We start from the raw sequence: 175,020 nt of genomic DNA on the forward strand, positions 1-175,020 counted from the left end.
CTGCGCAGTTTCTCCCCGGCGACGGCATCGAGGTTGGCGCGCACATCGAGGCGGCCATCATCGGTTTTGTGGTAGCCGAGTTCGTTGATGGCTTTGTCTTCGGCGGCAGGTTTGCCGTCGTCGGTGTCGGCGGCGAGTTCGTTGGCGATGGTGCGGGCGTGATCAGTGATCTGGGCCGGTGCCATCCCTGCCGAAGACCACGACATCAGTGACATCAGTTGCGCCGACCGCATGTCAGGGTCGACGGGTTCGTCGGATCGGGTTTCGATGTGCGACAGCCCCCGCACGATCGCGTCGGCGTGTTCGGACGAGATCGAACCGTCGGCCGCGTGCCGCAACAGCGGGTCGATGTCGGTGGCGGTGCCGATCCGTACGAACCGCGCGGCGACGGCGGGCGCGCACCCCATCACGACGAGTAGTTCCCGCAGGCGGCGGCCCTTGCCGTCGGCGACGCCGAGGCGGTCGAGGTCACCGGTGAACGTGGTTGCGTGGTGGTCGGCGAGATTGCGGATCAGCAGGATCTGTTGCATCGCGGCGTGTGCCTGCGGCCCGGTCATGTCGGGGCGGGTGCGGAGTTCGGTGAGCTGGTCGACAACGCCGGCCAAAACTGCTGCAGTATCCGTGCTTTCGATGGTGACGTCGGCGATCATGGTGCCCCCCTATGTGATCGATGCGATGTCTCCATCCTACCCGCATGCGCCGACAATGACATCCGGATAGGCGGCATCTGTGTATCGAATATGGTTTGTGGACAACGTCTTTCGCTTCCCCTGCGACTGCGCATTTCTGTCGGTGGCATGTGGTAGCGCAGGGGCCCCGCATAGCCAAAACGATACGAAGAACGCGGCGGCCGACAAAAGAAATCGCATCACCATGCAGGGTTCGTGAATAATGGTTCAGTCCGCGTGTCAGCCGATGACGAACCATCTGCATATAGGTTCCTGGTCGGGTGCCAGATCACACAGAACGGGAGTTAGCCGGTATCGGGAACTGGTTGCGAACCGGGCCGCACGGATGTGGGCAACTCCCACCGACGATCAGCGCCGGCGCATTGCCGTGTTGCTCGTCGACGCCCCCATCGACAGCCGTCGTGTCGCCGTGGTCGCCTTCCATGCCGGAATCGGCTGACCGCCGAACGCTCCCCGCTTGGTGCGACCATCTCACCACACACTTCTGCCCGACCGACAAACATGTGGGTCGGGCAGAAGCGTAGGTGTTCGCGGAACTACATCTGCTCGGGGATCAGCGACTGCGCGTCCGCGTCCCTGACGACCTCTCCCTTGGCTTTTCGCGCAACCTTTCCGTCGACGGAATGGTTGGAACGGAATGGACGCCAACGTGTCTCGGGAATGAACCGGAGCAGGATCAAACTCAGCACATACATCGCGACAACCAGGATGACGAGGGCCCAGTTCGCTCCGGTCAACGTGAACAGTCCGGCCGCGACGAATGGCGCGGTGCCTCCGGCGAGCAGATTGTTCAGGGTGTACACCGAGGCGTGGCCCGCGTAGCGAATGGACGTCGGGAAGGGCTCGGCAAAGAGTGCAGGCATCACGCCGCAGGCCGTCAGCTGCGCTCCCTGAGCGATCAACATGGCCAAGAACATCAACGGAAGGGACTTCGTGTCCAACAGCGGGAAGAGCAGTATCACACCGATCATCGACGTCGTCAGACATACGCCGAGGACCGGCTTGCGACCGAAGCGGTCCGAGAGAATACCCCCCAGCGGAAGTACTGCCATGCCGATGACGTTCAGCACCAGAAGCAGACCGAAGGTGACCGTCGAGGACATGTTGAGCTGATCGGTGATGTACGACAGCGAATAGGTCACGATGACGTAGCTGCATGCGGTGTTCGGGGCCCAGATCAGCACCAGCGTCACCACCCGACGCCAGTCCCGGGCCAGGACGGTGCGCAGCGGCGACGCGGTTTCGGCCCCGATTCGCTTGGCCTCGATGAAGGCCGGCGACTCGTTGAGTTGCCGGCGAATCCAGTAGCCGACGATTGCCATCGCAGCACCGGCGACAAATGGCAGACGCCAAGCCCATTCGTTGAGGGCATGTTCGCCGATGGTCACACCGACGAGAAGCATCATCGACCCGACCAGAACCTGACCGACCGGGTTGCCGATGTTGACCAATGCGCCATAAAGTCCGCGCCGGTTACTCGGAGCGAACTCCATGGCCATGATCTGGCCCGCGCTCGCCTCCCCACCGACACTGAAACCCTGCAGGAAGCGAAGCAGCACCAGCAGCGTGGGCGCAGCCACGCCGATCACGGCATACCCTGGCAGACAGGCGATACCGAGCGACGCGGTTCCCATCATGATCAGGGTGACGACCATCGTGTGCTTTCGTCCGACGCGATCGGCGAGCCGGGAAAACGCCGCCGCACCCACCGGTCGTGCGAGGAAGCCGACACCGAAGGTGGCGAACGACTGGAGTAGCGCGGCGCTCGGTGAGGACTCCGGAAAGAAGACGTGCGGAAAGACGATGCCGGCCAACGCGCCGTACAGGAAGAAGTCGAACCACTCGAGTGACGTGCCGATGGACGCTCCCAGCAGAGCGCGCCGGTAGCCCGCTGCGGGAACTGTCGGCTCCTCGTCCGCGGAGTGGGTGTGCGGTTCCGATATCAAGACAGTGCGCCTTTCGCCAGTAAAACTTTGGTGATTGCTTGCGTGACAACAGCGTTGCCGCAATTCGCTAACTCACTATGAATCACGCCACAGTCGGCGTCAAGAGGTGATGTAGGTAATTTTCGTCGGAGTTCCACAATCGACCGGCACGTTGAACAATTCCGTATCCGTTACGTCGCATATCGCGGCGTCTTTGCCTGCCGCGGTGCAGATTTCCGGCAACACCGAATGCCGCAGATGCGGCGATGATCGACCGCTTGCCACGAACCCATACCGTCACGCCCAGATTCTTTTTTCTAAAGCGTTGCCGGATCGGCAACTGTCTGTAGACTGCATAACCATGACTACTGGGGAAGATCGCGGTGGGGTCCTGTTGTCCGGTCTCGCCATGCTGGAATGTTTGGGCGAGAGTGGGCCACAGGGGGTGACGCAATTGGCCAACGCAATAGGCATCGACAAAGGCAATGCGCATCGGATCGCCAAAGTGCTGATCAATCAAGGCTTCATGGATCAAGACGTTGCGACGAAGCACTACCGGCTGGCACCACGCACGATCCAGCTCGCCGGACAAGCGTTGCGGCAGCTCGATGTTCGCCAGGCCGCCGACGATGTACTCGCCCGCTTGGCTGCCGAGACCGGCGAATCCACTCACCTGGCCGTGCGTACCCCCGATGGCGGTGTGTATGTCGCACAGGTGAAGGCGGGAAACCGGCTGAGCGTGGAAACCGAGATCGGCAGCTCGCCCATCATCCACGCCACCGCCACCGGAAAGGCACTCTACGCCGGCGCCGAGCCGGGTGAACTGGAACTCGTTGCCCCAGAACCACTCGCCAAATTCACCTCGACGACGATCACCGATCGGTCTGTCCTCGATGCCGACCTGGCCACGGTACGCAGCCGCGGATATGCCGTCGATGATGAGGAACTCAATCCTGATATCCGTTGTGCTGCAGCACCTGTCACCGGCGCCGGCGGCAAGACGGTCGCCGCGATCGGGATATCGGGTCCGGTGAGCAGGGTCGATCAGCAGCGGCTTCACGACCTGGGTGTGCGACTGCGCATCGCGGCCGCGGAGATCTCCGCCCGCCTGTCCTGGCATCAGCCCGCCTGAGGCGTCGACACCCGCGTCCACGCCTCGAACGACCAGTGGCGCAGCCATTCCGGATCTCGTGGATCCGGAATGGCCCACCACCGCGCACCGGCGCAGGCACCGAGCCCGCCCCTTCATGGGGGTCCCGCGGTACCGGCGCGCCGACCTGTTCGATCGGCTACGCGTCGTAGCTCGTCCCGCGCTCATCCAGCTCGACCTTGCGCTGCTTGAACGACGGCCCGAGCAACTGCTGGGAGAGCGCGGTCAGGGGCATCGACAGACCCTCATCGCGAGCGGCAAGGGCCAGGCACATCAGGTCCTTGTCGTAGAAGCGGTACAGATCTTCGGTTCCGGCGAGCGTGTGGGTGAACAGCTGCCGATCGAAGTGCCCCCAGTTCCTGGTCATGAAGGACTCCCCCGTCGTCGCCGAGGCGATGTCCATCAGGGCGGTCTCGTCGACGTCGTGCAGGGCGGCAAAGCGCACCGACTCCAACAATTGCAGCTGGTTGGTGAAAGTCATTCCCTGCAGTGCGAGTTTGGTGGCAGCACCGGCTCCGACCGGTCCCATGTGACGGATCTTGGAGCCGAGCGCATCGAAGTACTCGGTGCAGCGGGCGACGTCTGCTTCGGCACCGCCGACCATGACTGCCAGCGTGCCATCGGCCGCGCGGAGGTCGCCGCCGCTGACCTGGGCGTCGACGATGTGCACGCCTGCCGGAGCCACGCGCTCGGCAATCGATTTCACCGTCGCCGGCAGGATCGTCGAGTGGATGATGAACAGGTGCGCGTCGGTGACCGGGCTCGCGAGGAGCTCGTCGATCACACCGTTGACCTGGGCATCGTTGACCACGCAGATGCCGATGATCTTGGCATCGGCCACCACCGACGCCACCGAGCCGCCGGCACGGCCGCCGAGTTGCACAACCTTGTCGACCGCTTCGTCACGCCGGTCGTAGGCGATGACCTTCAATCCGCCGCGGACGAGGGTCTGTGCCATCGGCAGACCGATGTTGCCCAGACCGATGAAACCTACGGTGTCTTCACTCATTTCTCACTCTTCCTGTTGCGGGACCGGCAGCCGTATTCCGCAGCTGCATCGTCCCGGTGAATTTCGCGTTCGGTCATTCCTGTGCGCGCACGCGCCGTTCCACCTGACGTGTGGCTCGGCAACGTGTCGCGTCCGTTCAGGTTCTAGAGAAAATCCATATCTGCGCCGAGGTCCGCGCCGGTCACGTGATCGGCGTAGAGCTTGCGCCAGCCACGCGATGGTGCGTTCTCGACTCCCGGTGCGTGCTCCTGGGCACGGCGGGTGAGCTCGTCGGGCTCCACGCACAGATCCAGGCGCCCCTCGCCCACGTTGAGCTCGATGATGTCGCCGTCGCGGACCAAGGCGAGCGGGCCACCACGAGATGCCTCCGGCGTTCCGTGCAAAACCACTGTGCCATACGCTGTTCCACTCATCCGGCCATCGGAGATACGGACGATGTCGCGCACTCCGCGCTGCGCCAGGTACCGGGGAATCGGGATGGCACCGGCCTCGGGCATCCCCGACGCGGCGGGCCCGATGTTACGCAGCACGAGCACGTGGTCTTCGGTGATGCCGACTGCTGGATCATCGACCCGGGCGGCGAGATCGTCGAGCGAGTCGAACACCACCGCAGGCCCCCGATGATTCATCAACTCCGGTGATGCCGCCGCCGCCTTGATGATCGCGCCGTCGGGGAACAGCGAACCATGAAGCGCCACCAGCGCTCCGGCGGGTTTGACCGGATCGTCGATCGTACGGATCACGTCCTGGTACGGCTGTGGACCCGACCAGGTGTCGAGAAGCTCACCCAGCGTCTGCCCGCCGATCGTGCGGACATCACGAGCCAGATACGGCTCGAGTTCCTTGAGCAGCGCCGGCATGCCACCGGCGGAATGCATGTCGGGCAGATACCGCGTACCCGCCGGTTTGCAGTCGGCGAGGACCGGGATCTTCTGTGCCGCTTCATGGAAGTCGTCGATGGTCAAGGTGATGCCCAACCGCCGCGCGATCGCCGTCAGATGGATGATCGCATTGGTCGAACCCGAGATCGCCGCGAGAACAACCATCGCGTTCGCGAAGGCGTCGGCGGTCAGGATCGACGACGGCCGAAGATCTTCGGTGACGAGTTCGACGGCACGGCGTCCGGTCGCCACACCCAGGCGCAACCGTTCTGAGGAGACCGCGGGTGCGGTTCCGGCGCGGGGCAGTGTCATGCCCAACGCCTCGAGCACGCATCCCATGGTCGAGGCGGTGCCCATCACCATGCAGGTGCCGGCCGTCGGACACAGTTCGGTGTTGACCTCGGCGATCTCGTCGTCGTCGAGTACGCCACCGCGGTAGTCGGTCCACATCCGCCGGCAGTCGGTGCATGCACCGAGGCGTTCGCCCCGCCAGGTGCCCGTCATCATCGGACCGACTACCAGCGAGATCGACGGGATGTCGGCCGACGCGACGGCCATCAGCTCGGCGGGCACCGTCTTGTCGCAACCACCCAGCAGCACAACGGCATCCATCGGCTGCGCGGTGACCTGCTCCTCGACCTCCATCGCCATGAGGTTGCGGAACATCATCGACGTGGGGTTGATGAGGATCTCCGGCAACGACATCGCCGTGAACTGGAAAGGCAGACCGCCGGCCTGGAGTACGCCGCGCTTGACCGCGTCGATCAGGGCGGGCATATCGCGGTGGCAGGTCGTGTAGTCCGAACCCGTGTTGACGATCCCGATGACCGGCTTGGACAGGTCTTCGGCATCGAGTCCCGCGGACGAGAGAAACGCCCGCCGCAGGAACTTCGCCAGACCGTCGTCGCCGTAGCTGGTGAGCTTGCGGTCGAATCCGCCCGCGGCGTCGGGCCGTACGATGTCGTTGGTCATCCCGCCACGCTCACGTACTTGACGGTCGTGTAGTCGGCGACGCCCTCGGCACCGCCCTCGCGACCGAACCCGGACTTCTTGACACCGCCGAACGGCGCCTCCGCGGTGGCCAGCGCCATGTGGTTCACCGCGACCATGCCGGCCTCGATGGATCGGCTCGCCGACATCGCAGTGTTGAGGTCGGAGGTGAACACGTAGCTGGCCAAACCGAATTCGGTCGAATTCGCGAGTTCGATCGCTTCCTCGAAGGTGCGGAACGACGTCAACGGGGCCACCGGGGCGAACGGCTCGTCCCGCATGATGGCCGCCGTGTGCGGCACATCGGCCAGCACGGTCGGCGAGAAGAAGTGCCCCTTCTCGAAGCCCGGTGCCCGGTGGCCGCCGACGGCGACGGATGCGCCCGCGCGGGTGGCGTCGGCGATGAGCGCCTCCGCGGCATCGATCCGGCGGCTGTTGGTCAACGGACCGACATTCGTCCGCGGATCGCGGCCGTCTCCGACCACCAATGCCCGTGTTGCGGTGACGAAGTGATCGATGAACTCGGCAAACGCGTCCTCCTGCACGAAGAACCGGCTCGGCGATGCGCACACCTGACCCGCGTTGCGGAACTTCGCGGCCACGCACGCCGTTGCCGCCTGCTCGATGTCGGCGTCGGCGAAGACGAGGACCGGCGCGTGTCCGCCCAGTTCCAGTACGACGTCGGTGATGTTCTCCGCGGCCGCACGCAGCACGGCCCGGCCGACGGGCACCGAGCCGGTCAGACTGACCTTGCGGATCACCGGCGATGCGACGAGTTGCTCACTGATCTGGGCGCCGTCACCGGTCAGCGTCTGCACCACGCCCGCGGGCACGCCCGCGTCGACGAGCGCACCGACGACGGCCAGGGTGGTGAGTGGGGTTTCCTCCGCCGGCACCACGATCACCGCACAGCCGGCCGCGAGCGCCGGGGCGATCTTCCGAGAAGCCAACAGCGCCGGGAAGTTCCACGTGCTGAACGCGGCGACGACGCCGACGGGCTCCCGGCGTACGTAGATGTTCTTGCCGGGACCGTGTCCGTCGACGATCCGGCCGTAGATGCGGCGCGCCTCGTCGGCGTACCAGTCGTACTGGTCCGCGGCGGCGAGAGTCTCGCCGCGCGCCTCGCCGAGCGGCTTGCCCTGCTCGGCGGTCATCAGGGCGGCGATCTCCTCGACGCGCTCCCGGATGAGTCCGGCAGCCCGCCGCAGCACGGCCGAACGCTCCCAGGCATCGGTGTCGCGCCAGCGGTCGAAACCCTTGCGGGCACCGGCGATTGCGGCTTCCACATCGTCGGGGGTCGCACGCGCCACGTCGGCGACGAGCGTCTCGGTGGCCGGGTCGACGACGGCGAACGTGCCGTTGTCGGAAGCGGCCACCCACTGGCCGTCACGCAGCAGGTCCGTCGTCTGCACAACACTGTTGGCGGTGGTCAAATCTTCATCTCCTTACGCAGAGCCTGCGTGTCAGTAACCCATGGTCCGACGTTCCATCGACCGAACGTCCCGAATCCGCCGAGCTCGTCGTCGCCGAAGTAGATCGGGACGTGAATGAGGGAAAGTCCCTTGTGTGCAAGCGATTCGTCGAGCGCTACCCGCAGTTCGGCAACACTGTGTCCACCATGGAGGGCGTTGATGCCGCCGACGGCCGACGCCCAGGCGACATAGTCGACCGCCACCTGGTCGTTGGTGGCGAAGTCCGTGCCGTACTGCGCACGCTGCAACGAGGAGATCGCGCCCTGGCGGCGGTTGTCGAACAGCACGATCACCCCGGTGGCGCCGTGCTGCACACCATCGATGAGCGCCTGCGGATTCATGGTGAACGACCCGTCGCCGGTCATCGACACCGCGAAGTAGGGGGCATCGGTCATCGCGGTGGCCAGTACCGCCGAGGTGGCAAATCCCATGTAACTGGCGCCCGACTCGGTGAACGTGAGGCCCAGTCGATCGTCTTCGTTGGCCTGAAAACCGTTGGCCTGCACATCTCCTGCGTCGAAGTACGACACCGCCCCGGCGTTGCGCGCCCAATCGCCGACGGTCTTGATGGCGGCCGGCTGGGTGAGCACTTCGCGCTGCCATACCGGGTCGAACAGGGTCGGTGCCCGGTATCGCTTGTCCTTGAATTCCTGCCATTGCGCTTTTGCGGCCACATTGGCGCGGGCCCACTCGGAACCGAGATCGTGCGGCTGCGCACCGAGGCGCACCAGGGTCGCGATCAGTTCCTGCAGCGTACTCGTCGCATCACCGACGAACGGGATCGTATTCGCGTAATGCAGTGCGGCATCGATGTCGCCGTTGATATTGATGACATGGTGGACGTTCGGGTAGCCGGTCCGCGACATATCGGCCTGGCACACCGCGCGGGACCCGATGGCGAGCAGCACGTCGGCGTTCTCCATCGCGTGGTTGCCGCTGATGGAGCCCTTCGACCCTCCCACCCCTTGATTGCGAGGCAGGCCGGCCGGAATCGTCCCGGTGGCCAGCGGAGATACGACGGCGAATCCGTCGACGAGGTCGAGCAGGCGAGTGACCTCCTCGCCGGCACCACGAGCCCCGCCCCCGACTCGGACCACGACCCGCTCGGCGTCGAGCAGCAATCGCGCGGCGGCTTCGTACCGTTCGGGACCGGCCGCCGCTCCCAGCGACGGCGGCGCTCCGGTCGGCAGCGAGTCGAGCGGGAAGTTCTCGAGGAACTGCGGCTGCGTGTTCATCGGCAGCAGCAGATAGAAGGGACGCGCCCGGTGCGGATGCTCGACGGTGTTGAGTCCGCGCCGGAGCGCCTCGGGCAACGCCTCGGGGGTGTGCAGGGTGAAAGCCGGTCCCATCTGGGCACACAGCGCCAAGAAGCTCTCCTGCCGATCGCTGGGGATCTGCTGCATGTTCGGACCTTCGGCCTGAGTGGTCTCATCTGCGTACAGATGCCATACGCCGATCCCGTCGCTGGCGGCGGCCAGGCTGCCTGCCATGGCCTGCAGCGCACCCGGGCCGATCGAGGTGATGACCGCCGCCTTCTCGCCCGTCGTCCAGCGCAGCGCGGTGGCCGCGTGTGCGGCCTCGACCTCGTTGCGGACGGCATAGGTCTGCACTACGCCTTCTGCCTCGTAGATGCGCAGCACCTCGGCGACATCGGTGGATCCGTGGCCGAAGATGCCGACGAATCGTCGGACGTCTTGCCGCAGGAGGCCGAGCACCACGGCCTCGGACGTGGACAGTGTCGCCACCGCGCCGAGAGACCTGTTGGCCAGCGCCTTGTCAAAGCTCCCTGCCGCAGCGATGGCCCTCGCTCGCGAGGCACGCTCGTCAGTTAGTGATGTCATGAGGATGGACTGTACAACGCCGTTGTCCTCACATCAACTGGCGATAGTGGTGGGGCACACATATTCCCACTTCCCGTTCGGATTGTCGCGAGTATGTGGCAGCGACCAGTTTGGTTCCACGCCCAGTACGGGTGTGTCCTGACCGACACATCGTTCCCAACGTGTGCGTTGACACCATCACAGTCCATGGTCCAACATCGTTGTTGTTGTTTCGACAACAGAGCCGATGTGCTCTCGTCGATGTGGCAACGCCCGGAGCGGCGACCTATCGGATAAAGCCCATGACGAAATCACCCCGGGGAATCGCCCTCGGAGGAAAGGAAGCGAAACGAAATGAAACTGTCCCGCACCAAGGCATCCATCACGCTGGAGGCCGCGCGAGCACTCGTCGACGCCGCACTGACGCACGCCGAGTCGATCGGCAAGGACGTCAGCATCGCCGTCGTCGACGAGTCCGGCCGCGAGGTCGCCACCGCGCGCATGGACACCGCCAACCCGTCGAGCATGAAGATCGCAATCGACAAGGCATACACCGCCGCGACGACGCGGATCTCCACTCATGACTGGTTCAAGATCGTCACCACCGACGAGCAATTGTCGGTCGGCGCCCTGACCGGCATGGAGCGACTGATCACCTACGGCGGTGGCCAGATCATCGAGGTCGACGGCCAGGTCATCGGTGGCATCGGCTCCAGCGGCGGACACTGGACCGGCGACACCGAGATCACCTCTGCTGCACTGACCGCGGTGGCACAAGCATGATGCGCACCGGTTTTCACACGGCCTTCCTCCATGAGTACCCCGTACTCGACGCCGTCCGGCTCGTCGCCGACCACGGATACGACTACGTCGAACTCAATGCCGAGACGATGCCGTGGTGCACGCCGCACATCACCCCGCAGACCGATGCCCGCGTTCGCCGCGAGATCGCGGAGATCCTGCCGGTCTCGTCCATCAGCGCACACCACGCCGACTACGGCAACGCCGATCCCGACCTGCGCGCCAAGGCGGTGCAGTTCACGCAGGACATGATGGATTTCGCCGTGGACGTGGGTACCGACATCGTGCACGTCATCCCCGGCGAGCACTCGACATCGATTCCGCTGCTGGTGGATTCGCTACGACGCGGCGTCGATGCGGCGGCGCAACGCGGTGTCACGCTGGCTCTCGAACCCATCGTCAACCAGGTGATCGGAACCGCCGATCAGACCGCCGCGGTCCTCGCGCAGGTTCCCGGACTCGCCGTCAGCTTCGACGCCTCACATCTGCAGGTGATGGACGGCGAGGTCGCCCGCGGGGCGCAACTCCTCGGCAAGCACGTGGCGCACGTCGCGCTCAAGGACGCCTCCGGCGATCCGCTGGCGTGGCGATTCGACCCACTCGGTGACGGCGTCATCGACTTCGTCGCCATGCTGCAGACACTGCAGCGCGCGGGATTCGACGGTGTGGTGTCGGTCGAGCACGAAAGCCATGTGTTCGCCGACGACAAGCGCGGCCCGGAGCAGGTACTCGCCGAGAGCAAGACCTTCCTCGACGACGTGCTCCGGCAGGTCGCGCAGGTACCGGCCGAAACGCACTGACGGACAAGCACAACCACAGACGCCGCCGTAGATCGGTAGACATTGGCTCGCGGAAACCGCCTGATATATAGGTGATCGGCGAGGTATGTCTACCGATCGATCGTGGGCCGATTACGATTCCGACATGACCTCTGAGGTAGCGTGCCGCTGCTCGCGATAGTCCTGTCCCTGGTCGCGGCGATGTTGTTCGCCGTCGCGTCGGTACTTCAGGCAGCGGGCACCCGCGGTGTGCCCGACGACGACGCCGTCGGCGCGGGATTCTTTGTCACGCTGGCACAACGCAAGACGTGGGTGGCGGGGATCGTCGCCGACATCGTGGGCTTCGTCGTGCAGGCCTGGGCCCTGACCGTCGGCAGCCTGATGCTCGTGCAACCGCTGCTGGTCACCACGCTCCTGTTCGCATTACCTCTCGCCGCGTTCTCCGAGCGGCGACTGTTGACGGTTCGCGAATGGGTGTGGGCCGGCGCGCTGATCGCGTCGCTGGTGGTGTTCATGGTCCTCGGTCGGTCGACGGACGGCATCGAGGATCCAGGGTTCGGCCGGTGGATCATCCCGCTGTGCGTCATGATCCCGATCGTCGTCGTGTGCGTCATCGGCGGGGCGCGGTTGCCGCACGGCAGTTTGCGATCGCTCACGCTCGCCATCGCGGCCGGACTCCTGCTGGGACTGTCGGCGCCGTTCACGAAGACCGGCATCGGGGCCTTCGACGACGGCATCCTCGCCGGACTGTCGGCGTGGGAATTCTGGGCGATGGCGGTCACCGCCACACTCGGAACGCTGTGGCAGCAATCGAGCTACCAGGCCGGCGACGTGCAGACCAGTCTGCCCGCGGTGACGGTTCTCCGACCCATCATCGCGATGTCGCTGGGCCTGACCATCTACGAAGAGTCGTTACAGGTCAGAAACGCCGGCGGGTTCATGATCGTCGTCGCGCTCGGTGTGATGCTGGTGTCGACGATCATGCTCGGACGACTCGGAGCACCGCCGGACGCCCGCGCCGGGAACCGATCGATGTCGGTGCCCGGCGCGTAGCGTTGCCCGCCTCAGGCGGCGAAGACGTCCAGCCGTCTTGACCGCTCCACCGACGAGTAGTGCGACGCATCGCCGGAGAGGACCTGACTGGACTGACCGTGGATGTCGACGGGCACATCACCGGCGAGGGTGACACGGTGCAGCTGCCGCTTCTGGCTGCCGAAGTCGGCGATCCCGTAATGCTGCGTCGCGCGGTTGTCCCAGATCACCAGGTCGCCGTAGCTCCAGTTCCAGCGGAAGGTGTTTTCCAGCTTGATGATCCGTGCCTGCAGCAGCTGATACAGGTCGGCGAACTCGGCGGCCTTCAGTCCGCGGAACTCCTTGGCGAAGTGCCCGAGCAGCAAGCTGCGCTCACCGGTCTCCGGATGGACGCGCACGACGGGGTGCAACGTCTCGTATTCGGTGCTGGTGAACTCGGCGTAGTGATCTTCCTTCTGCGCCACGTCGATGCCGCCGGAGGGCTCCTTCTGGCTGACGTAGTCGTAGAGGTTGGAGTGGGTGGCCCACAGGTCGTCGACGAGTGACCGCAATGGCGTCGGCAGCTGCTCGTAGGCGGCGACCGTCGAGGCCCAGGTGGTCGCGCCGCCGTAGGTCGGCAAGACGATGGGCCGCAGCAGCGACGCCTTGGGGATTCGATCGACGAAGGTGACATCGGAGTGCCAGCTGTTGGCGGCGCCCTCGATGGTGAGCAGCTGATCACCGCGCGAGGTCACTGTCGGATGCGGCGCCGTCGGCTCGCCGAGCAGCGACGCGAACGCGTACTGACTCGCGTCGTCGAGATGTTCCTGTCCGGAGAAGACGACCACCTTGTTGACGGCGAGGGCGGTGCGGATCGCCTCGATCTGTTCGGTCGCCACGTCTCCGCCGAGCCGCACGCCGTCGATGCCTGCACCGATGTGCTCACCGAGCTTCGTGACGGTGATGCCGCCGTCGGCATAGACTTTCCGAGCCGACTCCTCGCGCTCGCCGCGAATGTCGCTGTCTACCACAGTCATTGCAATTCCTTTCGTTTGGTACTGGCCTGCTTTGGTACTGCCCTGCTTGTTACAACCCTGTTTGTTGCAACCCTGTTTGTTACAACCCCGTTTGTCACTGCCGCCACCTCAGTCGGCGTGGTATTCGGCACTCTCCTCGATCTCGCGCCGAACGCTCTCCGGCACACGCACCGCCCCCGGCCGATAGGTGACCGCCCGCAGAGCCCGGCCGAACCGAAAGGTCCCGCGGCGGGCCCGCAGCTGCGCATCGACGGGTCCGCGTGCGTCGACGCCGACGGAGATACCGGTCCACGGCGCCATCCCGATGAGCTGGAACTGGTTGTCCAGCTTGGCGATGACCTCCGACTGGCCGTCGTCGGTACGTGCCTCGAGAGTGAGATCCCACCGAACCTGCGGGGTGGCCACCGCACGAAGCGTCAGCCGGTCGGTACCACGCGGAACCTCGGCCGAGGTCCGCACGATGCGCCCATAGCTGTTGAAGACGACGTGCGCAACCCCGTCTTCGATGTAGAGCACGTACCCGCCCTGCTGATCACCGTGGGCGACCAGCACACCCGCGTCGTCGGGGGTCCACTCATCGAGTTCTATCTCGATGTCGAAGTCGCGGTAGGCGATCAGCTTGCTCGACCGGTAGCGTTCCAGCGTCGACGTACCGGCGAGGATACGGACGGGATCGCCGTAGCGCGCCTCCTCCGGGCGTCGCCGGATCTGGTCGGCCGGTGAATCGAACAGCGGGAACACGGTGTTGCGCCAGGCCGCCGCGTCCCAGGCGGCGGCGAGTTCGGCGACGAGCGCCGGGTGCCGAGCGGCGAGATCATCGGTCTCGGCCGGGTCGGCGGTGACGTCGTAGAGTTCCCAGATCGGATTGTCGACATCGGCCGGATCACGGTGCAGGGACACCAGTTTCCACCCGTCGCGATAGAAGCCGCGGTGGCCGCCGAACTCGGCGTACTGCTCGGTGTGGGCCGAGTTCGCGGTGCCGTCGCGGAGCACCTCGGCGGCACTGACGCCGTCGCGTTCCTGAGCGGGCTTGCCTCGACGGTGGGTTGGTGTGCTCAATCCGGCGAGATCGAGCAGCGTCGGCACGATGTCGGTGACGTAGGAGTACTGGCGGCGCACGCCGTTGTCGTCGGCGGCGCGGGGCAGCCCCTTCGGCCAGGACAGTACGAACGGCACCCGCACCCCACCGGCGAAGGTCTGACCCTTGTAGAACCGGAACGGGGTGTTCGACGCCTGGCCCCACCCGCGCGGGTAGTGCACGCCGAGCGCCGCCGAACCGATCAGCTCCTCGTCGTGCGGCACGTCGCGCTCCCAGTCCGGCGGGACAGGTCCGTGCACGAATTGGCTGAAGTACGAGCGGGTTCCGGCCGGACCGCCCTCGGCGGTGCCACCGTTGTCGGAGGTGAACACGATGATGGTGTTGTCGAGTTCGCCGAGTTCGGTCAGGGTGTCGACGATCCGTCCGACGCTCTGGTCGACGGAGTCGACCATGGCCGCGTACACCTCCTGATACCGCGCGAAGCGCTGCTTCTCCTCCTGGCTCAGCTCGTCCCAGGGCGGGGCGTCATATCCCGGCTCGGTATTCCGCTCGGCGATCGGAGTCCCCGGGTCGAACAGCCCGGAGGCGACCTGCCGATCGAAACGCTTGCGCCGCACCTCGTCCCAGCCCTGCGAGTACCGCCCGCGGTACTTGTCCAGATCGGTCTGCTTGACCTGATGCGGTCCATGCATCGCGATGTGGGAGAAGTAGAGAAAGAACGGCTTGTCGGCGTCGTGTGCACGCAACGAGGTGATCTGGCCGATGGCCCGATCGGTCAGATCGTCGGTCACGTAATAGTCGTCGGGGTATTCTTCGATGTCGACGACCGAATTGTCGGCGATCAGTTGATTCGGGTAGAAGAACGAATTCAGGCCCTCGAGAGATCCGTAATACGAATCGAATCCGCGTTGTACCGGCCACGAGTCACGCGACCGGCCCGGACTCATGTTCGCATCGCGCACCAGATGCCACTTGCCCACCGCGAATGTCGCGTAACCGTTCTCGCGCAGGATCTCCGGGAGCGACAGCACGTCGTCGGCGAGCTCGAGCCGCAGGCCGGGGAATCCGGGGTCGGAGTTGGCGACGCTGCCGTAGCCGGCCCGGTGCGGGTTGAGCCCGGTGAGCAGTGCGGCGCGAGCGGGCGAACACACCGGAGTGGTGTGATAATTCGACAGCCGGAGCCCCCGATCGGCCAGCGCGGCGATGTGCGGGGTATCGATCTCCGCGCCGAACGGCGAGATGTCGGAGTACCCCATGTCGTCGATGAGCACGACGACGATGTTGGGGGCACCGGCTGGCGCGGTGGGTTCCGGGCGCCACCACGGCACCGACTCCGACGACGTCCGGCCGATCACACCGTCGAAGTCGTCGTAACCCCTTGCGTCCTCGGGTATTCGGGATTGTTGCTGCGGCACCATGACCTCCGGGAAGAGCTGTTCGGGCGTCCGGACTGAACACTTGCGCCCCCACCTTCCAGACAGACCGATGAAGTGTCAACCCTTTGTCCGAGCCGACTCAGAAACCCCCGGCCGGGGTTGGCAAGGCGCCATGTTGCCCTGACAGTGGTCGCAACCGAACTCACCGCAGTTTCCCGTCCGCCCACACCGAAAGATCACCGACTGACATGTCCGTACCCCGATTACGCTCGGCTGCACTGTCTTTGCTCGCCATGACCGTGGTGATCGCCGTTGCCGGATGCAGTTCGGCCGTCGCAGCGCAACAGAACTCGTCGGCGGCCTCCCTCGCGGCCGGCCAGCCCGCCCCCCGGGGCGGCGATCTGCGGGTCGGTGTGCTCACCGACCTGTCACCGAAGTCCTTCCTGCAGATCGGAACCGGTGCCCTCAACGGCCAGATCGTCGCCAACGTCTACGACACCCTGATCCGCTACTCCCGCGATGACCTCACCGTGAAACCGGCGCTCGCCACGCGCTGGCAGCTCGCACCCGACGGCAAGTCGCTGGCCCTCGATCTGCGTCCCGACGTGCACTATCACGACGGCCGGCCATTCGTGTCCGGCGATGTCGAGGCGTCGATCAAGGCATATCTGAGCGGCCCCTGGACACCGCAGTTCAAACGCACCGCGGCGGCGATCACCGGGTTCGACACCACCGATCCCCACCGCGTCGTGCTGAGTTTCGCCCATCCGCTGAGCAACATCTTCGACCTGCTGGACTCCGCACCCATCATCGACGGCAATACCTTGCCGCAACTGAAGGCCGGCACCGAGTTCAACGGCACCGGGCCATTCAGATTCTCGTCGTGGCAACCGAATTCGTCGGTACGTGTGGTCCGCAACGACAAGTACTGGGGCGGCCCGGCCAACCTCGACGCCATCACCTTCGACGTGATTGCCGACCAACAGGCGCTCTACACGCGGCTGCGCACCGGGCAGGTCGACGCCGCACTGGGCCTGAATTATCACGATCAGCAGCTCGCGACGAGCCGCTACGGGTTCCGTGAGGTGACCTTCACCGGCGGTGAGGCACAGGAATACGTGGGCGTCAACGTCACCAATCCGGTGTTGTCGGATGTGCGGCTGCGCCAGGCGATCGCCTACGCCATCGACCGGTCACGCATCATCGACGACGTGTTCCGCGGCAGCGGCTATGTGGTGAACCTGCCGTGGCCCAAGTGGTCACCGGCCTACGACGCGGCGGCCAACCAGACCTATCGCCGCGACCTGGACAAGGCCCGCCGACTGGTCGCCGAGCACGGACCGATCACCGAGCCGATCCCGCTGGACTACTCCACGCAGGGGGTCGACGACATCGTCGCCCAGATCGTGCAGTCCAACCTCAAGGATGTCGGGATCCCGGTGGTGTTGCATCCCAACGATCAGACGCAGCAGTCGAGCAAACTCATCGGCGGCAAATTCGAAGGACTCTGGTTGCTGCAGCACGCCTTCGCCCAGTTCACGCCTTCCACGCTGGCGGTCTCGGCCTACCCGTTCAACGCCTCCAAGAACTCGTCGAACTACTCCGGTCCCGCCTACACCGCCGCCTCCACCGCGGCCTGGGACACCCCGGACCCGGCCTCGCCGGCCGCACGGGCCGCCTACCGGCAACTTGACGACGTGTGGCTCAAGGACCTGTTCCTGGTGGAGATCGGTGTCATCTTCACGAAGGTCGCCGCGTCACCGTCGGTGGGCAACATCGACTGGGACCGGCGCGGCCAACTCCACCTCGGCACGACTTATCTTGCGAACCAAGGACGGAACGACTGATGGCCGGCTATCTCGCCCGACGCATACCGACCGCGATCGGTGTCCTGCTGATCGCGTCCCTCCTCATCTTCTCCATCCTGCGGCTGATCCCGGGCGGACCCGAGGCGGCACTCGCCGGTCCCGACGCCGGCCCCGAACAGCTCGCGGCCATCCGCCACGACCTCGGACTCGATCGCAGCTTCGTCACCCAGTACGTGACGTGGATCGGTGCGCTGTTCACCCTCAACCTCGGACAGAGCTATCAGGTCGGTGGCGACATCAGTTCGCTGGTGGGATTCGGGCTGGTACACACGGTGGTACTGACGGTCACGGCCCTGGTGATCGCGGTGCTCCTGGCGCTCGTCTTGAGCCTGCTCAGCACCATCTATCCCAACCGATATGTCCAGTGGCTGGTCACTGCGGTCAATGCGTTCGCGATCGCGATGCCCACGTTCGTGGTCGGAACGGTGCTGATCCTGCTCCTCGGGGTCCGGTGGCGCATTCTCCCCGCGGGCGGCACGCCGCCGGACGGACTGTGGTCGGACCCGGGCATCACCGCGCAATACCTGCTGTTGCCCGCGCTCACCCTGGCATTGCCGGCCGGCGCGATGCTGGCCCGCTTCCTCACCGAGGCACTGCGTACCGAACTACGACAGCCCTACGCGACGACGGCCCGCGCCCTCGGCGTTCCCCAACACCGGATAGTGCTACGGAATGCGCTCCGAAACGCGTTGCCGCCCAGTCTCACCGCGCTCGGTCTGGTGACCGGCGGGTTGCTCGGCGGAGCGATCCTCGTAGAAGCAATTTTCGGGTGGCCGGGTCTCGGATTGCTCACCGAGCAAGGCATCTTCGCCCGCGACTATCCCCTCGTACAGGTCCTGGTGCTGCTCTCGGTCGCCGTCTTCGTGGTGATCCAGTTGTTCGCCGACATCCTGCACGCCTGGCTCGATCCCCGAATCCGATTGGCAGGACAGTAGATGCCCACCACCCCAGCTTCTGACACCACCCACCTCACCGATACCATCGACACCCATACCGATACCGATACCACCGACACCGCAGGCACTGCGGGTACTGGGGTCGAGGTCGGTCCGGGCCTGATCCCGGAGTCCGCCGCCGACCGTGAGTACCGCACGACGCGGCAGCCGCTGTGGCGGTCGCTGATCACCGGCCCGGGTCTGGTCGGCACGATCCTGGTGGCAGTGGTCATCGTTCTCGGCGTCGCGGCTCCCCTGCTCACGTCGTACGGTCCCGACCAGCAGATCGACGGCGCCTTTCTCCTCGGGCCGAGCGGCGACCACTGGTTCGGCACCGACGACCTCAACCGTGATGTGCTGACCCGTGTACTCTACGGAATCCGCATCGACCTGCTGATCATCTTCATCGCGGTGCCGATCGGCGCCCTGGTGGGTACCCTCATCGGACTCGTCACCGTTTCGAATGCGGTCAGTGATGTTGTCGCCCAGCGCGTTTTCGACGTCATCCTGGCCTTCCCCGCGCTGGTCCTCGGTATCGCGCTGACCGCCGTGCTCTCCCCGGGAGCCACCACCATCGGCATCGTGATCGTCATAGCCGAGATCCCCATCTTCGGTCGGCTGACGCGCACGTCGGTGCTCCGAGTCCGCGAACTGCCCTATGTGGAGGCCGCACGGGTCAGCGGGGCGAGCGCCGCCTACGTGCTGCGCCGGCATGTGCTGCCCAACTCGGTCGAATCGTTGAGTGTGCAGTTCGCGCTGTCGCTGTCGCTCGCGGTGTTCGTCGAAGGCGCACTGAGCTTCCTGGGTATCGGCGTCACCCCGCCCGCGCCGTCGCTGGGCGCGATCCTCGCCGCAGGCAACGGATACCTGGAGACCAACCCGTGGTTCTCGGCGGGTCCCCTCGTCGTCATCTCGGTGCTCGTCCTCGGATTCGCCATCATCTCCCAGTCGATCTCACACAGCCGGAGGCAGTGACATGACCACACAGACGACCGCGCAGCCCGCCCTCGAGGTCGATTCGCTGCGCATCACCTTCGACTTTCCGCGGCCCGCCGTGTCCGACATCAGTCTTCGAGTCGACCGCGGCGAAATCGTCGCGCTCGTCGGCGAATCGGGCTCCGGCAAGACGATGACGGCACGCGCCGCGATCGGCCTGCTGCCGGAGTCCGCACGCGCCACCGGATCGGTCAAGGTCGACGGCGCCGAGGTGCTGAACCAGGACGAGAAGGTGCTCAACACCATTCGCGGCGCCCGCGTCGCCATGATCTTTCAGGAGCCGCAGACCGCGCTCAACCCGGTCCAGACCGTGGGATGGCAACTGCGGCAGGCGTTGCGCACCCACCGTAAGATCTCCCGGCGCGACGCAGCCCGTCGAGCGGTGGAATTGCTGACGCTCGTGGAGATCCCCCAGCCGGAGCGTCGTGTCGACCACTACCCGCATCAACTCTCGGGTGGGCAGAAGCAGCGTGTGGTCATCGCGCTGGCCCTGGCCAATGACCCGGCGCTGCTGCTCGCCGACGAACCCACCACCGCACTCGATGTGTCCGTGCAGCGCGAGATCCTCGACCTGCTGGTACGTCTGCGGGATCGGACCGATGCGGCAATCCTGCTGATCACACACAATCTCGGCGTCGTCGCCGACATCGCCGACCGCGTCGTGGTCGTCCAGTTCGGCGAGGTGGTCGAGCGTGGTGACGTCTTCGACATCTTCGCCCGGCCCACCCAGCCCTATACCCGGGCGCTGCTCGATGCCGTGCCGCGGCTCCCGTCCCCCGGGTCCGCGGCCCCGGGCGCACACGCCGCCGCCACCAGCACCGCCCGCGACACCGCCGATGCCACTCCGGCGGTCTCGGTCGAACATCTCACCGTCACCCATCGCGGACAGTTCGGGCAGGCTCCGCACACCGCGCTCGACGACGTGTCGTTGACGGTCGAGACCGGCACGGTCCTCGGCCTGGTCGGCGAATCCGGTTCGGGCAAAACGACTCTCGGACGCACGATCGGCGGGCTCATCACACCTCGGGCCGGCCGGGTGATCGTCGACGGCCACGACCTCGCCGGGGTGAGTTCGGCGCGGCTGCGTCAGCTGCGCCGCACCATCGCCTTCGTGCCACAGGATCCAACGGCCTCCCTCGACCCCAGATTCACTGTGTCGGAATCGATCCGGGAACCGCTTGACATCCAGGGCGTCGGCACCCGGGACGAGCAGGCACGTCGCGTCGACGAGCTCCTCGACGCGGTCCACCTGCCGCGCTCGTTCGCCCATCGGCTCCCGCACGAACTTTCCGGCGGGCAGCGTCAGCGGGTAGCACTGGCCCGCGCACTGGCGTTGCGGCCCATGCTGCTGATCGCCGACGAGCCGACCAGTGCACTCGACGTCTCGGTGCAGGCGCGCGTCCTGGAACTGTTCGGCGAGTTGCAGCGCGACCTCGGCTTCGCGGCGCTGTTCATCAGCCATGATCTCGCCGTCGTGGAGCAGGTCGCCGACCGCGTCGCCGTGCTCCGCGACGGCCGGCTGGTCGAGGAGGGCGCGGCCGGCACGGTCCTCACCGCACCGCGCGCGGACTACACCCGGGCACTGCTCGAGGCCGTCCCCTACCCCGACCCGGTGCGGCAACGGTCCCGCGCCCGTGCAGGTACCCCCAGTTGACGTGGACCCTCACCCGCGCGGCGTCAGCTCCACGATCGCGATCGGCCGACTCGTCTTGCGCTGATATTCGGTGTACCGGCCCTTGTTGACGCCGTCGACCAGTGGCCAGCGGCGCGCGTACTCGGTGTCGTCGGGATAGGTGGCCCGCGCGGTGACCGGGATGCGCCGGCGTCCGACCTGGATCTCTACGTCGGGGATGGCCTTGAGGTTGGCCAGCCATGCCGGTGGTCGGGGCGAACCCCCGTTGGATGCGACGACGAGGTAGGCGTCGCCGTCGCGGGCGTAGGTGAGCGCGGTGGTTCGAGGTTGCCCGCTCTTACGGCCGGTCATGTGCAGGAGCAGGGTCGGGTTGCCGAACAGCAGCCGGTGCCCGATCAGCCCGTTGGTGCGCTGATAGATCCATTGGTGCGCCTTCAGGGCGACGACGAACAGTTCGGTCGAGCGCGACACGCGGTCCTACGACCCTTCGACCGGCGTGCCGCCGCCCTCGGTGTCGTCGTTGGGTGGGGCAGCGCCGCCCTTGTCCGCATCGGTGGCGTCTTTGTCCGTGGGGGCGTCGCCCGTCTCGTCCTGGTCTTCCTCGGAGAGCGGGTCGTAGCCGCCGGGGGCGCCCTCGAGCACGGTGAGTTCGTTGTCGATCGCAGCCTCGACCGCCTTGGCCTCTTCCTTGATCTTCCTGATGAATCCAGGCATATGCCTCACTCCTCGTCACGGTTCGCCCGCGCAGCGATGCGCCGGGCAGATCTTCAGCGTATCGGAGATGGTCCCGGCGACGACGAGCTCCGCTCAGGTGCGCTTGAGCCCGGGATTCTCGGCGTAGACCTCCTTGATGAGCGACATGTCGAAGATCTGGTCGGCGGTGAGCCGGTACCCGGCCTTGGCCAGCGCCTCGATGTTCTCGGCGATCAGCGCGTCGGTCATCGTCAGCAGCCCGTTGGCCTTGGTGTCCGCGGACACCACCAGCGCATTCTGGGCCGTCGCCTCCTTGACCTGTTCGGCCTCGTCGAGGCCGAGGTCCTTGCCGTAGGTGGAGACCGCGAGCCGGGCCGAGCCGGCGGGATCGGCGACCGCGTCGTACCAGCCGGCGATGTCGGCCTTGAGGAAGGCCTTGAGCTTGTCCCGCTCGTTGTCGATCGTCTCCTGCCGCACCACGAGCGTCTCGGCCACCAGCGGCAGGTTGAAGTCGGCGAAGAGGAACGCCTTGTTCGGGAACCCGGCCTCCGCCAGCGTGATCGGCTCGTTGGTGATGTAGGCCACCCAGCCGTCGACCTCACCCTTGGTCAGCGGAGTCGGGTCGTATTGCACGGTGATCTTCTGCACGTCGGATTCGGTCAGCCCGTTCGCCGTGAGCAACGCCTTGAAGACATTCTCGTTGGAGGCCTGCACGCCGATCTTCTTGCCCTTCATCTCCTGCGGGGTGTTGATCGGCTTCGCCGCCGACGACACGATGCAGAACGGATTCTTCTGGAACGTCGCCCCAACTGTTTTCAGTTTCGCGCCCTGCAGGATGACCGGCGCGGTCAGCTGCGGCGCGGTCATGCCGATCCACACCTTGTTCGATGTCAGGCCGGTCTCCACGCCGGTACCGGCACCGCCGCCGGTCTGCAACTGAGGACTGCCCATGCCCGCGTCCTTGAAATAGCCCTTCTCCAAAGCCCAGTATTCACCGGCGAATTCGACGTTCTTCTGCCACGACAGCTGCACCTTGGGATCGGTCGACGACGCGCCGCCGCCACCCGAACCACCACCGCTGCTGCATGCCGACAACGCACCCGCGACGCCGAGCGCGCCGGCCGCGCCGCCGGCCATCATGGTGTAGCGGAGGAAGGAGCGTCGATCGAATCCGGCGCCGCGAGTTCCGTCGTCGAGGCTGTGGTGCTGATTCATGGTGTGGTGTCCCCTCTTTCCGGGCGGTTCCCGGGTGTCTGTTCTCGGTCGGTCACGAAAGGTCACCGGGGCCACGCCGACCCGGATCGGATTGCGCTAGTTCTCACTCATGCCCATCTGGTGCAACACCACCGTCTCGACCACGCCGACGATGGCGTAGAGCACGATCGACGACACGGTGATCACCACGACCGACGCCCACAGCTGGTCGTAGGCGGCGGCCGGAAGCGCTTGCTGCAGTGTCGCTCCCAGTCCCCGGTTGGTACCCAGCCACTCGGCGACGGTGGCGCCGATGATCGCACCCGGCACCGAGACCTTGGCGGCCCCGAACAGCGACGGCACCGCCGACGGGATCGCCGAGCGGCGCAACGCCGTCCACCGGCTGCCGCCGTACACCTCGATCACGTCGCCGAGATGTGTGGGGGCATTGGACAGTCCGGTCATGATCAGGACCAGGGCCGGGAAGAACACCACGATTCCGCCCATCACCGCGACCACCGCGACACCCCGTCCGACGACGAGCGTGATCAGTGGGGTCATCGCCACCAGCGGCACCGATCGCAGCAGCGTCGCGACCGGCATGAATGTCTGTGCGGCCGGACGGTATACGACGAACAGGGCGGCGGCACACAGCGCCGCGGCCATACCGGTGACGAATCCGATGGCCGAATCCTCGAGGGTGATCCACAGGTCGTCGAGTATCTGGCTCCGGGACTGCGCTGCGTCGGGCGCGGTGAACAGGTATGCGTACACATCGGCCGGCGTGCGGCCGATGATCGGCCCGATGTCGGGGAACGCCAGCAGGAACAACCACCAGATCACCAGGATCAACACCAGCGACAACAGCAGAGAGGAAAGGAATCTCGTTGCTGCCCATAGGCTTTGCGCTCCGGCGTTCATCCGAATACCGCCCGTCCCGACGACCATCGGGTCATCAGTCGTGCGAGGACCGCGACGATCGCGTATCCGATCCCGGCGGCGATGCCCGACAGCAACGCGATCGCCCACACCTGCGGGATGTCACCGGCCTGCTGGGCGATGATCATCGCCGGCCCGGCGCCACGCTCGGGCATGGCCAGGAACTCGCCGAGTACCGCGCCGAGCACCGCGGCCGGTGCGGCGATCTTCACCGCGGCCAGGGTGTTCGGCAGGGCGGCGACCGAGCGCACCCGCCACAGCTGCACGAACCGTCCGCCACCGTAGACCTTGACGAGGTCGAGGCTGCCCTTGTGCGGTGAGCGCAGACCCGACAGCGTGCCGATCATCGTCGTGAAGAACACCGAGATCGCCGCGAGGAACACGATCATCGTCTGCACCTGGGCGAAGGCCACCTGGATGATCGGGGCGACGGCGATGATCGGGGTGCAATAGGAGATGATCGCCAACTGGGTGGCGAGCGCCTCGACCGGCGGCAAGAGGATCACCAGCACGGCGAGCACGATCGCCAGCACGTTGCCCCAGAGGAAGCCGCGCAACGCCAGCGTCAGCGTCGCCGAGAAGTTGTCGACGTAGAACTGAAGTCCTTTGTCCCCGATTGCTTCACAGACGGCCCATGGGGTCGGGATGGTGCCGTGGAACCACTCGAGTGCGCCGGCGATCCACCACAGCACGATCAGCCCGAGAAGGCCGATCACGCCGGCGGCCCTATCCACGCACCGCTCCGGCGACCCCGGCGCCACCGGTCCCCCGGGCGCCGAACAACAGCCCCGACAGGTGATCGGTGAGGGCGTGGAACTCGGGCGTGCGCAACATCTCCGGTGTGCGCGGACGCGGCAGATCGATGGGCACCAGCTCGATGACGCGACCGGGGCGTGGACTCATCACCGCCACCACATCGGAGAGGAAGACCGCCTCGGCGATGCCGTGGGTGACCATCAGCGTGGTCGCCGGTTTCTCCGTCCAGATCCGCAGCAACTCGATGTTGAGGCGTTGGCGCGTCATGTCGTCGAGTGCGCCGAACGGTTCGTCGAGCAGCAATGCGGTCGGCCGCACGACGAGCGCCCGTGCGATCGAGACACGTTGGCGCATACCGCCGGACAGCGTTGCCGGCTTGGACTTCTCGAATCCGGTCAGTCCGACCAGTTCGATCAGGTCGGCGACGAGGTCGTCGTCGGCGGGGAGCCGGCCGACCTGCAGCGGCAACTTGATGTTGGTCTCGACCGATCGCCACGGCAACAACGCGGAGTCCTGGAATGCGATGCCGAGCTCGTGGTTGCGCTGCAACTCTTTTGGCGATTGCCCATTCATCAGTACGGTGCCCGACGACGGCGATTCGAGTCCGGCGAGGATGCGCAGCACCGTCGATTTGCCGCATCCGGAGGGCCCGAGCAGTGCCAGGAAGCTACCTTCGGAGGTCCGCAGGTCGACGTCGGTGAGCGCGGTCACCGACGACGCCCCACGGAGCCCGCGGGTGGTGAAAACCTTGGTCAGACCGGTGATGTCGAGGCCGGTGCCGGGTGGCCGCGGCGTGGTGGGGACCATGCGACGCCACGTTAGGAGTCCGGTATTTCCCTCCGATTACCGACCTGTAACCCTCGGGGGCGGCCGCATCGCCAGACCGATCTGCGCGACCATCGCATCGACCGCGAACTTGGGCTTGACGTTGACGTCGAGGGCGGTACGGCAGTCGAGTACCGCCTCGACGCAGCGCAACAACTGCTCGGGCGCGGCATAGGAGGCCATCGGCCAGGTGGTGTCGTCGGTCTTGTCCGGGTGCATCGGCGTCACTCGTGCACCCATCGACAGCACCAGCGCATCGCGGTAGAGCGCCGCGAGGTCGACGAGGGCGCGGTCGAGGACGTCGCGGCCCACCCGGGTGGCGCGCGACTTCTGCCGTTTCTCGAGTTCCTTCAACGCCCCGGCGCTGCCGCGTGGCGCGCGGGCCGTGCCCTTCCCGGTGCCACCGGCGCCGAGTGCGGTCTTGAGTTCGTCGGTTTCGGACCCGTCGAGTTCGGCGCTGATCGCCTTCGCGGCCGTATCCGCCGAACGCACCAGATCCTCGGCGGCCTTGTAGGCGGTCGAGTCGCGGGTGGCCGCCCGGGCGATTCCCAGGGCGGACTCGCGCTGGGCGCGGGCGTCGGCGTCGGTGGCCAGCCGCCGGGCCCGGCCGATATGCCCGCCGCAGACCGACGCCGCCCAGCGGGCCGCGTCGGCGTCGATGCCGTCGCGCGTGACGAGCACCCGTTCGATGTCGGCGACCGACGGGGTCGTCAGCGCGACGTGGCGGCACCGCGACCGCAGCGTCACCGAGATGTCCTCGGGATCGACCGACGGTGCGCACAACAGGAACACCGTGCGCGACGGTGGTTCCTCGACCACCTTCAGCAATGCGTTCGCGGCCTGTTCGGTCAGCCGGTCGGCGTCCTCCACGATGACGATCTGCCACCGGCCCGTCCCCGGCCTGCGCGAGGCGACCTGCACGATCTCGCGCATCGAGTCCACCGACAGACTCAATCCCTGCGGGACGATGTTGCGGACGTCGGCGTGGGTGTGCGCCAGCACCGTCTCGCAGGCACGGCATTCGCCGCACCCGACGACGTGGGGGTCCTGGCATTGCAGTGCCGCGGCGAAGCACGTCGCGGCGACCGACCGGCCGCTGCCCGGCGGACCGGTGAACAACCAGGCGTGGGTCATCGACGAGCGGCCCTGGTCACCGAGCTCCTCGTCGGCGGCGCCCGGCCCGAACATCGACACCGCACCTGCGGCGTTCTCGTCGAGACGGTTCGCGAGCCCGCGGGCGCCGGCCGCGGCCGCCCGCAGGTCGGCGACCACCCCGGCCTGCCCGATCATGCGGTCGAAGACATTTGTCACAACTTCACCCTAAACTGCACGTCGGACACGTCCGATTGGTCCACTCGCGTTTAGCACTTGCAAGCAGCCAGCTACCGTAGTTGACGTGATTGAGCGTCGGTCGTGGCTGTCAAAAGCCCTGTACACGGGGAAGTGGCTGGTCCGTACGCCCTGGCCGATCCTCGCACTCGACATGCTGCGGGCAAACCTCGTCGGCGCGCTGTTCACGTTTGCCTTCCTGCGGTTCGGGATGCCGGCCTCCGACTCGTTCCGGTTCAACGAGATCACCACCCTCAATCAAGTCATCTTTGTCGGCTATCTCGTGGTCGCGATGATCGTCGGTGCCTACCTGAGCATCCAGGTGTCGCTGCCGGTCCTGGTCTGGCACCGCCGCCGCACCCGACTGGACAACAAAGGCGCCCGACGCCGCGCACTACAGCTGCCGATGATCCTCTCGGCGATCAATGTCGGTATGTGGCTGGTCGGCGGCATCCTGTTCACCTGCGTGAATCTGACGGTGTCACGGCGCGACGCGTTCATCGTCGCGATGGCCAGCTTCATCGGCGCACTGGTGACGTGTGTGCTCAGCTTCCTGCAGTTCGAAAAGGTGTTGCGCCCCATCACCGTTGCGGCGATGGCCAACAACCCCGACAACGCGATAGCCCCCGGGGTCACCACCCGCATCACCGTGTTCTGGGTGATCAGCGTGGTTGCGCCGATGCTGGTGATCGTCGGCCTGATCACCATGCAGCGACTCGATTTCATCGAGACCGACGCGCCCGGTCTGCAGCGGCCGATCCTGTGGATGGCGCTCGCGTCGCTGGCGTTCAGCCTGCTGGCGATCGCGCGTGTGGTGGCCGCGATCAACGATCCGATCAAACAGCTGCGCCGCGCCCAGGCGAAGGTGTCCGAAGGCGACCTGAACGCCGCGGTGAAGATCTATGACGGCTCCGACATCGGGCTGCTGCAGGCCGGCTTCAACGACATGGTCGCCGATCTGCGGGAACGCCAGTTGCTGCGCAACCTATTCGGCCGGTACGTGGGTGAGGATGTGGCCCGCCGGGCCATCGAGACCGGTACCGAACTCGGCGGCGAGGAACGCTACGTCGGCGTGCTGTTCGTCGACATCGTCGGCTCGACACGCCTGGCGGTGAACCGGCCGCCGCGGGAGGTCGTCGACATGCTCAACGAGTTCTTCCGCGTGGTGGTCACCGTGGTCGGTCGCCACGGTGGCTTCGTGAACAAGTTCCAGGGTGACGCGGCACTCGCCATCTTCGGCGCGCCGCTGGATCTCGACGACTTCGCCGGGCGGGCGCTGGCCTCGGCCCGCGAACTACGCACGGAGCTCTACGCCACCCTCGGCGACACCGACATCGGCATCGGGGTGTCGGCGGGCAAGGCGATCGCCGGGCACATCGGTTCCGAGCAACGGCTGGAGTACACCGTCATCGGCGACCCGGTCAACGAGGCGGCCCGGCTCACCGAACTGGCCAAGGACGAGCCGACGCGCGTTCTCGGGTCGGCCCGGGCGGTGTTCCTGGCCGCCGAGGCCGAGGCCGAGAACTGGGACATCGGCGAGGGCGTCGAACTACGTGGCCGGGGCATCGAGACCCTGCTCGCGCGCCCGCACGCCGACCCGATGAACACCAGCCCCATCCCGGTCACCCACAGCTGACGCGCGGCCGGTGGCCGGCCCCTCAGGAGTCGTCGCCCGGTGCACTCTTCTCGGCTGCGGTCTTCCTGGCTGCGGTCTTCTTGGCTGCGGCCTTCTTCGCCGGTGTTTTCTTGGCCGGTGTCTTCTTGGCTGCGGCTTTCTTCGTCGGCGCCTTCTTGGCCGGCGCCTTCTTCTTCGCTGCCGCCTTCTTGGCGGTCTTCTTGGCCGGCCCACGGGCGCGACGGTCGGCGAGCAGTTCCATCGCCCGCTCCGGGGTGATGGTGGCCACCTCGTCGCCCTTGCGCAGACTCGCATTGGTCTCACCGTCGGTGACGTACGGACCGAAACGGCCGTCCTTGATCACCATCGGCGCACCGCTGACCTCGTCGTCCTTACCGAGCTCCCGCAGCGGCGGGGCCGCGGCCTGACGGCCACGACGTTTGGGCTCGGCGTAGATCTTGAGCGCCTCGTCGAGGGTGATCTCGAAGAGCTGCTCCTCACCGGTCAGCGACCGGGAGTCGGTGCCCTTCTTGAGATAGGGGCCGTACCGGCCGTTCTGGGCGGTGATCTCCTCACCGGACTCGGGGTCGGCGCCGACCACCCGCGGCAACGACAGCAGCTTGAGCGCATCGGCGAGCGTGACCGTCGAGACATCCATCGTCTTGAACAGCGAACCGGTCCGCGGCTTGGGCCCGGCAGCCTTCTTGGCCGTCTTCTTCGCGGTCTTCTTCGCCGCCGTCTTCTTCGCGGTCTTCGTCGCCGCGCCCCCACCGCCCGACGGTGTCTCGTCCAGCGGCACCACATCGCCGCCTGCCCCGCCGTCACGCGGCGTCGGCCCGGCCGGGATGGTGGCCGGCGCATTACCGCCACCCTCACCCTCGTCGTCGTCGGCGGGCAGCACCTCGGTCACATACGGACCGAAACGCCCCTCCTTCACCACGATCTCGTGTCCGCTCACCGGATCGGTACCGAGCGAACGACCCTCCTGCGGGGTGGAGAACAACTTCTCCGCCACCGCGAGAGTCAGCTCGTCGGGCGTCATGTCGGTGGGCAGGTTCGCGCGCTGCAGATCCGGCTCGGCCCCGCTCGCTGCGCTCCCGGCGGCCGTCACATCGGCCCCGCTCGCTGCGCTCCCGGCGGCCGTCACATCGGCCCCGCTCGCTGCGCTCCCGGCGGCCAGATCCCGTTCGAGGTACGGCCCGAAGCGTCCGACGCGGACATACACCGGGCGACCCTGCTCGTCGTCGAAGAGCCGGATCGAGTTCACGGCGCGGGCGTCGATCTCCTCGAGGTTCACCCCGACCAGCTTCTTCAGTCCCCCGTGCTTGGCGATATCGGCGCCGGCTACATTCGGCCCGCTCGCTTCGCTCCCGGCGCCGGCTACATTCGGCCCGCTCGCTTCGCTCCCGGCGCCGGCTATCTCCGCGTCGTGTTCGGCGCCGTTCGCGGCGTCGCCGAAATAGAACTCGGTGAGCCAGCGCGTGCGGTTCTCCTGGCCGTTGGCGATCTGGTCGAGATCGTCCTCGAGCGACGCGGTGAAGTCGTAGTCGACAAGGCTCTCGAAGTAGGCCTCGAGCAGCCCGACGACGGCGAATGCGACCCACGACGGGACGAGCGCATTGCCCTTCTTGATCACATACCCGCGGTCCTGGATGGTGCCGATGATGGAGGCATAGGTCGAGGGCCGGCCGATCCCCAGCTCCTCGAGCACCTTGACCAGCGACGCCTCGGTGAAGCGGGCCGGCGGGTTGGTGGAGTGTCCGTCGGCGTCGAGCGCGGTCGCGGTGAGCGACTGCCCCTGCGTCAGCTGCGGCAACCGATTCTCGGCGTCGTCGGCCTGGCCGCCGGCCTGATCGTCGACGGTCTCGACGTAAGCCGACAGAAAGCCCGGAAAAGTGATGGTGCGGCCCGACGCGGCGAATGTGCATTCCTCACCGCTGGAAGCGGTTCCGGTGATGCGCAAACTCAAGGTGGTGCCCTTGGCGTCGGCCATCTGGCTGGCGACGGTGCGCTGCCAGATCAATTCGTACAGGCGGAATTCGTCGGCCTGGAGCTGACCGGCGAGCTGACCCGGCGTACGGAACGTCTCGCCCGAGGGACGGATCGCCTCGTGAGCTTCCTGGGCGTTCTTGACCTTTCGCGTGTACTGACGCGGTGTCGGGTGAACGAAGTTGTCGCCGTACAGTTCTCGCGCCTGGGCGCGGGCGGCGTTGACGGCCGACTCACTCAGCGTGGTGGAGTCGGTACGCATGTAGGTGATGAAGCCGTTCTCATACAGGCGCTGCGCGATCCGCATCGTGCGGTCCGACGAGAACCGCAACTTGCGCCCCGCCTCCTGCTGCAGCGTCGAGGTCATGAACGGCGCATACGGACGACGCGTGTACGGCTTCTCCTCGACCGAGGTGACCGTCATGTCGGCGCGCTCGAGCGCGGTGGCGAGGGCGGTGGCGCGGGACCGATCGAGAACGACCACCCCGTCGGACTTCTTCAAGCCGCCCTTCGAGGTGAAGTCACGGCCGGTCGCCACCCGGACGTCGTCGACCGACACGAGCCGGGAAGTGAACGTCCGCGGGGTCGTCGAAGCGTCGGCGCCGATGTCCATGGTGGCGTCGATGTCCCAGTACTCGGCCGAGACGAACGCCATCCGTTCACGTTCGCGCTCGACGATGATGCGGGTGGCCACCGACTGCACGCGGCCCGCCGACAGCTTCGGCATGACCTTCTTCCACAGCACCGGCGACACCTCGTAGCCGTAGAGGCGGTCGAGGATGCGGCGGGTCTCCTGCGCGTCGACGAGGTCGATGTCGAGGTCACGCGGGTTCTCGGCGGCCGCCCGGATAGCCGGTTCGGTGATCTCGTGGAACACCATGCGCTTGACCGGGATCTTCGGCTTGAGCGTCTCCAGCAGATGCCACGCGATCGCCTCACCCTCGCGGTCACCGTCGGTGGCGAGATAGAGCTCGTCGACGTCACGCATCAACGACTTCAGCTCGGTGACCGTGGACTTCTTGTCCGGCGAGACGACGTAGAGCGGCTCGAAGTTCTCGTCGACGTTGACACCGAGACGCGCCCAGGGTTGCCCCTTGTACTTGGCCGGTACGTCGGCGGCGCCGCGCGGGAGATCGCGGATATGCCCCCGCGACGACTCCACCACATAGTTGGACCCGAGGTATCCGGCGATCTTGCGCGCCTTGGTGGGCGACTCGACGATTACGAGTCGCCGGATCGCTTTGCCGCTCGTGGAGCTCGTCGTGCTGGTCTCGGCCAACGGGGGTCCTTCGCTATGGAGTCGGTCCCTCGGCGCAGGAGGTTGTGCCGGAGGTGGAACCGCTCTGTGTCCGTCAGTGGGTTTGTACCTTATACATAGCGGCAATTGCACATCTGAATTCCCGGCAAGGTATACCCCAACCGGCCCCGAACCCGAATTCTCGTGACAAAACGCCTGGTCACACCGGTCGTGAAGGGTGCATCACATTTCTTCGACGCCACTGTCCCCCGTTCTGGCGACCGAGCCGGGAAATGCGACACGTTCACTGTGCGACCGGCCATTCACTTGCGGGTGCACCGGTCGGGGGCACCCCGATGTACTCGGCCAGACGCGAGAGCCGACGTCGCCCCGACACCCGCAAGGCGGGCGCCACGCTCCGGGTCCCGACCAGAGTGGGGGCGATCCCGGCCCGCATCAGCGCGGTGGCCAGTGGGGCATGCGATTGCGGGCAATGCGGGTCGAGTCCGAGGAGGTATTGGCCCCGCACGTCCTCGCGGCCGGCCGCGAGCACCCAGAACCGCAGGGCGCGCGGGGTGGGGACCCAGCCGGCGGGCATCGTCTTCACCGCGCCCGTGGACCAGCGGCGGTGGAGATCGTCGAGCCCTGATATCGATGCCGTTCGCGCGAGCGGGCTGCCCTCGTCGGAGCGGGTGACCTCGGCGTCGAGGCCGGTGGCCCGCATCTCGGCGGCGATGGCCTGCGCCCGCCAGACGTCGGCGACGACCACCGACACCCGCGTACCGCTCTTCGTGGACGCAGACTGGCCCGGACCGGCGAGCAGACCTGCCAGGTCGGCGACCCCTGGTTCGTCGGTCTCCGCCGAGAAGAACGCCAACTGACCCACGCCATGACACTACTGCGCAGCGACACTACTGGGACCGCGACACTACTGGGCAGCGACACTACTGGGCAGCGACACTTGGGCAGCGGCCACTGCTCCGGGCGGCACCGTACACAAAAGACCGCTCCCGGCCTGGATGATCCAGACCGGGAGCGGTGCGACAAACCTCTTCGCGTTACCGCGAGTTCATCTCAGACGGCGCGGACGCCCGTCGCCTGCGGGCCCTTGGTGCCCTGCCCGACCTCGAACTCGACACGCTGGTTCTCTTCGAGGGTGCGGAAACCGGATCCCTGGATCTCGGAGTAGTGGACGAACACGTCGTCAGACCCCTCGTCAGGGGCGATGAAGCCGAAGCCCTTCTCCGCGTTGAACCACTTCACAGTTCCCTGTGCCATTACTGCATTCCTTCACATTCGATCTGAACTCGGTACGACATTGACTCGCACCGTGGCCGGTTCTCACCGCCATACCTCGAAGATGCCCCGATGAACCGTGAACGCGGTTCGCTGAGGTAAAACTCAGTACCACGGCTGCAACCAGATTCCCCCGAACACCGCAGTGGCGATGTATCGGAAGAAGCTGCGGCCGCTGACAGTCAATCACGTTCGCCATCGATGCGATAGTCGCAGCAACCACCCTGAACGAAAATGTGGATGATTTCGGCAGTCCGACAATCAGCGCTAACATCTGCGTGGACGTCGCGCCAGGGCCGTACATACCGATCCGGTCTCGAATCACCCTCGCGGAGCACGAGAACCACTGCGAAGCACGAGAACCACTGCGGAGCAAGAACCACTGCGAAGCAAGAACCACTGCGGCGTCCGCGCGACACATGGGACGACAGACAACGATGACCATGCACACCTTTGGAACCGAGTTGCTGCGCCGATCACTCGCCGGCACCGAAGCGGACTCCGGTCCCCTCACCCATCTCTCTGTCATACCGTCGCGCACACCGACTTTCGGGCAGTGGCCGGAGTGGGTCGACGGTGCGGTGCGCGCCGCGTTCATCGACAACGGGATTCCGCGACCGTGGTCACATCAGGCCGCGGCGGCCGAGCATGCGCACGCCGGCCGGCACGTGTCCATCTCCACCGGCACCGCATCGGGGAAGTCGCTCGCATACCAGTTGCCGATTCTGAATACGCTGCTCACCGAACCACATTCGACCGCACTGTATTTGGCGCCCACCAAGGCTCTGGGCGCCGATCAGATCCGGGCGCTCTCGGATCTGACCGCGGGTCGCAGCGCATTCGCCCACCTCGCGCCATGTACCTATGACGGTGACACCGATCCGGAGATCCGGCATTGGGCGCGCGCCCATTCGCGGTGGATCTTCACCAACCCGGATATGCTGCACCTCGGCATCCTCACCGGGGTGCTGGCCGGCGGCTCCGGGTCGTCGGCGGGTCCGGTACGCGGGCAGTGGCGACAATTCTTGCGACACCTGCGCTACATCGTCATCGACGAATGCCACCACTACCGTGGCGTGTTCGGATCACATACGGCACTGGTACTGCGCCGACTGCTCCGGCTGGCACGGGCGTGCGGGTCGAATCCGACGGTGATCGCCGCCAGCGCGACCGTCGCCGATCCGGCAGCGGCACTGACCCGGCTGATCGGTGAGCCCGCGGTCGGCGTCACCGACGACGGTTCACCACGGGGCGAGCGCACCATCGCGCTCTGGGAACCGGACTTCATCCCGGGCATCACCGGTGAGCAGGATGCCCCCGTGCGCCGATCTGCCGGTGCCGAATCATCGCGACTGCTGGCCGATTTCGTCATCGAGGGCGCCCGCACCCTGTTGTTCGGCCGCAGCCGGCGCGGTGTCGAGATCGCCGCCCTGGGAGCCCGGAACCTCTTGGCGCACAGTGCACCCGAGCTGGTCGACAGGGTCGCGGCCTACCGGGCCGGATACCTCGCCGACGATCGGCGCAAGCTCGAGCAGGCGATCTCCGACGGCGAGCTCCTCGGCGTGGCGACGACCAACGCACTCGAGCTCGGCGTCGACATCAGCGGTCTGGACGCGGTCATCATCGCCGGCTATCCCGGCACGGTCGCCTCGTTCTGGCAGCAGGCCGGACGCGCCGGACGCCAACGCACCTCCGGTGATGCGCTCGTCGTCCTCGTCGCCCGCGACGATCCCCTCGACACCTATCTGGTGCATCATCCGCAGGCGCTGCTCGCCACCCCGGTCGAGGCACCGGTCATCGACCCCACCAATCGCTACATCCTCGGCCCGCACCTGCTGTGTGCGGCTACCGAATACCCGTTGCAGGACGACGAGATCGAGCGATGGCAGGCCGGCGAGATGGTGGCCGACCTCGCCGCGCAGGGATTGCTGCGCCGACGCCGGGCCGGCTGGTATGCCGCGCCCGGGGTGGACCCGCACGGCGACATCGACATTCGTGGTGGCATCGGCGGACAGATACTCATCGTCGATTCCACCACCGCCGAGTTGCTCGGCACCGTCGATGCCGGGCGCGCACCGGCCACCGTCCACCCCGGGGCCGTGCACATCCATCAGGGCCGCACCTACGTCGTCGACGAACTCGACCTCGACGACGGCCTGGCGCCGGCGCATCCGGACGAGCCGGACTGGACGACCACGGCGCGCGAGACCACCGAGATCACCATCACCGACGTCGTCGCACAGGCCCGCCACGGGGTGCTCACCACGGCGCTGGTGGACGTCGACGTCACCCATCAGGTGGTCGGATATCTGCGGACGCTGCCCTCGGGAGAAGTGCTCGACTCGATCGAACTCGACATGCCGCGTCAGACCCTGCACACCCGGGCGGTCATGTATACGCTGCCGCCCGAGGTACTCGCCGACGAGGGCATCGACGCCACCCGCCTGCCCGGATCGCTGCACGCCGCCGAGCACGCGGCGATCGGACTGCTGCCCCTCATCGCCACCTGCGACCGGTCCGACATCGGTGGGCTGTCGACGAATCTGCATCCCGACACCGGCCTGCCGACGGTCTTCGTCTATGACGGCTACCTCGGCGGCGCGGGCTTCGCCGAACGCGGCTTCACCCAACTGCAGACTTGGATCGCGGCCACCCGCGATGCCGTCGCAGGCTGCGGCTGCGAGAACGGGTGCCCGTCCTGCGTGCAGTCCCCCAAGTGCGGCAACGGCAACGATCCGCTCGACAAGGCCGGAGCGATCACCACGCTGTCGCTGATCTCACGGCTTCTCGTAGGCTGAGCGTCGGGTCGGGAGCCCTGGAACGAAAGTGCAGCATGCCCACATCGTCGGCCGCCGGCCTGCTCGCCGGTCAGATCGCGGCCGACCTGAGCGCCCCCGGCCCACACACGGGTCTGCTGATCGCGTCCGGGAGTACCGGCCGACCGGTACTCGACGCCCTCGCCGCGCATGCCGGTGCCACCGGACGTGGCGTCCTGCGGCCGGCGCCCCACGCCCGGGATTCCCGTGCCGAGGATTCCCGTCCCTACTCGGCGCTACGCCGCCTCGTCGACCAGCTGCTCACAGCCGCCTCGGCGATCACCGACGACCAGCGCACCGCACTGCGCGTGGCCTTCGGCGTCGAGCTCGGTGCCGAACCGACCCGGCTGATGCTCTGCACGACGATCCTGACGTTGCTGCGCGGATGGGGTGCTGACCATCCCGGCGGGCTGCTCCTCGTCGACGAGGCCACCAAGTTGGAGAAGGCCAGCGCACAGATCCTGGCGTTCGTTCTCCGCCGCATCGGGCACACCGGAGTCGGTGCGCTCGTCAGCGCGGCGCCGGGCGACGAACTGTTCGACGATCGCATCGCCGAATACGTATGGGTGCTCGAGAACACCGGCAGCGCCGACACTTTGGGCGTCGACGAGATCGGGACCGACCGTCCGGCCGCCGACGCCGACGGTCTCGCACGGATCGTGGCCGATTCATTTCGTGCCTTCGCCGGCGGCGCGCCGTCCGACCAACTGCACGCCGACCTGCGAGCGGCACTCACCGGCGCCCCGGGCCGAGCAGGCGCCGAGGCCATCGATGACGCCATGTGGCTGCTGTGCGTGACCGAGCAGCTGGCCGGCGATACCACGCCATCGGATCTACGAGCGGTCGCCGATGCACTGCCCGTCCGCCCGCACTGGGCACGACTCGCAGGACGGGTCAACGGCGATGCCGCGCTGGGTCATTCGGCGCTGGCGGCCGAGGCCGACCGGATGGTTGACGATCTCGCCGTGGCCTCGGATCCGACGATGATGGTGCGAACGGCATTCGTGACGCAGGCCCGCTATCACCGATTCTGGTGGCGTGACGCGCTGGTCCGGGTGCTCTCGGACGCAAACGCATCACCGGACGATACGCTCGCCGCGGCGGCACTGCTGGCGGCCGAACGTCTCACCGCAGGCGACTGGGATGCCGCGGGCACCCTGTCCGCCCGGGTGCGGGCGATCGCGGATGCGCAGGGCCACCGCATGATCGGGACCGAGTGGGCCGACTACACGGCGGCCCTGCTCACGGCATATCGCGGCGAGCACGACGTCCTCGAGGCGGCGATCTCACGGATGCTGCGCCGGGACGGCACGCGGGGCATCTTCCTGACGCGGCGGGCCGCACACGCGCGCGCCGCGCTCGCTCTCGGTTCCGGTGCGCCACGTCGTGCATACCGGCTGCTCGGCGACGTCACACCCGAAAGTGGTTATGCCGCACTCGTCGACGTGGACTCACGGATGGTGCTCGACCTCGCGCAGGCAGCGGTCGGTGCAAACGCCGGCGATGACGTCGCAGCCCTGACCGAGGTCTTGTCCAGAGACGAGTCCGAGGCACCGCTGGGTGTGCTGGAACCATTGCTCACCGCGGGCGCACTTGCCGTCGTCACCGGTGAACGTGTGCACTACGAGCGCGCGCTCGCCCTGCCCGATGCCGACCGGCAGCCGTTCGCACTCGCCCGTATCCGGCTGTCATACGGTGCGGCGCTGCGCAGTCGCGGGGACCGGGTACCGGCCCGTCATCAACTCCGTAGTGCCGCATCGATATTCCGCGGACTGAAAGCGACACCCTGGCTCGAGCGGACACACGAGGAACTGCGTCGGCTCGGCGATCCGTCGGCCGCGAAACCAGTACGGGGGCGGCTCACCCCGATCGGCCATCGGGTGGCCGAGCTCGCCGCGTCCGGTCTGAGCAACCGGCAGATCGGCGAGCTGCTGCACCTGTCGGCGAGCACCGTGGGCACCCACCTGTCGTCGGTGTACGCGACACTCGGGGTGACTTCCCGTGCGGCGCTGCGTGACTCATTGAGCCGTCTCCGGCTCTGACGATGCGGAGGACCGGCGTGCCAGTGCCGTAGATTGCTGCCACCAGGTGACACCGATCTACGGCGTAGGGGTGTTCTGCGTGTCGTCGGCGTCGGCCCGCAGTTCCCGCAGTGCGTCTCGCAGACCGCCACGCGATCCGATCCCGAGTTTGACGTACACGTGGTGGAGGTGATTGCCCACCGTCCGTGCCGAGATACCCGTCTGCACGCCGATCGCCTTGTTGCTCAATCCCGATGCCGCCGCCTCGGCGATCCGCAGTTCCCGGTGGGTCAGTCCGCCGGCGGCCGGACCACCGAACACCTGGCGCGCCACCACCGCGGTATCGAGTTCGGCCCGCACCAGCTCGGCCCAGTGCCGGCACTCCATCCCGGCGAACAGTTGTAGCGCGGTGGACAGCGGCTCACGTGATTCGGCAACCGCATGCATCCGTCGCAGATGCGCGCCGAAATAGTAGTGGACCCGCGCCAGATCGAACGGCCACTGCTGCGCACCCGGCACCGCAAGGGCCGCGCGGAACAACGTCCGAGCCGCTTCGTCGGGCAGCACGCATGCCTGTGCGGCCAAGTGAATCATGCTGCAACGCGGCGAGATCAGACCGAATCCGGCCCGGGTCATCGCATCCACATGTGCGCGGGCCACATCGAGGCGGCCCACCTGTCGGGCGGCGACGACGATGTCGAGCGCGACGGCCCGGGCGGGCAGGAAATCGTCGGCGAACTCGCCGATCGGTCCGACGGCTGCGGCCCGCTCCAGAACACCGATGGCGTCGGAACGTGCTGCCGCCGACATCAACTCGGCGCGTGCAGTCTCGGTCAGCACGGTACGCGCGCGTCGGGGGATAGCCCACGACACCGGCCGCGCCACCCGATCCGCCACGTCCGCCGGGTCGCCGCGCACCGCGGCCAGACGAGCCTGCTGCGCATCGGCGCCCCAGGACAGCAAATTGAAACCCGCAGCGCCCCACCGACTCCGGGCGTGATCGAGTCGGGACTGGGCACGCGTGAAGGCGCCACGTTCCAGGTCACCATCTGCCAACAGGAGGGTCGCCCAGACCGCAGGCATGACCGGGCCGCGGTCATCGGCGCCGGCGATGAGCCGTTCGAGATGTGGCGCCATCACCGCCACCCGATCCACCGCGGCGGCGGCTTCGGCGACGAGGATGATCGCGGTCGAATCGGTATGCCGGTCGACCGCGACGGCCGCGCGCTCGATCTCGGCCACGCTCAGCCGGTCGGCGAGCAGGACTGAGAGCGCCGTCCGGTGCGCGATATCGGTGACGGCGTGATGCGCGGTCACCTCGGCGGCCACTCGCTGATATGCCTGCCACAGGTCGTTGCGTCCGGAAAGCCAGCACACCCACCGGAGTTCGCCGATCGCCTCGATCAGCATCGGATCGGGTGCGTCACGGCGCCGGCGGTGACCGATGGCCTCGTCGAGGAGTCGATGGGCCATGTCCAGTTCCGTGGCATCACCGCGTGAGGTCACTGCCGCGATGGCCAGCGCACCACCGAGAGTGCTCGCCGCGGTTCGATCGTGCTCCCGCATCTCGCCGACGAGCCGCGCGGCGAGGGTCAGGTCGACCGACGACGCCAGGTAGGCGGCGCGGGCGAGGCGGCGGGCGCACTCGGATGCCGTGGTGTCGACGCGGGCGGCGGCCTCCAGCGATGCGACGGCGCTGCGCCAATCCCCTTGCCTGCAGGCCGCTTCGGCTGCGGCCTCCATCAGTGACGCGCGGCGCCGGACGGAACTCACCTGGGCCACCGCCGCCGGATCGGGCGCGCCGTCGGCGACGAAGACCGCACCGAGCACGCGATGGACGAGATCACGCTCGGCGGAAACCGCGCTCGTCTCGATCATGTGCAGCGCCACCGGATGCAGGCTGTGGATACCGATCTGGGCGCCATCGGTGAGCTCCACGAGCCCGGCGCCGACCGCAGGCAGCGAGGCCACCAGCGCGTCACCGCCGCCGAGCACGGCGTCGAACGCACGTAGTTCCCGGCCCGGATCGATCGCATGCATGAGCAACAGCAGCCGGGTATCGGGCGGCAGTTCGGTGATCGTCGCCGACATCTGGCGTCGCAGGCGTGCGGTCAGGGCCGGGCGATCCGGCACCGGCTCGGCGCCGGTGCGTTGCGCCGACGTGAGGCTGCGCGGAATCTCGGTGATCGCCAACGGATTTCCGAGCGACGCCGCGAGCACGCCGCGTCGCAATCGTGGCTCGAGGTCGGGGTACTCGGCGGACAGGACACGATCGGACTCCGCCTCGGTCAACGGCCCGAGCATCAGCCTGGACCCCGACGCCAGTGCCGCACGTCCGGCGCGGGTCGTGGCGATCAGGGACAGGCCGGGCAGTTGCCGGTCGGCGATGGCCTCGACGACGGTGATCGACTCGCGGTCGAGCTGACGGAGATCGTCGATCAGCAGCAGCATCGGGCCGCGCGCCAGCTGTGCGGCGATCACCACGACCACCGCGTCGGCGACCCGGCGCACATCGGGGGACGGTCCGGAGGCGAGGCCGACGGCGACACCCAGTTCCGCAGGCACGTCGTCGGCCGGCACATCGCACAGCAGCGGTAGCAGGAATTCGTGGAGCCCGGCGAAGGGTTCGGTGGACTCGGCCTCGAAGCCGCGGGCGGACAGGGTCCGCATTCCCAAGGCGGCGCCGTGCCGGGCGGCCACCGCGAGCATCGTCGACCTGCCGGAGCCCGGGTTCCCCGCGATCGTGAGGGTATGGACGGCGTCCGGGATGCCCGACGACGCCGCGTGCAACACGTCGTCGATCCGGTCGATGATCCCTCGGCGTCCGACGACGCCGTCGTCCGCGGACTTCGGCACGGCGCGGACGCTACTCACCGATCATGTGTAACACGACACACTCCCCACCCTGGTGTCCGGGATGGGGAGTGCGCCGATGCGGCGAGGGGCGGTCAGGAGTCCGATGAACCCTGTGAACCACTCGATCCGCCCGTGGACGACGACGCCGAAGATGACGAGGATGCGGTCGACGAGTCGGTGCTCGTCGCTCCGGCCCCTGCCGAACTCGTACCTGCCGAACTCGTACCTGCCGATCCGGTGTCGCTCGATCCCGCGCTTCCTGAGCCGGTCGCATCCGAGCCGTTGGCGGACTCCGCGGAGGTCGCCGAGTCGCCGCCGGTCGCCTCGGGTGCAGACGACGGTGCGGTCGGCGCCTCGGAGGACCCGGTGGTCGGCGTGCTGGTGGACGGCGTGCTGGTGGACGGCGTGCTGGTGGACGGCGTGCTGGTGGACGGCGTGCTGGTGGTCGGCGTGCTGGTGGTCGGCTCGGCCGTGGCGGGTGCCGACGCGGTGGCACTCGACTCGGTCGCGCTCGCCGAACCGGCCGTCGACGTCGTCGCACCGACGGTGACCGAGGTGGCCCGCGGGCTGGTCACGGCGCTGATGTCGGTGGGCGAGATCGACTTGACCGCGACCGACGACGTGGCCGACGTGGTCTTGGGCGGCGTGATGATCTTGAGGATCCCCTTCTGCAAGGACTGCCACGACGACACACTGCCGGGCAGGGTCAGGACTCCGTCATCGCCGAACTCGGTGTTGCCGAATATTCCGCCCGCGACGACCTTGAGCCCAATGCCGCCGAGACCGGCGACCGGTGCGAGGTCGATCCCGTAACCGCCGTTGAGGAGTCCGTCGAGCATCACCGCGGGCGCCGCCACCAGCGCGTTCAGCGTCGCGGCCGGGTCACCTGTCTTCGCCGCGTCGATCACGTTCTGGATGCCCTGCACCAACCCGCCCATGCCCCCGAGCAGCGGGCTGACCGGCACGAGGACTGCGGACAGGATGAGCTGGTTCTGGGTTTCATTGATGACGTTGGCGAGATTTTCCAACGGACCGGCCAGCACCTTCTGGAGCGCCGGCAGGATGGGACCGGGCAGCATATCGAGACCGGCGGTGACCGGCAGGATGGCCGCGAGGACCACCGAGTTGATCGCCGTGGCCAGGTCACCGTCCGCGAGTGCGGCGGCGGCCTCTTCCAGCAGCGGTGGGACCTCCGTCTGAAGCGCGTCGAGCGCCTTCGGTCCGAAGGTTCCCAGCGCCGAACCCAGACCGGACAGATTCGCCTGCTGGTTGCTCAGGATCTGGTTGAGGATCGGTAGCGTGCCGTCCGGCGCGGACTTCTGCAGCTTCTGGATGTTGGCAATCGTGTCGGCGATGACCTGCTGGTACATCCCGATCCCGGTCGTGGCGGCCGCGCTGGTCGCGTGGTTCACGTCGGCAGCGAGTGCGGGTGCGCCGGTCATGGCGAGCGGGGTGATCGCAATGGCCGCGGCCCCGGCAAGGGCAAGGCCGGTGGTGACTCGCGGGCGTCGGGTGCGCGTCGCCGTGACTTCGGGACTGGTGAGTGCGTGCACTTTCTTCTCCTATGGAAACAGGTGAATCGAAACGTGGTCTGTCACGCCGACCCAGCTGCACTGGTCGCACCCATGGCCGTCTGACTTACCGGTGAGTAGCTTGCGCCGCAACCGGTCCGTTATGAAAGCCAGATCACATCTTTATGGACATATGACTCATGCCGCACAATCAGTGGTCGGTGCGACGGAGAAGTCGGCATCGGCCGAGGTCGGGCCGTCGGTCCGCGGGCGTGTCAGCGCACCTGAGGCCCACTCACGCGTCGCCGAACGGCAGCCATATCCGGACAAAAGACTCATACCGGCGTGATGGCACATCGCCGGAGAACCTCGGGTGTATGGGCGCGAATGGCACAAATGCACGGCGAATTCCGCGGTCCGGCAGGTCGATCTGCCCGATGTCGGCGATAATCAGCCAATGCACGACAGGGATGCCCGGCGCGCCGCGGCGCCGAGGATGATCCTGCGGGCGTGTGCGGTCTACTACCTGCTGGCACGCCCGACTCAGGAGGCAGATCAGCTGCCTTCGACCATCGGCGAGAACGACGTGTTCTACTCCGAGGAACAGGCCCTCGACGCCCTCGACATCCACTTCGCGTGGGCGGCGGCACGCCACGACGATGCCGGCATGGTCGACTCCGCGCAGTGGTATCTGCAGAGCGCGATGGTCGGACCCCGGATCAGTCCGTCGCTCGGTGACGTGTACCTGGCCATCTCCGATGACGAGCACGGCGACACCTGGGCCGCGGCAGGCGGTTTCCTGACCGAGGGCGAGGTGGTGCACTGGGCGCCGTTCGTCACCGCGGTGCGCCCGCGCATCCCGATCGCGCGGGGCAACGGCGTCTTGGAACTCGCCTACCGCGGTGATGCCACGGTGTACTTCAACCAGGTGTGGTTCGCACCCATGCATTCGGTACGGGTGTACCCCAAACGGATCGTCGTCGGCGACGACGCGATCGGTTAGACGTCGCGCCAGTTCACGTACAAATGGCTGCTCCCCAACAGGTTTCACCGCCCACGCACATCACTGCACCGGACCGGCCCGGGCCGACGCGACCGCGTCCCGGGAACCGAAGACGCCCAGCTCGATCGGAACGACGACCTCGACGATCACGTCCTCGCCACCGACCCGGCAGTGACGCAACCGCGCACCGGTCCGCTGCTGGGCCACCACCGTGGTGGCGGTGGGACACGCGTCGCCGCCGGAGATCTGGTCGACGGCGGCGGCTAGGGCGGCGATGTCGGCAGCCGACTGCGCCCGGTGACGCGCGACGACGGCAGCGCCGACGTAGACGAGCATGATGAGCACCGACACGAGCCCCACGATCAGCCCCGCCGCCGCCACGGTGGCGTAGCCGCGCTCGTCCCGGATCAGGCCCGCACCGGATCTCACGGTTGCACGCCGGGCGCGAAGTCGACCTGATCGGAGCCGTCGGGCTCCCGGATCGCCACCGCCCGGGCCGACATCGTCAGCCCCGGCAGCGACAGCACCCGATCGGTGACCGAGACGATGATCTGCTCGCCTTCTTCGGTCACGGTGATCGTCGCATCCGTCCCCGCCAGGCGGGCCCCGGCGGCGCGCGCACCGGCATCGCCGGCCGCGGTCAGGCGGGCCACCTCACGAGCCGCGTCGGTGCACCGGATCTCGGTGACCACGGCACCGATCGCACCGACCCCGACAATCAGCACCGCCACGATCGCCGCGATCGCGTACGCCGCCTCGACCGTGACCATCCCCTCGTCGTCACTCCACAGACGGCATACCCGCGATACCCATACCTCGCGGGATGTCCAGTGTGGCAACATCATCAGTTGACCGACGTGTTGAGGGCCTTGTTGATGATCCCGGTCAGCGCGGAGACGATGTCGTTGCCGGTGACCACCGTGTACAGAATGGCACCGAAGGCCGCGGCGGCGATGGTCCCGATGGCGTATTCGGCAGTGCTCATCCCTTCGTCGTCGGTCACCAGCCGCACCGACTGAACGGTCAGCCAGTCACGGACCGAACGGAAATTCTTCTTGGGTGACATGAGATTCTTGGGTGACATGAGTTTTCCCTTCTGTTGACATCGATGGAGAGTGTGGCTCTCATGTAGTTGGACGCAGCACGCGGCGATTGCGCTCCACATCGAGGGGAGTTTCTTGTCACAATCCGCCCAAGGTCTGTGCGGCCAGGCCGATCACCACCGGCACGATGCCCAGGCAGATGAACGCAGGCAGAAAACACAGTCCCAGTGGGCCACTGACCATGACCCCGGCACGTTCGGCGCGGGCGAGGGCGTCGTCGTGGGCACTGCGCCGGACGTGTTCGGCAAGCTCATCGACACCACCGGCCAACGCCGAGCCGGCCCGCGCCGACCGACGGGCGAGCATCGCGAGGTCGGCGAAGCAGCCGGTGTCCGGGCGGGCCTTTCCGAACCTACGACGGCTACCGAGATCCGAAGACGCACTGGCCCAGGCCCGTTCGGCGTCGGCACCGAGTTCGAGGAGTTCGGCGGCGGCCGTCATCGGCCGCGCCAGCGAGGGCGGGGCGCTCGGCGCCGCAACGCGGATCGCGGCGACCACCGGCAATCCGGCGCGCAGACATACCGCCAGCAGATCGAGCGCGGCAGCGACCGCGAACGGGTCATCTGGCCGATCGCCGGTCCGGAGGAAGCGCGGTTCGCGCCCACGCGGCGCCGGCGCATCGATCACCCGGTACAACCGCCATCGCGCCGCCGGCCACAACCAACAGGCACCGGCCACCAGGAGCAGACCCGCGGCCGTCACGAGGAGAGCACCTTTCCGGCGATGCGTTCGGACCAGACCACTCCGGCAGCCACCAGAACGGTGCCGACCACCAGGAGAATGCCGCCGATCCCCCCGCCGAGCAGGGTCGATAGCGGCCGCGCTCCAGTGGCCTGTCCCAGGGCGACGCCGAGCAGCGGGAGTCCGGCCAGCACAGCGGCGGTGGCCCGCGGGCCGGCCATGCCTGCTCGGGTCCGCTCGGTGAAGGTCTTGCGCGCCACCATGTCCGCGCGGACCGACCCGAGCAGCTCGGCCAGCGGTAGCCCGTAGGTCTCGGACGTCTGCCACGCGATCGCGATGCGATGCCACGATTGCTCACCCCCGCCGGTGAGCCCGCTCCCTCCGATCACCTCACCGGCGATCACGCTGCCGCCGAGTTCGGCACGGCCGGCCAGCATGGCCAGTGCCGCTGCGACCGAGTCGGCGCGGCCGGACGTGCCGCCGTCCGACATCTCGGCCGCGGCGGCCGCGCAGGCCCGCGCCGGCGGAGCGCCCACCGACAACTCGGCGATCATCAACGACAATGCGGTCAGCAGATCATCCCGATGCGAATCCGCGTCCTCGGTACGTCGGCGGCGGCGGATACGCCAGAGGTAGAGGCTGACGAGAACTCCCGCCGCGCACAGCGCCGCCACCCCGCCGACGAGCAACGCACCGCCCAGAGCTGCCGGCACGACGAGCATTCGTGGCACGGTGGTCCGGGCCGGACCGGCTGCACTGCCGGCGAATGCACGGAGGCGATGTCCGGCGCGGGATCGTCCCGAACACAGCACCGCGCATGCGGCGGCGAGCAGGATGGCGGTCATCGGGCCGCCACCATCTCGTCGAGAAGTGCGCGGTGCGGAGTGAAACCGGTGCTGCGCAGCCACACCGGCACCGTGGTGACCAGTCCGTCCGAGCCGCGCCGGAGTACACCGATCTCGGACAGCCCGCGGGTACCGTCGGCTGTGCGCGCCAACCCGAGCACCACCTGCACCGCGGCCGAGAGCTGACTGTGCAGGGCGTCGCGGCCCATCCCGCCGAGCGCGGCGAGCGCCTCCATCCGGGCCGGCACCTCCGCGGTGGAGTTCGCGTGCAGCGTCCCGCCGCTGCCGTCGTGACCGGTGTTGAGCGCGGTCAGCAGGTCGATGACCTCGGCACCGCGCACCTCACCGACGATGATGCGGTCCGGGCGCATCCGCAGCGCCTGGCGCACCAGCATCCGGACCGGAACCTCGCCCGCGCCTTCGACATTGGCGGTGCGCGCCACCAGTCGCACGACGTGCGGGTGCGTCGGGGTCAACTCGGGTGCATCCTCCACGCAGAGCACACGTTCGGCCGGGCCCATCTGGCCGATCAGCGCCCCGAGGAGCGTCGTCTTGCCCGTCCCCGTCCCGCCGATGATGAGGAACGACAACCGGGCGCGCAGAATCGTCTGCAACATTTCGGCGGCCGGCGCGGGTACCGCCCCGGTGGCCACCAGCGCATCGAAACCCATACCGGCGCTGCGTAACACGCGGAGCGACAAGCACGTCCCGTCGGCGGCCAGCGGCGGGATCACCGCGTGCAGACGCACCGTGTAGCCGCGCCGGCCCAGATTCGACAGCTGCGCGTCGACCCAGGGCTGCGCATCGTCGAGGCGCCGGCCGGCGGCGAGCGCCAACCGCCCGGCGAGACGGCGCACCGCGGCGTCATCGTCGAAGCGGATCGGTGTGAGCTCGAGTCCTGCACCGCGATCGACCCACACGCGGTCGGGTCCGACGACGAGGAGATCGGCGATACCCGGCTCGGCGAGCAGCTCTTCGAGGCGACCCGCACCGGTCAGTTCGGTCTGCAGATAGCGCAGCGCCGCAAGGAGATCGGTGTCACCGAGCACTCCGCCCGACTCGGCCCGGATGGCATCGGCGATGACGGCGGCGGTGGGCTCGACGGCGTCGGCGGCCAGCCGCGACCGCACCCGCTCGAGCAGGGCCTCGTCGGTCCGCGCATTCATGCGCCCCGCCCCGTACCGACCGCCCCGTAGACCGCCTGTGCCGCACGGCCGAGCGGACCGCGCGCCGCGATGTGCGGGCGACCGTCCTCCAGGCGCGCGGGCAGACGCGGGTCCGGACGATATGAGGCGACCAGGCGCATATCGACTGCGTCGGCGATCTGGGCAGCGCGCAATCCGCCCGGCGACGGACCACGAACGGCCAGTGCGAGATCCGCGGCCCGGGTGAGCAGGCGCTCGGCCACCTGTGTGGCGGCGGCACATCCGGCGACGGTCGCCGATGTCACCAACAGCACCAGATCCACCGATTCGACGACGCCGCGCACCACGTCGGTGTCGGCGCGCGGCAGGTCGACGACGACCAGATCCCCGTGCCCCCGCCCGGCGTCGAGCGTGGCCAGCACGGCATCGGCGTGAATGGGTTGCGAATCGTCGCGACGCGAGGTCAGCACCGCGACCCGGTCGTCGACGCGTGGCAGCGCGCTGTGCAGCGCCTGACCGTTGACGGCACCGCCTTCCAGAGTGAGGTCCTGCCAGCGCAATCCGGCCCGGTCCTCGATGCCGAGGATCAGATCGAGCCCGCCGCCGAGGTCGTCGGCGTCGAGCAGCAAGACCTGTTCACCGGCGTCGCCGGCAGCCAGGGCGGTGGCCGCCGACAACACCGACGCACCCGCGCCGCCATGGGCGCTCAGCACCGCGAGACCGCCACCGGCGGACCGCCGTGGTGCGCGCAGCTCGGTCAGGGTGCGCACGAGATGGCCCTCGTCGGCGGGCAGCAGCGCGGCATCGCCGGCACCGAGGTCCATCGCCGCCCGCCACACCCCGGCCGGCGGTGCGGCGGTGGCGACGAGCAGCACCCCGGTACGTCGCGGCACCGCGGTGGCCGCGAGCGCCGCGACCGCCGACGGATCGACGACGACCGCACACGCGCGCAGCCAGTCCGCTCGGCAGGCGGCGGGCTCGCCGACGACCAGCCGGTACCCGGCGGCCGCGGCGCAGCGCGCGACATCATCACGCAACTCGGCATCGACTAGGGCGAGCAGGACTTCGGACATGCCGTCATCCTGACGCGCACCGGCGCATCGACTGCGGATCTGCCGGCCCAGCGGCAGCGATCTGTGGAGACAGACCGGAATGGGGACAAACGGTGGAGATCTGGGTCAGAGGCCCAGCAACGGAAAAGTGCCCACCAGAAGAAAAAGACCCCAGACAGAGGACAACCCCGGCCAAGGGGGGGAGGAGGCCGGGGTCGTCGCGTTTCAGCCCCGGGGGGTCGGGCTGAAAGGCACCGGTCCGAAGACCGGGTACCCACGACTATACACGTTGCGCCCGCCGCCGCAAATACCTATCGCAAACGCGCCGTCCGGCCGTGCAGCGACCCTCCTACCTGCAGGTTTGTTTCGCTGTACAAATGACTCACTCTGGCCGACCCGCTCATGACGCCGCGGCATCGCGCGACATACCCCAAGTCGACTTACAGTGAGCTGAGAAGCCCCGCTAGCAGCGGCAACGCCTCCGCCGGCGCTCGGTCGAGACGCGAATTGCGCCCCCGCACACATCGGCAACCACTCACCGGCCGGAGCCTTGATGTGATCGACGTCACGGTGTACAAAGGTGTTACGGAACCTCGGAAGGCAACGTCCGATTCGGAAGAGAAGAAGCGGACCCCCATTTCGGGCACTTCCCAGCACGGGCGGCAAGTACCCACGCGGAGTGAGCCGCATAAAGGCACAAGTGTTGTGCGCCTGCGAAATCCCGGCCTTTTGGGCGATACCGCACATGGCAGCGCCTCGACCCCGGACAGCGCCGACGTCGTCATCGATGGCGTCGTGTGGGACGAGATCGGCAGCGCCGGAACGGTTTTCGTGACAGATGAGCGGGACTCATCGCCGAGGCGGTAACCACAACCCACCAAGCACGCTTGGTAACCTGGGTCCGTGCTTTGCGGGCGGCGACCCGGTTCTTCGGACCGGATCGCCGCCCGCAATGCTGTGCGCTCCTCTGGTCAGCCGGCTCGCGCGGCGTCGGCGATCGACTTCGCCTCGGCCGCGCCGGCGGTGAGCGCCTCGCAGCAGAACACGATCCAATCCTGCAGGGCCTGCGGACGGCCGCTGCCGAACGCCTCGGAGAGCACACGGTAGTCGGCGACCCGTCGGAACCACGTCACCTCCGGCACTCCCAGGTTGTGCGGGTCGAGTCCCGACGACGTGCACACCAGCCGGGACGCCGCGCGTGCCACGATCCCGTTGGCGCTGCCAAAGGCGTTCAGGCCGAGCAGTTCTCCGTGTACGACGGCCGCGAGGACCGGCGCGCCCACGCGCGTACCGCCGGTGATCAGCTGCGACAGCAGGTCCAGTCTCGTCGCGACCTCGGCCCCGTCGCGCGGACGGCCGAGTTCGTCGGGGTCGTCGACGAGGTCGGCGGCCGCGAGCATGTGTAACCGGGCAAACGCCTGGGCAGGGGCGCGACGGAATACCGTCGTCAGCCCGTCGAGCGACTCACCGTCGAGGGCCTGGGCCACGCGCATCGCCCCGGCGAGGATCGGGTCGTCGAAGTCGCCGTCACGACGCAACTCGACGCTGCCGCCGTCGATGGCCGCCGACGAGCGCCCGGCCCGCCACGAGGCCTCGGTGGCGGCCTTGTCCCAGCCGCGCAGGTTGGCCGGATGCCGGTGCACCGCACCGAGCGCGTCCCGCGCGGTGTCGGCGGCAGCGGCCACCCCGGGCAGTTCGGCCAGCGGCGCAAGCGGATCGGTGCTCATCGGATCACCATAAACCGGCCTCGATGCACGCCTGCCCGCACCCGGTACGGCCGCGTCACGCCCCGGTACGGCCGAGCGGGATCGATCGGCCGGGGATCGCCTCGAGCAGTTTACGGGTGTAGTCCTGCTCGGGAGCGGCGAAGATCTCGTCGGCCGAACGGTGTTCGACGACCCGGCCTTTTTCCATCACCAGCACGTCGTCGGCGATCTGGCGGACCACCGCGAGATCGTGGGTGATGAACAGGTACGTCAGCCCCATCTCGGTCTGCAGTTCGTCGAGCAGGCGCAGGATCTGGTCCTGCACGAGCACGTCGAGTGCCGACACCGCCTCGTCGCACACCACCACCTCGGGGTCCAGTGCCAGTGCCCGGGCTATCGCCACCCGCTGCCGCTGTCCGCCGGAGAGTTCGTTGGGGTAACGCCGCATCACCGACGCGGGCAGCGCCACGCGGTCGAGCAGCTCACGGACCCGCTTCTCGCGGCCGGCCTTGTCACCGATCTTGTGGACCCGCAGCGGCTCCTCGACGACCCGGAAGATCGAGAACATCGGATCGATGGACCCGTAGGGGTTCTGGAACACCGGCTGTACCCGGCGCCGCAGCCCAAGGGCGGCCCGGCCCCGGACCGAGCTGACATCGGTGCCGTCGAATTCGACACGACCCGCGGTGGGCGGCAACAGCCCGAGGACCATCTGGGCGACCGTCGACTTACCCGATCCCGACTCCCCGACGATGACGGTGGTGGTGCCGCGGCGCACCGTGAACGAGACGTCGTCGACTGCCCGGAACGGCGTCGAACGCCACGGCACCTTGCCGCGCACCGTGAACTCCTTCACGAGTTGGTCGGCGACGATCAGTGCGGCCGACGCCGGTGCATCCGGGCCGGTTTCGCGGTCGCGTGGGGCCACCTCGCCCGGGGCCGGCGTGGCCCGCATCGTGCGCCGGGCCGCCAGGGACGGCGCCGCCTGCACCAGCCGCCGGGTGTAGGCGTGCTGTGGGTGTTGCAGGATCTCGACTGCAGACCCGGATTCGACCACCTTGCCGCGGTACATGACGACGATGTGGTCGGCCCGTTCGGCGGCCAGCCCCAGATCGTGGGTGATCAGCAGCACCGCGGTCCCCAGCTCCTCGGTCAGGCCGTCGAGGTGATCGAGGATCTGGCGCTGCACCGTGACATCGAGCGCCGAGGTGGGCTCGTCGGCGACGAGCAGTTTGGGCCGGCACGCCAGCCCGATGGCGATCAGCGCGCGCTGGCGCATGCCACCGGAGAACTCGTGCGGATACTGATTCATCCGGGCGGCCGCATCGGACATGCCCGCCTCTTCGAGCACCTCCGCCGCCCGCTTCTTGGCCGCCGATCCCTTCGCGACCTTGTTGACCTCGATCGCCTCACGGACCTGAAAGCCGATTTTCCACAACGGGTTCAGATTCGACATCGGATCCTGGGGCACCAAACCGATTCCGGTGCCACGCAACTGGTCGATCTGCTTGGCCGACGCCTTGGTCAGGTCGAGGCCGTCGAACATGATGGTGCCGCCGGTGATACGGCCGGAACCGGGCAGCAGGTTGAGTACGGCATTGGCGGTGGTGGTCTTGCCCGATCCGGATTCGCCGACCACGGCGACGGTCTGACCGGGATAGACCCGCAGGTTGACCCCGGAGACGGCCCGTACCGAATCCTTGTCACTGCCGAACGCGACCTCGAGATCCTTGATGTCCAGCAACGGTGCGACGTCGCCGTGGGTGCCTGCGGTGCCGGCGGGGTCTTCGGTGTGGTGCTCGGTCATCGCGTCCTCGATTTCGGGTCGAGCGAGTCCCGCAGCGCATCACCCATCAACATGAAGCTCAACACGGTGAGGGCAAGTGCGCCTGCGGGATACAGCAGAATCGGATTGCCCGCTCGCAGCAGGTCCTGGCCGGCGGCGATGTCGATGCCCCACGAGACCGCCGTCGAGGGCAGTCCGATGCCGAGGTAGGACAGCGTCGCCTCGGTCACGATGAACACTCCCAGCGAGATCGTGCAGGTGACGATCACCGGGCCGAGCGCGTTGGGGACCACGTGGGAGAACACGATCCGCGCCCGCGACGACCCCAGGGAGGTTGCTGCGGTGATGAATTCGTTGTTCTTGACGGCGATCGTCGAGCCGCGGGAGATGCGCGCGATCTGTGGCCAGCCGAAGACGGCCAGGATCGCCACCACCGTCCACACCGTGCGATGGGTGAACATCTGCATGATCACGATCGCCGCCAGGATCAGCGGCAGCGCGAAGAAGATGTCGGTGACCCGCGAGAGCAGAACGTCGAACCAGCCGCCGAGGTACCCGGCGAGCACGCCGATGAGACCGCCCACGATGAACACCAGCAGCGTGGTGCAGATGCCGACGATCACCGAGTCGCGGGCGCCGTAGATGGTGCGCGCGTATATGTCACAGCCCTGTAGGTCGGTGCCGAACCAGTGGGCGGAGCTCGGTGAGAGCAGGCTGTTCGCGCCGACGCAGTGGCGCGGGTCCTGGTGGGCGAACAGGGACGGGAACAGACAGATCAGGATCACCAGGATGATCATGACCGAGGCGATGAGGAAGGTCGGGCTCGTCCGCAGCTGCAGCCAGGCCCCCTTCCAGAAGCCGGCCGAGGCACCGCTGTCGCGGACCGGGTCGGCGTCGAGCACCTCGACCTCGTCGGCGGGCGCGACGAATCGTTGCTGGCCCGGACGTGTTGTCTCACCGAGCGTCTCGGCGTCCGAGCGCAGGACCTCGGCCTCGGATTCGGGCGGGAAGAAACTTTCAGGCATATCGGATCCTCGGATCGATCACGGCGTACAGCAGGTCCACGACCAGATTCGCCACCAGGTAGATGATCACGAGCACGGTGACGATCGACACCACGGTCGGCGCCTCACCGAGACTCACACTGCGGAAGATGGTCTGACCGATCCCGTTGATGTTGAAGATGCCCTCGGTGACCACCGCGCCGGCCATCAGGGCCCCGAGGTCGACACCCAGGAAGGTGACCACCGGGATCAGCGAGTTGCGCAGGATGTGCACGATCACCACGCGCGGGCGTGATGCACCTTTGGCGGTCGCGGTACGTACGAAGTCGGCAGTCGAGTTCTCGGCCACCGAGTTCCGGGTCAGTCGCAGGACGTAGGCGAATGATGCCGACGCCAGGACGAAGGCCGGTAGCCATAGATGTGCCAGGTCGTCGTTGGCGCCGACCGTGACCGGCGCGATCCCCCACTTCACCCCGAAGAGGAACTGGGCGATGAAGCCGATCACGAAGATCGGGATCGCGATGACCACGAGACTCGCGAACAAGACGGTCGCGTCGAACACCCCGCCGCGGCGGAGTCCGGCGATCACACCGAACACGATGCCGAACACGGCCTCGATGATCAGCGCGAAGATCGCCAGCCGGATCGTCACCGGAAAGGTCTGCGCCATCACGTCGGCCACCGGGCGGCCGGAGAACGACATCCCGAAATCGCCGGTGAAGATGCCACTCAGATAGTGCCAATACTGTTGGAAGAAGCCGTCATTGAGGTGGTATTGGTTGCGGATCTGCTCGCGGACCGCGGGAGTAAGCGGTTTACCGCCGCCCATCGCCGCGGTCGGATCACCCGGCAGGCTGAACACCATGAAATAGAGCAGCAGGGTGGCGCCGAAGAAGACCGGGATCAGCTGCAGAATGCGTCGAATTGTGTACCAGAGCATGTCAATTCATCTCTCGCGCACGGAATCGGACCCCCTCGGCCGCACCGGCCGCCGAACGGCGACCGGTGCGGGCCGAGCGGGTGGGCCCGAGACCTCAGCTCTTGGTCAGATTGGGATAGTCGGGCAGGTTGTTCCAGGTGACGGTGCCCTTGACACCCTGGGCCAGACCCAGCGTCGAGACGTAGTCGAACAGCGGGATCGCCGGCAGATCCTGCAACAGGATCTGCTGAGACCCGTTGGCCGCCTTGTAGGCCGCATCGTCGGTCGGCTGCGTCAGCGCACTGTGGATCGCCGCGTCGAACTGCGGGTTGGAGTAGTCGCCGTCGTTGGAGCCGGCCCCGGTCACATACAGCGGGTACAGGAACTCCAGAATCGACGGGTAGTCACCCTGCCAGCCGGTACGGAACGCGGTCCGGATGGTGCGGGCGTTGACCTCCGAACGCAACTGCTTGAAGGTCGGGACGGATTCACCGTGCGCATCGATGCCCAACGTGTTCTTGATGTCGTTGGATGCGGCATCGATCCAGTCCTTGTGTCCGCCATCGTAGTTCGAGGCGATCACGAAGCTTCCCGACCACGGGGCGATCGCATTGGCCTGCGCCCAGAGATCCTTGGCCTTGGCCGCGTTGTAGGTGAGCACGTCCGAACCCGGGATGTGGGCGTCATGGCCCGGCAGCGACGCGGAGGTGAAGTCCGTGGACGGCGTCCGGGTGCCGGAGAAGATGTTCTGCGCGATCTGCGGCCTGTTGATGGCCATCGAGATCGCCTGGCGCCGTAGACGTCCCTCCTGACCGGAGAAGTGCGGCAGGTTCTCCGGGATGGTGATCGTCAGGTTGGCGGCGACCGGCTTGTTCACGACCTGCGACTCGCCGAGGTCTTTCTTGTAGGTGCGCAGCGCCGAGGTCGGGATGACCTCGAGGGCATCGAGATTGCCCGATTGCAGGTCACTGTAGGCCGCACCGGGATCCTGATAGGCGACGAAGGTGATGCCCTTGTTCTTCGCCTTGTCCGGACCGGGGTAGTCGGACTTGGCCTCGACATCGATCTTCTGGTTGTGCTGCCAGTCGACGAACTTGTACGGGCCGTTGCCGATCGGCTTCTGCCCGAACGCATTGATGTCTTTGAACGCGACGTCGGGCAGCGGCTTGAACGGGGTGAACCCGAGTCCGAGCTTGAAGTCGATGTTCGGGTCCTTGAGGGCGACGGTGAAGGTGTAGTCGTCGACGACCTTCAGCCCCGACATGGTCTTGACGGTCGGATGCTCCGAGGCGACCTCGTCGTAGCCCTGGATCGGCTCGAAGAAGCTCTGCTGCTTCTGGGCGTTGGGCGTGTAGGCCCCGAAGTTCCAGGCATCGACGAAGTTGTGCGCCTTGACCTCGGTGCCGTCGTCGAACTTCCAGCCCTTCTTGATGGTGATGGTGTAGTTCTTGTTGTCCGTGGTCTCGAGCTTGTCGACCATCGCAGGCCTCGGGTTGCCCTGTGCGTCATAGGCATACAGGCCGGTGAACAGGGAGTCGACGACGCGTCCCCCGATGTTCTCGTTGGTCGTGGTGGTGATCAGCCCGGTCTCCGGCTCCCCGCCGTACACCCGGATGTACCCGTTGGAGTCGTCCGACGAACTCCCACATGCCGAGAGGACTCCGGCGGCCACCACGGCCGCACCCATCGCCACCCAGATTTTTCTCAACTTCACTCGCTATCGCCCTCCGAGGCACACCGGCGGTAACCGGATTCGATTCGACGCCAGAAGCTGCGGTCTGCGCCCCTGGCCGGAACTTGTCCATACGCTGCGCGGCAATTCGTGAATCACGCACGAAGGTTGGATGGGACGATCCTTAACGGATCCTGGCCGCAGGCTGTAAACCACTTGACCGGAAGGTAACAATACCGACCGGTACCCACCCCGTCGCGCCGAAGGGGAAACTTTCTTCTCTTTGCGAAAGACAATTTCGGACGTATCCCACAACTCCGACACGGCGCGATCGGCGACCCGCGCCTGCAACCAACATCCAACGTGACTACCCTCACAATGAGGACCTGGTGGCAGCCGGCGCACGCCCGGCTGTCCCTGCGCGAAGACGTTGCCGATCAGCGAAAGGCCAACCCAGATGACCACATCCGCATCCGAAACCGTTCCCGGTTATCCCCCGTCGGCGGAGTTCACGGCACAGGCCAACGGCACCGCCGAACTCTACGGTCAGGCGCAGGCCGATCGGCTCGAGTTCTGGGCGACCCAGGCCCGCCGCCTGGACTGGGACACCGACTTCGGCGAGGTCCTCGACTGGTCGGATGCCCCGTTCGCCAAGTGGTTCGTCGGCGGCAAGCTCAACGTGGCGGTCAACTGCGTCGACCGCCACGTCGCCGCAGGCAAGGGCGCGCGCGTCGCGATCCACTGGATCGGTGAGCCCGGCGATTCGCGCGACATCACCTACGCCCAGCTCAAGGACGAGGTCAGCAGGGCCGCCAACTACTTCACCGCGATCGGCTTGCAGGCCGGCGACCGGGTGGCCATCTACATGCCGATGGTGCCCGAGGCGCTGATCTCCATGCTCGCCTGCGCCCGCCTGGGCCTGACCCATTCGGTCGTCTTCGCCGGCTTCTCCGCCGGCGCGCTGCGCTCACGTGTGGACGATGCGCAGGCCAAACTCGTCATCACCACCGACGGCCAGTACCGCCGCGGCCAACCCACCCCGCTCAAGACTGCGGTCGACGACGCGCTGGGCACCGGCGCCGACGCCGCACCCTCGGTCGAGAAGGTCCTCGTCGTACGCCGCACCAACCACGACCCCGACCTCAACTGGGTGTCCGGCCGCGACGTGTGGTGGGACGACACCGTCGCCGAACAATCCCCCGAACACACCCCCGAGGCCTTCGACTCCGAACACCCGCTGTTTCTGCTCTACACCTCGGGCACCACCGGCAAACCCAAGGGCATCGTGCACACCTCGGGTGGCTACCTCACCCAGACGTCCTACACCTTCCATTACGTCTTCGACCACAAGGAAGGCCGCGACGTCTTCTGGTGCGGCGCCGACATCGGCTGGGTGACCGGACACTCCTATCTGGTCTACGGACCGCTGTCCAACGGCGCGACCGAGGTCGTCTACGAGGGCACCCCCAACTCCCCCAACGAACACCGACACTTCGAGATCATCGAAAAATACGGCGTCACAACCTATTACATCGCCCCGACGCTGATCCGCACCTTCATGAAATGGGGCCGCGAGATCCCCGACGCCCACGACCTCAGTTCCCTGCGGCTGCTCGGCTCGGTCGGCGAACCGATCAACCCCGAGGCCTGGAAGTGGTACCGCGAGGTCATCGGCGCCGGGCAGACACCCATCGTCGACACCTGGTGGCAGACCGAGACCGGCGCCATCATGATCTCCCCGCTGCCGGGCGTCACCGCCACCAAACCCGGCTCGGCGATGACCCCGCTGCCCGGCATCTCCGCGAATATCGTCGGCGACGACGCCAAGCCGGTCGGCGCGGGCGAGCAGGGCTTCCTCGTCCTCGACCAGCCATGGCCGGCGATGCTGCGCGGCATCTGGGGCGACGAGGACCGCTTCCGCGAGACCTACTGGTCCCGCTTCGCCGAAGCGGGCTGGTACTTCGCCGGTGACGGCGCCCGCTACGACGCCGACGGCGCCCTGTGGGTGCTCGGCCGCGTCGACGACGTCATGAACGTCTCCGGTCACCGCATCTCCACCGCCGAGGTCGAGTCCGCACTCGTCGGCCACTCCGGGGTCGCCGAGGCCGCGGTCATCGGCGCCGCCGACGCCACCACCGGCCAGGGCATCGTCGCCTTCGTCATCCTGCGCGAAGGCGTCGCCGACAGCGGCGACCAGCTCATCAAGGAGTTGCGCGACCAGGTGGCCACCGAGATCTCCCCGATCGCCAAACCCCGCGAGATCAACGTCGTCCCCGAACTCCCGAAGACCCGCTCGGGCAAGATCATGCGCCGCCTGCTCAAAGACGTCGCCGAGGGACGCGAACTCGGCGACACCTCCACCCTCGTCGACCCCTCGGTCTTCGAATCCATCCGCAGGCGCAAGGCCTGACCCCAGCTTCCCGTGGGCCACTCCGGTGGCACGCGGGTCGACGGTGCGCCACCGGGTACCCCCCACCCGGTGGCGCATCCGTGTGCGGCGTTCGGTGAGGTCGCACGGCACCGCCGGCGGGCCCGCATGGCAACATAAGCCCCACACCCCAGATACGGAGGATGCTGTGAGCCGAAACGAGAACGGCCGGTCTGCACCCGGAGAACGTCCGGTCCCCTCGATCCCCCTGTCCGATGCCGACCTCGGCCCCAAGGGCGAACCGAGCATCGGCAACCTGGTCAAGGATGCGACCGCGAGCGTGTCGACGCTCGTCCGTTCCGAGGTCGCGCTGGCCAAGTCCGAGCTGATCACCGAGGCCAAAAAGGCCGGCGCGGGCACCGGCGCCCTGGTGGTGGCCGGGGTGACCGCACTCTATGCGAGTTTCTTCTTCTTCTTCTTTCTCGCCGAGCTGCTCAGCGAGTGGCTGCCCCGATGGGCGGCCTTCCTCATCGTGTTCGGACTGCTCGTGATCATCACCGTCGGCGTGGCGTTCGCCGGCTACCTCTTCTTCAAGAAGGTCCGCGGGCCGAAGAAGACGATCGAGACCGTCAAGGAGATCCCGACGGTACTGCCCAAGAGCGACCCGCCGGCCAAGAGCGGACGGCCGTCGGACCGGTCCAAGACGGCGGCACCCGACCCCGCGCTCGCGGTGACCACCGAGGACCATCCGCAGATCCCGCCCGCCCGCGAAGGCTGAGCGGTGGCCGCACCCGACCCGTCGAGTGTCCGGCTACCCGGCGTCTGGCGCCACCTCGACGTGCGGGCGAACGGCTTGCGCTTTCATGCCGTCGAGGTCGACGAGCCGGTCGCGGACCGGCCGCTGGTGCTGTTGCTGCACGGCTTCGGTGAATTCTGGTGGAGCTGGCGACACCAGCTCGCCGCACTCACCGAGGCCGGCCACCGCGCGGTCGCCGTCGATCTGCGCGGTTATGGTGACACCGACAAACCGCCCCGCGGCTACGACGGTTGGACCCTCGCCGGCGATACCAACGCGCTGATCCGGGCACTCGGATACACCGAGGCCACCCTCGTCGGACATGCCGACGGCGGCCTGGTCTGCTGGGCGACGGCAACCCTGCATCCGCGTGCGGTGTCACGGATCGCGGTGCTCGCCTCACCCCATCCGCGGGCGCTGCGCCATGACGTGCTGGTGCGCCGGCACCAGCGCGCGGCGTTCCTGCCGAACTTTCTGGAGAATCAGCTCCCGCGGTATGCGGAATCACGGCTGACCCGCCGCGACGCCGCCTTCATCGCCCGGTACTTCGACCATCGCGGCGGCCCGTCGTGGCGCGCCACCGGTGACTATGCCGAGACCATCCGGCTCAATCGCTCGGCGATGCAGATCCCTTATGTGGCCCACTCGAGCCTGGAGTATCAGCGGTGGGCGTTCCGGTCCCAGTTCCGGCCCGACGGCTTCCGGTTCATGCGTCTGATGCATCGCCGCCTGCACATCCCGGCGCTGGCCGTGCGCGGCGCCGACGATCCGTTCATCACCGACCACGCGGTGCGCGCGAGCAGCCAATGGGCCGAGGCGCTCGATGTCCGCACGATCGAGGGCAGCGGTCACTTCGTGCATCAGGAGCAGCCCGACGCGGTCAACGCAGCACTCCTGGAGTTGTTGAAGACCTGAGCGGCCGGTCACTCCCGGACGCACGCCCCCGTCGACACGGGCGCGTAGCGGCCCTGCGCGCGGGTCAGATCCTGTTGGACGAGCGACGCGGTCAGCACATAGCCGGTCTCGTCGGCGGCGTTCTCCGACGTCGCGAACACCACTCCGAGAACCTCGCCGGCCGAATTGATCATCGGCCCACCCGAATTGCCCTGCCGGATGATGCCACGCACGGTGTACACCTCGCGGGTGACCTGCTGGTCGCGATAGATGTTGGCGGTCGGCAGCTCTCTCATGTCGCGCACCCGCACGGCGGTCGCCCGGAACGGTCCGGCCTGCGGGTAGCCGAGGACGATGGCGTCGGCGCCGGTCGTCGCGGCATGCGGGGCGAATCGCAGCGGCGTCGCGGCCATGCCGTCGACCCGCAAGATGGCGATGTCGTTGACACTGTCGAAGAGCACGACGTCGGCGTCGTAGGGGGTGCCGTCGGACTGCTCTGCCTGCAGCCGCGAGGTACCGGCCACGACGTGGGCGTTGGTCATGATCAGATCCGGCCCGACGACGAATCCGCTGCCCTCGAGCGCCTGCTGGCATCGGCGGGCCTCGCCCTCGATCTTGACCACGCTGGGCCGCGTCTGGGACACCACCGGCAGATTCAGCAGCGCCGGATCCGGGGGCGCGACCGGACCAGGGGTGGTGCTCGGGATGACACCGTCGAGTCGGGAATGCTCGAGCAGACGCCGGAATTCGTCGGCCGGCTTGGCGGCCAGCCAGTTCGGCGCGGCGCCGTCGACGGCACCGAGCACCGTGGAATCGTCGATCGCCTTGGTCAGCGCCGGCGAGTGGGAATTGGCCAGCAGCGTGCCGACCAGCCACATCGCGATCAGCGCGGCCACGGCCTGCAGGACCAGTCCTACGCCACTGTCGACCGCGCGCAGCTCCGGCGAGCGGATGCCGCCACGCGCGGCATGCCCCAGGATCATGCCCGCGATCTCACCGACCACGACCAGCCCGATCAGCACCCCGACGGCCGCGACGAGCTGCATCGACGAATCATCGATGTGCGAGATGACATGTGGCACAAGAAGAATCCCGGCAAACGCGCCGAGCAGAACGCCGAGTACCGCCAGCGCGGAGGCCACCGCACCCTGCCGGAAGCCACTGATCGCCGCGATCACGGTGACCACGACGACCACGAGGTCGACCCACGCCGAGCCGCTCACCGCGTCTCCGGCCCGTCGGCACCGGTCCGGCCGCCGGGTCGCTCGCCGGGCGGTCTCGCGTCGGCCGGCCGCTCATCGAGCGGTCTGTCGTCGAGGGTGGCCTGAGCGGGATCGGGGGCCGCCAAGCCGGACTCCTGCGGGCTGCCTGCCCGCCGGATCATCTCGTCGAGGGGCCGCACGTCGTCGGTGTCCCACGGCACATCCCACCCGGATGCCGCACTGATCGCCGAGATCAGTCCGCCGGTGAAACCCCACACCAGCAAGCCGTCGACAAAAAATGCCGGGCCCTGGTAGGCGCGCGCACCGAGCACCGAACGCCGCACCTGGAACCGATTCTGCGGGGCGAGCAGTTCACGCATGTTGACGCGGGCGACCCGTGCCGTCTCCCCCTCGTCGACGACCCGCACCGGGCCGGGTTCGCGCCAATGCGCGATCACCGGCACCACGTCGAATCCGGACGGCGGGACGGGGAAGCTGGGCAGGGCCGCGACGACGTCGACACCGTTCGCGGCGAGTCCGGTCTCCTCGTCCGCCTCGCGCAATGCGGTGCCGACCGGATAGTCGTCGCCGGGATCGAAGCCGCCGCCGGGGAAGGCGACCTGCCCGCTGTGCTGACGCAGCGTCGATGCGCGTTCGGTGAGCAGCACCTCGGCGTCGGCGGGCAACCCGCCCGGGTAGTCCGGGTCGGGGTCCCATGAGCCAGACACGAGTATCAGCACCGCCGCCGCCCGGCGGTCCCGGTTGAGCATGGCCATCCAGCGCGTCCGGTCGCCGCCGCGGTTGGCGACGATGTCGCTGACCGCTGCGACGTTGTCGGTGAGTCGACGCATCCACGGCGGGATCTGCTCGCGGGCGAGCAACGGCCCGACGTGCGGTTCGGTGGTCGGCGACCCATCGGAGTCGCGGACGCTCACGTGGCGACCCCCGTCGCCGCGCGCACCTGGTCGGCGATCTGTTGCGGATCATCGAACACCATCGGCGCCACCTTCGCGACACTCCCGTCGGCCCGCACGATGATCGTCGACGGGAACACCCGCGGCGCCTTCAACGCCGCCGCCACCTGCCCGTCGGTGTCGAGCACCACCGGCAGATGCACGCCCAGCTCAGACAGGAACCGCAGCACCAGATAGGGATTGCCCGCACCCTCACGCGCGTGGACGGTCAGCACCGTGACGGCCGGCCCGGCCCGCTGCGCGTACTCGGCGAGAACCGGCAGCTCGTTGCGGCACGGCTGACACCACACCGCCCACATGTTGATCACCAGGGGCTTGCCTGCGGTCCCGGCGCCCACGTCGTAGGGGGCTCCCGTCGCGAGACAGGGCGCACTCACCCCGGCAAGCACCGCGGCCGGGCCCGGGGTCGCGCCGCCGACCTGCGGGCACCGGTCGATCGCCGCGTCCCGGCGCGCCTGGCTCAGTTGCGCGTCGTCGACCTGCGCGTCGGTCGCCGACAACGCCCCCGACGGCCGGACCTGTTCGGCTGCCCCGCCGGTCGTCGAGTCGCCACGCGGCCAGATCGCGACGACCAGGGCGATGACGACGACGAAGAACACCAGCGTCCAGCGCGCGGCCGGCGGAAAACGCGAACCACGTCGGCGCGACGGGCGAGGCGACGGCTCGCCTGGTTCGGGGTTGTGATCGTCATCCACCTCGCCGGATTCGGCGGTGCCGTGATCGGTGGGCATCACGCGGTGATCCCCGCCAACGCGAGCAGATGGTCGGTCTCGGGGCCCTTGACGAGTGCGGCGGCGGCCGCCTTGTCCATCGGTCCGGTACCGACCGCGGGACAGTCCCTGGCCAGGATGCACACCCCGCATGCCGGTTTGCGGGAATGGCAGACCCGGCGGCCGTGGAAGATGACGCGGTGTGACAGGTCGGTCCACTCTTTGCGTTCGATCAGTTCACCGACCGCATGTTCGACCTTCACCGGATCGGTTTCGGCCGTCCATTCCCACCGCCGCACGAGGCGGCCGAAATGGGTGTCGACGGTGATGCCCGGCACGCCGAAAGCGTTGCCCAGCACCACATTTGCAGTCTTGCGGCCGAATCCGGGGAGGGAGACCAACTCTTTGAGGGTGTGCGGTACCTCGCCGTCGAATCGTTCGACGAGTGCCTGGCCGAGCCCGATGATGGAGCTCGTCTTGTTCCGGTAGAAGCCGGTGGTCCGGATCAACTCCTCGAGTTCGGTCCGGTCGGCCTGCGCGTAATCCAGCGCGGTGCGGTACCGCGCGAACACCGCCGGGCTTACCTGGTTGACCCGTACATCGGTGCATTGTGCGGACAAGATGGTGGCCACCGACAGTTCGAGCGGCGTGGTGAAGTCGAGTTCGCAGTAGACGTGCGGAAAGGCAACCTCGAGCGTCCGGTTCATCCGGCGTGCGCGACGGACGAGTCCGAGGTGGGTTTCGGTCTTCGCCGGCACCACCACCGGGGCCCCGTTCTGGGCCGACACCGCTGTCTTGCGCACGCTCACCCGACCAGGTTAGCGATGCGCCGCCCGTATCCGCGCCGCACGGCCGAAGTCGACGGCCCGCCCGCTTTGGTCACAAGTGGGTCACCGCGGCCGTTCCGGTTGGGAAGTCGGGTCCCCCATTGTGTTTACTGGTGGCCATGCAAGGACTCGCCGTGCTGCTGTTCCCAGCTGTGCTGATGCTCTTCGCCCTCGGTATGGAGAAGGTCCAGTCCTGGACCGATCGGGTTACCGTCAACCGCGACAACGTCGAGGAATTCCTCCAGTCCGCCGACCAGCAGCACGTCGACACGCTGGCGCGCGAGGGCATGCCCGCCGCGTTGGACGAGTTGCGCAACCGCCGGGCCGGCTGACCGAGGCGAAGACACTCCACGCTTTGCGGAGCCCGTGACCCATTCAACACTTATGCTGAGTGCGAGAGTAGCGTTGCACAGGGTGTGCCGAACCGGCGCGCCACTGGTTTTTGAGTGAGAAGGGACTCCTTGGTGGAGGAAGTACTGGCGCGGGCAGGCATATTTCAGGGCGTCGAGCCCTCTGCCGTCGCGGCACTGACCAAGCAGCTTCAGCCCGTCGACTTTCCGCGCGGACATGTCATCTTCCACGAAGGCGAACCCGGCGACCGGCTGTACATCATCCTGTCGGGCAAGGTGAAGGTCGGCCGTCGCTCACCCGACGGTCGGGAGAACCTGCTGACGATCATGGGTCCGTCGGACATGTTCGGCGAGCTGTCCATCTTCGACCCGGGGCCACGGACCAGCTCGGCGACGACGGTGACCGAGGTCCGCGCGGTGTCGATGGACCGTGACGCGCTGCGCGCCTGGATCAAGGACCGCCCGGAGATCGCCGAGCAGCTCCTGCGCGTACTGGCCCGCCGCCTGCGTCGCACCAACAACAACCTGGCCGACCTGATCTTCACCGACGTGCCCGGTCGCGTGGCCAAGCAGCTGTTGCAGCTGGCCCAGCGGTTCGGCACGCAGGAAGGCGGCTCGCTGCGCGTCACCCACGACCTCACGCAGGAGGAGATCGCCCAGCTCGTCGGCGCCTCGCGCGAGACCGTGAACAAGGCGCTGGCCGACTTCGCCCAGCGCGGCTGGCTGCGCCTGGAGGGCAAGAGCGTGCTGATCGCCGATTCCGAGCGACTGGCCCGCCGCGCGCGCTGACGCCTCGTCGTCGAAGTTCGTCCGTGGGTTTTGGGTTCGTTCCCCGGAAGTTTCTGGGGAGCGAACCGAGAAGTGGGGGAAGAAACATTCTTCCCCCACTTTTTGCGTCCCCACGTATTCCGGGCTAGAGCTGCCGCAGGTACTCCAACTGCGCCTTGACCGACATCCGCGCGGCCGGCCACAGCTTCTTGTCGACGTCGGCGTAGACCCGTTTGACAACCTTCATCGGCTTGGCCTGCTTTGCCGACACACCCATCTCGTCGAGGGCCGCCTGGATCTGGTCGATGCGCTCCTCGCGGTGCGCCTTGTAGTAGCGCGCAACGGGCTCGAGCACCGGATGATCGGGACCGTGCGCGGGCAGCAGCATCGCGTCGGCGCCGTCGACGATCAGCCGGTTGAGTGAGCCCAGGTAGTCGCGCAGGCTGCCGTCGGACGGGTCGATGACGGTGGTGCCGCGGCCGAGGATGGTGTCGCCGGTCAGCATGGCGCGCTGCCCATCGTGGTCGACGAGGAAGCTGACCGAATCGCCGCTGTGTCCAGGGGTGAACAGCACGGTGATGCTCAGCCCGGCGACCTCGATGACCTCACGATCGCGCAGCGGCTCGGCGTCCCGGCAGTGTGCGGACAACCGGGCCCGCGTCGGCGCGCCGGTCCGCTTGGCCAGCGCGTCGATGGCCCCGGTGTGATCGAAGTGCCGGTGCGTGATCAGGGTCAGCACGATACCGGGTTGGCGCGCAACCCTTTTCACGTGCTTCTTGTGCCGTGGCGGTCCCGGGTCGACGACGACGCACTCGGCGCTGCCGGGGGCACGCAGAATCCAGGTATTGGTGCCGTCGAGTTCCATCACCCCCGGGTTGTCGCACAGCAACACCGACGCGAACGGGGTCACCGCACGCAACTGTCCATAGGCCGGATGGCTCGGGCCGGGCTCCGAACCGGTTGCGGTATCGGGGGTGTCGTCGGCGGGGTCCGTCATGAGGCCAGGGTAATCCCGGGGCCGATCGGCCCGTGATCAGGCTCACCCGGTGACCGAGTCGCTCACGCAGTGATCAGGTCATATGACAGTTTCGCCACCATCACGACGACGACCACCAGCAACACCCACCGCACGAAGGCGCTGCCACGGCCCAGTGCCATGTGCGCACCGATCTGCGCGCCGATGACGTTACCGAGCGCCAGCATCAGCGCGAGTGGCCAGAGCACGTGCCCTTGCGCGGCGAAGACCACCAGCGCACCGAGATTGGTGCCGGTGTTGATCACCTTGGCCATCGCCGAACTCGTCAGGAAGTCGGTGCCCACGAGGGCGGTCAGCGTGATGATGAGGAAGGTGCCGGTGCCCGGACCCATCACCCCGTCGTAGAAGGCGACCACGACGCCGGCGATCCCGAGTCCACACAGCATCGACGCCCGTGATCGTGGTTGCGCCGCACCGGATCCGAATCCGGGTCTCAGCGCCACGAAGAGCCCGACGGCCACCAGCATGGCCAGCACGATCGGCGTGAAGACCTCGGTGGGCAATCGGCTCGCGACGAATGCCCCCGCGCCGGAAAACGCCATGGCGCAAGCGAATACCGGCACCAGCCGACGCCACGGCAAGGGCACCGAACGGGAGTAACGCCACGCCGCCGATGCTGTCCCCACCACGGCGGCGACCTTGTTGGTGGCCAGCGCCGAGGCGGGCAGGATGCCGGGCTGCCCGATCAGCAATGCCGGGATGAGGATCAGTCCCCCACCGCCGACGACGGCGTCGACCCAGCCCGCGGCCGCCGCCGCGGCAAAGAGCGCCGCGACGACCCCGGCGTTCACCGATCGGCGACCTCGACGATGACCTCGACCTCTACCGGGGCGCCCATCGGGAGTTCGGCGACGCCGACCGCGGAGCGGGCGTGCACCCCCGCCTCGCCGAAGACCTCACCGAGCAGATCCGAGGCGCCGTTGAGCACACCGGGCTGTCCGGTGAAGCCGGGTGCCGACGCAACGAATCCGGTCACCTTCACCACGCGCACAATCGAATCCAGCCCGACGAGACCGTGAATGGCCGCCAGCGCGTTGAGCGTGCATTGCCGTGCCGCCGCGGTGGCCTGCTCAGGCTTCACGACGCCCTCGGCACCAGGTGCGACCTTGCCATGGACCTGCAATACGCCCGCGACGAAGGGCAGTTGCCCCGAGGTGTACACCAGGTTCCCCGAGCGCACGGCCGGCGCATAGTTGGCCACTGGTGTGGGCGCCGGCGGAAGTTCGACGCCGAGTTCGGCGAGCCGTTGGGTCCAGGTGGTCACTGTCGATCAGCCCTTCGGTCGCTTCAGGTAGGCGACGTGCTGTTCGCCGGTGGGTCCGGGCAGCACACTCACCAGCTCCCAACCGTCGGCACCCCACTGGTCGAGGATCTGTTTGGTGGCGTGGGTCAACAACGGAACCGTCACATACTCCCAGGCGGTGGCTTCACTCATGGGCCAAGCCTAAGCCATCGCACCGACCGGGCCCCAGGAGGGAATCGGAAGAAGTCCTATCCGGTCCGACCCCACCGATGGGGTCAGTCGATATGGTGAACCGGTGGTGCACGACACGCCCGCGGGCGAGAAGACGCCCGGTGACCGGCAGAGCCGAACCGGACCAGACGGATCCGCAGCGCGCGACGCGGATTCGACGGCGGCGCGAGCCGCCCTCGATGACCCCGCGGCGCGAGCCCTCCTCGATGACCCTGCGGCGCGCGCCGCCCTCGATGACCCTGCGGCGCGCGCCGCCCTCGATGACACCGAGGCGGTGACCGCACCCGACGTCTGGCCGGACGCGGCCGCCAAGGCGCGGCTGCACTTCGTCTCCGGCAAGGGCGGCACCGGCAAGACGACCGTCGCCGCCGCACTGTCGCTGGCCCTGGCGGCCTCGGGCAAGCGGGTACTGCTGGTCGAATGTGAAGGGCGTCAGGGCATCGCCCAACTCTTCGACCGGCCCCCGTTACCGCCGACCGACACCCGCGTCGCGACCGCCGAGGGCGGCGGCGAGGTGTCGGCGCTGGCGATGGACATCGAACACGCGCTGCTGGAATACCTCGACATGTTCTACAACCTCGGATTCGCGGGGCGCGCGATGAAGCGCATCGGCGCCATCGACTTCGTCACGACCGTCGCCCCGGGCCTGCGCGATGTGCTGATCACCGGAAAGATCAAGGAACGCATCATCGCGACCGACAAGAAGGGCGTGCGGCGCTACGACGCCGTCGTCGTCGACTCGCCACCGACCGGCCGTATCGGCAGTTTCCTCGACGTCACCAAGGCCATGGCCGATCTCGCCAAGACCGGTCCGATCCGCAATCAGAGCGAGGGAGTGGCCCGGCTGCTGCATTCGGAGGAGACCACGATCCACCTCGTCACCTTGCTCGAGGCGATGCCGATCACCGAGACCATCGAGGCGGTCGAGGAGTTGCGCGGCAAGAACCTGCGCGTCGGCAGTCTCGTCATCAACCGGGTGAATCCGCTACATCTGCCGGCCGATCAGATCGATCGCATCGCCGAGGGCGACGTCGACGCACAGCGGGTGGCGGCCGGCCTGGCCGATGCGGGGATCGAGGCGAGCGAGTCCGAATTCGCCGGCCTGCTCACCGAGACCATCGAGCACGCTTCGCGGCTGCAGGCGCAGCAGGTGGCCAAAGCCCAACTCGACGAGGTCGAGGTGCCGACACTCGAATTGCCCACTCTCGGCGAGGGGATCGATCTGGGCGGTCTCTACGAACTCGCCGATCTGCTGCAGAAAGCGGGCGTGTGATGCCTCTCGACCTCAAGATGGGCTCGGTGCTGGCCGACCCGCAGACGCGGGTGGTCATCTGTTGCGGTTCCGGTGGCGTCGGCAAGACGACGACGGCCGCGGCGATGGCGCTGCATGCCGCCGAGCACGGCCGCACCGTCGCGGTACTCACCATCGATCCGGCGAAGCGACTGGCGCAGTCACTGGGCATGAGTGAGCTGACCAATGACCCGCAGCCGGTCGAGATCGAGGGCAGCGGATCGCTCGACGCGATGATGCTCGACATGCGCCGCACCTTTGACGAGATGGTGCTGGAGTATTCGACGCCCGAGCGGGCCGCCTCCGTCATGGAGAATTCCTTCTACCAGACAATCGCCGAATCCTTCTCCGGCACACAGGAATACATGGCGATGGAAAAACTCGGCAAATTGCTGGAGACCAACCGCTGGGACCTGATCGTCGTCGACACCCCGCCGTCGCGCAACGCACTGGACTTCCTCGACGCACCTCAACGCCTCGGCTCGTTCCTGTCCGGACGGCTGATGAAGGTGCTCGTCGGCGGCGGCCGCGGGGTGGGCCGGATGGTGACCGGCGCGATGAGCCTGGCGATGCGTGGCGTCTCCACGATCATCGGCGGCGACATGCTGCGCGATGTCGCGACCTTCGTACAATCCCTGGACTCGATGTTCGGCGGTTTCCAGGATCGCGCCCTCAAGACCTACGAACTCCTCAAACAGCCCGGCACGCTGTTCGCGGTGGTCGCGGCCGCCGAGCCGGATGCGCTGCGCGAGGCCGCGTTCTTCGTCGACCGGCTCTCCACCGAATCGATGCCGCTGGCCGGGCTGATCCTCAATCGCACGCACCCCAACCTCGCGGGGATCTCCGAGGAGGCCGCGCGAGTGGCGCTGGACAAGACCGACGACGACCTCACACGCGGTGTGCTGCTGGTACACGCCGAGCGGGCGGCGACAGCCAAACGCGAGGTGCATCTGCTGGGCCGGTTCACCTCCGCGCATCCGCGGGTGCCCATCGTCGGCGTCCCGTCCCTGCCGTTCGAAGTGGCCGACCGTACCGCCCTGCGCGCGGTGGCCGAACAGATCACCGGACGCGGCTAGGCCGCAACACACGACATCACCGGCCAGGGACTCCCGGCCGGTGATGTGGGCCCCACGCTCCGCTCAGCCCGCAGCGCGCTGCCGACGGCGCTGGGCCTCGAAAAACGATGACCACGAAGTGACTTCGGGATGCTGCCGCAGCAGCGCCCGGCGTTGACGTTCGGTCATCCCGCCCCAGACCCCGAATTCCACCCGGTTGTCGAGCGCGTCGGCGCCGCACTGCAGCTGCACCGGGCAATGACGGCAAATGGTCGCCGCCTTGCGCTGCGCGGCGCCCCGCACGAACAGGTCATCGGGGTTCTCGCCGCGGCACCTGGCCTGCGACACCCAGGTCAACCGCGCCTCATCTACCGATACTGCCGCTGTCGCCATCGCTTTCGCCCCTGTCTGTCGTGGTCCGCGGTGACCGCGTCACCGCCTCGACTGCAACCCGCCTACCCAGCCCGCCACCGGTACAAGCGTGATAACTCCGGCACTCTGCTGAACTGCTGTTAGGTGAGTCACATTCTGCCCTCAATCTAGGGATCTGTGCATGCGAAGGCAAGTGCTGAGCGCGAAAAACTGGCACAACCGTGCAGACTTTTCACAAAGTGCCTGGTGGCACCGTCCGCCGACTCGTGTCCGCCGCCGCAAGGGCGGGGTGCGGGGTTGTCGAGGAAATCACACGTATCCTGTCGGGGTGCCGATCTCGAAGAAGCTTGGGCCGCTCGCTGCCGCCTGTGTGTTGGCCGGCGTTCTCGTCGCCGGACTCCTCTATCCGGTGGCCAGCGGAGTGGGACTCGCATCCAACCGCGCGGCCTCGACGGTCGAGAACGTCTCCTCCGAGTTGCTGAACGGAACCCTGCCGCAGGTCTCGACGATGACCGACGCGGACGGCAATCCGATCGCGCTGCTGTTCGATCAGTACCGCTATCAGGTCGGCTACAACGACATCTCCCCCGACATGATCGCCGCGATCATCTCGATCGAGGACCGACGCTTCCTCGAGCACGACGGCGTCGACTGGAAGGGCACCATCCGCGCGGCCCTCAAGAACTCGTCGTCCGGCGAGGTCCAGCAGGGCGCATCGACGCTGGATCAGCAGTACATCAAGAACTACCAACTGCTCGTCCTCGCCCGCACCGAGGCCGAGCGGCAGGCCGCGACCGAGACCACCCCCGCCCGCAAGCTGCGCGAGGTCCGGATGGCGCTGACGATGGAACAGTCGCTGACCGAACAGGCCAAGCGCAAAGGTTTCTCCGACGCCGCAGCCAAGCAGGAGGCCAAGAAGCAGATCGTCACGCGGTATCTCAACGTCGTACCGTTCGGCAACAACGCCTACGGCATCGAGGCCGCGTCGCAGGTCTATTTCAACAAGCACGCCAAGGATCTCGCCGTCGAGCAGGCGGCGTTGCTGGCCGGCATGGTGCAGTCGAGCAGCGCGCTCAACCCTTACACCAATCCGGAGGCCGCACTCACCCGGCGCAACACCGTGCTCGACACGATGATCCAGAACTTTCCCAATCGGCGCGACGAGTTGGTCGCGGCCAAGGCCCGGCCGCTCGGGATCGTCCCGAATCCCAACATTCCCACCCAGGGATGCATCGGAGCCGGCAACAACGGATTCTTCTGCGATTACGCGCTGCAGTTCCTCGCCGAGAACGGGGTCTCGCGCGACTCGGTGATGCGTGGCGGCTACATCATCAAGACATCCCTTGACCCCGACGTGCAGCGTTCGGTGCAGCATGCGGTGCAGACCCAGGCCGATCCGCACGCCGACGGGGTCGCCAGCATCATGAGCGCGATCCGGCCCGGCAACACCGCCCATCCCGTCCTCGCGATGGCCTCGAGCCGCAACTACGGTCTCGATCAGAGAGCCGACGAGACCGTACAGCCACAGCCGTTCTCACTGGTCGGCGACGGCGCGGGCTCGGTGTTCAAGATCTTTACCACGGCCGCGGCGATGGAACAGGGCCTCGGCACCGGTTCGTCCATCCCGGTGCCACCCTTCCTCGCCGTCCAGGGGATGGGCAGCAGTGGCGGCTCCAACGGCTGCCCGGCGACCAGTTATTGCGTCAAGAACGACGGCCGCTATCCGGCGACCCTGCCGATCACCGAGGCGCTCGCGCAATCCCCGAACACCGCGTTCGTGGGTCTGCTGCAGCAGACCGGAGTGAAACCGACGGTCGACATGGCCGTTCGGCTCGGCTTGCGCTCCTACAACACACCTGGCACCTCCGGTGACGGCAACAAGTCCATCGCGCAGTACGTCAAGGACGGCAATTTCGGGTCGTTCACCCTCGGCCCGTTCCCGGTCAACGGGCTGGAACTGTCGAATGTGGCCGCCACCTTGGCTTCCGGCGGGGTCTGGTGCCCGCCGAACCCCATCGGGTCGATCAGCACGATCAAACGCGACGAGAACAGCAACGCCATCCCGGGCCCGGACGGCAAGCCGGTGTTGACCGCCGTTCCGTTCAATGCGACGGGGTGTCAGCGTGTCGTCGAAGAGGGTCTGGCCAACACGTTGGCCAACGCCATGAGTCACGACGATCGGGGTGGCGGCACCTCGGCGGCCGCGGCCGGCTCCACCGGCTGGAATCTGCCGGTCTCGGCGAAGACCGGTACCACCGAGGCCCACCGTTCGGCAGCCTTCCTCGGTTTCACGAACAACATCGCCGGCTCGGTGTACTCCTACAGCGACGGCCCCAATCCGGAGGGCATCTGCACCAGCCCGCTGCGTTCCTGCTACGACGGCAACCTCTATGGCGGAATGGAACCCGCCCGCACCTTCTATTCGGCGGTTCTCCCGGTCGCCAACAAGTTCGGTCCCACGGCGCTGCCCCCACAGGATCCGAGATACGTGGCGGGCAACAGCCGTGGCCGAATCCCGAATGTCACCGGCCTGACGGCCAGTGACGCCACCTCGCGGCTTCAGGGCGCAGGTTTCAAGGTCTCCACGCTCGAGATCGACTCACCGCGTCCGCAGGGCACCGTGGTGTTCACCGCACCGTCGGACTCGGCGCTGCCCGGCAGCACCATCACCATCTATGTGAGCAACGGCCGTCACGACCAGGGTCAGGGCAACGGTCCGACGCAGACCACGGTGCAGGTCCCCGGCGTCGGGCCGGTCGTGATCGATCTCCCCGGCTGATCGCCGGAACCGCCGGTGGGCGTCCACGGGTATTCTGAGGCAATGTCCATCCTCGATTCGACCCTGTCCCAGCGTCTCGCAGGTCACCTCCCCACGTCGACGACTGCACGGACACTGGCCGCCGGCGCGGGGCTGGCCACAGCCGGTCTGCTCTATTCGACGGTGATCGAACGTAACGCGTTCACGTTGCGTCACGCCACGATGGCGGTTCTCGAGCCGGGCGCCACCCCGTTGCGGGTGCTGCACATCAGCGACCTGCACATGATGCCCGATCAGCGGCTGAAGCAGGCGTGGGTATCCGAACTCGAGGCGCTCGAACCGGATCTGGTGATCAACACCGGCGACAATCTCGCAGACCCGCGTGCCGTGCCCGCCGTCATCCAATCCCTCGGCGGACTCCTCTCACGCCCAGGGATCTTCGTCTTCGGATCCAACGACTACTTCGGCCCGAAGCCCAAGAACCCGTTCACGTACTTCCAGACCGAACACAAGCGGACGCATGGGGAGCCACTGCCCTGGCAGGATCTGCGGGCCGCCTTCGTCGAACGCGGCTGGCTCGACGCAACCCACACCGTGCGTGAACTCGAGGTCGGCGGAGTGCGGGTGGTGGCCGCCGGCGTCGACGACCCCCACATCGAACGCGATCGGTATGACACCATCGCCGGCCGTCCCAATCCATTGGCGCAGCTGCGTCTGGGTCTGACCCACTCGCCCGAGCCGCGGGTACTCGATCGGTTCGCCGACGACGGCTACGACCTCGTGCTGGCCGGACACACCCACGGCGGACAGTTGTGCCTGCCGTTCGTGGGTGCACTGGTCACCAACTGTCATCTCGACCGATCTCGCGTGAAGGGCCCCTCCAACTGGGGTTCGACGATGAAGCTGCACGTCAGTGCCGGACTGGGGACGTCGCCCTACGCCCCTGCCCGATTCTGCTGCCGCCCGGAGGCGAACCTGCTCACCCTCACGCCGGTCTCACACGGTGACGCCGAGTTCGACGAGGATCACTCGCTCCCGGAGTTGGCCACCGAGGCTCGTTGAGTGCGCTGGTAGTCGGCTCCGAGACCCTTGCGCGGGTCACACCAGCCCGAGCTTGTGCGCCCGGCGCACCGCGTCACGCCGGGACTTGACGTTGAGCTTGCGATAGATGGCCTTGAGTTGGGTACGGATCGTGTTCTCCGAAACCATTCGTGCACTGGCAATTTCGGCGACCGTCAGATCCGACGGGAGATCACGGAGAATCGCCCGCTCGCGGGGCGTCAACTGTTGGATGACGGGGCCCTCGGCATCATCGACCGGTCCCAGTGCGTCGGCGATCGGTGCGGCGAATGCCTCAGAGGTCCCCAGTCGGCCACCCATGGACGTCAACAACGCGCTCACCTCGACGGGCGCCTGGAGAAAAGGACGTCGTGCGTCGATACGCTCGCCGAGTTCGAGTGCGGCGAGCAACTGTTCGACGGCGGCCGGGGTCCTTCTCATCCGTTGCAATGCCACCACGGCCAGCAGATGGGCCCACAGCTGCAGGTAGTCCTGCGAGGTCGACGAATTCTGCACGATGGTCAAGGTGCCCGCCGCATCCCCGCTGATGAGCCGGTGCGCGGCAGCCACGACCTCGACGTCCCCGGCGGTGAGGATGTGTCGTGATCGATCGGCGATCTCGGCCAACCACTCGGCGTCACACGCGTACACGGCCTCGGCGAGTTCGGAGACGACGAACACGACATAGGCCTGCGGAGCAACCATATCGAGGTCGAATTCGTCCCAGACGCGGGCGGTGGCCGCCCGCATCACGCGGTGATCGCCGGTACCGAGATGTGTACGGTAGGCCGCGAGCAATCCCCGGCCGAGCGCCGCGTGGGGCGCAACATCACCACTGATCCGACGTTCCAAGGCCAGGTAGACGTCGAGTTCGGTGTCGTCGGCTGCGCGCCACGCGGCCCACGCGCCGACGCCGTACGTGGCCGCCATCAGGGGTAGCCGCGTCCATCCGCACGTGGCCGCACTTTCCCTGGCGGCGCGCGCATACTCGCGCAGCCGCACGAAGTCTCCACGGCCGCCCGCCGTCAGCACGAGATGCGAGAGACAGTCGAGGGCGAGCAGCCGGTAGCCGCCGGCCTCCGCGAGTCCACGGGCTCGGGTCAGCACCGCATCGGCCCGGTCGTAATGGTCGTTGAACGCCAGGGCCTTTCCGGCGGCGGCGAGCGCGTAGGTGTGTACCGCGAGGCTCACCTCGTGGGAGGCGACCACGACGTCGAGGAGGCGGTCGATGTCCTGCCGGGGACCATGCCCCAGCACCGAACGCATGAGAAGCACGGTCGCGTGCAGGACCCGATGTGTGGAAGTGGACTCGCGCATCGGGTCGTCGCCGATGACCGCGAGCGCGCCGTCGAGAGTGCGGGCCCTTCCCGCGACGGCGGCGAGGGCGGCCGTCAGCAATACGACGTCGCGTCGGGCACCGAAATCGTCCGGCAACTTGGCCATCGCCTGGTCGACGAGATGCCCACTACCCTGCAAGGCCACCTCGAGACCGTGGTCGGTGATCGCACCGACGAGTCCTTCCCAGTCCTGCGCGCGCACCAGGTACTCGATCGCGGACTCAGGATGCTGGTTCTCTTCGGCCCACCGGGCCGCGGTGACAAAGTGGCGGCGCTGGGCGCTGAGGTCGCGGCGTGCGCCATCGGCGAGCAGATAGCCGCGCAGCAGGGCATGGTATCGGTAGGTCAGCGGGTCCGAACTCTCTTGCATGATGAGCAGATTCATCGCGACGAGCTCGTCGAGCACCCGTCCCGCGTCGTCGCGGCCGGCCAGCCGCACTGCCAGGTCGACGGTCACGTGGCCGGCGACAGCCGTCGCCCGCATGACGTCGAGGACATCGGTGGGCACACACGCGAGGATCTCGGCCACCAGATAGTCCGCGACGGGGCGGGCGTCTCCGGCGAACGACGTGAGGTACTCCCCGTAGCTCGTCGGGTCGTCGATACTCCGCAAAGCGATGGTGGCGAGCTGTAGCCCCGCCGCCCAGCCCTCGGTCCGGGTCAGCAGCACCCTCAGCCCGTCGTCGTCGATATCTAACTCGTTGCGTCCCAGCATTTCCCGTGCTTCGTCCGCGTTCAGCGACAGCGCGTCCGCCCGGAGCTGTGTCGCGGCACCCGCGATCACGAGCCGGCTCCAGCGGATCGGCGGATCCCACCGGCCCGCCAGGACCAGCTGCGCTCCCGGTACCGACTCCGTCATCCGGACGAGCGCCTCGGACTCCGGGCCGGACCGCAATTCATGGGCGTCGTCGATCATCAGCGTGAATTCGGACCCCGACGCGACGAGCATCTCCACGACGTCGTCGACCGCCGTCAGGCTTGCGTCGACCTGTATCTTCCCGAGACGCTCGGCCAGCTCCGGTTGGCCGGCCGATCCATAACCGGTCGACAGCGCCGTGACCACCTGCGTCCACAGACCCATCGCGACCCCGTCATGTGCGGCAAGGGTCATCCATGCCACCGGGCGATGACGGGTCACCAGCAGTCGGTGGCGTTGGGCGAGCAGAACGGTCTTCCCGTAGCCCGCCGGAGCCGACACCAACAGGATCTCTCGGCTCCACGCCGCATCGTCGACGAGGCGTGGACGGTCCACCACCGAGGCCGGAACAGTCGGTGGTGCATAGGTGGACATGAATTCGGCACGTCCGGTCGGCACGTAGATCATCGTGGCACATCTGGTGCGGATTCGCCCCGCTCTGGAAACTCGCGGCCAAAAACGCATTCACCCTCGGCGGGTGACGCCGACCCGGGACCGGTCGGGGATTCTGGAAATATCAGGAAAGGCAGGCGAGTACCGGTGTCCGATTATCGAATCACTCTGTGCGGCCGACTTTCCGGTCTCACTCTCGACGCGTTGACGAATGCCGACTACGTCGGTGTCGACGGCCCGAACACCATCGTCCACGCCGATCTGGGCGACAATGACCAGCTGCGCGAATTCCTCGCCACCCTCAATGATCTCGGCCTGACAATGGTCGAGATGCATGCCGGCGAGTGAATACAGTTCGTCGGCGAAGGTCATTCCCCGAAAACGAGGAAGGGACTGCGAACGATCGCAGTCCCTTCTCGCACCTCGTTTGCCGGGGCGATCAGTCGGCGAAGACCTCGCGCAGTTTCGCCTCCTCCTCATGCGAGAGGTTGGTCGACAGCAGCTCGGGTTTCTGCCCCGCGAATTCTTCGTGAACCCGGTCGAGCGTGGCGTCGGAGGTGAGCACGAACAACGCCGAGGTTCCCGGTGTCACCTTTTCGCGCACCGATCGGATGAAGTCGTCGTCGATCCCGACGTCGGTCAACGAGCCGGTGAGCGCACCGAGTCCAGCACCGACGGCGGCACCGAGGAGTGGAACGAAGAAGATCAGACCGAACAACAGTCCCCAGAACGCGCCGCCGAGCGCACCGGCGCCGGTCACGTTGTTCAGCTGAGTGGTCTTCGGCTTCTTCGCTCCCTCCGGCCAACTGATGACCGCCCCGTCGCGGACGGTGATCAGCTGCTGCTTCTGCAGGCTTTCCAACGTCGTGAGCGCTGTCTGCGCCCCGCTTTCGGAGGGAAACTTCCACACTGACAATGTCGCTGCGGTCACGAGATGAGTGTCCTTTCGTTGAGAGGTCCTGGCTCTGACCAGAATTGGCGGCGCACGATCAGGCGGTGCGCCAGGTGGCGACGGCCCAGATGACCACGAGATCCAAGGCGATCACGAGGATCGACCACCAGGGGTAATACGGCAGCCACAGAAAGTTCACGATGATGCTCAGCGCCGCGATGACGATGGCGAGCACCCGGGCCCAGGCGGCACCGGTGAACAGTCCGAGTGCGATCACGATGCCGATGATCGACACGATGATGTGGATCCATCCCCACGCGGTGAGATCCAGTTGGTAGGTGTACTGCGGCCCGGCGACGAACAACTTGTCGGTGGCCACCGCGGAAATGCCTTGAAGCAAGCCAAGTATGGCAGCGGTCAAGAGAAGAATCGCAGCGGCAAAGGAGGTTCCGAACGCAAAGCTGTTCCGTACCGGATGCTCGTCCGGGAGGTTGTGGGTGGTCATCATTCTCCGATCATCAAGGGTTCGGTCGTTGACAGATGCCGGCGGCCAACCGATACCGCCGTCAATGGGTGACTCCGAGAACAGAACGTCACGGCATCACCACGTTGAAGTCGACGTCGGGCGAGTCGGTGACGTCGATGATTCGTTGTCTGGCCGACATCTCGAGGTGGGCACAGCGACCTCCAACAGGTTGTGGCAACAGTTCTCTGCGTTATCGACTCTCCGCAATCGTTCCTCCGTGCGCATCACCCACCGTGGGTGATGATCACCGGATCACCTGCCGCGGGTGACGACAGCACCGCGCGGCCGATCCCAGACTGTGCATCAGTGGTGCAGGTCCATGGGGGTACCGGCCATGGGTCACAGGGTGTCGACGCAACCGGGAGATGTGGTGCATTGCGAGATCGTGGTCGAGGGACCGGCACCGGAGTCGGCCGCCGCGTCCCCGACCGCGCTGACGATCACCACGCACGGTGATCGCACCATGCTCACGGGCGAGGTACGAGACCACTCCCAGCTGTACGGGGTGCTCGTCCAACTGGCCGAGCTCGGGATGCGGGTACTCGAGGTCACCACCGACCCACAGCGGTGACATCACCACGCCACCAGGACAATCCACGAAGACGAGGAGACACACATGGGTGCAACGATCGGCAGTCTGCTCCCGTTGGCGGTCGGGGTCGCGATCTCACCGATTCCCATCATCGCGGTCATCCTGATGCTGTTGAGCACACACGCGCGGGTCACGAGTATCGGATTCGCCGTCGGCTGGGTCGCCGGGATCGCCGTGGCCACGGTCATCTTCGTGTTCGTCGGCGGCGCGGTGAACGGTTCCACGGGCTCGGCCGCCGGATGGATCACGCTGGCCCTGGGAGTGCTGCTGCTCGCCGAGGGGATCCGCGAATGGCGCCACCGGGAATCCGACGGTTCGGTGCCGAAATGGATGTCGGCGATCGACGAGATGCGCACGGTCAGCGCGGTCGGCATCGGTTTCGCGCTCGCCGCGATCAACCCGAAGAACCTGATGATGTGTGCGGCGGCCGGGGTGGCGGTCGGCTCGGCGTCCCTGTCGGTCACCGACGAGGTGATCGCGGTGGTCGTATTCGTGGTGATCGCCGCGGTCTCCGTCGTGATCCCGGTGGTCGGTTACCAGATCGCCGCGGCGCGCCTCGCCGGACCGCTCGCCGCACTGAAGGCGTGGCTCCAGACCAACAACAAGTCCGTGATGGCCGTGCTGATCCTCGTCATCGGCGTGGTCCTGATCGGCAAGGGAATCGGTGCGGTGAGTTGACCCGTCACCTCGCCCGCCGGCGACCACGATATCGGCGGCCGACCGCCATCTCGCGGCCGACGCCGCGAGATGCGTTGTCGGGCTTCGTGACTGCGCTCTTCTCCATCCCCGAGGGTATGGCGTATGCCGCCATCGGGGGGTTCAACCCGGTCAACGGACTGTATTCGGGCATGGTCTCGACCCTCGTCGGCTCCGTATTCGCCCGCACCGTACTCATGGTCACCACCCTGACCAGTGCCATCGCCTTGTCGTCACAGAGTGTGCTGGCCGGGGCCGGACTCGATCCCCACGATGCCGGGAACATCGCGATGCTCACGATCACCGTCGGGGTCATCATGGCCGTTCTCGGCCTGCTCCGCGTCGGGGCGGCGATGAACTTCGTCTCCGGGGCGGTGATGACGGGTTTCACCGTCGGTATCGCCGTACAGATCGTCAGCGGCGTCCTCAAGGACGTCACCGGGTACTCGCCGCACGCCCACAACACCCTCGTGAAGTTCGTCGACGTATTCGCCCACATCGGCAGTTGGTCGTGGTCCGCGGTAGGGGTGGCTGCCGCCACCGTGGCCGCCTGGGCGGTGTTCCGCGTCATCAAACCGGTGGCGTCGCTGGCGACGCTGCTCGCTCTCGCGGCGGTGACCACGGTCGTGGCGGCCACCGGCATCGACGTCGAGACCGTCGGCGACATCTCCCGGATTCAGCGTCAACTCCCGCCGGTGACGCTGCCCGACGTCTCGCGGCTTCCCGATCTCGCGGTGGGCGCGTTCGCCATCGCGCTCGTCGCGCTGGCCCAGGCCGCCGGGATCTCCGGCTCGGTACCCAATCCGGGCGGATCGCGCCCGAACGCCTCGGGCGACTTCACCGCTCAGGGCATCGCGAACGTGGCCGGTGGATTCTTCGGCTCGTTGCCGACCGGTGGGTCTCTCTCGCGTACCGGTGTGGCCGTCTCGGCCGGTGCCCAGACCCGTTGGGCCGGCATCTTCGCCGGGATCTGGCTGGTCGTCCTCATCCTGATCGCCGGAAGCGCCGCCCAGATCATCCCGATGCCGGTCATCGGTGGGCTCCTCGTTGTCATCGGGGCCGAACTCATCACCGGGCGTGTCGCCGACATCATCCTGATCAGCAGCACCGCACCACTCAGTGCCGTCGCCATGGTGCTCACCTTCGCCGCCACCACCGCGCTCCCTCTGCAGGACGCGATCCTCGGCGGGGCGGCAATCTCGCTGGTGCTCTACTGCGTCCAAGCCGCCCGGGCGTCGCGGCTCGTGGCACTCGACCGCACCGACGACGGCCACTGGCACGTGGTCGATGTCCCGACAACCCTTGCGCCGGAACAGATCACGGTCCTGCACGACTTCGGGGTCGCGTTGTTCGCCGAGGTGCCCCGCATCGAGGAGCAGTGGCCGTCGATCCCGGCCGACGCCCACCGATGCGTACTCATCCTCAGCATGCGCACCCTCCCCGACGTCCCGTCCTCGACACTGCAGAAGATGCTGCGCCGCAAGACCGATCTGCTCCACGAACGGGGCGGGCGCCTCATGATCGCCGGTATCGGGCCGCAATTCCGGCGTGGACTCACCCGCGCCGGGATCGTCGAGACGATCGGCGCGCAGAACCTGTATCCCGCCGGCGGCGAGGTGTTCGACGCACTCGACACCGCGTATGCCGACGCGCAGCGGTGGCTGCGCGAAACCCACGCCCCTTGATCAGCATCATCCCCGGTACCGGGGCGAGAAAAGGAGAAGAACAGATGTGTACCCAACCCAAACCCCCCCACCGACATCACCGCCGAGATCAACCGTGACGCCGTGGCCCATTACGCGATGGACGACACCCGCGACTTCACCGACGCGAGCCGTGGGCTCATCGCCGAACTGCCCGGCGCCGTGCTCGCCGACGCCGACGGTTCGGTGGTGTTCGACCCGCACGACTTCGATTTCATCGACGACCGGGAATCGGCGCCCGACTCGGTCGATCCGAGCCTGTGGCGGCAGTCCCGGTTGATCACGCGCGGTGGCCTGTTCAAGGTCGCCGAGGGCCTGTATCAGGTCCGCAACAACGACATCGCCGATCTCACCATCGTCGAGGGCACGGACGGCCTGATCGCCATCGACTGCATGGCCGGTGTCGAATCGGCAAGGCAGGGCATGGCTCTCATCCGCGAGCACGTCAGCGACAAACCCGTCGTCGCGGTCATCTACACCCATACCCATATCGATCATTACGGCGGCGTGAAAGGCGTTGTCGACGAGGCCGATGTGGCCTCGGGCAAGGTTCCGATCATCGCACCGGGCCACCAGTTCGACAAATACGCCATCGGCGAGAACGTCGTGGCCGGCAACGCGATGACGCGCCGCGCCAGTTACGCATTCGGCAGCCACCTCCCCCACGACCCGCGCGGCCTCATCAGCTGCGGTATCGGCGTCGCCAGCACCAAAGGACCTGCGGTGTCGTATATCTCGCCGACCGACCTCGTCACCGAGACCGGTCAGCGCCGCGAGATCGCGGGCATCGAGTTTTGAGTTCCTCTACGCCCCGGACACCGAGGCACCCGAGGAGATGCACATCTGGATGCCTCACATCAAAACACTGAGCTGCGCGGAGAATGCGAATCATTCGCTGCACAACATCCAGACGCTGCGGGGCGCGCGGACGCGGGACGCACGGAACTTCGCCCGCTACCTCGACGAGACGCTCGAACGGTGGGGCGACGAGGCCGAAATACATTGGGGCCCACACACCTGGCCGGTCTTGGGGCAACGACAACATCGTCGGATTCCTCGAATCGCAGCGTGACGTGTACAAATACATCCACGATCAATCACTTCGGCTCGCCAACAAGGGTTACACCCCGCTGGAGGCGGCCGAGGTCATCGAACTGCCCGAGGAACTGCGCCGGAACTGGGCCAATCGCGGCTATCACGGCACCCTGCATCATGACGTCCGTGCCGTGTTCACCAAGGAACTGGGTATGTGGGACGGCGATCCGGTATCCCTCCACCCGCATCCACCGGTCGAGGCCGCCAAGCGCTACGTCGAACTCCTCGGCGCCGAGAAGATCCTCGCCGAAGGGCGACGGGCCGTCGCCGCCGGCGACTACCGGTGGGCGACCGAGATCCTGCACAAACTGGTCTTCGCCGATCCCGACAACACCGACGCGCGGGAACTACAGGCCGACGCCTATGAGCAGATGGGGTATCAGTCCGAGGGCCCACAGTGGCGCGGTATATTCCTCACCGCCGCAAAAGAACTGCGTGAAGGGCCACTGCCCGCTCCGTTCACCACGGCCAGCCGCGACACGATCCTCGGGATGCCCATCGACATCCTCTTCGACTTCGTCTCGGTGCAGATCGACGGAACCAAGGCCGCCGACGCGGACATCCGCATCGAGTTGTCGTTCACCGACACCGATCAACGATGGACGATGTGGGTGGCCCGCGGTGTCCTCAATGCCCGGCGCGGACCCGCGGCGAATGCCAGGGTCACCGCAACCGGGCCGAAAATCGCACTCACCGGGCTCCTGCTGAAGCCGGCATCGGCGCGTCAGATCGCCGAGTCCGGTGCCGTCGAGATCGACGGGGACGCTGCGGAATTCGATTCCCTGGCCGCTGTCCCCGACACCGCCGATCCGAGCTTCCCCATCGTGACGCCGTGAAGGGATTCGCCCGGGCACCAGCCGCATTCACCCGCCGCGGGTGATGCTGCGGCGGCCCGGGTCGGTAATGATCCATGATGCCCCGCTTTCACCAGGTCACCGTCCGGCACCAGCGCCGCACAGCGCCTGCCGCAGATGCTTCGCCGAGGAGTGTTCATGGCCAACGACAATGAGACCCGCGACGTCGCGCAGGCAACCACGGGGCCGGCAACCACGGGGCACGCACCCACGACGCCCCCGACTCCACGCCCGGCGGGCGGCTACATCACCTGGACCGCACTGGCATTGATGACGGTGTCGTCGGTCGCCAGCCTGCGGCCCGCTCCGACCATGGCAGTGTACGGACTCGCCTGCGTCTTCTTATACGTCCTGCCGGCGATCGTGTTCCTGATCCCGACGGCCCTCGTCTCCGCCGAGTTGGCATCAGGGTGGTCTGGTGGCGTCTATCGCTGGGTCACCGAGGGCATCTCACCCAACATGGGCTTCGCGGCGGCCTGGCATCAGTTCGCGATGACGATCTTCTACTACCCGACGCTCCTTTCGTTCGTGGCGAGCACCCTCGCCTACGTCATCAATCCGGCACTCGCCTCCAACGGCGTATTCACCGCGGTCGTCATCATCGTCGTCTACTGGTCCGGAGTCCTGTTGGCGTTGCGCGGCGGCATCGGGGTGATCGCCAAACTCGCATCGAGCGGGGTGCTCGTGGGCACGCTGATCCCCGGGGCGCTACTCGTCATCCTCGGGATCGTCTATCTGCTGCAAGGCAATCCGTCGGCCGCGCCGATGACCGGCAGCCACCTCTTCCCCGCCTGGACCGGCATCGCGAGCATCGTCCTGATCGTCAGCAACTTCGGTGCATACTCCGGGATGGAGATGAACGCGGTCCACGTGACCGAGCTCAAGGACCCAGGGCGGCAGTTCCCGCGGTCGATGTTGCTGTCCGTGGTGCTCGTCCTCGTCATCTTGATCCTTCCGCCGCTGGCGATCTCGTGGGTCGTCCCGTCCGAGCAGATCAGTCTCACCGCCGGTGTCATGCAGGCGTTCTCCGTGGTGTTCGCCCACTTCGGCCTCGGCTGGCTGGTCCCGATCGTCGGGCTCGCCATCGTGATCGCGTCCCTGGCCGGCTTCATGACGTGGTTGTCCGGCCCGTCCAAGAGCCTGCTGCTGGTGGCCAAGGACGGCGGGTATCTGCCGCCCTATTTCCAGAAGACCAACAAGGTCGGGGTGCAGCAGAACATCCTCGTCGTCCAGGGCTGGGTGACCACCGTTCTCGCGCTGCTGTTCGCGCTCGTGCCTGCGGTGTCCAACGCCTACTGGATCTTCATGACGATCACCACCTCCGTGTACCTCCTGGTGTACCTGTGGTTGTTCATCGCGGCCTACCGGCTGCGCAAGATCGCCCCGGACCACCCCCGCGGCTACCGGGCACCGGCGCTGCCGCTGTTGTGCGCCGTCGGATTCATCGCGTCGGTGGCCGCGATCGTCATCGGTTTCGTGCCCCCGTCACAATTCGGCAGCGGAAGTCCCTGGATCTTCGTCGGCATCGTCGGCGGCGGGATCCTGCTCCTCGGAGCCATCGTGCCCCTGCTGTTGATCTACCTGCGAAAACCCACCTGGCAGATCGCGAACCGCCCGGAGGAGCAGAAGGCATGAGCACCAAGACCATCTACTGGATCGTCGGCGGTGTCATCGCCGTACTGCTCGTGGTGATGGTGGCGAGCTACGACTACAGCCGCGACAACGACCAAGCGCTCGACAAGGCACAAGAACTCATCGACTCCTATCACCGCGCCGGTCTACGGACGGCGATGTCCGCACCGCGGGTGGCACAGGTACTCGGCGATGACGGCGGGATCATCTGCACGGCCACCTCCAGCGAAGCACAGCTCGGCTACCTCAAGACCCAGATCGGCGTCGGCGGCGAGTTCTACGTCCGACCGATCCTGCTGCAGGAGAATGTCTTCCAAGGTCTGCGGCTGATCGTCGACACCTACTGCCCGGAGCACGCCGACACCGTAGAGCGCTTCATCAGCGATCAAACCTACGCATCATGACCGAGCCGGGCGCTCCGGCGGCCGGGAATCGGCGCTGGTTCTCATTGGCTGCGACCTGTACCGCCACCGGATTGGTGTGGTTGGCATTCGCCGACTTCGGCGTGGCCACCCCCACCATCGCCGACGACATGCATGCCGATCTCGACGGGCTGCAGTGGGCGAACAACGCGTTCAGCCTGACGGCGGGTGCGCTCGTCGTGGCGTCGGGCAAGTTCGGCGACCTGTTCGGTCAACGCCGGGTCCTGCAGACCGGCATCGTGGTCTTCGCCTGCTCCTCCGTAGTATCTGCGCTCGCGTCGTCGGTGGGTGTGTTGATCACCGGTCGCGCGCTGATGGGAATCGGTGCGGCACTGATCCTTCCGGCCACCCTCGCTCTCATCCCCGCCCAGTTCTCCGGCCGCACCCAGCTGAGCGCCTTCGGCATCTGGCAGGCGGTGGCATGGGGTGGCCAGGCTTTGGCGCCGGCCATCGGCGGGGTCATCACCGATGGGCTGGGGTGGCCCTGGCTCTTCTGGATCAATATTCCTCTCGCGGCCGCCGCGTTGTTCACGATCCGGGCGGTGACACCGGAGATCGGCGATTCGTCCGCAAGCCGCCGCGTCGACTGGTTCGGCCTGGCAACGATCGGGCTGGCCGTGTTCGCGTTGCTCTATGCCCTGACCGACGGGCCCACCGCCGGATGGTCCGATCCGCTCGTCATCGGCCTGTTCGTGGCGGCGGTGCTGCTCGCCGGCATCTGGGTGATCATCGAGAACCGCATCACCGCACCACTGGTCGATCTCTCGTTGTTCCGGATCCGTTCCTACGACGGCGCCCTGATCGCGAATTCGATGATGAATCTCGGGTATGCCGGGCTGAGTTATCTGCTGGTGCTGTGGTTGCAGAACGCGCGTGGCTTCAGTGCGGTCACCGCGGGCCTGTTGATGCTGCCCGCCATCGTCGGGATCTTTGCGCTGATCCCGCTCGGCGGCCGCCTGGACAGCGGGCGCGGTGGCCGGCTGCCGGTGGTGCTCGGCATGCTCGTCCTCGCCGTCGGATTCGCGATCATCTCTCCGCTGCACGCCGATTCGTCGTTGTGGCTCCCGATCGCCGCGCTCGTGGTGATCGGCTGCGGACTGGGCCTGCTGTCCACACCGGTCTCCAACACGGCCGTCGGTGAGGTTCCGGAGAGTTTGGCGGGGACCGCCGCCGGGGTCTTCAAGATGTCGAGCATGGTCGGTGGCGCCCTGGGGGTGGCATTGCTGACCGCGATCACCCGGGGGCTGACGATCGCCGACTCCCACCACGCGGTCGCAACGTCGGGTATGACGCCCGACGAGGTGGACCAAGCCCATGCGGCGCTGGTGAACTCGAGTTCGTTCACCGATGCCCTCGCACGCCTGCCCGCGGCGTTGCAGAAGACGGTGTCCGACACCGCCGTCGACGCCTTCTCCCGCGGTCTGGGGCTCGCCATGCTGACGACGACCCTCGTACTCGCGGCGGCCACGGTCGTCGTGGCGTTCGTCTGGCCCCGCCCCCACCGCTCCGGCGTCGACGGCCACGCCACGCCATCCGACGACACGCCACGCCATCCGACGACACGGCAACCAGCGACGCAACAGCCGATGACACCACAAGCGAGGAGCGACGATGAGTGAACAGACGTTGGCGGACCGGGTTCGGTCCCAGATGCCCCAAGCCGAGAGCGACCTCCGGGAGATGGTCGCATTTCGATCGGTGCACGATCCGGCGCAGTCACCGCCCGAGGAGTGCGAGAAGATGGTCGACTGGCTACAAGAGTCCTTCTCGGCGTTGGGCTTCGACGACGTCGCCGCCCACGAGACCGCCGACGGGAGCAAGGCTGTCATCGGGCACCTGGCCGGCCCGGACGACGCGCCGACGGTCCTCCTGTACTTCCACCATGATGTCCAGCCCCCGCTCGGCGACGACGAATGGAACTCTCCGGTCTGGGAACTCACCGAGCGCGGCGGTCGCTGGTATGGCCGCGGTGCCGCAGACTGCAAGGGCAACATCGCGATGCACCTCACCGCGCTGCGCGCCCTGGACGGCCGAATCCCCGTGAACGTCACGATCATCGGCGAGGGCTCGGAGGAACAGGGCACCGGCGGACTCGAGGACTTCGTCCCCAAGAACCCCGATCTCCTGCGCGCCGATGCGATACTCGTCTGCGACGCAGGCAATTTCGCGGTCGGGACGCCGGCGCTCACCACCAGCCTGCGCGGACTCGCGAACGTCGTGGTGACGGTCGAGACACTCGGATCGGCCATGCACTCGGGAATGTTCGGCGGTGCCGCACCCGACGCGCTCGCCGCACTGATCGCCATGCTCGCCAGCCTCCGGGACGCCGACGGCAACACCACGATCACCGGGTTGGAATCCTCGGCGCAGTGGCCGGGCGTGGACTATCCGGTCGATGCGTTTCGTGCCGACGCCATGGTCCTCGACGGTGTCGACCTGCTGGGCTCCGGGCGCGTGTCGGACATGGTGTGGGCCCGGCCCGCCGCCACGGTTCTCGGTATCGACTGCCCACCGGTGGTCGGGTCGTCGGCCGCGATCCAACCCCGTGCGCGTGCCCGGATCAATCTGCGCGTACCTCCGGGCATGGACGCCGCACACGCCCGACAGGCCCTCACCGACCACCTACTCGCCGTTGCGCCGTGGCACGCGCGCGTATCGGTCGAACCCGAGGCCGACGGCGCCCCGTTCACCGGCGCCACCACGGGAACGGCCTACGACACCCTCGTCGACGCCATGCAGCAGTCGTACGGCACCGATGTCGTGCTGATGGGGCAAGGTGGTTCGATCCCGCTCTGCACGGTGTTCGCCGACACATTTCCCGACGCCGAGATCATGCTGCTGGGTGTCGAGGAACCGCGGTGCCTGATCCACGCTCCCAACGAGAGCGTCGACCCGACGGAGATCGAAAACATGGCGACCGCCGAAGCCCTGTTCCTCCAGAACTACGGCAAGCGACGCCGCTGAGGCCTACAACGCCGAACTGGGCCGGCGGATGGAAGTCGAGCACGACGGGCAGTGGTCGTTCGTCGACGACAGGGAGGGTACCGCCGACTCGTGATGCCTACGTGACCGCGAGATGAACCACCGAGACGAGGTGGATCAGCGCGCAGATGCCTGCGCCGGCAACCATTCCCGCCGTCTTCGTCGCGATTCCGATCACGACGTCACCGACCTGTGAGACTCCGGCAACGGCCAGGATCACGATCACCGCAGCCGTGTTCGGGTTCACGGCCATCGCGACGACGACCGCCGCCGCAATCGGCAGCGACCGAGCGGCGAACATCTGCGAGTAGTACCGAACCGACGCGGTCACCTCGCCGCCGGTGAGCCGCGCAGGCGCAGTCAGGGCGACCATGGCGAATCCGGCGGAGGCCAACGCGGCGAGCACGTTGCCGAAAACGATCAAGGCTGGCATGACAGACTCCGTATCGTTCAGTTCTGAATGATTCAGTCTTGATGCTATCGTGGGATCATGGATGACACCAGAGGTGTTCTCGATTCGCTCAGTTTTCGACTGGGCCTCGTCGGCGCACAGGTGACCCAGGCGTTCGCCGGCCGGGTCGAAGAAGTAGGGGTGGGCCACAAACATGTCGGCACGCTCTCCGTGATCGCCGCGCGCGGGACGTGCTCTCAGCGCGAGATCGCCGATTCGCTCGGTGTTGCCCCCAGCCTCGTCGTCGGACTGATCGACCGACTCATCGAGATGGAAGCAGTCACCCGGACGCGCGACGGGGATGACCGTCGCGTCCACCAGGTGGCCCTGACCGAGACCGGGCGGGCCGTCCTCGAAGAATGCGTTCAGCGCGTGCATGCCCTCGACGCAGGCCTGCTGTCCCTCATCGGTGGCGCTGCACATGAGTCGTTGGCAGCGGGTATCGCCGCTTTCGTCGGCGACGACGGCATGCCTACCCGCATACGGAACGAGCTCTAGCCAACGATCGGCGGTGTGCTCGTCGAGGAGGCCGAACGCGGCATATTCTCGAAGACCGACAGCAGGCTCGCCGGTTTTCAGTCATTTCCGAAGTACTTGAACGCCTGCGACCTGGCGTTTTGCCCGAATGCTACTTCCAGAATGACTGAGAATGGGCGCGCGTCGGCCGCCCGATCCGGTGGCGTTACGAGGTCGACCGAGTCAGCCGAACGTATCTGGCCTTTGTCCCGGTTGTTCGCCTGCGGATACAAGTAAGGCGCTGACCCGGAATCCTCCAGGTCAGCGCCCTGCTGTCGTCTCAACCAACGAGTCGGGGTGGCGGGATTCGAACCCACGACCTCTTCGTCCCGAACGAAGCGCGCTACCAAGCTGCGCCACACCCCGTGTGCAACCTGCGATAGCTTACCCCCGATGCGGTCGCGGCACTAAATCCCCTGGTCGACTCGGATCGATCGGCCCACGACGAGCAAAATGATGCCGTCCTGACCGTTTCTCTCAGGTTTGTCTCAGCTTGTCAGTAGTGTTGTCCGCACCACATTCGCTCCCCGGAAGGACCGGCACCATGGGCAACTCATTCGACGGCGCAGCGGCGGGGTCCCCCGTCAAGCGCGGCTTCGTATTCGGCATCTCCATCGTGGCGGCCGCTCTGTTGTTCGTCGCCGGCGTCATCTCGATCTTGGCCGGCATCTCCGCCTTGAACAAGGACACGCTGCTCGTCCTGAACGACGATTACGTGTTCAAACTCGATCTCACCTCGTGGGGCTGGATCCACCTCATCATCGGAATCCTCGCGGTCATCATCGCCGGCGGTCTCGTGGTCGCCGCCGACTGGGCGCGCGTGGCGGCGATCATCATCGCCGCGCTGTCGATCATCACGCAATTCCTGTGGCTGCCCTACTACCCGGCGTGGGCGATCCTGATCATCGCGATCGACGTCATCGTCATCTGGGCCGTCGCCTCCTGGAAGTCGCCGTCCGATCGCCGAGTCGAATAGCTGTCAGTGCCCCACGGTCGATCCGTAGTCACGCAGGAACAGGGCCTCGGCCAGGGCGAGGTGCTCGATCTCGGTCGGGTCCACACTCTCGTTGGGCGCGTGGATCAGGCAGCGCGGTTCCTCGACGCCGAAGAGCATGATCTCGGCTTCGGGAAAGGTCTCCTGCAGCACCGTGCACAGCGGGATCGATCCACCCTGGCCCTGCTGCACCACCTCGGTGCCGTAGGCCGAGCTCATCGCCGATGAGATCGCCTCGAACGCAGGGCCTTCGGTGGAACCGGAGAACGGGGCGCCGATCGCCTCCCGCTCCACCGAGACCCGCACATGCCAGGGTGCGACATCGTGCAGATGCGCGATCAAGGCATCCTGCGCGGCCTTCGCGTCCATACCCGGCGGCACCCGCAGATTGATCCGGGCCCGCGCCCTGGGCACCACCGACGCCGACGAGCCGACGACCGGCGGGCAGTCGATGCCCAGCACGGTGGCCGCCGGGCGCGCCCACACCGTCTCGGCGATCGAGCCCGATCCGATCGTGTCGACACCATCGAGAACCGTTGCATCCGGCCGGAACTGGTCTTCGGGATAGTCGATTCCGGACCAGGCCTGATCGGAGTCGAGGCCGCCGACGGTGGTGTTGCCTGCATCGTCGCGCAGTGTTGCCAGCATCGCGATCAGGGCTGCCAACGCGTCCGGTGCCGCTCCCCCGAACATTCCGGAATGCATTGCCGAGGCGAGGGTTTCGACGCTGACGACCACGTTGGCGATACCGCGCAAACTGGTGGTGAGGGTGGGCCGCCCCACCTCGATGTTGCCCGAATCGAGGATGAGGATGGCGTCGGCACGCAGCAGCTCGGTGTTCTTCGGGACGAAGTCCTCGATACCGCCCGACCCCTGCTCCTCCGACCCTTCGCCGACGATCTTGACGTTGACGCCGAGCTCATCCCCGATGGCGCGCAGCGCGGTCAGATGCACGGCGATGTTGCCCTTGCAGTCCGCGGCACCACGCCCGTACCAGCGGCCGTCACGCTCGGTGAAGGTCCACGCGGGTGACTCCCAGGCATCGGCGTCGAGTGGCGGCTGCACGTCATGGTGGAAATAGAGCAGCACCGTGGGCGCGTCCGGCGGCCCCGGAACACGGCCGGTGACCGCCTGCGATCCGTCGGCGGTGACGTGCGACCGCACGTCCGACACCCCGGCCTCGGTGAATGCCTTCTCCAGCCATTCGACCATCCGTGCACAGTCGGGCGGAGCGGGTTGCGTCGGGTCGTAGACGGATTCGAAGGCCACCATCTCCGCCAGATCCGCACGCGCCCTGGGCATCAGTTCCCGTACCCGCGTCCTCATCGCGTCCTCGGTCACGCCGGTCGCCTCCTTCGTCAGCTGTCGCGGCATCTGCCATGATCAGACCATTGTTGCAGGAGCCCAGCGCGCCCGTGCGCCACCACACGCCACCGACAACACCACGCACCCGGCCACGCGGCGAAATATGTTGTCCACAAGCATTATTCGATGCACAGATGCCACAGATTCGGCTGCCATTGTCGGCGCGCGCGTGTAAGATGGAGACATCGCATCGATCGCCAAGGGGGGCACCATGATCGCCGACGACACCATCGAAAGCACCGATACCGCAGCAATTCTGGCCGGCATTGTCGACCAGCTCACCGAACTCCGCACCAACCCCGACATGAGCGGGCCGCAAGCACACGCCGCGATGCAACAGATTCTGCTGATCCGCAATCTCGCCGACCATCATGCAGCCGCGTTCACCGGTGACCTCGATCGCCTCGGTGTCGCCGATGGCCACGGCCGCCGGTTGCGGGAACTGCTGACCGTGATGGGGTGCGCACCCGCCGTAGCCGCACGGTTCGTGCGCATCGGCGCCGCCACCGACATCGACCCACTCCTGCGCCACGCGGCCGACGGTTCGATCTCGTCGGAGCACGCCGACGCGGACTGACAGTGCTCGCCTGAAACAGGCTTGCTCACACTGACTTTCCGACCCCCGCACCCCGGCCTGCCGGGACCGCAACTGTTCGTTGAGAATTTCATAGGGCCCCGGCCTGGGACTCGTCGGCCACCGGATCGAGCACCGGTCGTGCGGGCGAGCGCGCCGATGGCGGCGCCTCGGTGCGGTCATCGATGGCCGACTGCCGCTGATATTCGGTCGGGGTCATGTCGTGGGTCGCTCGGAAGTGGCTCCGCAACGTTGCGACCGTGCCGAAACCGCTGGCCGAGGCGACCTCGCCGAGTGTGTGTGACTCCTGTGCGTCGAGCAACTCACGAGCGATGACCATGCGTCGCACCGAGATCAGGTCCGACAGCGATTGCGACGAACCCGCGAAGTGCCGATAGAGGTGCCGCCGGCTGATGCGCAGCTCACGTGCGATGTCGGCAACACCGAATTCTGGGTCGGTGCAACGACTCTCGATCAAGTCCGCGGCGGCCGCACGCACCATCACCGAGTGATCGCGCACCCTGTTCAGCTCGCTGCCCTCACAGGCGACGACGGCCCGCACCAGCTCGATCGCCGCCTGTTCGACATCGGGGCCGATCGGGTCCTGATGTGCCGCGGCGGCATGCGCGAGTCCCCGGACGAAATGGGAAGCGGCCCGACTCAACAGCGACTGCGGGACGACGAGCCCGCCCCGCGAAAACCGGTCACCACCGAGAACGTCGAGTCCGATCACGAAGCCGGTGGGATCGGCAGGAGCGGAAAAGGCGACGGACAACGGCTGCGCAGAGGACACGATGACAAGCTCGCCCGGCTCGTACACACGCTGTTCGTGCCCACTGCGGACGACGAACCGGCCGGGTAGTCCGGTGAGAAAGACGTAGACGTACGGCGACTTTTCGGCGCCGGGCCGGTGGGGCCACCGGAGCTCACTCGGCGGGTACAGATCACACCGCGTCGTCAGATGGGTCAACTTCCGCGAGTAGAGCACACTCGAACGCCTCCGGCCGGTCGGCGACCACGGTGGCGCATGGATGGGCGGCCACCCCGGCGCGACCGCGCAGATGCACCGCCACGCCCGGCGAGCCCCCGTCGGCGACGGACCCGATGCCCCGGCACCAACGCCGCACCAATTGCGGGTCGAGACTTCGTGAACTGCTCGGCATCATCGAGAACCCCGATCGTCAGGTCGCGCACCGACCCTGTCACCCCAGGAGGATCGGTGACCGGCGCTGCGTCGGCGAAACTCGTTGGGTGTCATGCCATACTCGGCACGGAATCGGTTACGCAACGTGGCCGCCGAGGTGAATCCACACGCCAGTGCGATCGAGTCCAGGCCGGCATTCTCGCGGTGGATCAGCAGTTCCCGGGCCCGTTCGAGCCGGCGCGTCGCGATCATCGTGGCAGGTGTGACGTCGGTATCGCGGAAATACCGGTACAGGTGGCGCCGACTCATGTGCAGTATCCGCGCGATCGACTCGGCCGTGAACTCCGGATCCCGGAAGTGGTGGTCGATGAGGGATCGCGTGGCCTCGCGGACGTATCCGGGATCGTTGAGGGCCCGGTCATGTGCGCGATCGGGCTGCCCCTGGGTGAGAATCGCCCGAACCAGGTCGATGGCGGCGAGTTCGGTGTCGGGATCGACGTCGGCGCCCCGGGCGGCCACGTCCAGGGCGAAGTTGCGGATGAAGGCCGAGGCCGCGCGGGCCAGCGGGGTCGACGCGCACACAGGTGTGATCCGGCGATCGGCGAACTCGCTGCCCAACAACTCGTTCGGGATCCAGATACCCGCGAGATCGGCCACCTCCCGCGATGTCTGTTGGAACGGCACGTTGTTGTCGAAGACCACCAAACACGCGGGCGCCCGGTAGGAATACGTGTGGCCACCCTGGGTGAACACGCCATCGCCCGGCATCGACTGGGTGCCGACCACAACATGTCGCGACGGATGCTCCTCGATGATCGACGGTGTCCGCGACATCGTGCACGGCGTCCGGATCAGGGCGTACACGAGCATCTCCGTCAACGGCCGCCAGAAGGCGATCTCATCGAACGCATCCGGCTCATCGGTGGTGATCGCAAGTGCCGGAATGTAATTGGCCAGTCCCTGCCGGCCACTGCGGCGGATGTATCGAGTCGGATTGGCCCCCAACGGATCGTCGGCACCGATTCGCGCCAACCACGAGCGCACGAGTTCGGGAGGTAAGCCCCTGCCCACGGTGTCACGCTCCATCACGATTCACCGACCCGCGCTGCGCCACTGCGGCAGCACGATCAACGACGAGACGAAGAAGCACACCGCGCCGATGAAGGTGCAGGTGTTGGCGAGCATGTTGTCGACGGAGGCACCGTCGGGCATGACGTACGCGCCGACCGCGGACACACCGAAGGCGATACATCCGAGCAGGTTGATCAGTCCGGACCACCATCCGGCATCCGTGGGATTCCAGCGGCGGTGCCCATGGAAATAGTCCACCAGCACAAAGATTCCGCTGATCAGGAAGGCGACGGAGCCGCCCGCATCCGGCTTCCAGACGAGATGGTCATCCGCCGACGTCGTGTGCGCGGTGAGCGCCGCGGTGGTGCTGACGTTGAAGAGCAGTGTCCCGAAGAACTGGGTGGAGGCCGCGAGCCATTGCGCACGGAGCATCTGGCCGGGCCGGTACTGCACCGGCACGGTGACCGCGCCGCTGGTGAGTAGTTGGATCAGGGCCGCACCGGTGAAGAACCACGCGCCGAGAAAGTAGCAGATGTTCGCGTTGGCGGCCCCCATCCAGATTCCCAGCCACGGTGCCGATCCCGCTGCGAACAGCGCGGATCCGATCATGAATCCGCAGCATTGCTTGGTCGGTGTCGGGATGAGCACGAGTCGCCGGAACGGCGAGATCGCCGGGGTTCCGGTCGTAGGGCCGGCCGCTGCTGAGGTCAATTCTCCAGTCCTGTCATCGATCCGATACCCGGGTGTCGCAAGGCCGGCCGGCAACCCGAGTGGGTTACCGACCGGCCACCTCGACGAGGAGGTCAGTGGTGGAAGTGCGAACCGGTGCCCTCGCGCGGCATCGGCGTCTCGAGAGCGTCGAGGAAGGCCACCTCGCTCTTGAGGTCGGCCAGCAGGGCCGAGGCCAGGTCATGACTCAGACCGGCGCGCACGACCACGCGCTGCAGAGTCCAGTCGGCGAGTCCGTCGGCCATCGGGTAGGCCGGCACCAGCCAGCCCTTGAGCCGCAGTCGATCCGACAGGTCATAGAGATTCCACTTGTCGGTGTATCCGTCTTTGAGCTTCCAGGCGAACACCGGGATGGTGTCACCACGACTCACCAATTCGAACGGTCCCACCTCGGCGATCCCCGCCGACAAGTAGGTCGCCACATCGATCGATCCCTGCTGGATCATCCGATAGCCGTCCCGACCGAGGCGCAGGAAGTTGTAGTACTGCAGGAGAACCTGCGCGCCGGGACGCGAGAAATTCAATGCCAGGGTGGGCATGTCGCCGCCGAGGTAACTGCAATGGAAGACCATGCTTTCCGGCAGTGCCTCGGTGTCCCGCCAGATGATCCAGCCCAGACCGGGATAGACCAGGCCGTATTTGTGGCCGGAGGTGTTGATCGACACGACCCGCGGCACGCGGAAGTCCCATTCGAGTTCGGGTTGGCAGAACGGGGCCACCATGGCACCGGACGCACCGTCGACGTGGATCTTGACGTCGAGGCCGGTCTTCTCCTGGATCTCGTCGAGCTTCTCGGAGATCTGCTTGACCGGCTCATAGAGACCGTTGTAGGTCACCCCGACGATGGCGACCACACCGATGGTGTTCTCGTCGACGTACTTCTCGAGTTCGTGGCCGTCGAAGACGAAGTGCTCCTCGGACACCGGCACCCACCGCGGCTCCACCTCGAAGTAGTTGAGGAACTTCTCCCAGCAGACCTGAACCGCGGTGGACAACACCAGGTTCGGCTTCTCGATCGACTTGCCCTCGGCCTTGCGGCGCGTCTGCCAATGCCGCTTGAGTGCCAGACCACCGAGCATCGCCGCCTCCGACGACCCGATCGTCGACGTCCCCATCGCCCGATCGACGTCGGGCACGTGCCACAGATCCGCGATGATCTTCCAGCACCGGTCCTCGATGGCCGCGGTCTGCGGGTACTCGTCCTTGTCGATCATGTTCTTGTCGTAGGTTTCCGAGTACAGCTTGCGCGCCTCGTCATCCATCCACGTCGAGACGAAAGTGGCCAGGTTGAGCCGCGCGTTCCCGTCGAGCATCGCCTCGTCATGGACGATCTGGTAGGCGGTCTCGGGCAGACTCATGCCGTCGGGGATGGTGAACTTGGGGTACTCGGTCGATTCACCCGGACGCACGAAGACCGGGTTGAGGATGAGCGATTCGGTGACGTTGGTGGTGGCGGGCGCATTGGTGTGCTTGACATCGGACATGTCGATGCTCCTTTTTTTGGAAGTATTGCGGCACTGAGCTTTTGGTATCAGTTGATGGTGAGGAGGTACTACTGTGCGCCCGCGAACCTCCTAGACTTCCACCGGCGGATAGAGCCGGTCCATGATGTACTGCCGGTTTCGGCGTGCGGCGAGGGTCGATATCGCGAGGAACACCGCGGTCAGGGCGATCACCACGGCCAGGGCGATCCAGAAGGTCTGCGTGACCCCGCCGACCGTCAGCTGTCTGAGCCCGTTGACCGTGTAGGTCATCGGGTCCACCCAGTGGATGTACTGGAAGGGTTTGGTGGTCGTGGGTACCGGATAGATCCCGCCCGCCGACGTCAGCATCACCATCAGGAACGCCAGGGTCACCACGCGCCCCACCGCCGTGTCGAAGACAGCATTGAACATCTGGATCATCGCCTGGAACATCGCGACCATCAGCAGCATGAAAGCATATGTCGCCCACGGATATGTCGTCCGCAACCCCACGGCGAACACGACCACGAGGTAGAGGATCGTCGCCTGCAGGACGCCGATGAAGAAGGCGGGCGCATACGACGCCAGCACCACCCGGAACGAGCTCAGACCCTGTGCGATCGGACGTGACTGCAAGGGCTTGAACAACATCCACACGATGATCGACCCGACGAACAGTGCGAGACCGAAGAAGAAGGGCGTGAACCCGGTTCCGAAGGTCTTCGCCTCGTTGAGGGTTACCTGCTTGAGCGCCACCGGATGCCCCAGAGTGTTGGCCAACGCCTTCTTCTGTTCGTCGGACCAATTCGGCACCGCCTTGACGCCCTCGTTGACGCCGGTCGCCAGCTTCTGGGTACCGGTGACGAGCTGCGTGGTTCCCCCGGCGAGCTGGTTGGCGCCGTCACTGAGCTGCACCAGACCCGAACTCAATTGGTTGGCACCCGAACTCAGTTCACCGGCCGCCGACCGCGCCGCTTCGATGTCACTGCGCAGTTGTCCACTCTGGAACAGGGTGAGCGCGGTCCGCAACGGGCTCTGCGGGTCGGACATCTGCCCGGCGAGCACATTGACGTCGGCTCGTACCTGGGTGAGTTGATTGTCGGCGTCCGGCCCCAAACCCTGTGTGCTGACGAAGTTCTGCACCGGTCCCAGCGCGGCGGCGAGTCCACGAATGTTCGGATCCGGGTTGGCACGCAGTGCGGCGGCGACCGAGCCGAGTGCCTGCGAGGCCGCCGATTGCGTCCCGGCGGCGGCGTTGAGTTGCGATGTCACCGTGGTCGTGTTCGTCGCAAGGCGATTGACCGTCGCCCCGAGTTCGGCGGGGCTGATCCCGCCGCCACCGTTGAGCGCATTCAACAACGGTGTGGTCGCCGAGTCGACGGCCGTGTTCAGGGTGTTGAGGCCGCCGGCGAGCTGCCCGGCACCGTCCTTGGCGGTCACCAGATTGGTGGCCAGCTCATGCGAGCCCGAATTCGCCTGCACCATACCGGTGTTGAGCTGATTCACCCCCGCTTGGACTTCTTTGAGCTTGGGCATCAGTGCGGACACCTCGTTGAGCACGACGTCGAAGGTCTGTTGCCCGACCTGCGCCCCGACCTGATTGACGACCTGTTCGGCAGCATCTTGGCCCATCACGGTGGCCAGATAGTTCGTCGCATCGTTGTAGGTGAAGATCAGTTGCGCCGACCGCGGATCCGGTCCGGTGGGCGAGGCGATTGCCTGACTGAAATCCTCGGGGAGCGTGATGGAAAAGTAGTATTTGCCGCTGTTCACCCCGTCGGCGGCTTCTTTCTCGGACACGACGTGCAGATCGAGTTGTTTGGAGTCCACCAACCCGCTGACCACCTGATCGCCGGCCTTGAGCGGCTTACCCGCCACGGTCGCGCCACCATCGGAGTTCACCAATGCCACCGGGACCTTGTTGACCGCGTCGAACGGATTCCAGAACGCCCACAGATAGAGAGCGCCATACATCAACGGCATCAGAATGATGACCAGCAGCGCCAGCCGCGGCATCCGGCCCCGGTAGTAACGCTTGAAGTCGCTGCCCGGCGAGATTGCGGCAAGCATGTCCTAGTTCCGATCTGCTGGTTCGAGCCCGACGAATTCGTTGTCGGTGAGGTGATGAACCTGAATCACGTCGCGCAACGGCAGATCTGGGAAACCGCCGTTGACGTCTGCGGTGATGATGGTCTGCGAACGGCCCAGGTCGACGAGACGTTGCATCAGCTTGTGGCTGCTGTCGACACGGTTGAGCCGATCCACGCCACCGACCACCAGAATCGGCGGACGCCGCGCGTTGGCGACGGCTATCCGGAACAGGGTTGCCGAGAATTCGGGCAGCTCCTCGACGAAGGCGTCGAGGGGCGGTATCGCGTGCGGCCCGAAGACGGGCCGACAGATGCGTTCGAGGTCATCGGTGGTCGACTGCGGTACCCACTTGTACCAGGGCGACATCCATCGGAGCGTCTCGGTGAGCACGTCACGCACCCGGATCGCCTGCTCGATGCCGTCGATCTCGTCGATGTCGGCTATCGCGGCCCGCGCGAAGAGGTATCTCGCGGCGTTGGTACGCCCGAAGGAGGTGAGCTTTCCCTTCGTCGGCCGCATCCGGCCGGCCAGCGTGAGCAGCAGCGCGGTCCGGCCGCGGCCACCGGACCCGACGAGCACGCTGACTCCGCCCGGCCGCACGGTCAAACTGGTCGGTCCGAAGACATGGCCCCATGAAGCACGTACTTCGATCGCATCGGCGACCAGGACGGGTTCCGTGGCGGCGTGCCGGTGCGCCGTGTCGGGGTCGGGCCGCGCGATCGGAGCGGTCACCTCCGCATCACCGAGGGGGTCCGGGTCTGTCACAGCGCGCTGCCTCTTTCTTGTATGGCGTGCGCGCGAGGCGTCGATCGCCCGCACACCGATCCAAAAATTGACCACCAGTGGCAAACTGATCGAATTGTTTGCAGGGCAAAAAATACCGATCACCGTTCACCGCAATCACCGCCGGACACGAAACAATTTTGTGCCACGACTCGCGCACAGTCTAAGCCGTCGGCCGCTTTTCTTCAGCCGAAACGGACACGCCGCCTGCGCGGTCACCGAGCCCATTCCGAGCGATGTGAAGGACATGAGCCGGACAGTTCGCCACATCGCGTCGACGCGCCAATGCCCAGGTCAGCCGGGCATCGGCGCCAGGTTATGAACGAGAACGGCGACCACATGCCGGTCGGGCACGGGTCACACGCCCCTGACTCGGGGGCGGCTGTCGTCTCACCAATGGACACGATAAAGCGGATTTCGGCGAGAACTCAGAGCGGGCACCGATGGAATATGGCACGAATTGAGCGGATACGACGTCACGATTCTGTGTCCGGTTCGCCCCGGTTGCGTCGGTTGCCGTGCAAAGTCAATGCAACGGAGCGATGCCGATGATTCAGTCGCGCGATTTCTCGGCGACGACACCGCCACCATCATCGAAGCCGGCATCGCCATCGGCGGCCCCAGAAGTCGCCTCGGCGTCGGCTGCCGTCTTGTGCTCTGCCGCCCCGTCACCAGAGGCGTAGGACTCAGCGAAGGAGACGCGTGGGGTGGTGGCCGCGTGCACTGCGGCGTATCCGACGAAGAACAGCACGGACAGCCCGAACACCACGGCACAGAACACCGCGAGCCAGTGCACGATCGCCGGCAAGGTGCCGTCTCCGCGGGTGGCCAGGGCACCGGCCGCAGCCAGTACCGCCCCCAGTAGTGACCACACCGCGCTGCGCACCCGAGGCGACACCGTCGACACGAAGAACAGCCGCTGATAGATCGAGGTCTCGTATTCGTCGACCGCGGCCAACCGGACGGGGTCGTCGCCGGCCAGGGTCCGCAGCTCGTTCGCGAGTGACGTCCCACGGTGCAACCGCTCGGTTTCGCGCTCGCGATAGCGGACGAAGGCAACGCCCGCGGCGACTGCGGCCAGAAGGCCGATTCCCACCATGAGTCCCCAGTTAGCCACGCCCACACGCTACCGCCGCGCCTCGCGGCGACGTGCGTCAGGTCACAGACGCCGACGGACCCCGCCGGTGCGGCGGGGTCCGTCGGGTCGGATACTGCGGTCAGGCCTCCTGCGCCTGCCACATCCAGTGCAGTTGCTCGAGTTTCGACGCGAAGGCGATCAGCAGGTCCTGGGTCACCGGATCGGCTTCCTCGGTCGCGTCGATGCGCTTGCGCAGGCCGGCGATGACGGCCTTGAGGTTCGCGACGATCGCGGCGACGACGTCGGAGTCCTTGGTCCAGCCCTCGTCGAAGCCCTTGGTGCCCGCGGACTTGGCGACCGTCTCGGCGCGCCCGTCCGGGCTGACCCCGATGGAGGTGGCACGCTCGGCGGCCGAATCGGTGAACTCGCGTGCGACGGCAACCAGTTCGTCGAGTGCCAGATGCACCGACCGGAACTGCTTGCCGACCACGTTCCAGTGCGCCTGCTTGGCGATCAGCGTCAGGTCGATCAGATCGACAAGGGTTTCCTGCAATGCCGTACCGGTGACCTGTTTGTTCTCGTCGCTGAGAGTGCTGGTGATCGGGGTCGTGGGTGCCATGGTGTGACTCCTTTTCTCCGGATTCGTGATGGGGTACGTGCGCCGCTCAGACGCGGACCGTGAGGTTGTGGTCGATGTTGCCCTTGGTGGCCTTCGAGTACGGGCAGAAGGCGTGTGCGCCTTCGGTCAGTTCCTTGGCCTTCGCCTCGTCGACACCGGGAAGGTAGGCCTCGATGTCCACGACGAGGCCGAAGCCCCCGTCCGCGGAATCTTTGCCGATCCCGACGGTCACGGTCACCGTCGACTCGTCGGGGACCGGTGACCCGGCCTGCTTGGATGTCGCGCGCAACGCGCCGAGGAAGCAGGCGGCGTAGCCCGCGGAGAACAGTTCCTCCGGGTTGCTGCCCTCACCGCTGCCGCCCATTTCCTTCGGCGGCCGCAAGTCGAGGTCGATCCGGCCGCTGGCCGACACCACCTCGCCGTCACGACCACCGCCACTGGACTTCGACGAAATGCGGTATGCGGGTTCGATTGCCATCTTCGCTCCTTATGTCGGCCACCGGATTCGGCGACCTGGACTAGATCGGTTGTGCTGTCGAACTTCCCGGCACCGTCTCACGGCACAGCGAGCAGAGGCCCCAGAACATGAGTTCGGCCTCCTCCACCAGATAGCCGTGGTCGTGATCGAGCTCCAGGCACGGACTCGCACCGACGACGCAGTCGACGTCGGTGATGCGTCCGCAGTGGCGACACACCAGGTGGTGATGATTGTCGCCGGTCCGGGTTTCATAGCGCACGGGCGAGCCTGCGGGCTCGATCCGGCGCAGCAGACCCCGCTCGGTGCACGTGCGCAGGGCGTCGTACACGGTCTGCGTCGAGACGCCACCGAGATGCTCGCGCACCTGTGTGGCGACGAAGTCCGCCGTGGAATGGGGACTGCGGTGCACGATCTCCAGCACCGCGACCCGCGGCGCCGTCACACGCATACCCGCCGACCGCAGCTGCCGATGCAACTCGGCGGCGGTGAGATCACGGGTGTGGTGCACGGCTTCACCCTATATCCCTTTCTGGAGTGAGTCCAGTTTTTGGAGTGGGTCCAGACAACTGGCGGTGGCTTGCTTTTCTGGTTGCCCGGTCCGCTCGAATGGCAAACCTTGCCGACCGGTCGTATCGTGTTCGACACGAGATCGTGTGTAGCAGCCGGCAAGAGCCGGTTGCTCGCGTCCGCGGTTCGCGCCTCTCTCCAGCGTCCCGCGTCGAAAAGCGCACGCGACTCATCACCACGAGAGAGCACGCCATGAACACCACCGCGCCGACGAACACCACACCGACGAACACCACACCGACGAACACCACCGCGGCGACAGCCGAGACCGCAACCACCCCCATGGCCGAGTTGGCCCGGGAATCCCGGATGGGCGGTGCGGGCACCGAGACCACCGACCGCGAGATCCGTGCCATCTCGCTGGCCGACTTTTCCGCCCGCCGCGCCGAGATCACCGACCAACTCTGGTCGGCGGCAACCGATATCGGCTTCTTTCAGGTCATCGACCATGGCATCGACATGGCCGAGGTGAATCACGCCTTTGCCATGTCCGAGCGCTTCTTCGCATTGCCGCGCGAGATCAAGGAGCGGTATCCCCTCAAGAATGGCCGCAACGCCGGGTACGAGTTCACCAGCCAGGTCCGTCCGTCGGTCGGCACGCCGGATCGCAAGGAGTCCTACCAGTTCACGCGCCCGCGCATGGAAGGTCTGTGGCCCGCCGATGACGAACTCGCCGGATTCCGCGCGACCCTCGAGGATTTCGAGCACAAGTGCCGGCTGCTCGCCATGGACATCCTCGGCTGCTTCGCCGACAAGCTGGGCCGCGACCCCGACTTCTTCACCCGCGCACACGATCCCGCGTCGGCCGACTACCAGAGCACCCTTCGGCTGTTGCACTATTACCCGTTTCCCGACGAGCTGCTCGAGGACCCGAACGTCTGGCGTGCCGGCGCGCACACCGACTTCGACGTGCTCACCCTGTTGTTCCAGCGGACCGGCCAACGCGGACTACAGGTGCTTCCCGGGGCGGAAACCGGCGGCGAGGCATGGACTCCCGTCGAGCCCTCCGACGAGGCGATCACCTGCAACATCGGCGACATGTTGATGCGCTGGTCCGACGACGTCCTCGCGTCGAACTTCCACCGGGTGCGCCCACCGCGGCGCGGCGAGGACCTCGGGTCGCGCTACACCATCGCCTACTTCGCGCAGGCCGACACCGACGTGCTCATCGAGAGCGCGGGCGGGACCTACCCGCCGATCACCGCGGGCGACTATATCGCCCAACGGATTTCGGCAAATTTTGATGACGCGAAGGTTCGCCGATAACCATCGGGTGCCGGCGCTCAGCGGGCTCGCATCATCTTGCTCGGGCGCATCCGGGTCGACTCCGGCAGCCACCGGTCGACGGCGCGGCGCAGGGTCATCACCGCGGCGACGAGTAGCAGTCCGAACTGAATCCAGCCGAGGACCACCGTCCCCGACCACAGGCTCGGGTATCGGAAGAACAGATCCAGCCCGACCGGGATGCACATCAGGTTCAACACGACCAGTGCCAGGAAGAAGTTCCGGCAGTTGCGGCTGTGGTGGTTGGCCGCCGCGATCAGGAAGAGGTACTCCCCGATCAGGAACAGCACGGTGATCACCAGCCCGGCCACCGGCAGCACCGACGCGAACGTGTCGATCTGTGAGGTGCTCGGCTGACCTTTCGGCGTGGTGACCGTGTCGGCCAGCATGCGATCGCGCAGCAGGTCGCCGATGGTGCCGAGGTTGATCGCCCCGTAGACGACGCACGCCAGCCCGGCCGCGGCCGCGGCCCAGAACGTGACACGCGCGTGCAGCGCCAGCACGGGCGGCGGGGGTCCGGCCGCACCGGCCGGCTTCGGATACAGGTTGGCCCGGTCCCGGTCGGCGGAGGTCCGCTGCAGTTCCGCGAGGTCTTCCGCGTCGAGCTCGGCCTGCGACGGCGTGCGGTCGGGCTCCTCGGGAGTGGAATCGGTCATGATCGCATTGTGACACCCATCGCAACGGGCAGACCACGTGCCCGGCGCTCGGCATCGTTCGGCGAACGCGCGTCAGCGTCCGATCTTGAGCATCTGCCCCACTGTCGCCTGCCACAGCGAACCGTCGGCGGCGATGGTGCCCGTCAGTTCGAGGGGCTCGTCGACGGGGGCGGTACCGACCTGACGCGTCACCACGCGCCGGCCGGTGGCGAAGTCGGTCGCGACGTAGTCGACCGGCCCCGTCTGCTGGATCGCACCGGGTACATAGGGCCCGTAGCCCAGCCCGTGGATGAGACCGTCGGCACGCGAGAGCTTCGGCAGCGACGCCAGCCGGTCGCCGTTCTCCCAGACCCGGTGGCATCCCTGCGTCGATACGTCGATGCGGGTCGAGCCGCCGACGAAGCCCGCGGTCGCCGGAATCGAGGGGCCGGTCACCGCCATCGGCGGATATTGGTAGCCGTATGTGCTGGGGATGACCAACGAGTCGCCCCACACGATCGGTGAGTTCTCGGTGCCCGGCCCGGACGCGGCGAACGCCGGCATCCGACAGATGAGGCGGCCCGAGTCGGCGGCCCGCACGATCAGCGCCGGCCGGTCGGCTTCGTTGTCGACGATGGCCACCCAGCCGTCGCCGCCGGGGCCGAAATAGGTTGGGGTCGTTCCCGATCCCCACGTCAGCTGGCCGGGTTTGCGGGCCGGCCCACGATCATAGGGCTGCCGCCACACCGGGTGCGGAGCCCCACCCGGATCGGCCCACATCTCATACAGCGCGTGTGTCGTGAGGACCGAGACGCCATTGCGTCGGACGCTGAGCCCGTTGCCGAGTTCCTCGCCGGCCGGCAGGTGCACGGTGCGCACCTGCCGGGCGGCGTCGACCGTGCCGATCACGCCGTGTGTGGTCGCAAACCAGATGCGGCCCAGACGGTCCGGCGCGAGACCGGTGACCGCGTCGCCGGCCGGGATGGATCGCGACAGATCGATCCGGTCGTCGACGAACACTCGCCAGCCGGCGGCCGTACGCCGATGGGCGACAAAGAGAATCGCATTCGATCCGTCGGCGACGACGACCCGGTCCCGGCCGTCGAGATACCCGTAGACACCGCCGAGGAGCCCGCCCTTGCGGAGTTCGACGTCGGCCAGCGGTGCGGCGGTCGCCGGATCGAAGAGCACCACCGACGGCACCGCGTAGCCACCGGCTGACGGGCCCCCGAGGTAGCGGGTACACAACGAGACCGGCATGGCGTCACCGCCGACGAAGGTCGCCGCACACGCGCCGCCGGGCGACGAGGACGCGAGCAGCCGCGCACCGCGCCCGGGACCGGGATTGCCCGTCGAGTCGGTGGAGGCGAGATCGCCGTGCATCAGCGACGTCCCGGCCGGGCCGAGGATCGGCGGACCCGGGTCGGGCGGCGGTGCGGCCGCGGCGCGCCCCGCACCGAGAACCATGGTCGCGACCAACACGGCGATCAGCGACACCGTGCGCACCGAGATGACGCGCACCGCCCGTGTCCGCTGTGTCGGTCGCATCGTCACCGATTGAGTTGGGTGAGTAGGAAATTCGTGGCGGGCAACAGTGTGGTGACCATGGGCAGCGCGTGATTGACGACCAGTCCCGGGAAGATCGGCGGGATCGTGTTGGTCACCAACGCGACGTCGGCGCCCTGTGCTCGCCAGTCGCGATAGAGCTGATCGACCTGGCCGTACGGGATGACGTCGTCGTTGATGCCGCCCTCGAGCAGTACCGGCGCGTTGGGCTTGAGCCGGCCGATGCGCTGCTCGTCGATGACCTGCTTGGCATCCGGGTAACGCGCGACGATCGCCGACAACGGCTCACCCGTGCGCGTCCAGGCACTGGTGTGCTGGAAGCCGAAGGTCAGGCCGGTGTCGCCGATGCACTGCGTCGAGAGCCGGCGCAGCGCGGCGCGGCCGTTCGGGTTGGTCTCGCGGTCGACGATGGTCTTGAGCTTCGGATAACGCGCCTCGAGTCCGTTGATCGCATAACCGATGCCGCCGGCGATGAAGCTGCCGTCGATCTTGTCGATCACCTTCGACAGGTCGGCCGGCGGTGCTCCGGCGTAGGTGGCCCGCACGTTGAGGTGCGGCGCATAGGTCGAGGCCAGCTCGGCAGCCGAGGCGGCGGCCCCGCCGCCCTGCGAGTAACCGGAGAACGCGACCGGCGCATCGGCCGGGGCGCCCGCAACCGTCAGCGCGGCACGTGCGGCGTCGAGCATGGCGTGACCGGACTCGGCCCGGTTCACGTAGGTGTGGATGCCGGGTGTGCCCATGCCGATGTAGTCGGTGATCGCCACCCGGACACCGTTGATGAGCAGCAAATACATGTCCGGGGCGGTGTAGTTCACCGCGATGCTCGGCTTCGCCGGGTCGATCGCCAGCGGGAAGTTCATCAGCTTCGACCCGGCGCACTGATCGCCCTGCCCGACGGTGCCCGGTCCGAGGACGACGGTCGGGCGTGGTCCCTTGCCCCGCCAGGGCGCGGTGGGTTCGACGACGGTGCCGGTGACCGGCGCCGGCGAACCGTCCTGGTAGGTCGAGGTGTACATGATCCGCTTGGCGGTGCCCGGCCATTGGTTCGGGATGCCCGGGACCTGCAGCAGCAGCGGCGACGGCTCGCTGCGGATGATCGAACCCGGCGCGCTCGCGAAGTGCGCCGGTGGTGTGTAGAAGTCGGCGGCCTGTGCCGACGGCGCCGTCAGGCCCAGGCCGGTACCGGCCAACGCGCCCACGGTCACGGTTACTGAAATGAATCCCCAAATTCGTCTCATGGTTTCGTAAGCTACCTCACAGACGAGTCATGGCATGGCCCAGGGCTCATGACCGGTCGGTGTTCTCGCCGGTGGACTTCGCGACGAACTCGTCGACGATGGCGTCGACACTCTGATCGACGTCGATGATCATTCCGCGTTCATCAGAACCAAGGGGCTCGAGTGCCTCGAACTGCGATCGCAGCAGCGACGCAGGCATGAAGTGACCCGGCCGCGATGCCTGCCGCCGGGCGATCACCTCGAATGGCCCGTCGAGATGGAGGAACAGTGCGCCGGGGGCGGCCCGGCGCAGCCGGTCGCGGTAGGCCCGTTTGAGCGCCGAGCAACTCATCACCCCGCCTGCGGGATGCGCGGCGAGCCACGCCCCGAGGTCGTCGAGCCACGGCATGCGATCAGCGTCGGTCAACGGATGCCCGGCAGCCATCTTCTCGATGTTCGCGCGGGAATGGAGGTCGTCGGCGTCGACGAAAGGTACTCGCAGCCGCTGCGCCAATGCCCTTCCCACCGTGGACTTCCCGGAACCCGAGACCCCCATCACCACGATCGGCACGCCCACCGCAATCCCTCCCCTCGCCGGTGTCGGCTCCACACTCATCACAGGTCGGCACCCGGTGACACCTGCGCGATCCGGGCGATATAGAACGGCTCGAACCGGTCGTGGGTGACCCAGCCGGCGATGAGTTTCTCCGGCACCGTGATTCCGGCGAAGGCGCGCTCGCCGGAGAACGTGGCGCGGAAGGGCACGAGACGTCCGGGACGATTCTTGTCCGCACGCCAGCGCAAGGCCTCGACGCGGCCCGGACGCCCGAGGGCGTCGATACTCACCGTGACCGGCTCGGCGTCCCCGACCTCGGGACGACGAAATCGGATAGCGTTCTCCGACAATACTTCCCACCGCACCCCGGTATGCGGGAGCAACGTGGCCGGCACCATCGTCGATTCCATGACGGCGCGCGTGGCCGCCGACCTGGTGGCGTCCGGACCGGTATCGGCAAAGAGCTGCCGACCCAGGAGCCGGCCACTCGTCCCGCCCGTACCGCCGCGATAGAAGTCGGTGACCTCCAAGGGCCGCAATCGGTTCGAGGGCACCCGCGCCCGCCACGTGAACGAGGCGCCGTCGAGAACCTGCCGCGCGGCAAACCGGAGCCGCGCGCGGACCCGAATCGATCCGGTCATGGTCAGCGTCCACGACGCCGAGAGCTGCGCCCCCGGCGCCACCACATGTGCGAGGTAGCGCCGTACCGGCTCCTCGACCCCGTCGAGCATTGCGAGTTCGAAGGCGGCGGCCATGGCCGTCAGTTTAGAACAGGCGCCTCAGGCGAAGCGGACGTTCATCGTGGCAAGCCCGAAGATCTTGCGCCCGGCGGACTTGGCGACGATGATCACGACGCCGGTCCGGGTCTCGGGATCGAGCGACTTGATCCGGCCACTGAACTCGATGTCGCCGCCCTGCGCCGACACCACCGCAACCTGCGACAACCGCACCGAATAGCGAGTGACCGCACCCGGATCGCCCGACCACGCGGAGACGAAACCGGCGCCGAGCCCCATGGTCAGCATGCCGTGCGCGATCACGTCGGGCAGCCCCGCCAGCTTGGCGATCGACTCGTCCCAGTGGATCGGGTTGCTGTCGCCGGACACCCCGGCATAGTTGACCAGGTCGCCACGGGAGAGGCGCGCGTGCCGGGTCGGCAGTTCCTCACCGACCGAGAGGTCGTCGAAGTTCAGCGATCCCGGTGTGCGTGCGATCGTCCCGGTCGAGATCCGCGGCTCGCCGTCCGGGCGCACCGTCTTGTGGTATTCGGTGTCCGCCTCATGCGCGGCGGTCAGGTTCACGTCGTGCACGAGGATGCTGCGCACGGCCGTCGCGATGGACGGGTCCACCTCTTCGGCGGTCACCCCGACGACCGTGGTGTGCATGGTGTGCACGACCTCGCCGCTCGTATCGGTGAAGGTGTTGGTGACCGTGACGAGGTCGCGGCCGGCGACCCGCCGGACCGACGAGAGCTCGACATCGGTGCGCAGTTCGTCGCCGGCGACGATGGGTCGATGCTGTTCGAAGACCTGCTCGGTCTGCACGTAGGTCTCGTAACCGACGACAACGGACTCGAAGAGCTCCTGGTTGGCGACCATCGCCGGGATGGAGGTGAACGTCAACGGTGCCACCAGCCCCGAATAACCCAGCGCCGCAGCCGCATTCACGTCGCGATGTGCGGGCTGGTAGTCCTGCACCGCGCGCGCATATTCGCGTACCTTCTCGCGTCCGACGAGATAGGGCGCATCGAGTCGGTAGTAGTGCCCCACCCGAGAATCGAGCGACGGAGCACCGCCGGGCCCGGTCGGCGTGGCATCCGGTGTCACGGAATCGGTTGCGGTTGCCGGGGAGTCGGTTGTCATCGTCACATCACCAATCAGGGGGTTGTACGGGTATCGCTGGACTATGAGCTCACCGAACGAGCAGTTCGGCGATCTGAATCGTGTTGAGCGCCGCGCCTTTACGGAGGTTGTCACCGGAGACGAACAGCGCCAGACCGCGACCTTCCGGAACGCCCTGGTCCTGGCGGATACGACCGACAAGTGAATTGTCCTTGCCCGCTGCAGCCAGCGGGGTCGGCACGTCGACGACCTCCACTCCGATGGCACGAGAAAGGATTTCGTAAGCCTGCTGCGGCGAGATCGGCCGCTCGAACTCGGCGTTGATCGACAGCGAGTGCCCGGTGAACACCGGCACCCGTACGCAGGTACCGCTCACCAGCAGCTCGGGTAACCCGAGGATCTTGCGGGATTCGTTGCGCAGCTTCTGGTCCTCGTCGGTTTCACCCGAACCGTCGTCGACGATCGCACCGGCCAGCGGCAGCACGTCGAAGGCGATGGGCGCCACGTACTGCTTCGGGGCCGGAAAGTTCACCGACGAGCCGTCGTAGACCAACTTCTCGACATCATCGATGACCGCGCGGGACTGCGTGGCCAACTCGTCGACGCCGGCCAGACCACTGCCCGACACCGCCTGATACGACGAGACGATCAGACGCTGCAGGCCGGCCGCGTCGTGCAACGGCTTGAGCACGGGCATCGCGGCCATCGTGGTGCAGTTGGGATTGGCGATGATGCCCTTGGGCGGGTTGCCCGCAAGTTCACCGTTGACTTCCGAAACCACCAGCGGCACATCGGGGTCTTTGCGCCACGCGGAGCTGTTGTCGATCACCGTCACCCCGGCGGCGGCAAAGCGCGGCGCCTGCTCGCGTGACATGGTCGCCCCGGCCGAGAACAGTGCGACGTCGAGCCCGGCTGGGTCTGCGGTCGCGGCGTCCTCGACGACGATCTCCCCGTCACCCCACGGCAGCTTCTTGCCCGCCGATCGTGACGAGGCGAAGAACCGCACCGAATCGGCGGGGAACTTACGCTGCGCCAACAGGTTTCGCATGACACCGCCGACCTGCCCGGTGGCGCCGACCACTCCGATGTTCAGTCCCATGTCAGCGCCCCGTCCCCGCGTAGACGACGGCTTCCTCGTCGCCGCCGAGGTCGAAGGCCTGATGCAGCGCGCGTACCGCGTCGTCGAGTTCGGTGTCGCGGCACAGCACCGAGATCCGGATCTCCGAGGTGGAGATGAGTTCGATGTTGACGCCGGCGTTGCTCAGCGCCTCACAGAAGGTGGCGGTGACACCGGGATGACTCTTCATACCCGCGCCTACCAGTGACACCTTGCCGATGTGATCGTCGTAGAGCACCTCGGCGAACCCGATCTCCGGCCGCAGCTTGGAGAGCTTCTCCACCCCGAGCGGACCGAGTTCACGCGGCAGGGTGAAGGTGATGTCGGTCTTGCCTGTGTCGACCTTCGAGACGTTCTGCAGCACCATATCGATGTTGATCTCGGCGTCGGCGACCGCGCGGAACACCTTGGCGGCGTAGCCCGGTCGGTCCTCGAGTCCGACGACGGTGATCTTGGCCTCGCTGCGATCGTGTGCGACGCCGGTGAGAATCGCTTCTTCCACGGGAATGTCCTCCATCGAACCGGCGACCATGGTGCCGGGTTTGGTCGAGTACGACGAGCGCACGTGAACGGGAACGTTGTAACGGCGGGCGTATTCCACGCACCGCAGCATCAGCACCTTGGCGCCGCACGCGGCCATCTCCAGCATCTCCTCGAAGGAGACCGTCTGCAGCCGGCGCGCGTCGGCCACGATCCGCGGGTCGGCGGTGTAGACGCCGTCGACGTCGGTGTAGATCTCGCAGACGTCGGCGTGCAGCGCCGCGGCAAGGGCGACGGCAGTGGTGTCCGAGCCGCCCCGACCCAGCGTGGTGATGTCCTTGGTGTCCTGCGAGACCCCCTGGAAGCCGGCGACGAGGACGATCTTGCCGTCGTCGAGCGCCGCACGGACCCGACCGGGGGTCACGTCGATGATCTTGGCCGAGCCGTGGCTGCTGGTGGTGATCACACCGGCCTGCGAGCCGGTGAACGACTGCGCCTGCGCGCCCAGCGAGCTGATGGCCATCGCGACCAGGGCGTTGGAGATGCGCTCACCCGAGGTGAGCAGCATGTCCATCTCGCGCGCCGGTGGCGCCGGATTCACCTGTTGGGCGAGGTCGAGCAGCTCGTCGGTGGTGTCTCCCATCGCCGACACGACGACGACGACGTCGTTGCCCTGCTTCTTGGTCTCGACGATGCGCTCGGCGACACGACGGATACGCTCGGCCGTGCCGACCGAGGATCCGCCATACTTCTGCACCACGAGTGCCACGTCGGTTTCCTCCTGCAAAGGTCGGCGATTGCGGGTGTTTGCCGCAACAACCTTACCGACGACGCTTCGCGGCGCCCGTCGACACCCATTCCACAGGTCGCTGACCTACCATCCTTGGCGTGTCCACCACGCGTGCGCCCGATCGCGCCGAGCAGATCAGCGGCACCGGTGAATCGTCGCAGGAGCCGGCTCGTCGGAGCTTGGTGGCACCCGACTGGCGGTCGTGGCTCGCACCCGTCGGCATCTTCCTGCTGATCCGGGCCATCGGTATCGCACTGCTCGCCCGATTCGACGTCGTGCGCGGGATGGCGCTGCGGGATTCGCTGTCGGCCTGGGACGGCAAGTGGATGCTCGCGATCGCCGAATACGGCTACGGTGGCGTGCCCGAATCCCTCACCGACGCCCGGGGCATCCACACCGGCGACACCGCCTACGCGTTTTTCCCTGGTTACCCCTACGCCGTCGGGGCCATCGCCCACCTGCCGTTCATCTCGCCGTTCGGCGCGGCGATCCTGCTGAACGTGCTGCTCGGATGTGTCGCCGCGGTCGGCACCGCACGTCTGGGCGCGCTGTGCGTGCGCCACATGACGCGGCGATCACCACTGCTGGCCGGTGACCCCGAACGGCCCGTCGACCCGCGCCGCACCGGGCTCTACCTGGTGGCGCTCTTCGCGGCGACCCCGATGTCGGTGGTCCTGACCATGGCCTACACCGAGACCCTGTTCTGCGCCCTGAGTATCTGGGCGCTGATCGGCGTGCTCGAGAAACGCTGGCTGCTCGCGGGGGTGTGTGCCTGCCTGGTCGGTACCGTGCGTCCGACCGCGATCGTCGTGATCGGGGTGGTCATGCTCGCCGCGCTCATCGATCTCTTCGGTTCCGGGTCCTCGCCGTGGTCGGGCCGGCGCGCGGTGCGCGCGTGGGCGGCGGTCGTGCTGAGCCCGCTCGGTTTTCTCGGCTATCTCGCGGTCGTGTGGGCGCACACGGGCTCGCCCACCGGCTGGTTCACCATCCAGACGCAGGGCTGGGACACCCGATTCGACTGGGGGGTGGCCGCATTCGACTTCGTCAACGACCAACTCCTCAACTCCGAGGAGATGGCGCCGGTGGCGACGTCATGGATCATCGTCATCACCTTGGTGGTCGTGTGCGTGGCGATCTGGGCACGACTGCCGTGGCCGGTACTGACCTATGGAGTCCTCGTCACCGCGTCGATCGTGCTCTCCAGCGGCCTGATGATGAGCCGGCCGCGTCTGCTGCTGCCCGCGTTCGTCCTGCTCGTCCCCCTGGCGATCGCACTCGCTCGCGCCCGCACGGCCGGCGGGATCATCCTGATGGTGCCGATCATCGTCGGCAGTGCGTGGTTCGGGGCCCACATGCTGACGGTGTACCCACACGCGATGTAGCCGTCCCGGCACCTGCTCGGGCTCGGGCTCGGGCTCGGGTACCCGATCACCCGCGCGGGCGCAGCCCGTCGAGAATCAGCCCGACCATGCGACGCCGCGTCTCTGCCGTGTCCTGGGCGACACACGTCATCGACAGGCCGCCGACGAGTCGGGAGAGGTCGGCGGGTTCGATGTCGCCGCGGAAGACACCGTCCCGCTGGCCGGCGAGGAGAATTGCGGTCATGAGATCGCGGGACTGATCGCGCGCCTCGGCGAAGACGGGCGCCTCGTCGCCGACGGCGGCCAGGATCGCCTCCTTCATCCCGCGCTTGGTGCTCGCGGTGGCCATGTAGGCCTCGAACACCCCGGTCAGCGCGGCATCGGCGGGCCCGGACTCCAGCGCGTGCCACCCGTCGGTGATGATCTGGTCGGAATAGTTCCGGAAGGTCGCCTCGACGAGCGCGGCGCGGTTCGGGAAATGCCGGTACAGCGTGCCGATGCCCACACCCGCCTCGGCCGCCACCTTGTCGAGCGCGACCTCCACGCCGTCGGCGTGGAACAGTTCCGCGGCCGCGACGACGAGCTTGTCGTAGTTGCGGGCCGCGTCCGCCCGGACCGGTCGACGCGAGAGCCGCTTCCGCCCGGCGGTGCCGTCGGCGGACACGTCACCGGGAGCCGGTGCGTCGGGACCCGGTGCGTCGGGACCCGGTGCGTCGGGAACAGCCACTGTTCTTCCATTTCTCTTCGGTTCGGCGCGTGCTCCGCGAGTGCGGCGCAGGCCCGAAATCGCGCCACGGATCAGATCGCGCCACCAACCACTGTTGCCAACCGGAGGATTCCTCCGTATATTAATCGGAGGAAGCTTCCGTTTCAGCGCCGAGTGTACTCCCAACCGATGTGGAGTCCACCGTTTCGCTCACCCTGCCAACCTCGGAAAAGAGTGGCTCATGTCCGTTTCGACATCCCCGACGCGTGACCGGACCGACGGCCCGTCACTGCGCACACGAGCACGATCACGACTCGACCGATCACGGATCAACACCGACGTCCTGGTACTCATCGCCGTCCTCGGATGCCAGCTGATGGTGGTGGTCGATGCCACCATCGTCAACGTCGCGTTACCGGATATCCAACGCTCACTGGACTTTTCGACGTCGAGTCTGTCGTGGGTACTCAACGCGTACACCCTGGCCTTCGGTGGCCTCCTGCTGCTGGGCGCGCGTCTTGGCGACATCCTGGGACGTCGCAGCACCTTCCTCGGCGGTCTGGGTCTGTTCGTCGCGGCGTCGGCCATCGGTGGATTGGCCACCGATTCGACGATGCTGCTGGTCGCGCGAACCCTGCAAGGTGTCGGCGCGGCCGTCGCGGCCCCGGCCGCGCTCGCCCTGCTGATGACGCGGTTCTCCGAGGGCAGGCAGCGCACCCGGGCGCTGGCCCTGTTCACCGCGGTGTCCATCGGCGGGTTCTCGCTGGGCCTGGTCTCCGGTGGCGCACTCGTGCAATGGCTGGACTGGCGGTGGGTGTTCTTCGTCAATCTGCCCATCGGGATCGTCGTCGCGGTGGCCGGCGCATTGTCGCTGCCCCGCACCGACCGTGAGCGTGGTTCCTTCGACTTCCCCGGGGCACTGTTGTCGACGGCCGGAGTCGGCGCAATCGTCTACGGTCTGGTCAGCGCGGCCGAACACGGCTGGTCGGGCACCATGGCCATCACCTCCCTGGTCCTCGGCGCGCTTCTGATCGTCGGCTTCGTATACGCCGAACGCAATGCGGCGCAACCCATCACACCACTACGTCTGTTCGCATCACTGCCCCGCAGTGCCGCCTTCGCCGGCCGGCTGGTGATGGTCGCGGGATTCATGGGCATGATGTTCTTCCTCACCCAGTACATGCAGGAGGTGCTGCACTACGGTCCGCTGGAGACCGGACTGGCATACCTGCCGATGACCGTCGCGACTTTCGGTGCCTCCCAGCTGAGTGCGCGTTACCTCGTGGCGCGGCTGAGTACCCGCACACTGCTGCTCATCGCCTTCGGAGCTGCCGCGGCCGGACTCTTCTGGCTCAGCACCCTCAACGCACATTCGGCGTATCTCTCGTTACTCGGACCGTTCATCCTCGTCGGCGCGGGCGGCGGCATGGCTTTCCTCTCCTTGACCACCGCCTCGCTACGTGGCGTGCATCCCGACGACGCCGGCGCCGCATCCGGATTGGTGAACACCGCCCAGCAGCTCGGCGGCACCGTGGGTCTCGCGATCATGGTCGCCGTATTCGGCGCCGCCACAAGAGGTCTGCGCCCGTCGGACGCCACATTCGCCCACGGCATGACGGTCACCGTGCTCACCGCCGCGATCCTGCTCACTGCCGGCGGCGTCCTCATGGCCCTCACCCAAGGCGAACGCAAAGCGGCCGTCGACGCGGCGTCGGTCGAGGCGGCGTAGCCATCAACCGATTCAGTCGACCTCGCCGCGAGAATCCGTTCCTGTCTCGATCGCCGCCCTCACCTCAGACAATTCATCGAGCAGGCGAGCCCGCTCGTCGACTCGAAACCGTCTCGCCTGCATGGCCATCACCGCCTCTGCCGCCACCGCCGAGATGCCCAGCAACTCCATGAGCGCTGATCGCGCGGCATCCGCGGAGTTGGACCGCACGAGCAACTCGATCACCTCATGGGGTCGGTCCGTCGCTGCCACCAGCGCGCCGAGAATCTCCAGCCGGTTCTGCCCCGGCCGTTTTGGCCGGCGGCGTCCGCCACGGCCGGCCGCGTCACCGGCCACCGGCCCGTCCCAGCGGAACCGGTCATCGCCGATGACGTCGTAGTCGCGGAGATCGGTCACAGCCATCCAACCGGGCTTCGACGGCGCCGACATCGACACGATGATTCCGGTCGCGTCGTCGACGGTGATCGATCCCGTGTCACCATCGGCCGTGGCGAGCGTGGTCGACCAGGCGCCGCGGCCACCGACCGTCGTCCACGTGGGGCCGCTGACCACCGACATCCCCGCACTCATCCGGGGTAGCAGCGAGTCGGCACCCATCAGATCGAGCGGGCTCAGCGGCGCACCGAGATGTACGGTCCGGAAGTCTCCCCCCAGTCGGCGCATGTCACCGTCGCGACGCAGAAACGGTCCGTGCCCTGGCGCCCTGAGGTAGACGACCTCTCCCTGGTGCTCGATCCGCCACCGGTCGTGCGGCCCGTGCCAGAAGTCGAAGGCCACATCGTCGTTCAGTCCGTCATCCGGTTCGCCGGCCGCCGAGGTGGTGCCGGAGTTCATCGTCATCGATCCGGATACCCACACCGTGTCCGAAGCACTGTGCCGTCCAACCAGTTCCACCCACGATGGCGTCATGTGCGCTGACCCTACCGGTACGCCGCGTCGCATGGGCGCGGCGCGGGCGCACGACGCCGGAGGTTTGGCACCGACGCCCGCGTGGTATCGGCACATTGAGGGTTTCATTGATCCCGCGACCGACCCAGGAGATGAGTGGTGTACCACAGCAGCGGCAACTACGAGGCATTTGCACGTCCGCGCACACCGGCCGGGGTGGCGGAGAAATCCGCGTATCTCGTCGGCGCGGGTCTGGCTTCACTGGCTGCGGCAGCGTTTCTGATCCGGGATGGGCAGATGGACGGCAAGCGCATCACCATCCTGGAGGCGTCGGCGATTTCCGGCGGCGCGTTGGACGGGATCAACGATCCCGACAAGGGCTTCCTGATTCGCGGCGGCCGGGAGATGGAGAATCACTTCGAGTGTCTGTGGGACCTGTTCCGGTCGATTCCCTCCCTCGAGGTCGACAACGCCTCGGTGCTCGACGAGTTCTACTGGCTCAACAAGGACGATCCCAATTACTCCCTGATGCGCGCCACGCAGAACCGCGGCCACGATGGCCACACCGACGGCAAGTTCACCCTGACCAGCAAGGCGCAGCTGGATCTGCTGAAGTTGTTCCTGCGCCGCGACGAGGACCTCGAGAACAAGACGATCAGCGACGTGCTCGGAAAGGGCTTCCGCAACAGCAACTTCTGGCTGTACTGGCGAACGATGTTCGCGTTCGAAGAATGGCACAGCGCCTTGGAGATGAAGCGTTACGTGCAGCGCTTCGTCCACCATATCGGCGGGCTGCCCGACTTCAGCGCCTTGAAGTTCACCAAGTACAACCAGTACGAGTCGCTGGTGCTGCCGCTGGTCCATTGGCTCGAAGAGCATGGAGTCACCATCCACTACGACACCAAGGTGACCGATGTGGTGTTCGACATCACCGCAGCGCGTAAGGTGGCCCGGCGGATCGACTGGATTCGCGACGACCGGCCCGGCGGGATCGAGGTGACCGAGAACGACCTGGTGTTCGTCACCAATGGCTCATGCGTGGAGAACTCGGACTGGGGCGATCACCACACCGCGCCGAGATTCGATCCCGACATCCGTGAGGGCAGCGTCTGGGCGTTGTGGCGCAACATCGCCAGACAGGACCCGTCGTTCGGCCGCCCCGAGAAGTTCTGCGGCGACCCCGAGAAGACCGCGTGGGAGTCGTCGAGTCTGACGACGCTAGACGACAAGATCCCGCCGTACATCGAAAAGATCTGCCGGCGTGACCCGTTCAGCGGCCGGGTGGTCACCGGCGGTATCGTCACCGCACGCGATTCGTCGTGGCTGATGTCGTGGACGGTCAACCGGCAGCCGCACTTCAAGTCGCAGCCCGATGACGAACTCGTCGTCTGGGTGTACGGCCTGCTCATCGACCGCCCCGGCGACTTCGTCCGCAAGCCGATGCGCGACTGCACCGGTGAGGAGATCACCCAGGAGTGGCTCTACCACCTCGGGGTGCCGACCGAGCAGATCCCGGAGCTGGCGGCGAACTCCGCCAATTGCGTGCCATGCATGATGCCGTTCATCACCTCGTTCTTCATGCCGCGCCGCGCCGGCGATCGGCCGGCCGTCGTCCCGAAGAACGTGGTCAACTTCGCGTTCCTCGGCCAGTTCGTCGAGACCGAACGCGACTGCGTCTTCACCACCGAGTCGTCGGTGCGCACAGCCATGGAAGCGGTCTACACCCTGCTCGGCGTCGAGCGCGGCGTGCCGGAGGTGTTCGGATCGGTATACGACGTGCGCGCCCTGCTCAACGCAACCATCCAGATGCGCGACGGCAAGAAGCTCAAGGTGCCGAAACTCCTTGTGCGGGCACTCGACCGCACCGTCATCGGGCAATTGCTGCGCCGCTACCGGCTCGTGTGAATGTTGCGGCGCACCGAGTGGGCCGCGATGTCAGCCCCCGGCCGCCGCCTCGAATCCGGCGCACAGATCCGCCACCCCGGCGTCGAGGATGGCGCGGGGTGCCATTCGCGCGCCGATGTCGTCGCGGCCGGCGAGCGAGGCGAGGATCGGCCACTGCTCGGCTCGCGCGTCGCGCTCGGCGTCGGTCCAGCCGCCGAGCAGTTCGCCGAGTCCACCACCGGGTTCGGGACCGGCCGAATCGGCGGGCATGATGTGCTCGCTCACCGACACCAGCGCGACGCCGTTGACGTAGCTCCAGAACGTGAGAACCATCTCGACGGCCCGGGCGTCGTCGACGCCGAGCTCACCGAAGCCCTCGGCGAGCCATTCGAGTCCGGCGAGCGATACGTCCCCGAAGCCGTAGCGCGGCACCGCATAGGCGAGCACCACCCACGGATGACGTTGGTAGAGCTCCCAATCGATGGCGGCGGCGCGGGTGATCCGATGACGCCACCCCGGCGACGCGTCCCCCACCGGATAGGGGAAGCGGCGGCCGACCTCCTGCGCCATCGCGGTCAGCAGGGCGTCCTTGTCGGCGATGTGCCGGTACAGCGACATCGCCCCGACCCCGAGCTCGTCGGCGATCCGGCGCATCGACAGCGCATCGAGTCCGTGGCGATCGGCGACATCGATCGCGGCGTCGACGATCGCCTCCGTCGTCAACTTCGGTGCACTCGACTTCGGGGCCTGCTGGGCCACGGCTGATCACTCCTGGTTGCTGCTCGGTTTTCATCAAGTGGGCTTCATCAGGTGGGCGGGCGGGGAATAACCCGATTGCGTACAGCGTACTCACCAGCGTAATCTCGGTTCGGCGTACGTCGTACGCACCACCACATCGTGCTCGAGAAACCCGGAGATCCCCGCATGTCCACCCAATGCCGGCCCACCGATCAGCGCACGGCGCAGGCACCCACCGCCGACCGCCGTACCTGGCTGGGACTCGCCGTGCTCATGTTGCCGGTGCTGCTGGTGTCGATGGACTTCTCGGTCCTCTATCTCGCGATCCCGTCGATCACCGACGCGCTCGACCCCAGCGCCACCCAGCAGCTGTGGATCCTCGACATCTACGGCTTCCTCATCGCCGGGCTGCTCATCACGATGGGCAACGTCGGAGACCGGGTCGGGCGGCGGCGCGTGCTGCTCGCCGGCGCCGGCGTCTTCGGCGTCGCGTCGGTCATCGCCGCCTTCGCACCGAGCGCCGGTGTACTGATCGCCGCGCGTGCGCTGATGGGTGTCGGCGGCGCGACGCTGATGCCGTCGAGCCTGTCGCTGATCGCCAACATGTTCCCGAACGCGCGCGACCGTGGCCGGGCGATCGGCGTGTGGACCGCCGCCTTCGCCGGCGGTTCAGCCATCGGACCTGTCGTCGGAGGCGTTCTGCTGCACCACTTCTGGTGGGGAGTGGTGTTCCTCATCAACGTGCCGGTGCTGGCCGTGCTGTTCGTGCTCGGCCCGCGGCTGGTGCCCGAATACCGGGCGCCGTCGACCGACCCGTTCGATTTCCTCGGCGTCGCGCTGTCGCTGCTGGCGATCATCCCGATCGTCTACTCGATCAAGACCATGGCCGCCGACGGCTTCGACCCGCTGGTCCTCGTCATCGGAATCGTCGGCGTGGTGATGTTCGCGGTCTTCCTCGCCCACCAGCGCGGTGCCCGCGCCCCGTTACTCGATCTGAAACTGTTCCGCGACGTGCAGTTCAGCGCGGCGGTCGCGTGCGCCCTGATCGGCATGATGGCGCTCGGGGGCATGTCGTATCTGACCGGGGTCTACCTGCAATCGGTGATGGGCCACGACGTGCTCGCCGCAGCGCTGGCCGGATTGCCGGCAGCCATCGCCGTCGCCGTCTTCTCCATCGGCGCCGGCCGCGTATCCGCCTGGCTGGGCGTGCGCACCGCTCTCATCGGCTCGGTGGCCCTCGCCGCCCTCGGCAACCTCGGACTGCTCTGGCTCTCCACCGACAGCCCGCTGTGGATCTACCTGGTGTCGACGGCGATCGCGGGCATCGGCTACGGCGTGCAGTTCAGCCTGGTCTCCGAGATCGTCGTCGGATCGGTTCCGCCGGAACGGTCCGGCGCGGCCTCCGGCATCTCCGAGACCAGCTTCGAACTCGGGACCGCACTGGGCCTGGCCCTGCTCGGCTCGCTGGCCACGCTGGTGTTCCGCGAGCACAGCTCGGGCGCCGGGTTCGCCGACACCATCGGCGAGACGCTGCACCGGGCGGCCGGGATGGGACCCGACGGCACGGCGCTCGCCGACTCCGCCCGTGCCGCTTTCGTCCACGGCGTCCATGCCGCCTCGCTGGCCGCGGTGATCGCTCTGACCGTGCTCGCCGTCGTCCTCACTGTGGTGCTTCGCACACCGACGCGCACCGCCGAGGAATCCTTGGCCGAACGGTCGTAGGCTCGACGGAGTGCACGAACCGATCAAGGACCGCTGGAGCGCGCGGGGCTACGACGCCGCCGCGCTCGTCACACCCGCCGAGATCACGACGATCCTGGAAGCCGGCCGCTGGGCGCCCACCTGGGGCCGCATCCAGCCGGTCCGGTTCATCGTCGGCATCCGCGGCGACGAGACGTTCGCGCGTCTCACCACCGTGCTCAACCGCGGGAACAAGAGCTGGGCGCCCAAGGCCGGCGCACTGATCCTGCTGTGCACCTCCGACGATCCCGACGACGCGAAACTGCATGAATACGGTGCCGTGGACCTGGGTTTCGCGGCGGCGCAGATGAGTATCCAGGCCGTGTCGATGGGTATCAACGCCCACCCGATGGCCGGCTTCGATCCGGCGGCGGCACGCGCGGAGTTCGGTATTCCCGACGGGACGCGGCCGATGGTGATCCTGGGACTCGGCCGCCTCGCCGAGAAGACATCCACCCTGGACCCGGAGATCGCCGATCGGGACGCCTGGCCGCGAAAACGGTTGCCGCTCAACGAGGTAGCGTTCTCCGGCCACTGGGGCGACCCGTTCACCCCCGAAAACTGACCAGCCGGACAACCTGCTCGCCGCGAATATGGTTTGCGGCTATGGCGACGGTCGAGACGATTATTGTCGCGACCGTCGCCATAGCTGCACGTTGTATTCGCATCGCCATATTCGGATCGCCAGAAACCGCGAATCCGGGCGGTTGGCGATTGTTGTTCGGCCCGGCATAGGGTTGATCCGCCCGCCGGCAACCGAATACATCCGCTCGAGACACAGGTGACGATGGAGAACGACGACCGACTCCCCCGACCACCTGCCCGCCCGTCCATCCGGCGGGCGCTGCTCGCGGTGCCCGACATCCGCGGACGCTGGGAGCCGGCGATCCGCGCCGGACTCTCGTTCGCCCTCCCGGCCACCGCACTCTGCGTCGCCGGGCTCGAGCGGGACGCCCTGCTCGCCGCGCTCGGGGCGTTCGCCGCGCTCTACGGCGAGAAACGTCCGTACCGTGTGCGCTGGCGGGCGGTCACCACCGCCGCCCTCGTGCTGGTGGCTGCGGTGGCGGGCTACGGCGCGCTCGGCGCGTGGGCCGGCCCGGACGCGACGATCGCCCGGAACATGGTGGTCGTGGCCGCGCTGGTGGCCGGTGCCGCAGTGGCATCCTTCACGGCCACCGCCATCCGCCTGGGCCCGCCCGGACCGTACTTCTTCGTCCTCACCGCAGCGGTCGCATCGGTGGTGACCCGCCATGGTGTCGACCTCGGCCCGGTGGTCATCGCCACCGCCGCCGGCGGCCTCGGCTCGCTGATCGTGTCCATGGCACCTGCGCTGTGGCGCCCGCACGCGCCCGAGACGGCGGCCACCCTCGCCGCGATGACCGCCATCGAGGGCTATCTCGAGGACAACAGCGGCGCCGACCGTGCACGCCGCCACGGCGTCGCGTTCTCCACGCTGAACGCCTGGTCGGTGCTCCACGATGCGGCGGCCACCAATGGTGCTCTGGCGCGGCAACTCTGGGAGTCGATGCATCGGCTGCATGGTGTCCGCAAGACCGATGCCCTGGTCGCACCGCTGGGACGGCCGACCATCCTGCACCGGCTGCGCGGAGCCGCCGAGCCGTACAGCCATGCACAGGTCACCGCCGTCCGGGTCACGGCTGCGGCGTTGTGCGCCGGCGTGATCTCGGTGCTCGTACACCTGTCGCGCCCGGACTGGGCGATCCTCGGTGCCGTCCTCGTTCTCCAACTCGGTCCCGACCGGATCCGAGGCGTCATCCGCGGGTCGCACCGACTCCTCGGCACCATCGTGGGCCTGGGTCTCTTCGTCGTCTTTCACCTTCTCGATCTGGGCATTCCGGCCCTGATCGTCCTGATCGCCATCCTCAACGTGCTCATCGAACTGACCGTCGTCGGCAACTATGCGGTTGCGGTCACCTTCATCACCCCGTTGGCCATGTTGATGGGCACCCCCGAATCGAACATCACCATCCCCGTCCGTGATCGCCTGCTGGAGACCTTCCTCGGGGTGGGGCTGGCCATCGCCGCGATGTGGGTCGTCGGCCGCCACGCCCACCGGAAGACCGCGAGGCGCGCCGACGCCGCCGTCCTCGACGACGTCGGACGCACCCTGGCGACGATCACGGCGGAACCCGTCGGCACCAGCAGATCGCTCACCATCCGGCGCGACCTGCAATGGACGCTGCTCGAGGCGGAGATGTCGGCGACCGACGCCGCCGGCGACGAACCGGAATGGGCGCGTGCCCACTGGCCCCATCACGCCGCGGCGTGCCAGGTCGGTTACGACACGCTCTCGTGGTGCTGGCGCACCGATCGGGATCGCTCGCTGGATCCGGTGATCGCCGGGCTGCTGGCCGACCGGCGAGGCATCGTCGATCGAATGTGATGGACGCGAATTTGATCCACCCGGCCGCCGGGGAGTACGGTCGAACGCATGCAGCGCGCGCTCCTTCTCGGTTGCCGCGGCGGGGTCTGAATCGACCGGCCCTCCGTCGCGGGCCTCTTGACGCGCCGGTCATCTTCCCCTTTTGAATCTCGGAGATGAACCATCATGGCAGCAGCAGACACCTTCGCCTCGGGCGCAAGCCGAATCGTCGAACCCACCGGACCCATCCACGCCGGGCAGCCGACGTGGAACAAGCAGCGCAACTCGGCGATGCCCGTCCACCGGTACCGGCCCTTCGCCGACGAGGTCGAAACCGTTTCCGTTCCCGACCGCACCTGGCCCGACAAGGTCATCGATCGTGCCCCGCTGTGGTGCGCGGTGGACCTGCGCGACGGCAACCAGGCCCTGATCGACCCGATGAGCCCGGCGCGCAAGCGCCGGATGTTCGACCTGTTGGTTCGTATGGGCTACAAGGAGATCGAGGTCGGCTTCCCGTCGGCGAGCCAGACCGACTACGACTTCGTCCGCGAGATCATCGAGGACGGCGCGATTCCCGACGATGTGACCATCCAGGTGCTCACCCAGTGCCGCGACGAGCTGATCGAGCGGACCTTCGAGGCGTGCCGGGGTGCGGCGAACGTGATCGTCCACTTCTACAACTCGACATCGGTATTGCAGCGTCGCGTCGTGTTCCGCGCCGACAAGGCCAAGATCACCGAGATCGCCACCAACGCCGCGCGCCGCGTCCTCGAGGAGCAGCAGCGCTTCCCTGACACCCATTGGCGTTATGAGTACTCGCCGGAGTCCTACACGGGCACCGAGCTGAGCTACGCCAAGGAGATCTGCGACGCCGTCTCCGAGATCATCGCGCCCACACCGGAGAACCCGATGATCATCAATCTGCCGGCGACCGTGGAGATGGCGACTCCCAACGTGTACGCCGATTCGATCGAGTGGATGAGCCGCAATCTGGCCCGCCGCGACTCGATCATCCTGAGCCTGCACCCGCACAACGACCGCGGAACTGCCGTTGCCGCAGCCGAATTGGGCTACCAGGCCGGCGCCGACCGCATCGAGGGCTGTCTGTTCGGCAACGGCGAACGCACCGGCAACGTCTGCCTGGTCACCCTGGGCATGAATATGTTCAGCCGCGGCGTCGACCCGCAGATCAGCTTCTCCGACATCGACGAGATCCGTCGCACCGTCGAGTACTGCAATCAGCTGAACGTCCCCGAACGCCATCCGTACGGCGGCGACCTGGTCTACACCGCGTTCTCCGGCAGCCACCAGGACGCGATCAACAAGGGACTCGACCAGATGAAGGTCGATGCCGACAACGCCGACGCCGATGCCGACGACATCCTCTGGGCCGTACCGTATCTGCCGATCGACCCCAAGGACGTGGGCCGCAGCTACGAGGCGGTCATCCGCGTCAACAGTCAGTCCGGCAAGGGTGGCGTCGCCTACATCATGAAGACCGACCACGGACTGAGCCTGCCGCGGCGCCTGCAGATCGAGTTCAGCCGCGAGATCCAGAAGCTCACCGACGGTGAGGGCGGCGAGGTCTCCCCCAAGGAGATGTGGGACGTCTTCGCCGAGGAGTACCTGCACCCCGTCCGTCCGCTGGAGCGCATGCGGCAGAAGGTCGATGCCTCCGAGATCGACGGCGGCGAAGACCGCATCACCGCGGTGGTGAAGGTCGACGGCGTGGAGAAAGAGATCTCCGGTTCCGGCAACGGTCCGCTCGCCGCCTTCGTCGACGCCCTGGCCGCCGTCGGATTCGACGTCCGGGTCCTCGATTACAACGAGCACGCGATGACGGCCGGCGGTGACGCCAACGCGGCGTCGTATGTGGAGGCACAGGTCAACGGCGAGACGGTATGGGGCGCCGGGGTGGCCTCCTCGATCACCACCGCGTCATTGCGCGCGGTGGTCTCGGCGGTCAACCGCGCCCACCGGGTCATCGTCCCGGCCGGCGGCGACGAGACCACCGACGCCGCGCCGCGCACCTGGGCACCGTAGGAATCCGCGGCCGACAGACCGATCACCGGTAAGTACCCCGATACGCGGGTCATCCCCGCTGTGTCGTGAAGTGGCATGGGCCGGACCCACATTCGAGCGATCCTCGACGTGGGTCCGGCCCATTCCCGTCGGTCGTCGCGGCCGTTCCTCAGTAGGGTGGCGGCGATGAAGGCAGGTCCGTGTGCCGCGATACTGCAGTCCCCTCCCCCGCCAACCGACTATGGCCGGGCCGCCGCCGGTCCGCACAGGCTCATCCAATCGGGGTGAGCCCGTGCCCGAGCCGCACGTCCACACTCGAAAGACGGCCGTTCATACCGAATCGCGTCGGGTGAGCGCGCAGCGCCCGAGGACGTCCGTCGACGACGAGGAGGCCGGAATGCACGCCACCGCCACCGACGCCGAGCGCGATGACCTCGGTCCCATCGACTATCTGGTCATCGAACTCGCACCGGGCACCGGCGACGTTCCCGACTCCATCCGGGCGGCGCTCGCGCAGATGGTGAGCGCCGGAATGGTTCGTGTCCTCGACCTCGTCGTGGTCGGGCGCAACTCCGATGGCATGACGGTGAGCGAAGCCGAAGATCTCGAACCCGGCATGCCGACGGAGGTGAGCGCGACCCTCGCCGAGGTCCTGGCGCTCGAGGACCTCGACAACCTCGCCCCGGCCATCACCGGCGGACGCAGCGCCGTGATCATCGTGTGGGAGTACACCTGCACCCGCAACCTCGGCCGGGTGGCCGCACACAGCGGTGCCGAGATCGTGGCACAGGGACGTATCCCCGTGCGTGACTTGATGTTCGCCCTGGGTGATGGGACCTGAGCATCGGACCGTCACCGCAATCTCTCAGAGCAGCTTGTGTTCTCGCGCCCGGTCGACTGCCTCGCGCCGGGTCGTCACACCGAGCTTGCGGTAGATCGACTGCTGATGTGTCTTGACGGTGTTCACCGACACGAACAGATCCGCGGCGATCTCGGCCGCCTTGAACATGGTGGGCAGATAGCGCAGCACGGTCAGTTCGCGATCGGTGAGAGGCTGTGTCGCAAGGGGTTCGGTGTCCGGATCGATCGTTGCCGCGCCACCGCCGGACAACTCGACGATCCGCTGCACGATCGTCGGCTGATGCGTCGTGAGCATCCGGTAGCGCGCCAGCACCGGTCGCACATCGTCGGCCCACGCCACGAACGGCCGCACCACACCGGTCGCGTCCGCGACGTGCAGGGCCTCACCGAGACGGTCGACCGCCTCTGCGTCGCGGCGTAACCGGCCGGCGGCCACCGCGGCGAGTACGAGGGCATCGCAACGGACGACCGGGTATTCGGCGTATGTGGTCATCGCCCCGAGTATCGACGGAACATCGGCGGCGTGGCCGGTCGCGAGGGTGACCTCGGCGCACACCACACGTTCGAGCGCCGCGGCGAATCCCGGCTCACCCGGCAGCCCCACCACGGCAGCCTGGGCGGCTTCGATATCGCCGAACAGCAGGTGCATCCGGATGAGGGCCACGTGCATCCACCGGTCGAGCAGCGCCGGCAGGTGGCCCGCGCGGGCCCGGATCACATTCAGCCGTTCGGCGGCGATCCCGGCAGCCGCCACATCGCCTGCGGCGACCGCGATCTGGATCGCGTAGATCTCCACGATCATCAGTGCCCCCAGGTCGGAGGCACCACCGGAATGGTGCGCGCGAATCCAGTTCAGCCGGGCCGCAGCAGCATCGAGACGATCGGCGTGTAACGCGACCGCGAGGCCCACGGCCTGCGAGATGATCACCTGCGGCTGCCGGCTCCAGCCACGACGGACCGCTGCCTCCAGCAATGCCTCGGAGTGTCGGCCGGCGTCGTCGATCCGGCCCTCGATCACTTCCAGCACCGACAGGTAGCCATCGGCGGCCACCGCGACCAGGTCCATTCCCGCCGACGTGGCCAGCCGCCGACAATCCTGCAGCAGCGCCTCGGCCTCGGCGAGACGGCCCGACAGCAGATGGTCGATGGCAAGGTTGTTGTCGCCGATCACCATATAGGCTGGAGCACTGGGCAATTCGTCGAGCGAGGCGGACCGTGCCGCCTCGCTGACCGCAGCCGCCCGGGTACCCAACTCGGCGATGTCACGGAAACGCGCGATCACCATGTGTACCAGGGTCACCACGATTCCGATGGCCGGTTCCGGCTCGACGTCCTGGTCGGCGAGCAGACGGTCGGCGAGACCGGCATGCTGTTCCATCGCCAGGTAGTCGCGCCGGTGATAGGCCAGTACGGCACCGATCACGTGGGCCGACGCAAGCGGCATCGCCGACAACTCGGTCTCGGCCGGTTCGAGCGCCGCGGCGAGCTCGGCGGCGCGGGCGGTGAGCATCAACGGCACCGCATACGCCCCGAGGACACGCGCGGCCGCGTTCGGTTCGCGGGCGGCGATCAGGTGGCGGATCGCCGCGACGTGGTCGCCGGTGCCCGAATACCAGGTGGCGGCCAGGCGATTCAGGTCGTCGATGCTGTCGGGTGCGTCGGTCTGCAACCGGTCGTAGAGCAGCTCTCGCAGCAGTGGGTGGTAGCGGAACCATTCGGGCCGGTCGGCCAGCCGGACCGTGAGCGCGTTCGCGGCCACCAGCGCCTCCAGTTCCCGGCGGCTGTCGGCGACCCCGGTGAGCGTGCGTGCGAGGTCGGCGGTCACCTCCGGGACGATCGAGGTGGCGAGCAGGAAGCGCCGGGTGTGTGGGGCGAGCCCGGCCAGCACCTCCTCCAGCAGATAGGCGGCCACCAGCCGATTGCGCCCGCTGAACTGCCCGAGCGCGGCGTCGACGGAGGTGGCGTCGCGCTCGGGCGCCCCGCCGAGCAGTGCCAGTCGAAGTCCCGCCGGCCAGCCCTGGGTACGCGCCATCAGCACGTCAAGATCCGCGTCGGCGACCTGCACGCCGGCGTTCTCACAGAGTTCGGCGGTCTCGGCCCGGGTGAAGGCCAGAGTCTCGGCATGGATCTCGGTGACCTCGCCGTCGAGCCGCAACCGGCTCAGCGGCAACGACGGGCGAGTCCGCGAGATCAGGATGACCCGCAGGTTGTCCGGACACCGGGCCAGCAGATACGAGAGCGACTCGAGGACAGTGGTGTCGGCGATCTGCTGCAGCTCGTCGATGACCAGATCGATCGGCGTCGACGTCGCCGCGATCGCGTCGGCGATGCGGTCGATGTCGGTCAGACCGAGATCGGACCCGGGTGCGAACTCACCGAGCACACTGCCCTGCGCCGCAAATCCGGCCACCTCGAATGCCGAGAGCACGTCACTCCAGAACGACGGGACGTCACCGCCGCGACCGGCGGCGAGCCAGACGACGTGCTCATCGGTGCGAGTCGCCCAGTCGGCCACCGCCAAGGTCTTGCCATATCCGGGTCCGGCGCACACGATGGTGAGTACCACATTCGTCCCACGGGCGAGGGCGGCGTCGATGCGCCGGCGCCGCACCACATTCGGCGGCACCGCCGGCCTCGAGATCCGTACGTGCGAAGAATTCGTCGCGCCACCGGTTGTGCTCACCGCGTCGTCCGTCCCTCCCCCGCGCCTCCACGCGGGATTCTACTCACAGAACGTCGTACGGGCAGCGCACTTTCACCCGCCATGTATGACGCGGGCGGCCCCCGGCCCGGCGAGCATGAACGAAAGCCGACCATGAACGAAAGAAGGGTAACCACGATGGGAATGCGTCCCGGACGGCGGAACCGCAGTGCGGTGATCGGGCATCCGGTGGGACGCGCGCACGTCGTCCCGGGAGTCGGCGAAGCCCTGCGGCGCGGAATCGAACGTCGATCCGCGGGACGGGACCGGCAGCCGCGCATTCGCTGAGGTCGCTACTGGAACTGCACTATCCGTCGATCGCCGAGATCTGCCCGCGCTCGATGGCGGCGACGAAGTCGGCGTGATCACCTTCTGTGAGCTTTGCGTATCGGGACGCGAAACGCTTTATCGCCCGGTCGAATTCGTCGGTGTCACCAAGATAGGCGGCGATGGCCACGGCGTCTCCGGAACGTCCGTGCCCGTAGGCGAGGACCCGGGCACACACTCGCCCGTAGACCCCCAGGGCGTTCTCGTCGAGGAGCTCGATCTCGAAGGAACCCTTGCCGTCGCGGAGCTGACGCAGATAGAAGTCGCGGTGTGTGCCGTCGATCCCCGGACCCCCGTCCCATCCGAGGAACACATCGCTGACGGCCTGGATGATGCGCTGTCCGAGCACCACCCGCTCGCCCTCGTTCTCGTAGCGGGGGCCGTCGAGATAGCCCGCGAGTACCGATCGCTGAGCTTCTTTGGCCTGCAGGATGAGGGGGTCGCCCGCGTCCTTGCCCTCGAGCAACAGCACCCACGCCTGGGTGCCGACGCTGCCGACCCCGACGACCTTGCGTGCCATCCGGACGACCCGGAAGCGATCCAGCAATGTTCGGTGGTGCGGCGCCATCGTCGACCGGAAGCTCTCGAAACGCTCCCGGAGTTCGCCGTAGAACGCCGCAGACCGGTCGCCGAGGAGATTCTCGATGGGCACGATCAGCGGCGCCTGGTCGACGAATCGCAATTCGCCGTCCTCGACGACGGTCAGCTTGCTCAGTGCCTGCAGGCTGTCCCGACGCCGCGCCTTGCGGATGGTGCCGCGCACCACCTTCGCGGCGCCGGCGTCCAGATGGGCGCCGACGGCGGCGAGGTCCTCGGTCGGAATCGCGTGGGAATACCACGCCTTCAACGTGCCCATCCCGGCGAGCTCGGTCATCGTCTCGCGGTACTCCTGCGCACAGGCACGGGCGATCTGCTTGGCGGACTTGCGGGTTACGCCGTTGGCGAGGGCTGCGACGACCAGGCTGGCCGCCAGTCGCTTCACATCCCATTCGAATGGGCCGGGATAGGTTTCGTCGAAGTCGTTGACGTCGAAGGTGAGTTGGCGCTCGGGCGTGGCATACAGACCGAAGTTGCTCAGATGCGCGTCCCCGCAGAGTTGCACCTCGATGCCGGAATTCGGGGTGCGCGACAGATCATCGGCCATCACCAGCGCAGCGCCCCGGTAGAACGTGAACGGGGTCCGTGCCATCCGGCCATGCCGGATCGGCACCAACTCGGGGACCCGTTGGGTGGCCTGCCCGAGCAGCAGACCGATCGGATCGCGGTCGTCGCCGTCGGCCACCTCGGACAGTGAGGCGAGCGAGGGACGACCGGCCGCCGGGTCCGAGGCGATCACGACGACAGGATGCGCTGCTTTTCCGCGGCGAACTCGTCATCGGTGAGCACGCCCTGCGCGTGCAGTTCGGCGAGCTGTTGCAACTCGGCGATCCGATCGGAGTTCGACGTGGGTGCCGGCGCCGGCGCTGGTGCGTATTGGGGTGCGGGGGCGGCATACTGGGCCGGCGGCGGCTGCTGTTCCTCGTAGGATTGCGCCGCCCAGCGTCGCCCCTGGCGACGCGATACCCGGTTGGAGACAGCGGTCGCGGTACCCGCCACCGCGGCGGTGCGCGCCACCCCGCGCAGAAGTCCTGGCATGATCGTGATCCTCTCGACGGCGTCGGTGCTGGTCAGTTGTCGTTCTCGTCGAGCACCGCGACGATGTCCTCGATCGCGATCCGCCCGGAGGCGACGAGTTCGGCACCGGTGCGCCGCAATGCCGCGGCGAAGGGTGCGGCCCAACGGTTTTCGTAGACGACGATCGCGGCGGCGTGTCCCGGTTTCAGGATTCGCCCGGCCTCGGCGAGGTCGTCGTCGCCGATCAGCCCGGAGGCCGCCTCGGCGAAGAGGGTCACGTCGAGGTCGCCGTCGAGGTCGAGGTCGGCGATGTCGATGCCCACCACCGCGTCGGCGTCACGCCGGACGAACGCGAGGTCGAGGACCCGGACGACATCACGCTCCACGAGATCACGCAGATGGGCGAGCGCACTGCCGTCGAATCGTGCATCGGACGGGAATTCGACGACGAGGTAGTCGACGGGCCCGAGGTCGACGTCGGTGTCGGTGTCGGTGTCGGTAGGAGTGTCCGCAGCATGCATGGTGGTCACCTTGGCACTGCCCGACCGGACGGTCCTCACCCCCTTGGTATGAAACGCGGCCGCCACCGGGGAGGCGACCGCCACAGACGTCTCATTCGCAGCGGGTGATCCGCGTGCGCCCGACATCGCGCAGGGTGGTGTCGGAAAGACATCGTCGACGGCCCTGATGCCGTGGACACGAACGCAAGGAGACGGCATGTGGAGTTCATTCTGGGAGTTTCTCTGGTCCATGGTGGTGATCTTCGCCTTCGTCGCCTACCTGCTGGTGCTGTTCTACATCCTCAGTGACCTCTTCCGTGATCGTGAGCTCTCCGGGTGGATCAAGGCCGTGTGGATCATCTTCCTCATCGTCATCCCGTACCTCACGGCGCTGGTCTACCTCATCGCCCGGGGTCGCGGCATGAGTCAGCGGTCCGTCGCCGCGCGGCAGCAGATCCAGGACCAGACCGACGACTACATCCGATCGGTTGCGGGCAAGTCGGCGACCGAGCAGATCGCCGACGCCAAGACCCTGCTCGACGCCGGCACCATCACCGAGGCGGAGTTCCACTCGCTCAAGGCCCGGGCGCTCGCCTGAGCGACCATCGTCCGAGTCGTCACCAAAGGAGTTGTCGCACATGTCCGTACCCACCGACGATCTCACGGCCCTCGCGACGGAGGCGTACGTCTACCTGTATCCGCTGGTCACCATGGAGGTGAGCCGCCGGCAACAGACTGCCCCGGCGGCCGCGGACCGTCCGGTGTTCGGACCCGCCAACCAGTTCGCCCATCTGCGCGAGTTCCCGTCCGCGCAGTTCCGGGCGGTGGTGCGCCCGAACTTCGACACCTTGTATTCGTCGGCGTGGCTCGACCTCACCACGGGACCGGTGGCCATCGACGCCCCCGACAGCGACGGCAGGTATTACATGCTGCCGATGCTGGACATGTGGACCGATGTCTTCGCCGTCCCCGGCAAACGCACCACCGGTACCGGCCCCCAGCGCCATGTGGTCGTACCGCCGGGCTTCTCCGGCGATGTCGGCTCGCACGGAACGGTCATCGAGGCGCCCACCCCTTATGTCTGGCTGATCGGGCGCACGCAGACCAACGGGCCGTCCGACTATGCCGCCGTCAATCGATTCCAGGATGGTCTGCGGGTCACCGCTCTCGGCGAGTCGCCCGCGCCGCCGCCCCCGGACATCGATCTGAGCACCGAGCCGTTGCGCCTGGTGAACGGCATGAGCGCCCTCGACTACTTCTCTTTCGCGGCCGATGCTCTCACGATCATCCCGCCACATCGCACCGACTTCTCGGTGCTCGCGCGGATCGCGGCGCTCGGGGTGGTCCCCGGAAAGCCCTTCGACGCGGCGACGTTCAGCGCCGAGCAGGCCGCCCAACTCGAGGCCGGAGCCGCCGCGGCCCGGACCACACTGGCCGACTTGACCGGACTCGGCCGGGTCGCCAACGGCTGGGAGATCATCACCGAATCGATCGGCGTGTACGGCAACGACTACCGCAAGCGCGCGCAGGTGACCCTGGTCGGCCTGGGCGCCAATCCGCCCGACGACGCCGTCTATCCGGTTCTGCTGACCGACGCCGCAGGGCGGCCGCTGACGGGAGACCGCGCGTACACGATCCACTTCGACGGCGATCAGCTGCCACCGGTGAACGCCTTCTGGTCGGTCACCATGTACGACGGCGAGGGATATCAGGTCGCCAACGAACTCGACCGATTCGCCCTCGGCGATCGGGACCCGTTGCGCTACAACGACGATGGTTCGCTGGATCTGTATGTGCAGCACACCGATCCCGGCGGCGACAAGACCAGCAACTGGCTTCCGGCGCCCTCGTCCGGCGCCCTCGGGGTGACGCTGCGCCTCTATGCGCCGCAACCGGGCGTGCTCGACGGCACGTGGACGCCACCACCGGTCGTGCCGGTGGAGTCCTGACCGGTCGGCTCACCTTCTCAGTCTGCGCTCACCCGGCGTCCGCGCACGTACACCTCGCCGATCGCCGGCTCACGCAATCCCATCAGCAGCGCGAACAACGTCTGGTCCCTTGCCAGTTCGGGGTCATCGGAGCGAATTCCGTTCTCCAGCATGGCCGCCAACGGCGGCCAGCGCTCCGGTTCGATGACCAGGAAGTCCGCTTCTTTCCCGGCGTCGAGATTGCCGAACCTCTCCTCGGCGTCGAGTGCCCGCGCCCCGGCCAGGGTGCCGGTGAACAGCAATTCGGCCGGATGAATCGACACCCCGCGATCACCCGGCTCGGAGATGTGCACCTTGAAGGCGTCCGAGAGCACCCGCGAGATCAGCCACTCGTCGCCTCCGCCGCAATCGGTTCCGGCCGCGACCGTGACGCCCGAGGCGATCGTGGACAGCCACGGCATCGTCCCGGATCCGAGGAACAACTGGGAGGTCGGGCAGTGTGCGATCGAGGTCCCCGTCTGCGCCATCCGCGCCAACTCGGCCTCGGTGCAGTGCACGGCGTGGGCGAGGACGGTGCGCCGGCCGAGCAGACTCTCGCCGCCACGCGCCGAGCCGGGCAGAAATTTTCCATCGTAGGTATCGAGGTAGCTGTCGACTTCGAAAAGCTTTTTGACCGTGTCGATCTCGCCGGTGCCGGGCCGATTGTTCTCGTTGAGGTGGGTGTGCACGTACACCCCGCGCCCGGACACCTCGGCGTAGAGCTCGCCGAGGGCGCGCAACGTCTCGGTCGTCACCGACAAGGTGAACCGCGGCACGATCGCGGTGTGCAGCAACGAGGTTGCCGGATCACCGGTGTCGGCGGCATGCCAGCGATCGATCTCCGCAGTTGTCAGGGCGATCGCGTCGGCCTCCGAGGTGATCAGCGGGCCGGCGGAATCGGGTCCCACCGTTTGGATTCCACGGCCACTGACCAGACGCAGACCCACCCGCGCGGTCTCGGCGAACAGCGCGTCCTGCGCATGGGGAAACGCCGACCCGAACACCATCGCCGCAGTGGTGCCCGCCGCGATCCGCCGGGCGGTGAATTCGCGGGCGATGCGGCGCGCGAACTCCGGGTCCGCCAGCCGCGCCTCGGCCGGAAAGATGCACGTGTTCAACCACTCCAGCAGTTGCCCGCCCCCGTAGGCGTCGAGCGAGTAGGTCTGCGGGAAGTGGATGTGGGCGTCGACGAAGCCGGGGATCAGGAACGCGTCGCCGTGATCGATGGTGACGCCTCGCGCGGCGTCGGCATCCGGCAGGGCACCCCCGTCAGACAGGGCATCGGCCAGGCCGCTGCGCGGCCCGCTGTAGACGATGACGCCGGTCTCGTCGTCGATCACCAACGCGCCGTCGGCGACGTCGACGAGCGACTGCGCCGCGTCACGCAGATCCGGTGCCCCGGTGATGTGGATGAGATGGCCGAGATGGATTGTCACCGGAACACACAAGCACATCTGGCCCGATTCGGCGCGCCGGGGCGCCGTCCGGAGTTCTCAGACGACGTGCCCGTCCCACTCGTGGTCGTGCATGAACCCCTCGGCGAGCCCGACGCGGTATTTGAGACAACTACGCACGATGCCGAGATACGCGATGGGCAGCATCACGCCGGGTTTGCGATCGCCGGACACGCCGATGACGTCGTCGAACTCCCGCAGGTCACGGAAATACTGCCGCAGGGTCCGGCCCTGCCGGGCGTCCTTACGCCAGCCGAAGATGGCCATGCCGATCTTGATCATCGCCCGCACGTCGTCGTCGGGCACGATCAGCTCGTCGTTCTCACCGAAGAACGCCTCGTCGACGCGATTGTGCGGCCGGAACATCATGATCCCGCTGGTGGCACGCGGATTGCACTCGATGCAGTACAGGCCCTTGTCCGGGTGGTCGATGAAGTCGAATCCGACCTGACCGGTGAAGTCGGTGCCGGCCAGGAACGTCTCGACCCAGTCGAAGATCGGCTGATGCTTCACCGGCACGAACGACAGACACGAACTGCCGCCGATCGCATAGCCGACGGGGTAGGTGGCGTGGGCGAAGATCTTGCCGTCGCGCACCACCGAGTAGGTGCAGTAGCGATCGCCGGTCAGCCATTCCTGGGCCAGCCACGGATTGCTCGGATCGTGATCGAGCCACTCCATCGCATCGCCCGGATACACCTTGTGTACCCGCTGCGATCCACGCGAATAGCACTTCTTGACCGCGAACGGCCCGTCGAAATCCAGGCCGCCGACGTCCTCGGGACCGTCGAGGCGCGCGAATTTCAGGGTCGGCACCTCGCGCTGCGCCAGCATCTCCTGGAAGTCGAACTTGTTGTGCAACTGGTTCTCGAGCTCGAAATCGGACAGGAACAGTTCACATTCGGCGGGGAACAGTCCGCGCATCATCGAGAGGACGTCGGTCTCCTCGTGGATCGGGATGACCATGTCGACCTGCTCGTCGACGACGATGCGGGCCAGTTCGCGGCAGTATTCCTGCGGCTTGAACTTGGGCGGGGGCACCAGGTGGAAGCCGTCGACGGCCGTGGACACCCGGGTCAACACGATCGGGATCGAGTCGACGGTGGTGACGCGATGCCCGGCCGCCGACAGCAGGCGGGCGAGATTCAGGCTGAGGAACGACCGGCCGAAGGTGATCAGCACATGTCTACCGGAGGAGGCCACGGGGCGAGTCTAGTGGCGCCGGTTCGTCGGGCACACGGTGCGTACCGCTGCACCGGGAATTCGATTGCCTGCGGTGCGGCGAACCGATTTCATGGAATAGCTGACCCGGGGTCGTCGTTGGGATTGCCTGGATTGTTAGGTTGGCTTTGCTCGATCGTCCATGATCGAGGGTGTCGACAGGTCGGCGAGCAGGCGTGTCGAGGGCGGACGTGTCGAGGGCGGAGGAGGTGTGTCGGTGCTCTTCGTGATCGGCGTCATCGCCGCCTCCCTGGCCGCAGTCGCCTACGGGATGTCGACGGTGCTGCGCGCGCTCGGCGCGCGCCGGGTCGCCCAGGTCGCCCGCGAGGAGGGCGTCGGCGACACCAACCCGGCCGGTGGACCCACGTTGCAGTCGACGATGTCGACGCTGGTCGACCCGTCCTTCATCCTCGGCACGGTCATGGTGATCGTCGGTTTCGCCGGCGGCGCGGTGGCCGCCCGCTTCCTGCCGCTGTTCCTCTCGCAGACCATCGTCTCGGCCAACCTCGTCGTGACCGCACTGCTCGGCACGATCATGCTGAACATCGCCTTGCACACCCGCGACTGGGTGGCCGTCTGGCTGGTCGTGTTCTCACTGTGCCTGCTCGGCTTCTCCTCGTCGCACCGCACCGGCGAAGGCCATGAGCACTCCATCCATTGGGGTCTGTTCATCGCGACGATCGTCTTGTCGACGCTGGCGCTGCTCGGGGTGTACCGCCTCGGCCGCCACGGGGCGATCGTCGGCGGGGCGATGGCAGGGCTGCTGTTCGGCGTGATCGCCATCGCCGTCCGCATCCTCGACGGCGTGCATCCGTTCGATCTGAAGGTGCTGCTCACCGATCCCGCCGCCTGGACCATCGCGGTGGCCGGCGCCTGCGGCTTCTTCGTGCAGACCGTCGCGCTGCAACTCGGCGCGGTCAACGGTGTCACCGCCGTGCTCGTGGTCGGCGAGACCGCGGGACCGAGCCTCGTCGGTGTGCTGTTCCTCGGCGATACCGCCAAGGCCGGATTGGGCTGGCTCGCGATCGTCGGCTTCATCGGGGCGGTGATCGGCGCGGTGCTCGTCGCGTGGTACGGCTCAGGCGATCCAGACCACTTCGGTGAGGCACCGCCCATGAAGGGCGGATGGCACCGTGGCCGTGAGGATTTCGACGGCGACCCCGACGACGACACGACCCGCACCGCCGACACCGCCCGCACCGCCGACACCGAGCGCGGCGGCGGCGAGTACGGATCGGTGGAGGACGAGTTCTGCGACGCCGACTTCACCCTCGTCGAGGACGACCTCGAAGCCGATTTCGGTGGTCCGCGCGAAGACGACGGTCCCGCCGCGAGTCGCAACGCCCGCAACCGCGCCCAGTAGCCGCCCAACCAGCCGCTGAAAGTGGGGGAAGAGCCACTCTTCCCCCACTTTTCTGTTCGTCCTCCGCAAGTTTCTGGAGGACGAAACAACAAGTGGGGGAAGAACTTTCAGAGACGGTCCGTCAGCGTTCGCGCAGGATGAGGTCGGCGATGCCGTCGCGATCGGTGACGTCGAGTTTGGTGCACGCCCGGTAGATGTGCCCCTCGACGGTACGGACGGAAACGGTCAGCCGTGCGGCGATCTGCTTGTTGGACAAGCCCGACGCGACGAGGTTGGCGATCTCGCGTTCGCGGGTCGTCAGGGGCAGCGGTTGCGCCGCCTCGATCAGCGCCGGGGTGCGCAACCCGCCACAGGCCGACGCCAGCCGATTCGCCATCGACGACGACGCCACCGTCGCCGACCTGCTACCCGAACGATCGTGGATACGGCTGGCCTGCGCGGCCACATCGGCCGCCGACAACCGCAGGCCGAGCGCCTCGAGATCGGCGGCGCAGACGTCGAGTTCGACGCCGTCACCGGCTGCGAGCGCCGCCGCATGGCGGGCGTAGAGTCGCGCCGACGGTCCGTCGATCTGTTCGGCCAACTCGGCCAGACGTGGCCCGGCGCTGACATCCCCGAAGCGTACGGCGGTGTGCAGCGCCTCCGCCTCGATCGCGAACTGATCTGTCTCGGCCGCCAGTCGTGCTGCTGCACAAGCTCGTTCGATACCGATCGACAAGGTCCCGGCCGCCGCGGCCTGCCATGCCTGCGCAATCCACAGCATCGGCCGGAACACCGCCACATGTGCACCGTCGCGCGCGGCCGCCCGGCCGAGTACCACTTCGGCGCGCTCCGCCTCCCCCAGCGCGCTGAGCGCCTGGGCCAGAAAGACATACGCCGGAAAGTTCCACGACGCGGAGTACTCGTCGCCGTCGAGGGTGGCCAAGGTCTGTTCGATGCGCCGCACCACCGAGGCGCAGTCGCCGTGCGCCAGATCGACCGCCGACACGAGGATCCCCGACATCGCCCAGCTGAGGTATTGCGCGGTGTCGGCGAATGCGACGTAACGCCGCACCGCCACCTTGGCTTCGTCCAGCCGGCCGGTCAGGATCAGTCCGAGGATCTCACCGATCGCGGCCGGATATCGCAACAGCCCATCGGTGAACCGTTCTGCCTCGCGGGCACGCCGGGCGAGCGGATCGAGTGCACCGCCTCGCCCCGACAGCGCGCGTGACAGCATCCCGCCGAATACACCCCATTCGACCGCCCACGGCAGGGCGTTCGGCGATTCGAGTGCAAGATCCGAGAGCGCGATCGCATCATCGATACGGTTCTCGAACAGTGCGCACGCCGACGCGATGCCATCGACGATCCGCAACAGATTCTCGTCGTCGACCCCGTCACGCACCTGGGCAAGGATCTTCTCGGCCGGTTCGGCATGATTCATCACCCAGAACATGTTTCCGACGCGCTGCAATCCGATCCGCAGCCGCAGCGGTACGTCCAGACCGGTCGTGTCGATGTGCGCGAGGATCTCCTCGGCTTCGTCCGGATGTCCCTGCCACATCAGTGCCCTCGACAGCAATTCGGCCTCGGCCGGTCCGCCACCCTCCTCGAGCGCGGCCCGCGCGAAACGCTCACCCATCGGGGTCTGTGCCAGGTTGAGCGCGTCGTCTGCGGCCGCCGACAACAATCCGAGGTCGACGGCCGACCGGTCGCTCTCCAACGCCAATTCGGCCAGCCGGATCCGGTCGAGCGGCGTCGACAACGGTCGTTCCCGCAGCGCACGCACCAGGTTGCCGCGTAGCCGGCGCGAGGATGCAAAACCCAGGCGGCGTCGGATCACCTCCCCGAACAGTGGGTGATGGAAGCCGACGTTGAGTTCGCGGCCGTCCCGCTCGAGCCGCACCAGCCCGTCGATCTCGGCCTGTTCGACGGCCTCCTCGCCGGCGACCTCGGCGAGGACGTCGAGATTCAGCGGCTCGCACAGACTCAGATATTTCAGGGCGGTCAGCACCGACTCGTCGAGTTGCTCGATCCGGCCGTCGAGCAACGACGCCAGTTCCGAGGTGATCGCGGCCCGGCCGCGCAGCTGCCATACCCCGTTGACCTGACGCAGCGTGTTGGCTTGGCGGGCACCGTCGACCAGGTGCCGCAGGAACAGCGCGTTGCCGCCCGAGGCCGCCCACATCCGGTCCGCCGAGTGCTCCTCGAGCTGACCACCGAGCACCGACTCCACCAGCTCGACGCTCTGGGCTTTGGTGAACGGCGACAACGTGATCCGCAGCAGGTGGTTGTCCTTCCACAGTGAGGTCACCGCATCCGGGACGGACTCGCCGCTGCGCACGGTCGCCACGATGTGCACGGCTCGGTCGATGGCGAGCTGATGCAGCAGCGTTGCCGAGAGTTCGTCGAGCAGATGCGCGTCGTCGACACCGATCACCGCGTTGCCCCCGGCCAGCAGCGACTCGCGGGCGGCCGACAGGTAGGTGACCGGGTCACTCGAGGTCGCCGGGCCCACAAGATGGGCGAAGACCCCGAGCGGGATCGACCGGGCCGACTCGGTACCGGCGACCCAGCGCACACCGGCGCCGATCTCGGCCGTCACGTGGCGTGCGAGAGTGGTCTTGCCCACGCCCGAATCACCGGTCAGCACGACACCGCACACAGCCGTCTCGTCGCGCAGCGCGGCCGAGATCGCACGGTATTCCTTTTCGCGCTCGACCAGAGGCCAGTTCGCCATGCGGGTATTTTAGTCCTTTTATCAGCTAAAACGCAGCCTTGTCTTCAGCCGATCAGGTAATGACCCGCCACTGCGCCCGGGTGTCAGGCGTCGCGCTGATTGGCCGCCCATACCCCCGCGGCGAAGATGACCACCGCCCACACCGCGAAGTAGACCAGTGAGACACCGGAATTCCAGTGGAAGTCGTCGTCGGCCGTGCCACCGGTCAAGAAACGCGTGCCGTTGGCGAAGGGCAGGAGGGGTCCGATCCAGTCACGCACCTTGGGCACCGACCCGAGGATCGTCTCGATGACGAGCATCCACACCAGCACGAGCGAGATCGCACCGGCGGTCTGCCGCACCAGCGCGCCCACGCCGAGCGACAGCAGGACGCACAGCGCCGCGTAGACGGGGATGCCCCAGATCTGCCGGATCACCGCCCCGTCACCGAATCCGAACCCGCCGATACCGGCGACGAGAATCCCGAGGCAGACGACGGTGAGTACCAGCATGGTGACCAGGGTCAGACCGACGTATACCCCGGCCTTGGCCAGGAGTGCCGACGTCCGCTTGGGGGCGGCGAGGAACGTCGCGCGGATCGTCGAGAATCGGTACTCACTGGTGATGCCGAGGACGGCCATGATCATCAGCACGATGACGGCGAACTGGTCGAGACCGATCAGCACGAAGCTCAGAGAGGTGCCGTCCACCCCGGCCGACGGCGGCGCGCCTTGCGATGCGTCGTTGACGTTGCCGGCCAACCCGGCGAACAGCGACGTGATCCCGATACTGAGGATCACCACCAGCCCCATGCACCAGTAGGGCGAGCGGATCGAGGTGAGCTTGATCTGTTCGGCACGCAACAGGTCGATCATCGGGCTCCCCCACCCTGCGGGTACTGGCCCGGCGGTGGATATCGGCCCGGCGGTGGACCTTGCTGCGGGACGGCCCACTGGCCTGGCGGTGGGAACTGGCCCGGCGGCGGGTACTGGCCCGGCGGTGGGTACTGGCCCGGCGGTGGGAACTGGCCCGGCGGCAGCACATCCGGCGCCCCACCCGGCCCCTCGGCACCGGCGTGATACTCGACGGCGTGGGCGGTCATCGCCATGAATGCTTCCTCCAACGATGCGGTCTGGGCGACGAGCTCATGCACGGTGACGCCGGCCGCCGCGGCGATGTCGCCGACCCGGTCGGTGGTGACGTCGTCGAGGGCGAACAGGGTGCGGCCCTGGGTGTCGTGCTCGACACGCGCCGACAATCCCGCCGAGCCGAGCGCAGTATGCAATTGTTCGGGTTGCGGGGTACGCACCCGCACGATGGTCTTGGCGGCCGCGGTGAATTCCGACACCGAGTTGTCGGCGATCAGCCGGCCCTGCCCGATCACCACCAGCCGGTCGGCCGTCAGCGACATCTCGGTCAGCAGGTGACTCGACACCAAAACCGTACGGCCCTCGGCGGCAAGGGACTTCATGAAGTTGCGGATCCAGACGATGCCCTCGGGGTCGAGCCCGTTGACGGGCTCGTCGAAGAGCAGCGTGTGCGGATCGCCGAGCAGGGCACCGGCCAGGCCCAGGCGCTGCGACATACCCAGCGAAAAGCCACCCGCGCGTTTGCGGGCCACCTGCGTCAGACCCACCGTCTCGAGGACCGCATCGGCCCGGGAGGCGGGAATACCGTTGCTGGCGGCCAGCCATCGCAGATGCGAGCGGGCGCTGCGATTGGGATGTACCCATTTGGCATCGAGCAGCGCGCCGACATGCCGCAACGGATGGTCGAGTTCACGATAGGGCCTGCCGTCGATGGTGGCCCTGCCCGACGTCGGCCGGTCCAGACCCAGCATCATCCGCATGGTGGTGGACTTCCCGGCGCCGTTGGGCCCGAGGAAGCCGGTGACGAGTCCGGGGCGGACCTCGAAGGTGAGGTTGTCGACGGCACGAACGTTGCCGAAGTCCTTCGTGAGGTTCTCGACGCTCAACATGCCGACGAGACTACACAGCGATGGTCAGACAGCGGCACACACACGGGGCGACCACGCAAGGGCGACGTCAAATGCAGACGATCAGATGACCGGCGAGGACGCGAGGGCCCACCGGCGCTGGGGAATCCGGCCCGCCGTGGCGGCCAGCCGGCCCGCGGTGACCGCATGACGCATCGCCGTCGCCATCCGTTCCGGATCTTCGGCCCGCGTCACCGCCGACGCGAGAAGCACTGCATCACAACCGAGTTCCATCGCCAGTGCGGCATCGCTGGCCGTACCGATCCCGGCGTCGAGGACCACGGGGACCGTCGCCGCGGCGACGATCATCTCGATGTTGTGCGGATTGCGGATACCGAGCCCCGTCCCGATCGGCGACCCGAGCGGCATCACCGCGGCCACCCCGAGATCCTCGAGGCGGGCCGCGAGCACCGGGTCGTCGTTGGTGTAGGCGAGCACGGTGAATCCGTCGTCGACCAATTGCCGTGCACCGTCGAGGAGTTCGACCGGATCGGGCAAGAGGGTGCGGTCGTCGGCCACCACCTCCAGCTTCACCCAGGAGGTATCCAATGCCTCCCGCGCGAGCTGTGCGGTCAGCACCGCCTCGGCCGCGGTGCGGCTGCCCGCGGTGTTCGGCAATGGTTGGATCTTCAGTCGCCGCAACACATCCAGTATGCCGGTCGCGCTCCCGGCACTCACTCGGCGCATCGCCACCGTCGTCAGCTCCGTACCGGAGGCGACCAGCGCTCGGGACAAGACGTCGAGGGAGCTCGCCCCGCCGGTACCCATGATGAGCCGCGACGACAGCTCCCGGTCGGCGATCCGCAGCGTGTCGGGGATGCTAACCACCTTGCACCGCCGTCACGACCTCCACCGCGGTCCCGTCGGCCAGGGCGACGCTGCCCCAACGGCTGCGCGGCACCACCGCGCCGTCGACGGCCACCGCGATCCCCTGGTCGGGTAAACCCATGGAGGTCAGCAGATCTCGCACCGACCCGCCCGGGTCTAGGGCGGCCTCCGCGCCGTTCACCGTGATCGTCATATCGCACTCCTCTCCGCGCCTGCTCCGAGAGGCATCTCCGCACCGAGAATGCGGGTGACCACGTCGGAGGTGTACGGCGCCAACACGATTCCGTTCCGTCCATGTCCAGCGGCGACGCTGACGCGGTCGTCGAGACGCTTGATGATGGGCAGTCCGTCGGGTGAGCACGGCCGGAATCCGGCACCCGCCTCGACCAGCGTGTAGTCGCGCGCCCCCGGGAAGACCTCGATCGCATCGGCGAGCAGATCGGCCACCCCACCCGCCTGCGGTGCCGCGTCGCCCTGCCGCCACTGTTCCGCATCGCCCTCGTATTGGGTTGCGCCGACGACGATTCCGTCGTGTCTCGGCACCACGTACACCATTCGGCCGTCGACCCGGGCCCGGATCACGTGGCGCGGCGGCGGCACCGTCCACCGGTCCGCCCGCAGGCGCAGCACCTCGCCTTTGGCGAGATGGATCGGCGCCGACGGCCACAGCTGCCCGACCCCGGCCCCCGCGGCGATCAGGATCTGGTCGGCGTCGTCGAGTTCGGCGAGGTCCTCGACCCGGCGCGGGACGATCTGCCCACCGGCCGCGGTGAGCGCCGCGGCCAGCGCGGCCAGCAGACGCCGATTATCCACGGCGCCTTCACCTGTCGCGAGATAGCCGCCGCGCACACGAGCGCCGACGGCATGCTCGCGCGCACGTATGCCTGCGGCGTCGACCCGGCTCAGCCGGTCGGCGGCGTATGGCCGGGCCGACCACACGTAGTCGGCGAGCTGGGTCAGATAGGCCATGTCGGCGGCGCCGGTCGCCACGAACAGCGAGTCGGTCGCCGTCATGATCTGCGGGTCGCCCAACCGCTCGACGAGGGCGGGCCAGCCACGCACGGACTGTTCGGAGATCGTCAGCAACGCGTCCTCGCCGGGATGTCCCTCGCCGAGCGAGCCGAGCATCCCGCCGGCGACCCACGCGGCCCGCCACTGCCGGCCGGCGTCGAGGACACGAACATGCCAGCCGGCGTCGGCGGCGGCGAGGGCGCAGGTCAGACCGATGACGCCACCGCCGATGACGGCCAGTGTCCGGCCGGTGCCCTTCTCTTCGGTGCCCTGCATGCTTGCGCATCCTTCCTTCGCCGGCATGATCCGGATCAGGTGTGACGGTCAGCGGGAGCGTCCCGCACTCTCAGCCCGGCGTACCCCGGACTCCCGTGTCGTGTCTTCCAGACTAACGCAGGCGATGGACCCGGTGCCGACGCCCATCGCTTCCGCCGACGGGCACCGGCCATGGCTAGGGTGTGAGACATGCCCGGAGAGAACCTGATTGCGCGCGACGCCGCCGCGGCCGACCACCCGCTGCGATCGCGTCTGGCCGCGGCCCGGCTCTATCTGTGCACCGATGCGCGCCGGGAACGCGGCGACCTGATCGAGTTCGTCGACGCCGCTCTCGCCGGCGGTGTGGACATCGTCCAATTGCGCGACAAGGGTTCCCGCGGTGAGCAGGCGTTCGGCGTGTTGGAGGCGGGCGAGGAACTGGAGATCCTGGCGGCACTGCGCGGCGTCGTCGATGCCCACGGTGCACTGCTGTCGGTCAACGATCGCGCCGACATCGCACTGCTCGCCGGTGCCGACGTCCTGCACCTCGGCCAGGGCGATCTGCGTCCCGCCGACGCCCGCCGCATCGTCGGCGCCGACACGATCATCGGACTGTCCAGCCACGATGCGGCGCAGGCCCGCGGCGCGATCGGCGACGACGCCGTCGACTACTTCTGCGTCGGCCCCTGCTGGCCCACGCCCACCAAACCCGGACGCGCCGCACCCGGCCTGGATCTCGTCCGGGAGGTGGCCGCGACCGCGACGGACAAGCCGTGGTTCGCGATCGGCGGCATCGACGCGGCGCGGTTACCCGCTGTCGTCGACGCCGGTGCCGCGCGGCTCGTCGTCGTGCGTGCCATCACCGCCGCCGCCGATCCGGCCACCGCGGCCGCCGGCCTCCGCGCGGGTCTGGCGTTCGGCTGACCCGCCGGGCAAATACTGTTTGCCGACCCGTCGCCACGGCGTTACAGTGGCCCGATCATGTGCATTCGAATCGCGCTCGTACTCACCCCGTAGCGGGGTCCGATCTGACCGACCCCCCGCTGCGGGGTCGTCGCGCATTCTCGCCGGTCACCGATTCGACCGAAATGCTGACCACGATGCACACACTTTTCTATCTGCCCGGCACCGACTCGACCCACCCGAGCACGCAACCGTCCGGTTCGATTGCCGACCGGCTCCCCCGAGCGATTCACGCGGAGGTGGACGGCATGACCTGGGACGAGTTCACCGACGTCTACGGCGCAACCGGCACCATCCGGCTCGGTTCGCTGTCGATCACACCCGCGCCCGCCGACATGATCGAATGCCGGGCGACCATGGCCTGCGCCGACCGCATCATGTCGTTGTCCGCGAGGGCCACCGGTCCGGTGGGTGCGATGACCTCGATCCTGCACGACATGGGTGCTCGCGTCGGGATCCTCACGCTTCGTCAGCGCCGGACCGACGAGGGTTTCGCGACCTTCTTGCTGTGTGAAGGCGACGATCGGCAGTGTTGGGCCTACGGTGCCGGCGCCACCGGCGACGAAGCCAACATCAATGCACTGATCGCGGGGGCGAACCGCCTGTTGCCCCGGTAGACGGTCGGTTGGGTCGGCGGTCAGTTCAACAGGTCGAGCGCGGCGATACGGTCGCGTAGTTCCGGCCACGCCGCACCGAACCCGGGGTGCAGCGGCAACGCGTCGACGTCGGACGCGTCGACCCAGCGCAGTTCCGCCGACTCGCCGTTGGCCACGGTGGCGACGGGGTTGTCGATGTCGGCGATGACGGTCGTATAGGTCCAGCCGCCCACGGCGCGATGGGTGATCAGTGCGGCGGTGACGTGCACCGGCGCCGGATCGAGCCCGGCCTCCTCGTGCGCTTCGCGCAACGCGGTGTCGACGGCTCCCTCGTGGGAGTCCCGCGCGCCGCCCGGGATTCCCCAGGTTCCGCCCTGATGCGACCACGCGGCCCGGTGCTGCAGCAGGATCAGCGTGTGACCGTCGGGACGCAGCGTCCGCAGCAACAGACCGGCCGCCCCGTGCACACCCCAATACCGCGAACCATCGGCGTCGATGACCCAGCCGTCCCCGTCTCCTCGCACCGTGCCTCCTGTTACCCGACCTGCGGATCCGACTTCTGCTCACCGTCTGCTGCCTCCACCGTATGTGACCGGGCCCACCGGAACCAGGTTCCGCGCACGCGGGATCGAGATCTCCCCCGGGCGGGAAACGCCCCGGCGACGTGAGGCCTTCGTCACCGCGGCGCGGCTAGGGTTGAAACAGACCGGCACCGCAGGAGCGATACACCGAACACGGGTCATTTTCGGGCATGTCGCCCCCGCCGGGCGGGGATGTCGGCGAACCACAACGACGACGAATGACCGATCAGCGAAGAAGGGATCGTGTGGTGACCGGCGAGGCATCTCCCATGCGGACGGTGCTGACCCGTGCAGGCCGCACCATCCGCCCGGGCTCGTCGTCGCCACCCTTGCGGCAGGCGCTGGCCGACCGGCGCGAGTCGACGTCGTCGGGCCGGACGCGCGCCCAGTCACCGCTGACCACCATGCGCCACTACGCGCGCACCACCCCCGGCAAACTCGTCCTGATCGCGGTGGTGCTCGCGCTCGCGATCCTCGGCACCGGCTGGTACGGCTCGAACGTCCTCGAGAACCGCACCAATTCCCTCAAGAGCATGATCGACCGGGGCGAACCGCTCGCCGAGGCATCGCAGGTCCTCTACAGTTCGCTGTCGATTGCCGACGCCTCCGCGAACTCCGCTTTCATCTCCGGTGGCCTGGAGTCCCCGGATCTACGAACCCGCTACTCGAATGCCCTGGCCACCGCGTCGGCCTCGTTGATGCGCGCCGCCGGGAGTTCGGGCGCACCCGGCGAGGACGACGACGCCGACACCCGCGCGGTCAACGCCGACCTCAAGACATTGGCGACCACCATCCCCGTCTACAGCGGGCTCATCGAGACCGCGCGCACCAACAATCGGCTCGGCAACCCGGTGGGCAGCGCCTATCTCGGCCAGGCGTCGGCACTGATGCACGACCAGATCCTGCCCGCCGCGCAACGACTCTACGAACGCCGCTCCAAGGCCATCGCCGACCCGCAACACACCCTGACCGTCCCGCCCTATGGCGTCTACGCCGGCTTGCTCATCCTGGCCCTGGCCCTCATCGCGGTGTCCCGTTACCTGAGGCGACGCACCCGCCGCCGCTTCAACATCGGGGTGCTCGCTGCCCTCACCGCGATCGTCGGCGGACTGATCTGGCTGTTGGTATCGGGGCTGACGTCGGTGGCCGCGACCAATTCGGCCAAGTCCGATGGTGCCGACCCGCTGCGGCAGCTGACCGAGGCCCGCATCCTCACCCAGCAGGCCCGCTCGGCGGAGACGCTCTCGCTCATCCGGCGCACCGATCAGAGCGACTTCGATCAGACCTTTGCCACCGCCACGTCCGGCATCAGCGCGCTGCTCACCGATCTGGGTGGACGGACCAGCTCCACTGGTGGTGCGTTGACGCCGGCGCAGGTGCAGTCGGTGACCTCGGCGCTCGATCAGTGGCAGAAATCCGACCAGCAGGCGCGGGCGGCGATCGAGCGCGGCGACTTCCGGCAGGCCCGCATGCTGACGATCGGCACGACGCCCGAGAGCACCGCAGGTAGCTACGCGGCCGTCGACTCCGCGCTGACCGACGCCATCACCACCACCCGCACGTCATTCCGCGACGACATCAACACCGCGCAGCGCCTGATCGGCTACACCGGTACCGGCATTCTCGTGTTGACGATCTTCGCGGCCGTAGCGCTGGTCATCGGCCTGATTCCCCGTGTCCGCGAGTACCGATGACGCACACACCGATCCCCTTCACCCGTCGCCGGCCGCCCGCGCGCGCCCGCCGCAAGACTTCGGGCGCGACGATGATCCTCGGCGCCGTACTCGCCGTGGTCGCGTTGCTCACCTCCGGTTGCGTCACCTTCGCCGCGCCGCAGTCGCCTCCCCCGACGGCACCCGCGGTCACCCCGACCCCGCCGGGCGCGGCGACCGAGGTGAGCACCGAGCCCGCGCCCACCTCCTGTGACGCCACCGCCGCCCTGCGTCCGCCCGATCCCATGCCCGAGCCGGCGCAGATGCCGCCGGGCAGCACCATGGCGGCGATCGCCGCACGCGGACGGCTCATCGTCGGCACCGACATCGGCTCGAGCCCGTTCAGCTTCCGGGACCCGCTCAGCGGCGACCTCCAGGGCTTCGACGTCGACCTCGCACGGGAGGTCTCCCGAGCGATCTTCGGCGACCCCAACCGGATCGAATTCCGGGTGCTCAGTTCTTCCGACCGGATCGACGCCTTGCGCAGCGGCTCCGTCGACCTCGTCGTCAAGACGATGTCGATCACGTGCGACCGCGCACAGTCGGTCAGCTTTTCTTCCCCGTATTACGTTGCATCCCAACGCATTCTCGTTCTACGGAATTCCGGCATCACCGACGTCTCCGGTCTCGCGGACAAACGCGTGTGCTCGGCTCGTGGCACCACCTCGATCGGCCGAATGCAAGCCGAACAACCGCGTGCCAAGATGATCACGACAGTCACCTGGGCCGATTGTCTGGTGATGTTGCAGCAGGGGCAGGTCGATGCGATCACCACCGACGACGCGATCCTGGCCGGCCTGGCCCAGCAGGACCCATGGGTTCAGATGGTCGGTCCCGGACTCGGAACGGAGGATTACGGCATCGGGCTCCCGAAAGGACACGACGACATGGTCCGATTCGTCGATGGCGTACTCGCCGCGACCGAGGCCGACGGGCGATGGAACGAGATCTACGCCCGCTGGTTGGGCGACATCGGGCCCGGTTACGGTCCACCACAAGTGTTCTACCGGGACTGACCGACGATGACAGGGAACGACGAACGCACCGGCGCCCCGCCACGGGTCGCCGCCGACGACGCACCGGACGCCACGTGTGAACCCGAGGTCGGCGCCCAACGCGCGGATCTCGGGCAGCTCGAGGAGCCCGACGACCGGACCCAGCGCACCGACCCGGGTGATCTCGACATCGGCACGCAGCGTGCGGATCTGTCCGACCTCGAGATCGCCGATACCGGGGCGACGGCCTCGGGCCGAGGTTCGGCCACCCCACCGGTGACCGGCTCCACCGACCCGGTTCTCCGCCCGCGCCCACGCATCCCGGGCGACACGTTGCCGGCGGCGGGCCACGCACGACGATTCGTTCCCAAAGCCCCACCGCAAGTGCATGATCGGCGACTCGGTACCGGACTCGTCGAATTGCCGAAGATCGTCGACATCGAGCCCGCCGACGCGGTGCTGGACTCCCCGGTGATCCCCGAGGGCAAGCGGTTCTGCTGGCGGTGCGGCCGGCCGGTCGGGCGCAAGGGGGGTGCCGGCGCCGGGGACCTCACCGGCACCTGTCCGCATTGCGGTGCCCGCTACTCCTTCATCCCGGGGCTGGCACCCGGCACGCTGGTGGCCGGCCAGTACGAGATCGCGGGCGCCATCGCGCACGGCGGCCTGGGCTGGATCTACCTGGCCATCGACCGTAACGTCTCCGATCGCCCCGTGGTCCTCAAGGGGCTGCTGAACTCATCCGATTCCGAGGCCCAGCAGATCGCCATGGCCGAACGGCAGTTCCTGGCGTCGGTGAACCACCCCGGGATCGTGAAGATCTACAACTTCGTCGAGTACGCCGCCGACGACGACCAACGCTTCGGCTACATCGTCATGGAGTACATCGGCGGGCAGACGCTCAAGGAGATCACCGCTGCCGCATCCGATTCCGACGGCGGAGCTGCTCTGCTGCCGATCGAGCAGGCCATGGCCTACATCCTCGAGGTGCTTCCGGCCATCGGCTATCTGCACTCGGTGGGCCTGGTCTACAACGACGTGAAGCCCGAGAACGTGATGGTGTCCAGCGACGAGGTCAAACTCATCGATCTCGGTGCGGTGTCGGCGATCAACGGCTACGGACACCTCTACGGCACCCCGGGATTCCAGGCTCCGGAGATCGTGCAGACCGGACCGCAGGTGGTGACCGACATCTACAGCATCGGCCGCACCCTGGCTGTGCTGACGCTGGACATGCCGATGGAGCAGGGCCGATATCTCGACGAGTTGCCCGATCCGGAGACCACCCCCGTGCTAGCGGCGAATCCGTCGTATTATCTGCTGCTGCAACGTGCCACGGCCACCGACCCGGCCGAACGCTTCGGCTCGGCCGAGGAGATGACCACCCAGTTGCTCAACGTGCTGCGCGAGACCGTCGCCGTGCACACCGGTGTGCCGCGGCCCTCGCTGTCGACGGTGTTCACCCCCCAGCGATCCACGTACGGCACCGATCTCATCCTGGCCCCGGTGGACGGGTTCTTCGACCCGGACCTCGCGGCCTTCTACAATCCGGTCGACATCGCGCACGCCTTGCCGGTGCCGCTGGTCAACCCTGCCGATCCGGCTGCCGGACTGCTGAACTCGGCGGCGCTCTCCGATCCGCGGCAAACCCTCGACTCGATCAATGCCGCACGCGCGGAGCGCTTCTCGTCGTTGTTGGGCCGCCCGTCGAACAACGCTCATCCGTCGCTCGAGATCGATCTGGCGCAGGCGCGCGCCCATCTGGAGCTCGGCGACGTCGACACCGCACTCGCCGTTCTCCGCGATGTGTCCGTGCAGCACGGTGATTCGTGGCGAGTGGACTGGTATCTGGGCATCTGCGGCCTGATGAACGGCGAGCCGGAGCTCGCGCATCAGCGTTTCACCGAAGTGCTGCAGACGATGCCGGGCGAACTCGCACCGAAGCTCGCGACGGCCGGAACCGCCGAGATCATCGGCCGGTGGCTCTCGGATGAGAAGTATTCGAACGAGGACGGCTCCACGACGCCGCCGGCGCGGCGCATCGCCGAGATGTACGACGTCGCCGACCGGCTCTACCGCGATCTGTGGTTGACCGATCACAGCATCGTGACCGCCGCGTTCGGGCTCGCCCGCCTGGCCGTGGCGCGCGGTGACTTCGACGCCGCCATCGAACCCCTCGACGAGGTACCGCCCACCAGCCGGCACTACAACACCGCGCGCACCACCGCGGTGCTCGCCCTCGTCCACGGGCGTGCGCCGGAACTGGTGGAGAAGCGTCAGATCGTCGAGGCCGCACGGCGTCTGGATGTCATGCCCGAGAGCGAGCCACGCAAGGCCCGGCTGCAACTCATCGTGCTCGGCACCGCACTCGGATGGATCATGGCGCACCCCGAGCAGGCCGGCGACCCGGCCACGCTCCTCGGCGTCCCCTTCACCGAACGCGGCCTGCGCAAGGGCACCGAAAATTCCCTGCGCGCCCTCGCGCGTCAGATGCGCTACAACCGCGACCACCGCTTTCTGCTGGTGGATCTGGCCAACTATGTGCGTCCGGACAGTCTTTTCTGAGAGTCGCGCCGACTCAGGTTCCCGAACCGGATTCCGGTTCTGATCGAGCGACCACCTCGACGGCCTGGCGGGCGATTGCCAGCTCCTCGTTGGTGGGTACGACGAGCACCCTCACCGTACTGTCGTCTGTGGAGATCTGCCGGGCATCCTTGCGGTGCACCGCATTCCGCTCCGGGTCGATGGCGATTCCGTAGTTCTCGAGCCCGGCGAGGGCATCCGCGCGCACGCCGGCAGCGTTCTCGCCGACGCCCGCGGTGAAGGTGATCGCATCCACCCGGCCCAGATCGATCATGTACGCACCGATATAGCGGCGCAGGCGATGGATGTAGACGTCGTAGGCGAGACGCGCCGACGTGTCGCCTCGCCCGATGCGCTCGGTGACCGAACGAAAGTCGTTGTCGCCGCAAAGTCCCTTGAGGCCCGAGTTCTTGTTGAGCAGGGTGTCGATCTGCTCGGCGCCGAGTTTGGCGACCCGGTGCAGATGCAAGACGACGCCGGGATCGATGTCGCCGCTGCGAGTTCCCATGACGAGCCCCTCGAGCGGGGTCATGCCCATGCTGGTGTCGATCGGCTCGCCGCCGGAGATCGCCGACGCCGATGCCCCGTTGCCGAGGTGCAGCACGATCTGGTTGACCGTCGCCGGATCCTGGCCCAGGATCGGCGGAACCTGCTCGGAGACATATTGATGGCTCGTCCCGTGGAACCCGTACCGGCGGATGGCGTGGAGCTTCGCCACGCCCCGATCGATGGCGTAGGTGGCGGCGGCATCAGGCAGCCCGTGGAAGAAGGCGGTGTCGAACACCGCCACCGAGGGCACCCTGGGCAGCAACTCGCGCGCCGCCTCGATACCGGTCAGGTTCGCCGGATTATGCAGCGGCGCAAGTGAAGAGATCCGCTTGATCTCACTGATCACATGATCGTCGATGAGGGTCGGCCGGTAGAACGTCCGGCCACCGTGGACCACTCGATGACCCACCGCCGACAGGCCGGCATGCGCCAGATCGATGCCACCCGAGGTGAACAACTCCATCATCCGCCGGATCGCGGCGGTATGGTCGGGCAATTCGAGGGTCTCGGTGGACTCATCGCCGCCCTGGGAGTGGGTGATCGAGCCATCGTGATCACCGATCCGCTCGGCGACACCGTCGGCGATCACCTCCGCGCTCTCGGGATGCACCAGCTGATATTTCAGCGAGGACGAGCCCGCGTTCAGTACCAGTACCGCTCCGTCGACCGATTCACTCATTCTTCTCGCCGCCCTCGTGCCGCCAAGTTCTGTGCCTGTATCGCGGTGATCGCCACCGTATTCACTATGTCGTCGACGAGCGCACCCCGGGACAGATCGTTGATCGGACGCCGAATGCCTTGCAGCACCGGCCCGATCGCGACCGCACCGGCACTGCGCTGCACCGCCTTGTAGGTGTTGTTGCCGGTGTTGAGGTCGGGGAAGATCAGTACGGTCGCCTTTCCGGCCACCGGCGAGTCGGGCATCTTCGTCGCCGCCACCGACGGCTCCACCGCGGCGTCGTACTGGATGGGGCCCTCCACCAACAGGTGTGGTGAACGCTCACGTACCAGCTCGGTCGCGATGCGCACCTTGTCGACGTCGGCGCCGGTCCCCGAACTGCCCGTGGAGTAGGAGAGCATCGCCACCCGCGGCTCGATTCCGAAACCGGCCGCCGTGGTCGCCGACGAGATCGCGATGTCGGCGAGTTGCTCGGCGGTGGGGTCGGGCACGATCGCGCAGTCACCGTACGCAAGGACCTTGTCGGCCAGGCACATGAAGAACACGCTCGAGACCGTCGACACCCCCGGGGTCGTCTTGATCACCTCGAAGGCCGGCCGGATGGTGTGCGCGGTGGTGTGCGCGGCCCCCGACACCATGCCGTCGGCGCGGCCGGTGTAGACGAGCATCGTCCCGAAGTACGACACATCGCCGATCCGCTCGCGGGCCTGCTCGACGTCGACGCCCTTGTGCTTGCGCAGTTCCGCATAGATCTGCGCGAACTCCTCGGTGAGCGCCGACGTCGCCGGATCGATGATCTCCACGCCGTCGAGATCGACCCCCAGTTCGTGCGCGCGGCTCGACACCGCGGCCTCATCACCGAGAATGATCAGCGACACCACATTTCGGCGCAGCAGCCGTCCGGCGGCACGCAGGATTCGGTCGTCGTTGCCCTCGGGCAGGACGATGCATCGGCGGTCCGCGCGGGCGCGGGCGATCAGGCCGTACTCGAACATCTGCGGCGTCATCACCTCGGTGGTGGGCACCTTCAGCAGGTTCATCATCGCGTCGGGATCGATGTAGCGCTCCATCAGTCCCAGCGCGGCCTCGATCTTGCGCACCGACCCGACCGCCACCCGGCCGCGGGTGTTCGCCGCGATCCGAGCGGTGTCGTAGGTGCCCTGATCGCACATGATGATCGGCAGCGGCGACCGCAACCCGGAGACGAGGGCGTCGACCATCAGATGGGGGCGCAACCCACCGTTGAGGATGATGCCCGACAAACGCGGAAAGCCGTGGGCGGCATCGGCGTTGACGAGTGCCAGCAAGACGTCGGAGCGGTCGGCGGGCGCGATGACGACGGTGCCCTCGGAAAGCCGCTCCAGGATGTGTTCGACGGTCATGCCGCCGACCATGACCTTGAGCGCCTCCCGCTCCAGCAACTCCGGGTCGCCACTGCAGAGGGTCGCGTGCAGCGCCTCCTGCAGCTCGGCCATCGTCGGCGCGAACAGCACCGGCTCCTCGGGCAGGCACCAGGTCGGTACCGAGAGCGTGGCCAGTTCGGCCTGCACCGCCGACATCTGTTCGGGGTCACAGCGATTGGCGATGACCGCGGCCGTCGTCGCGTGAATCGAGGCGATATCGGCGAGGAGGTGCTCCGCGGTCTCCCGCACTTCCACCGGGCTGCGCCCAGAGGCATTGAGCGCCAGAATGATCGGCGCCGACAGATTCGCGGCCACACGTGCGTTGTACGCCAGTTCCGACGGGTTGCCGACGTCGGTGTAGTCCGATCCGACGATCACCACCGCATCGCATCGCGACTCCACCGCATGGAACCGGGCCACGATCTCGGCGATCGCTCCGTCGGGTGCGGCATGGACCTGGTCGTAGGTGACCCCGATGCAGTCGTCGTAGGAGACCTCGGCGGATGCGTGCTCGATCAGCATCTCCAGGACGTAATCGCGCTCCCCGGCTCCGGTGCGTGAGATCGGGCGGAACACCCCGACCCGGCCACCCGTCGCCGCGAGCAACGCCAACACACCGAGCGCCACCGTCGACTTACCGGTGTTTCCCTCGGCCGAGGCGATGTAGATCTTCGTCGCCACCGCCGGGGTGTTCGTCTCTGAACCCATGGTCGTAACCCTAGCGACTGGGCCGGGCCTCAGTCGGCCGGCCGATCCACCGATCGCGGCGCAGCCGACGAGTCGTCCACGATCGCGCGCACGACCAGCTCGGCGATCTGCTCATCGCTCAGTGAACTTCCCGGGACCAGCATCATCGAATAGATGACGCGGACCAGGAATTCGGCGCCGCCGCGCGCGTCGGGCAGCAGGTGTTCACCGATCTCCGGTTCGAGGTCGGGCAGGGTCTCGTCGACGATCCGCGACACCAACGAGGGCCCGTCGGCGTCCTCGGTGCTGATCAGTGCCCGGACGATCTCCTCGGGCTCCTCGCGCAGCACATACTGCAGTGCCTCGTGCCCCCGGATGTAGGGCAGTACGTTCCGTATCTGCGCGCGGATTCGGCCCGCGGCATCCGGCTCCGCCGCCGACCATTCGCGCAGCTTCACCCGCAGATCGGCGACCTCGCGTTCGACCATGGCGGCGACGAGGGCGTCGCGCCCGCCGAACATGCGGTAGGCCGTCGCACGCGCCACCCCGGCATGCCGTGCCACCGACGTCAGACTCAGCGCCTTCGCGCCGAAGCGCGACACCAGTCCGACCCCCACCTCCACCATCCGATCGCGGTCCACGCCGAAACGTTATCGGACCGGCGTGGTCGGTGGTGGAGCATGTGCCAGACCACCTCGCCCGCATCTGGCCGGCATCGGCGACAATCGAGACCACGCCGACGATCAAGGGGGCCACCATGCACATCCGGGACGCCGGGATCGACGACGTCGACGGCATCACCGCGATCTATAACCACGCCGTCGAACACACCACCGCGATCTGGAACGACCGACTCGTCGACGCCGCCGACCGTCGCCGCTGGCTGACCCAGCGGCAGGCCGGCCGATTCCCGGTGCTCGTCGCCGTCGAGCCCGAACACGCTGGGCCGCAACAGGTCCTGGGGTACGCGACCTACGGTCCGTACCGTCCACACGACGGCTACCGGCACACCGTCGAGCACTCGGTCTACGTCCGCGATGATCAGCAGGGACGCGGCGTCGGCAGCGAGCTGATGGCCGCGCTGATCGCCCGCGCCCGTGAGAGCGGCGTCCACGTCCTGGTGGCGGGTATCGACGCCGCCAATACCGGTTCGATCCGGCTGCACGAGCGGTTCGGGTTCTCGCGCGTCGGGTTGCTCACCGAGGTGGGCACCAAATTCGGGTCATGGCTCGATCTCGCATTCCTTCAACTCACCCTCGACGAGCGCGGTCCCGCCGACCGGTGATCGGGTTGTGCCGGGCAGCTTGATCAGTCCGCGCGAGAGGGCGACGCCGAGCAGACACGCCACCCCGCCGACGATCCGCAGCGGTGCCGGCACTTCCGCCAACAGCAACCACGACGCGATGATGACGAGCGCCGGGACGACCAGCGTGGTCGCGGCCATCGCGCCGGCGTCGGTGCGCGACAGGGCGTAGGCCCAGGTGGTGAAGGCGATCGCGGTCGGTCCGATGCCCAGGAACACCATCCAGCCGACGTCGGCGGCCGACGCGGCGGCGATCTCGCCGATCGCGGCGGGCACGAAGGGCAGCGTGACGACGAGTCCGGCCACCGCTCCCCAGAACGTGGCGGTCAGTGCGTCGACGCCGGCCAGCGCGACCTTCTGCAGCAGCACCCCGGTGGCGTAGAGGACCGCCGCGAGCAGCCCCAGACCGATCCCGAGCCAGTCTGCGTGCGCGCCCCCGCCACCGAACGTGATGAGTACGACGCCGCCGAAGGCGATCGCGATCCCGACCACGAGCTGCGTCGAAAAGCCTTCGCCGAGAAAGAGTCCCGCGAAGATGGCGACCAGGATCGGCGCGAAGTTGACCAGCAGCGACGCGGTTCCGGCGTCGATGTGGCGTTCGGCCCAGTTCAGCACGATCGTGTAGACACCGAACCACGCCACGCCGTAGGCGATCACCAAGAGCAGCGCACGTCCACGCGGCGGGCGGAACGGCGAGCGGGCGCGCTCCCCGGCCGGCACCCGGCGGGCTCGCAGCACCGACACTCCGGCGATCACGCAGAGGGCGACGACCGCGACGGCCAGTCGCCCTGCCGCGAGAACGCCCGGGCTGAAGGCGTGCCCGGCCGATCGGATGCCGATGAACGACAGCGCCCAGAGCACGACCGTGGTGAGCGCGGCCAGCGCCGGAAGATCGGGGGTGCGCGAACCGAGGGTCATGGGGTCCATCGTCGGTCACCCGAGACTTCAGCACAATTTCATATTTGTAACCCATCCATCAGTATCACTGTATGGTCGTGGCCATGATCGATGCCCATCGTCTCCGGATCTTCCGGGCCGTCGTCGCCGAAGGCTCGATCGGCGGTGCCGCGGCCGCGCTCGGCTACACGCCGTCGGCCGTCAGCCAGCACATCGCCGGGCTACAGCGCGAGACCGGGCTTGCCCTGGTGGAGCGTTCGGGGCGCGGGATCGTGCCCACGGACGCGGGCACCACCCTGGCCGCGGAGTCCGCGACCGTGTTCGACGGACTCTCCCGTCTCGACGGTCTCGTCGCCGACCTGCGGCACGGGCGTGCGGGCACGCTTCGCGTCGCGTACTTCGCCTCGGCCGGCGCTGCGTGGATGCCGGAGATCATCGCGGCGCTCGGCCGGGAATTCCCCGATGTCCGACTCGATCTGCGGCTGATCGAGCTCGCCGAGTCCGATGCGACACCGCCCGACGTGGAGATCTACGTCGAGAGCCCGGAGACCATGGGCGACCGGCACGGCAGCCTCACACCGCGGCCCGGATTCGATGCCGTGCCACTGGTCACCGAGGAGTACGTGGTGGTCGTCGACGAGGCGTCGCCGTTTGCCGCACGGTCCGAGGTGACGTTACGCGAGCTCGCCGACGGCGCATGGATCGACAACGACGTGGCACGCGGACCCTGCCGCGAAGGACTGCTGAGAGCTTGCACCGCAGCAGGTTTCACGCCCGACTTTCGCGTCGAGACCCACGACTACGGCACCGCGATGCGCTTCGTCGCCGCCGGGGTCGGCCTCACCGTGGTTCCGGCGCTCGCCGTCGTCGAGCTACCTGCCGGTGTGCGCGCCATCGCGATCGCCGAGCCCACGCCACGCCGGGCGATCGCGGTGCGCCGCCACCATCGCGCCGCACACAATCCGGTGGCCGACCGGGTCGTCGAACTGCTGTATCAGCAGGTTCGGCGAACCCACGGCGCGGCCGCCCTATGAAGTTCTCAACGAACAGACGCGGTCCCGGCAAGCCGGGTGCGGGGTCGGGAAGTCGTTGTGGGTATACCTGTTTCAGGTGGCTGGTGTCAGACGGTCAGCGTCAGGCAGCGTCGTCGAGTCGTAGGGTGCGCCGGTTGTAGGCAGGTAACGGTCGTCGCTTCGGGTCGACACCCGCGGGCGGGACCAACCATGGGTGCCGATCGAACCCCATCACGACATCCCAGCCGAGGTCATGGACGTCGTGGTGGCAGCTGGTGCACAGGAGGCACCCGTTGTCGAGGTCCGTGGCCCCGCCGTCAGCCCAATGCCGCAAATGGTGGGCTTGCGTCCGCGATGCCGGCGCACCACACTTTATGCAGCATTCGTCCCTGATCAGCAACGCTTTTCGTTGTGCCGGAGTGAACAGGCGCTTCTCGCGTCCGACGTTCAGCGGCACCTGCTCGCCGTCGACGATCACCACGGTGACCCCGGCATCACACCCCAGTGTTTTCGCGGTCGCAGGCGTGACCGATCCCATGAACTCGAGCGCGGAAAGTTTCGGGGCATCAGCAGGAATCGTCAGCAGCACACCGCCGGTGGGTTTACACGATACGGTCTCGTCGGCGAGGCCCTTCTCGGCGAGCTCCAGGATGGTTTCGAGAGCGTCGGCGCGCTTACGATCGGCGGATCGCGGATCCAGTGATCCGTCGGGCTGCGGCTTTGGCGCGGACAGTGTTTCGACGAGACTGTGCAGCTTCTCCCCGGCGACGGCGTCGAGATTGGCGCGCACGTCGAGGCGTCCGTCGCTGGTCTTGTGGTAGCCGAGTTCGTTGATCGTCTTGTCTTCGGCGGCGGGTGCGCCGCCGGTGTCGTCGGCAACAAGGTTGCCGAGTTGGCGTGCGTGCTTACCGATTTCGGCGGGACTCATCCCCGACAGGGCTTGCGACACCAACGCGCGGGTGTGATCGCGACGCTCTTCGGGGGTGACAGGTTCGCCGGCGCGGGAGTCGATATGGGTGAGTCCGAGAACAATGGCGTCGGCGTGGTCGAGGGATATCGCACCGTCGGCGGTGTGGATGCGTAGTCCGTCGAGCTCCTTCGTGTTGCCGATGCGGACGAGCCGCCCGGCGACGGCGGGCGCGATTCCCATGGTGATCAACAGTTGTCGCACGGAACGGCCTTGGGGTGCGGTCATTTTGAGGCGATCGAACTCGCCGGTCACCCTCGCCGCAAGGTGGTCGACCTTGTTGCGCAAGATGATCAGTTGCTGCATCGCCGCGAACGCCTCCCGCGAACCGATGTCCGCGCGGAACGTACGGTTGTCGAGCGCTGCGATGAGACCCGCGAACAACTCAGCCGAAAGCTCCGCGGAATGTGTGGTGGCGTCGATCATGGATTCCCCCCTGGATGATCTTGCGATGACTCCAGAGTACACACATCCACGGACAACGGCACGCAGAAGTCGCACCACCTGTGTACCGAATACTGCTTGTGGACAACCTGTTTCGGTGCCGCGGCCACTACGGTTTTCTGTCGGTGGCGTGTGCTAACGCACGCGCCACCCATCACCGGGACCGATCCGAGCTACTCCGCCACGGTCAGTTTGCGCAGCCGCGGGGCGAGGTCCTTCTCGAAGTTGGAGAGGAAGCGGTCCTGATCGTGGCCGGGTGCGTGAAAGACCAGGTGGTTGAGTCCGGCGTCGGTGTAGAACTTGATCTTCTCGACCGCCTCGTCGGGGTCGGAGGCCACGATCCAGCGCTTGGCGACCTGCTCGATGGGGATCTCGTCGGCGAGGCGTTCCATCTCGGTCGACGAGTTGACGCTGTTCTTCTGGTCGGCGGTCAGCGACAGCGGTGCCCAGAAGCGCGTGTTCTCCAGCGCCAGTTGCGGATCCGGATCGTAGGAGATCTTGATCTCGATCATCCGGTCGATCTTCCCGAAATTCCGCTCGGCCTTTTCCGCCCCTTCCTTGACCGCGGGGATCAGCTTCTCGGTGTAGAGCTCCGCACCCTTGCCGGAGGTGCAGATGAAGCCGTCGCCGGCGCGTCCGGCATAGCGCGCGACCACCGGCCCACCCGCGGCCACATACACCGGAATGGATTGTTCGGGAACGTCATACATGTACGCCCCCTTGGTGTGGTAGTACTCGCCGTCGAAGTTGACCTCCTCGCCGGTCCACAGTTCGCGCATCAACGCGATGGACTCGCGCAGCCGCGCGAACCGCTCCTTGAACTCCGGCCACTCCCCCTGGAAGCCGGTCGCGTACTCGTTGAGCGCCTCACCGGTGCCGACGCCGAGCATGATCCGTCCGGGGTACATGCAGCCCATCGACGCGAAGGCCTGCGCGATGACCGCCGGGTTGTAGCGGAACGTCGGGGTGAGGACCGACGTGCCGATCTGGACGCGCTTGGTGCGCTCGCCGACCGCGGCCATCCACGCCAGCGAGAACGGCGCATGTCCGCCGTTGTGCCGCCACGGCTGGAAGTGATCGCTCACCGCGACCGAATCGAGGCCGTGCTCCTCGGCCGCCACCGCGATCTCCACCAGCTCGCGGGGATCGAACTGCTCGGCCGATGCCTTGTATCCGAGTTTGAGTTGCTGTGCCATGGCTTCACCTCACTGCCGGACGCACCGGCGGACGACGGACCGAATGATCGCTCTGGTGTCCAACCTACTCAGGTGCGCTTGGGGATGGTCGGCAAGGTTCGCAGGCATAGAAATTGCCGAATGGTTCACCTGGCGGCACATCCGTCAACCGCTCGGTGCGATCGCCAACATTGGACCTAAAGTTCACTTGAGGTTCTATGCTGGCCGCCATGAGTATGCAGTCCGTCGCCTGGGACATGATGTACAAGTCCTCGTCGGCGCCATCCAACAAGCAACTGCGCGGCGATCGGCGCAGCACGTTGCGTCGCATCATGACCTTCGCCCGACCGCACCGGCTGCGCATCGTGGTGTTCCTGGCGCTGTCGGTGTGCACCGCGGTGCTGACCGTCGTGACGCCGGTCCTGGCCGGCCGGGTGGTGAACCTGATCAGCGGGCACGGCTCGGGCGGCACCATCGTCGGCCTCGCGGTGCTGATCGCGGTGATCGCCGTGGCCGAGGCGGCCGCGGGCATCGGCACCCGCTGGCTGTCGGCGAACATCGGTGAGGGGCTGATCCTGGATCTGCGCCGCGCGGTCTTCGACCACGTGCAGCGGATGCCGGTGGCGTTCTTCACCCGGACCCGCACCGGGGCACTGGTGAGCCGACTCAACAACGACGTCATCGGCGCGCAGCGCGCGTTCAGCGACACCCTCTCGGGCGTGGTGTCCAACGTGGTGACGCTGATTCTGACGCTGGGCGTGATGATCGCGATCAGCTGGCAGATCACGGTACTGGCGCTGATCCTGTTGCCGGTGTTCGTCATTCCCGCGCGGCGCCTGGGCCGGCGGATGGCCGCACTGTCGCGCGAGGCGGCCGAATACAACGCCCGGATGTCGACGCAGATGACCGAACGGTTCTCCGCGCCAGGCGCGACGCTGATCAAGCTCTTCGGGCGGCCCGAGCAGGAGTCGTCGGAGTTCGCCGACCGCGCAGATCGAGTGCGCGACATCGGGGTTCGCCGCGCCATGCTGCAGGCGGTGTTCATGACGGCCCTGACGCTCGTGTCGGCGCTGGCGCTGGCGCTGGTGTACGGGCTCGGTGGGTGGCTCGCGGTGCATCAGCATCTGTCCGCGGGCGCCGTCGTCGCCCTGGCTTTGTTGCTGACCCGGATGTACGCGCCGCTGACCGCCCTGGCGAATGCGCGCGTCGAGATCATGAGTGCCCTGGTCAGTTTCGAGCGGGTCTTCGAGGTGCTCGACCTCGAACCGCTCATCGTCGACAAGCCCGACGCCGTTCCGGTACCCCATCCCGAACGCGGGGTATCGGTCCGGTTCGACGACGTCTCGTTCGCCTACCCGGCCGCCGACAAGGTGTCGTTGGCCTCACTGGAAGAGGTTGCGCACCTGGACAACCGGGGCGGTAAGACCGTGCTGCACGACATCGATCTCGACGTCCCGGCCGGCGGGATGGTCGCCCTCGTCGGCAGTTCCGGTGCCGGCAAGTCGACGATCGCGTCGCTGGCGACCCGCCTCTATGACGTCGACTCGGGTGCCATCCGCCTCAACGGCGTCGATCTGCGCGATCTCACGGCGACGACCGTCCACCGCACCGTCGGCCTGGTCACCCAGGACGGCCACCTGTTCCACGACACGGTTCGCGCCAATCTCGTTCTGGCCCAGCCGGAGGCGTCTGATGAGGAGATCTGGGAGGCACTGCGCCGGGCCCGCCTCGACGATCTCGTCGCATCGTTGCCGGAAGGTCTCGACACGGTGGTCGGCGAACGCGGCTACCGGCTTTCCGGCGGTGAGCGTCAACGGTTGACGATCGCGCGGCTGTTGCTTGCCAAGCCGTCGGTGGTGATCCTCGACGAGGCCACCGCGCACCTGGATTCGACGTCGGAGGCCGCGGTCGCCGAGGCACTCGGTGAGGCGTTGGCCGGGCGCACGTCGATCGTCATCGCGCACCGGCTCTCGACGATCCGCGCGGCCGACCAGATCGCCGTCGTCGAAGACGGACACATCGTCGAACGGGGCGATCACCCAACGCTTCTCGCGAAGGGCGGACGGTACGCGCAGCTCTACCGCACCCAGTTCGCCGACGACGATGATCGGGTGGCGGGCGGGGACCAGACGCAGTGCTGCCCGGCGGGGGCGTAACCGGGGCTACTCGTCGGCGTCGTCGTCGTGTGACGCCGGCGGCGGCGTAAGCCGTGCTTTGCGGTAGGTCATGATCAGCATGACGATGTTGACCACGATCAGCACGATCCCCAGCGTCACCCACAGCCACCGGCCGTCCTGCCACCACATGTAGGTGAGGAAGCCGACGCAGACCATCACGATGATGGCCCCGATGGTCACCATGGCGCGCGAGAAGCCCTGCGCGGCGCTCTGGAAGTGATGATCGGTCATCGGACGCCGACCCTCCTGATCCTGGGTTGTTCGGGCTGCTCAGTTCTGGATGACGATCGCCACCGCGATGGCCACCGCCACCACCACTATGGCAGTGACGACCACCAACACCTGCGACGACCCCGGCATCGCGCCGCCCGTACGCAGCGCCTTGTCGGTCTGACGCCACCGCCACGTGCCGAGGATCACGATCACACACCCGAGCGCCACCATCAGCAGTCCGAGGACCGTCTCGAAGTCGTGATCAGAGACGTCGGGCGCCACATAGACGATGGCGACCCCGCCGGCCAGGAAACCCAGCGCAGTCCGGATCCAGGCGAGCAGCGTCCGCTCGGCGGCAAGGGTGAACCGCGCGTCGGGTGCACCGGGTGGCGGCGCGGGCGATCTCACGCCGTCGGGACCGTCGACGTCGCCTCCGGCGTCCCGTCCCTCATCCGGCCCGCTTGTTCTCTCGGTCGTCAGCGTTCTTGGCCTCTCTGATCACGCGGCCGGTGAATTCGGCCGATGCCTCAATGGCCTCCAGTGTCTCCCGGTGACGGAAATCGAAGACCGGGAATGCGTGAATCTGCCACGAATAGCTGTGGACCTGCGCGGTCACCCCGACTTCGTCGAGGCCCTCCACCAGCGCGACGGCGTCCGGCTCGAGCAGTTCGTTCTCCGCGGTGAACAAGAGGGTCGGCGGGAAGTCGTGCAGGTCGAGGTCACCGATGCGACGCACGCCGGTGAAGGCCACCGGGCCACCGAAGAAGTGCGGGGCGAGCCGGATCATCGCCGAACGCGGGATGTAGGCGTCGCAGCGGCTGCTGCGGTCCGGATTGTCACCCAGCTCGAGGTCGAGCAGCGGCGAGAACCCGATCACCGCGGCCGGGGCCGGCAGCGACTGCGCGGCCGCACCCTCGACGACCTTGGCGGCGAGGAAGCCGCCCGCGGAATCCCCGGCGACGATCACGCGGCGATACCCGCGCTCGGTGAGCAACTCCCGGTAGGCCGCCATCGCGTCGGCCACCGAGGCACCCACCCCGGCGGCGGGCAACTGACGGTAGACCAGGGAGAACACCGGCAGTTCGCATGCCCGCGACAGCCGCGCCGCGATCGACCGGTGGGTGCCGAGGCCGCCCACCACGAACGCCCCACCGTGCAGGTAGAGGATCGCCGTGTCGGCGTCGCGTCGCAGCGGGCCCGTCGGCACGACCACCTCGGCCGGACGATCGCCGAGTTCGGCCTGCTCACGCACCACTCCGTGCGGCTTCTTGCCGACGGCGAACATGCGGTCGATGAGGAACAGACCCGCCATACCCGGCCGGTTCAGCGGCCACAGCGTGAGCAGCGGCTTCAGAAACAGCCGGCTACCGACCCAGATCGGATAGGACAGCCGGCTGGGCGTGCGGTGTGCAACGATCGGCATGACAAAACCTCCTGCTGCCGGTCTCAGGGGCCTCGGAGACTTCGTGGACGTGTCGTTACCTGAACGAGACCCATGTGTAAGTGAACCTACACCTGGATGAGGATCGGTTCCGGCCGATGGCCGGGCTTTGAGTGCGGACTCACCCCGGTCGGGGAATCGGTGACGATCGACACCTGACGTTCACCCGTGTCCCCCGCAACTCACCACGTTCGCGGGATATATTGCTCGTTCCATGTCGAGACAACGGTGGTGAGTGTGGAGATACCGGCGCAGTATCTGCTGTCGTCGCAGGCCAGCGACCCGCGAACACTGTGTGACATTCTCGACGCGACCGCCGCTCGCCATCCCGACGCCGCCGCGATCGATGACGGCGACCGCGTGTACAGCTACGCACAGTTGCGGGCGGTCGTCCGGCGGGGCGCGGACCGGCTGGCCGCGGCCGGGGTCCGACGAGGCGGGCGTGTCGGCATCCGGATGCCATCGGGCTCCCGTGACCTCTACACGGCGATCCTCTCGACGGTCTACGCCGGCGCGGCCTACGTTCCCGTCGACGCCGACGATCCCGACGAACGCGCCGAGCTGGTCTTCGGTGAAGCGGCGATCGATGCGCTCGTCGACGCCGACGGCATTCATCCGGCGGGCACTCGGCCGAACGCGGACGAACAGGCCACCGAGACCGCGAATATCGTTACCGCAGCCGATAACTCACGTCCCACCCCCACCGACGATGCGTGGATCATCTTCACCTCCGGCTCCACCGGAACACCCAAAGGTGTTGCGGTGACCCATCGCAACGCCGCGGCGTTCGTCGACGCCGAGGCGCGGCTGTTCCTGCGCGACGAACCCATCGGGCCGGGCGACCGGGTGCTCGCCGGCCTCTCGGTGGCCTTCGACGCGTCCTGCGAGGAAATGTGGCTGGCATGGCGCAACGGGGCATGTCTGGTGCCGGCACCGCGCTCACTGGTACGCAGCGGAATGGACCTGGGGCCGTGGCTGGTTCAACGCGACATCACCGTCGTCTCCACCGTGCCGACCCTGGCGTCCCTGTGGCCGCCCGAGGCGCTGGAGGCAGTGCGTCTGCTGATCTTCGGCGGCGAGGCGTGCCCGCCGGAACTCGCTGCGCGCCTGGCTGTTCCCGGCCGCGAGGTGTGGAACACCTACGGCCCCACCGAGGCGACGGTGGTGGCATGTGCCGCACCGCTGGGCGGGCCCGGTCCGGTGCGTATCGGACTGCCGCTGCCGGGTTGGGATCTCGCAGTCGTCGGACCCGACGGTCAGCCGGTCGCCGAGGGCGACACCGGCGAACTGATCATCGGCGGCGTCGGCCTGGCACACTATCTCGATCCGGCAAAGGACGCCGAGAAGTACGCGCCGATGCCGACTCTGGGCTGGGAGCGCGCCTACCGCAGCGGCGACCTCGTCCGTCTCGACGCCGCGGGCCTGGTGTTCGTCGGCCGCGCCGACGATCAGGTCAAGGTCGGCGGCCGGCGGATCGAACTCGGCGAGATCGACAATGCGCTGCAACACCTTCCGGGGGTCAGCGGGGCGGCCGCGGCGGTGCGGCAATCGGCGGCGGGCAACAGCCTGCTTGTCGGATACCTCGTCTCGGCCGATCCCGGCTTCGACGTCGCCCGCGCACACGCCCTGCTCTCCGAACGGTTGCCGGCCGCGATGGTGCCGCGACTCGCGCTCGTCGACGAACTGCCCACCCGGACCTCCGGCAAGGTGGACCGCAACGCGCTGCCGTGGCCGCTGCCCGGCGCGAACGCCGACGACGACGATGACGCCGACGACTTCACCGCCACCGAACAGTGGCTCGCCGACCGCTGGACCGACGTCCTCGGCGCACACATCACCAGCCTCGACGCCGACTTCTTCACCGAGGGCGGCGGGTCGCTGTCGGCGGCGCAACTGGTGACCGCCTTGCGTGAGCGCTACCCGCAGGCCACCGTCGCCGACCTCTACGACCACCCACGCCTCGGCTCGCTGGCCCGCATGCTCGACGCCATCGCCCCGCCCACCGTCGTCGTCGAGCGCGAGGTCCGCCCGACCCCGCGGCGCACCGGCGTCGCGCAGGTGCTGTTGTCGGTGCCGATGACCACGCTGACCGGGCTGCAGTGGGCCACCTGGCTGGGCGTGACCAACAACGTCGCCGCCTGGGCGACGCGGCAACTCGATGTGTCGGTGCCGTGGCTGATCGAGGTCAACTGGTGGGTCGTGGTGGCCGCCTTCCTGGTGTTCATCACGCCGCCGGGCCGGATGATCATCGCGGCAACCGGCGCCCGCACCCTGCTCGCGGGCGTGACCCCCGGCGACTATCCGCGCGGCGGCATCGTCCACCTGCGGTTGTGGATGGCCGAGCGTCTCCTCGAGGCCGCGGGCGCGGCGAACATGTCCGGCGCCCCGTGGATGATCTACCTGGCCCGGGCGCTGGGCGCGACCGTCGGGAGTGGCGTCGACCTGCACACCATCCCGCCGGTGACCGGCATGCTCACCGTCGGCGAGGGCGCGTCGATCGAGCCCGAGGTCGATCTGTCGGGCTGGTGGATCGACGGCGACGTCGTCCGCATCGGCGAGATCGTCATCAAACGCGGCGCATCTGTCGGGGCCCGCTCCACCCTGGCGCCGGGGGCGGTGATCGGCCGCGACGCCGAGATCGCGCCCGGATCGGCGGTCTTCGGGCGCGTCAAGAAGGCACAGCACTGGGCCGGTTCGCCGGCGATCAAGGTGGGCCGCGCCGGGCATCCGTGGCCCGAACACCGCCCGCCGAAGGCCTCGGGCTGGGTCCCCGTCTACGGCTTGTCTTCGCTACTGCTCGCCGCGATCCCGTTGATCTCCCTCGGCGCCGGTCTGGTGATCATCGGCACGTGGGCGTTGCGCGCCGACCGGCTGCGCGACGTCGCCACCCGGGCGGCGATCCTGACGCCCGCGGCAACCCTGGTGAGCCTCGGCGTGTTCGCCACCATCACCGCGGTGCTCGTCCGCCTGCTCGCAATCGGCATGACCAGGGGCTATCACCCGGTCCGGTCACGGGTGGGCTGGCAGGTGTGGATGACCGAGCGGCTGCTCGATTCGGCACGGACGTACCTGTTCCCGCTGTACGCGAGCCTGCTCACGCCGTGGTGGTTCCGCATTCTCGGCGTCAAGGTCGGCAAGGGCACCGAGATCTCGACGGCGCTGGTCCTACCGAAGTTCACCACCATCGACGATGGCTCGTTCCTGGCCGACGACACCATGGTCGCCTCCTACGAACTCGGCGGCGGCTGGTTGCACATCGACGACGCGAAGATCGGCAAGCGCTCGTTCCTGGGCAACTCCGGCATGGCCGGACCGGGCCGCAAGGTGCCGAAAAACGGTCTCGTCGCCGTACTCTCGGCCGCCCCCGACCGCGCGAAGTCCGGGTCGAGCTGGCTGGGCAGTCCCCCGGTTCGGTTGCGTCGCACCGCAGCTCACACCGACACCGCGCGCACCTTCGATCCGCCGAGGCGTCTCAAGGTGGCCCGTTCGGTGATCGAGACCCTGCGGCTGATCCCGGTGATGGTGTCGTTCGGGCTCGGGCTGTTCACGTTGATCGGGCTGCAGTACATCGCTTTTCATGCCGATTACGTGATCGCCGGACTGGTCAGCGGACTGATCCTGCTCGTTGCCGGCGCCGCCGCCTGCTGCATCGCCGCAGCGGCGAAATGGCTCGTGGTCGGGCGGATCGAGGTCTCCGAACATCCGCTGTGGAGTTCGTTCGTGTGGCGCAACGAGTTGTCCGACGCCTTCGTGGAAACCGTTGCCGCACCGTGGTTTGCGAACGCGGCGACCGGCACCCCGATCCTCAACCTGTGGCTGCGGATGCTCGGCGCGAAGATCGGCCGCGGCGTCTGGTGCGAGACCTATTGGCTCCCCGAGGCCGATCTGGTGTCACTCGGCGACGGTGCGACCGTCGAGCGTGGTTGCGTCGTCCAGACCCACCTGTTCCACGATCGCGTGATGGCCATCGACCGGGTCACGCTGGAAGCCGGCGCGACGATGGGGCCGCACTGCGTCGCCCTGCCTGCATCGGGGATCGGCACGTCGGCGACGGTCGGCCCCGCGTCATTGGTGATGCGCGGCGACGTGGTCCCGGCCCACACCCGCTGGCAGGGCAACCCGATCGCGCCCTGGTTCGGGTGAGGCCGGAAGGTCGGAATCGGCGTCGGGTCAGGCGCCTTCGACCTTCTTGGGCAGGGTGCACAGGGTGGCGATGCTCAGCACGATGAGCATGATGCCGCCGACGAACACCACCACGGTGACCGCGAACTGCCCCAGGATGATCATCACGATGCCGGCGAGTACCGAGACGATCCCGGAGAGCACCAGGAACCACGTCGGCGAGTGCTGCGAACCCGACGCCGCACCGAACAGATCGTGCACGCCCTGGAAGATCCAGCCGATACCGATGAACAGTGCGAGCAGCCACACCGCGTCGTCCGGGCTGAACAATGCGATGAGACCGACCACCAACGTCAGCACGCCGACGATGCCGAGCATCGCGCGCGCCCCGCCGGAGAGGAACGACGCCGCGAACGCCTGATAGATGCGGAAGATGCCCGCGATGATCAGGGAAATGCCGAAGAGCACCGCCAGCACCAGAGTGGTGGCCCCGGGCCAGAACACGGCGACGAGGCCGAGCACGATGCCGACGATGGAGGTCACGATCAGGGCGGTGCGGACCGCGCCGACGATCTCGCTGGGAAATTGCTTGGTGTTCACACCGAATGTCATTTCCGCAGATTATCCCGTCATGGGCATCGGCGGTGGGTGCTCGGCCCAGGTTGGGTCCAATGTCCTACGCACCGCACCGCCACACCAGCAGAATTCACGTCACCGTTTCGACGATGTACCCCGCGCGTCGGGCGAATGGCACGGAGCGGTAAACAGATCAGATGAGCGACGTCGCGTTCTTCCGGCCCGATTCCGACGGGCGGGTGACACCACTGCCCTACGCCCGAAGCCTGTGGGCACCGGGCACTCTCAACGGTCCCGCGGTGTGCGCGCTGGCCGCACACACCGCCGAATCGGAGTTCGCCGAACCGGGTTTCCGAGCCGCGCGATTCACCATCGACCTGTTCAAGGTGGCGCGGGAGGCGCCGACCGAGACCCGGACGCGGCTGCTGCGCGCGGGCGGACGTATCCGGGTGGCCGAGGTCGACGTGGTGCAGTACCCGGATGACACCCCCGGCAGTGGCACCTCAGAGGGCGGTGCCGAGGTCGTCGTGGCCCGGGCGACCACCGTGTTCCTCCGTGAGTCGCAGAACCCGCCGGGTCAGCGCTGGCAGCGGCCGGCGCAGGCGAGCACCTTCCATCCGCCGGCCGGACCGATCGACGATTACGCGCCGCGGTTCTCCTCCGACGCGGCCGACACCGACGCGGCCGACACCGGCGCAGCCGAGGTCGGCGACTGGGACGACGACATGCGCAGACACCAGAACGGGCTGCGCAAGCGCGTGTGGACGCGGGCCGCGCCGGCGGTCGCAGGCGCCGAGCTGACGCCGTTCGTCCGCGCCGCGATCAGTGCGGAATCCACGAGCCTCATCGGCAATTGGGGCTCGTCGGGAATCGGCTTCATCAATTGCGATCTGACAGTGGCATTGTCGCGCCTGCCGCGGGGTGAGCGCATCGGCGTCGAGGCCGATACGCACACCGAGCACGAGGGGATCTCGGTGTCGACGGCCGGGCTCTACGACGTCGACGGGATGTGGGGCGTCGGGATGGTGACCGCGGTGAACAACGCTGCCGCCGAGATCGATTTCACCAGCGTCGACCTCCACGGGCGTTACCGCGAGGCGTGAGACACACACCACTGTAGTGACCGAGAGCACACACCGGACCGGTAGCTTTGCTAAGGTCCACGCCATGATCCGGTTCCCACTGCAGCTGTCGAATCGACTGCGCGTGATCGGATCGCACCGACGAACCGCGGTGGCCGTCGCGGCCACGACGGTCGCCCTCACGGCCTGCGGAATCTTCGGCGGACCGGCGGGGGCCGCGACGTACGCCGCGGGGTCGGGCACCACCGTCGCGCGGCTCACCGGGCCCGGCGCGATCAACGACACCGTCGGCCGATACGACATCGTCGGCACCGATCTCGGGGTCATGTGGGACAACGGCCGCGGCGAGATCCTCACCGCCTTCGGCGACACCCAATCATTCGACGGCCGTTCCCTGCTCTACGGGTCACTGTTCCACTGGCGTTCGAATGTGCTGCTGCGCAGTACCGATCACAATCTCGCCGACGGCATGACCTTCACCGGTCACAGCGGACCGCCCGGATACGCGAATCGCCTTCTCAAACCCAATCTGCGCCAAGAGATCACGCTGATCCCGACCTCCGGGGTGTCGGTCGGCAACACCCAGTACCTGAACTTCATGTCGGTGAAACACTGGTTGGGCGACAGCCATTGGATCACCAACTATGCGGGCCTCGCACGGTCCGACGACAACGGAAACACCTGGCGGCGGGTCGGGCCACAGCGCCCCAACACCGGCGGGGACGTCAAGTTCCAGATGGCCTCCTACCTCAAGGTCGGTGACACCGTCTATCAGTACGGCACTCCCGACAGTCGTTCGGGCTCGGTCTATCTGGCGCGTGTACCGGCGGCACAGATGGAGAACGCCGGTGCCTACGAGTATTTCTCGAACGGCCGGTGGGTGGCGCGCAACCCCGGGGCCGCCACTCCGGTGATGCCGCCCAAGAACGGCGAGATGTCGGTGGCGTGGAACTCGTATCTGGGCAAGTACATCTCGCTGGTGCAAACCGAACCCGGCGTCAAGCTACGCACCGCGGACCGTCCCGAGGGTCCGTGGTCGGCAGGCGAACTCGTCGTCTCCCGCAACGATCCCTACTCGGGGTACGCGCCGTTCATCCACCCGTGGTCGACATCCGGCCCGACCCTCTACTTCACATATTCGATCTTCGCCGGCTATCAGGTCTACCTGATGCGACTCCCGTTGCGCCGTGGCTGAATCGGGTACTACCGCCCGAGCATCGCGTTCATCTGATCGATCTCGGCCTGCTGCGAAGTCTTGATCCGGGTTGCCAATGCCCGTGATTCGGGGTTGATCCCGTTCTTCAACTCGTCGTCGGCCATGGCGATCGCGCCCTGGTGGTGGGCGATCATGCCCTGCAGCCACAGCGTGTCGAACTGCGCGCCGGTGGCCTTCTCCATCGCCTCCATCTGCGTCTGCGGCATCATCCCGCCCATCTCGCCGCTGCTCATCTGACCGTCATCCATCGAGTGCCCGCCGTGACCGGTGCCGTCGACGGCCACACCCCACGACTTCAGGCGCGCGGTCATCTGGTCGATCTCGGGCTGCTGGGCGTTCTTGATCTGTGTTGCCAGTGCCCGCAATTGGGCGTTCTGCGTCCGTGTGGGTACCAGGTCGGCCATGGCGACGGCCTGCTCGTGATGCGGAATCATCATCTGGGTGAACATGACGTCGGCCGCATTGTGTGCCGACATGCCCGGCGCAGAGGTGACCGGCGCAGAGGGGACCGGCGCCGAGGTGACCGAACTGCCGTGCCCGGAATGGCCCCCGCCGGTGCTTTCCGGCCCGGGATCGGTTGACGAGCAGGCCGATGCGATCAGCGCTGCCGTTGCCAGTGCGGCGGCAGCGGAGGCGAGCTTGCGTGTGGTGGTGAGGTACATCCGAAAACTCCTGTCTGGTTGGTGAATTGCGCGTCCGATGCGGCCCCGAAGGGCAGGACCATCAGCAGCGGATCACCGACAGGGTCAGATGGGTTGGCTGCGCCCACGGCGGCGGTCGACCGAGATGTCCGAGCAGGGCCGGCGCGATGCCGACCAGGACGGGCAACGCTGCAAATCCCCACACGAGCAGTACGAGAATCACCGGTGGGGTCGGAACATCGTCACCGCGTACGAAGACACAGTGGTGCCCCATCACGCAGTCACCGGCGTCACTCATGTGACCGGTCGATGTGTCCCCCGCCGTGGTCATCGACACCGGCACGTCATCATGCGGCAGCCGCGGAGGAGTCGCGCCGCGTTCGACCTCGTGCATCTCGCCGCGCGCGACGAGATGGTCACCGCAGCATGTGACCAGTGCATGCATCAGCAAGACCGCGACGGCGAGTACACCGATCACGACCCGAATCCACCACGGCCGATGCCGAATTCGCACGGACGACATGGACATTGACTCAGGTGGCCGGCGCCTCGGCGCCTGCGGACTCGTCCGATATACCGTCCGCTTCAGCGGCTTTGCGCCGTTGGCGTGGCCCGATGATCTTGTGTTCGACGATCTGATACACCGCGATGACCGCCGCGGCGAGCGCCCAGCCGAGCAGGATGTCGAACACGTAATGCTCTGCGGTATAGACGAGGGTGAAGGCCATCGCGAGGGCGTACCCCATGAACAGTGTTTTACCCAGCGCCTTGACGCGCGGCCACATGAACAATGCGAGCAGCATCGTCAAACCGGCATGCAGCGACGGGATCGCGGCGACCAGATTCGACTTGCCCTGACCGATCTGGATGAGATCGGACGCCACATGGATGTGAAGGAACTCCCAGCCGCGCGCCGAGATTCGCTCGACGTACGGCGCGGCGTCGGCGTGGCTCGGGTTGATCGGTCCGAGAATTCCACCGGGTTCGGTGGCCTGCGGCGTCGTCATGCAGATCGCCTCGCGCGGCCCGTCGGCGACCTCCGCGGAGGTACACCGGGCGGCCGCCCACGGCGGCGCAGCGGGCACAAAGGTGTAGCCGACGAGGCCGAGGAACGTGGCTGCGATGAAGCAGGCTGCGAAGCGTCGCCAGGTCGCACGATCACGCAGCCACAACACGGCCGCGACGGCGTAGGGGACGACGAAGAAGGACATGTAGACGATGCTCGTGAGGACTTCCCACCACGGTGCCGACGGCTCCTTCAGATGAGCCTGCAGCCACACCGTGGGCACCACACCGAAAATCGCCTTGTCGACGTCGGGTGCCAGATGCCAGGCAACGGGGACCTGGATGATCTGGGCGATATTGCGCGTCCAGTCGTAGAGCATCAGGATCAGCGCGAACGGAGCCCAGTCGAGGAGGACGGTGATGATCTTGCGCCGGCCGATGCTGGCTGCGATGAGGCCCAGACACAGCAGAACGATGAGACGTGTCCGGTCGAATGCCAGGCCGTACACGGTGATCTGCCAGACCATGAACAGCACCCACGCGGTGATCGCGATCCGTCGCACCATCGTGAGGTCGCGGCGCTTGGCCGGTTCGGCCTCCATCTCGGCCGCGGCGGCGAGATCGGACAGGATGGGTTCCACTCCCGTCGGCTCGGCCGTCTCATCCTCGTCGGGGGCGGTATCGCCCGGTTCGGACGCACCGCGCGAATCGGACTTCGCGAAGCCGTCACGGCGCCGGCCACCTGGGCGTGGCGCATCGATGGATTCGTCAATACTCACGCCTACCCCGCATCGTCATTGCCCGATCACCCGTCCGTAACCCGTAGTCAGCCTAATGAACATGTGGCGTCGGGGACGCATCGTGCGGCGTAGTCCCTTGTCACCGACGCAAAGGGGTACGGCGGTCGCACGCGACCGGCCCTGTGGACCTACACTCGAGTGGCGTACGTCACATCGCCGGGGTGTGTCCGTTTACGCTCGGACCAACCGGCCGAGCCCGGGTCAGGAGGTTCCCCATGCCGAACAGATTCCTGCGTTACGGCGACCAGCGCTACATCATCACCAAGGAGGCCGAGGCGCGCCTCGACCGAGCACTCGACTCGGTCTACGCCGACGGCGGTGGCCACCAGTGGCTGAACCTCTACCCCAGCACCGAGGCGCCGTGCCGACTGCTCATCGCCTCCGGGGTGCCGATCACCATCGAGACCGAGCCCAACGACTGAAGTCTCGGTCGCGGGTTCGGCGTCGCCGTGACTGCGGTGATCACCGACAACTAGGCTTGTGAGCCATGCGCATCGGAGCTCATCTGCGGGAGGACGACGACCCGCTGACCACCGCGTCGGACCTAGGCATCGATCTGTTCCAGATGTTCGTCACGGATCCGCAGAAGTGGAAGAAGCCGGTTCCCCGGCCGGACGCGCAGGCGATCCGCGACTCGCCGATCGACGTCGTCGTGCACTCCAGTTACCAGATCAACGTGGCCAGCCTGAACAATCGACTGCGCATGCCCTCCCGCAAGGCGGTCGAGGAGCAGGCTGCGGCCGCCGCGGAGCTCGGGGCCTTCGGGCTCGTCGTGCATGGCGGCCATCTGCGTGACGGCGAGGACTCCGCGGAGGGATTTGCCAACTGGCGCAAGCTGTTCGACCGCCAGGTCGACAAGGGCGGCTTCGGGGTGCCGATCCTCATCGAGAACACCGCGGGCGGCGACCACGCGATGGCCCGCACCCTCGAGGCGATCGATCGTCTGTGGGAGGCGGTCGGCGACTTCGAGCAGGCCGGGTTCTGTCTCGACACCTGCCACGCGTGGGCCGGCGGCGAAGACCTCGTCGGACTCGTCGAACGCGTCCGCGAGATCACCGGCCGCATCGATCTGGTGCACCTCAACAACTCCCGCGACGAGTTCGACTCCGGACGCGACCGGCACGCCAACCTCGCGTCGGGGCATATCGATCCCGAGGTCCTCGTCGCGGTGGCCGCTGCCGCCGACGCCCCGGTCATCCTCGAGACACCGGCCGACGGCATCCCCGATGACCTCGAGTATCTGCGGTCGACACTACCGGCCTGACCAGCGACGATCTCGAATATTCGAACAGGTATTCGATCTTTGTTGCCGACCTGACATTACGGGCGTAGACTCGAACGCACCAGCGACGAACTGATGTTTGATCGCATTCACTGTGGTCGTATTCACTGGGGGGTGACAATGACAACGATCGACCTGCCGGCTCTTGCGCCGGATGAGCAGGTGACGTTGTTGCATGCCCTTCTCGATCAGATGGGTTCGACGGATCTGTCGCAGTGTTCGGATGAGTCGTTGCTGGAGGTCGCGGCAGCCAATGAACGCGCGATCAACCGGTTGACGTTTCAGGGTGACCGGCAGATCGTCGAGTTATCCGACCGGAATGCGGAGCGCCGGTTCGGGTTTCGGTCGGTGACCGACATGATGGTCGTCGGTTTACGCGTGTCGGAGCCGATGCGCCGCCGCAAGCAGATGACCGCCACCGCCACCTATCACGGGTTGACCGGCGAGCCCCTCGCCCCGAAGTACCCCACGTTGGCGCAGGCGTTCGCCGACGGGGCGGTCGGGCCCGCACATGCGCGGGTGGTGATCGACGTCCTCGACGACATCCCGCACCAGGTCGACCACGACATCAAAGTCAACGCCGAAAAGCAGATGGCCGACTACGCCCGCGTGCACACCCCCGCCGAGTTGACCGCGATCGGTGCCCGCCTGATGGCACACCTCGACCCCGACGGCGAGTTGACCGACGACGTCGACCGGCAGCAGAAACGTCAAGTGTTCCTCGGCCGCCAAGACACCCAGCAGATGTCGAAGATGACCGGCAAAATGACCCCGGAATGCCGCGCCGACCAAGAAGCCGTCTGGGCGGTGTGGGCCGCACCCGGTATGAACAACCCCGACGACCCCGACTCACCGTCGGGTTCCGTCGAAGACGCCGACCCCGA

Annotated in this window: 153 protein-coding genes, 1 tRNA gene and 1 pseudogene (1 of these 155 only partly in view); 61 read left to right on the top strand and 94 right to left on the bottom strand. The window is 67.3% G+C overall.

All coding sequences use genetic code 11. The annotated features are described in order from the left end of the window. Both ACLQ3C_RS06935 and ACLQ3C_RS06940 read right to left on the bottom strand, forming a co-directional pair. Positions 1-650, bottom strand: partial view of a DUF222 domain-containing protein gene (locus ACLQ3C_RS06935; RefSeq protein WP_425704308.1) — the 5' portion only. 625 nt of this gene lie to the left of the window's left edge; only the first 650 of its 1,275 coding nucleotides appear in the window; it begins with the start codon at positions 648-650; its stop codon lies off the left edge, out of view. Positions 651-1,225: 575 nt separating this feature from the next. After that, positions 1,226-2,635: an MFS transporter gene (locus ACLQ3C_RS06940; RefSeq protein WP_425704309.1), complete on the bottom strand. Its 1,410-nt coding sequence runs from the start codon at positions 2,633-2,635 to the stop codon at positions 1,226-1,228. Between the two features lie 151 nt (positions 2,636-2,786). Here ACLQ3C_RS06940 and ACLQ3C_RS06945 point away from each other — a divergent pair, with 151 nt between their 5' ends. Further along, a complete protein-coding gene (locus ACLQ3C_RS06945; RefSeq protein ID WP_425704310.1) occupies positions 2,787-3,746 on the top strand; it encodes an IclR family transcriptional regulator in 960 nt (319 codons plus the stop codon). Between the two features lie 157 nt (positions 3,747-3,903). Here ACLQ3C_RS06945 and ACLQ3C_RS06950 read toward each other — a convergent pair whose 3' ends face one another. The 4 genes from ACLQ3C_RS06950 to ACLQ3C_RS06965 all read right to left on the bottom strand — a co-directional run bounded on the left by ACLQ3C_RS06950 (position 3,904) and on the right by ACLQ3C_RS06965 (position 9,957). Beyond that, on the bottom strand, positions 3,904-4,773 hold the full coding sequence (locus tag ACLQ3C_RS06950; protein ID WP_425704311.1) for an NAD(P)-dependent oxidoreductase: 870 nt from the start codon (positions 4,771-4,773) through the stop codon (positions 3,904-3,906). A 143-nt stretch (positions 4,774-4,916) separates the two neighbouring features. Beyond that, entirely contained in the window at positions 4,917-6,626 is a 1,710-nt protein-coding gene (locus ACLQ3C_RS06955; RefSeq protein ID WP_425704312.1) for a dihydroxy-acid dehydratase, read from the bottom strand. Further along, on the bottom strand, positions 6,623-8,077 hold the full coding sequence (locus ACLQ3C_RS06960; protein WP_425704313.1) for an NAD-dependent succinate-semialdehyde dehydrogenase: 1,455 nt from the start codon (positions 8,075-8,077) through the stop codon (positions 6,623-6,625). Before ACLQ3C_RS06960 ends, ACLQ3C_RS06955 begins: the two co-directional genes overlap by 4 nt. Then, entirely contained in the window at positions 8,074-9,957 is a 1,884-nt protein-coding gene (locus ACLQ3C_RS06965; protein ID WP_425704314.1) for a thiamine pyrophosphate-dependent enzyme, read from the bottom strand. The genes ACLQ3C_RS06960 and ACLQ3C_RS06965 overlap by 4 nt, the downstream gene beginning before the upstream one ends. A 333-nt stretch (positions 9,958-10,290) precedes the next feature. Between ACLQ3C_RS06965 and ACLQ3C_RS06970 the strand changes: the two genes are divergently transcribed. The 3 genes from ACLQ3C_RS06970 to ACLQ3C_RS06980 all read left to right on the top strand — a co-directional run bounded on the left by ACLQ3C_RS06970 (position 10,291) and on the right by ACLQ3C_RS06980 (position 12,569). Further along, entirely contained in the window at positions 10,291-10,719 is a 429-nt protein-coding gene (locus tag ACLQ3C_RS06970) for a GlcG/HbpS family heme-binding protein (RefSeq protein ID WP_425704315.1), read from the top strand. Continuing rightward, positions 10,716-11,537 carry a sugar phosphate isomerase/epimerase family protein gene (locus ACLQ3C_RS06975; protein ID WP_425704316.1) on the top strand — a complete coding sequence of 274 codons (822 nt, stop codon included), beginning with the start codon at positions 10,716-10,718 and terminating at the stop codon, positions 11,535-11,537. Before ACLQ3C_RS06970 ends, ACLQ3C_RS06975 begins: the two co-directional genes overlap by 4 nt. Positions 11,538-11,678: 141 nt before the next feature. Then, positions 11,679-12,569, top strand: a complete 891-nt coding sequence (locus ACLQ3C_RS06980) for a DMT family transporter (RefSeq protein ID WP_425704317.1) — start codon at positions 11,679-11,681, stop codon at positions 12,567-12,569. 11 nt (positions 12,570-12,580) lie between these two features. Here ACLQ3C_RS06980 and ACLQ3C_RS06985 read toward each other — a convergent pair whose 3' ends face one another. After that, complete coding sequence (locus ACLQ3C_RS06985; protein WP_425704318.1) at positions 12,581-13,564, bottom strand: TauD/TfdA dioxygenase family protein; 984 nt, start codon at positions 13,562-13,564, stop codon at positions 12,581-12,583. Between the two features lie 108 nt (positions 13,565-13,672). After that, positions 13,673-16,021 carry an arylsulfatase gene (locus tag ACLQ3C_RS06990; protein ID WP_425704319.1) on the bottom strand — a complete coding sequence of 783 codons (2,349 nt, stop codon included), beginning with the start codon at positions 16,019-16,021 and terminating at the stop codon, positions 13,673-13,675. A 206-nt stretch (positions 16,022-16,227) separates the two neighbouring features. Between ACLQ3C_RS06990 and ACLQ3C_RS06995 the strand changes: the two genes are divergently transcribed. The 4 genes from ACLQ3C_RS06995 to ACLQ3C_RS07010 are packed head-to-tail and all read left to right on the top strand — an operon-like array spanning position 16,228 to position 21,432. Next, positions 16,228-17,826 carry an ABC transporter substrate-binding protein gene (locus ACLQ3C_RS06995; protein WP_425704320.1) on the top strand — a complete coding sequence of 533 codons (1,599 nt, stop codon included), beginning with the start codon at positions 16,228-16,230 and terminating at the stop codon, positions 17,824-17,826. Next, positions 17,826-18,782: an ABC transporter permease gene (locus ACLQ3C_RS07000; RefSeq protein WP_425704321.1), complete on the top strand. Its 957-nt coding sequence runs from the start codon at positions 17,826-17,828 to the stop codon at positions 18,780-18,782. The genes ACLQ3C_RS06995 and ACLQ3C_RS07000 overlap by 1 nt, the downstream gene beginning before the upstream one ends. After that, complete coding sequence (locus tag ACLQ3C_RS07005) at positions 18,783-19,757, top strand: ABC transporter permease (RefSeq protein ID WP_425704322.1); 975 nt, start codon at positions 18,783-18,785, stop codon at positions 19,755-19,757. Position 19,758: 1 nt separating this feature from the next. Beyond that, positions 19,759-21,432, top strand: coding sequence for a dipeptide ABC transporter ATP-binding protein (locus tag ACLQ3C_RS07010; protein WP_425704323.1), 1,674 nt, complete (start codon positions 19,759-19,761; stop codon positions 21,430-21,432). Positions 21,433-21,441: 9 nt separating this feature from the next. On the opposite strand, the gene ACLQ3C_RS07015 is transcribed toward ACLQ3C_RS07010, so the two are convergent. The 7 genes from ACLQ3C_RS07015 to ACLQ3C_RS07045 all read right to left on the bottom strand — a co-directional run bounded on the left by ACLQ3C_RS07015 (position 21,442) and on the right by ACLQ3C_RS07045 (position 27,129). Continuing rightward, a complete protein-coding gene (locus ACLQ3C_RS07015) occupies positions 21,442-21,882 on the bottom strand; it encodes a nitroreductase family deazaflavin-dependent oxidoreductase (RefSeq protein ID WP_425704324.1) in 441 nt (146 codons plus the stop codon). Between the two features lie 6 nt (positions 21,883-21,888). Beyond that, positions 21,889-22,125, bottom strand: coding sequence for a hypothetical protein (locus tag ACLQ3C_RS07020; RefSeq protein ID WP_425704325.1), 237 nt, complete (start codon positions 22,123-22,125; stop codon positions 21,889-21,891). A 93-nt stretch (positions 22,126-22,218) separates the two neighbouring features. Then, complete coding sequence (locus ACLQ3C_RS07025; protein ID WP_425704326.1) at positions 22,219-23,319, bottom strand: ABC transporter substrate-binding protein; 1,101 nt, start codon at positions 23,317-23,319, stop codon at positions 22,219-22,221. Between the two features lie 96 nt (positions 23,320-23,415). After that, on the bottom strand, positions 23,416-24,219 hold the full coding sequence (locus tag ACLQ3C_RS07030) for an ABC transporter permease (RefSeq protein ID WP_425704327.1): 804 nt from the start codon (positions 24,217-24,219) through the stop codon (positions 23,416-23,418). Next, positions 24,216-24,971 carry an ABC transporter permease gene (locus ACLQ3C_RS07035; protein WP_425704328.1) on the bottom strand — a complete coding sequence of 252 codons (756 nt, stop codon included), beginning with the start codon at positions 24,969-24,971 and terminating at the stop codon, positions 24,216-24,218. The genes ACLQ3C_RS07030 and ACLQ3C_RS07035 overlap by 4 nt, the downstream gene beginning before the upstream one ends. Beyond that, a complete protein-coding gene (locus ACLQ3C_RS07040) occupies positions 24,964-25,800 on the bottom strand; it encodes an ABC transporter ATP-binding protein (protein ID WP_425704329.1) in 837 nt (278 codons plus the stop codon). Before ACLQ3C_RS07040 ends, ACLQ3C_RS07035 begins: the two co-directional genes overlap by 8 nt. Positions 25,801-25,836: 36 nt before the next feature. Further along, on the bottom strand, positions 25,837-27,129 hold the full coding sequence (locus ACLQ3C_RS07045; RefSeq protein WP_425704330.1) for a DNA polymerase III subunit delta': 1,293 nt from the start codon (positions 27,127-27,129) through the stop codon (positions 25,837-25,839). Positions 27,130-27,301: 172 nt separating this feature from the next. Between ACLQ3C_RS07045 and ACLQ3C_RS07050 the strand changes: the two genes are divergently transcribed. Next, a complete protein-coding gene (locus ACLQ3C_RS07050; protein WP_425704447.1) occupies positions 27,302-28,783 on the top strand; it encodes an adenylate/guanylate cyclase domain-containing protein in 1,482 nt (493 codons plus the stop codon). Between the two features lie 22 nt (positions 28,784-28,805). On the opposite strand, the gene topA is transcribed toward ACLQ3C_RS07050, so the two are convergent. The 3 genes from topA to ACLQ3C_RS07065 form a co-directional block, all read right to left on the bottom strand. Then, positions 28,806-32,030 carry a type I DNA topoisomerase gene (topA, locus tag ACLQ3C_RS07055; protein WP_425704331.1) on the bottom strand — a complete coding sequence of 1,075 codons (3,225 nt, stop codon included), beginning with the start codon at positions 32,028-32,030 and terminating at the stop codon, positions 28,806-28,808. Between the two features lie 262 nt (positions 32,031-32,292). Further along, positions 32,293-32,874 (bottom strand): hypothetical protein, encoded by a 582-nt coding sequence (locus ACLQ3C_RS07060; RefSeq protein WP_425704332.1) that lies wholly within the window; start codon positions 32,872-32,874, stop codon positions 32,293-32,295. A 188-nt stretch (positions 32,875-33,062) separates the two neighbouring features. Next, positions 33,063-33,266: a cold-shock protein gene (locus ACLQ3C_RS07065; protein ID WP_004022110.1), complete on the bottom strand. Its 204-nt coding sequence runs from the start codon at positions 33,264-33,266 to the stop codon at positions 33,063-33,065. Positions 33,267-33,721: 455 nt separating this feature from the next. Between ACLQ3C_RS07065 and ACLQ3C_RS07070 the strand changes: the two genes are divergently transcribed. Continuing rightward, positions 33,722-36,082, top strand: coding sequence for a DEAD/DEAH box helicase (locus tag ACLQ3C_RS07070; RefSeq protein WP_425704448.1), 2,361 nt, complete (start codon positions 33,722-33,724; stop codon positions 36,080-36,082). Between the two features lie 35 nt (positions 36,083-36,117). Beyond that, the gene (locus ACLQ3C_RS07075; protein ID WP_425704333.1) at positions 36,118-38,142 is read left to right on the top strand and encodes a helix-turn-helix transcriptional regulator; all 2,025 of its coding nucleotides are present in this window, start codon (positions 36,118-36,120) and stop codon (positions 38,140-38,142) included. Positions 38,143-38,199: 57 nt separating this feature from the next. On the opposite strand, the gene ACLQ3C_RS07080 is transcribed toward ACLQ3C_RS07075, so the two are convergent. Together ACLQ3C_RS07080 and ACLQ3C_RS07085 are read right to left on the bottom strand one after the other, a co-directional pair. Beyond that, positions 38,200-40,995, bottom strand: coding sequence for a LuxR C-terminal-related transcriptional regulator (locus ACLQ3C_RS07080; protein WP_425704334.1), 2,796 nt, complete (start codon positions 40,993-40,995; stop codon positions 38,200-38,202). 74 nt (positions 40,996-41,069) lie between these two features. After that, positions 41,070-42,530 (bottom strand): hypothetical protein, encoded by a 1,461-nt coding sequence (locus ACLQ3C_RS07085; RefSeq protein ID WP_425704335.1) that lies wholly within the window; start codon positions 42,528-42,530, stop codon positions 41,070-41,072. A gap of 415 nt (positions 42,531-42,945) precedes the next feature. Here ACLQ3C_RS07085 and ACLQ3C_RS07090 point away from each other — a divergent pair, with 415 nt between their 5' ends. Beyond that, positions 42,946-43,491 (top strand): hypothetical protein, encoded by a 546-nt coding sequence (locus tag ACLQ3C_RS07090; RefSeq protein WP_425704336.1) that lies wholly within the window; start codon positions 42,946-42,948, stop codon positions 43,489-43,491. Positions 43,492-43,551: 60 nt separating this feature from the next. Here ACLQ3C_RS07090 and ACLQ3C_RS07095 read toward each other — a convergent pair whose 3' ends face one another. The 12 genes from ACLQ3C_RS07095 to ACLQ3C_RS07150 all read right to left on the bottom strand — a co-directional run bounded on the left by ACLQ3C_RS07095 (position 43,552) and on the right by ACLQ3C_RS07150 (position 55,446). After that, positions 43,552-43,920 (bottom strand): Rv3654c family TadE-like protein, encoded by a 369-nt coding sequence (locus tag ACLQ3C_RS07095; RefSeq protein WP_425704337.1) that lies wholly within the window; start codon positions 43,918-43,920, stop codon positions 43,552-43,554. Further along, complete coding sequence (locus tag ACLQ3C_RS07100; protein WP_425704449.1) at positions 43,917-44,333, bottom strand: TadE family type IV pilus minor pilin; 417 nt, start codon at positions 44,331-44,333, stop codon at positions 43,917-43,919. Before ACLQ3C_RS07100 ends, ACLQ3C_RS07095 begins: the two co-directional genes overlap by 4 nt. A gap of 2 nt (positions 44,334-44,335) precedes the next feature. Next, positions 44,336-44,557: a DUF4244 domain-containing protein gene (locus tag ACLQ3C_RS07105; RefSeq protein ID WP_425704450.1), complete on the bottom strand. Its 222-nt coding sequence runs from the start codon at positions 44,555-44,557 to the stop codon at positions 44,336-44,338. A 115-nt stretch (positions 44,558-44,672) separates the two neighbouring features. Continuing rightward, positions 44,673-45,296, bottom strand: coding sequence for a type II secretion system F family protein (locus ACLQ3C_RS07110; protein ID WP_425704338.1), 624 nt, complete (start codon positions 45,294-45,296; stop codon positions 44,673-44,675). Next, positions 45,293-46,120, bottom strand: coding sequence for a type II secretion system F family protein (locus ACLQ3C_RS07115; protein WP_425704339.1), 828 nt, complete (start codon positions 46,118-46,120; stop codon positions 45,293-45,295). The genes ACLQ3C_RS07110 and ACLQ3C_RS07115 overlap by 4 nt, the downstream gene beginning before the upstream one ends. Continuing rightward, entirely contained in the window at positions 46,117-47,286 is a 1,170-nt protein-coding gene (locus tag ACLQ3C_RS07120; protein ID WP_425704340.1) for a TadA family conjugal transfer-associated ATPase, read from the bottom strand. The genes ACLQ3C_RS07115 and ACLQ3C_RS07120 overlap by 4 nt, the downstream gene beginning before the upstream one ends. Continuing rightward, positions 47,283-48,338, bottom strand: a complete 1,056-nt coding sequence (ssd, locus tag ACLQ3C_RS07125; RefSeq protein WP_425704341.1) for a septum site-determining protein Ssd — start codon at positions 48,336-48,338, stop codon at positions 47,283-47,285. Before ssd ends, ACLQ3C_RS07120 begins: the two co-directional genes overlap by 4 nt. Positions 48,339-49,288: 950 nt before the next feature. Further along, a complete protein-coding gene (locus ACLQ3C_RS07130) occupies positions 49,289-50,044 on the bottom strand; it encodes an oxidoreductase (RefSeq protein WP_425704342.1) in 756 nt (251 codons plus the stop codon). Positions 50,045-50,099: 55 nt separating this feature from the next. Continuing rightward, positions 50,100-51,830, bottom strand: a complete 1,731-nt coding sequence (locus tag ACLQ3C_RS07135) for a dipeptide ABC transporter ATP-binding protein (protein ID WP_425704343.1) — start codon at positions 51,828-51,830, stop codon at positions 50,100-50,102. Continuing rightward, positions 51,827-52,834, bottom strand: a complete 1,008-nt coding sequence (locus ACLQ3C_RS07140) for an ABC transporter permease (RefSeq protein ID WP_425704344.1) — start codon at positions 52,832-52,834, stop codon at positions 51,827-51,829. Before ACLQ3C_RS07140 ends, ACLQ3C_RS07135 begins: the two co-directional genes overlap by 4 nt. Continuing rightward, a complete protein-coding gene (locus tag ACLQ3C_RS07145; protein WP_425704345.1) occupies positions 52,827-53,753 on the bottom strand; it encodes an ABC transporter permease in 927 nt (308 codons plus the stop codon). Before ACLQ3C_RS07145 ends, ACLQ3C_RS07140 begins: the two co-directional genes overlap by 8 nt. A 94-nt stretch (positions 53,754-53,847) precedes the next feature. Then, positions 53,848-55,446 carry a peptide ABC transporter substrate-binding protein gene (locus tag ACLQ3C_RS07150; RefSeq protein ID WP_425704346.1) on the bottom strand — a complete coding sequence of 533 codons (1,599 nt, stop codon included), beginning with the start codon at positions 55,444-55,446 and terminating at the stop codon, positions 53,848-53,850. 415 nt (positions 55,447-55,861) lie between these two features. Between ACLQ3C_RS07150 and acs the strand changes: the two genes are divergently transcribed. The 3 genes from acs (at position 55,862) to ACLQ3C_RS07165 (ending at position 59,483) form a co-directional block, all read left to right on the top strand. Then, a complete protein-coding gene (acs, locus tag ACLQ3C_RS07155; protein ID WP_425704347.1) occupies positions 55,862-57,814 on the top strand; it encodes an acetate--CoA ligase in 1,953 nt (650 codons plus the stop codon). 166 nt (positions 57,815-57,980) lie between these two features. Further along, complete coding sequence (locus tag ACLQ3C_RS07160) at positions 57,981-58,550, top strand: phage holin family protein (protein ID WP_425704348.1); 570 nt, start codon at positions 57,981-57,983, stop codon at positions 58,548-58,550. 3 nt (positions 58,551-58,553) lie between these two features. Beyond that, entirely contained in the window at positions 58,554-59,483 is a 930-nt protein-coding gene (locus tag ACLQ3C_RS07165; protein WP_425704349.1) for an alpha/beta fold hydrolase, read from the top strand. A gap of 8 nt (positions 59,484-59,491) precedes the next feature. On the opposite strand, the gene ACLQ3C_RS07170 is transcribed toward ACLQ3C_RS07165, so the two are convergent. The 4 genes from ACLQ3C_RS07170 to nth form a co-directional block, all read right to left on the bottom strand. Next, on the bottom strand, positions 59,492-60,685 hold the full coding sequence (locus tag ACLQ3C_RS07170) for a MarP family serine protease (protein WP_425704350.1): 1,194 nt from the start codon (positions 60,683-60,685) through the stop codon (positions 59,492-59,494). Beyond that, positions 60,682-61,515 carry an NUDIX hydrolase gene (locus tag ACLQ3C_RS07175; RefSeq protein WP_425704451.1) on the bottom strand — a complete coding sequence of 278 codons (834 nt, stop codon included), beginning with the start codon at positions 61,513-61,515 and terminating at the stop codon, positions 60,682-60,684. Before ACLQ3C_RS07175 ends, ACLQ3C_RS07170 begins: the two co-directional genes overlap by 4 nt. An 80-nt stretch (positions 61,516-61,595) precedes the next feature. Beyond that, positions 61,596-62,369 carry a TlpA disulfide reductase family protein gene (locus ACLQ3C_RS07180; RefSeq protein WP_425704351.1) on the bottom strand — a complete coding sequence of 258 codons (774 nt, stop codon included), beginning with the start codon at positions 62,367-62,369 and terminating at the stop codon, positions 61,596-61,598. Further along, positions 62,369-63,055, bottom strand: coding sequence for an endonuclease III (gene nth, locus ACLQ3C_RS07185; protein ID WP_425704452.1), 687 nt, complete (start codon positions 63,053-63,055; stop codon positions 62,369-62,371). Before nth ends, ACLQ3C_RS07180 begins: the two co-directional genes overlap by 1 nt. A 239-nt stretch (positions 63,056-63,294) precedes the next feature. On the opposite strand from nth, the gene ACLQ3C_RS07190 reads away from it, so the two are divergent. Together ACLQ3C_RS07190 and ACLQ3C_RS07195 are read left to right on the top strand one after the other, a co-directional pair. Beyond that, complete coding sequence (locus tag ACLQ3C_RS07190) at positions 63,295-63,507, top strand: hypothetical protein (RefSeq protein ID WP_425704352.1); 213 nt, start codon at positions 63,295-63,297, stop codon at positions 63,505-63,507. 132 nt (positions 63,508-63,639) lie between these two features. Further along, complete coding sequence (locus tag ACLQ3C_RS07195) at positions 63,640-64,314, top strand: Crp/Fnr family transcriptional regulator (protein WP_006373149.1); 675 nt, start codon at positions 63,640-63,642, stop codon at positions 64,312-64,314. 124 nt (positions 64,315-64,438) lie between these two features. Here the strand turns inward: ACLQ3C_RS07195 and ACLQ3C_RS07200 are convergent, their stop codons facing one another. The 4 genes from ACLQ3C_RS07200 to ACLQ3C_RS07215 form a co-directional block, all read right to left on the bottom strand. Continuing rightward, on the bottom strand, positions 64,439-65,290 hold the full coding sequence (locus ACLQ3C_RS07200; protein WP_425704353.1) for an MBL fold metallo-hydrolase: 852 nt from the start codon (positions 65,288-65,290) through the stop codon (positions 64,439-64,441). A gap of 62 nt (positions 65,291-65,352) precedes the next feature. After that, the gene (locus tag ACLQ3C_RS07205; RefSeq protein ID WP_425704354.1) at positions 65,353-66,120 is read right to left on the bottom strand and encodes a sulfite exporter TauE/SafE family protein; all 768 of its coding nucleotides are present in this window, start codon (positions 66,118-66,120) and stop codon (positions 65,353-65,355) included. Further along, complete coding sequence (locus ACLQ3C_RS07210; RefSeq protein ID WP_425704355.1) at positions 66,117-66,593, bottom strand: RidA family protein; 477 nt, start codon at positions 66,591-66,593, stop codon at positions 66,117-66,119. The genes ACLQ3C_RS07205 and ACLQ3C_RS07210 overlap by 4 nt, the downstream gene beginning before the upstream one ends. Before the next feature lie 6 nt (positions 66,594-66,599). Continuing rightward, on the bottom strand, positions 66,600-66,764 hold the full coding sequence (locus ACLQ3C_RS07215) for a hypothetical protein (RefSeq protein ID WP_425704356.1): 165 nt from the start codon (positions 66,762-66,764) through the stop codon (positions 66,600-66,602). Between the two features lie 313 nt (positions 66,765-67,077). On the opposite strand from ACLQ3C_RS07215, the gene ACLQ3C_RS07220 reads away from it, so the two are divergent. Together ACLQ3C_RS07220 and ACLQ3C_RS07225 are read left to right on the top strand one after the other, a co-directional pair. After that, on the top strand, positions 67,078-68,076 hold the full coding sequence (locus ACLQ3C_RS07220; RefSeq protein WP_425704453.1) for an ArsA family ATPase: 999 nt from the start codon (positions 67,078-67,080) through the stop codon (positions 68,074-68,076). Continuing rightward, the gene (locus tag ACLQ3C_RS07225) at positions 68,076-69,170 is read left to right on the top strand and encodes an ArsA family ATPase (RefSeq protein ID WP_425704357.1); all 1,095 of its coding nucleotides are present in this window, start codon (positions 68,076-68,078) and stop codon (positions 69,168-69,170) included. The genes ACLQ3C_RS07220 and ACLQ3C_RS07225 overlap by 1 nt, the downstream gene beginning before the upstream one ends. Positions 69,171-69,233: 63 nt before the next feature. On the opposite strand, the gene ACLQ3C_RS07230 is transcribed toward ACLQ3C_RS07225, so the two are convergent. Beyond that, the gene (locus ACLQ3C_RS07230; protein ID WP_425704358.1) at positions 69,234-69,542 is read right to left on the bottom strand and encodes a WhiB family transcriptional regulator; all 309 of its coding nucleotides are present in this window, start codon (positions 69,540-69,542) and stop codon (positions 69,234-69,236) included. Between the two features lie 307 nt (positions 69,543-69,849). On the opposite strand from ACLQ3C_RS07230, the gene ACLQ3C_RS07235 reads away from it, so the two are divergent. After that, positions 69,850-72,300, top strand: coding sequence for a penicillin-binding protein (locus ACLQ3C_RS07235; RefSeq protein WP_425704359.1), 2,451 nt, complete (start codon positions 69,850-69,852; stop codon positions 72,298-72,300). A gap of 42 nt (positions 72,301-72,342) precedes the next feature. Then, complete coding sequence (locus ACLQ3C_RS07240) at positions 72,343-73,341, top strand: metallophosphoesterase (RefSeq protein ID WP_425704360.1); 999 nt, start codon at positions 72,343-72,345, stop codon at positions 73,339-73,341. Positions 73,342-73,377: 36 nt separating this feature from the next. On the opposite strand, the gene ACLQ3C_RS07245 is transcribed toward ACLQ3C_RS07240, so the two are convergent. Continuing rightward, entirely contained in the window at positions 73,378-75,999 is a 2,622-nt protein-coding gene (locus tag ACLQ3C_RS07245; RefSeq protein WP_425704361.1) for a LuxR C-terminal-related transcriptional regulator, read from the bottom strand. A 132-nt stretch (positions 76,000-76,131) separates the two neighbouring features. Here ACLQ3C_RS07245 and ACLQ3C_RS07250 point away from each other — a divergent pair, with 132 nt between their 5' ends. Continuing rightward, on the top strand, positions 76,132-76,332 hold the full coding sequence (locus tag ACLQ3C_RS07250) for a hypothetical protein (protein WP_425704362.1): 201 nt from the start codon (positions 76,132-76,134) through the stop codon (positions 76,330-76,332). A 91-nt stretch (positions 76,333-76,423) separates the two neighbouring features. On the opposite strand, the gene ACLQ3C_RS07255 is transcribed toward ACLQ3C_RS07250, so the two are convergent. Beyond that, positions 76,424-76,915, bottom strand: coding sequence for a DUF1269 domain-containing protein (locus ACLQ3C_RS07255; protein ID WP_425704363.1), 492 nt, complete (start codon positions 76,913-76,915; stop codon positions 76,424-76,426). Positions 76,916-76,973: 58 nt separating this feature from the next. Next, positions 76,974-77,384, bottom strand: coding sequence for a DUF7144 family membrane protein (locus ACLQ3C_RS07260; protein WP_425704364.1), 411 nt, complete (start codon positions 77,382-77,384; stop codon positions 76,974-76,976). A 364-nt stretch (positions 77,385-77,748) separates the two neighbouring features. Here ACLQ3C_RS07260 and ACLQ3C_RS07265 point away from each other — a divergent pair, with 364 nt between their 5' ends. The 10 genes from ACLQ3C_RS07265 to ACLQ3C_RS07310 all read left to right on the top strand — a co-directional run bounded on the left by ACLQ3C_RS07265 (position 77,749) and on the right by ACLQ3C_RS07310 (position 87,360). After that, a complete protein-coding gene (locus ACLQ3C_RS07265) occupies positions 77,749-77,973 on the top strand; it encodes a hypothetical protein (protein WP_425704365.1) in 225 nt (74 codons plus the stop codon). Positions 77,974-78,018: 45 nt separating this feature from the next. Continuing rightward, positions 78,019-78,672 carry a GAP family protein gene (locus ACLQ3C_RS07270; protein WP_425704366.1) on the top strand — a complete coding sequence of 218 codons (654 nt, stop codon included), beginning with the start codon at positions 78,019-78,021 and terminating at the stop codon, positions 78,670-78,672. Positions 78,673-78,746: 74 nt separating this feature from the next. Then, positions 78,747-80,375 (top strand): SulP family inorganic anion transporter, encoded by a 1,629-nt coding sequence (locus tag ACLQ3C_RS07275; RefSeq protein WP_425704454.1) that lies wholly within the window; start codon positions 78,747-78,749, stop codon positions 80,373-80,375. A gap of 102 nt (positions 80,376-80,477) precedes the next feature. Further along, on the top strand, positions 80,478-81,191 hold the full coding sequence (locus tag ACLQ3C_RS07280) for an MBL fold metallo-hydrolase (RefSeq protein ID WP_425704367.1): 714 nt from the start codon (positions 80,478-80,480) through the stop codon (positions 81,189-81,191). 49 nt (positions 81,192-81,240) lie between these two features. Further along, a complete protein-coding gene (locus tag ACLQ3C_RS07285) occupies positions 81,241-81,465 on the top strand; it encodes a hypothetical protein (protein ID WP_425704368.1) in 225 nt (74 codons plus the stop codon). A 1-nt stretch (position 81,466) separates the two neighbouring features. Then, entirely contained in the window at positions 81,467-82,324 is an 858-nt protein-coding gene (locus tag ACLQ3C_RS07290; RefSeq protein WP_425704369.1) for an alkyl sulfatase dimerization domain-containing protein, read from the top strand. A 156-nt stretch (positions 82,325-82,480) separates the two neighbouring features. Further along, positions 82,481-83,977, top strand: coding sequence for an APC family permease (locus tag ACLQ3C_RS07295; protein ID WP_425704370.1), 1,497 nt, complete (start codon positions 82,481-82,483; stop codon positions 83,975-83,977). Then, positions 83,974-84,378, top strand: a complete 405-nt coding sequence (locus ACLQ3C_RS07300; RefSeq protein ID WP_425704371.1) for a hypothetical protein — start codon at positions 83,974-83,976, stop codon at positions 84,376-84,378. The genes ACLQ3C_RS07295 and ACLQ3C_RS07300 overlap by 4 nt, the downstream gene beginning before the upstream one ends. Beyond that, entirely contained in the window at positions 84,375-86,015 is a 1,641-nt protein-coding gene (locus ACLQ3C_RS07305) for an MFS transporter (RefSeq protein ID WP_425704372.1), read from the top strand. The genes ACLQ3C_RS07300 and ACLQ3C_RS07305 overlap by 4 nt, the downstream gene beginning before the upstream one ends. After that, the gene (locus ACLQ3C_RS07310; protein WP_425704373.1) at positions 86,008-87,360 is read left to right on the top strand and encodes a dipeptidase; all 1,353 of its coding nucleotides are present in this window, start codon (positions 86,008-86,010) and stop codon (positions 87,358-87,360) included. Before ACLQ3C_RS07305 ends, ACLQ3C_RS07310 begins: the two co-directional genes overlap by 8 nt. Positions 87,361-87,457: 97 nt before the next feature. Here the strand turns inward: ACLQ3C_RS07310 and ACLQ3C_RS07315 are convergent, their stop codons facing one another. Next, on the bottom strand, positions 87,458-87,811 hold the full coding sequence (locus tag ACLQ3C_RS07315) for a hypothetical protein (RefSeq protein ID WP_425704374.1): 354 nt from the start codon (positions 87,809-87,811) through the stop codon (positions 87,458-87,460). Between the two features lie 57 nt (positions 87,812-87,868). Between ACLQ3C_RS07315 and ACLQ3C_RS07320 the strand changes: the two genes are divergently transcribed. Then, positions 87,869-88,327: a MarR family winged helix-turn-helix transcriptional regulator gene (locus ACLQ3C_RS07320; protein ID WP_425704375.1), complete on the top strand. Its 459-nt coding sequence runs from the start codon at positions 87,869-87,871 to the stop codon at positions 88,325-88,327. 310 nt (positions 88,328-88,637) lie between these two features. On the opposite strand, the gene ACLQ3C_RS07325 is transcribed toward ACLQ3C_RS07320, so the two are convergent. Further along, a tRNA-Pro gene (locus ACLQ3C_RS07325) sits at positions 88,638-88,711 on the bottom strand. A 178-nt stretch (positions 88,712-88,889) separates the two neighbouring features. Here ACLQ3C_RS07325 and ACLQ3C_RS07330 point away from each other — a divergent pair. Continuing rightward, positions 88,890-89,321 carry a DUF7144 family membrane protein gene (locus ACLQ3C_RS07330; RefSeq protein ID WP_425704376.1) on the top strand — a complete coding sequence of 144 codons (432 nt, stop codon included), beginning with the start codon at positions 88,890-88,892 and terminating at the stop codon, positions 89,319-89,321. A gap of 3 nt (positions 89,322-89,324) precedes the next feature. On the opposite strand, the gene ACLQ3C_RS07335 is transcribed toward ACLQ3C_RS07330, so the two are convergent. Continuing rightward, positions 89,325-90,680, bottom strand: coding sequence for a dipeptidase (locus ACLQ3C_RS07335; protein WP_425704377.1), 1,356 nt, complete (start codon positions 90,678-90,680; stop codon positions 89,325-89,327). A gap of 235 nt (positions 90,681-90,915) precedes the next feature. On the opposite strand from ACLQ3C_RS07335, the pseudogene ACLQ3C_RS07340 reads away from it, so the two are divergent. After that, positions 90,916-91,275 (top strand): annotated as a pseudogene (locus tag ACLQ3C_RS07340) (HNH endonuclease); the annotation flags it as partial. Positions 91,276-91,369: 94 nt separating this feature from the next. Here ACLQ3C_RS07340 and ACLQ3C_RS07345 read toward each other — a convergent pair. The 10 genes from ACLQ3C_RS07345 to ACLQ3C_RS07390 all read right to left on the bottom strand — a co-directional run bounded on the left by ACLQ3C_RS07345 (position 91,370) and on the right by ACLQ3C_RS07390 (position 101,182). Continuing rightward, positions 91,370-92,266: a helix-turn-helix domain-containing protein gene (locus tag ACLQ3C_RS07345; protein ID WP_425704378.1), complete on the bottom strand. Its 897-nt coding sequence runs from the start codon at positions 92,264-92,266 to the stop codon at positions 91,370-91,372. A 174-nt stretch (positions 92,267-92,440) separates the two neighbouring features. Continuing rightward, positions 92,441-93,508: a helix-turn-helix domain-containing protein gene (locus ACLQ3C_RS07350; RefSeq protein ID WP_425704379.1), complete on the bottom strand. Its 1,068-nt coding sequence runs from the start codon at positions 93,506-93,508 to the stop codon at positions 92,441-92,443. A 6-nt stretch (positions 93,509-93,514) separates the two neighbouring features. After that, a complete protein-coding gene (locus tag ACLQ3C_RS07355; RefSeq protein WP_425704380.1) occupies positions 93,515-94,204 on the bottom strand; it encodes a hypothetical protein in 690 nt (229 codons plus the stop codon). 92 nt (positions 94,205-94,296) lie between these two features. After that, complete coding sequence (locus ACLQ3C_RS07360) at positions 94,297-95,706, bottom strand: glutamate decarboxylase (RefSeq protein WP_425704381.1); 1,410 nt, start codon at positions 95,704-95,706, stop codon at positions 94,297-94,299. A 90-nt stretch (positions 95,707-95,796) separates the two neighbouring features. Next, on the bottom strand, positions 95,797-97,755 hold the full coding sequence (locus tag ACLQ3C_RS07365) for a YhgE/Pip family protein (protein ID WP_425704382.1): 1,959 nt from the start codon (positions 97,753-97,755) through the stop codon (positions 95,797-95,799). A 3-nt stretch (positions 97,756-97,758) separates the two neighbouring features. Then, positions 97,759-98,496 carry an ATP-binding cassette domain-containing protein gene (locus ACLQ3C_RS07370; RefSeq protein ID WP_425704455.1) on the bottom strand — a complete coding sequence of 246 codons (738 nt, stop codon included), beginning with the start codon at positions 98,494-98,496 and terminating at the stop codon, positions 97,759-97,761. A gap of 616 nt (positions 98,497-99,112) precedes the next feature. Further along, positions 99,113-99,676, bottom strand: a complete 564-nt coding sequence (locus ACLQ3C_RS07375; RefSeq protein WP_425704383.1) for a histidine kinase — start codon at positions 99,674-99,676, stop codon at positions 99,113-99,115. Positions 99,677-99,776: 100 nt separating this feature from the next. Continuing rightward, positions 99,777-100,256 (bottom strand): Dps family protein, encoded by a 480-nt coding sequence (locus ACLQ3C_RS07380; RefSeq protein WP_425704384.1) that lies wholly within the window; start codon positions 100,254-100,256, stop codon positions 99,777-99,779. Positions 100,257-100,302: 46 nt separating this feature from the next. Then, on the bottom strand, positions 100,303-100,734 hold the full coding sequence (locus ACLQ3C_RS07385) for an organic hydroperoxide resistance protein (protein ID WP_425704385.1): 432 nt from the start codon (positions 100,732-100,734) through the stop codon (positions 100,303-100,305). Between the two features lie 40 nt (positions 100,735-100,774). Then, positions 100,775-101,182: a Fur family transcriptional regulator gene (locus ACLQ3C_RS07390; RefSeq protein ID WP_425704456.1), complete on the bottom strand. Its 408-nt coding sequence runs from the start codon at positions 101,180-101,182 to the stop codon at positions 100,775-100,777. Positions 101,183-101,493: 311 nt separating this feature from the next. Here ACLQ3C_RS07390 and ACLQ3C_RS07395 point away from each other — a divergent pair, with 311 nt between their 5' ends. Continuing rightward, positions 101,494-102,567 (top strand): isopenicillin N synthase family dioxygenase, encoded by a 1,074-nt coding sequence (locus tag ACLQ3C_RS07395; protein WP_425704386.1) that lies wholly within the window; start codon positions 101,494-101,496, stop codon positions 102,565-102,567. Positions 102,568-102,584: 17 nt separating this feature from the next. Here the strand turns inward: ACLQ3C_RS07395 and ACLQ3C_RS07400 are convergent, their stop codons facing one another. The 8 genes from ACLQ3C_RS07400 to ACLQ3C_RS07435 all read right to left on the bottom strand — a co-directional run bounded on the left by ACLQ3C_RS07400 (position 102,585) and on the right by ACLQ3C_RS07435 (position 110,766). Continuing rightward, positions 102,585-103,241 carry a hypothetical protein gene (locus tag ACLQ3C_RS07400; RefSeq protein WP_425704387.1) on the bottom strand — a complete coding sequence of 219 codons (657 nt, stop codon included), beginning with the start codon at positions 103,239-103,241 and terminating at the stop codon, positions 102,585-102,587. A 72-nt stretch (positions 103,242-103,313) separates the two neighbouring features. After that, positions 103,314-104,687, bottom strand: coding sequence for a hypothetical protein (locus ACLQ3C_RS07405; protein WP_425704457.1), 1,374 nt, complete (start codon positions 104,685-104,687; stop codon positions 103,314-103,316). An 83-nt stretch (positions 104,688-104,770) separates the two neighbouring features. Beyond that, complete coding sequence (locus ACLQ3C_RS07410; RefSeq protein WP_425704388.1) at positions 104,771-106,024, bottom strand: lipase family protein; 1,254 nt, start codon at positions 106,022-106,024, stop codon at positions 104,771-104,773. A 46-nt stretch (positions 106,025-106,070) separates the two neighbouring features. Beyond that, positions 106,071-106,580, bottom strand: a complete 510-nt coding sequence (locus ACLQ3C_RS07415) for a gluconokinase (protein ID WP_425704389.1) — start codon at positions 106,578-106,580, stop codon at positions 106,071-106,073. Positions 106,581-106,618: 38 nt separating this feature from the next. Then, complete coding sequence (locus ACLQ3C_RS07420) at positions 106,619-107,314, bottom strand: DUF6544 family protein (RefSeq protein WP_425704390.1); 696 nt, start codon at positions 107,312-107,314, stop codon at positions 106,619-106,621. Positions 107,315-107,338: 24 nt separating this feature from the next. Further along, a complete protein-coding gene (locus ACLQ3C_RS07425; RefSeq protein ID WP_425704391.1) occupies positions 107,339-108,421 on the bottom strand; it encodes a fused (3R)-hydroxyacyl-ACP dehydratase subunits HadA/HadB in 1,083 nt (360 codons plus the stop codon). Between the two features lie 49 nt (positions 108,422-108,470). Next, the gene (locus ACLQ3C_RS07430) at positions 108,471-109,499 is read right to left on the bottom strand and encodes an aspartate-semialdehyde dehydrogenase (protein WP_425704392.1); all 1,029 of its coding nucleotides are present in this window, start codon (positions 109,497-109,499) and stop codon (positions 108,471-108,473) included. A 1-nt stretch (position 109,500) separates the two neighbouring features. Further along, positions 109,501-110,766 carry an aspartate kinase gene (locus ACLQ3C_RS07435; protein WP_425704393.1) on the bottom strand — a complete coding sequence of 422 codons (1,266 nt, stop codon included), beginning with the start codon at positions 110,764-110,766 and terminating at the stop codon, positions 109,501-109,503. Positions 110,767-110,921: 155 nt separating this feature from the next. Between ACLQ3C_RS07435 and ACLQ3C_RS07440 the strand changes: the two genes are divergently transcribed. Beyond that, positions 110,922-112,169 (top strand): hypothetical protein, encoded by a 1,248-nt coding sequence (locus tag ACLQ3C_RS07440; RefSeq protein WP_425704458.1) that lies wholly within the window; start codon positions 110,922-110,924, stop codon positions 112,167-112,169. A gap of 46 nt (positions 112,170-112,215) precedes the next feature. Here the strand turns inward: ACLQ3C_RS07440 and ACLQ3C_RS07445 are convergent, their stop codons facing one another. Beyond that, entirely contained in the window at positions 112,216-112,875 is a 660-nt protein-coding gene (locus ACLQ3C_RS07445; protein ID WP_425704394.1) for a TetR/AcrR family transcriptional regulator, read from the bottom strand. Positions 112,876-113,095: 220 nt separating this feature from the next. On the opposite strand from ACLQ3C_RS07445, the gene ACLQ3C_RS07450 reads away from it, so the two are divergent. Beyond that, positions 113,096-114,583 carry an MFS transporter gene (locus tag ACLQ3C_RS07450; protein ID WP_425704395.1) on the top strand — a complete coding sequence of 496 codons (1,488 nt, stop codon included), beginning with the start codon at positions 113,096-113,098 and terminating at the stop codon, positions 114,581-114,583. A gap of 12 nt (positions 114,584-114,595) precedes the next feature. On the opposite strand, the gene ACLQ3C_RS07455 is transcribed toward ACLQ3C_RS07450, so the two are convergent. After that, positions 114,596-115,423, bottom strand: a complete 828-nt coding sequence (locus ACLQ3C_RS07455; protein ID WP_425704396.1) for a hypothetical protein — start codon at positions 115,421-115,423, stop codon at positions 114,596-114,598. Between the two features lie 207 nt (positions 115,424-115,630). On the opposite strand from ACLQ3C_RS07455, the gene ACLQ3C_RS07460 reads away from it, so the two are divergent. Next, entirely contained in the window at positions 115,631-117,376 is a 1,746-nt protein-coding gene (locus ACLQ3C_RS07460; protein WP_425704397.1) for an oleate hydratase, read from the top strand. Between the two features lie 30 nt (positions 117,377-117,406). On the opposite strand, the gene ACLQ3C_RS07465 is transcribed toward ACLQ3C_RS07460, so the two are convergent. Continuing rightward, positions 117,407-118,114 carry a TetR/AcrR family transcriptional regulator gene (locus tag ACLQ3C_RS07465; protein ID WP_425704398.1) on the bottom strand — a complete coding sequence of 236 codons (708 nt, stop codon included), beginning with the start codon at positions 118,112-118,114 and terminating at the stop codon, positions 117,407-117,409. A 165-nt stretch (positions 118,115-118,279) separates the two neighbouring features. Here ACLQ3C_RS07465 and ACLQ3C_RS07470 point away from each other — a divergent pair, with 165 nt between their 5' ends. The 5 genes from ACLQ3C_RS07470 (at position 118,280) to ACLQ3C_RS07490 (ending at position 125,079) form a co-directional block, all read left to right on the top strand. Then, a complete protein-coding gene (locus tag ACLQ3C_RS07470) occupies positions 118,280-119,815 on the top strand; it encodes an MFS transporter (protein ID WP_425704399.1) in 1,536 nt (511 codons plus the stop codon). Between the two features lie 10 nt (positions 119,816-119,825). Further along, on the top strand, positions 119,826-120,398 hold the full coding sequence (locus ACLQ3C_RS07475) for a nitroreductase family protein (RefSeq protein ID WP_425704400.1): 573 nt from the start codon (positions 119,826-119,828) through the stop codon (positions 120,396-120,398). Between the two features lie 222 nt (positions 120,399-120,620). Further along, a complete protein-coding gene (locus tag ACLQ3C_RS07480) occupies positions 120,621-122,237 on the top strand; it encodes an FUSC family protein (protein WP_425704401.1) in 1,617 nt (538 codons plus the stop codon). Between the two features lie 165 nt (positions 122,238-122,402). Next, on the top strand, positions 122,403-124,259 hold the full coding sequence (gene leuA / locus ACLQ3C_RS07485; RefSeq protein ID WP_425704402.1) for a 2-isopropylmalate synthase: 1,857 nt from the start codon (positions 122,403-122,405) through the stop codon (positions 124,257-124,259). A gap of 328 nt (positions 124,260-124,587) precedes the next feature. Continuing rightward, complete coding sequence (locus ACLQ3C_RS07490; protein WP_425704403.1) at positions 124,588-125,079, top strand: DUF6325 family protein; 492 nt, start codon at positions 124,588-124,590, stop codon at positions 125,077-125,079. A gap of 24 nt (positions 125,080-125,103) precedes the next feature. On the opposite strand, the gene ACLQ3C_RS07495 is transcribed toward ACLQ3C_RS07490, so the two are convergent. The 4 genes from ACLQ3C_RS07495 to ACLQ3C_RS07510 form a co-directional block, all read right to left on the bottom strand. Further along, entirely contained in the window at positions 125,104-127,782 is a 2,679-nt protein-coding gene (locus ACLQ3C_RS07495; protein WP_425704404.1) for a LuxR C-terminal-related transcriptional regulator, read from the bottom strand. A 325-nt stretch (positions 127,783-128,107) separates the two neighbouring features. Further along, the gene (locus ACLQ3C_RS07500; protein WP_425704405.1) at positions 128,108-129,463 is read right to left on the bottom strand and encodes a DUF2252 domain-containing protein; all 1,356 of its coding nucleotides are present in this window, start codon (positions 129,461-129,463) and stop codon (positions 128,108-128,110) included. Then, positions 129,460-129,762: an SHOCT domain-containing protein gene (locus tag ACLQ3C_RS07505; protein WP_425704406.1), complete on the bottom strand. Its 303-nt coding sequence runs from the start codon at positions 129,760-129,762 to the stop codon at positions 129,460-129,462. Before ACLQ3C_RS07505 ends, ACLQ3C_RS07500 begins: the two co-directional genes overlap by 4 nt. A 32-nt stretch (positions 129,763-129,794) precedes the next feature. After that, positions 129,795-130,262 carry a DUF6325 family protein gene (locus ACLQ3C_RS07510; protein WP_425704407.1) on the bottom strand — a complete coding sequence of 156 codons (468 nt, stop codon included), beginning with the start codon at positions 130,260-130,262 and terminating at the stop codon, positions 129,795-129,797. A 196-nt stretch (positions 130,263-130,458) separates the two neighbouring features. Between ACLQ3C_RS07510 and ACLQ3C_RS07515 the strand changes: the two genes are divergently transcribed. Both ACLQ3C_RS07515 and ACLQ3C_RS07520 read left to right on the top strand, forming a co-directional pair. Further along, complete coding sequence (locus ACLQ3C_RS07515; protein WP_425704408.1) at positions 130,459-130,839, top strand: SHOCT domain-containing protein; 381 nt, start codon at positions 130,459-130,461, stop codon at positions 130,837-130,839. A gap of 40 nt (positions 130,840-130,879) precedes the next feature. Beyond that, positions 130,880-132,190 (top strand): DUF1254 domain-containing protein, encoded by a 1,311-nt coding sequence (locus ACLQ3C_RS07520; protein ID WP_425704409.1) that lies wholly within the window; start codon positions 130,880-130,882, stop codon positions 132,188-132,190. A gap of 17 nt (positions 132,191-132,207) precedes the next feature. On the opposite strand, the gene ACLQ3C_RS07525 is transcribed toward ACLQ3C_RS07520, so the two are convergent. Together ACLQ3C_RS07525 and ACLQ3C_RS07530 are read right to left on the bottom strand one after the other, a co-directional pair. After that, entirely contained in the window at positions 132,208-133,644 is a 1,437-nt protein-coding gene (locus tag ACLQ3C_RS07525) for an amidohydrolase family protein (RefSeq protein ID WP_425704410.1), read from the bottom strand. Between the two features lie 57 nt (positions 133,645-133,701). Next, entirely contained in the window at positions 133,702-134,865 is a 1,164-nt protein-coding gene (locus tag ACLQ3C_RS07530; RefSeq protein ID WP_425704411.1) for a carboxylate--amine ligase, read from the bottom strand. 289 nt (positions 134,866-135,154) lie between these two features. On the opposite strand from ACLQ3C_RS07530, the gene ACLQ3C_RS07535 reads away from it, so the two are divergent. Continuing rightward, on the top strand, positions 135,155-136,246 hold the full coding sequence (locus ACLQ3C_RS07535) for an EamA/RhaT family transporter (protein ID WP_425704459.1): 1,092 nt from the start codon (positions 135,155-135,157) through the stop codon (positions 136,244-136,246). A 121-nt stretch (positions 136,247-136,367) separates the two neighbouring features. On the opposite strand, the gene ACLQ3C_RS07540 is transcribed toward ACLQ3C_RS07535, so the two are convergent. The 6 genes from ACLQ3C_RS07540 to ACLQ3C_RS07565 all read right to left on the bottom strand — a co-directional run bounded on the left by ACLQ3C_RS07540 (position 136,368) and on the right by ACLQ3C_RS07565 (position 143,058). After that, positions 136,368-138,968: a LuxR C-terminal-related transcriptional regulator gene (locus tag ACLQ3C_RS07540; RefSeq protein ID WP_425704412.1), complete on the bottom strand. Its 2,601-nt coding sequence runs from the start codon at positions 138,966-138,968 to the stop codon at positions 136,368-136,370. A gap of 83 nt (positions 138,969-139,051) precedes the next feature. Next, positions 139,052-139,822, bottom strand: a complete 771-nt coding sequence (locus ACLQ3C_RS07545; RefSeq protein WP_425704413.1) for an ABC transporter permease — start codon at positions 139,820-139,822, stop codon at positions 139,052-139,054. After that, positions 139,819-140,925, bottom strand: coding sequence for an ABC transporter ATP-binding protein (locus ACLQ3C_RS07550; protein ID WP_425704414.1), 1,107 nt, complete (start codon positions 140,923-140,925; stop codon positions 139,819-139,821). Before ACLQ3C_RS07550 ends, ACLQ3C_RS07545 begins: the two co-directional genes overlap by 4 nt. Positions 140,926-141,006: 81 nt before the next feature. Then, positions 141,007-141,771, bottom strand: coding sequence for a thiazole synthase (locus tag ACLQ3C_RS07555; RefSeq protein WP_425704415.1), 765 nt, complete (start codon positions 141,769-141,771; stop codon positions 141,007-141,009). Beyond that, the gene (gene thiS / locus ACLQ3C_RS07560; RefSeq protein ID WP_425704416.1) at positions 141,764-141,964 is read right to left on the bottom strand and encodes a sulfur carrier protein ThiS; all 201 of its coding nucleotides are present in this window, start codon (positions 141,962-141,964) and stop codon (positions 141,764-141,766) included. Before thiS ends, ACLQ3C_RS07555 begins: the two co-directional genes overlap by 8 nt. Beyond that, complete coding sequence (locus tag ACLQ3C_RS07565) at positions 141,961-143,058, bottom strand: FAD-dependent oxidoreductase (protein WP_425704417.1); 1,098 nt, start codon at positions 143,056-143,058, stop codon at positions 141,961-141,963. The genes thiS and ACLQ3C_RS07565 overlap by 4 nt, the downstream gene beginning before the upstream one ends. A gap of 189 nt (positions 143,059-143,247) precedes the next feature. On the opposite strand from ACLQ3C_RS07565, the gene thiE reads away from it, so the two are divergent. Together thiE and ACLQ3C_RS07575 are read left to right on the top strand one after the other, a co-directional pair. Next, complete coding sequence (thiE, locus tag ACLQ3C_RS07570) at positions 143,248-143,961, top strand: thiamine phosphate synthase (RefSeq protein WP_425704418.1); 714 nt, start codon at positions 143,248-143,250, stop codon at positions 143,959-143,961. A 287-nt stretch (positions 143,962-144,248) separates the two neighbouring features. Beyond that, positions 144,249-144,617: a hypothetical protein gene (locus ACLQ3C_RS07575; protein WP_425704460.1), complete on the top strand. Its 369-nt coding sequence runs from the start codon at positions 144,249-144,251 to the stop codon at positions 144,615-144,617. Positions 144,618-144,637: 20 nt separating this feature from the next. On the opposite strand, the gene ACLQ3C_RS07580 is transcribed toward ACLQ3C_RS07575, so the two are convergent. Continuing rightward, positions 144,638-145,120 carry an NUDIX hydrolase gene (locus ACLQ3C_RS07580; protein ID WP_425704419.1) on the bottom strand — a complete coding sequence of 161 codons (483 nt, stop codon included), beginning with the start codon at positions 145,118-145,120 and terminating at the stop codon, positions 144,638-144,640. A gap of 305 nt (positions 145,121-145,425) precedes the next feature. Here ACLQ3C_RS07580 and ACLQ3C_RS07585 point away from each other — a divergent pair, with 305 nt between their 5' ends. From ACLQ3C_RS07585 to ACLQ3C_RS07595, 3 genes are all read left to right on the top strand, one after another. After that, positions 145,426-146,871 carry a hypothetical protein gene (locus tag ACLQ3C_RS07585; protein WP_425704461.1) on the top strand — a complete coding sequence of 482 codons (1,446 nt, stop codon included), beginning with the start codon at positions 145,426-145,428 and terminating at the stop codon, positions 146,869-146,871. Between the two features lie 71 nt (positions 146,872-146,942). Then, the gene (locus ACLQ3C_RS07590; RefSeq protein WP_425704462.1) at positions 146,943-147,905 is read left to right on the top strand and encodes a glutamate ABC transporter substrate-binding protein; all 963 of its coding nucleotides are present in this window, start codon (positions 146,943-146,945) and stop codon (positions 147,903-147,905) included. A gap of 6 nt (positions 147,906-147,911) precedes the next feature. Next, positions 147,912-150,446, top strand: a complete 2,535-nt coding sequence (locus ACLQ3C_RS07595) for a tetratricopeptide repeat protein (protein ID WP_425704420.1) — start codon at positions 147,912-147,914, stop codon at positions 150,444-150,446. A 13-nt stretch (positions 150,447-150,459) separates the two neighbouring features. Here ACLQ3C_RS07595 and ACLQ3C_RS07600 read toward each other — a convergent pair whose 3' ends face one another. The 3 genes from ACLQ3C_RS07600 to ACLQ3C_RS07610 are packed head-to-tail and all read right to left on the bottom strand — an operon-like array spanning position 150,460 to position 154,423. After that, positions 150,460-151,692: an acetate kinase gene (locus ACLQ3C_RS07600; protein ID WP_425704421.1), complete on the bottom strand. Its 1,233-nt coding sequence runs from the start codon at positions 151,690-151,692 to the stop codon at positions 150,460-150,462. Continuing rightward, positions 151,689-153,803 carry a phosphate acetyltransferase gene (gene pta, locus ACLQ3C_RS07605; RefSeq protein WP_425704422.1) on the bottom strand — a complete coding sequence of 705 codons (2,115 nt, stop codon included), beginning with the start codon at positions 153,801-153,803 and terminating at the stop codon, positions 151,689-151,691. The genes ACLQ3C_RS07600 and pta overlap by 4 nt, the downstream gene beginning before the upstream one ends. A 29-nt stretch (positions 153,804-153,832) precedes the next feature. Then, positions 153,833-154,423: a TetR/AcrR family transcriptional regulator gene (locus ACLQ3C_RS07610; RefSeq protein WP_425704423.1), complete on the bottom strand. Its 591-nt coding sequence runs from the start codon at positions 154,421-154,423 to the stop codon at positions 153,833-153,835. Positions 154,424-154,539: 116 nt separating this feature from the next. Here ACLQ3C_RS07610 and ACLQ3C_RS07615 point away from each other — a divergent pair, with 116 nt between their 5' ends. Next, the gene (locus ACLQ3C_RS07615) at positions 154,540-155,067 is read left to right on the top strand and encodes a GNAT family N-acetyltransferase (protein ID WP_425704463.1); all 528 of its coding nucleotides are present in this window, start codon (positions 154,540-154,542) and stop codon (positions 155,065-155,067) included. Here ACLQ3C_RS07615 and ACLQ3C_RS07620 read toward each other — a convergent pair. After that, positions 155,005-156,012 (bottom strand): DMT family transporter, encoded by a 1,008-nt coding sequence (locus ACLQ3C_RS07620; protein WP_425704424.1) that lies wholly within the window; start codon positions 156,010-156,012, stop codon positions 155,005-155,007. The genes ACLQ3C_RS07615 and ACLQ3C_RS07620 overlap by 63 nt on opposite strands. Positions 156,013-156,086: 74 nt before the next feature. On the opposite strand from ACLQ3C_RS07620, the gene ACLQ3C_RS07625 reads away from it, so the two are divergent. Further along, positions 156,087-157,016 (top strand): LysR family transcriptional regulator, encoded by a 930-nt coding sequence (locus ACLQ3C_RS07625; RefSeq protein ID WP_425704425.1) that lies wholly within the window; start codon positions 156,087-156,089, stop codon positions 157,014-157,016. Between the two features lie 100 nt (positions 157,017-157,116). On the opposite strand, the gene ACLQ3C_RS07630 is transcribed toward ACLQ3C_RS07625, so the two are convergent. Continuing rightward, positions 157,117-158,388, bottom strand: coding sequence for a DUF222 domain-containing protein (locus tag ACLQ3C_RS07630; RefSeq protein ID WP_425704426.1), 1,272 nt, complete (start codon positions 158,386-158,388; stop codon positions 157,117-157,119). Between the two features lie 191 nt (positions 158,389-158,579). Further along, positions 158,580-159,602 carry a glucose-6-phosphate dehydrogenase (coenzyme-F420) gene (gene fgd / locus ACLQ3C_RS07635; RefSeq protein WP_425704427.1) on the bottom strand — a complete coding sequence of 341 codons (1,023 nt, stop codon included), beginning with the start codon at positions 159,600-159,602 and terminating at the stop codon, positions 158,580-158,582. Positions 159,603-159,811: 209 nt separating this feature from the next. On the opposite strand from fgd, the gene ACLQ3C_RS07640 reads away from it, so the two are divergent. Beyond that, the gene (locus ACLQ3C_RS07640; protein ID WP_425704428.1) at positions 159,812-161,737 is read left to right on the top strand and encodes an ABC transporter ATP-binding protein; all 1,926 of its coding nucleotides are present in this window, start codon (positions 159,812-159,814) and stop codon (positions 161,735-161,737) included. A gap of 6 nt (positions 161,738-161,743) precedes the next feature. Here the strand turns inward: ACLQ3C_RS07640 and ACLQ3C_RS07645 are convergent, their stop codons facing one another. Genes ACLQ3C_RS07645 through ACLQ3C_RS07655 form a run of 3 tightly spaced genes read right to left on the bottom strand, consistent with a single transcriptional unit; the run spans position 161,744 to position 163,394 of the window. Beyond that, positions 161,744-161,989, bottom strand: a complete 246-nt coding sequence (locus tag ACLQ3C_RS07645; protein WP_425704429.1) for a hypothetical protein — start codon at positions 161,987-161,989, stop codon at positions 161,744-161,746. A gap of 39 nt (positions 161,990-162,028) precedes the next feature. Continuing rightward, the gene (locus tag ACLQ3C_RS07650; RefSeq protein WP_425704430.1) at positions 162,029-162,379 is read right to left on the bottom strand and encodes a YidH family protein; all 351 of its coding nucleotides are present in this window, start codon (positions 162,377-162,379) and stop codon (positions 162,029-162,031) included. Between the two features lie 40 nt (positions 162,380-162,419). After that, positions 162,420-163,394: an alpha/beta hydrolase gene (locus ACLQ3C_RS07655; RefSeq protein ID WP_425704431.1), complete on the bottom strand. Its 975-nt coding sequence runs from the start codon at positions 163,392-163,394 to the stop codon at positions 162,420-162,422. Between the two features lie 246 nt (positions 163,395-163,640). On the opposite strand from ACLQ3C_RS07655, the gene ACLQ3C_RS07660 reads away from it, so the two are divergent. Next, positions 163,641-167,555, top strand: a complete 3,915-nt coding sequence (locus tag ACLQ3C_RS07660) for a Pls/PosA family non-ribosomal peptide synthetase (RefSeq protein WP_425704432.1) — start codon at positions 163,641-163,643, stop codon at positions 167,553-167,555. A gap of 27 nt (positions 167,556-167,582) precedes the next feature. Here the strand turns inward: ACLQ3C_RS07660 and ACLQ3C_RS07665 are convergent, their stop codons facing one another. Then, positions 167,583-168,146: an HdeD family acid-resistance protein gene (locus tag ACLQ3C_RS07665; RefSeq protein WP_425704433.1), complete on the bottom strand. Its 564-nt coding sequence runs from the start codon at positions 168,144-168,146 to the stop codon at positions 167,583-167,585. 161 nt (positions 168,147-168,307) lie between these two features. On the opposite strand from ACLQ3C_RS07665, the gene ACLQ3C_RS07670 reads away from it, so the two are divergent. Next, positions 168,308-169,213 carry an acyl-CoA thioesterase domain-containing protein gene (locus ACLQ3C_RS07670; RefSeq protein ID WP_425704434.1) on the top strand — a complete coding sequence of 302 codons (906 nt, stop codon included), beginning with the start codon at positions 168,308-168,310 and terminating at the stop codon, positions 169,211-169,213. Positions 169,214-169,343: 130 nt separating this feature from the next. Continuing rightward, the gene (locus ACLQ3C_RS07675; RefSeq protein ID WP_425704464.1) at positions 169,344-170,387 is read left to right on the top strand and encodes a DUF4185 domain-containing protein; all 1,044 of its coding nucleotides are present in this window, start codon (positions 169,344-169,346) and stop codon (positions 170,385-170,387) included. Positions 170,388-170,395: 8 nt separating this feature from the next. On the opposite strand, the gene ACLQ3C_RS07680 is transcribed toward ACLQ3C_RS07675, so the two are convergent. From ACLQ3C_RS07680 to ACLQ3C_RS07690, 3 genes are all read right to left on the bottom strand, one after another. After that, on the bottom strand, positions 170,396-171,070 hold the full coding sequence (locus tag ACLQ3C_RS07680; protein ID WP_425704435.1) for a DUF305 domain-containing protein: 675 nt from the start codon (positions 171,068-171,070) through the stop codon (positions 170,396-170,398). Between the two features lie 61 nt (positions 171,071-171,131). Continuing rightward, positions 171,132-171,572, bottom strand: a complete 441-nt coding sequence (locus ACLQ3C_RS07685) for a hypothetical protein (RefSeq protein ID WP_425704436.1) — start codon at positions 171,570-171,572, stop codon at positions 171,132-171,134. Between the two features lie 10 nt (positions 171,573-171,582). Next, entirely contained in the window at positions 171,583-172,833 is a 1,251-nt protein-coding gene (locus tag ACLQ3C_RS07690; RefSeq protein ID WP_425704437.1) for a phosphatase PAP2 family protein, read from the bottom strand. A gap of 236 nt (positions 172,834-173,069) precedes the next feature. Here ACLQ3C_RS07690 and ACLQ3C_RS07695 point away from each other — a divergent pair, with 236 nt between their 5' ends. The 3 genes from ACLQ3C_RS07695 to ACLQ3C_RS07705 all read left to right on the top strand — a co-directional run. Next, positions 173,070-173,276, top strand: a complete 207-nt coding sequence (locus tag ACLQ3C_RS07695) for a hypothetical protein (protein WP_425704438.1) — start codon at positions 173,070-173,072, stop codon at positions 173,274-173,276. 65 nt (positions 173,277-173,341) lie between these two features. Then, on the top strand, positions 173,342-174,118 hold the full coding sequence (locus ACLQ3C_RS07700; protein WP_425704439.1) for a deoxyribonuclease IV: 777 nt from the start codon (positions 173,342-173,344) through the stop codon (positions 174,116-174,118). A gap of 138 nt (positions 174,119-174,256) precedes the next feature. Further along, on the top strand, positions 174,257-175,020 hold a 764-nt coding region (locus tag ACLQ3C_RS07705; RefSeq protein WP_425704440.1), incomplete at its 3' end, for a DUF222 domain-containing protein.

Source organism: Gordonia sp. DT30, assembly GCF_049844915.1.
GTDB lineage: Bacteria > Actinomycetota > Actinomycetes > Mycobacteriales > Mycobacteriaceae > Gordonia.

Coding starts and splice junctions, on each gene's coding strand:
- leuA (WP_425704402.1), top strand. CDS start 122,403: ATGGCAGCAGCAGACACCTTCGCCTCGGGCGCAAGCCGAATCGTCGAA.
- ACLQ3C_RS07515 (WP_425704408.1), top strand. CDS start 130,459: ATGTGGAGTTCATTCTGGGAGTTTCTCTGGTCCATGGTGGTGATCTTC.
- ACLQ3C_RS07115 (WP_425704339.1), bottom strand. CDS start 46,120: ATGACCGCCATCCTGCTCGCCGCCGCATGCGCGGTGCTGTGTTCGGGA.
- ACLQ3C_RS06955 (WP_425704312.1), bottom strand. CDS start 6,626: ATGACCAACGACATCGTACGGCCCGACGCCGCGGGCGGATTCGACCGC.
- ACLQ3C_RS07390 (WP_425704456.1), bottom strand. CDS start 101,182: ATGCGTGTGACGGCGCCGCGGGTCGCGGTGCTGGAGATCGTGCACCGC.
- ACLQ3C_RS07010 (WP_425704323.1), top strand. CDS start 19,759: ATGACCACACAGACGACCGCGCAGCCCGCCCTCGAGGTCGATTCGCTG.
- ACLQ3C_RS07070 (WP_425704448.1), top strand. CDS start 33,722: ATGACCATGCACACCTTTGGAACCGAGTTGCTGCGCCGATCACTCGCC.
- ACLQ3C_RS07215 (WP_425704356.1), bottom strand. CDS start 66,764: ATGAGTGAAGCCACCGCCTGGGAGTATGTGACGGTTCCGTTGTTGACC.
- ACLQ3C_RS07535 (WP_425704459.1), top strand. CDS start 135,155: ATGTCGACGGTGCTGCGCGCGCTCGGCGCGCGCCGGGTCGCCCAGGTC.
- ACLQ3C_RS07240 (WP_425704360.1), top strand. CDS start 72,343: ATGTCCATCCTCGATTCGACCCTGTCCCAGCGTCTCGCAGGTCACCTC.
- ACLQ3C_RS07685 (WP_425704436.1), bottom strand. CDS start 171,572: ATGTCGTCCGTGCGAATTCGGCATCGGCCGTGGTGGATTCGGGTCGTG.
- ACLQ3C_RS07395 (WP_425704386.1), top strand. CDS start 101,494: ATGAACACCACCGCGCCGACGAACACCACACCGACGAACACCACACCG.
- ACLQ3C_RS07625 (WP_425704425.1), top strand. CDS start 156,087: ATGATCGATGCCCATCGTCTCCGGATCTTCCGGGCCGTCGTCGCCGAA.
- ACLQ3C_RS07075 (WP_425704333.1), top strand. CDS start 36,118: ATGCCCACATCGTCGGCCGCCGGCCTGCTCGCCGGTCAGATCGCGGCC.
- ACLQ3C_RS07025 (WP_425704326.1), bottom strand. CDS start 23,319: ATGAATCAGCACCACAGCCTCGACGACGGAACTCGCGGCGCCGGATTC.
- ACLQ3C_RS07330 (WP_425704376.1), top strand. CDS start 88,890: ATGGGCAACTCATTCGACGGCGCAGCGGCGGGGTCCCCCGTCAAGCGC.
- pta (WP_425704422.1), bottom strand. CDS start 153,803: ATGGGTTCAGAGACGAACACCCCGGCGGTGGCGACGAAGATCTACATC.
- ACLQ3C_RS07655 (WP_425704431.1), bottom strand. CDS start 163,394: ATGCCGATCGTTGCACACCGCACGCCCAGCCGGCTGTCCTATCCGATC.
- ACLQ3C_RS07050 (WP_425704447.1), top strand. CDS start 27,302: ATGCTGCGGGCAAACCTCGTCGGCGCGCTGTTCACGTTTGCCTTCCTG.
- ACLQ3C_RS07030 (WP_425704327.1), bottom strand. CDS start 24,219: ATGAACGCCGGAGCGCAAAGCCTATGGGCAGCAACGAGATTCCTTTCC.
- ACLQ3C_RS07620 (WP_425704424.1), bottom strand. CDS start 156,012: ATGGACCCCATGACCCTCGGTTCGCGCACCCCCGATCTTCCGGCGCTG.
- ACLQ3C_RS07645 (WP_425704429.1), bottom strand. CDS start 161,989: ATGACCGATCATCACTTCCAGAGCGCCGCGCAGGGCTTCTCGCGCGCC.
- ACLQ3C_RS07600 (WP_425704421.1), bottom strand. CDS start 151,692: ATGAGTGAATCGGTCGACGGAGCGGTACTGGTACTGAACGCGGGCTCG.
- ACLQ3C_RS07245 (WP_425704361.1), bottom strand. CDS start 75,999: ATGATCTACGTGCCGACCGGACGTGCCGAATTCATGTCCACCTATGCA.
- ssd (WP_425704341.1), bottom strand. CDS start 48,338: ATGTCCGAAGTCCTGCTCGCCCTAGTCGATGCCGAGTTGCGTGATGAT.
- ACLQ3C_RS07455 (WP_425704396.1), bottom strand. CDS start 115,423: ATGACGATGAACTCCGGCACCACCTCGGCGGCCGGCGAACCGGATGAC.
- ACLQ3C_RS07305 (WP_425704372.1), top strand. CDS start 84,375: ATGACCGAGCCGGGCGCTCCGGCGGCCGGGAATCGGCGCTGGTTCTCA.
- ACLQ3C_RS07100 (WP_425704449.1), bottom strand. CDS start 44,333: ATGTTGCCACACTGGACATCCCGCGAGGTATGGGTATCGCGGGTATGC.
- ACLQ3C_RS07565 (WP_425704417.1), bottom strand. CDS start 143,058: ATGCAGGGCACCGAAGAGAAGGGCACCGGCCGGACACTGGCCGTCATC.
- ACLQ3C_RS07140 (WP_425704344.1), bottom strand. CDS start 52,834: ATGCCTGAAAGTTTCTTCCCGCCCGAATCCGAGGCCGAGGTCCTGCGC.
- ACLQ3C_RS07420 (WP_425704390.1), bottom strand. CDS start 107,314: ATGGCCGCCGCCTTCGAACTCGCAATGCTCGACGGGGTCGAGGAGCCG.
- ACLQ3C_RS07405 (WP_425704457.1), bottom strand. CDS start 104,687: ATGGTTCTCGGTGCGGGGCGCGCCGCGGCCGCACCGCCGCCCGACCCG.
- ACLQ3C_RS07175 (WP_425704451.1), bottom strand. CDS start 61,515: ATGCGTCGACTCACCGACAACGTCGCAGCGGTCAGCGACATCGTCGCC.
- ACLQ3C_RS07450 (WP_425704395.1), top strand. CDS start 113,096: ATGTCCGTTTCGACATCCCCGACGCGTGACCGGACCGACGGCCCGTCA.
- ACLQ3C_RS07040 (WP_425704329.1), bottom strand. CDS start 25,800: ATGGTCCCCACCACGCCGCGGCCACCCGGCACCGGCCTCGACATCACC.
- ACLQ3C_RS07135 (WP_425704343.1), bottom strand. CDS start 51,830: ATGACCGAGCACCACACCGAAGACCCCGCCGGCACCGCAGGCACCCAC.
- ACLQ3C_RS07640 (WP_425704428.1), top strand. CDS start 159,812: ATGAGTATGCAGTCCGTCGCCTGGGACATGATGTACAAGTCCTCGTCG.
- ACLQ3C_RS07260 (WP_425704364.1), bottom strand. CDS start 77,384: ATGATGACCACCCACAACCTCCCGGACGAGCATCCGGTACGGAACAGC.
- ACLQ3C_RS07320 (WP_425704375.1), top strand. CDS start 87,869: ATGGATGACACCAGAGGTGTTCTCGATTCGCTCAGTTTTCGACTGGGC.
- ACLQ3C_RS07315 (WP_425704374.1), bottom strand. CDS start 87,811: ATGCCAGCCTTGATCGTTTTCGGCAACGTGCTCGCCGCGTTGGCCTCC.
- ACLQ3C_RS07665 (WP_425704433.1), bottom strand. CDS start 168,146: ATGACATTCGGTGTGAACACCAAGCAATTTCCCAGCGAGATCGTCGGC.
- ACLQ3C_RS07145 (WP_425704345.1), bottom strand. CDS start 53,753: ATGCTCTGGTACACAATTCGACGCATTCTGCAGCTGATCCCGGTCTTC.
- ACLQ3C_RS07180 (WP_425704351.1), bottom strand. CDS start 62,369: ATGCCCACCGATCACGGCACCGCCGAATCCGGCGAGGTGGATGACGAT.
- ACLQ3C_RS07590 (WP_425704462.1), top strand. CDS start 146,943: ATGATCCTCGGCGCCGTACTCGCCGTGGTCGCGTTGCTCACCTCCGGT.
- ACLQ3C_RS07540 (WP_425704412.1), bottom strand. CDS start 138,968: ATGGCGAACTGGCCTCTGGTCGAGCGCGAAAAGGAATACCGTGCGATC.
- ACLQ3C_RS07120 (WP_425704340.1), bottom strand. CDS start 47,286: ATGAATGCGCGGACCGACGAGGCCCTGCTCGAGCGGGTGCGGTCGCGG.
- ACLQ3C_RS07470 (WP_425704399.1), top strand. CDS start 118,280: ATGTCCACCCAATGCCGGCCCACCGATCAGCGCACGGCGCAGGCACCC.
- ACLQ3C_RS07190 (WP_425704352.1), top strand. CDS start 63,295: ATGCAAGGACTCGCCGTGCTGCTGTTCCCAGCTGTGCTGATGCTCTTC.
- ACLQ3C_RS07270 (WP_425704366.1), top strand. CDS start 78,019: ATGGGTGCAACGATCGGCAGTCTGCTCCCGTTGGCGGTCGGGGTCGCG.
- thiE (WP_425704418.1), top strand. CDS start 143,248: ATGCCCGGAGAGAACCTGATTGCGCGCGACGCCGCCGCGGCCGACCAC.
- ACLQ3C_RS07360 (WP_425704381.1), bottom strand. CDS start 95,706: ATGTCCGATGTCAAGCACACCAATGCGCCCGCCACCACCAACGTCACC.
- ACLQ3C_RS07550 (WP_425704414.1), bottom strand. CDS start 140,925: ATGTTGAGCGTCGAGAACCTCACGAAGGACTTCGGCAACGTTCGTGCC.
- ACLQ3C_RS07225 (WP_425704357.1), top strand. CDS start 68,076: ATGCCTCTCGACCTCAAGATGGGCTCGGTGCTGGCCGACCCGCAGACG.
- ACLQ3C_RS07020 (WP_425704325.1), bottom strand. CDS start 22,125: ATGCCTGGATTCATCAGGAAGATCAAGGAAGAGGCCAAGGCGGTCGAG.
- ACLQ3C_RS07000 (WP_425704321.1), top strand. CDS start 17,826: ATGGCCGGCTATCTCGCCCGACGCATACCGACCGCGATCGGTGTCCTG.
- ACLQ3C_RS07365 (WP_425704382.1), bottom strand. CDS start 97,755: ATGCTTGCCGCAATCTCGCCGGGCAGCGACTTCAAGCGTTACTACCGG.
- ACLQ3C_RS07430 (WP_425704392.1), bottom strand. CDS start 109,499: ATGGGACTGAACATCGGAGTGGTCGGCGCCACCGGGCAGGTCGGCGGT.
- ACLQ3C_RS07425 (WP_425704391.1), bottom strand. CDS start 108,421: ATGACAACCGACTCCCCGGCAACCGCAACCGATTCCGTGACACCGGAT.
- ACLQ3C_RS07380 (WP_425704384.1), bottom strand. CDS start 100,256: ATGGCACCCACGACCCCGATCACCAGCACTCTCAGCGACGAGAACAAA.
- thiS (WP_425704416.1), bottom strand. CDS start 141,964: ATGACGATCACGGTGAACGGCGCGGAGGCCGCCCTAGACCCGGGCGGG.
- ACLQ3C_RS07695 (WP_425704438.1), top strand. CDS start 173,070: ATGCCGAACAGATTCCTGCGTTACGGCGACCAGCGCTACATCATCACC.
- ACLQ3C_RS07670 (WP_425704434.1), top strand. CDS start 168,308: ATGAGCGACGTCGCGTTCTTCCGGCCCGATTCCGACGGGCGGGTGACA.
- ACLQ3C_RS07480 (WP_425704401.1), top strand. CDS start 120,621: ATGGAGAACGACGACCGACTCCCCCGACCACCTGCCCGCCCGTCCATC.
- ACLQ3C_RS07285 (WP_425704368.1), top strand. CDS start 81,241: ATGCCTCACATCAAAACACTGAGCTGCGCGGAGAATGCGAATCATTCG.
- ACLQ3C_RS07630 (WP_425704426.1), bottom strand. CDS start 158,388: ATGATCGACGCCACCACACATTCCGCGGAGCTTTCGGCTGAGTTGTTC.
- ACLQ3C_RS07310 (WP_425704373.1), top strand. CDS start 86,008: ATGAGTGAACAGACGTTGGCGGACCGGGTTCGGTCCCAGATGCCCCAA.
- ACLQ3C_RS06995 (WP_425704320.1), top strand. CDS start 16,228: ATGTCCGTACCCCGATTACGCTCGGCTGCACTGTCTTTGCTCGCCATG.
- ACLQ3C_RS07350 (WP_425704379.1), bottom strand. CDS start 93,508: ATGGAGCGTGACACCGTGGGCAGGGGCTTACCTCCCGAACTCGTGCGC.
- ACLQ3C_RS07615 (WP_425704463.1), top strand. CDS start 154,540: ATGCACATCCGGGACGCCGGGATCGACGACGTCGACGGCATCACCGCG.
- ACLQ3C_RS06970 (WP_425704315.1), top strand. CDS start 10,291: ATGAAACTGTCCCGCACCAAGGCATCCATCACGCTGGAGGCCGCGCGA.
- ACLQ3C_RS06965 (WP_425704314.1), bottom strand. CDS start 9,957: ATGACATCACTAACTGACGAGCGTGCCTCGCGAGCGAGGGCCATCGCT.
- ACLQ3C_RS06985 (WP_425704318.1), bottom strand. CDS start 13,564: ATGACTGTGGTAGACAGCGACATTCGCGGCGAGCGCGAGGAGTCGGCT.
- nth (WP_425704452.1), bottom strand. CDS start 63,055: ATGAACCGGACGCTCGAGGTTGCCTTTCCGCACGTCTACTGCGAACTC.
- ACLQ3C_RS07505 (WP_425704406.1), bottom strand. CDS start 129,762: ATGCCAGGACTTCTGCGCGGGGTGGCGCGCACCGCCGCGGTGGCGGGT.
- ACLQ3C_RS07090 (WP_425704336.1), top strand. CDS start 42,946: ATGCACGACAGGGATGCCCGGCGCGCCGCGGCGCCGAGGATGATCCTG.
- ACLQ3C_RS07510 (WP_425704407.1), bottom strand. CDS start 130,262: ATGCATGCTGCGGACACTCCTACCGACACCGACACCGACACCGACGTC.
- ACLQ3C_RS06950 (WP_425704311.1), bottom strand. CDS start 4,773: ATGAGTGAAGACACCGTAGGTTTCATCGGTCTGGGCAACATCGGTCTG.
- ACLQ3C_RS07200 (WP_425704353.1), bottom strand. CDS start 65,290: ATGACGGACCCCGCCGACGACACCCCCGATACCGCAACCGGTTCGGAG.
- fgd (WP_425704427.1), bottom strand. CDS start 159,602: ATGGCACAGCAACTCAAACTCGGATACAAGGCATCGGCCGAGCAGTTC.
- ACLQ3C_RS06990 (WP_425704319.1), bottom strand. CDS start 16,021: ATGGTGCCGCAGCAACAATCCCGAATACCCGAGGACGCAAGGGGTTAC.
- ACLQ3C_RS06975 (WP_425704316.1), top strand. CDS start 10,716: ATGATGCGCACCGGTTTTCACACGGCCTTCCTCCATGAGTACCCCGTA.
- ACLQ3C_RS07400 (WP_425704387.1), bottom strand. CDS start 103,241: ATGACCGATTCCACTCCCGAGGAGCCCGACCGCACGCCGTCGCAGGCC.
- acs (WP_425704347.1), top strand. CDS start 55,862: ATGACCACATCCGCATCCGAAACCGTTCCCGGTTATCCCCCGTCGGCG.
- ACLQ3C_RS07410 (WP_425704388.1), bottom strand. CDS start 106,024: ATGAGACGAATTTGGGGATTCATTTCAGTAACCGTGACCGTGGGCGCG.
- ACLQ3C_RS07065 (WP_004022110.1), bottom strand. CDS start 33,266: ATGGCACAGGGAACTGTGAAGTGGTTCAACGCGGAGAAGGGCTTCGGC.
- ACLQ3C_RS07595 (WP_425704420.1), top strand. CDS start 147,912: ATGACAGGGAACGACGAACGCACCGGCGCCCCGCCACGGGTCGCCGCC.
- ACLQ3C_RS07005 (WP_425704322.1), top strand. CDS start 18,783: ATGCCCACCACCCCAGCTTCTGACACCACCCACCTCACCGATACCATC.
- ACLQ3C_RS07385 (WP_425704385.1), bottom strand. CDS start 100,734: ATGGCAATCGAACCCGCATACCGCATTTCGTCGAAGTCCAGTGGCGGT.
- ACLQ3C_RS07230 (WP_425704358.1), bottom strand. CDS start 69,542: ATGGCGACAGCGGCAGTATCGGTAGATGAGGCGCGGTTGACCTGGGTG.
- ACLQ3C_RS07105 (WP_425704450.1), bottom strand. CDS start 44,557: ATGTCACCCAAGAAGAATTTCCGTTCGGTCCGTGACTGGCTGACCGTT.
- ACLQ3C_RS07575 (WP_425704460.1), top strand. CDS start 144,249: ATGACCTGGGACGAGTTCACCGACGTCTACGGCGCAACCGGCACCATC.
- ACLQ3C_RS07130 (WP_425704342.1), bottom strand. CDS start 50,044: ATGAGCACCGATCCGCTTGCGCCGCTGGCCGAACTGCCCGGGGTGGCC.
- ACLQ3C_RS07295 (WP_425704370.1), top strand. CDS start 82,481: ATGGCCAACGACAATGAGACCCGCGACGTCGCGCAGGCAACCACGGGG.
- ACLQ3C_RS07520 (WP_425704409.1), top strand. CDS start 130,880: ATGTCCGTACCCACCGACGATCTCACGGCCCTCGCGACGGAGGCGTAC.
- ACLQ3C_RS07300 (WP_425704371.1), top strand. CDS start 83,974: ATGAGCACCAAGACCATCTACTGGATCGTCGGCGGTGTCATCGCCGTA.
- ACLQ3C_RS07700 (WP_425704439.1), top strand. CDS start 173,342: ATGCGCATCGGAGCTCATCTGCGGGAGGACGACGACCCGCTGACCACC.
- ACLQ3C_RS07545 (WP_425704413.1), bottom strand. CDS start 139,822: ATGATCGACCTGTTGCGTGCCGAACAGATCAAGCTCACCTCGATCCGC.
- ACLQ3C_RS07680 (WP_425704435.1), bottom strand. CDS start 171,070: ATGTACCTCACCACCACACGCAAGCTCGCCTCCGCTGCCGCCGCACTG.